This is a genomic window from Shewanella sp. N2AIL, assembly GCF_022690845.1.
Taxonomy (GTDB): Bacteria; Pseudomonadota; Gammaproteobacteria; order Enterobacterales; family Shewanellaceae; genus Shewanella; species Shewanella baltica.
Genome location: NZ_JALBYT010000001.1, coordinates 173,015 through 367,280, shown reverse-complemented (window position 1 = coordinate 367,280; position 194,266 = coordinate 173,015). Strand labels below are relative to the sequence as shown.

Genomic DNA, 194,266 nt, shown 5'->3' with positions numbered 1-194,266 from the left:
GACTAAACACTTCTCGAATAACCTCACTGCCCAATCGTTTACGCGCCTGAGTCACGGCGCTGCGTGCAACATAATCAATCTCTTGCGGCAAAACAATGTCGAGTTTGTTGATGAGTGACCGAACAGACTCCCCTCGGAACAAAGCCATTCCGATAACGGCCCAAATCATCGCGTCCATCGGCAATTTACGCCGTCTTAACGTCGCAACGCCTTGTGAGTCCAAACAAGATTGAATTAACTCAGGTTCTAACACATCTGCTAAGCAGGTGAATTCGGTTAGGCGGGTAATATGAGTGCGGGCGAGTGCTTCTGAGAGTTGCATAAAAAAATCCGATGACATGAGGTCATCGGATTTTGATCTTTTCAGCGAGATCGTCAAGCGATCTGTCTTAACTGATCGGCATTAGGGACAGCCATGTCTTTTTGTGCTTTGTCCCCTCTTCTACTAGTCTTTAGATTATCTTCACCTTGTCTGTTTGGAGCGAGTCATGACCTCGGCCAGAAGAATGCTTATCGATGCCAATACAACGCCCTTCTATCATGTGATAAATCGCTGTGTCAGAAGGGCTTTTCTGTGCGGTGAAGATAAACTCACAGGCCGCAGTTATGAACATAGACGTGGCTGGATTGTCGATAAAATCAAAGTATTATCTGCTATCTTTTGTATCGACATTTGCGCCTATGCAGTGATGAACAACCATTACCATTTAGTACTTAAAATTGATGTTGAGGAAGCAAAAACCTTAAGCCCAAAAGAGGTTATCAGCCGGTGGTGTCAAATAACTAAAGGCCATACTGTCGCAACTAGGTATATGAATGGTGAAGCCTTAATTGACGGTGAACGCATGCTGCTTGATGGGTTAATTACCGAATGGCATGAACGTTTATCCAGCATATCTTGCCTTTGATTTGAAGAAGAGGTGCGCTGCCTGAACGAAGAAATTGCCCGTAAAGCGAATCGTGAAGATGAGTGTAAAGGCGCGTTCTGGGAAGGCCGTTTCAAATCCCAAGCTTTACTAGATGAGCAAGCCTTACTAGCCTGCATGATGTACGTGGATTTAAACCCTATTCGAGCAGGGATTGCCGACTCTTTACAATCTTCTGATTTCACCTCGATTCAAGAAAGAATTAGTGCACTCAAGCAGGTAAATAACATCATCATCTCACCGCAAGCACCAGTCCAATCCGCAAAAAATAAGCCTCAAACGATAAACAAATCTCTCGCCAAGTTCGATGCGGCGACACACTCTAGTCAACAAACGGGCATCCCTTTTCATTTTGCGGATTATCTGGAACTTATCGATTGGACTGGCCGCGCCATTCGCCATGATAAAAAAGGCTTTATCGATAATCAGCGACCAAAACTGCTCAATGAGTTAGGGATTGCATCAGATGCTTGGCTCAGCTCTGCTAAAGATTTTCGCCGCCAGTACAGTGGCATCAGTGGTCGTTGGGATGCGATGTGCGCTTTTAAACTTCAGCAAGGTGGTAAATGGTGTAGAGGAAAATCGAGTAGCGAAGCTCTGCATCCAAATCAACCTTTAGGGTGAACGAACCGTTTCCACCTCTTTATCTGCGGTTAAATTTCGACACTAAAATGCTTTGCTCTTGCCGCTTAATAGCCAAAAATCCACTCATGAGTGCCACTCTTTCAACTTTTTCATACCCCAAAATCTCGCACGTTTCAGCTAAACCTGAGAATTCACCGTGAGAAGAATAAATTTAAAACCTTTATAAACAATAGATTAAATCGGAAGGTAAGCAGAAGGTATCTTTTCTTTGCAGAGAATAAAGTCATCATCAGAAAAGCGCTTAGCGCAGATGACATTAGGTTCACGGAGAATGATAACAATGACAAGCTCACCTAAACAGACTCGCTCACAACATCCATTATCACTTGTGGGTGAAGACAATGGCTTACAGTGTACTGCGCAGCAAGGCTTGGTCGAGCCCGCATTGCCGTTAACCTTCTTCGAGCATGCCTCGATTGAAACGATTCAACAGTTTATTCAGCATCTAACTGAGCCTGTGATTATCGTCAATGCCCAAGGTTACATTTACTTTAGCAATAGCAAAGGTGCTGACTTACTGACGTGCCCACAGGCCAGTTTGAAGGGACAAGATTGGCGCAACTTTTTGACCGAGCACCATCAAGCTCGCTACGACAATCTGCTGAGCAATGATATTAAACTAGGCAAAAACTGCGGCATTCCAGTGCAGCACTGCGCCGAAGAAATCACCCTCATTACCGCCTCAGGCAAAGCAAAAGATGTCGAGCTCTCCATTTCCTACATCCCCAGCCATGAACCTCTGTTCGTGATGATGATGCACGATTTAACGCAGCACAAAGCGGAGAATCAAAAGCTACGTAAATTGGCCGCCACGGATTCACTGACTGGGCTGGCGAACCGCCGATACTTCGACGAAATGCTGCATCACTATTGGGAAAAATGCACGGGTAAGCTGCGCCCTATCAGCGTGGTGATTATCGATGTGGATTATTTCAAAGTGTTCAACGACCAATTCGGCCATATCCAAGGCGACGAATGTCTACGTAAGATTGCCAAAGTGATTGCTGACATAGTGCCAATAGACATTGGCCTGGCAGCGCGTTACGGCGGTGAAGAATTCGCGCTAATACTACCAAGCCACAATGCCAAAATGGCACTGACGATTGCCCAAAAAGTGCAGCAAGGGATTAATGACCTGCGCTTTACTGAGCAAGGCCTGCGCGACTATGTCTCTGTGAGCGCGAGCCAAGGGATTGCGAGTGAAATCAATGGCCAGTTCCGTACCTCACTCGCCATGCTGTGCGCCGCCGATACCGCATTGTATCGAGCCAAAGCCGATGGCCGTGACAGGATCAATACGTCGCTTTAATCCCCATTAATTAACGACTGATTTACCCAAAACTGATTTACCCGCGACTTAGTTACCCGCGATGGATTAACCACGGGATGAATTACCCCAGTTGCGCTTTAGCGCACTGAGGTAAAACACGCAAAGCACACGAAAGGACGCACGAATATGAATAAGCTTGAGGCATCAAGAAATATACGGGCAGTGATTGAAAAAAGCTTACCCGTGAGCACGTCACCCCTTGCCATATTTACTTACCAGTGTTGGGTAAAAACCAGCGCAGGTGGGCGTGTGTTCCATTATAAAACCGATCGAGAAGATACCTATTTCGCGGTGGATATTAATTCACTGGGGCATATTGAATGCGTGATTAATACCACCTTGCTGCGGGTTGAGGCAATATCAACCTTAGGTGGACTCAACGATGGCCAGTGGCACTTATTGTCTATCTGCCATGAATACCATGAAATCAATTGTTATGTGGATGGTGAAATTACCCATACACAACTCAATAACCTGTCACTGGTTGCTGACAATGAGTTTTTAATTGAAAACGTGTCATTACCCAATCACCGTGACACTCATTTCAATGGTGAAATATTTGGCATCACTTTACTTAATCGATTATTAACCCGAACCGAAATCGTCGACTCTTATCGTAATCCGGCGCAACAAAAATCGATTACCGAAAATAACCTTTACATTTACCAGCATCAAGATGTATATAATTTTCGTGATGAAAACGTTATCCCACTTCAAAGACAAAAAGTGCTGCTGGTCATATTTAATGATACTGAATATCAATTCATAAAAACCACCGCGGATAGCAACGCCTATAATCAACAACTGCCTAAGATTATTCAGCCCCACGAACGCCGAGCCTATATTATTGAGTGTGACTATAACACTTGGCCTAATTTTAATTATGTCGTTAATTACGCGGCGAGCAATCAAGCGGATATCACTCTCAATATTGAAGTATTTAAATCGCTGACGGCCTATCGTTCGAATATTAAAGTGACCGTCGCGAATGAACTCGAACGGGATTGTTTGATTATGCAATCGACCGAAGAAGAATTAAGTGCAGAAGTGCGGATCAGTGAAAACTTAGTGATCACTCAAGCCAAAAACTTTGTTAATTTCATCAATGAAGTTCGCGCACACATTCCGGCCGACAATATTATTACCGCTGGCCATTATTATAGTGAACAGCAATTCTCAGTCAGCACGGGTAAGCAAATGATTGCCTACCAACAAGCTTGCCAGTTGTTCAACCGCAGGTTACAAAAAAAACCACTGGCGATCATCAAATGCACTTCCACTGAAGAAGTCAAAATCGCCTATAAAGCAGCCATCGATTATAACTTGCCGATCAGTGTGCGCTCGGGTGGAAATGATCACGAAGGTGAAAGCACTGAAACCAATACCATAGTGTTGGATCTGCTGAAAATGGATAGCCTCACTTTAGATCCCATCACAGGTATTGCGGCCATTGGCCCAGGCAATCGATTTATCAATCTCACCACTGCCCTTGCGAAAAAAGGCGTGATGATCCCCCATGGCACCAGTGGCAACGTTGCCTTAGCGGGATTTATTATGGGCGGCGGCTCAGGACCTTGGACCCGCAAATACGGCATGTGCTGCGAATCCCTATTACAGGCAGAAATTGTCCTCGGCATTGGTGAAACCCAAGTCGTCTCGGTTGCCAATAAACCAGAGTTACTCTGGGCGCTCAAGGGTGGCGGCGGATTAAGTTACGGCATAGTGACCCGCTTTTTTGTGCAAACCTTTCCACTACCGCCTTGCCTGCTCAAGTTTGAATTAGAGTGGAATTGCTATGATAAACAAACCCAAGAACTCATTGAGCACACCCCAACCAAAGACATTTTACAGCGCTGGGAAGCCATCATTAATGCCGACAGCACTGGCTGTTTGATTGGCACCAATCTCAAGATAAATGCCAGACATTTCCCCGCAGAACAACACAAAACGCCTGACATAGACACAGAGTCGATTAAGCATAACTGCTTGATGTATGGCTTTTGGGAAGGCAATTCCGCCAGTCTGAATCACTTTATCCAGACACAATTTAATGAGTTTGACCTAGTGCCCAATGAAATTCGCATCAAGGGGATGGGCGGACTCACCAAAGCCTACGGTGAAAACTTAATGGCCAATTGGGAAAGGGAATCTTTTCATCATCTGCAAGCTGACTTACAAGGCATAAACCGCTCACCGACGCCACCCGATTTAGATGAGCCCGCGCCCCATAAAGTCACCTCGCGCTTAGTCAATCAAACGGGGCTCAGGGACGGTTATAAGCCACTGCTCGAAAGCTTAACCTCTCGCTATGTGCTTGAAGGTAATCGCCAATTGGGGCTATTTACCTATGTCACCCTTGGCGCCATTGTGGGTGATTATTATCGCACTATGGGCGAAGAGCAAAAGAGCCGCAGCGCCTTCCCCTACAAGGACAGACAATACACGATTCAATATCAAACTTGGTGGAATAACGCGCTGCAAGAGAAACAACAATTGCAGGATAGCCAAGTGTTTACTCGCATCAATCGTGCACTCGATTGGATTGATGCCAGCCGAAATTATGACATCCCCAACACCTCGGGCGCCTTTATCAGCTTCAAAGATAAGGCTATCCCCACTGATGTGTACTTCGACCATAATTACGCCGCGTTAAAACGGATTAAGGCGGCCTACAGCCAAGATAGCTTTAACCATTTCCGCTCACGTAAAAGCATTATTTAGTTAATATATCGGCATAGCCTAGGGTGAGTTTTTAAGGCAAAATCGACGCCGTCCACAGGACGGTGTCGCCCCTTAACTCTCTGTTCACTCTGTTGTAGGTTATCTATGCCAAGCTCAGCTTTAGCTATCATTTTTGCCCTATTGGCGGCCATTCTTATGGGCACTATCGGTGTATTAGCGCGCTTTGCCGCCCTACCCGCCGAACACATTACCTTCTACCGCTTACTACTCGGTGCCCTATTTCTATTGGCTTATATGCTGCTCACAGGTAAAGGCCATCAGATTCGCCATAGACCGAGTAAACGCAACTTATACCCAAACAACCTCAAGATGCAGGATTCAGCGGAAATTTAACGCACTTTAGGCAAGGCGGTTATTTGCGGACCTAGTGGACTAAGTTAAAAATAACCAACACAGCATAAAGTGCGTTAAAACCCGCCGGGACGGAGCGCCTAGGGCACTCCACTTCCGTGTTGCATCAATTCAAAAGGTAGCCGACATTCTGTCATTGATGCGCCTTGAATTGAAGCACCCTAGGCGCTCTGAAACTCGTATCTTGAGGTAGCTTGGGTATATAATGGCATTATGCTCGCGGGTTTTATGGCGTTTTACATTGAAGCCATTCAGTACACCCAAATGGCCAATGTGATCATGATTATTTACTTAGCCCCTGTGGTGTCGGCTATTTTCGCCCATTATTTCTTTGCCGAAAAACTCACCTGCTTAAGAATGGCAAGCGTAGTGGTCGCGCTGATGGGCTTTATGTTAATGATCCCAACAGGGCCGCAGCAAGCGAGCAATCACACTGAATTATTAGGCTATTTTTATGCCCTACTCGCCCTATTAACCTACAGCGGGTTTATGTTAATTAACCGAAAACCGAGTCTGAGTTCCCCCTACCAGAGCACTTTAGTGCAGCTTAGTGTCGGCGCTTTATGCCTGTTGCCCTTAGTGATAAATTCACCGCTGACGCCAAGTTTGCCGCAAATTGCTTGGTTGGTCGCGATTGGATTCTTCCCCGGATTTTTAGCAATATTACTGGCAGTAAAAGCCCTGCGGCAATTGCCAGCAGTCACCTTTGGCACTCTCGCCTATGTGGAACCGGTTATCGTAGTGACGCTGGCATGGTGGATATTTGGTGAAACCTTGAGCCCAATGCAATTAAGCGGTGTCGGCTTGATTATTCTAGCCGGTATTAGCCAAGGCTTTATCAGTCAACGCAAAGTGCGGGTTGCGAGCGAGTAACCCACAGGACAGTCGCCGAGACGACTTTAGACAACAGAACTTTAACCAACAGGACTTTTACCAACAGAAGCCAAGTTGCTGAAATAATGTGAAGAAAATAGTGTAAGCTCGACAGAGGATTGATTGAACATTTAACTTAAGATGTGCAACTAAGACTTAAGATCAGGAGGTCAAATTGAGAAAGCTACTGTTAGTCATCAGTATATTTTTGCTCAGCGGCTGTTTAGGCATGCCTAAACTCGTTCAACCCGTTAATGATTTTGAGCTGAATAAATACTTAGGTAAATGGTACGAGATTGCGCGCTTAGATCATTCATTCGAAAGAGGGTTAAGCCAAGTTAGCGCAGAGTACAGCCTGAAAGACGATGGCGGTGTGATGGTCATTAACCGTGGATTCTCAGCGGCTAAAAACGAATGGAAAGAAGCCGAAGGTAAGGCCTATTTTGTCAATGGGGACTCAGAAGGCTATTTGAAAGTCTCCTTCTTTGGGCCATTTTATGGATCGTATGTGGTCTTCGAATTAGATCATGAAAACTATCAATACGCTTTTATATCAGGACCCGACACGGGTTATTTGTGGCTACTGGCTAAAACCCCGACTGTGCCACCCGAGGTATTGCAAAAGTTTGTTGAAATATCTAAAGCCCGCGGCTTTGATACCGACAGTTTGATTTATGTGCAGCAAGAGTCTGCGCAATAACGAGCGTCGCTAATGCGCTAGAATCAAGTACACGAAAAGCTAATCGCTAGATAATAGACAGATAACAGATACAAAAACGCCGCAATGCATTGCGGCGTTTTGATTTATGCAGCTAAATCACGAATAACCTTAGACTTCGATACCTTTGCTAGCAAGGAACTCATCGTAAGTGCCTCTGAAGTCATTCACACCTGTGTGAGTCACTTCAAGGATACGGTTTGCCAGCGATGATACAAATGCACGGTCATGACTCACGAAAATCAAGGTGCCTTCGTACATTTCCAGCGCGTTGTTTAATGATTCGATCGATTCCATATCCATGTGGTTGGTCGGTTCGTCGAGCACTAAAATGTTGGCTTTTTGCATGATGAGCTTGCCGAATAACATACGACCTTTCTCACCACCAGACAGCACTTTGACTGACTTTTTAATGTCGTCAGAACCAAACAACATACGGCCTAAGATGCCACGTACTGATTGGTCGTCATCTTCTGGTTTGCGCCATTGGCTCATCCACTCGAACAAGGTCATTTCGTTAGCGAAATCAGACTCATGGTCCTGCGCATAGTAACCAATGTTGGCGTTTTCAGACCATTGGATAGTACCGGCATCCTGCGGGATATCGTGGATCAGGGTACGTAACAGGGTCGTTTTACCGACGCCGTTTTCACCCAGTACCGCAATGCGCTCGCCCACTTCAACAATCAAGTTTAAGTCTTCAAATAGCGGCGTGTCGTAGCCTTTAGTTAGGTTTTCAATCACTAAGGCATTACGGAACAGTTTCTTCTCTTGCTCGAAACGAATGAAGGGGTTCACACGACTAGAGGCTTTTACTTCGTCTAACTTAATCTTGTCGATTTGACGGGCACGTGATGTGGCTTGTTTCGCCTTAGAAGCGTTAGCCGAGAAGCGTGCTACGAAGGTTTGCAGCTCAGAGATCTGGGCTTTTTTCTTCGCATTATCAGACAATAAACGCTCGCGAGCTTGGGTAGCCGCTTGCATATATTCGTCGTAGTTACCTGGGTAAACGCGCAATTCGCCGTAGTCTAAGTCAGCCATGTGAGTACAGACTGAGTTTAAGAAATATCTATCATGCGAAATGATAACCATAGTACTGCTACGTTGGTTCAACATGTCTTGTAACCAACGGATAGTGTCGATGTCCAAGTTGTTGGTGGGTTCGTCGAGCAGCAGCACGTCTGGATCAGAGAACAGGGCTTGCGCTAATAGTACACGCAGTTTTAAACCCGGTGCGATTTCAGACATCAAACCAAAATGGCTGTCGATACCGATACCTACACCTAACAGCAATTCACCGGCGCGAGATTCGGCGGTATAACCGTCCATCTCAGCAAAATCCATCTCTAGGTTGGCTACAGTAATGCCGTCTTCTTCACTCATTTCAGGTAAAGAATAAATACGGTCACGCTCTTGCTTTACCTTCCACAGTTCGCGGTGGCCCATGATCACGGTATCGATCAGGTTGAATTCTTCATAACCGAACTGGTTCTGGCTTAGTTTACCCAGACGCTCATTCACATCTAACGAGACGTTACCGCTGCTAGGGTCTAGATCACCACACAGGATCTTCATGAAGGTCGATTTACCACAGCCATTTGCGCCGATAAGACCGTAACGGTTACCACCGCCAAATTTAACTGAGATGTTTTCAAACAGTGGCTTAGCGCCGAACTGCATGGTGATATTTGCTGTTGTGATCAAAATGAACTTCCAAATCGAGTAATGTTGGCCGAGCCAGCTGGCGCCGCTTTAAATAAGCATAAACCAAATAACGCTATGCCGAAGGGGTAAAAATAAACGTGGCACTATAGCAGTTTGGGCTAAATTATCAACTACCAAGGCTGATCAAAAGCCAGAGGGAATGCCGAAATCGCCGCACAATGCCTGCGTGAGAAGCGTAATTAATTTTACCCTATTGGCTTAACTTTCAATGTATTCGAGCAGAATGACAATCTGATGACCCGTAGCGTCGAAAACCTTGCCGACGCTAAAGGCTTATGTAGACATAGCCCTAAACTAACTCAAGATACCCGTTTCAACATTTTGAGTTAGCTTAGGTATCGACAGCTTATAACTTCTGCCGTCTTAAGCGGTTGGCGTTCGTGACGACAGTGAGTGAAGACAAAGCCATGGCGGCGCCCGCGATCACAGGGCTTAATAACATGCCCGTGAGTGGATAAAGCACGCCCGCCGCAACCGGAATGCCTAAGCTGTTATACACAAAGGCGCCGAACAGATTCTGCTTAATATTGGTAATCGTCGCCCGCGACAATGCCAATAAGTTAGCAATCACTATCAACTGCTGCGACAGCAAGGTGATATCCGCACTTTCAATCGCCACCTCAGTGCCCGATCCCATAGCAATCCCCACATCGGCGCTCATCAGAGCAGGCGCATCGTTAATGCCATCCCCTACCATAGCCACCACATGTCCTTGCTTTTGCAAATCCAGCACATGCTGTTGTTTTTGCTCGGGGAGTACGCCTGCAATCACTTCGGTGATGCCCACTTGGTCGGCCACCGCCTGCGCCGTTTGTGGGTTATCCCCCGTTAACAGCACCACGCGAATCCCCCTTTGCTGCATGGCCGCGATGGCGTCTTTAGCATCGGGTTTAATCGGATCGGCAAGCGCGATAGTGGCCACTAACTTGCCCGCTTTGGCGACATAAATCGGGGTTTTACCTTGCTTTGCAAAGCTTAATGTCGCTTTTGGATCTAAGGCACTACCATCGGAATTGACAATATCCAATGCCGTCATCAAGGCGAGATTACCAATCGCCAGCGATACGCCATCGACCTTGCCCTCAATCCCCTTACCTTGATGGTTCGTAAATGCCTGTGTGTCGGGCAATTGCGACAGGGATTGCTTAGCATAACTAACAATCGCCCCCGCTAACGGATGCTCAGAGTGCTGCTCAAGACTCGCAATCTCGCCCAGCAAGGTTTCTTTATCGGCATCACTCAATGTTTGTACTAATACAAAGTCAGTAACTTGCGGCTTACCTAAGGTGACAGTGCCGGTTTTATCCAGCACCACACAGTCAACTTTACTGGCGGTTTGCAACGCTTCACCATTTTTAACTAACACGCCCATTTGGGCTGCGCGGCCCACAGCCACCATGATCGACATAGGCGTAGCCAGCCCCAACGCACAGGGGCACGCTATGATGAGCACGCTCGTCAGCACGACTAATGCATGGCTTAAGGCGGGTGCTGGCCCCACAAAATACCAAATTGCCGCTGCCAACAGCGCTATCGCCACCACAGTCGGGACAAATACCGCTGAGATTCTGTCAGCCAATCGACCTATGGGTAATTTCGAGGTTTGCGCTTGCTGCACCAGTGCGATGATTTTGGCGAGCTTGGTATCTTCTTGTCCCGCCGTCACTCGGTAAACCAAACTGCCGTTGCCATTAACTGTGCCCGCACTCACACTGTCGCCGCGATTTTTAAGCACGGGAATGGGTTCACCTGTGAGCATGGCTTCATCGAGTAGGGATTGCCCCGTTTCAACCTCACCATCGAGTGCAACTCGGTCACCGGGGCGCAAACGCAGCTTATCGCCCAGTTTCAGCTGACTTATCTCAACCTTTTCATCGCCTTTATCCGTGATCCGAATCGCAGTGGTGGATTGCAAGCCAAGTAATCGTTGCACCGCTTCACTGGTTTTGCCGCGCGCTTTAAGCTCGAGTCCGTGACCTAAGTTAATCAAACCTAGAATCATCACACTTGCCTCAAAGTAGACATGGCGGGTATCCATAGGGAATGCGCTCGGCATAATGACCACCAGCATGGAATAAGCCCATGTCGTACTGGTGCCCAGCACAATCAGCGTATCCATGTTAGTGGTTTTGGCTTTTAGCGCCCGCCACATGCCTTGGTAGAAATGTCCGCCCGTGGTGACAAGCAAGGCCAAGGTGACCAGTCCCATAATGCCCCAGCCAAGCTGCATCGCTGGACTGTTGATCATCATCTCGCCGCCTAATAATCCCCACAGCATCATAGGCACGCCCACAACCAGCGCCGCTATGGCTTGGCGCATCCGCAGCCGATACTCAGTGGCATCTTCAAGGCGTTTTTCTTCGGCGGCGACTTTTGCATCCACCACCACCTGCGCCGGATAACCAGCTTTGTCCATCACAGTTAAGGCAGTATCGGCGCTCATCTTGCCTTCTACCATCACTTGTTTATCGGCGAGATTAACACGCGCCTCGACGCCCGCTTGGGCGGCAAACGCCTTTTCAATTTTCGCGACGCAGCCAGCGCAATTCATATTGGCGACATAGAGTCTGGTCATAGACATGGGAGATCCCTCACTTGATGTTTTACACTATAGGTCTAAGATAAAGTCTCCCATTGCGGGAGAGTCAAGGATGAATTTGCTCAATGTGATCACATCGACAATTAATTGCTGGGCGAAATGGGTAAGACCATTCAGTTACTCAAAGAAGAGGTCAAGATGAAGATAGGCGAAGTGGCGAAACAAACAGGCTTGAGCGTTAAGAGTATTCGTTATTACCATGATATTGGCTTAGTGTGCGGCGAGCGCAATGAGGCAGGTTATCGGGTTTATCGCCATCAAGATATTGAAGCGCTTAAGTTTGTGCATCAATGTCGCGACTTAGGTTTTAGCCTAGAAGATTGCAAATCCTTGCTTGGCCTTAAGGGCAATGAAAGCCGTAATGCCGAAGACGTCAAACAACTTACCCGTACTCACCTTGCCTATGTCGAAGAGCAAATCAATAAGTTGCAACTGCTTAGGGCGCAATTACAACACATGGTAACCCAATGCCAAGGCGGCGATCAGCCTCACTGCGCGATTATCGATAGCCTAAGCCATGAGGACCACGAAACTGACATAGACAAATCCCAAAAAGACCAAAGCCTGCAAGATGCAGGCTCTGAGTGTTGCGGTAAAAACCTGAAGTAATAACGACAAGTTAGATCAATAACCGCGAGTAGCGCGGGGATGACCTTTCAAGACGGGCGGCTTTAACGCCGCAGCATTATCCAGCACCAATGTTGCTAGCTTACCCGCAGGGGTGAAGTTAAACACTTGCCCATAAAATGCGAGTTCGGTCTCTAATCCTGCGGCCCTGTGTTCGGGCTTCCAACCGCCGTGTGGCTCATCTTGATAGGCAATATAAGCCGTTGGCACACCTCTTACTTTTAATGCCTCATAAATTTGTCGCGACTGCTGTGGCGGCACAATTTGATCCCGCAAGCCTTGAAAAATTAACAAGGGCTCATTCAAGCCTTCAAGATGATACAGCGGCGACAACTCCCTATAGCGGGCTTGATTGTTCGCATAGGGACCAATGAGCTGATCTAAATACCCAGTCTCAAACTTATGGGTACTCTTGGCCAGCTGTTCAAAATCACTGATCCCCGCATAACTGACACCCGCTTGAAACACATCATAAAAAGCCAACGACGACATCACAGTCAACCCACCTGCGCTCACGCCTCGAATCGCCAGTTTTTGTCCATCAACCCAACCTTTATCGACTAAATAACGGGCCGCATTGACTGCATCTTCCACATCGGCTTGGCCCCATTTTCCGTAAATACTCTGACGATAGGCACGGCCAAAACCACTGCTACCGCGAAAATTAACATCAAGCACCGCAAAGCCACGGCTGGTCCAAAATTGAATGTCACTGCGATAAGCCAGACTCGCCCGCGCTGTTGGGCCGCCGTGCAACATTACTATCAGCGGCGGGCGGGTATCATGGGGCGCAGTATAGTTGGGGTTAACTGGCCCATAAAAATAACCGTATGCTTGCTGGTTAACGCCGGTTTTAAAGGTGATATTTCTTGCCCGAGAAATATAATTGGGATCAAGCTTTGGCAAGTTAGGCGTATACACCAACTCAGTGCCACGGCCGATGACTTTATAAATGCCCTTCTCTGGCGTTGCCTTAGCGCCAACAAAATAAACGGCATCTTCGCCCCTGATCACTTGGGTGATTTCGCCGAAATCGACGGCTAAGGACTCGGTCAAACCCGAATCCAAATGCAGCCGAATTAACGCCGCCTGACTGCCAAGCATATAACTGGCAATGATGGTTTTTTCGGATTCGAAAGCGTAGTTGTGATTGCCTAAATACCAATCGGCCACGGCAAACTCGGCTTTTTTGTTCAGCACTGGGGCTAAGGTATTTTGTGCCGTGACTCGATAGATATTCCACCAGTTACTGATATCCGACACGACATACAATTGTCCATCAGGGCTGAATAATGGCTGCGTCACGGAAGAATCCGTAGGCGTGTTGACCTTACGAATATTGTGCAGTTGCCCTTTGCGGTCGAGATCGCCAAGCCAGAGAATACTGTTATCCCATGGCATATAGGGATGTTCCCACGTGATCCACGCCAGTTGGCTGTTATCGGGCGAGATGGCAGGCGAAGAAATAAAGTCATGCCCCGAGACAAAGGTATCGCCTTCGCCGGCAAAGTTAAGATTGATTGTTACTAAACTCGCCTTGGGCTCACCGGGCTGGCGATGATCCTCGCGCACACAGATAATCCGCGACCCTTTAGGATAAGCGATACAGTCAGCATGACGGGTGCCATTAGGCGTTAACGGCAGGGGTGGTTGATTAGGGGCGAAACGATAAAACAGTTGATCTTGTGCCTTAGTGGCAAATAAACTCTGGCCTATCCCTAAAAAGGCGGCGCCGCCGTATTCATGAACGGCGGATTTAACATTAAAGCTTAGCGGCACGACGTCGGCGATATTGCCCTTTTTATCGAGACGCTTAATCCCTACTTGGCCTTGCTTATCACCATCAGATTCAGAGAAATAAATCGCCCCATCTACGCTTTGTAACTCGGCGACATTATCGGCCTGTTCAAATACATCGTTCGCCGATAAGGGAGACAGCCAACTGCCATAGGGCGCAACAATACGCTCACCATTATCACTAAGATGCGGTGTTTCTTTGTTCGAGCGCTCGCAAGCCCCCAAACAAAACAAACTCCCTAGCACCCATAAATATCCATGTAACTTCATTGTTTCTCCCCAATGTTTGCCAACTGCACAAACCGAAACAAAATAGGAACTTGCAGAAATTGGTTATTTTTTAAATTTTTTTAAGAACCAATTTACCACTTGCACTTGCTGTACTTGCGTTAAGCCAAAATAAATACACACCCAAGGTGAGATAAGGAAAAACCACGGTATCACGGCCACAGAGCGACCACTGAAGAGCAGAAAAAAGAACCCGCAATAGATCACAATCAACCCTAGGACACCCACGATTAACATCATGCGTTTAGTGATTTTCTCAAGCCAGAGGGCTTTATCCTGCCAAGACATCCGGATGTTAAGCTCCATTACATGCGACAAACATGTATGTAAAGTTATGTAAAAAAACTGGAGGGCGATTGTTGAAGGTTAACAACTAAATGTCAACTCCAACAGTGAAATCTAAATAAATCCAAAGACTGAGTTCAAAATGCCATTATGTTTCTTTACTCAATAAAAAACCGAGCCTGAGCTCGGTTTTTATGAATATCAATAAGATATCGTCATTACAGACGAATACCACCATCGATTTCGAACACGCGACCATTTACATAGTCGTTCTCAATAATAAAGCGTACGGTGGAAGCTATCTCGTCGGCATGACCAAGGCGTCCTACTGGCACTAGCTTCTCTAAACGCTCCAGCGCCTCAGGTTTCATTGCCGCCGTCATCTCAGTAGCGATAACGCCCGGTGCAACCGCTGCGCTACGGATATTGTAACGTGCTAATTCCTTCGCCCAGCCAACAGACATGGCCGCAACGCCCGCTTTGGAGGCGGCATAGTTCGACTGACCCATGTTACCCGCTTTCGCTAGGCTAGAGATGTTGACAATCACGCCCGCTTGACCGGATTCAATCATGGCCGCTGCCGCTTCACGACCGCAGAGGAAGCTGCCCGTCAAGTTCACATTGATCACAGATTGGAATTGCTCATAAGACATACGGTCGGTGACTTTGCCGTCTTTGGCTTTGACTAACAGGCCATCACGCAGAATACCGGCGTTGTTCACTAACACGTTCACTTGGCCAAAATCTTCGAGAATATAGGCAAAACCTGCCACGACGTCTTCTTCGTCGGTAATGTCTAAGGCATAACCTTGGACTTCAGTGTCCGATCCAAGCTCAGCACAGGCTCGCTCGAGTTTTTCTTGGTCCACGTCGATAAGCGCTATCTTAGCACCCGCCTGCGCAAAATTTTGCGCCATTGCCAGACCTAAGCCACCCGCGCCGCCAGTAATGACGACAACCTTATCTTTTAAATCCATCTGGTTATCCCTTGTTAACTATGTCTATTTTTTAAGTTGTGCAAATTGTTCAAAAATACTGGAAAAATCTCGGCGGCCGTTGCCTTGTCTTGCATGATTCACATACAAGCTGCGGGCTAAAGCGCCCATTGGCGTGCTGGAGTTGCTCAATAATGCGGCTTCTTGGGACAGACCGAGATCTTTAACCATCAAATCTACCATAAAGCCGCCCTGATAGCCCTTAGAAGAAGGTACAGTCTCCATCACACCTGGGCATGGATTATACTTTTCGAGGGTCCAGTTACCACCACTGCTAACCTTCATAATGTCGGACAAGACTTTAGGATCGAGACCATGGTCAATGCCCATTTGCAACGCCTCAGAAGTGCCGACCATCAACACAGATAACAGCATGTTATTGCAGATTTTAGCGACTTGTCCCGCACCTGGGCCACCGGCGTGGAATATGTTCACCCCCATTGCTTTCAGCACTGGCTGACCCCGCTCAAAAGCGCTATCGGAACCACCACAAATAAAGGTTAAAGTACCCGCCGCCGCGCCTGCTGTGCCGCCAGAAACCGGTGCATCCATAAACTCTATGCCGCTTTTAGCCGCTTCGGCCGCTACCAATTGCGCGCTTTGCGCATCGATAGTCGAGCAATCGATCAGTAAGGTATCACCCGCAACCACTTCGAGCAGTCCTTTGTCTGTGCCATTGCCTAAATATAAACTTTTCACATGCTTGCCCGCAGGCAGCATAGTGATCACCACATTGGCACCCGCCGCCGCGCCGCAGGCCGTGCTAGAAACAAAAGCCCCTTGCTCGGCAAGGCTGTGCATGGCTTCAGGGACTAAATCAAATACACGAACCGTCATGCCCGCTTTTAATAAATTGGCCGCCATTGGGCCGCCCATATTGCCTAAACCGATAAATGCTACTGTACTCATGCTGTCACTCCTGTGTGCTGTTCTTTTTTTAGTGTAGTGATACTGCTAGTCCATTGATTATGCTGTCGTTATCACAGAATAAAGCGAGCTTGGCTAAGCCTATACACTCTGCACTATTCAAGTCTGCGTTAATCAACTCAACGCTAGCCAAGTCTATGCATAATCAACTCAACGCTTAGCTCAGTTGGCTAAAGGGATGCGCCTCGCCCCAAGGGGAAGTCAATATTTGCTCAAGTACAGCGGTAGGCACTGAGTTAACATCCTTAAAGCGCCACTGGGGTTGTCTGTCTTTATCAATCAAGAGTGCGCGAACCCCTTCACAGAAATCACCATGGGCACACACGTTAACGCTGGCGGTTAATTCCCATTTAAAACACTCTGCTAGGCTTAACTTAGTACCTAGCTGTGATTGGATATTAACCAGATGCCAGCTGATAGGACTGCCCGCAAGGAAGGTGTCGCGCGCCTTCATTAACCAAGCATCCTCCGACGCTAACGTCGACATACGCGTAACGATATCCTCCAAGCTACCCGCCATCAGTCGGTCGATATTATCTTGGCTGTCCGCCAATACACTTTCGCCCTTAGGGATATCCACTTGATTAGATAACTCGTTGATCATGCTATCTAAGCGCTGATGGTTAAGCGCTGGTGTATCGCTCCAATCTAAGGTGGCCATGGCATCGAACATCAGTTCTTTGTCGTCACGGTTCAGGTAATGATCGGCAAGGCCCACATAACAGGCATCGGCGGCATTGAGTTGATAGGCCGTGAGCCCTAAAAACAGTCCCATTTTGCCCTGCATGCGATTAAGGAAATAGCTTCCGCCCACATCGGGATACAGGCCAATCGTCACTTCAGGCATAGCAATGCGCGAAGTTTCGGTAACGACTCTGTGGCTTGCGCCCGCCATCAAACCGAGCCCGCCGCCCATCACAATGCCGTCGCCCCAAACCAACACAGGTTTGCCAAAGGTATGCAGTAGATAATCGAGACGATATTCCTCTTCGAAGAAAACCTTCGCCTCCTCAGTCACTTGTCCCTTCGCGGCAATGGATGCATGGTATAAAGCACGCACATCACCACCCGCACAAAATGCCTTCTCACCACTGCCATCTAACACGATACAAGCGATAAGCGAGTCTTTCTTCCATAGATTGAGCTGCGCCGTCATAGCGCGCACCATGTCTAAATCTAAGGCGTTGAGGGCTTTTTCCACATTGAGTGTCACCACCCCAATCAACTTACCGGACGCGGTGGCTAAGGTTTGAAAAACCACGTTTTGCGTGGTCGTGGCCTGATTTACGTTATCTACTACATTAGTCATTAGCGGTTCTTCCAATCAGCTTTACGTTTGCCCAAAAACGCATTCACGCCTTCGGCCTGATCTTCGGTATCAAATAACCCGACAAATAATTCACGCTCAATCGGCAGCGCTTGGCTACGCGCCATAGTGCGGCCCGCTTGAATGAGTGTCTTGCACGCTGTGACGCTGCTTGGGCTTTGGTTGGCGACTTTTACGGCCAACGCAATTGCCGCATTGAGCGCTTCGCCCGTTTCGACCACTTCTTCCACTAAACGCAGATTCAAAGCTTGAGTCGCATCGACGCGCTCACCGCATAAAATCATCCGCTTAGCCCAACCTTCACCAACTAATGCGGTCAGATTCTGGGTGCCACCTGCGCAAGGTAATAAACCTACGGTCGCTTCAGGCAATGCCATCACAGCTTGAATTTCGGCGATTCGAATATCACAGGCCAGTGCGACTTCTAAGCCGCCGCCCATGGCATAACCGTTAATCGCGGCAATCGATACACCGCGGAATTGACTTAGGGTTTCAAAGGCTTCACCGAAGTGCTTTGCCATCGTCGCCGCATTGCCTTTGTCGCCATCACTAAACAGCTTCAAATCGGCACCGGCAGAGAAGAACTTTTGCCCTTGGCCCGTTAACACTAAGGCATAAATTTCTTTATTCGCGTTCAGCTCAAGCACTTTGGCTTTGAGCGCCTGCAAACTCTCGGCGGTCCAAGTATTTGCCGGTGGATTATTCATCGTCAGAATGGCCGTATGGCCTTCGATACGTTCTACTAAATATTCCATCTGTATAGACTCCTTTTATGTTATCGCCAACCGATAAGTCACACTTCTTGCGAGTAGACTTAGAGGATTTGTCCTGCATTTTCATCGAGTAAACGACGGGCGATAATTAAGCGCATAATTTCGTTGGTGCCTTCTAAAATCTGGTGCACACGCACATCACGGAAATGACGTTCCAGCGGGTACTCCCTTATATAACCATATCCGCCATGAATTTGCAGCGCCGCATCACAGACTTGAAAGCCCACATCGGTGGCAAAACGTTTCGCCATGGCGCAATAGGCAGTGGCTTCAGGATCGCTGCTGTCGAGTTTAAAGGCCGCAAGGCGCACCATTTGGCGGGCTGCGACTAACTCAGTCGCCATATCGGCGAGCTTAAATTGTAGTGCTTGGAAAGCCGCTAAAGGTTTACCAAATTGCTGACGCTCATTCATATACTGAGTTGCACGCTCCAGCGCCGCTTGCGCAGTGCCTACTGAACAGGTCGCGATATTGATACGACCACCGTCTAAGCCTTTCATCGCGAAGGCAAAACCTTGGCCTTCTTCACCGAGCAAGTTGGCCACTGGCACACGCACGTTTTCAAAGGTGATTTGACGGGTCGGCTGGGCATTCCAGCCCATTTTATCTTCAGCTTTACCGTAGATAACGCCAGCGGCATCCGCCGGAATGGCAATGGCAGAAATCCCCTTAGGCCCAGCTTGACCCGTACGGCACATCACAACTAAAAGCTCAGTGGCGCCCGCACCTGAGATAAACATTTTCGAACCTGAAATCACATACTCATCACCGTCGCGCACCGCTTTGGTTTGCAAAGATGCGGCGTCTGAACCCGCACCCGGCTCAGTTAAACAATAGGACGCTAACATTTGCCCTGTGGTTAACGGCTCAGACCAAGTCTGACGCAACGTTTCTGTTCCCCAAGTCGTCACCATCCAAGTGGCCATATTGTGAATGGTCAGCATGGCCGTGGTCGCAGTGCAGCCCTTGGCGAGCTCTTCAAAAATAATCGACGCATCGAGGCGCGATAAGCCCATGCCACCTTCAGATTCGGGCGAATACAGAGAGCAAAAACCCAGCTCACCGGCTTTTTGGATCACGTCTTTGGGGAAATGATGTTCTTCATCCCACTTGGCGGCAAAAGGGGTTAATTCTTCCGCGGCAAACTGGCGCGCAAGATCGGCAAACTGGCGTTGGTCATCGTTGAAATTAAAATCCATTTGGCTCTCCTATGACTCTGTGGTCACTTTTTATTTAATAAATTGGGCGCCGTAAAGACGCCGTGGTTTATCGATTAATCAATGAGTTTAATCACTAAGCTTAGCGAACGAGCTTAGCGCAAGTTAATGCTCATGTTTGGCGTAGACGCCACGGCGATATCGGACTCAAACCAGCGTGAAGTGATAGTTTTAGTCTCGGTATAGAAACGTACCGCTTGCTTACCGTAGGCATGTTGATCGCCGTAGAAACTGCCCTTCCAACCAGTAAATGAGAAGAAAGGTAATGGCACAGGAATAGGCACGTTAATTCCCACTTGGCCGACTTCGATTTCGTGTTGATATTTACGAGCTGCCGCACCGCTGGCAGTAAAGATAGAAGTACCGTTGCCATAAGGGCTGGCATTGACTAATTCGATGGCCGCTTCTAATGAGTCCGACTCCATGCAACACAGTACTGGGCCGAAGATTTCTTCCTTATAGATGCTCATCTCTGTGGAGACTTTATTGAACATGGTTGGGCCAATCCAGTTGCCTGACTCATAACCTTCCACGGTAAAGTCGCTGCCATCGAGTAAACACTCGGCGCCTTCATCAATCCCCTGCTTGATAAGCTTGAGCACGCGTGCCTTAGCCGCAGGGCTTATGACAGGGCCATAACCGGCTTCTTTATCGTCCCATAAACCTGGGCGAACCTTGGCTAAGGCTTCTTTGAGTTCTGGGATCCACTCTTTCGCGGCGCCAACAAACACGGCAACCGAAATCGCCATACAGCGCTGACCCGCAGCGCCTACAGAGGCGCCAACTAAGTTATTGATCACTTGCTGTTTGTTCGCATCAGGCATGATAACGCAGTGGTTTTTCGCGCCCGCAAAGGCTTGTACGCGTTTTAAGTTATCGGTACCGGTTTTATAAATATACTGGCCCACAGCCACAGAACCGACGAAGGAAATGGCTTTAATCGCAGGGTCTGCCAGCAGAATATCCACGGCTGTTTTGTCGCCATGCACTAATTGCAATACGCCCTTAGGTGCGCCCGCTTCAACAAACAGTTCAACAAGGCGCTGCGGCGTCATTGGATCTTGTTCTGAAGGTTTCAAAATGAAGGTGTTACCGCAGGCAATTGCCAGTGGGAACATCCATAACGGGATCATCGCAGGGAAGTTAAATGGCGTAATACCCGCACACACACCCAGTGGTTGGGTGTAGCTGTAAGTGTCGATTGAACGCGCGACGTTCTCAACGGTTTCGCCCATCAATAATGACGCCACGTTACAAGCGTGTTCAGCGACTTCGATACCGCGCCATACATCGCCCTTGGCATCTTCGAAGGTTTTACCCGTTTCATGGGCAAGAATGGTCGCAAGTTCGTCGTGATGTTCTTTTAACAGATGTTGATAACGCAACATGACGCGCGCACGTTCAGAGACAGGCACTTCTTTCCACGTTTTGAAAGCGGCTTTGGCGCTAGCAATAGCAGCGTGAACTTCTTCGCTAGTGGCAGCATTAATCACGGCAATCGGCGAGTTATTCGCGGGATTGGTGACAATAATCTGCGATGTGCCCGTACCTTGGGTAAACTCACCGTCAATGTAATGCTTTACTTGTGTGGTCATGTTGCAATCCTTTCCTTGTAGAGTGATGGGCTGGCGGTGCGATATTATGATTATCCTCAAGGGAAGTGATTGCCCTTGCCAGCCCCGTCTTGTTGATTTAACTAAAACTGTTGCGATTAAACCTCGATGGCCATCGCCGTCGCTTCACCACCGCCGATACACAGCGAGGCAACACCGCGCTTAAGGCCGCGGGCTTTTAAAGCATGAATTAAGGTCACCAGCAAACGTGAACCCGAGCAACCAATCGGATGACCTAAGGCGCAAGCGCCGCCATTAACGTTTACCTTAGCGATATCTAAACCGAGTTCAGACACGGCAAGCATAGTCACCATGGCGAAGGCTTCGTTGATTTCGAATAAATCCACCTCATCCGTTGACCAACCCACATTAGCTAGCAATTTCGCCATAGCGCCAACCGGTGCAGTGGTAAAAAGTGAAGGCTCTTGAGCATGGGTAGTGTGGCCTTTAATAGTGGCTAGTACAGTTAAGCCTAAACGCTCAGCTTCGCCGCGTGAGGTCAGCATCAATGCCGCGGCGCCATCGGAAATCGAGCTAGAGTTTGCCGCTGTGATAGTGCCATCTTTGGTAAAGGCTGGGCGCAGCGTAGGAATTTTTTCAGGGCGGGCATTACCGGGTTGCTCGTCGGTATCGATAGTCACATCACCGCGACGATCACTGACAGTAACGGGCGTGATTTCGGCTTTAAAGGCACCCGAGTTAATCGCGGCATTGGCTTTTTCGAGCGAGCTTAGGGCAAAAGCGTCCATCTGCTCGCGAGTAATACCAAATTCATCGGCCGTTTTCTGGGCAAACGTTCCCATAGCACCGCCCGTGTAGGCATCTTCAAGACCGTCTAAAAACATGTGATCTAACACTTTGCCATGGCCCATGCGCATGCCGCCGCGGGCTTTATCGAGTAAATACGGCGCTTGGCTCATGCTTTCCATACCGCCTGCAATCACCACTTTTGCACTGCCCGCTTTAATCAAATCGTGGGCTAACATTACCGTCTTCATGCCTGAGCCACAGACCTTGTTCACTGTGGTCGCACCAACGGATAAGGGTAATCCCGCACCCAAAGTTGCCTGACGCGCAGGCGCTTGACCTAAACCTGCGGGTAATACGCAGCCCATCAAGACTTCATCAACATGCTCACCCGCCAATTGTGTTTCCGCTAACAAGCCTTTAATGGCCGTCGCGGCTAACATGGGTGATGCTACGGATGATAAGTTGCCTTGAAACCCGCCCATTGGGGTGCGTTTAGCAGCAACGATAACGATATCTTGATTTAACTGTTCAGTACTCATGAAGGCTCCAACCTAAATTGACCACGAAGCCTAGTACCAGCCTCGGGACGTTTAATAAAATCGATAATAAAACCACTCTGACGTTTACGCGAACGTAAAGCAAGTATTCCTTGGTCTAATGTGCAGATTTTCTCAGGGGAAAATGTCAGTAAGGATTTACAGCAAGGCAGGGATTAAGCGCCGTTAAACGTGGAAGGTTGGCTCTAAGGGAGAGATATATTAAGTGCTTTTGGGTATCAGCTAAAGTCACATCCATGTGACCACATCACCATAAAAGGCTAAACAAAACCTTAACGCGACTCCCACGGTGTCATCGCCGTCATATCGCTTAAGTCGTAAGGGGTTAACTGATAGACGTAATAATTAAGCCAATTACTTACCAGCAGGCTACCGTGGCTGTGCCAGCGGGCAATGGCGTCGTCTTTAGGATCATCATTGCGATAATAATTCTGCGGCACATTCGGGTCTAAACCTTGGCTTAAGTCTCGCTGATATTCCTCGTTTAAGGTCGACTTTTGATATTCAGGATGACCCATCACAAACAAGTTACGATTATTCCGACTTAACACCAAATAAGCCCCAGCCTCATCGGACTCGGCCAATAGCTGCAGCTGTGGATGTTGTCTAATTTCTTCGACATCCATTTCGGCAAAACGGGAATGGGGTGCAAAGAACTCATCATCAAAACCACGCAGCAGTGGGAAATGCTGAGAAGTACGGCGATGCACGAATACGCCAGAACGCTTCCGTTGCAATATTTTTCGATTTAAACCATAGAGGTGATACAAACCCGCATGGGCCGCCCAGCATAAAAACAACACTGAGGTGACATGCTCTTGCGACCAATCGATGATTTCACGGATATGATCCCAATAAACCACATCTTCAAAATCGATTTGCCCAAGCGGCGCACCTGTGATGATAAGACCATCGTAATTTTTATGGCGCACGGCTTCGAAATCACGGTAGAAAGTATTCATGTGATCGATGGAAGTATGCTTGGATTCTTTGTCGTGAATGCGCAATAAATCCACATCGACTTGTAAAGGCGTGTTGCCCAGTAAGCGCAATAACTGGGTTTCTGTCTCGATTTTGTTCGGCATCAAGTTCAAAATCAGCACCTTCATCGGCCTGATATCTTGATTAGCCGCCCGCGTCTCGGACATAACGAAAATATTTTCTGACTCTAACACTTCTGCTGCGGGCAGATGATCTGGAATTCTAACCGGCATACCGCGCCTCTTCTGTTCGTAAATACCAACGGATTCGGCGCGTATGTCAGCTCACTTCTGAGCAGGCTAACTAGCCACCGACTTTCTCTAGCAGTATCGTCATTGGCTCAGTCGAATTGAGGTCAATGTGATAGGCTTGAGTATTAATAAACAATAACTTATCACCGAGCATTATCCGTGCACCTATGGCATAAGTGTGCCCGGGTTGGAACTGATCGCTGCCAATCGCAAAACTGAATGGCATTGGTGTTGCTGCACCTTGTTGTACGCGCTCCGCCATCACTATGGCTGGCACATCCATTTTTGATACATCGAGCAGTTGCACTACGACCTTAGCCTCTGCGGGCAGAGCAATCCGTTCGCGATACAAGGTCTCGCCTTTTATCTCCACGATAGCATTGGGAGTCGCACAACCCGATAACACACCCATTAGTGCCATTAATGCTAAAGCGGATAATCTCAACGCGCTTAAACGCAACCATTTGTTCATTTTGTTTCTCCTAATCATACATAAAGACTTCTGGATGTCCATACGCCCAAGCTATAAATCTTGTCTTGGCGAACATATCTTCCTATCATAAGCCACCATTTCGCTGCCGAAAAACCTATGACCCAAGCAACTGCAATAATTGTGGGAGCTAGCTCACAATTAAGTCGTGAAATTGCAAAGCAATTGGCAGATCAACAGGTTGAATTAGTCTTATTCGCCCAAGATCCAGAATCACTCCGCGATTTTGCCTTATCCTTGCCAACAAAAGTACAAGTATTTTCACTTCAAATTGAACAGCCTCAAGCCATTATCACTCAACTTGAATCCGTCTGGCAGAGTCTGGGCGGTGCGCACTTAGTCTTAGTCAATACAGGCCTCAATAGTTATGATCCTGAGCTGCCTTGGCTGCCAGAGCAAGACATTATCGATGTCAATGTGCGAGGTTTCGCCGCAATCTGCAATACGGCATTTAGACTATTTCGCGAGCAAGGTTATGGACAACTGGCGGCAATAAACTCTATCGCAGGTTTGCGCGGTGGCCCAAGTGTGGCCTATCACGCCTCAAAGGCCTTTGGGCAGAATTACCTTGAGGGCTTATGTATGCACGCCCAGCGCCTCAAGTTACCCATTACGATTACCGATATCCAACTCGGTTTACTCGACAAAGCCGCCATGCAACAAAATGCAATGTGGCTTGCCCCATTACCGCACGTTGCAGCACAGATCATCAAAGCAATGAAGCAAGGCAAACGCCGCGTCTATGTGACCAAACGCTGGCGCCTCGTCGCTTGGCTCACCGTATTATTACCCGAATTTATCTATAACACTCGCCACTGGAAGGCTAAAAAGCCAAAGCGCTAAGTCGGCTTAACCTGAGTGGAACATGCGCGATAAAAAGTGCAGAAACGAAAAAGGAGCCTAAGGCTCCTTTTTTACGCTTATCTAATCAGTGGATTAGAAAGTGTAACCCACGCTGACCATATAAACCCATGGGTCAATATCGGTTTCGAATTGTTGTTGCGCACCTCCGGCAGTGAACTTAACATCTGTACTAATTTTTGCGTACCACACAGATGCGTTCACCAACCAATTCTTGTTCACTTGATAATCCAAACCTACTTGTGCAGCTAAGCCCCAAGAAGTACTCATACTTAAATCACTTAATCCTAGAGACTTACCATGGGCATTAAAATCATTGTCATAAAAGTTAGTGTAGTTAACACCTACACCAATATAAGGACGAATAACAGATTGAGAATTACCGAAATAGTACTGCGCCACTAGCGTTGGCGGCAGTTGCTTAGTTTCAGCAATCTCACCGACACCATCTGCAGGCAAAGAAACGGTATGGCTAAAAGGGGTTGCCGCTAATAACTCAATCCCAAAGTTATCTGTCAACATGTAACCAAAGTTTAAGCCTAATTGGGTATTATTATCGACTGAAAACTCACCCAAAGTTAAAACGTTGGCACTTGATTCGTTTGGCGCGACAACAACAGCACCCGCACGAACGATAATGTCACCTGCTTGGTGAGCCGATACAGAAGCAGAAAAACCAGCAGCTAAAAGGGTGGCAGCGATCAGTGTAGAAACAGTATTTTTGTTCATCATCATACTCCATATGTACAACATAGGTTTTTGTTTTAAATTACATCCTTAACAATTGACGCCTACACTGCCAGAGAAGCGCGACTGCTTTATTGATCCAAATCAAAGTGAATAGCCAATACTCATTTCTAGGTACGACCCATGGGATCTAAATCACGAAATTCAAACATTTATCGACAGTACACCTTTATTTTCTGTGAGCTCAGTTCTTTATTAGCCATCACTAATGACTACAGCAAGAGGTAGCGACCATTAGCGAAACCAACATTTGAATAACAATAAAAAGCACTTAGCTGAGAGGGATTTGGCCATTAAGTTCAAATTAATCGGACTAGATGAGGAAGAATAGAAGCAGAAAATGGCCGAACCCAAACGGCTTAAGGATGATACCCATACTGTTAGCGGTCTAAATTAACGAGTAACTAAATTGAGTTGCTAAATTGAGTCGCTAAATTACATGGGACGAATTGAGAGAACTGCTGGGGTCGAATTAGGGATGAGTGAATGAGCAGATCAGCTTGTGCGGTAACACTCAAGCAAAGGATACCGAGTAAGCCAACCCTTATTCGCGACTCTGTGTTCAAACACGGATAATGATCGCTTTGGATTGGCGCTCAGTTTGAGTGCAAACAGGGAGTTCAGCCCAAAAGGAGCCACCAGCTCAATATCGTAAGACGCGGGATGATTTTTCATCCCAACACAAGTCTGAGTATCAGATTCTGTATCAACAACTTGATAGCTTACCCCGATTGCGGTTTCAAGCTCTGGCCAATAGGACATAGCATCAACACAAGATGTGTAAGCCGTGTCTTGATTTCGAACATGCATGCGCGCCTGATTCTTCACCGACCAAGGTAACTCAGGGGCAAGCTGATTAAGATAGGTTTCAATTGCCAGATCCCGCTCGGGACTGATATCTAACGGGCAAAAATAGATCAGATCGATATCGTTCAGTGGACTCAACTCAAATCCGTGCAAGCGATCCCAGACTAGATTACGGACAAATCCCGCCGCAAGGCACCACTGCGGCATTGAGTGTACTTTGGCGCATTGGAGCGCAAGTTCAAGCGCCCTCACCCGCTCGCAATCTTGGGTTATCCATTTGAGTAATCGATGCTTTAGCTCTGCTTCACACATAGCCTCATCCATAACATTATTCATAGCACCATTCAGAACATGACTCATACATTACTCATAACAGTATCGTTGGCTTCAATGTCAGATAACACCACGGGAATGACATTCCGCTTACTCCACTTCGCCATCGGTTTCTGAGCACTTTACGACCTCATGACAGAGTAGATAAACGAGACTATAAATAGGTACCATTACCGCAAAACAAATCCAAAACCCATAGACATCTTTGTCTAGCAGATTAACGCTAACAGTAAAGATGGGCATGAACAGTAGCATCCAATTTATTATATTGAGTTTATACCGTATCGGCTGTTCACAGTGGCAGCAGTGTCCTTCCTTAATCGGCACATCCTTAGCGCCGAGTTTACCTTTGCAATACGGACATTTTTTACTGAAAAGCATTTAAACTCCATCGCAGAGATTAGACTCGCAACACAAGCCTCATCATCCATTCTTTCAATTGGTAAACACTATATCCGCACTATTCGTTACAAACCATCACACAGCATCCGCTTGGCGCTCCGGGGCCGCATCGGCAAAGGCTTCTAGCTGATTACACTCAGCCCACACGCGCATGACATTGGGATAAGGCATTAAATCCACATTAAAACGCTGGGCGTTATACACCTGCGGCACTAAACACAAGTCGGCTAATGTCACTGTATCCCCAAAGCAGTAACGACCACTGTGCCTTTTCAACAAGATTTCTAAGGCTGCAAAGCCACTCGCGACCCAGTGGTGATACCAAGTATTTTTTGCCGCTTCATCGACCCCTAAGGTTTGGGTTAAATACTGCAATACCCGCAAATTGTTTAATGGGTGAATTTCACAGGCTACCGTGAGTGCCATGGCGCGCACATGGGCACGCTCAAGAGCCGATGCAGGCAATAATGGTGACTGTGGGTGTATCTCATCAAGATATTCAATAATGGCTAAGGATTGCGACAATGCATCCGCATCCAGCTCATCATCCATCACTAAGGTTGGCACTAACTCCAGCGGGTTAAGCGCACTGTAGGCCGCTTTATGTTGCTCGCCGCCATCACGTACAAGATGCACTGACAACTGCTCGGCAGAAATTCCCTTAAGATTGAGGGCGATGCGAACTCGATACGCCGCGCTTGAGCGCCAATAACCATAAAGTTTCATATTTTCACATCCTTATAAAAGTCAGTATAAAAACGGGGCAATTAAGCCCCGTTAGTTTGAGTCGATGTCGCCCCTTAAGGGAAAGCCTTAGGCTTTGTATTCAACCACTTTTTGATCGATAGAACCGAAAATCGTTACGTCGTTGTCATCAAGCATTTCGATGCGAACAGTGTCGCCAAAACGCATAAATGGCGTAGTGGCTTTGCCTTCAGCAATCACTTCTAACATACGTTTTTCCGCTAAACAGCTAGAGCCTGCGCTACGGTCATAGTTAGAAATAGTACCAGAGCCAATAATAGCACCAGCGCCCAATGGACGGGTTTTCGCAACATGTGAAACTAACTGGCTGAAATTAAATGTCATATCGATGCCCGCATTTGGACGACCGAATAATTCACCGTTTAAATGGGTGATCAGCGGTAAATGCACTTTAGAATCTTCCCAACGTGCGCCCAGTTCATCCGGCGTCACTGCTACAGGTGAAAAACTGCTCGATGGCTTAGATTGGAAGAAACCAAACCCTTTTGCCAACTCACCTGGGATTAAGTTACGCAGTGACACATCGTTCACTAACATCAACAATTTAATATGCTTAGCCGCATTGTCGCTGCTCACCCCCATAGGCACATCATCGGTAATGATCGCGATTTCAGATTCGAAATCGATACCCCAGTCTTCACTCGCCAGTGGAATATCGGCTTTAGGGGCAATAAAACTGTCTGAACCACCTTGATAGAACAGCGGATCTGTCCAGAAGGTTTCAGGCATTTCTGCGCCGCGAGCCTTACGGACTAGCTCAACGTGATTCACATAAGCGCTGCCATCGGCCCATTGGTAGGCACGCGGTAGTGGCGACAAACACTTAGCTTCGTCAAACGCTTGCGCGTTATCTAACATGCCTTCATTTAACGCGTCGTACAATTCTTGCAATTGCGGTTTCAGTAAATCCCAACCGTCGAGTAATTGCTGCATAGTGTGGGCAATAGCAGGAACGGCAACCGTTTTAGTGAGATCGCGGCTAACTAACATCAACTGACCATCGCGGCGACCATTGTTATAACTTGCAAGTTTCATATTGGCTCCAGTGCTTCTAAGGCTAGGCGTACAATTTTATTGTGCTGGAAAACGCGCGGCGTCATTCAGCTTATATTCGGCGATTTTAATCGAGCTCTTTGACTCATTAAGGGCGCACACGTTACGCACTCCGCGCCAACAGAGGCACGCCCTTTTGCTTGCTTTAACGTATTTGTTGCGCGTAGAAATACCCGAAGCTGGCGCAGATTCCTATAGCGTGACCCAAATCACATTTAGGTCAATTATTTCACATTTCGTAAACTAATCATTACGTTTATAACCTAGTTGCCGCTTATCAATATCTCGGTAAGCAATATGCCTGAAAAGTCGGCAACTAAGTGGAACGAAACTGTTACATCTATCGCGTCAAGCCAGCAAGGCTCGGCTTAACGACGCTTGGCTATCTTGTACTCACGCAGCTTATTAGCAATGGCAGTGTGCGACACCCCGAGCTTTTTCGCTAACTGTCGAGTGCTCGGATAGGCAGGATATAATCTGCGCAACAGACTCGCCTCAAACTGCTTCATTGCATCGTCGAGATTGCCTTCAAACTCATTGTCAAAGTAACCAAAACCTTCGGCGTAGGACGGCAATTTTAATTGTTCGACCGTCAACTCAGCCGAACCATCCCACATAGACACAGCTCTAAATACTGCGTTCTTTAATTGGCGTACGTTACCTGGCCAAGCGTAGGTGAGCAAATGATCGCGGCACTGGGCCGAAATCCGCCGCACTGGGCTAGACAACTGTTGACTGTAATGTTCGAGGAACATTTCCGTCAGTGGAATGATATCGACTTTACGCTCGCGCAGTGACGGTATGTGATAACTCAGCACATGGATGCGATAGTACAAATCTTCCCTAAACTCACCGGTTTGACACAGTTCGGCTAAATTCTTCTGGGTTGAGCAAATGATCCGCACATCGGCGCGGACTTCTTCATCGCCGCCTATGCGTCTAAAGGTACCATCTTGCAATAGACGAAGCAGCTTAACTTGGGCGGCCTTGGACATCTCAGCCACTTCATCGAGAAATACTGTGCCGCCCTTGGCTTCTTCAAAGAAACCCCGTTTAACGACTTTGCCCTGGCTGACATAACCGAATAGTTCTTCTTCGGCGGCGCTGTCGGGCAGAGCGGCGCAATTGATGGCGATAAATGGTTTCTCGCGGCGCATGCTGGCATCGTGGCTGGCTCTGGCCATTAATTCTTTGCCAGTACCCGTTTCACCTGTGAGCAATAAAGGCGCATCGAGCTGGGCCATCCGCCGCGCTTGCTTAAGCACTTCCTTCATTTTGTCACTGCTGGCTAATACATTTTCAAAGCCAGTGGTTTGATTCTGCAGCGCGTTAAATTGTTTTCCAACCCGCGCGGGGGATTTTAGCGACACCACAGCGCCAACTAAAATGGTTTTTTCATCCTCATCGGGCAGGTAAATCGGCAGCATTTCGGCGAGATATTCGTTTGGACCGATTTGTACCCTTGCCGCTTGCGGTAAGACTTGGCTTTCGCTCAACCATCGGCTGAAGTTAAAACCTTGCACCCAATGATTAAGCGACTCTTCGAGCACTTCGTGCTCACCCATACCGATATTGAGCAAGGCGGACTCGTTAACGATACGGATACGCGCTTTAGCATCGATGGAGAAAACGGAGTCGGGTAAGGTTTTGAGCAAGGTTTTAAGGGCGTAATGTTCTTGCTCTGAGGGCATAAACGACACAGTACGCACATCATGGACACTTTCCACTTTGCGGATCTGCGGCATCAAGGCACTTAAGGTTTCAAAACTGATTTCGGCAAATTGTAAGTACAGGAATCCTTGGTTACTGGCATCAATGGCAATTAAATTAATACCATAACGCTCTAACACGACTAAGATATCTTTGGCTAAACCAACACGATCCTGACAGCTGACTTCCAAGCGCATAATGACTGATATTCCCTTTTTTGATTTGAATTTTGGGGATAAACCGTGCAGAGCTATTTTTCGCCTTAAGCTTTACAACAAAAATGACGCTTGCTAGGCAAGTTGTTACCTTAACGAAAACGTCAGCGATGAGGGTAAATAGCAGAGCCCGTATACGTTAGAAGGTTAAACAGAAAGTGGCAAGCCTAGTTTACAGTTGAATTGTAACAGGAAGAAAAAATCAGCATCGAAAAATAGATTAAGATGCTGATTAAATTGGCGAATTAATTAGACTAATAACTGGTCAGTCTTGGCGGCCATGATGAAGTCATTCTTATGGAGACCCTTGATAGAGTGTGACCACCAAGTGACGGTCACTTTGCCCCATTCAGTGAAAATGCCTGGGTGATGGAATTCTTCTTCCGCTAAATCCGCCAGCTTATTTGTGAATGCCATCGCCAGTTTAAAGTTTTTAAACTTGTAAACGCGCTCAAGCTGCATTACGCCATCACGCACTTGCACGCCCCAGTCGGGGATCATACGAATAAGTTCAGCCAATTCTTCATCGGTCACTTTAGGTGCGTCGGCTTGGCACGCTTCACATTTCATATTCGATAACGCTGTCATACATACTCCTCTTGGCAACATTGATAGGGATATTCAGTTGCTCTTTACTCATTTTCTATTAATAACTTAAATCACATGACTCAATCAGGTGCAGGTGGCTAAATCAGATGCCAGCCAAATAACGAGTCAACTCATCAACGAGGCTAACTCGCCTTGGCTTTTGGCGGAAATTTAGGGGCAAATAAACCTAACTGACGGGCCTTAGTGACGTAAGCCATGATGTCCATCTTGGCAATTTCATCCAGCATATCAATGTGCTCAATCACATAATAAATCGGCTGCATAATGTCGATCCGATATGGGGTTCGCAGCACATCCAACAAATCAAAGGGTTGACGCTCTGGCACATCACTTTCCATCGCATACAAGGTTTCACCGGGTGAGCTTAAAATGCCGCCGCCATAGATACATAAGGGACCATTTTTAGGTTGCAGTATGCCAAACTCAACAGTAAACCAGTACAAACGCGCTAAAAATACCCTTTCCTCTTTGCTGGCATGTAAACCTAACTGGCCATACATATGAGAGAAATTGGCAAATGAAGGATTGGTGAGCAAAGGGCAGTGACCAAAAATCTCGTGGAAGATATCTGGCTCTTGCAAGTAATCAAACTCTTCCTTGCGGCGAATAAAGGTGGCCACAGGAAACTCTTTATTGGCCAGTAATTCAAAAAAACGGCCGAAGGAAATCAGCGCAGGTACCGCCGCCGTTTTCCAGCCAGTGGTCGCTTGTAATACCGCATCAATTTCGGCAAGTTGCGGAATGCGATCCTTTGGCATACCCAAGGCATCGAGCCCTTGCAGATATTCCTTGCAGGCACGACCGGGGAGATTAACGGCTTGACGGGCGTAAAGCTGACGCCAAATATCGTGCTCTTCTTGTGGGTAATGGATAAACCCAGTGTCATCGGCTCTGTGAGCGATGTACTCTGTTCCTTTCGTCATAATCTTCACTTGGTGGCTAACACTCATGACTCCATAGTGGTCTAAGGCTTTAAATTTGTTAACTCCCTCACACTTTATTCTTGTGCCGCTACTGTGACGTAAACGTAAAGCAAATATTACAAGGTCATTAAAATCACCCTGTTGGAACACGCCATGAATGCTGGATTAGATCCACTGTGCTACCTTTGCTAAAACTTATGCCTGAATTTGCCGTTAAAATACTTAGATTTCCTCAATTTTTTAGTGTTTGTAAATAGCTTTTCTGTGCAGGTCATTTACAATATTGGCCATTAATCGCATCTCCTTGACCTAAAAGGTTCGCAATGAAACAACATCAAATTCGTAAAGCCGTTATTCCCGTCGCAGGCCTAGGCACTCGTATGCTTCCTGCGACCAAAGCGATTCCAAAGGAAATGCTACCAGTTGTCGATAAGCCATTGATCCAATACGTGGTCAGTGAAGCTATCGCTGCTGGGATCAAAGAAATTGTTCTAGTGACCCACGCCAGTAAAAACTCTATCGAAAACCACTTCGATACCAGTTTCGAATTAGAAGCCCAACTCGAGCGCCGCGTTAAACGTCAGTTACTCGAAGCCGTGCAATCAATTTGCCCTAAAGACGTGACTATCATCAGCGTACGTCAATCTCAGGCGAAAGGATTAGGCCACGCCATTTTGTGCGCAAAATCAGTCGTCGGCGATGCACCATTTGCAGTATTGCTGCCGGATGTGATCATCGATGAAGCCAGCTGTGATCTGCGTCGCGATAACTTAGCCGCTATGGTTACCCTGTTTGATGAAACCCAAGTGGGTCAAATCATGGTTGAAGGCGTGCCACACAATGTTGTTAACCAATATGGTATTGCTGATGTGAATGGCCATGATTTACAACCTGGAGAGTCTGAACCATTAGTCGAACTGGTTGAGAAGCCAGCCGTGGATGAAGCACCATCTAACTTAGCCGTTGTAGGCCGTTATGTGTTACCTGCCAGCATTTGGCCGTTACTGGCTAAAACCCCTGCGGGCGCGGGCGATGAAATTCAATTAACCGATGCAATCGCTATGTTAATGAAGCAAGAAACCGTAAATGCTTACTACATGGAAGGTAAGAGCCACGACTGTGGTAACAAACAAGGGTATATGCGCGCGAACGTTGAATACGCCCTGCGCCACAGCGAAATCGGTGAAGATTTTGCGCAATATTTAAAAACCGTTGTAAAAGGGATGAAGTAATGACGATTTTAGTGACCGGTGGTGCTGGCTATATTGGCACTCACACTGTGGTAGAACTGCTCAATGCAGGCAGTGATGTGATTGTGTTAGACAACTTGTCTAATTCGAGCATAGAAGCCTTAAACCGAGTCGAGCGGATAACAGGTAAATCGGTCACTTTCTATCAGGGCGATATTCTTAATAAAGCCTTATTACAAAAAGTGTTTAACGATCATGCTATTGATTCCGTTATTCACTTTGCGGGATTAAAAGCAGTAGGTGAATCCGTCGCTAAACCCCTTAAGTATTATGAGAATAACGTCACAGGAACTCTTATCCTCTGCCAAGTTATGGCGGAGTTTAAAGTGAAAAATCTCGTTTTCAGCTCATCGGCTACTGTGTATGGCGATCCTGCAAGTTTACCTATCACCGAAGACTTCCCCACTGGGGCGACCAATCCCTATGGCCAATCTAAATTGATGGTTGAACATATACTGGCAGATGTACACAATGCCGATCCGAGCTGGAATATCGCTCGTCTGCGTTATTTTAATCCGGTTGGCGCCCATGCCAGTGGCTTAATCGGCGAAGATCCTAATGATATCCCTAACAACTTAATGCCCTTTATTGCGCAGGTTGCCGTGGGGAAACGTGCCGCCTTAAGCGTGTTTGGTGATGATTATCCGACTCATGATGGGACTGGCGTGCGTGACTATATCCATGTGGTGGATTTAGCCAATGGCCATTTAAAAGCACTGGCAAAATTGGCCACTAAACCGGGTCTGGTCACCTATAACTTAGGCACAGGCCAAGGATATAGTGTTTTGGACATGGTTCATGCCTTTGAAAAAGCCTGTGGTAACACCATTGCCTACCAAATTGCGCCACGTCGTCCGGGTGATATTGCCGCCTGCTACGCCGATCCAACCCACGCAAGGGAAGATCTTGGCTGGCAAGCAACACATACGCTAGAAGATATGGCCAACAGTAGCTGGCATTGGCAATCGACCAATCCCAATGGTTACAACGGCTAACAAATTGAATGGCTTGTGGAAATATCCCAAGCCATTTTTCTTTATCACTGTGAATACACCCATCACTTTAAATAACCAACCGTTCGAGGAGCAACATGACTCAAAGTATTAATCACAGTCGTCGTAACCTCTTTCGCCGCCGTAAAGATAATGCCTTGAGGCCACCTTGGGTGCGTGATGATATCGAGTTCACCGATGTGTGCACGCGCTGTTCAGCCTGTATTGAGGTGTGTGAAACGCAGATCATCATCAAAGGCGATGGTGGATTTCCTGAAGTGTCATTTAAGGACAATGAGTGTACTTTTTGTACACTGTGCGCTAAGGCATGCCCTGAGAATATCTTCGATTTAGCCCAAATACCTTGGTCGTATCAAGCCCATATTCAAGAAAGCTGTTTAACCTTTCAAGGGATCTGGTGTCAAAGTTGTAAGGATGCCTGTGAGCCTAGAGCCATCAGTTTTGAGTTCAATATTGGCCAAGCTCCACGTCCGCAAATAGACCTTGAACTTTGTACCGGATGCGGCGCCTGTGTGGCTCCCTGCCCTAGCAAGGCCATTGAAATAACCCGACCGACTTAATGCAGCAAAGCCATCACATTAACCCATACAGAGCTGTGCATATCATCGCTTTTACGCTAGTATCGCGCCTCTATTGAACTCTGTTAATCCCTTCTCGAATTAAGTTAATTTATGATGATGTTTGTAAAAAAACTGTTCTTCCCCCCTAAAAAAAGTCCCTCTTTTAGTTTTATTTCTCGAGGCACTAAACTCACGGGGAATATTGAATTAACGGGCGATGTGCTTGTTGGCGGTGATATCCAAGGTCAACTGCTTTCTGAGGCTAATATCACTATAGAACAGGGCGGTACGATTCAAGGTGAAGTCAAGTGCCATGAGTTTGTAGTGGACGGACACTTCAAAGGCAGACTCATTTGTGAACGCTTAGTGATCCAGCATAATGGTGTTGTCGATGGCGAAGTGGCGAGCACTTCAATGCAAATTTTTGAGGGCGGCCAGTTTATTGGCATGCGGATTAAAGAAGATGCGCCAACCATTTATTCACATGCAATAGGCCACACTCCTGCAACAGACAATCGTAACTTATCGCACGTACAAAACGATGTTATAGAATCTCGCTAAAACAGCGAATAAATGATGCTCGCAAGCTCACCCACTTAGGCGAGCTTGTATTTTTAACGCATTATTTACTCGATTTTTTTAATACCCCGACTCAAAACCCTTACCAGCCAAATAACTGCCTGCGAAATAGCACCCTTTACAATAGTTAAATAATTGTTATTTTGCCGAGAGTGATCACAGTTAATCCGCACGACTGCTGTTAATCTTAGCGGCTAATCGCGGCGGTTTGGGTAATAGCAAGGAGCAGAGTCAGAGCCACAGAATGCCCTTAATAACCCCGCAAAAAATAGTTAAGACTCATACAGGGCAACATACAAAATGAGCAACGTATTACTCAAACAAATCTGTGAACTCGATGTTTTTACCTTGCTGGTATTTAAAAGTATTTTCGACACTGGGCACGCGAACAGTGCCGCCAAAGCGCTGGATGTTTCTGCACCGAAAATTAGCCGCTGCCTCAACGCATTACGCCTGACCTTTAACGATGAACTGTTTTATCGCCGTCAACAGGGGCTAAAACCCACTCCCCTAGCAGAAAGCCTGTATGTAGCTATTTGCCAGTTTACTGAATCGGTTTATCACCTCGAACAATCTGCAACTCAGATACAAAATGCGGCCATCAATGCCGATTTACCGCTGCATATCGCTGCCTGTAATGGGCTATTGAGCTTTTTAGCGCCACAATTAAGCACGCCGGACGTCGCCCAAGCGCTAGGGCAAATACGTTTACATAAATGGCAAGAGAATAGCGCTGAGTTAATCCACGCAGGTGCGCTGGATTTTGGTATTACCTTAGAAAGTGCTGAAAATAAAGAATTAAGCTATACCAAACTGGGCTCAGTCAATGGCGTTTACATCGTTGCCGCCAAACAACATCCTCTGTGGCAGATTGAGACCGACATTACCTTAGAGCAAATCTGTCGACATCCATTCCTCTACCAAGAAGTGAAGGGCTTTAACAGCAAAATTGACCCCTTAGAATTATTTTGCCAGCGCCAAGGCCTCTTGCTACCAGCGGTGGATAAAGTCATCGACAGGGAGGAATGGTACGCCCATTTACTCACCATGAAGAGTGTGGCTTTTTGTTCCAGCATTGATATGCACACAGTAAAACACATGCCCGGATTACACTTAGAACGCCTAAGCGATACAGAGCTCAATCGACTCCACGATACTATGATGGCGCCACAATATTATCTTATTGAAAAACCAGCAATTCATCGGCGATACAGCCAGAGTCAAAGCGCGCTTGTCGTGCGTTCCTTACTTGCCGCGCTCGACCCCGCACGCTAACGCGAGACAATAAGCTCAGCCAAGCTCGTGGATATAATGTTCACTAAACCTTGTTTACATCACTGCGATGAGTCGGTGTTAAACGGGGTTTAGGCAGTAAGATATCCAAGTTTAAAACAGCAAAATTTCATCGATATTTTATCTCTTAATAAGACTTATCCTCAGATGAGATTACCGCTTATTTCCCCTGTCGCTTTGATGCTTAAAACATCAATTCCATCACTGAGATTTAGGCTATCTTAGCCTCGTATATTTTGCTTAACCGAAAATGAATTCTTCACTGAAGCCCAAGTTGAAAAATAAAAATTGTGATGACCATCATGGCTTTCCAGATGAATTTCATTATTTAAAATATCAAAATGCAAATTTTAGAATTTCCATCCACGTTTGTTAAATCATCGTTCACATATCAGATACAAACTTGCAAATACCACTTTATAAGTAGGTGAATCCTCCTATATTAGAGGCACTGCACACGCAGTCTTATAGAAAGAAAAAGGGACGCGATGATGAAAAACTACAATAAATCTCTACTGGCACTGGCTCTCGTCAGTACCTTAAGCCTTACCGCCTGCGGGGACGGAAGCGATGGTCAAGATGGGGCACCTGGCACACCAGGTACACCCGGAACACCAGGCACTCCCGGAACACCAGGTACACCCGGAACCCCTGCGGGCTCCTTCGCAACGACTGCTCAATCTATTACTGATCTGGCTTTCACTTTAAGTCCAGCTGACATTAAAGTGACCAGCAGTGAAGGCTTCAGCGTTAAATTTACTGTTACCGGAAAAAATGCTAACAAAGATGTTCCTTTTACAGGACTCGATAAAGTTGCGCTTTATTCTTTAACGGCAAATGAAAATACCTCAGGTACTGGCGCCCCTATTCAATGGCAAAACAATGCCATGGCGAACGCCGCAGGTACTTCGCTAACTTGTACCTTAGATGGTCTTAACGGTACTAAAAATGCTTGTACTTTAACCGAAGATACAGCAACACCAGGCACTTACACTGCAACTTGGGCACATGATGGCGCAGCGCCAATCATTAATCCCAATGATAATCCAAATGCAGTACACAGAATATTTCTACGTGCTTACAACGTCACTGACAGTGCAGGCGTAGCTTTATCTGACAAGATTTTATCTGTACCCGTTGACTTTATCCCTGCCACTGATGAACTTGCATCATCAGGTAAAGATACCGTCAGTAGCGCAGCCTGTGAAAAATGTCACGGTGAAGCAGATGGCCATATCGCCAATATTTCAGCCCACCATAACTACCAAGGCGTTAAAAATTGTGTGACCTGTCATAACCCAGATCAAATCCCAAGTGATGCAGATCTAGCCGCAGGTTTGATATTTGACTTTGCACCTATGATCCACAGGATCCACTCTGGCGCAGAAAACGCAGCAAACTTCGATACTAGCAATAATACCGCTAAAGAATGGAGTGAAATTGGCTTCCCATCTGATCTGAAAGAATGTACTTCTTGTCATACTACAGACCAACCTAGCTATAACACTATTTACGCCCAAGCTTGTGTAGGCTGCCATATGACAGTCAACTTTGCGACTGGTGAAAACCACTCTGAATTTGCCCTAGCTCAAGCAGATGATACTCAATGTAGTTCTTGCCACGGCACAGGTAACTTGTCACCTGCGGTGGTACATAGTGTTGGTAAACGTGCAGAGTATGCATCTCTGTTCAAAGTTGACTTCACCAGTGCTACAACAGTTCCATCAGCGACTCTAGGCATGAAAACCTTAACCTTAACAGCCAATGTCACCTTAAATGGTGCGCCAATTGCTGATGGTACATCGTTAAAAGCCTACAACGCGACCACTAACCCAACAGCGATGTTTGTCGCTAATGGTCTATTGATCGGTAATGTGGCCACTGACGGTACTGTGTACTCTTGGAGAGATGTTAAACCTGCTGCAATCAGTATTAAGCTAGACAGTGGAACACTTGCTGGTGGCGTGTTAACTATCGTTAAAGATATCCCAGATGCGCAAGCTGTGGGCACTCTCTACGTAGGTTCAGAAGCCAACTTCTGTGCTAAAGCGGGTAAAGTGGTTAGCTGTAATACTACAAACTTAGAGTTTGGTCCAACTAGCCCTATCGGTAACGAAGCTGCAGTGAAATTCTATAGCCCTGATGGTAGTGCAGTCACTAAAGCCCGTATGACTGATCCTGCTCGCATCACAGTCGCAGAAACTAAGTGTAATGCTTGTCATGGCACCTTAGATTATGCAAAAGGTTCAAGACACGGCACTTACACCTTCGACCAATGTATGCACTGCCATAACGACACCACTGGCGCTTCTGGCCACGGTGCAACTGGCTATAAAGGCGATGATGGTAAGTTAGTTGTTAATCCTGAAGTGACCTTCAATAACAAAGACCTATTCACAGTTGCTCACCGTTTCCACAGCGGTAACTTCGGTGTAGTAGAAGGTATCTTCCGCGATGTGAAAGGTGATTTGTTCGGTTATCCAGCGGTTGAAACAGATTGTGCGGCTTGTCATAAAGACAATGCCAAACTATTTGCTGCAGATAATGGTTTAACTTCAGGCAAACGCTCAATCAAAGTCGGTGATTACTACATTAGCCCAGTCGCTGAATCATGCCGTACCTGTCACGCTCATTCTAATGCGGCAGCTGTCGCTCACTTTAGAAGTAACGGTGCGGTAGTTGAAGCGGATGCAATGACAGATCCTAATCTACCAATAGAATCTTGCGCGACCTGTCACAAAGAAGGAAAAACCTACGGCGTAGATAAGGTACACGCAGAGTAGCACAGCAGTACTAGTACCTTTGGGTTGCCCCTGCACAACCCAAACTTCATCTCTGCAACTCATTGGGGACCCTTAGGGTCCCCTTTTTTATTACCGATTATCTTCACGTAAAAATGAAATATCAATCGTATTAATAACTGCGGTAAAGCTTAATCCGCTAAGCGACTGGCTTGTGCAATACGTTGTCTAAGCAGCTTGATAAAGTCCTTAGCTTCTCTGTCCAAACTGTCGTGGGGAATATACAAGTGATAACCTAAACGCGTATCTAACATCACGCAGCGATGCCCAAACATTGCCAATACACCGCGATAACGATCCCCTTCTATCACCAAAGGACCAAACTCTGCGCCGAGATAAGTTTCTAAAGTCGCTAAGTCTGCATCTTGAGAGGCAGCCGTCACCAGCAAAGGTCGCTGTTCAGTTAATAATCCTGTTGCTAGACGCAGGGAAATATTATCGAGAATGGGATTTAAATGTTTCAGTTTAATGCCTAAATAAGATAACTCTATAGTATCTAAACCATTAGTCACCCGCGGAATATCGACCCGCTGAATATTATCCCAATCGATAGCCACTTTGCCGCGGCGATGAAAATAGGTCAGTCCCTTGTCATCTAGTGCTAGAGTCGTTTCCGGCTCATACACCTTGGCTAAACCTAGAATTAATGAAATCGCGCCCAAACTAAAAAACATCAAACCAACAGCAAACAAGGCCGGCCATGTCAGAAACAGCCCCAAACCCAGCAGCAGACTTAAGCCGCCTAGCCAAGTTAAGGTTAACCCATTTCGTTTTGATAAAGGACGCACAGACACACTTTCTGACTCAATTGTCATTGTTCATCTTCCTGTTAACACTCACTCTCTTTAGACCGAACTTAGCAAACCACACCTTTAAGTTGCCATCTTTAACTTACGGCCTTTATCCATAACCACAAACGGCCAATGTATTCATGAATCGCCCGCTGAGAAGCCACTAGATTATCCGCCGTCAAACGCCACCAAAAATCATCTCTCCCAATAAAATCCGTTGGTGCGGCCTCTGGGTGTAAGCCTTTAGCAGCGAAAATAGCCATCGACCTTGGCATATGAGTGGCCGATGTGACTAAGCGAAAGGGCTCCTCCCCTAACTCCCACTTTAAGTATTGCGCTTCTTCTATCGTATCGCGCGCCAAGGGGAATTGGATGATCCGACGTTTATCGACGCCCAGTTCAACTGCGGCATTCGCCATCATTTCAGCATGGGAAACCTGCGTGAGTTCGCCGCCCCAACCGCTGACAATCAACTTGCATTCTTGGCCTAAGTGAAGTTGTCTGACACCTTCACTAAGCCTTGCAAGCGCTACTGCAGATAAGGATTGCACCGCAGTCGCGCCTTGAATATCCGAGTGTGCCGAACCTAATACCATCACAAAACAAGCGCCAGCGATGGGCGTAGAATTAATAGGGTAAGCCGCTTCTAATGGCCGCACTAAGGTATTTACACTCAGTTGACTGCTTAAAAAGAGTAAGAGAAAAAAAGCGCAAGATACTAAGTATTTCGCCATGCTCCGACGGCGCCATACCAGAAAAGAAATCAGTAATAACAATAGGATAAAGGGAATCGGCATTATCCCCTGTGAAACAACTTTCTTAACCCAAAACATGATGTCCATGCCAAGCAACCCAAAGGAGCGCAATCATAGCATCAAAATACGGCGAAACGCACAGCAGATAACATTAGCCCAGCGTTTTGCTGGGCTAATGTTTATAAAACGTATAAGCCATTAAGCATTGATCTCAAAGCCGAATAAGCTCACTAGATGAGTACAGATATCCAAGCGAAGATTACTTTTCCCACAACCAAGCTGCGCCGCGCACACCCGATGAACAACCATAAAGATTCTGCACCACAGGCGTATGGCACTCACGCCCCACCACATAATGGGCCAGCAATGCCGGTAATCTTGGGTAAATCGCTGCGACATTCGACATTCCGCCGCCCAGCACTATGGCATCGGGATCGAGCATATTGATCACATGGGCGAGTGAACGAGCGAGTCTATCCATATAACGATCAAATGCAGCAACCGCAATAGCGTCACCCTCATCGACTAACAACATAATATCAGCACCTGATTTGGCGGCAGTACGCACTGTACCTGCAGCCGTCAAAGCCGCATTATAATCACGCACAAAGCCAGTGCCAGAGATAAAGGTCTCGATACAATCGGGATTGCCACAGAAACATCGGGTGGTATTGAACTCTTCCTTGGTCATCCAAGGCAAAGGATTATGACCCCATTCACCGCCGATACCATTACCACCGCCGTGAACTTTGCCGTTAATTGCCACGCCAGCACCGCAACCAGTACCAATAATCACGCCAAACACCACAGATGCACCAGCGGCAGCACCATCGACCGCCTCAGATACCGCAAAGCAGTTGGCATCATTGGCAACCCGCACTTCACGCTGCAACAATTCCCCTAAATCCACATCGAGGGGATGACCATTGATCCACGTCGAGTTAGCATTTTTGACTAAACCTGAATAGGGCGATACCACACCTGGAATACCCACGCCGACAGTGCCGTGCTCGCCAAGAGTCGCTTCTGCTTCCTTAACTAAATTGACAACCGCAGCAAGCGTGCCCTGATAGTCACGTGGCGTCGTCACACGTTTGCGAAATAGCTCATTACCTTCATCACTCAGTGCGACTAATTCTATTTTTGTTCCGCCTAAATCGACGCCCATGCGCATCATGAATACTACTCCAGTGTTTAGCCCGCCCTTTCATCAACAAGTATCGATGCTAGGCGGTCGTTATTTCACCCAGCCTGGGGCTGTGGCAATAAAGTAAGGGTTTAAAATGTCAGGTTTTTGATTATAAGTTAATGGTTCACCTGAGTCGTAACAGACAACTGTGCCGCCAGCACTTTCGAGCACAGCTTGCGCCGCCGCAGTATCCCATTCGCTGGTAGGGCCTAGCCTGGGGTACAGATCGGCACTGCCTTCTGCCAACATACAAAACTTAAGCGAGCTACCCACACTTAAGATGTCATGCTCGCCAAACTGTTGTAAATATTGCGCTAAACCTGGGCTCAAGTGCGAGCGGCTGCCAACAATCATCGGCATCGCGCGTGGCACTTTAGCGCCCAATAAGGGACTTTCTTGACCCGCTTGTTGACGCCATGCACCTAAATGCTTAGCACCGTAATAATAGGTATCGAGCACAGGCGCATATACCACACCTGCGATAGCAACCCCTTGATGGATAAGCGCAATATTGACGGTAAACTCACCATTGCGCTTAATAAATTCCTTAGTGCCATCTAAAGGGTCAATTAACCAATAGGTTTGCCATTGACGACGCTCATCCCACGCAATATCCGCCGCTTCCTCAGACATAATAGGAATACCGACAAACTGCTTTGCCAATGCCGCCACTATCACGTGGTGCGCGGCTAAATCGGCCGCTGTCACGGGACTATCATCGCCCTTATGGCTCACTGAAAAGTCATCTTGACCATAAACCGTCATAATGGCATCGCCCGCCGCTTTGGCAATCGCGACCACTTGCAATAAATCTTGTTTGGTCAATGTCTGTGCTATTGTCGTTTTGTCTGTCACTGAAACGTCCTTAATGCATTAAATATTCTGGCATTATGCCATTGTCATCCAAGGGGAATTTAGAACAAATTCATCATACATCAAGCAAAATAGACTAAGACTCACGGCTTGAACCGCTGCGTACAAAACCACAGATAAACAAAGTGATTACGATACTAAGGCAAGCCATCGGCGCTGAGAAGAGCCTTGAGTCCAGCTGCATTCGTATTCACAGCCCATGTTTTCATACGGATAGTCTAAAGCCGTCGCTTAAATCTGATTATTGGCGGGCTTATTGTTTTCGACAGCGTTAATCACTTAGATGACGTAAACGCTTAAAGCCTGATTAAAGCAGCCTAAAGCAAAATGTGAGTCACGCTCATTATTGTCAAGATAACCGCCGCAACATGCGATTCAGTTGCTGACGCCAATCTTGCCACTCGATCTGTTCAGGCATCGACAGTACATTATTCGTAGCCAAAGTGGAGCGTAATTTACCACTGTTCAACACACTATAACTCGGCCTTTTTGCCAAACTTATGCCGCGGTTTAGTGCCTGCTTAGCATAATCAGCACTGGTAATCGGTTGGATAACCATAGGTTGACTTAACAGATGAAGCGCTATAGCTTGTCGCTGAATTTCACAGGCAAACTCATACCAACTACATTGGCCTTGAGCGCTGTAATGGAAAACTCCAGAGTACTGCTGCACGACTAATTGCCATATTACCTTAGCGAGTGCATCACTCCATGTCGGGCAGCCGATTTGATCGACTATCACCTGCAAGCTTGGCTGAGTACGCATCAAGTTGAGCATGGTGTTGACAAAATTATGCCCATCTTGACCGTAAAGCCATGAGGTGCGCACAATCGTTGCCCGCTCACCCAAGACCGCCAATACCTTCTGCTCACCGAGCAACTTACTCTTGCCGTAAGCAGACAACGGCTCGGGAGCATCGAGTTCAGCAAATGGCCTTGGTATATGGTTTGGATTTGAATTTGGAGCTAAGTCAGGGTTTTGATGCTGTTCAAAGTCAGCTTCTCTAGCATCACTTACAGCACGTTCAGCTGCATGAGCAATCTCGCAAACTGCTTGACCACCAAACACATAATCGCTCGACACGTGCAGTAAGCGCGCACCCGACAACAAACATTGCTGCGCCAATAACTCAGGGCCGAGTGCATTCACCCGATTCGCTTCAATAGCATCATGCTCAGCAGCATCCACCGCATTATAGGCCGCGCAATTGATCACCCAACTGGGTCGATATTGAGCAAATACGGCTGCAATATTGGCGGCATCGGTAATGTTTAACTGACTGCGATTTAGCGCATAAAGCTTCAGTGGTGCGACTATGTTTGCACTCGTGTTTGCACTTGTGCTGCTATTTAGGGCTAGCTCGCCAATATCGGCAGCGACTCTCAGCAAGGCCTCTGCGAGCTGACTCTTCGCGCCCGTGATTAACACGACTTGCGGGATGTTAGCTTCTGTAGTGCTCGCCTCAGCGCATTGAGTTGGTGTCACTTTAATTGCCACTATTTTCATCACGGATCAACAGCATGGCTCATCGTCGCTAAATAAGGGGATCAAATCGGCGACGGTTTCATGACCACGGGCGGCTAAAAAAGCCAAGAGTGCAGAAGGACTGCGATTGAGTAATCGTGATGGCGGATACGCCACTTCATCGATGATCGCTTGCGCCCGCGCAAAACCGCCTAAGCTAAAAGCCACATGGGAATCAGAGCCCATAACTAAAATAGTGCCAAACTCCTTGGCCGCTTTGGCAATCGCAGTGCAATTGGCTTCACTGCCCTTACGGGACACTTCAAAGGAGGAATTATTAATTTCGAGCGCAACACCGTATTCGGCAGCGGCGCGGGCAACGGCTTCAATATCAATCGGATAGGCTGGGTTTCCCGGATGAGTAATGATATCGACCTTGCCACTCTTAATGGCATTAATCATGGCCTCTGTGTGGGTTGCCTTATCCGATGGCGGATAAACCGGCTCATGAAATCCCGCGAGCACAATATCGAGCTGCTTTAAATAATCGCCAAAGAAATCAATCTCGCCGTCGATATTTTTAATATTGGCTTCGATACCCCGCAAAATCCCGACGCCATCGACCATACGCGGCAACACTCTTAAATTCACAAAGTGCCAAAAATGCGGCGCATCGGCCATCGCAGGCCCATGATCTGTGGTGGCAAATAGGCGAATCCCCTTTTGCTTTGCTACGGCAATATAGTCATGAATCGTGCTATAAGCATGGCTCGAAGCCACAGTATGGGTATGAGTGTCGACTTGGTACTGCATGGTTCACCTCAGTCAAATGATTCAATCAATTTAGAAAAACTGGCCACGATTTAGCTAAAGAGCGATAACAATTCATCGGCGCTTCCTTGCCATGTGCCCTTGCCTTTACCTTCGAGAATACTGTCCGCCAGACTTTGCTTATGCTGCTGCATTTCTTGGATTTTTTCTTCTACAGTGCCTTCGGCAATCAGCTTATACACAAACACGGGCTTATCTTGGCCGATACGATGGGCTCTATCCGTAGCCTGTTTTTCCGCCGCTGGATTCCACCAAGGATCATAATGGATCACAGTATCCGCCGCGGTGAGATTGAGCCCAGTCCCGCCCGCTTTTAAGCTGATTAAGAACACAGGCGTATCGCCCTCTTGGAACTTATCTATCTGGGCTTGGCGCAGGCGAGTTTGCCCTGTGAGCTTACTGTAATCGAGCCCCAAGTCCACCAGCTCAGCTTCAATCAGGCTAAGCATGCTAGTGAACTGGCTGAAAATTAATATCTTGCGCCCCTCTTGCACCATCTCGGGCAAGTTCTGTTTTAGCCAGTCCAACTTAGCATTACTCTTCACTTTTTGCGCTTGCTCTAACTTCACCAAGCGCGGATCGCAGCAGGCTTGGCGTAGCTTAAGTAAAGCATCGAGAAACTCGATATGGCTGCTAGCAACACCTTGAGAGGCAAACAAATCCCGCAGTTTTTTCTCCATCACCAGTCGAATACTCTCGTAGAGATTTCGCTGATCTTTTTCTAACTCTAAGCTCTGGGAGATTTCGGTTTTAGGGGGTAATTCACCGACCACTTCATCTTTGGTTCGGCGCAGCACAAAAGGCGCAATCCGTTGACTCAAGATTTGCGCTTGTTCCCTATCGCCATAACGTTCAATTTTGTGCCTAAAGGATTTGTTAAAGAAGGCATTCGTGCCGAGTAATCCGGGCAAACAAAAATCCATCAAGGACTTAAGTTCGCCTAAGTGATTTTCAAGCGGCGTACCCGACAGACACAATCTAAACGGCGCTGTAAGAGCTTTAATCACTTGAGTCACTTTCGCCTGCGCATTTTTAATCTGCTGCGCTTCATCGAGCACGATATGTTCAAACACCTGCTGTTGGTAATAGTCACTATCGCGCACAATCAGCGGATAGGTCGTCACCACAATATCAAACTCACCTAAGCGCTCGAGCAAAGGCTTACGCAAGGCGCCATGAATCACGACAAGCTTTAACGAAGGTGCAAATTTCGCGGCTTCTTTCGCCCAATTACCCACTAAGCTCGTTGGGCAAATAATGAGGCTTGGAGCATGGTTAGCCCCTACGGGTTTTAGCGCTTGCTGCTTGAGTAAAAAGGCCAAGGTTTGAATGGTTTTCCCTAGCCCCATATCATCGGCCAAAATACCGCCAAGCTGATATTCCTTTAAAAAACAGAGCCAATTCAACCCTTGCTGTTGATACTGACGTAACTCAGCATGTAAGTTGTCTGGGACTGCGACCTCTAACACACCGTTAAAATTTTCAAGTTTAGTTGCTAAACTGCGTACCCGTTCACCATTAAGCAGACGAATATCGCTGTCGGCAAAATCATTTAATAGGTGGGCACGGTATTTAGGCAAAGACACGCTACTGCCTTTATGGCTGTCGAACAGTTCTAAAATTATGCTGATCAGCGGCTTAATCACGCTAGCTTTAACTTTTAACCAATCGCCATTCGGGCTGGGTAGCAATAATTCTGCATCGTCTGCCGGTTCACCATACTGCTTAAGCCAAGTGGCAATTAAGGGCAGCATAGGCACCATTTGGCCATCGATATCGGCATTCAGTGACAGGGAGAACCAACCCTCTTGGGTATCATCCAGTTCAATCGCCAATGGAGTATCAATCACATTCAAACTGAAATGGTCGGCAAAATGCACTTGGTAGCCCAAGGCCTCTAGCGCTGGGATTTCCTGTTGGATAAAGTGCAACCAAGCATCAATGGTTTCTGGCAGTGGCCCTAACCCCCAAATACTGACATAGCTGCCACTGTTAGGGATAAAAGATGGCGCCAGCTCCACCAGTTCCAATGCCATTAAACGATTAATCGCATCCATTTCTGCATCGAGTTGACGCGCGACTTGATAGGTTTTGCCTTGATGAGTGACTAAGGACAAGGGCTCGTCGGGATATTGGCCGCCAAGTACCACGTCTTGATAGACAAACTCCAACAGCACCAGTGGCTGCGCCATAGCAAACTCGGGTAACTCCTGTGAAGTTAAGGTCAAACGGACTTGCAGCGGCACTTGCAGCTCGACAAAATCAATCGATGCGGGCGTAGGTACGGTTTTTGCCGAAAAGTGTTTAATCAGTTTGTGGCTCACCATTTCAATCTGTGAGCTAGGCACTGGCGGCATCTGGCTGAGTAACAAGAGTTTTTCAACGCTGATCTCTGTCTCTAATGCGCCTATCTTAAAATAATCTAAATCGATATAAGTCGGCGGCTCACAGGGGATCAGCTCCCAATTGTCCTTATTGGGCAGCATCAGCTGCATCTGTTTATGCTCGGCATCCTTATCCAGCCAAATGAATTCTGGCTTTAACGGTTCACCTCGGGTGAGCGCTAAACGGCTCTCTTCCCAAAAACACCGCCCAGTGACGAGCATTTTTTCCAGCGCCATAGCGCCTAACTGAGCTTTAAGATACAAACGCGAGACACCGTGGCGGCGAGTCGACATGATGAGATTGATGATGAGTACGTCTTCGGCGCCAATCCAAGCGGGCATATAGTATTGCACATCGGATAACGCGATTTTCGAGCCTTTGTTATAGCCGCCCTTCTTCGCCAACTTGCCTTTTCTTAGCTCAAGGTAGACGCCGTTATCATCTTTGGATAACACGTACAGCACGCGATCGTCATAGAGTAAATCGACATTTGAAACCGTGAGATCATCACTTTCGTCTAGCAGATGTAACCACTGGGCAATACGTTGATCTTCAACGGTTCTATCACTCAGTAAACTATACAGAACAGCAGCGATATGTTTGCAATGCCCAGTGGCGGGACATGAACAGAAGCCATTCATGATCAACTTATGGTTAACACTCACGAGACGAATATCTTGCCGATAGGGCTGGGATTCCGTCCCCATGACGCGACCTTCAATATGACGAAAATCGGCATTCGCTTTGGCGCTCAAGACCCGTCCCTTCATCACATAATCACGGGCGCGCATTAAGGTTGGCGGCGTGAATAATGACTCAATCGTGGTGCGAGTCAATTGGATAGGATCTTGGGGGGACAAGCGATTCATGTAAAAACCTTGAAACTAAAAATATCGATACCTAACAATAGCAAGCCATTGCCGAGCGACATTTATCAATGAGTTGTGTGGGATTGTATTGAAAGCCTTGGCCGAAAGCCAGAATGATAGCCTCTATCGATAAACCCACCCTGCCTGCAAGATTAAGAGAACACACTTATTCGCAGACAGGGGATGGATTTAAACTCGCATAAAGCCATTGATAAATCAGGTGTTAACCTTGCATTAATCACTAAGCGTAAACGGTTGCAACCAAGGGCTAAACTTTAGCTTTAGCCTTTTGCTTTAGCCTTTTGCTTTAGCCTCAGCACTTTTTGTATCAGCAATGTAGCGATCGACCAATGTTTCTAAGATATCCAAGGGCACAGCGCCATTTTTCAGCACCACATCATGGAAGTCTCTGAGATCAAACTTATCCCCTAGAGCCGACTTGGCTTTTTCGCGCAGTTCGAGAATTTTCATCATGCCGACTTTATAAGCCGTCGCTTGGCCTGGCATAACGATATAACGCTCAATCTCAGCCGTGACATCACGATCGGACATGCCAGTATTTTTCTTCATATAGTCGATCGCTTGCTCGCGAGTCCAACGGCTATGGTGAATGCCCGTATCTACCACTAGACGCACAGCGCGGAACAACTCTGCCTGCAAACGACCGATATTATCAAAGGGATCCTTTTGAAAACCGAGCTCCCACGCCAAACGTTCGCTATATAAAGCCCAACCTTCAATGTACGCCGTAAAAGGCGCCATCTTACGAATAAGTGGCATACCTTCTAACTCCATCGCCACTGCGATTTGAAAATGATGCCCAGGGATCCCCTCGTGGTAGGCTAAAGTGCGCATACCGTATTTAGGCGTGGCCTTGATGTCATATAAATTGGCATAGAAACGCCCCGGACGACTGCCGTCAATCGCGGGCTGCTGATAATAGGCACCCGGTGCTGTTTTCTCTTTAAATTCAGGAATGCGCACCACTTCCATGCCCGCTTCGGGTCGAATACGGAAGGCATCACCGAGTCCCGCATTCACTTCATCAAGAATATGCTGATAATCAACCAGAATTTGCGCTCTGCCCGCATCGCTATCTTCGTAGTAAAACTTAGGATCGGCGGCTAATGCTTCAATCGCGACCGAGAAACCTTGGCTCACATCGTAGCCTTCAGCGGCTAAGATAGTCATGATCTCGCTCTGAATGCGATCCACCTCTGCCAGCCCTTTGGTATGGATTTCGTCAGCAGTGTAATTAGTGGTCGTAAAAAACTTCAACAATTGCTCATAGGCAAGGTCGCCATTTGGCAGCGCCCAATAACCATCATCCGTCCCCGCTTTGGCTTGTAACTGGGTAAAGTAGTCGATAAATAATTGATACGCTGGATGCACGTAACCTTTAATGTCCGCTTCTGCGGCGGCCAATAACCGTGCTTGTTCATCGGCACTGATATCCGTGTCAGCTAATTTGGTTTTGAATGAACTGTATAGGATATTGTCTTGAATCGGCGTCGCGACAAAATCATTCATCTCGGTCAGTACCCGCTCAATCACAAACTTAGGTGGAATAATCCCTTTAGCTTCACGGATTTTTAAGCCTTCGAGAGTTTGCGCAAACTTAAGTTTCACCTTTTGTAAACGCGACAGATAGTTTTCAGCATCGCCAACAGAATGGACTTGGTGCTGCGCCTGCATAAAGCTGGGATACCCGTTTTGCACACCAAACAACTGATTCAGCGGATAGTTATGGTAACGATACGGCTCAGAGACCAATGCGAAATCGGCAAGATATAAGGCAATATCCTTGGAGATACGTTGATTTTCATCTAAATCCGCATCGGAATAGCTCAATAAGGTTTCACGCAGATCTCGCACTTGCGCGAAAGTCTTATCCATCGCCTCTGGACTATCATCATCCAACTCGGCGTTATGGCCTGTAATCCCTACCGATTCTAAGAAACCCAATGAGGTTAAGGTCTCAGGGCTTTCGAAAGCCATCTTGACCACACTTCGATCTAAAAACGCGCGAAAGAAAAACGGCTTTTTCGCAAACCATTCATGGGCGGCTAGCGCCACTAATAACAGCACTAAGACTAAGCTGCCGAGTCCAATCCGTTTTAGTAGTGTTTTCAACATCATTCTCCCTTCTTATTATATTGGGTCTACAGTTTTCGCACTGAATCTAAAGCTGAAGCACGTTGTTATTTTGCTGACGAGAATATCACCAACACAAATAAGCAACAATTTAATAACGTAACTAAGCGTGACTGAATCCTGTCTCTGGCATTCAGGTCGCCTTTCAACATCCACAGACACCTAATAGGTAAACTGTCACTAAGTCGCGACAAACAGACAAAATATTTTTTATGCTCGATAACTTTCAAACTAGCTTCGTATCCATTTGAATATAAATAGTTATAAAGAATAACTTTCCAAAAATCCTTCCATAATTCTCTCTATAGATGAAAGGTATTTCAAAATAAAGCTATACAAACCCCTAGAGTGTGTTAATCTGCACTCCGGCCTGTGATTCAGACCTATTTATAAGCAATATTATGTATTTGAAAACCTTCGCTACGCCTGTAATATTTTTTTTGCTGTCATGAAGCTTTCCACTCATAACTTATCATCAATGTAAATAATTCTATTTCTGGCTAACATCCCGCATAATTGCGAATTATTTGTTTGAAAATTTTGGAGACATTCATGTCTAAAACTACTGGTGTAGTTAAATGGTTTAACGAAGATAAAGGTTTTGGTTTTATTTCTCCTGACAATGGTGGCGCTGACGCATTCGTTCATTTCCGCGCAATCGTTTCAGAAGGCTTTAAAACTCTTGCTGAAGGTCAAAAGGTTTCTTTTGATATCGAACAAGGCCAAAAAGGTCCTCAAGCTGCGAACGTAGTTATTCTGTAATTAGACTTTGTCTAATTTAAGTTAACAAGTTCCAGACAAAAATGCCGACATTATGTCGGCATTTTTATATCTGCGTTTTCATCCATCACTCACGCTGACCATTAACCTTTAGCCGTGCAGCAGTTTAGCTTCCGCTTTCTCAAGTCTTCGTGGTTTACCCACTATCAGTAAGATATCCCCTGCACGAAAAACCCAGTCCTGCTCAGGATGTTCCACTTCGGCGCCACTGCGACGAATCGCCCTTAACTCCACCCTCAATGTTTCCCACATAATATCGGCAACAGTTTTACCAATCGCATCTGCACCACGCGGTAACGCCACCGCATGCAATGACTCTAAGGTGAAATCGGTTTCTGTGCCGGAAAAGAAACCATGTAAAAATTGATAATGATTGCGCCGCTCTGACTCCAAGCGTTTTAAAATGCGCGCCAAAGGCACACCACATTGATGTAACACCTGTGACACTAACATCAGGCTGCCTTCCAAAGATTCTGGGATCACTTGATTGGCACCGGCTTTTTTCAGTAAGTCTAAATCACTGTCGTCTTTAGTTCTGACTAAAATTTTAGCGTCTGGCGCCAATAACTTACATAAGGGTAAGACTTCTTCCAAACTGCGCGACTCACAAAAAGTGATGACGATCATCTTGGCCTGCTTAACGCCTATTTGTTTTAACATCGCCCGTTTACACACATCACCAAAATAAATAGGTTCGCCAGCACGGCGCGCCTCAGAGACACGAGTCGGATCGAGATCCATGACCAGATAAGGTACGGCTTCGGTTTTCAAAAAACGGGCAATGGTCTGCCCGACTCGGCCGTAACCAAAAATCATCACCAGATCATGCTCATCCATCAAGAGTGGCACAGCTTCATCCACATGTTTTGCCTGCCTTATTCCTAACACCCACTTAGCAATATCCACGCTATGGCGAACTAACCACGGGGCTATCGTCATGGAAAGCACGGCGACCATGACTAACATGGTACTGATTTCATTATCTAGAAGTTGATAGTTAACCGCTAAAGCCAACACCACAAAACTGAACTCGCCCACTTGGGCTAGGCTCATGGCGGTGCTCATCGCAATCCGAAATGGTTCACCAACCAATCTTAAGATCCCATGAATGATCAGCGCCTTACCGAGTACAACGGCCACTAAGATCAACAATATCTGCCACCAGAAACGCATCACTAAGGTAAAGTCGAGCATCATGCCGATGGAAATGAAAAACAGCCCCATCAATAGATCGCGAAACGGCCGGATATCCGCCTCAAGTTGGCGACGGTACTGGCTTTCCCCTAGTAGCATACCCGCCATAAATGCCCCCAGCGCCATAGATAACCCCAACCATTGGGTAAATGCGCCTGTCACTAAGGCCACCACCAGTGTTGATAACACGAAGAGTTCGTTAGAGCGGGAGCGGGCAACTTCGTCAAAAATCCGCGGCAGTGCCCATTTACCAAAAGCCATCAAGAGGAAAAAAGCCAAAATACCTTTGAGCAAGGCAAAGGCAATATCCGCAAGCATCAAAGGTTCACCGCCATTGGCCAGTAATGGCAATAGGATCAACAGCGGCACAACCGCTAAATCTTGGAATAATAAGACACTGACGGATAGCTCACCATGACGACGACGCAGCCATCCTTGCTCATTGAGTAATTTAAGGACGATGGCAGTGGATGATAAGGCAATGGCAGCCCCGATAACTAAGGCTTCGACCCAATTAAGACCACACAACAGGGCCACGCCCATAGTCAACAGGGTGGTTATTACCATCTGTGCACTGCCTAAGCCAAATACGGTACGGCGCATGGCCCACAGCCGCGGCACAGAGAACTCTAAGCCTAAGGTAAACATCAGTAGCACTACCCCAAGTTCAGCGACGGATTGCATTTGATGCTGGGTAAACCAATGAAAACCGCTCGGTCCACTCACTACACCAGTGAGTAAATAAGCCAGAATTGCGGGTAAGCCCAAACGGCGCAGCACAGCAATAGCCACAATGGCAATCACTAGCATAAGTAGTACTTGGATCAAGAAGCTATGTTCCATTGGGGCTATGACTCCTGTCAAAATGCTGACGTGTCAAAAAAACTAACGCTGAGTTTTAAGCTTAACTGAATGACTAACAAAGACAAATTTTATTAACAAATATAACGGCACGGTATTTGCTTAGACTAAGTAAGAGATGTATCGCACTAACATTTGCTGGAGTGATGATTATGGACTTTGGCCTAGCGACCGAGCTATATCCCGACGAATATCGCTATCAAACAGAACATTATAGTCCCAATGATAATCCATTGGACTTGGTACAAGTGATCCAACAACTGCACGCCAGTTTAGATCCAAGGACAGTCTTTGCCTGCTATGGCAAAGTGCTGGGACAACACTTGCCGATCCAAGGTGTGCGCTTAAGTTATGGCGAACATAAATTAAGCTGGGGCAAACGTTATGGTATCAGCGTCAAACGACAGCTGATATGTGCAGGTATGCCGCTGACGATTCAATACCAGTTATTGACGCCACTGACGCCATCGCAAACCTCGAACCTGAAAGAGATTGAGCCGCTGTTATTGCAACCGTTATTAAATGCAATGCAATACCAAGAAATGTCGATGCAAGCTATGTTTGACTCGCTCACAGGTTTAGGTAATCGCCATTACTACAGTCAAAGTCTTAGCAATGCGACCGCCAGAGCCCATAGAAAACAAGGTTCTGTCGCACTCATAGTGCTCGATTTAGATAACTTTAAACAGCTAAATGATAAATTCGGCCATAAATGTGGTGATTATATTCTGAAGGAATTTGGCGACATCATTCGTGCGACCATACGTAATACGGATCAAGCATTCCGTATCGGCGGTGACGAATTCGTTATTATTGTCCAAGGCAATATTCATGCGGCAGGCTTGCTATGCGAACGGATTGTCTCGGCCATCAATCAGCACAGTAGTTTCACCCAGTTTGGAGTGAGCTGTAGTCTAGGTGCGGCAGAATCACACGATACCATTGAAGCCGAACAACTTTATGAACTTGCCGATAAGGCGCTATATCAAGCCAAAGCAGCGGGACGTAACTGCTATAAACTCATCCAAAATCAATTAGTTTAGACGCGCAGGGATGCCAAATGAAATGCGATAACAAACTCGCAGCGCGTAATCTGTGAAGGTTCAAAACTAAAGGAAAGTTACTATCTCAATGTAGATATCAAGGAGGATTCGAATCAAACTGACGTGCTGCGACCTACGCTTTCTTACTTTGCTGCTTTCCTACTTCAAAAGAATAATGCTGCAACCACTCACAAATACACCTGCGACAACTCCCAACCTGAACCCCTTGCTTCGCCAACAGGCACTTAAACAAGCTCTTGAAAAAAAGTTTAAACAAGCACTCAAACAGAAGTTTGAGAGACCTGCAAACCTAGTCCATTCAACTCAACAATAAAGCTTTTTTCAACCCACAGCCCAATCGCCATAACCAGTTGCTCGTTATAAAACACGAAACCGACCTTTTCACGTACCCAAGGCGGAACGCCAAACTCTTGCCACAGTTTCTTTAATTCTCGGCCCTTGCCACGGGAATGGGGATGACAGCGACATTGCCCCGCGAGTTGATAACGCACACTCACCACTTCATCTGGCCGAGGAAAGCGGGCTCTAGGCCCTTGTTTAGAGGCACTGAGACGTATCAGCTCACCACAAGTAACACCCGCAGACATCACATCTAATTGAGTAACGTCTGATTGAGTCACGTCCAATTGAGTGATATGGCCCTGCACTAAAGGATTTAGGAGCTGCGAAGGAAATGCCCAGCTAGCAGGCTTAACATGACGCATGCGGGTTTGATACTTAAATAAATACACTTGATTAGCAAAGCGGCGGATTTCACATTCACCGACACGAATATGCACTTTGGCATCATCTTTCGCGGTTAAAACCTGAGTGATGATCTGATTAAGCTGCACCTTTGAGGGCAAGGCAAAACCTTGTGATTCGATAAAACCCCGCAAGAGTAATGCTTGCCAATCGGCTGACTGCTCGGCAAAACCATCGAGCTTGAATACACTTTGAGTATGGTAAGGCGCTTGGGTTAACCATAAAGGTAAACGTTCACTGACCTGCACATCCAACGTTGCCTGTTGCTCAGCGCACAATGCCGCGCTGCGACTCGCGGTTGTCGCAATACTCGGCCAACGCGCTTTCAAGCGTGGAATGATTTCTAAACGTAAAAAATTACGATCGTACTTATCGTCTTGATTACTTTCATCTTCGATATGCACTAAGCCTTGCTGTTTTGCGTAGGCTTCAATTTGCTCACGGCTAATATCCAATAACGGCCGCAGTTGTCTGCCTTGTGCTAATGCTTGTACTTGCCCCATGGCCGCCAGCCCCTTCGGGCCCTGACCACGTTTCAGCGCCAGCAGAATAGTTTCCAGCTGATCATCTTCATGATGGGCCGTCAGCAACACATCATTTGCACTTAAATGCCGTTCAATCGCTTGATAACGGACTTTTCGTGCTTCGGCTTCAAGGCTTAATCTGGGTCCGCGATTAACTGTCACTCGCTCAACCGTCACAGGCAAACCATAATGCTGACCGCGCTCAAGACAATGCTGCGCCCAAACCTCAGCGTTATCACTTAGACCATGGTGCACATACACCAATTGATAGTTAAACTCGGGATGTTGCCGCGCAAACTGACTTAAGCCAAAGGCTAATACTTCGGAATCAACCCCGCCACTGTAAGCCAGCACTAACTTGCAGTCAGGCGCTAAGGGTTGCGCAGCCAAAAAAGCACTAATATGCGCGCTGAGATCGCCAGCAGTCAATGCTTCGTCAAACTTAGCCGACATAAGTTAACTTCATCTGTTTACACCTAAGACATTCACCAACATTAGAATAAAATTCTCACCTTGTTTGGCCCGAGGAGCGATTCGAGCGAGAGCATTAAATCATCGGTCGGATTCACTCGCCAAGCATCGGCTAACCTAAACTGACCTTTGGCTTGGGCTTGAGTGTAGTTGATCACCACAGGCACAGCGCCGTTACGCCACGGGCTTAGGGCTTGCTCGAAAGTGTCTAACGCCGATGGCGTTAACTCGCTGCCATCCATATCAATTTCCAGCGCCTTGGCAAAGTGGCTGCGCGCCTCACTGATATCGATGATGTTACGCGCCGTCATGCGGTTACCGCCGGCAAAATCATCGTAACTCACCTCACCTTCACAAATGAGGATGCGGTCTTTCTCCAGCAGATGATTAAATTTTTCAAAGGCTTCGGTAAACAACATGATTTCGAGACGTGCGCTCTTATCGTCGAGCGTCAACAGGCCCATTTTCGAGCCGCGCTTGGTCAGCATCACTCGCGTTGCCACCACTAACCCAGCAGCCTTAGCGGTTTTACCGCGCTCGGTCGGATGCACATCTTTCAAACGACCGGACGTGTAATGCTTCAGCTCTTTTAAATATTGATTGATCGGATGACCAGTCAAATACAAGCCTAAGGTTTCGCGCTCGCCTTCGAGCCAAATTTTATCTGGCCATGGGGTACATTCGACAAACTGCTGCTTACTGTCTTCGGGTTCACTGTTGAGCAAACCAAACATATCGTGTTGGCCAATCGCCTCGGCTTTGGCATGTTGATCGGCGGCGCGAATCGCTTCGGGCAAGGTTGCCATCATAGACGCACGATGCGGCCCTAGAGTATCGAGTGCACCCGCGCAGATCAGCTTTTCAATCACGCGCTTGTTGAGTTTTTTCAAATCGATACGGGCACAGAAATCGAATAAATCCACGAAAGGGCCATCTTTTCGCGCCTCTAAAATCGATTCAACTGGACCTTCACCCACGCCTTTAATGGCGCCAATGCCATAAACAATGCGCAAATCATCATCGACGGTAAATTTGAACAAGCCTTTGTTCACATCCGGAGGAATGAGCGGTAGTCCCATACGCTCGCATTCATCGACCAAAGTCACAATTTTATCTGTGTTGTCCATATCGGCCGACATTACCGCCGCCATAAACTGCGAAGGATAATGGGTTTTCAGCCATAAGGTCTGATAAGACACAAGCGCATAGGCGGCTGAGTGAGATTTGTTAAAACCGTAGCCGGCGAACTTTTCCACTAAGTCGAAGATCTTCATCGACAAGTCGCCGTCGACGCCGTTATTGATTGCGCCCTCTTTAAAGATACTGCGCTGCTTGGCCATCTCTTCGGGCTTTTTCTTACCCATAGCACGGCGGAGCATATCGGCGCCGCCAAGGGTGTAACCCGACAACACCTGTGCAATCTGCATCACTTGCTCTTGATACAGAATAATGCCGTAGGTCGGTGATAGCAGTTCTTTTAGTGATTCATGCTGGTACTGAGAATCGGGATAAGACACTTCTTCGCGCCCATGCTTACGCTCGATGAAGTTATCTACCATGCCCGATTGCAAAGGCCCAGGGCGGAACAATGCCACCAGTGCAATCATGTCTTCGAAACAGTCGGGCTGCAGACGCTTAATCAAATCCTTCATACCACGGGATTCGAGCTGGAATACCGCTGTGGTTTCATACTTTTGCAACAGGCGGAACGACGCAGGATCCGTTAACGGAATCGCTTCAATACGCACAGGCGGACGACCGTTTTTGACTTCGACCTTATTCACCATCTCCAGTGCCCAGTCGATGATAGTCAAAGTACGTAAACCCAAAAAGTCGAATTTAACCAGACCTGCAGTTTCGACGTCGTTTTTATCGAATTGGGTTACTGGGTTTTTACCTTCAGCGTCGCAATAGAGCGGCGCAAAATCGGTAATTTTTGTCGGTGCAATCACCACACCACCCGCGTGCTTACCGGCGTTACGGGTCACACCTTCGAGCTTGCGGCACATGTCGATCAGATCTTTGACGTCTTCATCGGCATCATAGGATTCTTGCAGTGCAGGCTCAACCTCAAACGCTTTCGCCAGCGTCATGCCTGGTTCTGGTGGAATGAGTTTAGAAATTCGATCAACAAAACCATAGGGATGACCCAGCACACGGCCAACGTCGCGAATAACCGCTTTCGCCGCCATAGTACCGAAGGTGATGATTTGCGATACCGCTTCACGGCCGTACAATTCGGCCACGTGATCAATAACCTCATCACGTCTATCCATACAAAAGTCGACGTCAAAGTCGGGCATGGAAACCCGCTCTGGATTGAGGAATCGCTCGAACAATAAGTCAAATTCCAATGGGTCTAAATCGGTAATCTTAAGCGCATAGGCCACGAGTGAACCCGCGCCCGAGCCACGACCAGGCCCTACTGGAATACCGTTATCTTTACCCCATTGGATGAACTCCATTACGATCAAGAAGTAACCAGGGAACCCCATCTGGTTGATCACTTTAAGTTCAATGTCGAGGCGCTCATCGTATTCGCCGCGTTTCTCGGCGCGCACCTCAGGATCGGGGAACAAAAACTCGAGCCGCTCTTCAAGACCCTTCTTCGAACAATCGACCAGAAAGTCTTCGATGGACATATCGCCCGTCGGGAAGTTGGGCAGGAAATATTCGTATAAACGGATCGTTACATTACAGCGTTTAGCGATTTCGACACTGTTCGCCAACGCCGCAGGAATGTCGGCGAATAGTTCACACATTTCCTCTTCGCTACGCAAATACTGCTGTTCACTGTATTTTTTAGGTCGGCGAGGATCGGCAAGGGTAAAGCCATCGTGGATAGCGACGCGAATTTCATGGGCATCGAAATCTTCAGGTTTAAGGAACACCACCTGATTGGTGGCGACCACGGGAATCCCTTTCTCCTGCGCTAAGGCCACAGCCATGTGCAGATAGCGCTCTTCGTCTGGGCGTCCAGTGCGGATAAGTTCAAGAAAATAGCGATCGGCGAAATGGGTTTGATAAAACTCACATAAAGATTCGACTTGTGTGCCATTGCCCTTGAGGAGCGCCTTACCCAGATCGCCCTCTTTGGCACCTGATAACAACAAAATGCCTTCGTTATAGGTGAGTAACCACTCTTGGTCTATCACTACACGGCCAGCCACTTGGCCACGCAAATAGGCCTGACTGATAATTTGGGTCAGATTCTGATAACCGACATTGTTCATCGCAATAATGGTCAAGGCGCATAATTCGCCTTCAAATCCGGGCACTTGCATCCAAAAATCGGCGCCGATAATCGGCTTAATCCCCGCACCATGGCAACCACTGTAAAACTTCACCAAACCACAAAAGTTGTTTTGATCAGTCAGGGCGACAGCCGCCATTCCCTGCGCTTCCACCTGCGCCAAAATTGGCTTAACCTTGGCCACGCCATCGGTCATAGAGAAGTCACTGTGGACACGAAGATGCACAAAACGAGGATCGGACATAATTAGGATTATCTTTGAATAGCAGGTTAACAATAACTAGAAAGCAGCCTAACAAAGTCACGCAGCCAGAGCCAGTGACTTTGCAGGATAACGGCAACTATATACCCAAACAACCTCAAGATACCTATTTCGGCTTGTTTGGGTCAAATGCTAAAAATCAGCGCTCACAGTCCCAGTAATGCTTTGACGGGTTTGAAACTTTTACGGTACTGGTCAAACACACCATGTTCGGCGATGGCCGCAAAATGCGCCTTAGTCGGATAGCCCTTATGCTGAGCAAAACCGTATTGCGGATAAGCAGCATCGAGCACATCCATCTCTCGATCCCGCGTCACTTTGGCGATAATCGATGCGGCACTAATACTGGCAATTAAACCATCACCTTTAATGATGCTGTGACTGGTAAGCGAGACGCCATTATGGGCAACAAATGCCGGACTGCGATTGCCATCGACTAACACCAACGCAGGCGCAATCTTAAGCCCTGCAACCGCGCGCTGCATTGCCAACATAGTGGCATGCAAGATATTAAGCGTATCGATTTCAGCAGGACTTGCGCGGCCCACGTGATAACACAGGGCCTTTTCACAAATCTCATCAAACAAAGCTTCGCGACGCTTCTCACTGAGTTTCTTGGAATCATTCAGACCACTGATGGGCTTGTTTGGATCCAAAATCACTGCGGCAGTGACGACGTCGCCGACTAAGGGGCCACGGCCGACTTCATCCACTCCGGCAATCAACCCCGTCGAAAAGGCCAGCAAATCGGCTTCAGTTAAACTTTTATAGGTTGCCACTAATTAGCCTCCGGCGATTTAGCCTGAGTGTGTTTAGGCTCAACCAGCGCTATTACCGCTTCTGCAGCTTTTAAGCTCGCATCACAACGTAATACTTGGTGTAGTGCTTCAAACTCGGCTTTGAGCGGCGCAAAATCGCGATTGAGCTCAAGGGTCACGGCCGCCGCAATTTTCTCTGGGGTGCAATCTTCTTGGATAAGTTCTGGGACGAGATCTTTTCCAGCAAGCAAATTCGGTAACGAGAAACGCTCGACCTGCATCATGCGCTTAGCAATGCGATAGGTTATCGGGCTCACGCGATAAGCCACCACCATAGGACGCTTGACTAACATGGCTTCTAACGTCGCAGTGCCAGAGGCCAATAAAATACCATCGGCCGCTGCCATCACTTCACGGGACTGGCCTTCAATCATGTGGATTTCAAGATCTGGCGCAAAATCTTTCAGCGCTTGCTCAAATTGGTCACGACGTTTTTGATTCACCAGCGGCGTCACAAAACGTATGTCTGGGAAATTTTGTCTAATCAATAAAGCCGCTTTCACAAACGGCTCGGCCAGTTGCTTTAGCTCACCGCCGCGGGAACCGGGCAGGATCGCTAAGTATTCAGCATCGGTATCTAATCCAAGCAAGGCACGGGCTGCTGCCTTATCGCTTTGCATGGGAATATCGTCGGCCAAAGTATGACCCACAAAGGTACAAGGCACCTGATGCTGATCGTAAAAGGCTTTCTCAAAAGGCAACAGTGACAACACCATATGGGTGGCTTTGGCGATTTTGAATATCCGTTTTGGACGCCACGCCCACACAGACGGGCTCACATAATGGACCGTCTTAATGCCACGCGCTTTGAGTTTAAGCTCAAGGCCAATATTAAAATCCGGTGCATCAATACCAATAAAACAATCGGGCTTAAGCGCGGTAATCTCTTTAATCAGGGAGGCACGTACTGTTAATAAACGAGGCAAACGGGATAGCACTTCTACAATCCCCATCACGGCGAGTTCTTCCATCGCAAACAGGGATTTAAAGCCGAGGGCTTCCATGCGGGGACCACCAATACCGACAAAGCGCGCATCGGGGTGATTCTTTTGCAGCGCCGCCATTAAACCTGCGCCTAAAATATCGCCCGAGAGTTCTCCGGCAACCATGGCAAACACTAATGGAGTCTTATTGCTCATAAACCAATCATGTCTCATGAATGAATGACATTGGATGACGGGGCGAACAACAGCTAAAACACATCATTCCAAGCCATACTGATGTAAATTAATGATTAAGCTAATTGATGGTTGAATGCACAAGGACATTACTAACGACGAAATCTAACCACCCAATAGGCTTAAGCCAATAATACAAAAGGGCATAAAAATGCCCTTTTGTTGTCGTGTGGTCATCAAGTTAGCGAATAATGCCGCGACTCGATGACTTTACAAATTCAAGGAACAATTTCACTTGCTCATCGTTCTGCGCATCTTCAGCCAACGCTTCAATCGCTTCTTCAACAGTCAAGCTGCTGCGATATAAGGTTTTATAAGCGCGGCGCACCGCCAATTGGCTTTCTTTAGAAAAACCACGACGCTTCATGCCTTCGCTGTTTAAACCGCGTGGAATCGTCGGTTGACCCGCCGCCATCACAAAGGGAGGTACATCCTGCAGCACTAAAGAACAACCTGCAGTAAACGCATGGGCACCGATATGCACAAACTGGTGAACACCTGTCATGCCGCCTAAAATCGCCCAATCACCCACATGTACGTGACCCGCGATAGAAGCGTTATTGGCCATGATCACATTGTCGCCGACCACACAGTCATGGGCGATATGTACATAGTTCATAAACAGGTTGTTCGACCCAATACGCGTCTCACTGTTATCTTGGACTGTACCGCGGTGGATAGTCACGTTTTCACGGATGACGTTATTGTCACCAATGATCAATCGTGTGGGTTCGCCAGCGTACTTTTTGTCTTGGCACTCTTCGCCTACTGAGGCGAATTGAAAAATACGATTACCTTTGCCGATAATCGTTGGGCCTTTAACAACCACATGGGAACTCAACCAACAATCATCGCCAATTTCAACGCCTGCACCGATATAGGTCCAAGGGCCAATAGTGACGTTATTGCCAATTTTTGCATCGGGATGCACAAACGCTAATGTATCTATCACTGACTAATCTCTCTGCGGGCACACATGATTTCAGCGGAACAAACCACTTCACCATCCACTTTGGCCTCACCGTAGAAGACGCCAATCCCGCGGCGCTCTTTAATCATTTTGACATCAAAATGGATTTGATCTCCTGGCTCAACAACACGTCTAAAACGCGCATTGTCGATACCAGCAAAGTAATACAACACCCCTGGAGGCGGCACATCACTGCTCATGGTTTTAAATGCTAACAGGCCAGTTGCCTGCGCCATGGCTTCTAAAATAAGCACGCCTGGCATCACAGGCTGAATCGGGAAATGTCCCTGAAAAAATGGCTCATTTATTGAAACGTTTTTAATCGCCTGCAGACTGACACCTGGGGTGTAGTCCAGCACACGATCGATCAATAAGAATGGATATCTATGGGGCAGATATTTAAGTATTTCTTTAATATCCATAGTGTTCATTTGATTAGACACGAACCGAGTTCCTCAAATTGCCTTGGAGCAATTAATCTGGTGTTTTTAAATTTTTTTCCAACGTTTTAACACGATGGAACAGTTCATCTAACTGACGGAAACGAACTGTGTTTTTACGCCAAAGTTTATTGTCCATTGCCACAGTGGCAGAAGAGTATAAACCAGGCTCACGCATAGTACTGGTAATGTTAGTCCCACCAGACACATGCACACCATCGGCAATGCTCAAATGACCTGCGATGGCACAACTACCACCAATAATACAATATTTACCTATGGTGACACTGCCTGCGACAGTCGTACTGCCTGCGATAGCGGTATTCTCACCGATAATATCGTTATGGGCAATTTGTACTTGGTTATCAATAATCACCCCATCGTGGATCTCGGTATGGCCTAATGCACCCCGATCTACCGTTGAATTAGCACCTATCTCAACCCGATCGCCGATACGAACGCCGCCCGTTTGTGGGATTTTAATCCACTGACCGCGATCATTGGCATAACCAAAACCATCGGAGCCTAATACGGCGCCCGAATGGATAATACAATCTTGTCCTAAATGCACATCGTGATAGACAGTGACATTAGCCCACAAACGCGTTTTTGAGCCAATAACCACATCTTGTCCGAGCACGACACCGGCACCTATCTGGACATTTTCACCTAAAATGACGTTCGCACCAATAACCGCATTCGCCCCAATCGCAACACCTTCACCTATATGGGCAGAAGCGTCAATTTGAGCCGAAGGATGGATACCCACCGCCGCTTTCGGCGTAGTGTCCAAGTACTGGGCAACACGGGCAAAACCGACGTAAGGATCTTTTACAATTAACGCAGTACCTTGATAATCCTGCGCATCTTTAGCTGACAATAACACCGCACTCGCTTGAGTTTCCTCAAGCTGAGAGCGATATTTACTGTTGGCTAAAAAAGAGATTTGACCTGCTTTGGCATGTTCTAAGGTCGCCACACTATTAATAATTAGCGTTTCGTCGCCTTGGATATCACCGTCTAATAACAGGCCTAGCTCTTTTAAAGTCACACTATTCATCTATTACTTGCCTTTGCTTAAGGCTTCAACCACTTTGCCACTGATGTCAGCGTTAGGCTTAACATAAATGACTGCACCACGTTGTAATACCAAATCATATTGGTCTTTTTCAGCGATAGTGTTGATGGCTTTCTGCACTTTAACTAACAGTTTATTTTGCTCTTCACCTTGGCGACGACGTAAGTCTTCATCCAATGCTTTGCCTTTTAACTGATATTCAGATTTTAGCGATTCCATTTTACGAACCAGTTCCGTTTTTTGTGCATCGTTCATTAACGCACCATCACGTTGCTGCTTCTCCATCAGAGAGCGCATTTCTTCTTGCATTTTTTGGACATCAGCCATGCGATCGCCAAATTCTTTCTTCAGAGATTGAGAGATCTGTTCACGTTGTGGCAGCTGTTCGAACACAGCACCCATATCCACTACGGCAATTTTCTCAGCATGTGCCATTAACGGCGCGCCTAACAAAACTAACGTCATCAGCGCGCGATTTACCATCTTGTTCAAAATAAACTCCTTGTTACCTTGTTATAGTCAGCAAAACTTGCCGAGTGTATGCCTTTTAAAAAGTTTTGCCAATATTGAAAGAGAAGATCTCTGTTTGGTCGCCTTCGTATTCTTTAATCGGCCACGCTAAGCTAAACACCATAGGACCCATAGGTGATAACCACTGCACACTTAAGCCCCAAGAGGCGCGTAAACGTGCTGGATCACTGTAATCCTGTAACTTAGCAAACTCGTCTGCTGGCAAGCTATTTTTATAATAATCGTAATCAAACTCAGTATCCCAGACGTTACCCGCATCAACGAAGAAACTTGTACGCACTGAGTTTGTGTAAGCCTCATCCAAGAATGGTGTTGGGACAATCAACTCCATGCTCGCTGTCGCAAGGGCGTTACCACCGATTGAGCGACCAGAACTCACTTGAATACTATCAGGATCCGGCTGAGGGAAATTGCAGCCGTCACCGGATGGATCGAAGCAAGGTTCGCTGCCACTATACATATAGAAGGAGCGAGGACCGACTGAGTTTGACTTAAAGCCACGTAGCGAGCTACTACCACCTGAGTAATAGTTTTCCCAGAAAGGCAGAATTTGGTCGTTATCATTAAACTGACCATAACCGTTACCATAACCTAATCGACCACGGGCCAAAAACACAAAGCTCTGACTACGGTTTATAGGGAAATAGAAGTTAGTGTCAAAGTCTGTCTTAAAGTACTGTAAATCAGACCCTGGCGAGGTCATTTTACCGTTTAAACGTTGAGACGAACCGTCTGTTGGGAAAGTCCCACGGTTCAAGGTGCTACGAGACCAACCCAAACTCAGTTCAAAGTTATCGAAACTTAGGTCCGCATTTGGATCGTTATCACGGTAGATGTTATAGAAACGACGCGCTTGCTCATAGGCAGAGATTTCAGAAATCGTGTTATGACGATAACCTATGCCACCGTTGATACGGTTGTATTCATTGATCGGGAAACCCGAGTTCAACGCCACACCGTAAGAACTGTTTTTATAACGTTCTAAGTTAGCTTCATTGGCGTCAAACTCGCTCCAATAAATACTACCGCCTAAACTGACATGGTCTTTGGTCCAATAAGGATCGGTATAAGACAAGTTAACGTTTTTAGAGTACTTATTGGTACTCAAGCTGATACCCGCTTGATTACCTGTGCCTAAGAAGTTATTTTGCTGCACACCAAACTGCAAGCTCAGGCCTGATTCAGTACCATAACCGACACCGGCGTTGAATGAGCCCGACGGCTGCTCTTTCACTTTCACCGCGACATCGACTAAATCATCAGTGCCAGGCACTTGAATGGTTTCAGTGTCAACGGTTTCAAAAAATCCAAGACGGTTAAGGTTAGCTTTTGAAAGCTCAACTTGCGCTGAGTTTAACCAAGCCCCTTCCATCTGACGCAGTTCACGGCGCATCACTTCATCTTTGGTCACTGTGTTACCAGTGAAGTTAATCGCACGCACGTAAACACGTTTACCCGGTTTAACATTGATGTTTAAGGTCACTTCTTTAGTCTTATCATCAATTTCAGGATACGTTTTGACTTCTGGGTAGGCATAACCGAAGCGGCCTAAATACTTACTGTACATTTCTTCGGTGAAAGTCACATCACCGCCGTTGTACATATCACCCGCTTTGATCGGCAGAATTGATTTCATCAACTCTTCACGGCCCATCAAATCACCCGTCAGGTTTACTTCTTTAACTTTATATTTCTCACCTTCATCTACGTTGATGGTGATATATAAACCTTTACGGTCAGGTGTCATCGCCACTTGAGTCGAGGTGACTTCAAAGCGGATATAACCTTTATTGTGATAATAGGTTTTGATGGTCTCGAGATCGGCCTGCAGCTTTTGCTTCTGATAACGGCGTTCGCCGAACAGATCCCACCAAGCCACATAATCTTTAAGTTCCAGCATGCCAATCAACTCAGCATCGGTGAACTCATGATTACCGACCACGTTAATTTGGCGGATTTCGGCCGCTAAACCTTCGGTGAACTTAAATTTCAGCTCAACCCGGTTACGGGGTAAGTTGATCACTTGAGCTTCCACTTTAGCGCCGTATTTACCCACGCCGTAGTAGAAATCCTGCAGACCCTTTTCAATACCGGTCAACATAGTGCGATCGAGCGACTCACCGACTTTAACGCCAGAACCGTCCAGACTTTCCTGTAACTGTTCGTCTTTAATGTCTTTGTTGCCATCGAATGTCACGGCACTGATGGTAGGACGTTCAGTGACTTTCACCACTAATACGCCGCCATCTCGGCTCACGGAGACATTTTCAAAGTTAGTCGATGCATACAAGCTTTTAATGGCTTGTTGAATTCTTAACTGGTCAACAGTGTCACCTACTTTTACTGGTAAGCTTAACAGGGCAGCACCGAGTGCAACTCGCTGCAAACCTTCAACTTGGATGTCGGTCACTTCAAACGGTTGGAAAGTATCAGCCAACACAGTCCCTGAAAACGACGCACCGACGAATAACATCGAGGCAAAAAGTTTATTCAATCTCATAGAGCACTTCTAATTATTAGTCTGTCCTTGCTCAGAGTCGGGCAAAATCATTGAAAAGCGCAATGCTCATCAACATCAGCAGTATTGCTGCCCCAAATCTGAATCCTATTTCCTGCACCTTTTCAGGTACAGGTTTACCAGTTATTACTTCAATAAAGTAATACAGCAGGTGTCCCCCATCGAGCACAGGTAAAGGCAACAAGTTAATGATGCCTAAATTGACGCTGATGAGCGCGAGGAACCCGAGAAAATAGACCAAGCCATAGTTTGCACTACTGCCCGCACCCTGTGCGATCGAGATGGGTCCACTCAGGTTTTTCACCGACACATCGCCGGTAAATAATTTGCCAATCATCTTAAAGCTCACAGCAACAAGTTGCCATGTTTTATCCGCTGCGATGCCGAAAGAATCGATTGGTCCATATTCAAGTTGTAAACGCATATTGTCTGGCCATGGCGCTTGGGTTGGGCTCACCCCAAGCATACCTATCTCTTGGCCATCGGCGCTTTTGCTGCTTAACGGTGTCACTGCCACGTTAAACTGTTCGCCATTACGACGCACAGTTAAGCTCACAGGCACATTGGCAGAATGTTGAATAATGTCAACAAAAGCCTGCCAATCGGTATAATTTTTACCATTTATCGCCACTAAGGTATCGCCGACTTTCAGCTCACTCTTGGCTGCGGCGCTGTCAGGGCTAATAGCAGCAATTGTAGGGTCGATTTCTGGGCGATATATCCCTAAACCTAAGGTGGTAATCGGCGATTCTTTTTCAGGATCAAAATGCCAATTGCGGGTATCTAAGGTATAAGAGCGCGCGCTGGAATCTAGGCCCTGCAAACCGCTCAATGGCGTCAGCGATATACTCAGGCTTTCATCGCCTATGTGGCCCACTAAGGCTAAATTCACTTCTTCCCAGTTACGCACAGCCTGGCCGGAAATAGCCGTAATTTGCATGGGCTCAGTGACCTGGATTTGCGCGGCAGCAGTTCCAGGTGTTGTCGATGTGATCACAGGTTTCAGTGACGGCACACCAATCAGATACATAAAATACAGGGCAACGATGGCAAAAATAAAATTCGCAATCGGGCCAGCAGCCACAATCGCAATGCGCTGCCATACGGTTTTACGATTGAATGCTTGATCTTTTAATGCTTCTGGGACGTCTTCAACGCGCTCATCGAGCATTTTGACATAGCCACCGAGTGGGATCATGGCTAACACGTATTCAGTGCCGTCTTTACCGACACGACGCCAAATCGCCTTACCGAAACCAATGGAGAAACGTTCGACTTTGACACCACAACGGCGTGCGACATAGAAATGGCCGTATTCGTGGGCTGTGATTAACAGGCCCAGTGCAACGATGAAAGAACCTAAGTTCCATAAAAAATCTAACATCCCACTCCTTACGTCATTGATTTAATCACTCAGCGATTGCTAAGCGATGCTTGCTAAGGTCTCACGCGCATAGACGCGGGTTTGCGCATCTAAGGCTAAAATATCTTCTATGCTGCCCATAGGGCGCTTAGGCACAGTCACTAAACAAGCTTCGTTCACTTTTGCAATTTGAGTAAAGCCAATTTGTCCCTGTAAAAAAGCTTCAACGGCCATCTCATTGGCAGCATTTAACACAGTTGTCGCCTCTTGGCCTTGGGCACACGCGTCAATTGCCAGAGCTAAACAGGGGAAACGTTCAAAATCAGGTTCATAAAAGCTTAACTGTCCGACTTTGAAAAAATCTAAAGGTTCAACGCCAGAATGAATTCTTTGCGGATAAGCCATGCAATGGGCAATAGGCGTACGCATATCTGGGTTACCCATTTGGGCAATAACTGAGCCATCACGGTACTGCACCATAGAGTGGATCACGCTTTGCGGATGGATAACCACCTTCAGTTGCTCAGCCTGAGTGTTAAACAACCAACGCGCCTCAATAAACTCTAAGCCCTTATTCATCATAGTGGCGGAGTCGACGGAGATTTTAGGTCCCATGGACCAATTAGGATGTTTACAGGCTTGGGCTGGTGTCATGGCGGCCAGTGTCGCCAGTTCGGACCGCAGGAAAGGTCCGCCAGAACCGGTTAACAGAATATGGGAAATACCCGACGCCGCTAAGTCACAACGGCCAAGGTTGGCTTGCACTTCTTGGGGGAGACATTGGAAGATGGCATTATGCTCACTGTCCACAGGCAAGAGCACAGCGCCAGAGCGCTTAGTTGCCTCAATAAACAGCTCACCTGACATGACTAAGGCTTCTTTGTTGGCCAGTAATACCCGCTTTCCCGCCTTTATGGCTTCAAGCGTCGGTACTAGCCCTGCAGCCCCAACAATCGCAGCCATCACGGTATCCACTTCAGCAGCGGTTACTAAACCGAGTAAATCATTCATGCCTGTGGTGACTTGGATATTGAGCGTCGCAGGTAAAACGGCACGCAACTGTTTTGCTGCCGCTTCATCCACCATATGCGCCACTTTCGGTTTATGGGCCACACAGAGTGCAAGCATCTTATCAACGCTCGCGTTGGCCACTAATCCATACACGCTATAAGCGAGTGGATTAGCCGAGATCACACTTAAGGTACTGGCACCTATAGAGCCGGTAGCACCCAAAATCACCATATTTTGCATAGCGTTACATCCAGAATGCAATGTAGATCAGGGTAAACACCGGCAAGGCTGCAGTCAGGCTGTCGATGCGGTCGAGCACGCCGCCGTGACCGGGCAAAATAGTGCCAGAATCTTTGATACAGGCCGCACGCTTAAACATACTTTCAGATAAATCACCCAGTGCTGACACTAAGGCAACAAATAAGGTCACGGCCACAACTAAGCCCAGTTCTTGCTCAGGCGAATAATACATCACCGCACCAACCACTATCATAGTGGTCACTAAACCACCGAGTAAGCCTTCAAGCGTTTTAGCTGGACTTACCGCTGGCATCAGTTTGGTTTTACCTATCGCCTTGCCAACGAAGTAAGCGCCTGAATCCGCAGCCCACACAATCAACATCACCAATAACACCAACACAGGGCCGTAATAAGGCGAAGCTTGAGAGCTAATGGATTTGAGCGCGATCAGGGCGACAAAACAAGGTATTAAGGTTAGCTGCCCAAACATGGACTTAAACATAGGATTCTTTTGCCAGAACTTAGCGCTTTTAGGATAAGTCACCACTAATAATAGTGAGGCAAACCACCAAAGTGCGCCAATGTAGAGAATGGCTAAATAGATAGGGTGTAACTGATGGCTTAACCAAACCGCATCGATTGGCACAATCAGATTAATTGCCACCAACAAGATACCGACCGTACAAGTGAAGCTCCACTGGGTGACGTCACACTGATTATCGATAATTCTTCCCCATTCCTTTGCAGCAATGAGAAAGACGCCGACCAAGGCCCAAGCGAAGTAGTTGGCAGGGAGTAAAAAGATCGCCCCCAAAACTAATGGAACTAACCAAATTGCTGTTATTATTCGTTGTTTTAGCAAAAAAAATCCCTCATGAGGTTTTACAATGCACGCATCTCATCAATCTGACTTCCAGTCAAACCAAAGCGGCGCTGGCGACTTGCAAAAATGGCAATCGCTTCATGAAAAGCCTGTTCATCGAAATCAGGCCAAAGGGTGTCGGTAAACACCAATTCTGCATAGGCAGCCTGCCACAGCACAAAATTGCTGATGCGACAGTCACCGCCCGTGCGGATCATTAAATCAACTTCACTCTGATTTTGCATGCACAAATGTGCACTCAAGGCTTCTTCGGTGAACTGACTGCTGGTCATTTCGCCAGTTTCGACCTTTTCAGCTAATTTTTGGGCTGCTTGAAGTATGTCCCAACGGCCACCATAGTTAGCGGCAACATTCAGAACCAAGCCAGTATTGCCTGATGTCTTCTCTTGCGCAGCTGCAATTTGCTTCTGTAAGCGCGCCGAAAAACGGCTAATATCACCAATAATCTTCAGCTTAACCTGATTCTTATGCAGCAATTTAATTTCGCGCTGTAATACGGTAAAAAACAATTCCATCAGCAAGCGGACTTCTTTATCGGGTCTACGCCAATTCTCGCTAGAAAATGCAAACAACGTTAGCGATTCAATGCCCAATTGGCTTGCCGTGCTTACGGCTCTTCTAACGGCCTTAACACCAGCCTTATGTCCCAACACTCGAGGTTTACCTTGGGTTTGTGCCCAGCGCCCATTGCCATCCATGATAATGGCAACATGCTTAGGTAACGACTGTTTCACGAGTTCGGGTAATTGTCCCGGCAAGGTCGTTTGAGTGTGTAAATCACTCTCACTCGTCCTAGGGTGCGGATCAAGTTCCACTGTGGATGACATCTAATACAGCCCTTTAAAATAGACAAACGCCGTGTAGTATACCCCTACACGGCGCATCAACTCTAGCTTATCGAACTTGAGATTAGACTTCCATCAACTCAATTTCTTTGGCCGCTAAAATCTCATCAATCTTTTTAATGTGAGCATCGGTGAACTTTTGTACTTCTTCTTCGCTGCGACGAACATCATCTTCAGTACAAGCTTTGGCTTTCTCAAGTTTTTTCACTTCAGAAATGGCATCACGACGTACGTTACGGATGGCGATACGACCGTTTTCAGCTTCGTTACGCACAACTTTAATGAAGTCTTTACGACGTTCCTCAGTCAGCGCGGGTAATGGAATACGTAATGTCGCGCCTGCTGACATAGGGTTCAGACCTAAATCTGAGCTCATAATGGCCTTTTCAACGGCTTGGATAGCACTACGATCGAATACAGTCACAGACAGAGTGCGAGAGTCTTCAACACCCACGTTAGCCACTTGGTTCAGTGGTGTCATAGTTCCGTAGTAAGACACTTGAATTGAATCAAGCAGGCTTGGGTGGGCACGACCTGTACGCACTTTTGCCATTTGGTTTTTAGTTGCGTCTACACATTTACCCATGCGTTCTTGCGCATCTTTCTTAATGTTCTCAATCACGTTAAATGTCCTTCTTGGTCATTAAATAACTTTTTTCGCTCTGATCAGCGTGCCTTCTTCTTCACCCATGATAACGCGGCGTAGAGCGCCAGGCTTGTTCATGTTGAAGACTAAAATAGGCATGTCGTGATCACGCGCCATAGTAAAGGCTGCTAAGTCCATTACTTTTAATTCTTTTTCCAGAATTTCCGCATAAGTCACTTCATCATACTTAACGGCGTCTGGGTTCTTCATTGGATCTTCGGAGTATACACCGTCGACTTTAGTGCCTTTCAACACAACTTCAGCTTCGATTTCAATGCCGCGTAAACAGGCCGCAGAATCGGTCGTGCAGAAAGGATTACCTGTACCGGCAGCAAAAATAACCACTCGGCCAGATTTTAGCAAGCTGATCGCTTCAGCCCAATTGTAATCGTCACACACACCCTTTAACGGGATAGCTGACATCAGACGGGCATTAACATAGGCACGGTGCAAGGCGTCGCGCATTGCCAAGCCGTTCATAACCGTTGCCAGCATACCCATGTGATCGCCCACCACACGGTTCATGCCTGCTTTTGCTAGGCCTTCACCGCGAAACAGATTACCACCACCAATAACCACACCCACCTGAATACCCAGCTCAACCAGCTCTTTCACTTCCTGAGCCATGCGATCTAATACTTTGGGGTCGATGCCGAAGCCTTCGTCACCCATCAGTGCTTCGCCACTTAATTTAAGAAGAATGCGTCTAAATGCGGGTTTTGGATTGGTGCTCATAATTTTTATCCTGGTCATAACAAGACCGCAGCTATTGCCGCGGTCTTGGGGGTATTTAGCGTTGGCGATTAAGCCTTTTTAGAAGCAGCGATTTGAGCAGCAACTTCAGCTGCGAAATCTTCTTCTTTCTTCTCAATACCTTCACCCACTTCTAAACGAATGAAGTTAGTGACTTTAGCGCCTTTCTCTTTCAGAATTTCGCCAACAGTTTTCTTTGGTTCCATGATGTAAGCTTGACCAGTCAGAGAAATCTCACCGGTGAACTTCTTCATACGACCAAGAACCATCTTCTCAGCGATCTCTGCCGATTTGCCTTCGTTCATTGACATTTCGATTTGCAGAGCTTGTTCTCTTGCAACGATTTCTGCAGGAACATCTTCTGGGTTCACGTATTCAGGCTTAGAAGCAGCAACGTGCATTGCGATGTGCTTTAAGGTTTCTTCGTCAGCTTCACCGGCTACAACAACACCAATGCGCTCACCGTGACGGTATGAAGATAGGTTTGCACCATCGATGTACTCAACACGACGAATGTTGATGTTCTCACCGATTTTAGTTACCAGAGCAACACGTGCATCTTCGAACTGTGCTTTTAAATCTTCAAGTGTCACTTTAGATGCTGCAGCAACATCTAACACTGCGTTTGCGAAGCCTAAGAAGTTTGAATCTTTAGCAACGAAGTCAGTTTGACAGTTAACTTCTAACAGCGCAGCGAAACCTTCGCCATTCTTGATTAAAATAGTACCGTCAGCAGCGATGTTACCCGCTTTTTTAGCCGCTTTAGCAGCGCCAGACTTACGCATGTTGTCAATCGCTAACTCCATGTCACCGTTAGCTTCTGTCAGAGCGTTTTTACAATCCATCATGCCTGCGCCAGTACGGTCGCGCAGTTCTTTAACTTGGGCAGCAGTAATTGCCATTGTTAAATCCTCTATAAAAAATCGACTAATTTGCAGATATAAAACAGGGGCCGAATGGCCCCTGTTAACCAATCAAAAATCTTGGTTAATAAGGGTGATGAAACTCATCCCGCCTTATTATTATTCGGCTTCTACGAAACCGTCTTGCTCAGCTTGAACAGCCAAATCTTGACCACGGCCAGCTTTAGCAGCAGCAGCAACAGAAGTAGTGTACAGGCGGATAGCACGCATAGCGTCGTCGTTACCAGGAACGATGTAGTTAACACCATCTGGCGCAGAGTTAGTATCAACAACTGCAACAACAGGGATACCCAGGTTGTTAGCTTCTTTAATAGCGATATGCTCATGGTCAGCACCGATGACGAATAATACGTCTGGCAGGCCGCCCATGTTTTTAATACCACCTAAAGATTTTTCCAGCTTTTCAAGCTCACGAGTACGCATCAGCGCTTCTTTCTTGGTCAGCTTGTCGAAAGTACCATCTACTGATTGGCTTTCCAGTTCTTTCAGACGTTTGATTGACTGACGAACGGTTTTCCAGTTAGTCAGCATACCGCCTAACCAGCGGTGATCAACATAGTACTGGTCACAAGACAGAGCAGCTTCTTTGATCGCTTCGCCAGCAGCACGTTTAGTACCAACGAATAATACTTTACCTTTCTTTGAAGCTACGTTGCTGATGAAAGCCAGCGCTTCATTGAACATTGGCACAGTATGCTCAAGGTTGATGATGTGAACACCGTTGCGAGCACCGAAAATGAATGGCTTCATTTTTGGGTTCCAGTAACGGGTTTGGTGACCGAAGTGGACACCGGCCTGAAGCATATCGCGCATTGAAACTGTAGTCATTTCTATTACCTTAAAATTTAGGGGGTTAGACCTCCACGTATCCCATGTCTTCGACCCCGCAATTGATAACTGAGGGCACCCCGAAGAATGTGTCGACACGTGTGTGATTTAGTATTTAGACAAATAGCCATGTATAATGGCCGCCATCTTTAGTCTTGCAAGTATCTAAGCAGAGTAAAAGCTGGCTTGGACAATTCATCAAGACTTAAACATAACGGCGCGCTTTATACCATAAATAGCCCTAAAGCACAAATTTTTGCATTAGGTTGCGTGACCAACAGACATTAAAGACACAAGAGAAAACGCAATGAGTATAGTCATCAAGACAGCTGAAGAAATTGAAAAAATGCGTGCTGCGGGCAAACTTGCCGCACAAGTATTAGAAATGATCGCTCCGCACGTTAAGCCGGGCGTGACCACCAATGAACTCAATGACCTCTGCGCCAAATATACCGAAGAGCAAGGTGCGATTTCGGCGCCGCTTAACTATCATGGTTTTCCTAAGTCCATTTGTACTTCTGTAAACCATGTCATTTGCCACGGTATTCCGAACGACAACCCACCATTGAAAGAAGGCGATATCCTCAATATCGACATCACAGTGATTAAAGACGGCTATCACGGCGATACCTCAATGATGTTTTTAATCGGTGAAGTGAGCGCGAAGGACAAACGTCTGTGCCGCATCGCGCAAGAAAGCCTGTATTTGGCTATTCGTAAGGTGCGTCCGGGCCTAAAACTGGGTGAAATTGGCAATACTATCGAAAAATTCATCAAAGCAAGCAAAACAGGCCTTGAGAAATATTCCATCGTGCAAGATTATTGTGGCCACGGTATTGGCTCGGGTTTCCATGAGGAACCGCAAGTTATGCATTACCGCAACGGCGATAACACAGTATTACGCCCAGGCATGTGTTTCACTATTGAACCTATGATCAATGCTGGTCGCCACACGACCATACTCGATCGCGATGATAAGTGGACGGTGACCACCTCCGATGGTAAAAATTCTGCCCAGTGGGAACATACCCTACTTGTGACTGAAAAAGGGGTTGAAGTACTGACCCTGCGTGAGGATGAAGATTTCCCACGCATCATCAATCACGAGCGATAGGCCAAACCAACAAAAATAAAAACAAGGGACTCGATGAATATAGCTCTGCTCGCTAAACAATCATTAATCGAACAGAATCAGACTCTTTTAGCCAGTTTCAAGGCTAAAACCCCGATTGAAGAGCTAGTCACGCAGCGCTGTCAATTTGTCGATGCCCTTGTAAAGCAAGCTTGGGAACAGCACGGTCTAAGGGAATTTGATATTTCCCTGATTGCCGTAGGCGGCTATGGCCGTGGGGAGCTGCATCCTCACTCAGATGTCGACTTGCTGTTCCTGTTTAATGATATCTTGTCACCCGCCGCCGAAGCGGCACTCAGTCAGTTTATTGCCTTTCTGTGGGATGCTAATCTCGAAATCGGCCACAGTGTCCGTACGTTAAACGACACTATTACTCTCGGCCGTGAAGACATCACTATAGCGACTAACCTGTTAGAGGCACGACTGCTCGAAGGGCCCGAGTTTTTATTCGATCAACTTTACGATGCCATTCGTCAAAGTGACTTTTGGACCTCAAGCGATTTTTTTATCGCAAAACGGGATGAGCAAAATGCCCGCCATGCCAGAGCCAGTGCCTTCGATTTAGAACCCAATATCAAGAGTTGCCCCGGTGGCCTTAGGGATATTCAAACCATTGCTTGGGTAGCGATGCGGCACTTCGGCGCCGCTCGCCTCGAAGAATTAGTCCAATACGACTTTTTAGAGCAAGGTGAATTAGAAGAATTGCTCGAATGTCAGCACTTTTTATGGAAGCTGCGCTTTGCCCTGCACATGGTGGTGGGGCGCGATGAAAATCGCTTACTGTTTGATGTGCAGCGCCAAGTTGCTGAACTTATGGGGTATGAAGACGCCACCCAGCTTGCTGTTGAGCAGATGATGAAACGCTACTATCGCACGGTACGCCGAGTGATGGAGCTGAACGAAATGTTGCTGCAGCTATTTAAACGGGCAACGCTGGGGCACACAAAAGCCTTAGAAATTCAATCGATAGACAAACACTACCAGCGCCGCGGCACCTTTATCGAAGCGCTCAGTGATGATCTGTTCGATAGCGGCGAAGAAATTGTGCGGCTATTTTTGTTGGTCGCTAAAAACTCCAACATCAAAGGCATTTACGCGCCAACACTGCGTTCACTGCGCCGTGCAAGACGCGCCCAGCCGCAAGCCTTGCAAGAAAACCCGCTTTGCCGCCAAGCCTTTATGGAAATTTTGCGCCATCCTCGCGGCATTGTTGCCTTGTCTTTAATGCACAAACACGGCGTGTTATCGGCCTATTTACCGGCATGGCGAAATATTGAAGGTCAGATGCAGTTTGACCTGTTCCATGCCTACACAGTCGATGAACATACCCACAGATTGCTGCTCAATATTGAGCGTTTTTCTCAAGCCGAACAAAAAGAAGAATTTCCCTTAGGCTCGATTCTCATCAACCAACTGCCGAAAAAGGGCTTACTGGTATTAGGCGCGATCTTCCACGATATCGCCAAAGGCCGCGGTGGCGATCACAGTAAACTTGGCGGCGCCGACGCCCTCGCCTTTTGTAAGCTACACGGGTTAAACGATCACGATGGTCGTCTAGTCGCTTGGCTGGTTGAGAATCATCTGGTGATGTCTGTCACCGCCCAGCGCCGAGATATTTCCGATCCCGATGTGGTGGCCGATTTTGCCAATAAAGTCCGCGATGCCGTGCATTTAAGCTATCTGTACTGCTTAACCGTTGCTGATATCTGCGCCACCAACGAAAAAACCTGGAACAACTGGAAAGGCTCACTGCTTCGCGACTTGTACTTTTCGACCCAAAGGGTGCTCGCCCGCGGTAAAGAAAAACCCGTCGACATTCGTGCCAGGGTTCGTGAATACCAAGCCAAGGCGAAAAAAGAACTGCTGCGCCGTGGACTGAAAGAGAAAGATCTCGATACCCTGTGGCAACGTTTTAAGGCAGATTACTTTTTACGCCACCAGCCCAATCAAGTCGCGTGGCACGCCGAAGCGATTTTAAAGCATAAACAACAGGATGAGCCATTAGTCTTAGTGTCCAAACACACGACTCGTGGTGGCACTGAGCTTTTTGTCTATTGCCAAGACAGACCTAAATTGTTCGCAACTGTGATGGCGGTACTCGACAATAAAAATATCAACGTCCATGATGCCAACATCATGACCTCAAAAGATAATTATGCCCTCGATACCTTTGTGATCTTAGAGCAAGATGGCGCGCCCGTTAGCCAGCTGTCACGTATTCAAAGTATCCGTAAGGCGCTCGAAAAAGCCCTGTCGAGCGACAGCCCAAAACTGCCACGCTTTAGAAAACTGTCGCGCAAGATGAAACCTTTTAATGTTCCGACACAAGTGAGTTTCCTCGAAAGTAGTCGTCATGGTACAAGTATGATGGAGCTTATCGCCTTAGATTCGCCAGGATTACTGGCAAAAGTCGGCGATATCTTTTACCGTTGTAACACGACGTTACTCGCGGCCAAGATCACCACCATTGGTGAGCGAGCCGAAGACTTTTTTATGCTGCAAACCAACGATGGCCTGCAGCTTAACGAAACCCAAGAGAATACCCTCAGGGACGCTTTAATCAGTGCCTTGAGTGCAAAGAATATCGAATCAGTTAATTAACGAGACCAGTGGGAGAAGTAAATGGAGGCTTTACGCCAACGTATTGAGGCGGCTTTTGAAGCTCGCGCCGACATCACGCCAAGCACAGTTGACGCCAGCGTGCGTGACGATGTGCAAAATGTCATCAATATGCTCGACAAAGGTGAAGTCCGTGTCGCCGAGAAAATCGACGGACAATGGCATGTACACCAATGGCTGAAAAAGGCGGTATTACTGTCCTTCCGTATTTTCGATAACGTGGTTATCGATGGCGCCGAAACCAAATACTTCGACAAAGTGCCGTTAAAATTTGCCGAATATGATGAAGCTCGCTTTAAAGCGGAAGCCATTCGCGTGGTGCCTTCGGCTACAGTGCGTAAAGGCTCATTCATCGGTAAAAATACCGTCTTGATGCCATCCTATGTGAACTTAGGCGCCTATGTTGATGAAGGCACTATGGTTGACACTTGGGCGACCGTTGGCTCATGTGCACAAATCGGTAAAAACGTGCATTTATCTGGCGGCGTGGGTATTGGTGGCGTACTTGAGCCATTACAAGCGGGCCCAACCATCATCGAAGATAACTGCTTTATCGGTGCACGTTCTGAGATTGTTGAAGGCGTTGTGGTTGAAGAAGGCTCAGTGATTTCTATGGGCGTGTATATCGGCCAAAGCACTCGAATTTATGATCGCGAAACTGGTGAAGTGCATTATGGTCGTGTACCAGCAGGTTCCGTTGTCGTTTCTGGCAACCTGCCCTCTGCCTGTGGCAAGTACAGCCTCTATGCCGCCATTATCGTTAAGAAAGTGGATGCAAAAACCCGCGGTAAAGTGGGTATCAACGAATTACTGCGTATTGTTGATTAACAGTATTCGTTCGATAACATGAGTTCCATAAAAGATGCCCGAGGGCATCTTTTTCATTGTCGGTAAAATTTAGCCTATAGTTGCGCTGTCATTATCAGGCTTACAAATAAAATGTTTAATAAGGCACTTAAATCAAATGCTCAACTTCACGAAATGCATTTCTCGTCATGGCAATGGCCCGCCAGCCGATAATCCCCAATGGCTGCTGTGCTTTGTTTATCACCACAAGATATTCTGAATCCAAAAGATTCAACTGCAATAAGGCATCTTCCGATGTCGCCACCTCACTGATGGTAGGCACCGAATGCTGCATGATCTGATGGGCTTTTTTATGTAAAGATGCCCTATCCTGCTCACGCTCAGCCGCTGTGCCAAGTAATGGGCTAAACCAATGCTCCAGCAATTGATGAGTGATCACGCCAATTATCTTATGTTGCTCATCTAATACCACAGCCACCTTAGCGCGAGCAGCAGTAAGCAAACGCTTAACGTCGGCTAATTCATGGTCGAGGGAAATCGTGACGAGAGGTTCAAGGGGCGCGGCACCAATATGATCGCTAATACTCAACTCACGATTAATCAAAATCGCTAAACAGGTTTCGACTATCTCAGGATCAAACAGAGTCCCTTTACCCGCACGCAGCACTTCGGTCATTTTCTCCAGCCCTAAGGATGGACGATAGGGCCTGTGGGATAATATTGAATCGGCAACATCGGCGACGGCAATAATTTTCGCCTCATATAAAATAGCCTTATCCTTTAAACCCGCAGGATAGCCCGAGCCATCTAGCCGCTCATGATGCTGTAAAATCATCTCTTTGATGGGCCATGGAAACTCCACATCCTCAATAATTTCAGCGCCATGGAGTGGATGGGTCTGTATTAATGCGTATTCTTCTTTCGAAAGCTTCGAAGGCTTGGTCAAGATCTGCGATGGAATGGCCAACTTGCCGATATCATGGACTAAGGCACCAATTTTAAGCCCTTCTAGGCGCTGGGGATCTAAGCCTAATTTCTCACCAATCAAATAACTTAATTGCGCCACCGACTTTTGATGCCCTGCGGTATAGGCATCTTTTAGTTCCAATGCCTCAGAAATGGCACTAATAAGCTGGGTTAACGACTGAGATAACTGCTCTTTTTGCGATTTAATGATTTTGGACTGGCGAGAGACTGCCCGTAATGTGCGTGGCAGTTCGATAGTGTGCCATAGGATGCTGGCGAAGGTGAGTAATGATCTTGCATCATTGCGACTATAGGGCTCGTTACGATCGACCACGCACACTATCCCGACCAAGCGGCTGCGAAACAAAATCGGCACCGCCAAATAACGCCCTGCAAGTAACAGTTTATCTAAGGGCAAATCCCCTAAGCGTCTTTGGGAGTCGGTTTGATTTTGGATGATCGGCTTATAATCTCGTACGCATTCGAGCCATACGCGGCTTTCAAGTTCAGACACTTGGGTATTATCTTCGATGAAATCGGCTTGATTCACCTCGGCGGGAGGATAGTCTGAACGTGCCGCGAGCGTGAGTGTTTTTGACTTTTCGTTATGCAGCAGAATAAACCCATATCGACTGCCCGTAAGCGACATCGCCTTGGAGACGGCGACTTTAAATACTTCTTCTTGGGAGGATTTAATCACATCTTCAATGTGTTGCAGCCAAGCATCGCTGGCTTGAATCGCTCGACGATAATCCGAGTGCAACTCCTTCATCTGCGGATCTTCAAAATTGATGTCGGATAGAATCAAATACCATCCCATTTCAGGCAAAGAATGCAGCGCGAGATGCACACGTATACCTCGATGGTCTTGTAATTGAAAACCTATCTCTTGCCCACGTCGCCTCACGATATCGGCGCACAACTCGGTATTAAAGGCACTAAACAGTTGGCTAATGGGTTGATTAATGATTTGCGCCGCCGAGCGTTTACAACGGCTGTAAAAGGCTTGGCTCATCCGTAGCACGCGAAATTGCTCATCAAGCTGTGCCCAAGACAAATTCAAACTATCGGGCAAGTCTTTCATTCCAACGATAAGGCTTTGACTAGTTGACATCCAGCACTCCAGTCTTTGATTAGAGCATGGGCGACACGCTTTAGCGTGATATTCGCCCGAATGTGAGCACTATAAAATCTCCAATAAACATAATGATAGCTGATCCCATGACATACGCTGATTAAAATAGGCTGAGCTGAATGTCATGTTATCGCTACGCTTGTCATTACCTTAGCGCGACTGCCTACGCTTTAGAAGACGATCGTTTTATTGCCGTACACGACCACTTGCTCGTTAAGCACTAACTGCAGCGCTTTGCTCAGCACACTCTTTTCAACATCGCGCCCTGCACGCGCCATTTCTAAGGCGCTATAACTGTGATCGACGGGAATCACGTCTTGCTTGATAATCGGCCCCTCATCGAGGCAATTATTCACAAAATGCGCCGTCGCACCGATAATTTTCACCCCGCGCTCCCAAGCCTGACGATAAGGTGCTGCGCCAATAAAAGCAGGTAAGAAAGAATGGTGAATGTTGATGATGCGATTAGGATATTGCGCCACAAAATCAGGCGTTAATACCCGCATGTACTTAGCCAAGACTAAATAATCGGGTTCGTATTGAGATACCGCAGCCAACAGTGCTTGCTCGTGTTGAATTCGGTCTAAGCCTTCGTGACTCACCAGATGAAAGGGAATGTTAAACTTTTCGGCCAGTTCGCGCAGCGCGTCATGGTTGCCTACCACAGCGGCAATCTCGACACTTAAACCACCGTAATAGGCTTTCATCAACAGATCGCCTAAACAGTGCGCTTCTTTCGTCACTAACACCACAATGCGTTTCTTGCCAGCGCTGACCAAGGTCATGTGATTCTTAGCAGGCAGCACGTCGCGCAGATCCTGCAATAACTGTTCGCTGTTAAAAATGCCCTCTAACTCAGTTCGCATAAAGAAACGCCCTTGGGCATTATCCACAAACTCACTGTTTTTAATGATGTTCAGTTTATGGGTAAAACAAACACTGGTGATTTTGGCGATAAGGCCTTGGGCATCGGCGCAATCCGTCAGTAAGATTTTACGTTCTATGGATGGCGAAGTATTACCGCGAGTTTCGGTCATTTGTTGCAAAGTTGGATCTCCTATATTGTCCCTACATCGAGTTTGCCATAGCAAATCGTGCTGAACAGCATGAAAATCCTATAATGCGAAAATAAAAATGACATTTCAGAGGCTTGAATCAATAAAATGTAAAAATTAAGCAGTTAATTTTGTAAAAATACAATCCTAGCGGCGAGTATCTAAGTAACGCTGCAATACTTTACGCAGGGTTTCGGCCTTAGTGCCATAAACCACCTGCACACCTTTGCCCATAACGATCACGCCCTTAGCACCCAACTGACTCAAACGCACCTTATTGACTAACTCAGGCTTATGTACGCTCAAGCGTAACCGAGTTAAACAGGCATTGAGTTCAACGATATTGTCACGCCCACCAAGCGCCGCAATAATCGCCCGTAAACTTTCTTTAGGTCCTTTACTGTCACTGTCGTTAAGCTCAAGCCTGCCGGGCGTTTTCAAATTAAAAGCTAAAATACTCAACCTAAACAAAAGGTAATATATTATGGCGGTCAAAGGCCCGAGGAAAATAAACCAGCTGGCATTTCGGGACAATGGAAATAATAACGTAAAGTCCACCAGCCCTTGGGAGAACACTATGCTGTGGTGAATATCGAGCATGATACAGACAAAATAAGCGAGCCCAGTGAGTAAGGCGTGAATGATAAATAGGATTGGCGCCACAAACATAAAGGCAAATTCAATAGGTTCAGTCACCCCTGTTAACCAACTAGCCGCCCCCGCCGAGAGCATAATGCCCGCCACGCGATTGCGCTCAGAAGGATCGGCGCAGCGCCACATTGCCAGCGCCGCCGCAGGTAATCCCCACATTTTAATCAGATAACCACCGGCAAGGTTTCCCGCCTGCGGATCGCCCGCTAAATAACGCGCCACCTCACCACGGACGACTTCATGCCCTAATAACTGATATTGACCCACTTCTAAGTAAAAAGGCGCATTCCAAATATGGTGCAACCCAAGGGGAATAAGTAACCGCTCTAATGCGCCATACACGCCAAAGGCAATGGCTGGTTTTTGATAAACCGCCCAGTCAGATACTCGCTCAATCAATAGCGCTAAGGGTGGCCACACATGGGCGAGTACATAACCTAAGCCCATCGCTAAGGGAATGATCAGCAAAGATGCACTGCGGCGTCCCTCAAAGAAGGAGAAAATCGCAGGCAAACGTATATATTGACTCCAGCGCACCGCAAGACAAGTAATACCGCCGAGCATCATGCCACCCGCAATCCCCGTATCTAAGGTATCCATCCCCAATAAAGGCTGGGTTGGGAGTCGATATAAATCGGCCAGTGCGGCTAATGTCGCCGTCATCACCCCATAACCAAACACCGCCGTAAAGGCGGCAATGCCTTGATCGCGGCAAAAGCCAATAGCGACCGCCACGGCAAATAACATCGGCATGATGGCGAAAATGAGCTTGCCCACCGCCAACATCAACACTGTCAGCTCTTCGGGCATAAAAGGAATAGGACTAACGGTGAGGCCGAGCATGACCCCAGCGGCAGGTAAAATGGCAATAGGAATAAGCAGCGCTTGGCTTAAGCGCTGGGCAAATTTAAACCACTGCTGAGTAACGAAACTGCCTAAGCGACGAGCTCGGTTTTGACGACTTGATTCCAGCGTTCTAGCCATTTTATCGCTTCAACCTCAGGTTCCATGGTTTCACAGGCATCGATTTCTAATAATTCTACAAGTGGTTTAGCGCCAAGTTCACTCAAGAGCACATCTACAGCCCTACCGGCGCCGCAGAAAGTTTCATAACTTGAATCACCCAGTGCGATCACACTGTAGTTAAGCGCGGGCAAATAGGGCGCAAGATTTTTAAGATTATGATACCAAGGCTGAATATCTTCGGGTAAGTCCCCTTGGCCCGTCGTAGAAGTCACCACCACTAACAATTCATCCTGCGGAGGAATAAAGCTGGCGACGTCATTTGGTTGCCACAATGTGACATCATAACCTAAAACTTGCATTTCTTTCTCTAGGGTTTCGGCGGCAAATTGTGCACTACCATAGACAGTGCCAAACACCAGATTCACCTTTTTCATGATACACTCCACATTGCGTTGCAAACCTTATTAGGCTGACCTTACTTTATTGTTCAGCGGATGGGCAAGCTAAGGCGCAAAATTTTTATAAATCAAGTCATTGAGCATGAGGAAATATCTGATGCGACAGTCCACCCGCCAAAAACACCTCAAGCAACACCACAAAACAACCCATATTCGACGTAAAAATTACTTCCACTCCGCCCAGCAAAATCTCACATCGCCACTCGCACCTACCTCTGGATTCTCAACCTTAGCCGTCATGATGCAAGAATTGCGTCCACAAACCGCACAAACACCGCAACGCCTCGACTAATTACCGCCAGACTCATTTTGATTGGACAGTTTTAATTGAACCGTTTTAATTGAACCGTTTTAATTGAACAGTGTTGATTCGACTGTTATGGGTTCGATAGTTTTGATTCGACTGCTTTCGTGTCAATAACCAAGCCAAGCGAATGACTTTTGATGCCACTCACTTGGCTGACGGCCAATTATGTCCAGATTGTCTCAGTTGAGATTGTCTGAGTTAAGGTCATGAGTTACGCATTTCCAGCTGGTATTTCATCCGTGGCGATTAACAACTCAGCCTGTTGACTCAAGGTCGCCTCGTCCCAACCTAGCTCGGCAAACACGGTTTCCCACTCAGGCTCGAGCTCGGTTTCTATGCTGAGCCGAACTTGAGTGACAGGATGGGTGAAGCTGAGCTTTTTCGCGATAAGCCACAGGCGATTAATGCCAAAATGCTCGCGGAAAAACGCATTTTGCTTACCGTCACCATGGGTGGTATCACCGACAATAGGGTGACGTAAATGCGCCATGTGTCTTCTGAGCTGATGTTTACGCCCCGTTTTAGGGCTTAAGCGTACCAGTGCAAATCGGCTAGCGGGATATCGGCCTGACGGATACGGAATTTCAGTATTGAGTAACGGCTCATACGCCGTCACAGCCTCTTGCGCCGCTTTGTTGGGATCGGCATTCTTATCGCCCAATTCATCCAACTCAACCTTAAGCGCATAGTCTAAAATACCGCTCTCGTGCATATTACCGCGCACTAAAGCCAAATATTGCTTTTCAATCGTATGGGAAGCAAATTGCTCACACAGTGCATTGGCGACTTCACTGCTCTTGGCAAACAAAAGCACGCCAGATGTCGGCCTGTCGAGACGATGTACAGGAAATACATGACAGCCCACTAAGTCGCGGGTTAGCTGCATGGCAAAAAAACGCTCCCGACGCGCTAAATAACTGCGGTGGACCAATAAGCCAGCAGGTTTATGAATTGCCACTAAGTGCGCATCTTCATAAAGAATTTCAATCTCAGGCGCCTGCTCTTCTGAATCATCCTCTTGGGTTGCATTCAGTGTATTTTCAGGCGTTTCAAGCCAGATATCATCTTGATTCATTTAACAACATATCCAATTCATTCAATACGCCAATCAGAGCTTGGCGCGGGGGCATATCCTGCCAAACATGTTCAGCCATAGGGGCTATCGCAATTTGCGTCGGCAATGGCGCACCCGTTTCGATTAAAGTCTGCATTCTAGGCAGCAAAATAAACTGCAGCCACTGCTCAAGGGGCATAAGATCACAGGCAAAAGGTGCTGTGCTTGCCATTGCTGCGGCAGAAGGCGCTTGCTCAGACCACAACTCGGCCGCTTGCAGCGCGTGAGTAATCTGAGCCAATTTAGCTTGGGTTTGACTGTATAACATAGCTTTCAGATCCATTCTCATATTAGCCCTGTGTGATTCGAAAACTTCCCACAATTCACTGGCCGAATAGGTCGATTAAAGTGCCGCAATCATACCATCCAGACGCACTTCCCCCTATAATGGCGCCAATTTATTGAGCCTCTTTGATTGATATGGCAGCCAAATGACTGAAATTACAACTTTAAGCCAGTTTTTAACCACAGCCAAAACCCAGTTCCAAGTGTATGATCTTGGCCGTAGGGTGCAACATATTGATATGCTCGCGTTTCACCAAATCGAATCTCTGTCAGCCCCTTATCCTTATCCCATTCAAGGGCATGCACAATTTGCTATTGTCTTTTGGGATGCTAGCCAGCAGCACTTTATTTGGTTTCTAAAACTGGCGTTAGATGAGCAAGGATTACTGTCGCCCGCGCCTCGCTCACAATTTATCGAAATGATATTAGCGGCACTAGGGCAAGATCCCACTCAGCCGCTCAGTGATGAGCAGCAAGAACGACTCGCAAATAACCCCTTTAATTTCAAGCCAAGCCAGGAAAAACTGGCCGTATTTAACGCACTCGTTCGTAAACAACTTGGCCAACGCGCTTCATCACAATACGAGTTTGCCGTGCAATATCTGTCAGGCCAAGTTGCCCCATCACAATGGCAACATATTGGGATGCAAGGCATAGCCGATGTGTGTGTACGCGCAAAAGAATTTGATCATGAGCAGCACTTGGTATCGAGTTTTAATACAGCCGCCATTGAAGTGCAAATCGCCCTATGCCAATGTCTTGAACACTTACTGATTAGCGACACTCTCGCCGATAAGATTCTCGCGAAACTTCAAGACGCAGCGCCAGAACACCAAGCCTATTTCCTTCGCGCTTTGGCTTCTAGCGCCAAACACAGCCAAAAAGCGTTTGCGCATCTACACGGCCAATCCTCTTTAGATACCAATGCCCTCATCAGCATTGCCGGACGTAACTGGTCGGTATTAAAACAAGATTCAAGTCGCAGTCTTTACTTAGAAGCCCTCGCACTGCAGCCCCAAGCCTTTTTTAATCAGGTCTTTGCTGATATTGTGGCAATTCCTAGTTTGCGCAATCAACTACTAGGCGAATTAAGAAATCCCAATCGAAGTGTTCAACTATCACAAGCCATAGGTGGTTTGTTTAAGGCAGCTAGCAAATGATGTCAGATTTACTGTTAATTATTGGCCTCGTCGTGATTGCCGCATTCTTTTGGCAACTACGCCAAATGGCAGAGTTGAGCCGTATTTTTGCCGAAAAAGAATGTTGGCGACAAAAAGTGCAACTGTTAGCCATTGCTATGGAAACTGCCCGCCCTAGCATTGGCGGCACGACGGGGATCTGCTGGAAGGCGAAATATTTATTTGAATTCAGCACCGACGGCATTAACCAATACCGTGGCCATATTTGGATGCAAGGCAAGAAAATTCAAAAGATTGAATGGCCTATCTTCCCAGAGCCCGAATGGCATGAAGCGCCGACGTCACAGGGTAAGTTTGGCGGGTGTGGTACGCAAAGTGGTTGTAACTCAGGCAAATGCCATTAAGCTTTTATCGACAATGTTGGCTCAAATAAAATGTGAGCCAGAATTGAGAATAATCAGTCATTCTCTGGTGCTACAAAATAACTCACTGTAAAAGTTAAAAAAGAAAGGGCGCGGCCCTAAAGCCACGCCCTCCTATTCTCTGTTAAGCTATCCCGCTATTTTTGTGCTCCCTGCACCATCCATGCGTCAATCTGCGTCCTGCTTCATCCCTGCTCAATCCTTGAGGTCCTTGTACTCATGTACTTCCCTATCTCTTGGTCATCCAGTCCCAAGCTTGCTCTTTCCTGAGCGGTTCCATCATCATCCATGAAACGGGTATTGCATCCATTCAATTGCACTCCCTGTGCCATTGCAATCCTATGCAATGAGTCTATCAATCCTTGATAGTCTCCCTTCCTTGGTATTGGCTCTCTTTCATCCTGAAAGGCCTATATCCCTATCTTTCCTTAAGTCACATTCCTTAGTCACTGTTCGATCATCCTGATCGCCAACATCCTGTTGCCCGCAATTCCTTCTACAAGATGAATTCTACGCCAACCAACGAAAGTACTCATTGTGGATTATTTAAAATGTTAACAAAAATGGTGAGCTCAACTGATAACAAACAGGTTAACCTACTGATATGAATATAAATAATAACAACCCCCAAGACATAACCATCCTTTGAACCTACAAATTACTTACATACTTGTAGGAGATCTCTTACACGGAAGATGGCAATTCGAATCAAAAGTAAGCAAAACGCTAGATGTCTCCCCTGAGGACTTATGCATAAACCGCTATCGCTCAAAATTCGACAAGCATTCGGCGCATGACCAGAACACAGACAACACAGAGAGTAAATCATTGGGCAATAAGAGAAGTAGGACTGGTGAACATGCTTTACGGTGAGAAGTCTTTAAGCAGAGTTAAGATAAAGTCTGTGTGAATAGCGTTATAGCTTGGCAAAGCCAGATTAATGCTGAAAATGAACCAAAGAAAAGGGCGCAACTAAAGTGCGCCCCATTTATCCTTTGTAAGCCGTCCTGCTCGATTTGTGCTCCCTGCACCATCCATGCGTCTGCTTGCGTCCTGCGTCGTCCCTGTAATCCCTTTTCGTCCCTGTGTATCAAACTTACGTGAGATAACACTCAGTCCCTTGACCTGTAAATCCTTTTTACAGAGCCTGTCACTTCCTATGACGTATTCCTATTGCATCCTGCAAAATTTATTTTCCATAGATTAGTACAAGCTGTTCACCCTTATACTTTATCCTTATCTCGACACATCCTGTTTCGAGTTCATGCTTAATCCTTAAGCGTGTCCTGTATTCTTCCTGAAATTCATCATCCTGACGATACAACTCACTGTCCCTAATCATCCTTGAAAAGCAATCCTGCTTTTCCTTAGCCTATCCGAGGCGAATGACAGTTTTCCTACCGTCAGCGATTTCAACCTTGAAATCTTAATTCGTTGCTTCTTGCGTCCCTTTGGCCTGTTTCGCTTTCCTTGCTATCCATTTGCTTTGGCCATGAGTGAATTCTACGTTAACCGCAACTTTTTTGTTCGGCTCAAAGAACGGACTACAAAATAAATTACAGTTGAACAGAAGGTAAATAATTATAAGTTAATGATTATAATTAAAATTAAACGCAACAGAACAAAAAACAATCAAAAATAAAACATTATGTCCTACAGCGTTTGTAAGCGATCTCTCACACGGGCATGGGCATCTCACTCGGACGGCTTTTTTAACGCTTAAAAAAGCCGCTGATCATCTGAGCAAACATCACCCAATCAGCCATTAAACTGTAAAAGGGATACTGAAATGTCGCGGGTCGATTCTTCTCAAATACTAAGTGTCCCACCCACGCAAAACCGTAGCCAACGACCGGAATAAACCAACATAGCCACCAAGCTTGTGAAACCAAGGCAATGCCAATCAGCAGCAGGACTAAGCAACTGCCAACAAAGTGTAATTGCCGGCAAGTCGGGTGCTGGTGTTGGGATAAATAGAAAGGATAGAAATCGGCGAACCGTTTATAAGAGTGAGTCATCTTGTTGAACCGAATAGAATAATAACTGACCATGGACACTGCCGATATTGAGCTCGCCTAAAGAGACAAAGTCATGCTGGGTAAATAACTGCAGATGGCTCTCTTGAGCGACAAACACACCAATGCCATCCAAATCCGGCTGCTCATCACACCAACTCACTACCGCTTGCACTAACTTATGTCCGAGTCCTTTGTGCTGCTCGTTCGGTGCAAGGGCGATAAACTGCAAAATACCGCAGTGCTTACTGGGTAAGAGTTCGACAATACTGGACTCTTTTTTCATCAACGCTTGGGTCGATTGCCAGCCAGTACCTAACAACATCTTTAAGCGCCAATGCCAGTAACGCCCTTCTCCCAAAGGCACTTCTTGCGTTACCACACAGGCTAAACCAACCAGTCTTTCATGGTCGAACAAACCTATGAGTGCTTGTTTTTGTTGCCATAACGTATTGAGTTCTTCGCGGATCGCGGCGCGCAGTTTTTGCTCGTAAGCGGCTTTATCTGAGGTAAAAAGTGAATCGACAAAAAAAGGGTCATCATGGTAAGCGTTATAGAGGATAGAGGCGGCAATGCGTAAGTCTTCCGCGGTCAAATAGACTGCACGGCAGTCTTCCAAGGTTTCATTGTCCATTATTAGTATTCCTTGACTTAGCTCACACTTTTTATGAGTAACAATTAATTTACCAAGGAAACGGAAAAGTGCAAATTTTAATCATAGATTGCATTTTTCAATCAGGCGCTTACTCTAAACGAAGGCACTATACTGAAAAGGAAACAATGATGGATACAACTCCAGTAGACCTAAGCCACTTATTCGAGCAACTCGGTTTAGACAGTAGCGATGAGGCCATAGCGCAATTTATTGCAACCCATGATATCGACCATCACATCCATCTAAGCCAAGCGCCCTTTTGGACCCCAGCTCAAAAGAGCTTTATCATCGAAGGCCTAGAAGCTGATGCCCTCTGGACTGAGCCCATTGAGCAACTCGATACTCAGCTACGTAAGCTATAAAACTCGCAGGGTTAAATTTTACTGTAAGCCGTTTCACCCCAACCCACTAAGGCATTGTTGCTCAGCACGATAGGTGTGCATTCGTCCTTAGTGGTTTTTCCATCGCCATTATTGCGCTGGGTACGATAAAACAACACTAAGACTTCTTTATTAGATTCACCTTGTTGAGCACTTTGTTGAATGTAGGCTTCACTAAAATCAGCGGTGCCCATTAAGATCATCAATTGGTCTTTGGGCATCCCTAAACTCAGTTTTGTTAAGTTCGTGCGGTTTTTATCCTGCACTTTCTCCCATGATGCGCTGCTATCCCAACCCGATTCGCCATCACCGACATTGACCACACAGCCGCTAAGACCTAAGCTTGCAAGCCCTAAAAAAGTGATGGCGATAAGTTTGTTATTCAATTTATGGTTAATCATGTGACATCCTGTGTGATTATTATTGTTGCTTGAAAAAGCGATTTAGGCAGGACAATAGGCAAAATAGATGCCAAATGACAACACACTGTTTTTAAATGAAAAAACTTACACGTTCTTTTGAGATGGGTTTAACTCATTCAACAAATTAAGGAATTTTGCTAATTATGAGTCCACTTGACCAAGTATTAGCGGCTGCACGTTCGCTCGAAGCCTGCGGTAAAGTACCGAGCCTTGCCTTAATAAAAACCCGTTTAGGTAGCAGCCTACCTTTACCGATATTGATCCAAGGCTTACAGCAATTTAAATCTATGCCTAAGGCGGATCGTGAGCGTTTAGCAGAGTTACAAGCCATCAGCCCGACAATCGAAGCCGCTGCAACTAACGATACCTTGACGCTTGCGCTGCTTGCCGAGCGTCTGCAGATACAACAGACGCATTTTGAGCGTCATGCTGAGCAGCAAAAAGCAGAAATCATGCAATTAAAAAATGAACTGCTTGAACTAAAACAACGCATCAACTTATTAGAATCCCAAGGAAAAACCGCTTAATGTTTGTCACTGAACTGCGCTTCGAATGCTTCGCCGACACCACTATCTCTGCCGCCGAAAAAGCCATTAATCAACTCCTCGAAGCCTATCGAGCTAATGGCCAAATCTTAGGGCGAGAATTTGCGGTCGCCTTTAATGACGGTGAGTTTAGAGTGCGTTTACTGATGCCAGAGAAAAGCAGTTTAGCGCATAAATATCACAGCCCTTGGGTTAAAAAAGCCTTAGCAGAGTTAACCGACGCTAAGCTACTCGCGCCGCGGGAAAAGTTTATCGGTCAGGACATTAATTCTGAGGTCAGCAATACCGACACACCGAGCTGGCAACTGCTGTATACCAGCTTTGTACACATGTGCTCGCCCCTGCGCAGCGGCGATAATCTATTGCCCATTCCTTTATATCGACTCCCAGCAACCTTTAATGGCGATCACAAACGCATTATCCGTTGGCAGACCGAATGGCAAGCGTGTGACGAGTTACAAATGGCGGCGGCCACCAAAGCAGAATTTGCCGCACTTGAGGAATTATCAAGTCCAGACAGTGATTTATTTCGCAGAGGTTGGGATTTGCGCGGCCGTATCGAATATCTCACTAAAATCCCGACTTATTACTACTTATACCGCGTCGGTGGCCAAGATTTAGCCTCAGAAAAAGCGCGGCCTTGTCCACGCTGTGGTAGTCATGATTGGAAACTCGATGAACCTTTATTGGATATGTTCCACTTTCGCTGCGAGCCTTGCCGCATAGTATCGAATCTGTCTTGGGATCATCAGTAACATCATTTTATCCCGCCAAAGACCTCAACCTAAGAATCAGCCATGCTTAGGTTGAGCGTTCACGCTCAAACTCAGTGTGGTAGAGCGTTCACACTCTGGCTAAACGTGGTTGAAGGCTAAGAGCTCGCCGCAAGATAGCGTCAAGCTCCCGCCAACTAGCGTTTACCGAAGAGGTTTTGCCACATACGTTTAAAGCTGGCAAAAATCCCCGGATGTTCTAATGCGGGCATAGGCAGTTCTTCATGTTTAACGGGCGGTGCTATCCGTGGTGATAACGCCCCAATAAATTCCGCTAAACTTGGCGACAGTTGCTGGGTGGGGATCTCACCGGGAAGCTCTATCCACACGCTGCCATCACTGTTGTTGATGGTGAGCATTTTATCGCCCTCATCTAACAAACCGATAAACCACGTCGGTGGCTGCTTGAGTTTTTTCTTCATCATCAGATGACCGATCAGGTTTTGTTGCAGGCAGGTAAAATCATCCTCATTCCACACTTGCAGTAACTCACCCGTGCCCCATTCTGAGTCGAACAATAAAGGCGCAGAAAAATACTGACCGTAAAAATGATTGATTTCTGGCCATAAAGTCAACTCAAGCGCATGCTCAACATTGGCAAAACTGCCTTCGACTTCGCGTTTAACCGGCTGCCAAGAAACGGCTTGATCAAGATCAGCATGAAATTCGCCTTGAATACACACAGAAGCCTCACCCTGTGGGTAATAACGCGGTAGTTCACCTAAACTCGTTAGGTAAGCTTGATGGTAGTTTTGCAAAAATTTATCGAGTGCAGGCAGACAAGACACTTAAGCACAATCCAATTTCAGGTATAATGTGCGCCTATTTTGACATGGAAACAGTATTGATGACACAGAATCACGATCCCTATAGTGATGCGCAAGCGCTTGTTGGCCTGACTTTAGGTAAAGCCACAGACTATCAAGCCGAGTATGATGCGTCGCTGCTGCAAGGGGTTCCACGCTCACTAAACCGTAATGCTATTGCACTCACTGGGACGTTACCGTTTCATGGTGCCGATATCTGGACGGGTTATGAGCTGTCTTGGTTAAATGCTAAAGGTAAGCCTATGGTGGCCATAGCTGAATTTCATTTAAGCTATGAAAGCCTGAACCTGATTGAGTCGAAATCGTTCAAACTGTATCTCAATAGCTTTAATCAAACCAAGTTCGATAGCATAGATTCACTGCAAAAGACCTTAGTAGCAGACTTAAGTCAATGTGCTCAAGGTGATATTAGCGTTAAAATCATCGAACCAAAAAGCTTTGGCATTCAGCGTATTATCGAGTTACCAGGCACGTGTATTGACGATCTCGATATTGAAGTCAGCGATTATAGTTTTAATCCTGATTACTTGGAAAACAGCACGGACGATAAGCAAACGGTTGCGGAAACGCTTAATTCAAACCTGCTGAAATCCAACTGTTTGATCACTTCGCAACCCGACTGGGGCAGCGTGATGATCCGTTATCAAGGGCCTAAAATCGATCGCGAGAAACTACTGCGCTATTTGATTTCTTTCCGCCAACATAACGAGTTCCACGAGCAATGTGTCGAGCGGATTTTTGTCGATTTGAAGCGTTTCTGTCATTGCACTAAATTGACCGTTTACGCCCGCTACACGCGCCGCGGCGGTTTAGATATCAACCCGTATCGCAGTGACTTCGAGCAACCTGGCGAAAGCCACAGACTCGCAAGACAGTAATTAACGTTCGTTCGAGTATCAGATTACGAACTAAGGTTTATAACTGAGAAAAAACCAAGGTTAAAAACCGAAACTAAGCTCTGAATCGCTCGCCTAGCTGCTAGCAAGATTCAGAGCTTTTTCATTTACAGTGCTCGCACTGGCATCGAGCAATAAGCTTCGCAGCCATTGATGGCTCGGGTATTCAAGATATTGGCGATGCGATTCAAACCACTATCCCTAAGGCGGTGCGCGATACTTGGTATACCAATGGTTACCATGGTACCTACAGCCATAATGCGAAAGCCGTGTACAACATGTATTTAGGCTATTTCGATATGAATCCAGCCAACTTAAACCCGCTACCGACTAAGGATGAAGCGAAGAAATTTGTCGAGTATATGGGCGGTGCTAAAGCTGTGGTTAAACATGCCAAGGCCGACTATGCCCAAGGGGAATACCGTTTCGTGGCGACGGCACTGAATAAAGTAGTCATGGCAGAACCCGATAACGAAAAGGCCAGACAATTACTTGCCGATACCTATGAGCAACTGGGCTACCAAGCGGAAGGTGCAGGCTGGCGCAACATTTATCTTACCGGCGCCCAAGAGTTACGCGTAGGGATCCAACCCGGCGCACCCAAATCGGCATCGGCAGATATTTTAGGTGAAATGGATATCTCGACTCTGTTTGACTTCCTCGCCGTAAAAGTCGATAGCATCAAGGCCGCTGACCTTGGACTCATCAGGCTTAATGTGATTAACCCCGATACCAAAGACACACTCTACGTGGAGCTAAGCAACGGTAACTTAAGCAATATTAAGGTTGAGAAACCAATGGAGGCCGACACCAATCTTTATATTGATAAGCGCTATATTACCGGGATTTTACTCGGCAAAGTAACCCTCAAAGACTTACTTGCCAACGGCACGGCCAAACTCGAGGGCGATAAAGCGGCCTTCAGTAAGATAGCGTCGACCTTAGTAAAATTTGATGAAAACTTTGAAATCGTCCCGCTAGCTAGCGCGAAATAATGACATCAACGCCTTGAAGCTTCAGGGCTTTTTTATGGGAAAACGGACTAGCGCATATTCACCTTGAACGCCTCTAGCACAGGGGGATTGGCATCATCCCAAGCACATTCAGGATGATGTTGTCAGTTCAGAAAGCAGAATTAGTTAGCAGGGGCTGGCGTTGGAGTTGGCGCTAAAGTTTTACACTCAAGTAATAATTGCTGGAAATGCGCACCTAAGTCTTGTTGGGCAAATTGCTCGCTCGCGGTCGCCATTTGCTTCAGGCTTTGTAACGCTTGATCTAAACCTTGTTGCTCGATAAGGCTTTTAGCATAGGCCGCCGCATCCGCGCCCTTTTGTAACAGACTCGCTACCTGATCGAAACTGATGTCCTGCTGCATCACTTTCTGTAAGTCACCCAGTAATTCTGCCACCTTGGCCGACTCCACCAGCGAGCCTTCAACATTCACTAATTTGCCCAGCGGATCTTGGCTAAGTTTTTCAGCCACGCAGGCTGAAACTGTGCCCGCTGCCGCGCTTTGGGCGACAACATCTAAGCCATTGGCACGAATTTGCTCAACCACTTGCTGCAACTGTGGATCTTGGGCCAACCAAGCCTGCTCTAATTGCTGCTTTTCATCGCCACCAAAATAACCACAACCAGATAACAACACCAGCATAGTGGCCGGCAATACGCACTTAATCCGTTTCATTGCTAAACCTCATTTATTTCATTCAAATTCAAAATATTATGGGCGTGACTATATCCAGCAATGTTTAACCGAAGATGAATTATACCAATCACATTAAATATCTAATCAGTTCAGAGCCTTACAGGCATCCCAATCCAAGGCGTATTGACGCAAAAATGGTTATTCCCTTTTAAGTCAATGCAACACCGGAGTGGGATGCCTGTAAGACTCCCGAAGGGCGGGTTTCAACGCGCTTTATACTGCGTTTAAGGCTTTCGACAGAGCACCACTATGCCTTCAAGCCTTCGCCTTGTCTAAAGCGCGTTGAACTCCCGCTGAATGAACAGATATTTAATACGATTGGTATTAAACTGTCTGATAACAAGATAACGCGCAGAAAGAATTATGGCTAAACGCAATCGCAGATCTTAGCGGTTTAGGTGAGTTTACTGGCGCGAAGAACGCACCCTCTTTCGCCGTTAATAATCGGCAAGTAAGACTTCTATGCTGCTCAGCTGCGCGGTTAGCGTTATGGGAAGCGCAGCATTACCGGCATGCGCTAAGCTAACCGCAAAGCGATACTCCTCGGTCAAACGACCAAAGTGCGTCTGCCAATGCAAGGAGTCAGCTAAATCCAGTGTGTGTATTGGGATTTGTAGCGGGATTTTTAGCGAGATATGTGGATAAACATTAAGCATTGAAGCTACGCCGCAGGCTTGCCTCAATCCGGCATCTTGGCATGATAACTCAAGCGATTCTGCCGCCAATTGCTCAAACGGCTTAAGCTCAAAGGCAAAGGATTTGAGCGACTGCGCTAAACCTAAACCAGTCGCCTTAATATAGGACTCCTTTAGCGCCCATAAATCGAAAAAGCGCTGCCGCTGACTTGCTTCATCGGCGAGAGCGAGCAAGGCCGCGGTTTCTTGGGGAGAAAAATAGTGATTTAGGATTGGATAGATATCCGTCTTCGGCCGTGACCTTTCAATATCGACCCCAAATAAACCAGACACAACACCATGAAACTGAGCCACACCAATCAATAACCAATCGCCGCTATGGCTTAGGTTAAACTCGAGACCAGTTTGCAGCCGTAATGTCGCCGTTAAACTCGGTTTGCCCTTAGCTCCATATTCAAAACACCACTCATGTGGCGATAAATCCGCATATCGAGATAACACGGTCCGTAGCGCCGCCCTCACCTGTACCCCCTTTATTTGCGCCTTGGGATCGCGATAACGCCTGACCTTTGCGAGTTCATCATCACTTAACCAAGACTCGGCAAGTGATGTTTGCGCCGCTGAAATATCGTTCAGTGGAATAAAAAATAGATCCACATTCACGCCGTTTTTGCTAGATGTTAGAGAGTCGGTCATTCGAGAGCCTAGCTGTACAAAGCCCTGCGGCTGATGAGTTATCATTGTCTGACTTTTTGGGGAGCAGTTAGCAACATTCTTATCTGGGTTCATTATTGTCTAGGTTCATCATTATCTGAGTTCATTATGCATCTTAAATAGTTTCAACTAAGCCCTATTTCAATTCTTAGCCGCACTCTAATAAGAGCAATTCTTAGAACGACTATTAGCTCAATCCCAAGCGCAAATTTTTACTGCAATTGCGCCAAGATCCCCCCCAAAAAAATTAGCAGGTTTAGCCACACAGCCTCATTCATGGCTAAAGGGACGTAAGCCAATATTGGGCTATATTACCCCGATAACTCAAAAAAGCTGCCTTCATCGCCGCTACAAATATAATTCTTCCACTATCAAAGTATTAAACAGTCCAAGCGGTAAGCGAAAACCCAACATAACGCACAGAAAATACCATTACTCAGCGAAAGCCAATAAATTCCAGTCCCAGATGATTGTATCGACCCCGAACCTCAGGTAATCTGCATCCCCATTAAGTGACACAGATGATAAGCACAGGTTTTACTATGGGTGTCACGACATTAGTCATAAATGTCAGTCGTGACTCAGCCAACATCGCTTATCAGTCCCAATAGATTATGTCGGATGATAATTATTTTTAATGGCAACTCGCGACTCTCAATCTAAAGCGCCGTCATACGCCCCCAAGAGCACGACTCCAGTGGCGCAAAAAGACAGCACACCTCGGCATCGCAACGCCACCACTACGCCTGAAATGCGACTCTTTATCCAACAATCGGATCTGAGCGTGAGCCAGCTGGCAAAGATTTTAAATATTACCGAGGCAACGGTGCGTAAGTGGCGTAAGCGTGAGTCCATCAGCAACAGTTCGAACACGCCCCACCATCTCAACACGACGCTCACGCCGATGGAAGAATACGTGGTGGTGGGATTACGCTACCAACTCAGACTCACCTTAGATAGATTGCTCCACGTCACCCAAACCTACATTAATCCCAATGTGTCGCGCTCCGGCCTTGCCCGTTGTTTAAAGCGCTACGGCATATCGCGGCTCGATGAGTTTGAAGCACCACAAGTACCCGAACGCTATTTTAATCAATTACCTGTGACTCAAGGCAGCGATATCCAAACCTATACGCTCAATCCAGAAACCTTGGCCAAGGCGCTGGCTCTGCCAAGTACCGACGGTGATACTGTGGTGCAAGTGGTCTCACTCACCATACCGCCGCAGCTTACTGAGCAAGCTCCAAGTTCAGTGCTATTAGGCATAGATACGGCAAGTGATTGGATTTACCTCGATATTTATCAAGACAGCAATACTCAAGCGACCAATAGATATATCGCCTATGTCCTCCGACATGGGCCGTTTCATTTACGAAAGTTGCTCGTTCGCAACTATCACACCTTCTTAGCCCGTTTTCCCGGTGCCCATGGCACGCCAAAGACAAGCGCGGCTGAATCCCAAAACAAGGTCACCGTATCCAGGTCGACCCGTGGAGACTCTTTATGAGCCATACCCCTTCTGTACCTAATTCTGCGACTGAGTCAAAAAAAGATAAACGACTCAACAAACGTTTGAAAGATATGCCCGTTGCCATCGTCGGCATGGCCAGTATCTTCGCTAACTCGCGTTATTTAAATAAATTTTGGGATTTGATCAGCGAAAAAATCGATGCCATTACTGACATCCCAGACACCCATTGGCGCGCCGAAGATTATTACGATGCAGACAAAAGCAAAGCCGATAAAAGCTACTGTAAACGCGGTGGTTTTTTGCCTGAAGTCGACTTTAATCCCATGGAATTCGGTCTGCCGCCCAATATTCTTGAGCTGACAGATACCTCGCAACTGCTGTCGCTGATTGTCGCCAAAGAAGTGCTCGCCGATGCCAATCTGCCCACCGATTACGATCGTGATCGTATCGGTATCACGCTAGGCGTGGGCGGTGGTCAAAAAATCAGTCAGAGCTTGAACTCGCGCCTGCAATATCCAGTATTGAAAAAAGTATTCAAAAGCAGCGGCCTGAGCGATGAAGACAGCGAAATGCTGATCAAAAAGTTCCAAGACCAATATATCCACTGGGAAGAAAACTCTTTCCCTGGGTCCTTAGGCAACGTGATTGCAGGCCGTATCGCCAACCGTTTTGATTTTGGCGGCATGAACTGTGTGGTCGATGCTGCCTGCGCGGGCTCGCTTGCCGCTATGCGTATGGCGTTGACTGAACTGACCGAAGGTCGCAGCGACATGATGATCACCGGCGGCGTCTGTACCGACAACTCGCCATCAATGTACATGAGCTTCTCAAAAACGCCGGCCTTCACCACTAACGAAACCATTCAACCCTTTGATATCGATTCAAAAGGCATGATGATCGGCGAAGGTATCGGCATGGTCGCGCTTAAACGCCTTGAAGATGCCGAGCGCGATGGCGACCGAATTTATGCCGTCATCAAAGGCGTTGGCGCCTCATCGGACGGTAAGTTTAAGAGTATTTATGCGCCGCGCCCTGAAGGCCAAGCTAAAGCATTGGAGCGCGCTTACGACGATGCAGGTTTTGCACCGCACAGCATTGGTTTGGTTGAAGCCCACGGCACCGGCACAGCTGCAGGTGATGTGGCCGAATTCAATGGCTTAAAATCGGTATTCGCCCAAGGCAACGACACCAATCAACATATCGCGTTAGGTTCAGTGAAATCCCAAGTGGGCCACACTAAATCAACTGCGGGCACTGCCGGGGTGATAAAAGCCGCGCTAGCACTGCATCACAAGGTATTGCCTGCGACCATTAACGTCAGCCAGCCTAATCCAAAACTGAATATTGAAAGCTCGCCATTCTATTTAAATACCGAAACGCGCCCTTGGCTGCAACGCACTGACGGTACGCCGCGCCGCGCTGGCGTCAGCTCCTTTGGTTTTGGCGGCACGAACTTCCATCTTGTATTAGAAGAATACAAACCTGAGCACAGCCGTGACGAGCAATATCGTCAGCGCAGTGTGCCGCAGACGCTATTGTTTGCCGCAGCCAATAAAGCCGCGCTGCTTAGCGAGTTAAAAGCTGCGCTGAGCCAAAGTGTGAACACGAACGCGAATAAGAGCAGCGCTGCGAGTCTGAACGCTATCGCTCAGCAATATCCGCTACGCACACTGGCAAGCACAGATGCCCGTTTAGGTTTTGTGGCTAAGGATATCGCACAGCTGCAAGCTCAGTTAAATCAATCGATTGCGCATTTAGAAACCAATGCAATTGAAGCGTGGCAATTACCTTCTGGTATCAGCTACCGCTCTCATGCCTTAGTGGCTAAGAATGAATCAAAGAAAGTGGCCGCCCTGTTTGCCGGTCAAGGTTCACAGTACCTGAACATGGGCCGCGAACTCGCCTGCCATTTCCCAGAAATGCGCCAACAAGTGATGGCCAGCGATAAAGTATTTGCTCACCACGGCCAAACACCGTTATCCAATATCCTCTACCCTATTCCAGCATTCGATGCCGATGCGGTTAAAGCCCAAGAAGCGGCGCTGACCAATACAATGTTCGCCCAAAGCGCCATAGGCGCGGTTTCAATGGCGCAATATTCGCTATTAACTCAAGCGGGTTTTGCCCCCGATATGGTGGCAGGTCACAGCTTTGGTGAACTGTCAGCCCTGTGCGCGGCAGGCGTGATTTCGAGTGTTGATTACGTCGAACTGGCCTTCGCCCGTGGGCACGCCATGGCGCAAACGCCAAATGATACTGGCGCTCAAGTCGATTTAGGCAAGATGTTTGCCATCATCCTCAAACAAAAGAGTGATATCGATGCGCTTAATCGCTGTTTAGCTCAGTTTGATGGCGTTAAAATTGCCAACTACAACGCGCCGACACAATTAGTCATCGCAGGTGGCACAGAGCAAACTCAGCTGGCTGCTAAAGCCATTAGCGAACTGGGCTTTAAGGCGATTGCCCTGCCCGTCTCAGGCGCGTTCCATACCCCATTGGTTGGACACGCACAAAAGCCATTTGCCAAAGCCATTGATAAAGCTAAATTCAGCGCGCCTTCAGTCGCACTTTATGCCAACGGTACGGGTCAATTGCACCCAAGCGATGGCAAAGCCATTAAAGCAGAATTTAAACAACACATGCTGCAATCGGTTCATTTTAGCGAACAACTGCAGGCCATGTATGACGCTGGCGCCCGTGTGTTTGTTGAGTTTGGTCCTAAGAACATACTGCAAAAGTTAGTTGAAAATACCTTAGGTGAACACTTAAATGAGCTTTGCCTTGTCAGCATGAACCCGAATCCTAAGGGCGACAGTGACAGTCAATTACGCTTAGCCGCAGTGCAATTAGCCGTAGCCGGCGTGGCGTTAACTGAGGTTGACCCCTATCAAGCCGTCACGTCACAAGAAATTGCCGAACGTGAAGCGCCATCAGCGATGAACATCAAACTCACTGCCACTAACCATATTAGTGCTGCAACCAAAGCTAAGATGGCTAAATCCCTCGCCACAGGCAGCGTGACTAGCCAAGTGCAATATGTGGATCGCATCGTTGAAACGGTTGTCGAAAAAGAAGTCGAAAAAATTGTTGAGAAACAAGTCATCGTCGAAAAAGTGGTTGAAAAAATAATAGAAGTGGAAGCGAATCAAGTGGCAACTGTTGAAATGAAACAAACATCCCCAAGCGTGACGCAAGGCTTAAGCAATCACCAGCAACAAGCGACGGCGCAGTTGAGCCCAAGCGTCAGCGGCGATGCATTAACGGCATTTTTCAGCGCACAATCTCAAGCGGCGCAGTTGCATCAACAGTTTTTAGCTATCCCGCAGCAATACGGCGATACCTTCACGACACTGATGACTGAACAAGCCAAGATGGCAAGCCTTGGCATTGCAATCCCTGAAAGCCTGCAACGCTCGATGGAAATGTTCCACCAGCATCAAGCGCAAACCCTGCAAAGCCACGCCGAATTTATGCAACTGCAAAGCAGTAGCTGCCAAGCGGCCTTGGCCATGCTAAACAATGCGCCGATTAACTTTACTCCAGCAGTTGCAAGTCAGCCACGAGCAACTGCGCCGGCTCCTGCACCTGTTGCGGCAACGACAATGCCACATAATGCTGCACCAGTAGCGGCTCAGGCTGTTGCGACGAGACCAGCAGTTAGCACGCCTGTTGTGCCTGTTATGCAAACGGCTCCTGTTGCTTATGCGCCTGCTGCAACAGTACAAGTTGCGCCAGCAGCTCCTGTTGTAGTTATGCCAGAGATGACATCTGCGACACCAGCAACAAGCGGTTTAAGCGCTGCGTTAGTGCAACAAACCATGATGGCTGTGGTTGCCGATAAAACAGGCTATCCCACTGAAATGCTGGAACTTGGCATGGATATGGAAGCCGATCTAGGTATCGATTCGATTAAGCGCGTTGAAATTTTAGGCACAGTGCAAGACGAACTGCCGGGCTTACCTGAACTCAGCCCAGAAGATCTGGCCGAGTGTCGTACCTTAGGCGAAATCGTTGACTACATGAACAGCAAACTGCCAGCAGCGGGTTCAATTATCGTAGCGCCTATTACTGCTGCAAATGTGGCAACTCAAGTGGCAACAGCCGCACCTGCCGCTAACGGTTTAAGCGCTGCGTTAGTGCATGCTTCTGAAATCGAGAGCACCATGATGGCTGTGGTCGCCGATAAAACGGGCTACCCCACTGAAATGCTTGAACTCAGCATGGATATGGAAGCCGATTTAGGTATTGATTCTATTAAGCGCGTTGAAATCTTAGGCACAGTACAAGACGAACTGCCGGGTTTACCAGAACTCAGCCCAGAAGATCTGGCCGAGTGTCGCACCTTGGGTGAAATCGTTGACTACATGAACAGCAAATTGCCTGCGGCTGGCCAAGTTGTAGTTTCTACAACAGCACAAGCCGCGCCTGCCGCCAGTGGTTTAAGCGCTGCGTTAGTGCAACAAACTATGATGGCTGTGGTGGCTGACAAGACAGGCTATCCGGCTGAAATGTTGGAGCTCAGCATGGATATGGAAGCCGATCTAGGTATCGATTCAATTAAGCGCGTTGAAATCTTAGGCACAGTGCAAGACGAGCTGCCGGGTTTACCAGAGCTCAGCCCAGAAGATCTGGCCGAGTGTCGCACCTTAGGTGAAATCGTTAACTATATGAACAGCAAACTGCCAGCTGTGGGATCAGTTATCGTAGCAACTCATATGACAACTGCCGCGCCTGCCGCCAGCGGTTTAAGCGCTGCGTTAGTGCAACAAACCATGATGGCTGTGGTCGCCGACAAGACGGGCTATCCCACTGAAATGCTGGAACTCAGCATGGATATGGAAGCCGATCTAGGTATCGATTCTATCAAGCGCGTTGAAATCTTAGGCACAGTGCAAGATGAGCTACCGGGCTTACCTGAGCTGAATCCTGAAGATCTGGCAGAGTGTCGCACCTTAGGCGAAATCGTTGAACTCTTTTCGAAAGAAATAGGGAACAGCAAACTATCTGCGGTTGGCTCGGTTTCAGCTACAACAGCAGCGCAAGTCACTGTTACCGCTACAACAAATAATGGCTTAAGTGCTGAAAAAGTCCAACAAACCATGATGTCAGTGGTGGCCGACAAGACGGGCTACCCCACTGAAATGCTGGAACTCAGCATGGATATGGAAGCCGATTTAGGTATCGATTCCATCAAGCGCGTTGAAATCTTAGGCACAGTACAAGACGAGCTACCAGGCTTACCTGAGCTGAATCCTGAAGATCTGGCCGAGTGTCGCACCTTAGGTGAAATCGTTAGTTATATGCAAGGTAAGCTAGGCCAGAATGTAGCGCCAATTAGCGCTGTCGTTCAGCCTGAACCTACTATCGATTTGCCACCCCATGATTTACCACCACACAGTGAGGTGGTGCTAAAAAAGTTGCCAGCGGCGGCTGAGCTAGCGCAACAATCAGCACAAAAAGCTCTGCCACGCGTTTTTGCTAAAGATGCCTGCATTATCATTAGCGATGATGGTCACAATGCTGGCGTACTTGCCGAGAAATTGCATGCTCAAGGTCTAACGGTTGCGGTTGTGCGCTCGCCAGAAAGCCTTGTAGCCAGTGCATCACCGCTCAATAGCCACATTGCCAGCTTCACATTGGCGGCGATTGACGATGCCAGTATCAGCGCAGTAATTAATGAGATCAAAAGCTTAGGTCAGGTTGCAGGCTTTATTCATCTGCAACCACAACATAAAACCTCAGCCGATGCGAAAGGTTTAGTGTTGTCCAGTGCCGCCAAAGCGTCGGTCGAGCAAGCGTTCTTGTTCGCCAAGCACTTACAACCGCTTTTAACAACAGCAGCAACGGCCAATACTGACAGCAGCTTTATCAGCGTCAGTCGTATCGACGGTGGTTTTGGTTATCTTAACCACAGCCAAATTGCCCGCAGCGAGTTAAACCAAGCGGCATTGGCAGGTCTGACTAAAACCTTGAGCCACGAGTGGTCGAGCGTGCATTGCCGCGCCTTAGATATCGCGCCAGCACTTGATGCCAAACAACTGGCCAATGCGGTGATCGCTGAGTTATTTGCAACCGATAAGCTATTAGAAGTCGGTGTGAGTGAAAGTGGTGTGAGTGAAGCCGGCGCAACTGAAACGCTGGCACGCGTGACCTTAGTTGCAGGCAAGGCTGATACCCGCCACGGCGCAGCTAACTTAACGAGTGCTGATAAAATTCTAGTGACCGGTGGCGCAAAAGGCGTGACCTTTGAATGTGCCTTGAGTCTGGCAAAACGCAGCAAGGCGCACTTTATCCTTGCCGGCAGAAGCAGCCAACAAACCATTCCCACTTGGGCACAAGGTAAAAATAACAGCGAACTTAAAGCCGCTGCCATTGCCCACATTCAAAGCTTGGGCGAGAAACCCACGCCAAAACAAGTGGATGCCTTAGTATGGCCAGTTCAAAGCAGCCTAGAAATTGCAGCCGCACTAGAAGCCTTTTCCGCTGTAGGTGCCAGCGCTGAGTACTTAAGCCTCGATGTTAACAATCCAGACGCGATTGCCAGCACGATAGTGCCGATTACCGAGTTATCACCTATTACCGGCATCATCCATGGTGCGGGCGTACTCGCCGATAAACACATCCAAGACAAAACCTTAGATGAGTTAGCACGGGTGTATGGCACTAAGGTCACAGGCATTAGCAATCTGCTTGTCGCACTGGATTTAGATAAAGTAAAACTGATCGCCCTGTTCTCTTCGGCGGCGGGTTTTTACGGCAATACCGGCCAAAGCGATTACGCTATGTCCAACGACATACTCAACAAAGCCGCACTGCAACTGGCGCAGCAACTGCCAAATGCCAAAGTGATGAGCTTCGATTGGGGTCCGTGGGACGGCGGTATGGTGAACCCTGCGCTGAAAAAGATGTTTATGGATCGCGGTGTTTATGTGATCCCGTTAAAGGCGGGTGCTGAGTTATTTGCGAGCCAATTACTGAGCAACACAGGCGCACAATTGCTGGTCGGTACTGACATGCAAGGCAGCGCACCTCATGACGACACTTCTAATAAAGTGCAAGAGACTGAAGGTGGCAATCTAAAAAAGCCTGAAGCGGATCTGACCACTGACTCGTCGGGTCCGCATGTTTTGCCTAACGCTGTAAATCCAAGCGCAGTAAATATAAGCGCTGTAAAACTGCAGCGCACACTGGACCCTAAGGCAATGATCTTTATTGAAGATCATTGCATCAACGGTAATCCCGTATTACCGACTGTGTGCGCGATTCAGTGGATGCGTGAAGCCGCCTTTGATGTGCTCAAGCAGCCTGTCAAAGTGCAAAGCTACAAGCTGTTGAAGGGCATTATTTTCGACACTGTTACGTTAGCAAACGGTGCGTTAGAAAACGGCGCGCCCATCACGCTAGAACTTGAGCTTGCACCGATTGCGTTAACGGATAAAGCCGCGAAAGACACAGACGAGTGCTTGAGTGGACAATTCAGTGCCTTAATCAGCTTTGAAGGTCGTCCGCAATATCAAGCCATCTTAGTGATTGATGATGCGCCTAGTGATAACTTAGCCACTAATAGCAAAGCAACTGTCTTTGACGCGCATAGCTTGGCAGGACTTTCTGTCATCACAACCGCGAGCAGCATTTACAGCGACGGCACGCTTTTCCACGGACCAAGACTGCAAGGTATTGATTCTGTGGTGAAGTTTGACGATGCGAGCTTAGTCGCCAAGGTAAGCCTTCCACATGTTGCGTTAGCGGACTGCGGGAGTTTTGTGCCCAATCTGGCCCCTAAAGGCTCACAAGCTTTTGCAGAAGATTTGTTGCTGCAGGCGATGCTGGTATGGGCGAGACTCAAATATGGCGCGGCGAGTTTGCCATCAAGCATTGGTGAGTTTATCTCCCATGCGCCGTTTGCCTTTGGCGATAAAGGGTATCTAGTGCTCGAGGTGGTAAAACACTCTGGCCGTGCCCTTGAAGCCAATATTGCACTGTATCATCAAGATGGTCGTTTAAGCTGCGAGATGAACAACGCCAAAGTCACGATTAGCAAAAATCTTAACGGTGCGTTTTTAGCGAATAAAGTTGCTAATAAAAGCATTGAAAGCGTGGAGGCGAAAGTCGAGTGAACTTAGCCCCCCCTTTAGCTACGACCCATAGCGGCCAAGTTGAAACATCGATAGCTGACACAGCTAATGTCGACAAGGCTATTGCAGACACGGTTATTACTGAAAAGCTTGCCAAGCCACTGCGTATTGCAGTGTTGCTTGGCGATGCGGTCAACCTTGACTCTCACTCAGCCCAAGTATTAGGGACGTTTACTGAACGTGAAAGAGTTCAAATTTGCGCTGCCGATGCCAACCAATCGACAGTACATAGGCCGACAGCTCATGAACCAAAAGAGCATGAACCGTCAGTGTATGAGCAAAGGTCGCTCACTGCCTTGTTAGGCCAAGCAACAACAGCCATTGAGCAAGGCAAGCTCGTTGAACTTAAATTTGAGGATGGTAATCTACCCCAGTCTCTGTATTTGCTCGATGGTTTACGCGCCGCCAAACTGCGTCTTCACGCCCACGCGTTTATTGCTGGCTTTGCCGCTGGCAATGAGGTTACAGATGTTGCAAATGCGGCGACTGTTGCAAGTAAGGCGTTAGCGGCAGCAAAGCGCAGCCCAGCTCAAACCGTTCAACATCAGACTGTCGCCAACACTCTCAACGAGGCATTTGTTGCGCTGCGCCAAGGCGTAACCGCCCTCGCGGCGCGAACACAAGCGCCGCTTCATGGCGCTACTGATATAAAACAGACAAACAACACCAATCATCAAGCTGGCTATTGGTTTAGCGACCAACATCAAGCGCGGGTGTTGTGTCTAAATCTTGTAGCAAAGACGTCACATCAAGCGGATGAGTCTCGAAATCTAAGCCAAAGCCTAGTGCTGACCCAAGGCACACAACTCGCCGCGCCCAAAGCCCTTGTCGATGAAAACAGGCTGTTTGTGCCGATAAGTGGTGACAGTATTAATGAGCTAAAAGCAAAGTTGTTTCAGTTACTTAATTCACTAGACATTGGCGCACCAGACACGTCATTTGCATCACATCAACTCGCATTCTGGTTTGAACGCTATGATGCCAACGCGCCTCTGGCGTTAGTCTTAATGGCAGCATCGATTGATGACCTCAAACTTGAAGCCAAAGCCATGCTTACGGCGCTTGAAAATGATGCTATTCGTCATCATGGTCAACACTTTAAGACACCAGCGGGCAGCTGCTTTACCGCTAAGCCGCTAGGGGATGCGGGACTCACCTTTGTATATCCCGGCGTTGGCACGGTTTACGCCAATATGTTCAATAACTTGCATGAGTATTTCCCCGCGCTGTATCACCAGTTAGAACGTGAAGGCGATTTAAGCGCCATGCTGCAATCACCGCAGATTTATGCGGCAGATGTTAAAACCGCGGCTGGCATGAACCTAAGTCAGCAAGCAATTAGTGGCGTGGGTGCCAGTTATCTATTCACTAAACTATTGACCCAAGTCTTTAATATTAAGCCAAAAATGGCGCTGGGTTACTCAATGGGCGAAGCCGCCATGTGGGCCAGCCTAGATGTGTGGCAAACACCTCACGGGATGATCAACGCCACTGAAAATAGCGATATTTTCAACCATGCCATTTCTGGTGAGCTAACCGCAGTCCGCCGAGCATGGCAGCTTGCGGATGATGAAGCCATAGTGTGGAACAGCTTTGTGGTGCGCGCTGATAGCCATGAAATCAAGGCATTATTGCCAGAGTTTCCTCGTGCTTATTTAGCCATCACTCAAGGTGATACTTGCGTCATTGCAGGCTGCGAAGCGAGCTGTAAAGCCCTACTTGCCAAGTTAGGTAAGCGCGGGATTGCTGCCAATCGCGTCACGGCAATGCATACCGCACCTGCCATGCTAGTCCACGGGCAAGTACAAGATTTCTATACTCAAGCGCTAAAACCCGAGGCACTGAAACCTAAGGCGCTGAAAGCGGCGGCGCAAGATCTGCCTATTCGCTTTATCAGCGCAGCGCAAACTGCGCCAGTAATCGTGGATAGCAACAGCATTGGCCGCGCGATTGCCGATACCTTTTGTTCGCCACTCGACTTTAGTGCGCTCATTCAAAATGCCACTGAGCAAGGCGCAAGGCTGTTTGTCGAAGTGGGCGCCGATAGGCAAACCAGCACACTCATAGATAAAATTAGCCACGCCCACGCAAGCCAAAGCACTGCGAACGCGGCGACAGCCGCCATTGCTTGCAATGCCAAAGGTGCTGACGCGATCATCAGCTTACTCAAGTGTTTAGCTCAGCTAATAAGCCACAGAGTACCGCTTTCGCTCACGCCGCTCATTCAGTCATTAAGTGCTAACAAAACCCCTTTATCATCAGAAGTATCACCAGAAGGAGAACCCCAGTGAGTTCTCAGCATTCCCCTGCGATTGATAAAACTACCGTGCCTACCATTGCGTCAAACAGCGCATCAAAAAGTGCGTCAAAAATTGCGATTGTCGGTCTCGCGACTCAATATCCTGACGCCGATAATCCCCAAACCTTTTGGCAAAATCTGTTGGATAAAAAAGACTCACGCACCCAAATCAGCCGCGAAAAGCTCAATGCCAATCCCGCCGATTACCAAGGTGTGCAGGGTCAGTCTGACCGTTTTTACTGTGATAAAGGCGGCTACATCCAACACTTCCAGTTTGATGCCAAAGGTTATCAACTGCCAGAGTCCGCCTTTGACGGTTTAGATGAAAGCTTTTTATGGGCACTCGATTGCAGTCGCAAAGCCCTTCAAGACGCAGGGATTACCCCAAGCGATGCCGTACTGGCGCGCACAGGTATCGTGATGGGAACCTTGTCGTTCCCGACCGCCCGCTCCAACGAACTGTTTTTGCCTCTGTATCATCAAACCGTTGAAAAGGCGCTGCAAAACAAACTTAACCAAAGTGCTTTTCAACTGGCTGATTTTAACCAAGCTCACGCTGGAGAAGCGTTAAACGTCGAGCAAGTATTAAACGTCGCCAATGGCGCCGTTGCACACACAGCCTCAAAGCTGGTCAGCGATGCACTCGGTTTAGGTGGTACTCAGTTAAGTCTGGACGCCGCCTGCGCCAGCTCGGTTTATGCACTTAAACTCGCCTGCGATTACCTGACCACAGGCAAGGCCGATATGATGCTTGCGGGCGCAGTATCGGGCGCTGATCCCTTCTTTATCAACATGGGATTCTCGATTTTTCACGCCTATCCAGATCACGGTATTTCAGCGCCCTTTGATAGCAACAGCAAAGGCTTATTCGCCGGAGAAGGCGCTGGGGTGTTAGTCTTAAAACGCTTAGAAGATGCCGAACGCGATGGTGACAACATCTATGCCGTCGTCTGCGGCATTGGATTGTCGAACGACGGTAAAGGCCAGTTTGTATTAAGCCCCAACAGCAAGGGCCAAGTGCAAGCCTTCGAGCGCGCCTATAGCGCGGCAAACACTCAGCCTGCCAATATCGAAGTGATTGAATGCCATGCCACCGGCACACCGCTCGGTGATAAGGTCGAGCTCGCCTCGATGGAGCGCTTCTTCGAGGACAAACTCGCGGGCTCTTCAGTGCCGCTGATCGGTTCAGCAAAATCCAACTTAGGCCATTTACTCACCGCCGCAGGAATGCCGGGGATCATGAAGATGATTTTTGCCATGCGCTCGGGCCGACTGCCGCCAAGTATTAATTTATCAGCGCCGATATCTTCGCCTAAGGGCTTATTTAGCGCTAAAAATCTGCCAACAGAATTACATGCTTGGCCAGATAAAGCCGGCAATGACCGCCGCCACGCGGGTGTTTCTGTGTTTGGTTTTGGCGGCTGTAACGCGCATTTGTTGCTGGAATCCTATGCTGCCAATACAAACAAAAAGAGTGAACAAGCCGCAGTAAGTTACCAGCATACGCCATTAAATATCATTGGTTTAGCATCGCACTTTGGGCCTTTATCCTCTATTAATGCACTGGATAACACGATTCAAGCTCGGCAACATGCCTTTATCCCGCTGCCCGCTAAACGCTGGAAAGGCTTAGACAAACATCCTGATATTCTGGCCAACTTTGGTTTAACCGGAACTGGCCTCGCAGCCGCACCACAGGGCGCGTATATTGACCAGTTCGATTTTGACTTCCTGCGCTTTAAAGTGCCGCCTAATGAGGATGATCGCCTGATCTCCCAGCAACTGCTGTTGATCAAAGTGGCCGATGAAGCGATTCGTGATGCCAACTTAAAGCCCGGCGGCAAGGTGGCTGTATTAGTGGCGATGGAAACCGAACTGGAATTACATCAGTTCCGTGGCCGCGTAAATCTACACACACAACTGGCCGACAGCCTTAAAACACAAGGAATAACACTCACACAAGCTGAGTATCTCGCCCTTGAAAAAATCGCCATGGACAGTGTGCTCGATGCCGCCAAACTGAACCAATACACCAGTTTTATTGGCAATATCATGGCGTCACGCATCGCATCCCTTTGGGACTTTAACGGCCCTGCCTTTACCATTTCGGCGGCGGAGCAATCGGTCGCCCGCTGTATCGATGTAGCCGAAAATCTGTTGTCCCAAGAGTCCTTAGATGCCGTAGTGATCGCCGCCGTCGATTTAAGTGGCAGTCTAGAGCAAGTGATCCTCAAAAACGCCGTATCGCCAGTGGCATTTAATGCCACTGACACTGGTTGGAAAGTCGGTGAAGGTGCAGGCGCATTAGTGCTAACTGCTGAAAATTCAAATACTAATGCTCTACTTAATGATGCCAATAGCAACAGCTATGGTCACATCAGCGGCCAAGTGTTTGGTGCTATGTGTGACATGCAAGGTCACAGCAACACAGCGCGCATCTGCGATGACTTGTTAACCCAAGCCAAGGTGAATAGCAGCCAAATTAGTTTGATTGAAACCAGTATTGCAGTTGAGCAACTTGCCGATCCAAAGCTGGTACTCAATACGCTGCTGCCGAGTGTGAACCAGCGCAGCCAAGCCGCTGATACCATTGGCCACAACTTTGCCGCTGCGGGCATGGCGAGTATTTTGAGCGCCCTGCTTCAGCTTAAAAATCATGGGCAATTAAAAAACCAAGCACAGCCACAAGCTAATCAAGTGCAGCACGCGCTCGTTGCCACGTTTAGCCAAGGTAAATGCTCGCAGTTATTGCTCAGTCAAAGTGCCACGCAAGCACACAGTTTGCAGCAAAGGCTTGAACAAGACTTAACGCTTTCGGAGCAAAAACACTTAATAAAACAAGTGACACTTGGTGGCCGCGATATCTATCAGCATATCCTAGATACGCCGCTCGCGGACATCGATGCAATACAGCAAAAAGCCCAAGCCATCACTGCATTGCCAAAGCGCAGCCAGCGCAAGCATTTGGCCCAAATAGCGAGCAAAGACACTCGTGGCTTTGCAACAAGCAGCCCAACCACGGCTCTACAAAAAGAGACATTAAGCAGCATGCCAATTAATGCCCTAAGCACGCCCAATAACAACGCCGCTCAAGCAGAGCTAAAAGACGCTGCATTTATACGTAATCAGCAACTCGCCCGTGAAGCTCATTTAGCCTTTTTACAAAGCCGTGAGCAAGGCCTGAAACTGGCCGATGCCTTGATGAAAGCCCAGCTTGCCAGCGAGTTAGCCGTCAATGACCAAGCTGCGCCAGTACAACAGCAAGCCATTGTTCAGGCATCTGCAACAACGGTTCTTCCACATCCTGTGCTTTATCCAAACCATGCAAAAGTGCCTCAGTACACGCCGCCAACACCGATAAGCAAGCCTTGTATTTGGGATTATGCGGATTTAGTCGAGTACGCCGAAGGTGATATCGCTAACGTCTTTGGCCAAGATTACGCCATTATCGACAGCTACTCGCGTCGTGTACGCCTGCCAACCACAGACTATTTGCTGGTATCTCGGGTGACGAAATTAAACGCCCAGATGAACCAATATCAGCCTTGCACTATGACCACAGAATACGACATTCCTGTGGACGCGCCGTATTTGGTCGATGGTCAAATTCCGTGGGCCGTGGCCGTTGAATCGGGTCAATGCGACTTAATGCTGATCAGCTACTTAGGTATCGACTTTGAAAACAAGGGCGAGCGCGTTTATCGTCTGCTCGATTGCACCCTGACCTTCCTTGGCGACTTACCGCGCGGTGGCGACACTCTGCGCTACGATATTTCCATCAATCACTTTGCCCGCAATGGCGATACCTTGTTGTTCTTCTTCTCCTACGAATGTTTCGTGGGCGACAAGCTGATCCTGAAAATGGATGGCGGCTGTGCCGGTTTCTTCACCGACAAGGAACTTGCCGACGGCAAAGGCGTTATTAACACCGAAGCCGAAATCAAGGCGCGCAACCTCGCCTTGAACAATCCGAATAAGCCGCGCTTTAATCCGTTACTGAACTGCGCGCAAAACCAATTTGATTACAGCCAAATCCATAAACTGCTCGGCGCCGATATCGGTGGCTGTTTTGGCGGCGCACACGCGGCGCATCAAGCCCAATATGGTTTGCAGCCCTCTTTATGTTTTGCATCCGAAAAATTCCTGATGATTGAACAGGTCAGCAATCTTGAGGTGCATGGCGGTGCGTGGGGCTTAGGTTCAGTCCAAGGCCATAAGCAGCTCGAAGCCGATCATTGGTATTTCCCGTGTCATTTCAAGGGCGACCAAGTGATGGCGGGGTCGTTAATGGCCGAAGGCTGTGGTCAATTACTGCAATTCTTTATGCTGCATATTGGAATGCACGCCAGTACAGAAGAAGGGGGTGTCAAAAATGGTCGTTTCCAACCGCTCGAAAACGCATCACAAAAAGTGCGCTGTCGCGGTCAAGTGTTGCCGCAATCTGGCCTGCTCACCTACCGTATGGAAATCACCGAAATCGGCATGAATCCGCGCCCGTATGCTAAGGCGAATATCGATATTCTGCTTAATGGCAAAGTGGTGGTGGATTTCCAAAACCTTGGAGTGATGATCAAAGAAGAAGCCGAATGCACTCGCTACATTGCGGATAGCGATACTAATACTTCACTGATTACAACCACAGCCGCCGCGCCTTTGATGGCCCAGCTGCCAGATTTAACTGCGCTAACCAATAAAGGCGTAGTGCCGCTTAAGCATGTACCTGCGCCGATTGCGCCAGCGGATTCAAAGTACGCAAACCGCGTGCCCGACACCCTGCCGTTCACGCCGTATCACATGTTCGAATTTGCCACGGGCGATATCGAAAACTGCTTCGGCCCCGATTTCAGCATCTATCGCGGCCTTATTCCACCGCGCACGCCTTGCGGTGATTTACAGCTCACGACTCGCGTCATTGCGATTGACGGCAAACGCGGCGAGCTGAAAAAGCCTTCTTCGTGTATCGCCGAATACGAAGTGCCAGCAAACGCTTGGTATTACGATAAAAACAGCCATCACGCTGTGATGCCCTATTCTGTGCTAATGGAAATATCACTGCAGCCAAACGGCTTTATCTCAGGCTATATGGGCACCACCTTGGGCTTCCCCGGCCAAGAGCTGTTTTTCCGTAACTTAGACGGTAGCGGTAAGTTGCTGCGCCACGTGGATTTACGCGGCAAAACAATCGTAAACGACTCACGTTTGTTATCGACTGTGATTGCCGGCAGCAACATCATCCAGAATTTCAGCTTCGAGTTAAGCTGCGATGGCGAGCCTTTCTACCAAGGTAAAGCGGTATTTGGTTACTTCAAGGGCGATGCGCTCAAAAACCAACTCGGCATAGACAACGGCAAGATCACTCAGCCTTGGCATGTGCAAAATGGTATAGCCGCCGATAGCCAAATCAATCTGTTAGATAAACAGCATCGCAGCTTTAACGCACCAGAAGGTCAGCCGCATTACCGTTTAGCGGGCGGTCAGCTTAACTTTATCGACAAGGCTGAAATCGTAACAGCCGGCGGTAAAGCGGGCCTTGGCTATTTATACGCCGAGCGCACCATTGACCCGAGTGATTGGTTCTTCCAATTCCACTTCCATCAAGATCCGGTAATGCCAGGCTCATTAGGGGTTGAAGCCATTATCGAGCTGATGCAAACCTATGCGATTGACCAAGACCTTGGTGCGGGCTTTAAGAGTCCAAAATTCGGCCAGATATTATCGGATATCAAATGGAAGTATCGCGGCCAAATTAACCCATTAAACAAGCAGATGTCGCTGGATGTGCACATTACCAGCGTGACAGACGACAATGGCAAACGCATCATTATGGGCGATGCCAACTTGAGTAAAGATGGTCTGCGGATTTATGAAGTCAAAGATATCGCCATCTGTATTGAAGAAGCTTAATGCGGTAAATTCTATTTATTGAATCACTTAAAAATAATCCTGCCGCTGCGTTGGCTTTTTACACCCGAACTTTTTACTCAAGTAATAGCAACGCAGCAGCATTAAAAACGAGACCCAAGATGACTAGCCATACTCTAGATCAATTCAATAGTAATAACGAAAAACTCAGCCCTTGGCCGTGGCAAGTCAACGATGCAGAGCTGAGCTTTGATATCGACTCATTAGGCAAAAAACTCAAAGATTTAAGCCAAGCCTGCTACTTAGTGAATCACAGCGAAAAAGGCTTAGGCATAGCGCAAACGGCCGAAGTGACCACCAGTGACAGCCAAGCGCCATTGGGCTCACACCCTGTCAGCGCCTTTGCCCCTGCCCTTGGCACCCAAAGTTTAGGCGACAGTAATTTTCGCCGCGTCCACGGCGTCAAATACGCTTACTACGCCGGCGCTATGGCTAACGGTATTGCCTCGGAAGAACTGGTTATCGCCCTTGGCCAAGCGGGTATTTTATGCTCATTTGGCGCGGCGGGGTTAATTCCATCGCGCGTTGAAGCGGCCATTACTCGCATTCAAGCGGCGCTGCCCAATGGCCCTTACGCTTTTAACTTAATTCACAGCCCAAGCGAGCCCGCATTAGAGCGCGGCAGCGTTGAGCTGTTTTTAAAACATAAAGTGCGCACAGTCGAAGCCTCGGCATTTTTAGGTTTAACGCCGCAGATCGTCTATTACCGCGCCGCAGGTTTGAGCCGCGACGAACATGGCGAGATAGTCATTGGCAACAAAGTCATCGCTAAAATCAGCCGCACCGAAGTCGCGACTAAGTTTATGGAGCCGGCGCCTGCCAAAATCCTCCAGCAATTAGTGAGTGATGGTCTTATTAGCCAAGACCAAATGGCGATGGCGCAACTTGTGCCAATGGCGGATGACATCACGGCCGAAGCCGATTCTGGCGGCCATACCGACAATCGTCCATTGGTCACGCTATTGCCGACGATTTTGGCGCTCAAAGATGAAATCCAAGCTAAGTATCAATATAAAACGCCAATCCGTGTTGGCGCAGGCGGCGGCGTCGGCACACCCGATGCAGCATTAGCCACCTTCAACATGGGCGCGGCATTCATCGTCACAGGTTCAATCAACCAAGCCTGCGTCGAAGCGGGCGCCAGCGAACACACCCGTAAGTTACTCGCCACCACCGAAATGGCCGATGTGACTATGGCGCCTGCCGCCGATATGTTCGAAATGGGCGTGAAATTACAAGTGGTAAAGCGTGGCACCCTGTTCCCGATGCGCGCCAATAAGCTTTATGAAATCTACACCCGTTACGATTCGATTGATACCATCCCTGAGGACGAGCGTAAAAAGCTCGAAGAGCAAGTGTTCCGCTCATCACTCGATGACATTTGGGCTGGCACTGTAGCCCACTTTAACGAGCGCGATCCTAAGCAAATCGAGCGTGCACTGGATAACCCGAAACGTAAGATGGCACTTATTTTCCGCTGGTATTTGGGTCTGTCTAGCCGCTGGTCAAACACAGGTGAAGTTGGCCGCGAAATGGATTACCAAATCTGGGCAGGCCCAGCGCTCGGTGCATTTAATGCGTGGGCGAAAGGCAGTTATTTAGATGACTATAAGGCCCGTAATGCGGTGGATTTAGCCAAACATTTAATGGTGGGCGCAGCGTATCAATCCCGCATTAACTTGCTGTTATCCCAAGGCGCGAGCATTCCGGTCACACTACTACGCTGGAAACCGCTGAATCGTTTTTAAGCACTACGGGACAACAGATACATCAAGTAGGGATTCAACTCCCTACTTGATGCAATCTTTTTCACTACCTCGTTAAATCGAAGCCGCCTACCTTATTGCCAATCTAATCCCTTGAGTTATTGACTCTGTTTGTGCCAATGCCGCTAAGCACTGGCGCTCCAGTGGCACGCCGTAAACCCATCCTTGGGGGCTCAACGGAAAAGTCCCTTTTTCCGATGGCCACTGCCGCGATAGTGCTCGCCTGCAACCAATCGAATACATGCTGCGTAATTTATGAATGGGTTGCGAGGCAAACTTTGATAGGACATATCCCCTCCCCAAAACTCTACATACACCACATGATTTGTGAATAAGGCTTTTTATCATTCAAAAGTATCGTTTTGTGCATTATTTCAAATAATACTTTTAATCAAGTCTTAATATTCAATATCTTATGAAAAATGCGCCAAACAAAATACGTAGAAATAATACAGATGCATACTTTCTACCCAGAATGATATTTGCTATCGTCTAAACCTCATTATAAATCATTAAGTTGCGAGTCACCTCGCCAAGTGATTGAAGGTAAGATTATGCGTATTATATAAGTGTAAAATATCTATGAGCATAGAAGATCAAGGTTCAGTTGACGCCATTGGAATAGATCAAGAAGGTGTCGTGGTGCTAACCATCTCAGATCATTTGGAATGGGATGACGGGCATCTATTTCTACTTCAGGAGAAAATTAATACCTACTTGGCTTTCTTGGAGTCTGGTGAAGTATTTGAAACCTATCCAGATTCAAAAGGTAGAGAGTTTAAAATTAATATTCTATGCAAGTATGAGCCTACTGCTTCTGCAATGTGGTTCATATCACAATGCACAGATATCATTAATCAAGCGGGGGTTCGGTTTGGTTATGAGGTGAACACTTAACAAGGCCTAGCAGCATTGCGTCTTTCAAACTTAACATTTGCTCGCTGTTGGCGGCGTTAAACAACTTGGCGGGCCACTGTCGTAACTTTGACGTAAGGTTGTCATAACTAAAATCAAGAGTTTCGGATGATGATTAGCCTCTAGCAATCATTATTAGGAACTAGAAAATGGAACAGATGATAAACAAAGACTTAGTTAAGAAGCTTCGAAACGAACGTTCTTGGTCACAAGATCAACTTGCCACAATCTCAGGACTGAGCATTCGTACTATCCAGAGAATAGAAAGCGAAGGCACAAGTTCTTTAGAATCAAAAAGAGCGTTAGCGGCAGCTTTTGATATTAACGTAAGCAATCTAGATATTAATACCACCGCAGCTGGCACTTTGGCATCCATTCATCGTGGTCGTAAATTTGGGTTAGCGGGTGCCACCCTGGGTCTTTTAAGCGCCTATATTGGAATATCTATATCTTTTGCCTCAGGGCATATTACGTCGGGTGAAGCAGGAATATATTATGGAGGTCTTGGTGCGTTCTATGGTATTTGCTGTGCCGTCATTGCCGTACTTTCTAACAGATATCATACAAATGCTGCTTAATAGGACGCTGTGAAGCTGCAGCCTCTGCTGCTGGCGGTGATAGTTAATGCGCAAGTGCTGACCTTACCGCAAAGTATTGCCTCTTTCTCAGCCTAGCTATCGACGTCTTCATCTAAGCCGATACTCAAATGGTATCGGCTTTTTTATGCTGTGCTCCTCTATTTTCTGACTGAAACTCTTACCGAAGCTTAGGTAAAAATTGCCTGTACTACGTTTAGTACATTCGCGTCCACTTAAAACCAATCAATTAAATTTCATTTAAAATCAATAAACTAATTAAAATATGCAAAGTTGGCATTATGTTCGCAATCTAGAAATAACCATTAGCCGTTACCTTACAAATGACACAAACGGTCATGCGAAGGATTAAGACAAGGGCAGGAGGTTCATATGTTAGGTTGGACATTAGTATTTCTGGTTGTTGCTGTTATTGCAGGCCTATTAGGATTTACTGGGATAGCTGGCGCAGCGGCGGGCATAGCGAAAATCATTTTCTTAATCTTTATTGTGTTATTAGTGATTTCCCTGCTGGTTAATGCCTTTAGAGGCAAGTCACCGCGACTTTAATTTTTTTAGAAAAGGAGATGTATATGAAACCATTTACTCTGATGACAAGCGCTTCACTGGCATTATTACTCGCCCTCGGTTTAACCGCTTGTAGCGATAACAAAGCCGAAGACGCGGGCGAAAAAATTGATGAAGTGATGACAGATACAGGTAATGCCATCGAAGATGCCTGTGAAGAAGTCAAAGAAGGTGTTAAAGCTAAAGATACTAAGTGCTAAGCAAACCTCACTTTAGGGTGGCAATAGACTCGTCTACTGCCACCCTTTTGAGTTAGCACCTGATTTAAACTTAAGTTAGAACCTAGTTTCAACGACGCGATTCACCGATGCAGTCAGCCGTTTAACATGCAGCGGTAAAATCAAATGAACAGCATTGGAGGGCGCGTATGCTAAGCAAAATCCACATCAAATATTTCTACTTAGCAGGTGCCGTACTGCTAGCCTATTTTGCGGTAACGGGCACGTCTCCCCTGCTCACCTTTATTTGGGCTTGGACAAGCCTGTCGCTATTTTTAGTCGGTTCAGCCTACTGGTTTAATCTCGCCAGCATTTTTAGAAAGCGCCAAGATGGCACTATCCCTTGGTATATTCGCTGGGGCTTTATTCCGTTTTTATTGGGCTGTCGGCTGTATAATCATTGGGCCAGAAAACGCGACTCTGTGCCGTCGATGCAAAAGATAGATGAGCAGTTGTATCTCGGCTGCCGATTATTTTCTGCGGATCTGCAGAAAATCAAAGCCAATAAGATTACCGCCATTCTTGATGTGACCGCCGAGTTTGATGGCTTAGATTGGTCGCAGTTTGAAGATCATATCGAGTATTTGAACATTCCCATCCTCGACCATAGCGTGCCGACCAGTGCCCAGCTCAATCAAGCCGTTAACTGGTTGCATCGCCAAGTGCGCGCCAATAAACAGGTGCTGATCCACTGTGCTATGGGGCGCGGCCGCTCAGTGCTGGTACTCGCCGCCTATTTAGTCTGTAAAGATAAACAGCGCAACTTCGCAGAAGTACTGCAACAAATAAAGCAAGTTCGCAAAACCGCGGGCTTAAACAAATGGCAATTACGCGCCCTTGAACACATGCTCAAGCAAGGCAAAATCAACATCCATAAAGTGGCGTGGATTATCGCTAACCCTGTCTCTGGCGGCGGCAAATGGCAACAATATGGCGAGCAAATCCAAGACGAACTAAAAGCCTATTTTGACCTAACGTTAAAACTCACTACCGAAAATATCACCGCAAATACCTTCGCCAAAAAAGCCCGCAATAGCGGCGCAGATATCATTATTGCCTGTGGTGGCGATGGCACAGTGACAGAGGTAGCATCGGAAATAGTGAACACTGATATCGCCTTAGGGATCATTCCGTTAGGCACGACTAACGCCCTCAGCCACGCGCTATTTGGTTTAGGCAGTAAGCTCATTCCTGTCTCTCAGGCGCTGGACAATATTATCCAAGGGCATTACCAAGCCATTGATACAGCTCGTTGTAATGAACAATTAGTCTTGTTACTTGTGGGGATTGGCTTTGAACAGCAGATGATTGAATCGGCCAACCGTGAACGTAAAAATGCCCTCGGCCAGTTTGCCTACCTCGATGGTTTATGGCGCGCCGTCAATGCCGATGTCACTTTAACCATACAGCTCAGCTTAGATGATGCCGAGCCCACAACATTAACCACCCATAGCCTCATCGTTGCCAATGCAGCACCGTTTACCAGCGTATTAGCGCAAGGCGATGGCGAGCCAAACATGACAGATGGCCTGCTCGATATTACCTGGCTAGATTCGGGGGATGAACCTAAGGAGCAGCTCCTTAGCCTGGCCGAATTAGCCATTGCTGGATGGGTAAAAGAAGGTAATAAAGACACACATTCAAAGCGACCTAGCGCGCCTTCTACCGCGACCAAAGTCCACCACGCCCATGCGAAAAAAGTGAGCATTAGCAGTCAGCCCAAATGTAAATATGTGATTGATGGTGAAATCTTTGAACCCGCTGATCTCACCATTGAAGTTCACCCCGCATCCCTTAAGGTATTTGTGCCTTATCAGGAAATAACTGAAGAGGATGGGTGATACATCTTGCTGGCACGCTTGAGTCATTACTAGGAACGACTTCCCATAAGCATTCTTCCTGCACTAAACAACCCGACATATTTTCAATAAAGCTTTCAGGTAACACTTGCTTTTTAAGGGCTGGCAGAACGGTTTTTACGTAATTGTCATAATCTAGGTTCGACGCCCAGCGCGTCATAACGATGAAGTAGTCACTCTGTTTTAGACTGCGGGCGACACAACCGCCAAGCATGCCCTCTGCTTGTCCAAGATGGGCGTTCCAAATCGTTCGTTGATCACTTAAAAAACGTTCGACATCTTGCACTACTCGGCAATAAGCCAACCGAATGACATTGTCACTTTGATCTGCAGGATGATGAGTTAGCGAAGGGATACTCAGTATATTTTCAAAATAATGGACATCACACTGTTTATAAGTTGTTTGCTGACCACTTTTGGAGAACAGCTCGTCGTGAACTGACCCCATGAAAGCCGTAACATCCTCGAGTGACTGCCATACGCCCACAATAATCGCCTGCCTTTCGAGTTGACTCCAACCACCGAACTGGCCTCTAAAAACTATGCGGTTGCTCAACGCTTTCCATATCTGTTGGCTTTGAGAAAAATCTTGCTCTTGTTCATTTTCAACCTGACAAGTAATCAACTTTACTATCGTCAAATCTCGCTCCTAACGCTGCAAATAGTGACCTAGCGTAGTGAAATCCAATTCCAAAGAGCCGATGCCACTTGGCTTAAACCTCCTTGCTAGCAACCACATCAACGGTACGCTTAAGATGGCTAAAGCCGCAGGATAAAGCTCAATGAGATATTAAATTCACTCACATCTACGGCTTTTGAGCGCAAAAAACTATTCCACCGTCGATTCACCCGCTTCGACTTGCTGCTCGTACTTGCTGAGCTTGTTGTAGAGGGTTTTTACGCTGATCCCCAGTTGCTCGGCGGTATCGGTTTTATTGCCTTGAGTGGTTTCTAATGCTTGATAAATGGCGATTTTTTCTAAGTCATCTAAACGCATGCCCTGCGGGATAACGACTTGGTCATCGCAAGATGTCCCCATTTCACTTGCCTGTGGCAACTGTAAATGACTGGGTAAAATCTCTTGATCTGCCAAAATATAGGCTCGCTCAATGGCATGTTTTAATTCACGCACATTCCCTGGCCAAGGATATGCCGCAATCATCTGCGCACTGTCTTCAGCGAGGCTTTTATTCTGCTTTTCGGCCACATTACGATAGGCAAGAAAATGCTGCGCTAGCCCGAGAATATCATCGCCACGTTCCCTTAATGGCGGAACGCGGATAGGGAACTGGGCCAAACGGAAATACAAATCTTCGCGAAATTGCCCAGCCTCAATCGCCACTATGGGATCACGATTAGTTGCCGCCACAATCCGCACATTGGCATGCTGCACTTTGGCACCGCCAACGGGACGATATTCGCTATTTTCAAGCACTCTGAGTAACTTCACTTGATGCTCAATCGGCATTTCGGTGACTTCATCAAGAAATAAGGTTCCACCTTCTGCCTGATCAAATACGCCTTTGTGATCGCGATTCGCACCAGTGAAAGCGCCTTTGACATGACCAAACAGCTCACTATCGACCAACTCAGGGCTTAATGCACCGCAGTTAATTGCAATAAAAGGCTCGTTCAATCTCGGGCTGGCAAGATGTATGGTATTGGCAACGAGCTCTTTCCCTGCGCCACTCTCACCAATAATCAGCACATTACTGTCGGTCGCAGAAACGCGACGTATCGTACGATACAGCTTGTGCATAGCTGCAGAGGAACCGACAAGCAAACCATATTGGTCTAGCTCGCTGGAAAAAGGCCGAGGCCGGATTGGTGATGACACTAGATACTGGGCAAAATCGGCGAAGATGTCACTGATCAACGTCATATCGTAGGGTTTACGAAAATGATAACAGGCAAAATTCGACATTAACTGATCAAGATTGGGGTTCGGCTGACCATCGGAGAGAAAAATAAACTCGATATTAGACAAGGCCGTATTGTCCAGCAGCCCAAGATAATCCTCACGGCTAAGGCTGGACAGCTCAATGATGGCAACATCAATGTGGTTCGCCTCAAGCTGCTCTATCCAAGGTAAATCATCGACACTGCGTAGCTTATTAAAGTCGGCTGCGCCGGCGAGTTCAATGATAGCTTGCTCGGCGTTTACATCCTGCAGGTGATAAAAAAGTGTCAATCGAGCCATGCTATCCCACTCCCTGTGTATGAAGGGCTACTGTATGTCAGTCGTGAAATTTTAACAACAGCAACGGTAATAGTTGCCGATATTCTAAGAGGATGGCGCAAGTAACCGAGAATATCAGCCTAAAAATCAGCCTGTTAACATACCATTAAAAATGAGAACAAAATATGCATGGTAGCTGAACGAAACGCAATTAGTTAAGCCAAACCGTTAAACAGGACTGTGCCGAACACTGGCATTTGGAGGCATTCATGAAGTCTAATGTTGTGCAACATCAGACTGATATCCGCGCCGATATCAGTTTGATTGATGAAATAATAAAGCTCAATCAAGAAGGGCTAACATTCTACAATCAGGCAATGACGTACGTCGAAGACTATAACCTTAAGCGTATTTTTTCGACCAAAGCGAATATCCACCAACGAATGTTGACGCGTTTTGAACAGCTGCGCCCTCTAACTGGTGAGCCTATTCATGGTCTAAGTCATGCAATACCAGTGACTTATACTCAAGTGACCAAATTGCTGCAACAATGCCATATGGCACAAGCGATGGCCGCACTTGTCGCCATTGAACAACAAGTGTTAATCCAGATGAAACAAGCAGTAAGGCAAGCACATCAGCCACAGCTTGCCAATCAGCTTGCAGAAGGCGCAGCTTGGCTGCAAATCAGTTGCGATGGTATGAGTTCGCTCAATTCTGGTTAATCCTTTGCACTTGTTACATCAGTTTGTATCAGTGCGCATCAGTATGAGCCTCTTTACCTGGCAATATCCAGCTTTAACGCACCGCGCAACTCCACACACTATTTCGCACACACTTTACCGCACACAGTCGTGCGGTTTTTTATGCTTTAAAGATGACTCGGCTTGCCAGAAAAAATTACATTTTGTCGGTAAAAAAGACCGACTTAAACAAAAGACTCCTTCTGTCAAAATATCAAAAACAGCACATAAAAGCTTTAAAATCAACACTTTAACCATATTGGCACGATTCACGCATTATCTAACATCGAGAAAATAACGGAGGATATGATTATGAAAACCACAACAGCATCAGTACTAGCGACCTTACTTGTCGGTTCAATCAGTTTAAATGTCGCAGCGGCTCAAGATTGGAAGGACGGGGCTAAGGATGCGTGGATCGATGGTAAAGCTGAAACCACTTTACTGCTCAACACTAACCTCAATTCCTTTGACATTATAACGGATGTTAAAGACGGAAACGTGACGTTAACGGGTAAAGTGGAAAGCAGTGTCGATAAAGCTCTTGCCACTGAACTGATCAAAAGTTTAGACGGCGTAAAAGATGTCGATAACCAACTCACTGTAATGAATGAGAAAGAAGGCACCAGTGAAGTTGTCGCGACTTTGACCGATTCTAAGGTTGCCACAGTCGTCAAAACCCGTTTACTGTTTTCAACCGATGTTTCCGGCACCCAGATTAATGTGGATGTCGCTAATGGTATCGTCACCTTAAAAGGTGAAGTTGCTAGCGATGCCGAACGTCAGTTAGCGCTGAAAATTGCCGAGAATACCGACGATGTGAAAAAAGTTGTCGATAAAATCAAAGTCGTTAAAAAAGCCTCTTAACGCTAGCTAAAGCTGCACTTTCTGAAATTAGCTTTCAAAAGTAGCGCTTTAACAGTCAGAGTTAAGTACCAGGCGTTAATCTTGCCTCAACTTTTGAACTCGATTGATAAGAAAAAGTAATAACAAAAAACCAGCCTAGGCTGGTTTTTTTATGTCCATTATTTCACTCAATCAAGCAAGGTCTTCTAGGCCACGTAGATAAGACTAGGTTTGAGAAAACGAAATCAAGGTAGGAAAATTGAACGACATCAGGCTAATGCTGGAAGCGATAACACCTTAAGCAATAGTGCCTGAAACTATATTTTCAGAAACAATCATGCCTAAAACAATCATGCCTGAAGTCGCGTTAAAATGCTGGCTCAGCGCTGGCTTCAAAGCCAAACTGGAACTCATAAAAATGCTGACCATTTTCAATACTGATGGCCATAGTGCCCGTTAATCCCTGCAACTCGCCCGCGCCGGAATGGGGAACCACTTCTAAGATCAAACGGTTTTGTCCATCGGTCATAATGCCAAAATGTTGCAGCACGAAACTCCCCTGCTTACCACACACCTTGCCAACCACTTGCTCAATCGCCACATAGCCAGCCGAGCCTTTGACTGACGTCATTGCACTGAGCATTTCCCCTTGGCTACGGCCCTCAAGCTCGCCATAAAAGGTTTTATCTAAACCCATACGCCCAAGCGTCACACCGCCCACACCCGTAGCATAGGTGCTATCTGGAGTGAGCTTAACATCAAATTTCCCAGTGATTTTGCTAACTTGCATGACACTCTCCTTGTCAAAACATTATGCCAAGTCTATCTACCCGAGAATGCTTGCCGCTGCGGCAAGCATCACACACGGAACGAAAAATAACTTAGCACAAGCCTGCACAGATCCATAATGCATTTACTCCCGACCCGTTGCGCACGACTACTCACTACTGAGTTATGTTAGTGATGCCAGTTTCGCTGACTGTCACCTCTAAGGTTTTGACGATTTCAGGGCTTTCAGACATAGGTTGATCAGGCGCTCTATCGCGATAAGTCACGGCAATTTTGAATGGGGCTTCGAAGGGATAAACAGGTTCAATATTGTCCACCTCAATGCGATCGCCCAGCATGACGCTGCCTAAATGCTTCAAGTTATTGTGTTCAAAATCGAGGCTAAACAAGCCAAGATACCAAAATGCCCCCGAACCTTGAGTCGTCACAATAAACGGTGCCACAAAGGGCATAGTCTGCATTTTAGGATCATCTTGAATTGGCGCGTTACTCTGGGTATCGGGCTCTAAAGCGGGATCGAAATTTAACGGCGTAATGCGCAAATAATCCAGTAATACTCGGCCTTTTACCTCGCCATCTTGATAATCGCCCATCGCAAATTCCGTTTGCTTGATCTTAATAAAATGGGTCAAGGCAACCGATTTATCGCCCTCTGGTAAGGTAATTTCAAACTGGTTAGCGGTATTTAAGCTAAAGAGTTTAAGCATCACTTCCGACGCATTCGCCACCGGCTTAACCTCAAGCGGTGTCACCACTTCAACCTCATTGGCCTGTGCCTGCGTTTTTTCCTGCGCCATGGCCTCGTCGTATTGCATGACCTTACCATCTTCCATCACCATATAAATATCATCATTGGTCATGTTGAAACGGTAAATACCGGCGGCGAGTATGGCTAATATCACTAAGGTGCCCGCTAAGGTTAACTTTACAAACGTACTCATTTTCTCTCCCCAATCGCGCGCTTTGTGCGCTGCTTTTCTAACACTGATCAACTTCAAATCAATGTTGGAGCAGTATTACAGATACTGAGTTAAAGCGGAGTGGGTAAAGTGTAAAAAAGTGACGCTATTTTGAGTTTTGTCAGGCTAAGTTCAGCAACATACCCTTTACTCGGCAAACATAATGGGCCGAGTAAATACTCAGCCCAAGACTTAGCTACTTCTCGTTTTTCCACAAGGCTGGGGTTTGGTTCGGTTGCCAATTACTTTGGGAGAAATGGGCTTGCACTAAGGAATAGATTTTATCTTGATACGAGACAAAATCAGGCTGCTGATAATCATGCTGATCCTGCCAAGCGGGGGCATAGTTATCTAGCGTGTCGAAACGGTATCCTTGGCGCTGCGCCTCTTCCACAAAGCGTTTAATTTTAGGCAAGTTGATGGTCGCACCTTGACCACGGTGGGCATTTTCAAACAGGAAGTCGTGGGTCAAGATCACCACTTTACCGTCGTGCAAACCATCGCTACAGTCTAAGTTCTGCGTGCGACTGTTAAGAGGGTTCATTGTGGTGCCAGCACAGGTGTTGATCACTTGATTGATTTTATCCACCAGCTCAACCCCATCGGCCATAGATTCAGCGGGAAAAGCCACGCCCCAATCCTCTGGCCCCCAATCAAAGTCCCAACCAAATATCTTATAGTCACTCTCGGCGAGCATGTTTTGAATTTGCACCGCAACTTGCGAACTGTTGGTAGAGGTTTCAGCAGTACAAGCAAAAGCAGGGTCCCAAGGCGGCACAGTATCAGAGGTGGCACACAAGCCGTCGCCTTTGAGTTTACTGCTCACTCGCCAGCCATTGGTATAGGGCAAACGCGCCAACTTAGTCATCTTGTTGTTGGGATAACTGGCGGCATTAGGAATAAGTTCAACCACTTTGGCGGTATTCGTCACAAAGTAGGTAAAGTCGGTAGCCGCATCTTGATAGGATTTAACTGGCCAGAGACCCACTTGATTGCAATAAACTGCCCCCGATTGCACACCATCGGTGCAGTTATGCAGCATATGATCGTAACTGTGGTTTGCCAGAATATGACCATCGTCTAGCAAACGTTGTAAGGCGACAGCCGCTAACGCTTCGTTTTCATCCCCTTCGCCATACATATGAAAAGCATTGATAAAGAACGTCGCCTTGATATTGGCGTCTTTTAAGGCGTCTAACAGTCCTAATGTCGCATCAATTGGACCATCATCAAAGGTGAGGTAAATGGTTTTATCGCTGGCGTGGGCAACACTTAAGCTCGCTAAACAAAGTCCAACTGCGGCGGCTATCGATTTCAGTTTCATGATCTCATCCTGTAGATAATGCTTAAAGCTAATGTTTAAAATTAATGAGTTAATGCCCATTGTGTCTAAACTCGTACACAGTGGCGGCACTCATTCGCTCGGCATCTCTATAGTGAGTAATCCAGCTGGCGTTAGTTATACCATCCTAGCAACAAGCCATACTTTTCTACGCTAAGTCGATAAATCTCCCATCAGCATTCAAGTTGAAATCACCGCCGCCCTCGCGTTAAACACAATAGAAAAATACCAATCCTAGTGTGAAAAGTACCGCATCAACAATTCGATAACAGGTAAGTTAACTGGAGAAAAAAACAACACTAAAGCACTACAGGGACGCTATAACATGTCAGAAGGTCAACTATTTAAGAGCTCTTTGCTCGCATTGTGTATCGCTAACGCCTTATTCGGGATGAGCTCAACCGCAGTCGCGGCGGAGCAACAAGAGGCAACGGCAGAAAATATGGAGGTGATCCAAGTACGCGGCATACGTCGCTCGATTGAAGCCTCGATGAATACCAAACGTTTCGCCGACTCCACGGTCGATGCCATCACCTCGGAAGACATAGGTAAGTTTCCCGATAAAAACATCGGTGATGCGCTGCAGCGAATTTCAGGAGTCACAGTCGATAGGCAATACGGCGAAGTAAGCGGTGTCACTATTCGCGGTACAGCGCCAGAGCAGAGCCGTATTTTGCTGAACGGTCAAACCGTTGCCAGCACTTCTTGGTATGACTTGGGTCCCGCCACGCGGACCTTCAATATGGAATTGTTGTCGGCAGAGCAAGTGAGTGCGGTTGAAGTGCACAAAACCCCGACCGCGAGACTTGAAGAAGGTGCGCTGGGCGGTACTGTTGATCTCAAAACCCGCAAGCCCTTAGATCTCGATGCCCACACCTATCAAGTGGCTGGCGAGCTGAGCCAAAGCAGTCTTTACGATGAAACGGACCCCAGTGGTTCTTTCCTCGGAAGCTGGAAAAATGACGACGAAAAGTTTGGCATTTTAGGCGCCTATTCAGTAGAAAAAATTACCAGTGGCCGCCAAGTGCTGGAATCACTCAGCGGTTATTATGAATACTTCGCTGCCGATCCCGCGCAAAATCAAGAATCTACCGTAGGTGCATGGGGCATTGGCTCGCAGGCATTTAGGGCTGAACGTGAACGGACCAGTGCCCAAGTCACACTGCAATTTGCACCGACAGAAAAAACAGAATTTACCTTAGATTACTTTAATTTTGAACTCGATATCCCCCACGTAAACCACAACTTCTTAACCGTTGGCGCGCGCGGTTCAGGCTCCACCAACGTAGTGAACAATGCCCAAGGCGGCACGGCATCGGCAACGATTCTGCCAGCGTATGCGTCGATTATTTATAACCCTGTGGTGCGCCACGCGGTCAATATGAAATCTGACGTACTCAACTTGACCGGAAAATACGTCGGGGACAGTTTTACGGTGAGCGGCGTCATTGGCCAATCGACCTCAGATGGCGGCACCCAAGGCGGTTCATCTTCTTGGTGGATCCCAGCGACGGATCAAGGCGGTAAAATTGGCGACCCCGCCTTCCCTAATGGTCAAGGCAGTGTCGATGGTGGCTTTAGTTACGACGCCACCGGTCCCTACCAAGTGGTGCTGACGAGTTTAGATGCTAACGATGCCAGCCAATTCAAGCACGCCCAAGAGGCGAACTACGAAACCACAGTGCAAGATCATAAAGTGACCTACGCACAGTCCGATTTCGAATATCAACTCGACCATGATTTTATTAACAAAATTGCGGTCGGGATTAAGTACAACACCAGTGATTTCGAGCGTAATGCCTTCAACCGTAACCCCGCAGAAATCCTAGGTTTCGTGCCTAATGGCAACCTAGCCAACTGGAGCGATGGCGTGCTGTCTGGGCTACATTCCCAGAGCGGCGGCAATGTGCTCGACTCCTATGCCAAGTTAGATGAAGACAAATGGTGGGCCTTTATCAGCGAGAAATACGCCAATGGCGAGTTAGTGGAAGTCGCCGATCTCGGTAACACCTTCACTGTCGAAGAGGATATGTTGGCCCTGTACGCCCAAGCGGATTTCAGCGGCGAATTCTACCGTGGTAACTTTGGCGTGCGTTACGTTAACACTGACCAAACCTCAACCGGTTTTGCCGATGGCAAGCCCTACAATGAATCCGTCAATTACGATAATTGGCTACCGAGCATCAACGTCGCCTTCGATCTGCAAGAAGATTTAATCCTACGTGCTTCGGCCTCTTCCGTGATGGCGCGTAACAACTACAGCGACCTCAAACCTGGCTTCGCCATAGCAAAAAACTTTGGTACTGCGACCGGCGGTAATCCAAATTTGAAACCCTATAAGGCGAATCAAGCCGACCTTGGCATCGAATGGTACTTCACTGAATCTTCTATGTTGTCGGCGGCCTTGTTCTACAAAGATATTGATAACGTAGTGTTTGTCACTGAGTCGACGCAATATATCGAAGGTTGCGGCGCGTCAGAATCCGAGTGGGACAAATGCCGAGTTACAGCCCCAGCCAACGGCGGTAGCGGCTCAGTGACTGGGCTTGAAATCCAGCTGCAGCATAACTTTGAAAGCGGTTTTGGCTTCTTGACCAACTACACCTATGTTGACAGTAAAAGCACTCGCCCCGATGGCACTGAACAAATGATTGAAGGCGTATCTGAAAACTCCTTCAACGGCTCACTCTTCTACGAAGATGATCTGTTCAGCGCCCGTATCGCCTATAACTGGCGTTCAGAATACTTAGGCGTGGGTAACATTCAAAACGTGTTAAACGACAGCTATCAACAAGTCGATGCCTCGATTATTTGGCATGCGATGGAGAACTTAGACATTTCACTCGAAGGGGTAAACCTAACCAATGAAGTGGTGCAATCCTATGATGTTAAATACGGATTGACCCAAAATACCATCGAATTTGGTTCACGTTATTTCGTCGGTGCCAGCTACAAATTTTAAACTTGAGTCACACCATAGCCGGCCTTAGGGTCGGCTTTTTGCGTTGATAATGCAGTGGGGATAAGCCATGAAAGTGAAGCAAGCAATCAGAAAAATCATTATCTTAGGTGGCGGCACCGCAGGCTGGATGGCAGCGGCCGCCCTCGCGAATAACCCCGTATTTGCCGCCATTGAACTCTGTTTAGTGGAATCGGACAACATAGGCACTATCGGCGTTGGCGAAGGCTCGACGCCACACTTAAAACGCTTTATGGACAACTTAGGCATTAGCGAAAAAGATTGGATGGAACGATGCCACGCCAGCTATAAAACCGGCATCGACTTTATCAATTGGAATGGTGACGGGCAGCAATATTTCCACCCTTTCTATTTTCAAATGGATGTAAAACCCGCCGAAGTCTTTTTTATCAACGCCAATGCGAGGCGCCGAGGGCATGGCAATGCCGTTAAACCCGATGCGTTTTTCTCGAGTGGTGTATTGGCCAAGCACAATCTCAGCCCAAGGCCGAATAAAGCAATGCCCTACATCAACGAATACGGCTATCACTTCGATGCCACTGAGCTGGCCAATTACTTAAAAGATTATGCCTGCCAACGCGGCGTACGGCAGATCATTGCTGATGTGGTCGAGGTTTCAACCACCCAACACCAGCAGATTGAGACGCTGATCCTAGCAAATGGCGAACGACTGAGCGCCGACTTTTTCATCGATGCCAGCGGCTTTAGCGCTAAGTTAATTCATAAAGCCCTAGGCGTGCCCTTTCAATCCTTCGCCGAGGAGTTGCTCAACGACAGCGCCGTTACTGTACCTTTACCTGTACCTGCATTATTGGACTCCACTCAAACGCAGCAAGCCAAAGCACAGCAGGCCAAGTACCATACCCGCGCCACAGCGCTCAGTGCGGGCTGGCTATGGCAAATCCCCCTCACCCACAGGCTTGGCAATGGCTATGTTTATAGCAGTCGCCACCTCAGTGCCAATGCCGCGGCTAAGGAATTGTTGCACTGTGTAAATTTACCCGAGTCGACCCAAGTTCGGTTTCTCAAGCTGCGGGTCGGCGTCAGTGACAAGGCTTGGCACAACAATGTGCTAGCGATAGGGCTTGCACAAAGTTTTATCGAGCCACTCGAAGCCACGTCCATCATGATGACCCAATTCACCCTTGAAAGATTTATGTCGTTATTCGAGCGTTATCAATTAAATAAGCAGGCAGAAACCTTAAGTCGACAAACACTGAATCAAGCAGTAATGCAGTTAGTGCTCGGCATAAAGGATTACATTCAGGCCCATTATGTCACCAGTCAGCGCAGCGAACCTTATTGGGTGGCAGCGAGAAAAGTCGCCATTTCCCAAAGGCTGACGCAACTATTGCAAGCTTGGTATCAAGGGGAAGACTTTGATTTACTGCTTTACCAATACGATCAGCAGCTCGCCTACTTTCGCCCTTCTTGGTATGCGCTGTTAGCGGGAATGGATTACCGCGACCCCAAACTGAAGCGTCCATTTGAGCCGATTTCAGCGGACATTACGGCGCAGGCAATAGGCTATTGCCAAACCTTAGTGGAGCAGTATTTTCAGCCTAAGCATTTGTGATAGTAAGGGTTAAATCGCCCTTTGTTTACTGCTAAAGCGCTGACGAAAGCGACTCGGCGTGACGCCTTTAAATTGAATAAAGCGTCGATTGAAATTAGATAAATTATTGAAACCACACTGATCGCTGATGGTTGAAATCGGGCTCTGGTTCGAGAGTAATAACTTGCACGCCTTAGCGATCCTGAGTTGGTTGATAAACTCAGTTAAGGTTTTCTCGGTGCGTTTTTTAAAGAAGCGATGGAAATGATTGGTGCTCATGTGCGCCAACTTTGCCAAGTCCTGTGCCGACAAGGCCTGAGTGTAATTGTCATAAATATGCTCAATCACTTTATCGAGCTTTTTCACGGTAAAGTCGAGCTTACTGCCGTGGGTGAACAAGGTACTGGACAAGAGTTCTTGCTGACTATCCTGTTGTAATAACGCTAATAATTCCAATAACAAAATATAGCGTTTAAAGGGATTGGCCGTCTCCATCGCGATAAACACGCTATGCGCCTTGCGCGCCGTTTCCTCACTAAACAACACGCCCCGTTTGGCATGGGTCAACAGCGAATGCAAGGATGCTAACTCGCGCTGCTCATTCACAATTTGGTGTAGCCAGGCTGCGGGAATTTGTGCCACATACACGACTTCCTTCACTCGATTTTTCGAAGCGGATCCCTTCAAACTGGGCTCTTTCAAACCGACCGCAGTTGAAGCGCCGCCTTTCAAACAATCGTTCTTTGAAGCCTCGTCAGGTGAAATATCAAGGTTAGCCTCGGATTGCCAGCCGTGGGGCATGTCTGGGCCGATGATCACTAAATCATAATCGCCATAGCGGGCAATATGATCGCCCACATAACGCATGCCATAACTGTTGAGGGTTAAGCAGATTTCGTACTCGGGGTGATAATGCCAGTTGAGATCCATGTGGTCCCATTCATAGCGAAAGTAACGCCAAGAGCTGTTTTCATCGGGGATCACTTTTTCACACAGAGGTTTCATCCATTAAACTCCAGTTACTCATTCCTTTACCTTAGCTTCAATCAGCCCTTACAGATCAACGCCATTTACTCAAGCTAGCCGTTATTCCATCCTGTTAAATTATTCAATTACTTAGACCTTATTTTTAATACCAGCCTTGACCTATCAGCTCGGCGAAATCGCTGTGCCTCGCGCACTATTGTCTATAGCAAGTCAGCCCTACAGTGATACTCAACTCCGTTACTCTAATACTATTCTATCCAATGTTAATTAAAGGTAACTATTTTACAAGCAAACACTTTATCAGCAGATACTAAAACACGGTTTTACCTATGCCTATCCGCAGCAGCTATCTGCAACTCGTATCTATCGCCAGTATCTACAGCCCGTATTAACTGCACCTGATGTAAATCAGCCAAATCTGCGCGAACAGGATTTGCATATGTGAGAAAAGTATCGACAGAGGCACCATTCGTATCACCGCCATAGCGAGCGTCAGTCCACAATGAATTTCACTTAATTCAATTGGCTAAGCACATGAAACACAAACTCATCATTCTGTTTGTCCTCTGCACTTTCTTTGTGATTTCCTTGATGACCAACAGTATGGGGCCGATTTTCCCTGCGTTAATTGACAGTTATGCTATCGGCCTGACGTTGGCGGGGTTATTTCCCTTTGCGTTTTTTATCGCCTACGGCGTGACATCGATTCCTGCGGGGATTTTGGTGGACAAGTACGGTGAAAAGCGAGTGATCATCTTAGCCTTTAGCCTGGCGTTTATCGGCGCCGTTACTTTTGTGTGTCTCCCTTCCTTTAGCATCGCCATGTTTAGCCTGTTTTGTATCGGCACTGGCATGAGCTTATTGCAGGTAGCAGTGAATCCCTTACTGCGCCAAGCCGCGGGGCCTGAACACTTTGCCTTTTTCTCCGTACTGGCCCAACTCGCCTTTGGCGGCGCCGCAACCTTAGCGCCGCTGGTGTACCAGCATTTTGTCGCCTTAGATCAAGCCAGTGCAGCATCCGCAAACTATGTGCAACAGCTATTGCCCGAGAACATGAGTTGGCTTGCCATGTACTGGTTATTTGCCGTGGTCGCACTCGCCATGGTGCTCTTTGCCAGCCTAGTGAAGATGCCCAAAGTGGATAAATTGGCGGATGAGTCAGCGGGTGCACTGGAGACCCATTTACGCCTTTTCAAAGATAAAACCGTTTTGAAATTCTTCTTCGCTATCGCCGCCTACGTCGCACTTGAACAAGGGCTTGCTAATAGTATCTCAGTCTTTTTGTCGCAATATCATGGCCTTGATACCTTAAGTGTCGGCGCCAATGTGGTTAGCGATTTTTGGTTTTACATGACGCTCGGCTGTCTACTCGGTTTGCTGCTACTTAAGCTTATCGACAGTCAGATCTTGCTGCTCAGTTTTTCCCTTAGTTCACTGGTTTGTTTTCTGGTGGCGATTTGGGGACCGAGCCAACTAGCATTAATTTGTTTCCCATTGGTTGGCTTTTTCATTTCTATCATGTGGTCGGTGATCTTCTCGCTGGCGCTCAATTCTCGCGCCCAAGATCATGGATCATTCGCTGGCATTCTCTGCACTGGCATTATCGGCGGCGCGTTTATCTCGCCGATCATTGGTGTTATCAGTGAGCAGTCCGGCGAGTTACGGTTCGGGATGTTAGTGCTGTTAATCCCTATGGCTTATATAGGTTATGTCGCGCTAACGGCTCGCCCCTTGATTAAAAACACCACCCTATTTTCAACAAAAGCGGCATCAAAGAATGACGAGCCGATGGCAACAACCAACAGGAGAGGCAACAAGCTATTATGAGCGTCCTATGTTTAGATCTTGGGGGAACTAAACTGATGTTGGCACAGGTGGAAGGTAAAACCTTACTCGACACTTGGCGGTATCCCGTTCCCGCCGATGGCAATTTCGAACAATTATTCGATTTCCTCGTGACCTGTATCCACAGCCACCTCACGCCTGAAACCTATGGTATTTCCATCGGGATACCCGGCATGGTGGATATGCACAGCGGCACCTTACTCGAAGTGCTCAATATCCCTGCATTAACGGCAACGCAGTTAGCTCAGCAGCTTAAAAATACCTTTGAAATGGATGTGGTTGTAAATAACGATGCGAACCTCTTTGCCCTTGGCGAAGCTGTGCTCAATCACAATCAAGACATGCTCGGGATTACCTTAGGCACTGGCGTGGGCGCTGGGGTGATTTTTAATGGTCAGCTGTATTCGGGTAAACATTGCGCCGCAGGCGAAATCGGCAGCTTGAGTTATCGCGATGGCATTATTGAGCACTACTGCTCGGGGCAATACTTTACCGTTTATCATCAGATGAGTGGCGAGCATTTGTACCAAAAAGCCTGTGAAGGTGACAGCCAAGCGCTGCAAGCCTTCGTCCATTTTGGTGAACACTTGGCGCACATGATCGCCCAAACCTTACTGGTATACGATCCTAAAGATATCATCCTTGGCGGCTCAGTCAGCCAAAGCTTTCCCTTCTTTATTGAAGCGCTTAATCAGAAATTGCAAAGCTTAGTCTATGGCCCCCAACTGGCGGACTTGACGATTTCAGCCAGCCAACATCACAATGCGGCACTCATTGGCGCGGCACAATGGTTTTTACAACAACAGAAATCAAGCGATTTCAATTAACATCACAATGCACCAGCAATTGATCGACGCGGCACAATGGTTTTTACAACAAAAGGACTCAGTTAAGTGAAAGTACAAATAACACAGAAAGGGAAAATAAAGTGGCAGGGGATTAAGACGGCCTTAGTCAGCGGCATAATGGCCGTGCTTCCCGCGATGCCTGTGCTTTCAATACTTGCGATGCCATCGGTACAGGCCGCCAACGCCGTGCAGGAGGCAAATCATGTCGCCTTGAATCAATTGGCCGATAAACTCCAATTAAATTATCAGTTAACCGCCAGTTACCTTGAAACCTGTCCCGGTAAAGAAACCCAGTGCTATCGCTCCGCCATTGAGCTAACCCTGCCCACTCAGTTATCTAATGAAGAGTTAAATCACGGCGACTGGCAAATTTATTTCAGCCAATTATCACCCGTTTATTTCGTCGATGCGGGTGACTTTAGCATTGAGCATATCAATGGCGATTTACATAAAATCACGCCTAAAGCCAGCTTTAAGGGCTTCGTCGCCAATCAAGTTTATCGTATTGAGTTTTATAGCAAAGGCAGCCAAATCACCCGTTCCGAGTTTATGCCAAACTTCTTTGTCGCTATGGGTGATAAGGCGCAGCTCATAAAGAGCACTCAAACCCAGCGCAATAAAGAGACGGGATTGCCCGAGCAAGCCTACCTGGCGCCTTTTAATGCCGATCAACAATTCTTACTGGCAAAAAACGATGCAACCCCCTTCGCCGATGGTCAGTATTTAGCCGAGCAATATCAAGCCTTAGCCGCAGACAAAGCACCAGACATTAGCGGCAAACTCATCCCCACGCCACTTCACAGCCAAAGCCTAGACTCAGCGCCCTTATCCCTTGCCAAAGGTTATCAACTCACGGCTGCGACTGTCGATTTTAAAGGACGGCAGGCGGCATTTGATTACCTCGATTCTTTAGGCTTTTCGGCCAAGGACAAAGGCACGCCGCTGTTATTACAGCTCGATACTCAAGCTCCTAAAGTCACCAGCACTGAAACCCGCGATAGTGAAATTAAAAGTAGCGAAGCCTATCAGTTAACCATAACGGCTGAGCAAATCAGTATTCGAGCGGGAACTGAAGCGGGACTCTTCTACGGTCTACAAAGCCTCGCAGGGTTGATCAGTTTAAGTGACGATCAACTGGTCGCCATCGAGATCCAAGACCAGCCTCGCTACGCCTTTCGCGGCCTGCACATCGATTTAGCCCGTAACTTTCACTCGCTCGATTTTATAAAACGCATCATTCCACAGCTCGCCGCCTATAAAATCAATAAGCTGCACTTGCACTTAGCCGACGATGAAGGCTGGCGTTTAGCCATACCCGGCTTACCCGAACTGACCGATGTGGGTGCAAAACGCTGTTTCGATTTAACCGAGCAAAGCTGTTTATTGCCACAACTGGGCAGTGGCATAGCGGACGTTAATCCCGTCGATGGCTACTTAACCGTGGCGCAATACCAAGCAATATTACAACTGGCTGATGCTCACCATATCGAAGTGATCCCGTCACTGGACATGCCGGGGCATTCACGCGCCGCGATAAAATCCATGGAGGCGCGTTATCGCCATTACCTAACAAAAGGAGATAAAGCTAAGGCGGAGGAGTTTTTACTGACTGAATTTGCGGATAAAACCCAATATTCGTCGCTTCAGTATTATCACGACAACACACTCAATGTGTGTCTGCCGAGCACCTATCACTTTATCGATACTGTGATTGATGAAGTTAAAAAAATGCACCAAGCCGTAGGCATTCCCTTAGTGCATTACCACATAGGCGCCGATGAAACAGCGGGCGCTTGGGTCGACTCTCCTGCGTGTATCGCAATGAAGCAACAAAAAGCCGATGAGTTAACCGGACTGCACTCACTCAATGGTTACTTTATCGAACGCGTTGCTAACATGCTGGCAGATAAAGGGATTATTGCCGCTGGCTGGAATGATGGCATGGGTGAAGTGCGCCCCGAAAACATGCCCGCCCAAGTACAATCTAACGCTTGGTCACTGATTTCAGACAACGGCCATCAAATCGCCCATAAGCAAGTCAATCTTGGCTGGAAGGTCGTGCTCTCAACGCCGGAAGTCACCTATTTTGATTTTCCCTATGCTAGCCATCCAGATGAGCGCGGTAATCATTGGGCTGCAAGGGCAATTGACAGTTTTAAGGTGTTTAGCTTTATGCCCGACAACCTGCCCGCCCATGCTGAGCGCTGGCGCAATAGCTTAAATCAGCCATTTATTGCGGACGACAGCCACAGCCAGCTCAAGCCGGGACACAGATTTTACGGCTTGCAGGGGCATCTTTGGAGCGAAATGGTGCAATCGGATGAGCAAGCAGAATACATGCTATTCCCGCGCATGATAGCCCTTGCAGAACGGGCATGGCACAAGGCATCGTGGGAATTAGCCTATGATTATCAAGGTAAAATCTATAGCCAACAGACTCAACATTTTGCCCGCCAACTCAATGGCCAAGCCGAGCAAGTGCTCAAACAGGATTGGCAAACCTTCGCCGCGGTTTACGCCAATAAAGTGCAACCTAAGTTAGCAAAAGCGGGAGCTTTCTATCGCATAGCACCGCCTGGAATACGTGTTGAACATCAGCAGTTAGTGCTCAATAGCTTATATCCCAATGCCGAGTTGGAATACCAACTCGACTCAGGACCTTGGCAAACCTACCGCCAAGCGTTCAAGCTTAATGATGTCAAACATATCCGCGCCAGAGTCAAAGATGGCACACGTTACTCTCGCCCATCGACTTGGCAAAGCTCCCTCTAATCGTTCATCGCACAATGTCGGCCATCACATGTGATGGCCGACGCGTTAACGCCCAACTGATGCCGCTGATATTTGTTTTTTTTTGGAAACGCTCACGTTATCAATCTGAGATTGCGACTTTATGCTTGAAGCTCTCTAAAAAGTTAATTAATTATTTAAAATCAAATTGATACACAGCTACCTAACAGGGTTAATTTATTACACCTCTCTTAGGTTGAATAAATTTTGCCTTAGCAGTCACACACGCGATATCAGCCACATAAAGTGAGGCTTCCAATTGGTACATTCCCATACGCTGGCTCACGATTCGGCCGACAATTTTAATGGCATCTCCCACCTTTATTGGCGCAACAAAACGCACAGTCATTTCAGCAGTTAATGCTTTTATGCCCTGCATAAACAAACAATGGGTCATAGCGGCATCCACTAAGGAACTGGCAACGCCTCCATGTAGTAGGTTGTTATAGCCCTGAAGCTGGCGATTGACCTTATGATAACCCACAACCTGATCCTTACCGTCAGCAAAAAACTTACACTGCAACGACAAAGGGTTTTGAGTCGCGTCGCCACAGACAAGGCATTGGCTGTGGCTTTGTTTACAATCTTGATAATTGTTCACGCTGCACCTATTTATTGATGGATGTAAATGGTTTTAAAATCCATCTTTAATGCTGTTATTCACTAAAAACGTGCATTAACCATTTGATAAGTTTTATAGCCACCACTGAGGTTGCGTACCTTAAAACCATGTTGCACTAACATCCGATAAGCGACATGCCCGCGCAGACCCACTTGGCAAAATACGAGCAGTTCTTTGTCTTTAGGAAGTTCATTGAGCCTGTCTCTCAGTACTGGCAACGGAATATTAATCGCACCAACAATGGCACCCACTGCCGTTAGCTCGCTCGGGTTGCGCACATCGATAATGACTTGTTCAGCCGTCAGATGATCTAGTTCCTGAGAATGGCAAATGGATTCATCACCTAATAAGACGTTTGCAGCCACCATGCCGGCTTGATTCACTACATCACGCGCCGAGCCAAAGGGTGGTGCATAAGTGAGTTCAAGATCGGCTAAATCATAAACTGTCATTCCTGCCCGTTGTGCTACTGCTAACACATCAATGCGTTTGTCGACGCCATCAATCCCAGCGGCTTGAGCCCCTAAAATACGGCCGTTATCAGGGCAAAACAACAGCTTTAGGGTAATGGGATGTGCTCTAGGGTAATAGCTGGCATGGCTAGCGGTGTGCACATAAATCTTTTCAAACGGAATAACTTGCCTTAGCAAACTCTTCTCGTTTAACCCCGTTGAGGCGATTGCCATATCAAACAATTTACAGATTGCAGTACCTTGGGTGGCGCGATACAGCTTATTGCCGCCAAGCATATTATCTGCGGCTAATCGACCTTGACGATTGGCGGGACCTGCGAGTGGAATAAGTATTGGATTACCTGTAACAAAATCATCAGTTTCAATCGCATCGCCTACGGCATAGATGTCCGGGTCAGAAGTGCGCATACTGGCGTCAACGTAAATTCCACCGAGCTTGCCTAAGGTTAAACCACATTCAGATGCTAAGCGGGTTTCAGGCTTAACACCTATGGCAAGGATCACTAAATCTGTAGCTAAGCTGCTGTTATCACTCAAATCTAAATGTAGATGGTAATGAGGAAACACTGGCGTATCGTAGTCATCGGTAATGTCGGATTCAGCCGGTTGAATAGGACGCTCATGAACTGCGGTCAATCCTGTTTTTAAACGTAAATCCACGCCATTATCGACTAATTTTTGATGTAGTATATTGGCCATTTCAACATCGACCGGCCCCATCACTTGGTCGGCAAGCTCTAGTAAACTCACCTCTAATCCTCGATGTCGTAGTGCTTCTGCCATCTCTAAACCAATAAAGCCACCACCGACGACAGTGGCATGCTTAGGTTTATGCAGCAGAAGGTTCGCTAACACCTTATCCATATCGGGAATATTTCGCAGGCTATGCACAAAATGACTATTAATGCCGCTAATTGGAGGTTTGATTGGCGAGGCACCTGGACTTAGCAACAACTTATCATATGACTCTTGATAGACTTCATCTGTGAGCAGATTACGTATGCTTAACTGCTTGGTTTGTCGATTAATTGCAATCACATCATTAAACACGCGCACTTCAATATTAAAACGTGATTTAAAGCTTTCAGGCGTTTGCAGCAACAAGGCCTCTCTAGACTCTATCTCACCGCCAATATGATAAGGCAAGCCACAGTTCGCAAATGAAATAAACTCGCCTCGCTCTAACATGATAATTTCAGCAGTTTCTGATACACGTCTTGCTCTTGCTGCTGCAGATGCGCCACCAGCAACACCGCCTACAATCACTATTTTAGTCATGTTCTTCTCCAATAAAATTAACGAATAATATTTCGTCTATCTACCCGATTTGCTCTCAAGCTTTTGCTTACAATCAAAACAGTGACCATAAATATTAAGGCTGTGATGATCGATACTCATACCGTGACGTTCAGCTGCTAACCATAAACGTAAGTCAATCAAAGGATCGGCAAACTCAACTAACTTGCCGCAAGTTAAGCAGATTAAATGCTCATGACGCGGTTTCCCATTGAGCTCATACATCGCATTTTCAGACTCAAAAAGCCGCCTTACCACTAAGCCGGCTTGTTCGAAATGCGCCATGATTCGGTACACAGTATTCAGGCCCATAGTCTCGCCCTGCGCATTTAACCCCTGATAGATATTTTCGATGGTTAAATGTTGCTTATCGACTTGAGTTAAAAACTTAAGCAACTTGCATCTTTGAGTGGTGACTTTGAGGCCCGAGTCTTTCAATACTGCTTGCATTACACTTACCTAGACACGTCGATACGCGTTACCAGTGTTCAATACTCAGTTGATATTGTTTGTCATCAGCGCTTTACCGTTGATTAAGCTATCAACCACCTTATACCTTGCCCCTTTAACTAAATTCGCCAAGGTTTGACGTGATACACCCATTGATTTAGCCGCTTCCTGTTGCTGCATACCGAGTAAATCAACTAAGCGCATAGCCTCGATTTCGTCCTCGGCCAGCGGCACCTGCTCTAACTGTGTCATAGGAATGCCATTAGGCTTAAAACAGATATTGGCTCTTTGGCCACAAATAGTTCTGGGGATTTTTGGTCTGACCATGTTACACCTCGTTTATAGCATATGCCATTTATATTCGGTTTAGTTCTCATATGCAACCTATATCAGTAGACGAGGAAAATGCTAAAAGCGGCCTAAGCCATGAAAGCACCGTTCGCTATTTGCATTTGAGCTTTTCAATATCACCTAAACTCAGGCTATAATCGCCACAACTAAGGCAAATGCCGATTGACAGCGTCGTGAGTTGCTCATTTTTAAGCCATATCATTCACTCAATTTTTAAGGATTTCACTGCCGATGACAACTGCTTCTACTAGCCCCTTTGCCGTGTTAAATCAAACCACTGCGACCTCGTTCAATGAGCAGAAAAATCTGATTAAACGGGTATTTAAAGGTAAGCCAGTGCAATGTCCTAGCTGTAAACAGACATTAAAAGTGATATTGCCTGAGCAGGCAAAGGCAGAACAAGCGGCAGGAATTTACTGTGCCAAAGGCTGTACTGATATCGAACTCGATATGGAAGCCGTCGCGGGACTCTAGCTATCTTAGATTAATCACGCACAAAGATGCTCTTCACATCAACGCCAAAACGACTATGCAAGCGCTAAAAATTTAACCTCTCAGTTAAGGCTAGAGATGACCTTAGCTGATCACGGCAGTAGCTTAAGCCGCCCGCGAAAATAATGCCGATAATAGCCCAGCAAATTACTGCCAATAAATAATATCTCCATCAATACCGCCACGGGCGATCCCACTAAGGCATTGTGAACAAGCCAAAAACTGGTTCCGACTATCATCAGTAATCTAAGATCTTTATCCCTTTGACAGAATGCGGCGCGGGTTTGAAACAAGGTACCTATACAACTGATCACTGTCGTTATGCCATTAAAGGTCACAATGCTCATCACAAGTGCAGCAATAGAGAAACACCACATGGCCACCTTTGACGTTGTAAACATGCTGGTGAGATAACGCACTGTGGCTATGCCCATTAAGCCTGCTGCAGTCCATTGCTGCAACAGACAAAAATGAATAGAAATCAGAATACCCGATACAAAAAGGCAGGCGACAATCCGCTCCCGCGCCTTAAATTGAAACGAAATCAGATCGAAGATAATGGCTATCGCCACTAAAATTTGAGACAAAGTAAACGCAGTCAACTTATTAAGCCCCTTAGCTTTAAGCAATAATGCGCACTCAGATTGCAAGCCTTACAGACTTGAGAGCGCAACTTAAGGCGCAGCATCATGGAAATCGCGCTTTAGCGCATTAACTTAAGTTAACTGGGGGCAAAAAACGTTAAAAAGAGTCTTGAAGTCGTCGACGCATACGCGACAAACTGATTGCCGTAATGCCAATATAATTAGCTAGCTGACCTTGGCTTAACCGCTCAAGCCAAAGTGGTGAATGTTCGCGTAAATACAGATAACGTTGCTCAGGTGTGTGCAGCAGTAAAAAGGCTTCCTTTTGTTCTTTATACAATAATTGCTGTTTAAGTAACCCAAGTTGCACGGCCTGCAGCAAAGTATCATCCAACACGGATAAGGGCATTTGGATAAGTTTACAGGCGCTTAAAGCTTCTAATTGGTAACGAGCGGGAATTTGCTTAAGCCAACTGACATACAAAAAACACAATTCACCCTCGAAATAAAACTCCTTACAGCGCTCTGTGCCCTCCTGAGTATAATGGCAAGCGCGCACGATACCATCCACAACAAAATATGCCTGTGACTGCTCATTTCCTTGGCCAAGAAGCACCTCTCCCGCCGGCACGTTCAACGCTTTAAACTGTGGTAAGTAACGTTCAACAACAGCTGGACTCGCCCCTAATGCAAGCAAAAATTGTTGCAGAGGCTGGCAAGTTGACACTTGCAATACAGCAGTCTTTTTTACGTCATCAGGTTCAATCATGCGAGCAACTCAGCGATTTATTACTAAACACTTAACCATTGCCATTCGAGTAAGGGTTCAGCACTCGCTTGCTGACCCCGGCTCAGCGTGACGTTAAAAACACTTTTAGCGGGAATCACTCCCACGCCTTTTGGGGTGCCTGTCATCACAATATCGCCTTCATCGAGACTGATAAACGCTTGCAACTCGGACAATATGGTCTGAGGTTTGTAGATCATTAAATCGATATGCCCCTCTTGAACCAAGTTATCGTTGATACTCAAAGTAAAATGCAGCGGTGCCTCGGCATCATCAATCGCCACAAAGGGGCTGAATAATGCGGCCCCATCGAAGGCCTTTGCCCGCTCCCAAGGCAATCCCTTGGCTTTTAACTTGCTTTGTAAATCACGTTTAGTGAGATCTAAGCCAATGGCAACGCTGCTAAAACGGCCATCTTGAAACATAAAACACAGCTCGGTTTCATAGTGCAAGGCTTCGCCTTGATGCTCAGAAAGTAGCACAGTCGACATCGCCGAATTGGGCTTTAAAAACACCACCATGTCGTCGGGTATGTCATTGCCCAACTCATGGATATGGTCGACATAATTACGTCCAATGCAGACAATTTTTGTCGGTACGATACGCTTTTCACCCAACACGACTGATTTCATTTTTAATCCTTTTTACGATAGGGTTGAGATTATTTTTAAATAATCAAACCAAGAAGTTAACCTTAACTAGCGCTAAACTCTCAATAGAATAATTCACTTTACTTGTGACGAACTCTGCTACACTTGAATTAATATTTCAATAAAAACAGCGATCTAATCATTAATAAACCCATTTTACAGGGACAGTCATAGAAGAGGTTTTCGCACTATGTTGACGCTTACCATAAAACAAAAAATCATTTTTAGCTTTAGTGCCATCGGCGCCCTGCTCATCGCTGGCAGCAGCTTCTTCTATTATTCACTCTCACAAGTACAAACCGCCTATCAAAATATCGAAACCTTAGCCGTACCGGTGCAAAAGCAGAGTAATAGCTTGCAACTGGTACTGTTGAAAATGTCACGCCTTGCCACCTTGGCCCATAGCCAGCAAGACACAGCCGCCTTAACCAAAAGTCAGCAAGCATTTACAGCGCTGCAGAAGAAATATCAAAGTATCGAAAATGAGTTAACGGAGCGAGTGGCAGATCAACCTAAGATGCAGACTTCCCTGCACGAGGCGCAGGCAAGATACCAAGCCTATTTGCAACAAAGCCAAGCCATGTTTAGTGCGAAACTCGCCAATGAACAAGCAAAGCAGCAATACCAACAACTTTTCCAACGCTTTAACGATGCCAAGACCAACGCCAGTAATGCGATGATCGATCTCGAAACCCTGTCCATCCCCGATAATCCTACTCTGCTCGAAGAGATTGTCGGTACTGGCACGCGTATCGACGACATGTTGTATACGCTAACCAACACTATGGGAGAGCTGATCCACACTCAAAGTTTGGAGGTGATCCAATCGCACCAGCAAGATGTCAGCATCTTACAGGGTAACCTCACCACTAACTTTACCTTTTTAAAACAACAAACTGATGGGCTTGATACCTTAGGCTTGCTGCAAACCTTCGAACAGCAATATGCGATTATCAATACCTTACTCGCAGCCCCTGCCGAGCTTTATAAAACACAACAAGCCGTGGTTGAGGCGCAGCTACAAGCCGAGCAACATTACCTCGATGCCGATAAAGAATTTAACGCCAATAATCTCGCCTTAGACAAGTTAATCACCTTAGCCGATCGCCGATTTAGCAGCCTGCAAACCATTGCCAGCAATGCGATTGAGCAAGGGCAAACCTTAGCGATAGTGCTCGCATTGGTGTTCATCGTTATGGTGAGTTTTATTTCCTTCTTCACCTCCAAGGCCATGCTCAATCCATTAGCATTAGTGAATGGCGCACTCGCAAGCATCGCCCGTGGGGATTTATCTAAACGCATTCACAAACGCCATGATGATGAATTTGGCGCCCTAATTGATAACATGAATACCTTGAGTGACGATCTTGCCAAGCTATTAACCAATATCAGCCAAAATGCCCATTCGCTGGACAGCTCAGCCACCCAAACCAATGAGCAAGGTCAGCGCATCGCCAATGCCGCAACCGCGCAAATCAGCCGCGTAGATGAAACTAAAGCCTTAGCAGAACAGATGTTTACCAGTTCTAATTTGGTGACAGAACAGGCCAGTGAGTCGGCGAAACAAATTAGCCAAGCCTCGAAATACGGCAATCAAGTGAAGCAAATTGCCGATGATAATCGCAATAAAATTGCCGAACTGAGCGCCCGTTTAAGTAGTTCGGTTGAGGTCATGTCTCGCTTGAGCATTCAAAGCGATAATATTGGCAGCATTTTAACCACCATTAGCAGCATTGCCGAACAAACCAATTTGCTGGCACTGAACGCCGCCATTGAAGCCGCCAGAGCGGGGGAACATGGACGGGGTTTTGCTGTTGTGGCCGATGAGGTGCGATCCCTTGCCTCACGCACCCAAGCTGCCACCGCCGAAATTCAAACCATGATTACGGCCCTGCAAAAAGAGACCTCCACGGCAGCGAGTGCTATTACCACAGGGCAAAATCAGGCAAACGAATGTGTCGGACAAAGCCAAACCCTGCAGGATGCTATCGCCCACATAGAAAGTACCTTACACACGCTCAATGACATGAGTCTAGAGATCACCCACGCCGCCCATGAGCAGTTAGATTACAGTCAACGTATTGAGTCGAGCATGAGCGAGGCAGCGCAAGCAGCAGATCAAAATGCCAATGAAGCCATGGACATGGCCAAACGCAGCAACGAAGTCACCACGCTTGCGCATTCACTCACCAGCTCAGTGGAACGCTTTAAACTCTAGTGAGTTTAGGTTTTTAGTAATGTCGAAAATGGTATGCGTGGGATGACTAGAGACAAGAGTTAGCGAGGTAAAAATAAGCACTTAAAAATGATCACAGAAGTCGCAAAACTATCTTAGCGACTTCTGTGGCTGTCTATCCAATTTCAACACATCTGCAGTTAAGCATATTCCATCAAAAATTCATCGAGCTGTTCGTTAGCCATTTCAATTTCGTCACCTTCAAACTGGGCGATATGGAACATACCCTCGCCTTCGTTGGTAACAGGAATATTGCTGATCCCTATGATGATGCCGTCGGTTGGTGCACGAATGGCCACACTGTCACCGCCGTGGGGGCTGACGATATGGGCGATGATATAACCCTTAGTCACCCGCTGGCCGAGCTTGAGTTTCATATTCACTAAGCCGTCGGATTCGCTGCGCACCCAATAACTTCGAATGGCGCTAACACTTGAGCCCTTATTGCTTACCCGTCCCTTCAACATGCCTAAACTGCGCATCACATTGAGCACGCCCTTGAGGCCGGATTTTATCGACAATTCACTGAAACGAAGTGCTTCGCCTGCCTCGTACAAAATACACGGAATGCCCTGCTGATTAGCATAACCCCGCATGGAAACACTGCGCGCTTTAGAATGCATAATAAGCGGTGCACCAAAGGCATTTGCCATAGCCAGCATAGTCTCGTCGCTGGTATCACAGCGAATTTGCGGCAAATTGTCCCTGTGAATCGCGCCCGTGTGCAAATCAATAACATGGGTTGCATGGACTAATAACTGAGTGGCAAAGAGATTGGCTAACCGGCTTGCCAACGCCCCTTTACTGGAACCAGGGAAGCAACGGTTGAGATCGCGCCTATCGGGTAAATAACGGGATTGCTGAATAAAACCAAACACATTCACAATAGGCACCACAATCAAGGTGCCCGTCAGATTCTTAGGATTGACTCTGGCTAATAACCGCCGACAAATCTCAATGCCATTGAGTTCATCCCCATGAATGGCGGCGCAAACCAGCAAAGTAGGGCCGGGTTTAGCCCCGTGAAACACTTCCACATGAATATCGAGTTGCGTATCAGTATACAACTTAGCGGCGGCCAGTTTGATCCCCAGTTGAGTCCCTGCTGTGACTCGTTTACCTGCTAATTCAAATGCTTCACGTCTTTTTACCATGGCAACTCCCTTGTGCTATCGAATGTTGTCCCGCGCGGCTGATCCATACTAGCCAATAGCGCTCGGCTATCGCTTATCGCCAGATGTCTAACACTAGAAACTAAAAAATAGAAGCTTAAAACTAAAAACTAAAAACTAAATAATCACGTGAAGTTTAAACAATTTATTGCGGCTCAAATTGGTTCAGCCAAGATTTTAAAATCTGCAGCAACATAGGTCTATCTTCAGCACTCACGCCCGCTAACAGCGCACTCTGACATTGAATATGCTGCGGCAAGGCCTTATCAATGAGCGCCTTACCCTCAGCAGTTAACGAGACATGTACGGCGCGGCGATCTTCCTTACTGTGTGCCCGCTCAATCAGCCCCTTATTTTCGAGTCTGTCTAAACGGCTCGTCATAGCGCCAGAGCTTAGCATCATGCTCTGATAAAGCTGTGAAGGTGAGAGTGTAAACGGCTCTCCCGAGCGCCTTAACGTCGCGAGCACATCGAACTCCCCCTGACCTAAGCCAAATTCGGCGTGGCACTGCAGCAGTACCACTTCGATATATTTCGTTAAACGAGCGATTCGCCCGAGCACAGCCATAGGGATCAAATCCTCAGTAACCCCTTGCTGTTGCCACTGTTCAACAATTCTATCGAGGCCATCTTCTTTAGTATTCGAATCCGCTTTCTTTTTATCCGTAGAACTCGCGTTAGTATCCGCAGGACTGGCATTAGTTAGCGTCATTTTAGCTGTCATAGGTTTATCTCAATATAAAGATTCTTTACATCATTCTTTACATCTTAGTCATTTTCTCGCAGAATTAAAATATCTTTATATCAAGATACATCTGAAAGAGATTCTTTTTGAATTGTAGTGATGTGGTTTCAACCTACTGTTGTTGAAAGGAAATCATCATGAGTATGCTAAATGCTGCTACAAATCACTTTTTCAGCAAATCAAACTCAGCTTATTTTTGGAGACAATCCATGCGATCCCCCCTGACAGAGAAAGTGAATTTATTGCTGCTCGGACTCGCGTTCATCCTTATTGGTCTAAATCTACGGCTCATTCTCGCCTCCGTTGGGCCTTTGCTGCCCAGTATACAAGAGGATATCAGCTTAAGTTTTACCCTAGCGTCTATGCTGACATTGCTGCCCGTGCTCGCCATGGGACTGGGCTGCTTTGCGGGTTTTAGTATCGCTAAACGGTTAGGTTTTAATACCGTGATGACGGGATCGTTGCTCCTCTTGATCGTCGCCACGGCAATGCGTTTTTGGGCGATGGATGCAAGCTGGCTTATCTGCTCGGCATTACTGGCGGGAATCGGTATCGCCCTTATTCAGACCATCATGCCCGCTATGATCAAACTCAATTTCGGTGAACGGGTGCCCTTAATGATGGGGCTTTACGTCACCGCCATTATGGGCGGCGCCGCTTTGGCCGCCAGCAGTGCGCCTTTTATCGGGATGAACTTAGGTTGGCGCGCGGGGTTAGGCCATTGGACTTGGTTAGGCATAGTGGCACTGGCGCTATGGCTGATGGTTAAACATAACGCCGCATTGCCGAGTCAAACTACGGAGCAAACTGTACAGCTTAGCTTTTGGCGTTTTCGTCGCAGTTGGCTATTAGCGATATTTTTTGCTTTAGGCACAAGCTGTTATGTCTGCGTGCTTGCATGGTTAGCGCCCTACGCGGTCGAGCTAGGTTATAGCCAAACGCAATCGGGATTAGTGTTAGGTTTCTTAACCAGTATGGAAGTGATCGCGGGCTTAGTGTTTCCTTGGCTTGCAAGCAAGTCAACGGACAGACGCGCTATTATTGCCCTACTGTGCTTACTGCAACTCATCGGCTTTATGGGACTTGCACTCGCTCCTCAAGTGTCGCTATTTTTATGGGCGGGATTGGCGGGATTAGGCATAGGCGGGATTTTTCCACTCGGATTAATTGTGACTATGGATCATCAACAAAATCCGATGTTAGCGGGTAAATTAACCGCCTTTGTACAAGGTGTGGGTTATACCATTGCCGCCATTTCGCCTTGGATTGCTGGATTAATTCGCGATAATTTCAATAGCTTTAACAGTGCATGGTTGTTGCTCGGGGGCTTAAGTCTGATGGCGTGGATACTATCTTGGCAATTTAATCCGCAGGGTTATGCACGCCAATATCAAGTCACCCGCTGCGTATCTTAACTCTCTAATTCAAAATAAAAAAACCGCCATGTCGATTAACGAGTATGGCGGTTTTTTATGGTGTGGGCTCGATAAATCGAGCCCACACTAGGTTCAACTTAAGACTTTTTAACGAAGCACGTCAGGATCACAATGCGAGTCCCGTTAACACGGCCTTCAATGTGCTCTGGGTTGTTAGTCAAAGCAATATTACGCACAGCTGTACCGCGCTTAGCCACAAAGCTAGTGCCTTTCACGTTTAAATCTTTGATGATCACGACCGTATCGCCAGCGTTAAGCACGGCACCATTACTGTCTAACGTTGGGGTAGTGTCGTCACCTGCGGCGGCAACTTCAGCATCGCCCCACGCTTTTACATCGTCTTCAAGGTAAAGCATATCCAGTAAATCTTGCGCCCAGCTTTCGCCATTTAAGCGCTTAAGCATACGATATGACATCACTTGAACTGCCGGAGCTGGGCTCCACATGCTGTCGTTTAGACAACGCCAGTGGTTCATGTCCATGGTATCCGGTGCCGCAATTTGGCCACTGCAGGTTTCACAAATCATGATCTCATTGTCACGGCCATCGGAGGCTGGCAGATCATAAATAGAGAGTTCGATCTCGCTGCCACACAGTTCACACTTGCCGCCACAGCGACTTAGCAATTCATTTTCAGTCATTTTTCTGTTCTATATGCCTAGTAAAACGCGGATTATGCCATAAACGGGCTTTTTTCGGCAGGGGGCTTAAGCAATATAACCCTATTTTTTATAAGTTTTATAAACCGCGCCCACACTGCCTTGGTGATTAATCTTTAAAATTCATAAGCTAAACTCAAGCGAACATCGCGCCCAGCAGCTGGGATCCCATCGGAGAGAAACGGCACCACTTGCAGATTGGTGAGGTTTTTCACCATCAAACGCACGCTTAATCCCTTTAAACCAGATTGGGGCTCATAGGCGAGGTACAGGTTCTGCAAGAAGTAATTTTCGCTCGGCGACTCGGCATTAAAGATATCGCCGTGGGGAACATTAGTTTGCGCATCATACCAAGCACCCTGCCAAGCCACTGAAATATCATCGGTAATATACATGCCTAAACGCAGACGAATATCGAGCGGTGCCATGTTGGCTAAATACTCGTCGTCATCTTGGCTATCTCTAAGTGACCCATTGTGCTGACCTTGAAGCCATGAAACCGCCAGATCACTGAACACGTCTTGATAGCGATATTGGGCCTCAAAATCGGCACCGTAAATATGGTAACCATCAAGATTGGTGTAACCGCTTTGAATTAACTGGGTTTTATCAGACTTAGCCCCACGGCGCTGGGCGATATCATCGCGGCCTAGGTTGGCAAACAGAGTGAGCTGCGTCGACAGCGCATCATCATTGGCAAGCAGATGCTGGTGCTGCGTCATCAAGCCTAACTTGAAAGCGTGTAAGCGTTCGACATCGATGTCGCGACTCGTGCCGGTAATGCTGGCTTTGGCGTATTGCACGGCATAAATCTCATCCACCACAGGGGCCTGCAGGCTATAAGCGTAATCAAAGTTTAACCGAGCGTAGTTTGTCAGTTGGTAATCTATGCCTAATCTTGGAGAGAACCCCGAGTGGTGAGTCGAGCTATAATCGTGCCCCGCGCTGATGTCGTTATAATCTGGCGCAATATTTGGCCGACCTATGCTGTAGATAAAGTCATATCGCAGCGAGGGAGTGACGGTTAAGTCGTTGGTGAGATGAATCGCATCACGAACATACACGGCATAGGTGTCTTGGCGACCTTCAGGTTGATAATAAGGTGTGTACCAGCCAAAGTTTTTCTCAGGATTCTTCTCATAACTCTTGTTAAACACAAGCGAAGTACGGTCGAGACTGCGGTACTGCAATCCTGTGGTGATCTCGTGATCGCCAATCAAACTCAAGTTGTTGATATCAATATAATCACGTTTGTAATCTAGCCAAGATTCGTGGCCGAAGTTGCCTACGGATACTGTCATTTTCTCCCACGCGATATCGGGTCTTATCCAGTGGCGCGCATTCGCCGAATGGGAGATCACCACTTGAGTATCGATCAACGGATTGCTCGGCGAATAACGATAATTGGCTGACCAAGTGTTGTCTTCATAGGTGTTGTAGGCAGTGGTGGCATACAGCGCCTGCTCGTAAGAACCGTACTTTTTGATGTTGTAGTCTGAGATGGCAGGCATAGGGCCACGGCGATTGGCCCAAGGTTTGCGGCCCTCATCGAGATAATGGGTCACGCTCAAGGCAAGTTGGTGATCGCCCTGCTCATAATCCATCTTGCCTAGATAGTTATCTTGCTCATAGCCCGAATATTCAAACTCATCGCCATTGGCTAAAGTGACATCCCCCGCATCACGGCGTGTAAGATGCAGCAAGCCAGATAAGTGTGAATTCACTCGGCCATAAACTGTCCCCGTATAACCCATAGCGTCATTATTACTGGCGTAGCTGGTTTTGACTCGCGCTCCAAAGGATTGATCATATTTAAGAAAATCATCGGCCGATTTAGTGACCACATACATGGCCCCACCAAAACCGCCATTACCCGAGCGCACATCATGGGCGCCTTTAATCACTTCCACTCGTTTGATGAGATCAGGATCGAGGAAAAATGAGCCATAGCGATACTGCTCAAATCCCACCGGAGCATTATCCACATAAACGTTAAAATCTTCGGTCTCGCCAAAGCCCCAAATATTAATCCGCTCACCGCCGCTGCGAGTACCGCCATCGATATGCGCCCCTGCCATATCATCAATCACTTCGGCGAAGGTCGTTGCCTGCATCTCCTCGATTTGTTCCATGGAAATAATCGCTTCACCCGGTTTAGCGACTGTGATGGCCCTACGATATTGCTGCCCATGAACCTGTAGGATTTCAATTGGCTCAACCTTAGGCTCGCCCAATACCTCAGCGGCGTACAACGGCATTGAGGGCAATATACATAATCCCATAAGCGACAGATTTCTATTCGCTTTCCACTTCTCAAACTTAGGCAAGCAACCCATTCAACGTCTTCCTATTAACAAACCAATCTAAAAATAGGGCGGCATTATAGGCACTAACGAAGAAGATAAGAATAGTTCTCACTTGGCTTTACGTGTAAATAACGGTCTGGTTGAAAACAAGATAGAAACGGTACGCTTCAAAAATTTTAAGTGAAGATCTTGCCTAAGGATGGCAGTATGACTGCCATATTTGATAGCCTTTCATCCTCTATAGAGTGTACGACCTTGAAATAGTTGAATATACGGCAGTTCGCCCTGCTTGCATCTCTAGACTGTTGGCACTCGTTTCACATGCATTAATAAGGTTCACCGATAATGGCCACGCTCACGACTAAAATTCCTATTGCGACTGGTGCAACGTTCAGCGCTGCAAGTTTGCAATTTTTAAATCAACTGGCGCAAAACAACTCCCGCGACTGGTTTAAAGCCCATCAGGCGGAATACGAAGAAACAGTGAGAACCCCAGCGCTACAGTTTATCGAGCAAATGCAGCCCAGTATCCTCGCCCTCTCGCCTAGGCTCACTGCCGTACCGAAAAAAGTCGGTGGCAGTCTTATGCGCCCCCAGCGAGACAGCCGTTTTAGCAAAGATAAAACGCCCTATAAAACCAATGTTGGTATTCAATTCCGCCATTTTCAGGGCAAAGACGTGCATGCGCCGGGACTGTACTTACACATTGCCGAGGATGGCTGTTTTATTGCCGCAGGGATTTGGCACCCAGAATCGAAAGCCTTAAATGCCATTCGCACTTGCATCGATGAGAATCCCAACGGCTATAAAAAAGCGCTACAAACCTTACAAAGTCATGGATTTAACATGGACGGTGATAGCTTAACTCGACCACCAAAGGGATTTGATAAAAACCACCCTATGCTGGCCGAGCTAAAACGCAAAGATTTTATCGCCATAAAAAATATTGCTTTTGAAGAACTCTGTCGCCCAGATACCGCTAACTTCTGCGCCGAGCAATTTGCCCACTGCTCTCAGTTGATGGCATACCTGTGTTTCGCGCTGGATTTGGACTTCTAGACAATTGATTTTTAACCAATTGATTCGTACAAATAGACCGTTAAAAAATAGATTACTAAAAGCAACATGGCCTAGGCGTAAAACCTAGGCCATTCAAGCTGCAACTTGCACCTTAAATGGCTTAATTTGCACTTAAACTTTTGTAATTAAAGTGCCCAAGTAACTCTGTAAAACTGCGAAGGCATTGTCTAGCAGCTCATATTCACCCGCTTTACCTAACACCCTAATTCCTTGTAATTGCAATACTAAAAATGCAGCGACCTGATGTGGTTGTACATGGGGGAGTAGCTCGCCTCGCGCTTGGCAATCCCGTAACACTTGGGTAAATGAAGCCTGTAATCGGCAAAATAATCGCTGACATTCCTGCAGCACACTCTCATCGTCGAGGCTCTTTTCAAGCACGGCATTTTGCATAAAACAGCCGTATTTTTGTTCCCTCTGCAGGGCAACAAAGCGCGCTAGATAAGCTTCTATTTCGGCCAAGCCCGCTTTTTCATGCAACAGGGTATCTGAGGCGCCAAAGGAGTAGTTATCGAGGTAAAAACGGAGGCACTCGCGGTAAAGATTCTGCTTATCCCCGAAACTGTTATAAAGACTAAATCGATTAATACCTAAATGGCCGACAAGATCGGAAATCGAGGTTTCGGCAAAGCCCTTTTGCCAAAAAAGCTCCATCGCCAATATGAGTTTTTCCTGCCGATCAAAATTACAACTTCGTGCCATAAGCCTGTGACCTAATCTCTTGAATACGCGCTAACGATCAGCTTTAGCACTCCTCAATCACCGCATTTCTGTTTACTAAAGAAAGTTGAGGAGTAAATCATTCTTGACTGATCGTTTAGATATGGCGTAAATTCTATCCTAACCGATCGTTCCGTTAAAGTCTTATATGCTTAAATCGAGCATAAAGCATTGATAAAAACTACAGGACATTAAATGAAACTCTATGAACTAGCCCCTACGCCTAGCGCGCGCCGTGTCAGTATTTTCCTAGCGGAAAAAGGTATTGATATCCCGAGGGTGAACGTCGATATCCGCGGCGGTGAAAATTTAAGTGCCGAGTTTAAAAGCAAAAGTTTAAATGGCCGCATTCCACTGCTCGAACTCGATGATGGCAGCTACCTATGTGAATCCATCGCCATTTGCCGTTATTTAGAAGAAATCCACCCAAGTGTTAATTCGCTATTTGGTAATACGCCACTTGAGCGCGCCAAAGTAGAAATGTGGCAACGTATCATAGAGTTACAAGGCTTAATGGTCGGCTTTCAAGCCTTTCGTAATTTAAGTGGTGTCTATAAAGACAGGGAAAATTGTGTCGAATCTTGGGGTGCAGAATCACGCCAAAGGGTCATTGACTTCCTACCGACATTAGACCAACAATTGAGCACATCACCCTTTGTGGCAGGCGATGAATTCAGCATCGCCGATATTTCGGCTTACGTTTTTATCAGCTTTATTAAAAATTTAGATATTGAAGTCACTGACAGCTTGCCGCATCTTAAGGCTTGGTTCATCACTACGGCGCAGCGTCCTGCCATAGTATCGTTAACCCCTACAAAATAGCGGCACTAAAACCTTAAAGGGCCAAAAAGTGAGTAGCTATAAGCGTTATAACCTAAAGGAATCATCATGATAGATTTATACACAGCCGCGACCCCTAACGGTTTTAAAATCTCCATCGCACTGGAAGAAATGGGGCTAGAGTATCGCGTCCACAAGCTAGATTTCAGCACCAACGAGCAAAAACAGCCTGAGTTTATTGCCATTAATCCAAATGGCCGCATTCCCGCCATTATCGACCGCGACAACGAAGATTTTGTGGTATTCGAATCGGGTGCAATTCTGCTGTATCTCGCCGAAAAAACAGGTAAATTCCTGCCTGCTGATCCTAAAAAGCGCTCACAGGTGATCCAATGGTTAATGTTCCAAATGAGCGGCGTCGGCCCTATGATGGGACAGGCAAACGTATTCTTCCGATACTTCCCTGAGAAAATCCCCGCAGCCATTGACCGTTATCAAAAAGAAGGTCGACGTTTATTCGAAGTCATGAATACTCAACTCGAGACAAATCAATATCTTGCTGGTGACGAATACACGATTGCCGACATTGCCACTTGGCCTTGGGTACGTATCCACGAGTGGAGCGGCATCAATATGGAAGGTTTGACCCATTTGCAACGTTGGTTAGATGAGTTAGCGCTCAGACCTGCGTGCCAAAAAGGCATAATCACGCCGCCACCGGTGGAAATGAGTGATGAAGAACGGGCTAAGCAAATCCAAAAGATGGTGACGAAATAGTCATCTGCTAAACGGTCATTGCGCGAATAGCCTGCAAATAACCGTTAGGTACTGAATGCACCATGAGTCTCAGTGACTCAACCACAAAAAGCCCCGTTAGCTGATGCTAATTCGGGGCTTTTTTACTGCCTGTTATCGGGCAAAACTGCTACACTCTGCGCCACTTATTTTTCCCCTCTGTTCAGCTATGCCTCTTACATAAGGCGCAGTCACAGAAGTATGATCTAGGCTAAATTTATGGGTAATCCAAGCAGCTTCTCTTCCGGTATGGCATCCAACTCAGTCACATCATCGGCGTTAAATGTTCAGGCGAACACTCCAGCGCAAAAACGCGCGCTCAGTTACGCCAGTACAATTAAACAATTATTCGATGAAATTCAAAGCAGTAAAATGCCCGCAGACCGTATTTTGGCAAATTACTTTAGAGAACATAAAAAACACGGCTCAAAGGATCGTAAAGTCATTCGTGAATCCTTATTTAGTCTGTTCCGCTGGTGGGGGTGGTTTCAGCGATTAGGCGATCAGCAAGAATCTGCCGTTTATTTTGCCAGTCTAAGCGCCAGTGCCCTATTGGAAGCCCATGCTTGGCAAGATATCGCCAACGCTTGGCATGAGTTATCACAATCGCCCATCGATTATCAGCAAGCTCAAGCACTTGCCGTTGAAAGTCTCGACGACAAACTGGCACTGATAGAGCATTTATTTCCCGCGATTGAGTTTAAGGCACAGGATTTATTACCCGACTGGTTCTGGCAAGTGTGCCCTGTTGATGCGGCGCAGCAAACGCAATTAATTGCAGCTATGTCCAGTCGCCCGCCGATTTGGGGACGCGCGCAAGGGATCACGAGTCAAGATGCGGCAACACAACTGCAAGCGCTCGGCATAGAAGCGAGTTATGGCCATTACTTTAGCGATGCCATCAATCTTGGCAGTAAGAGTATGAATCTTAATGAAATAGCCCTGTATAAAGACGGTAAAATCGAGATCCAAGATTTGGCTTCACAGGTGATAGGACAAATTTGCGCACCTGAACCCGATGCCCATTGGTGGGATGCTTGTAGCGGTGCTGGTGGAAAAACCCTGCAACTGCGCTCTTTGATGTTAGCTAAAGCTGCTGATAACCAAATGCCATCGGGCAGTATTATATCGTCCGATATTCGCTCCAATGCCCTAGAAGAACTGATGAAACGCGCCCAAAGAGCCCACTTTAACGGCATTAGTGTGGCCCGTTGGAAGAGTGATGCCCTCCCCGTGCCTGCGGATCATTTCGACGGTGTGTTAGTCGATGCCCCGTGCAGTTGTACTGGCACTTGGCGACGTAATCCCGATATGCGTTGGTTGGATGTTGTTGAAGCGGTGGCCGATAAAGCCGCGTTACAGCTCGATATTTTAAGCCGCAGTAGCCGCGCAGTTAAGGCCGGCGGCATCCTCGTTTACGCCACTTGCTCCTTGTCGCCCATCGAGAACCAAGACGTGGTAACGGCGTTTTTACAGCAACATCCAGAGTTCACGCTCACGCCGATACGCCATCCTTTTAGCGGTGAACAAACAGAAATGTTGACCGTGTGGCCCTTTGAGGTCAACAGTGATGGCATGTTCGTCGCACGTATGCTGCGCAGCAAGTAACACTAACTCATTATTTTGTATCAAAACTTGGCGCCCTCCTTTCTAGGCGCCAAGTTCAATCACATAATGTGATTCATGATTAGAATCACATTTACTCTATTATTATCATCAAGATAAACCACATCCTCCCAGTTAAAATCACAGATACGTTTATTTCAGTGGCAAGATATGGCTCTTGGGCAAAACTTTTCACCATCAATGATGAAATATTTCGCTTTAGCTTCATCTCACCTTTGGGTAAAAAGATCGGGTGCTGCGAATGGCACAGGTATTTTTGGAATTTTGACCATGTCACACTCCTATGAATTTGACGACGATGATGCGCCATGGGGCGATAACGTCAAAGGTAAGCAAAAGAATAAACGCGTGAAACAGCGCCGCAGGGATACTAAGCGACGTTACTCGGACGATAATACAGAGGTGGATTTCTACCAAAATAAATCGAAGTAACTGAATCTAAGTACCCTAGCCCACGGGTTTGTTTAACGAATTCGTTCTGCGCTAAGCCTGCCAAATCTGAGCAAGTTGGATAATATCCAACTTGCTACTCAATCCTGTTACCCCCTCTCAAATTCTTAATAAATCTATTGTAAAATCAATGGGCTTAATAGCTTATTTGGCCTATGCTTTTTGGGTTATAGCTTTCAAATCATTGGACTTACACTGAAATTTAAGGATGAACGCCATGGAAAAACAGCGCCCCGACTTTATTTATCCCCAAGGCAGTATGTTGATGCACTCCCCCTTAGTGTTAAATAAAGCCGATATGTACGGTTTTTTTCTGAAGGGGAAACAGGCAAATCTCCAACGCTCTATCGATAAGACCTTGAATCAAGTTGCCGGTAGTGCCATGTATTTTAAAGTGTTATCGCCCTACGTACTGACAACCTTCACTCAAATTGAAAAAGCCTACTCCGCGTATCCAGAAGACAGAGCAAAAGGGTGGATCCAAGAAACGGACATCATCACTTGGGTCATGGTCGGGCGCCAAGATAGCAGCGACAGCACACAAATCAGCCAAGTCTATTTTCAGCCGCTACACATTTGGGTGAACGATGCCATGGCCTTAATTAATGGCCGTGAACTCTTTGGTTATCCTAAATATTTATGTGAATACACTATGCCAGCTGTGGGTGAGCCTCTGACGCGATTATCGCTTGCTGCCAAAAGTTTTTTACATTTTTCGCCAGAAACTGAACTCGCCCTGCATCCATTGATTGAAGTGAATTGCGATGCCAAACCCGAGGCGCAGCTTTCAACCCTTGAAGCGATAACCCAAACCTGGCAACTCTTTAAAGAACAAACTGATTTCATCCCAGAGCTCGACCAGCTCGGCGAAGAACAGCTGTTTCATCTGCTATTTAAACCCGCCATCGATCAAGTATTTCTAAAGCAGTTCCCTGACTCATCAGGGCAAAAAGCCGTTTATCAAGCCATCGTCGCCGCACCTGCCCAAGTGAATAAAGTGCACAGTGTTGCCCTGCTCAAAAATGATTTTGTCGCGACCATTTTTGATAATGCCAGCTTCCCGTTACAGGACACGCTCGGGGTCGAGATTGGTGAGCAGCATGTCTTACTGCCTTACCATGTGAACTTTGATTTTGAAGTACCACCCGGTGAAGTATTAGTTGATAACTCCGAAATCAAAAAACAGAAAATTGCCATTCTCGGTGGCGGTGTCGCGGCAATGACCGCAGCCTGTTATCTGACCGACAAACCCGGCTGGCAGAATCAATACGAGATTGATGTCTACCAACTCGGCTGGCGTATTGGCGGAAAAGGGGCAAGTGGCCGCAATGCTGCTATGGGACAACGCATTGAAGAACATGGCTTACATATTTGGTTTGGTTTCTATCAAAACGCGTTTGCCCTGATGCGTAAAGCGTATGAAGAATTGGATAGGCCAGCACATGCGCCGCTCGCGACCTTTCTTGATGCCTTTAAACCCCATAACTTCATCGTATTACAGGAAGAGGTCGATGGCCGTTCTGTGAGTTGGCCGATCACTTTCCCGACGCTACCCGGCATTCCTGGTGATGGCACCGAAACCCTCACCTTCTGGAAAGTTGTTAAAGTCGCCTTTGCGTGGATCAAAGAATGGCTCAAGGACATGGATGACTTGCTTGATGCCGATGAAAAAGCCACGGGAACACCTAAAAACTGGCTCGATAGCAGCTGGTTTGAACGCTTAAAAGATAAGTTAGAGGATTCAGTCGAAGATGCCAAAGAATCACTCGACGCGCTCGGCGATAAGCTCGAATGCCATTTCAATCAAATGATTGGCCGCGAGTGCGATGAGCATGTTCACAGTGAAAGTGACGATGGCTTGGTCGAATCGGCCGTCGATGCCCTGCATCAACGACTCGTGAAACGTTTTAGCGGCCATTTAGATAACAATGACGAACTGCGTCACTTGTATATTGCTGCCGATCTCGGACTCACGATACTCAAGGGCATGTTTGCCGACGATGTATTTGAAAAAGGCTTTGACGCCATCAATGGTTATGATTATCGCGAATGGTTAACCAAACACGGCGCCAGCCTTAAGTACACAGTCGACAGCGCACCCGTGCGCGGTTTTTACGACTTAGTCTTCGCCTATGAGAAAGGTAACTTCGATAAACCCAATGTCGAAGCGGGCACAATTATCCGCGCAATGCTGCGTATCGCCCTCTGCTATCAAGGTGGCGTAATGTGGAAAATGCAGGCGGGAATGGGTGATGTTGTGTTTACCCCTTTCTACGAAGTGCTCAAACGCCGTGGCGTCAACTTCCACTACTTCAATCGCGTCGATAACCTCGAATGCCGTAATCAAAGTATTCAAGCGATTGAGATCACTGAGCAAGTTGCCTTGGCGCCGACAGTCACAAGCTACGATCCCTTGGTCGATGTGAAAGGTCTAGCCTGCTGGCCGAGTACGCCAAATTATGAGCAGCTTGAGCCTGAACAAGCGGCGTTGCTTAAAGCCCATAATATCAATCTGGAACACTTCTGGAGCGATTGGGACAGCGTGTATGAAGCGCACTTTGGCAAAGCCCTGCCGAAAAAGCGCTTAGTCAAAGGGGTGGATTTTGACAAAGTCATCTTCGGCCTTTCCATCGGTTCTGTACCCCATGTGGCGAGTGAAGTGATGGCACAAAGCCCCGCCCTCACACTTTGCGTTGATAAGGTGCAAACCGTTGCGACTCAAGCCTATCAACTGTGGATGAATCAAGATCTGAATGGAATAGGCTGGCCTAATTACTCTGAAGATGGCGAGGAACCCGTATTATCGGGTTTCACCGAACCATTTGATACTTGGGCATCGATGAACCAACTGCTAGACAAAGAAGATTGGCGCGGTTTAGAACCTAAAAACGCCAGCTACTTTTGCTCGGCATTGCCTGTCGAAGCCTATCCACCAAGCTCGGATGTGGATTTCCAACAACGGAAAACCTTAGAAGCTAAAACAGGTGCTATCCACCAACTCAATACCGAAATCCATAAGCTTTGGCAAAATGTCGGTGATAGCTTCCCTTGGGAATGGCTTCACGATGAACAAGACCGTCAAGGCGTTGCACGCTTCGATAGCCAATATTGGCGCGCGAATGTAGACCCATCCGAACGTTATGTGTTGTCAGTTAAGGACAGCTCGCAGTATCGCATCACAACAGATGGCACAGGGATAGATAACTTGTATATGACGGGCGATTGGATAAAGACAGGCCTTAATGCGGGCTGCGTCGAAGCGGCGACGATGGCGGGTATGCACACCTCAAAAGCCATATCGGGTCATCCAGCCTTAATAAAAGGCGAGAAAGACTTCTAAGTTCCTGTTGAGCAGCTAAATGCTAAACAAAAGAGCACGACCGATACAGACAGTTGTCTAAAATATTCGAGATATTAAGTTAGGTATGTTGCTGATTTAATCTGCTAGCCATATTTAATCTAATTATTGGAATCTACTCTCTAGAGGACATTGATATTGATGTAAACCCTGATTAAACAGTCTTAAAACACAAAAGGAACCCTAAGGTTCCTTTTGTTTCAAATGTGTCTGGTAAAAAACACTATTTGGTTTTTCTGTCTTTGATATGGCTTTGTGCGCGCTTGCGACGACGCTCTTGGCTCATAGTCAACTTCTCAGTCTTGTTTTCAAATGGGTTATCACCCTCTTGGAAACGCAGCTGGATCGGCGTACCCACCACTTTCAATGAACGACGGAAGTAGTTCATCATGTAGCGCTTATACGAGTCAGGCAGCTTACTCACTTGGTTACCGTGGATCACCACGATTGGTGGATTGTAACCACCGGCGTGCGCGTATTTAAGCTTCACACGGCGACCATTCACTAATGGCGGCTGGTGATCATCCTGCGACATTTGCATGATACGTGTCAGCATAGAAGTACTGACGCGGCGTGTGGCACTGTCGTAGGCTTCTTCAATCGATTCAAATAAATGGCCAACACCAGTACCGTGCAGCGCCGAAATAAAGTGAATACGAGCAAAGTCGATAAAGCCAAGACGACGGTCAAGCTCACTCTTCACACGATCTTTAATCCCTTGGTCGATACCATCCCACTTGTTGACGGCAATCACCAAAGCGCGACCCGCATTGAGCGCAAAGCCTAACAGACCTAAATCTTGCTCGGCGATACCTTCACGGGCATCGATGATAAGCAACACCACGTTGGCATCTTCAACCGCTTTCAAGGTTTTGATCACTGAGAATTTCTCAATGACTTGATGTACTTTACTGCGACGGCGAACCCCCGCGGTATCGATAATCACGTACTCGCGACCTTCACGTTCCATTGGAATGTAAATACTGTCACGGGTTGTGCCGGGCTCATCAAATACCACAACGCGCTCTTCACCTAGAATACGGTTAGTCAGGGTTGACTTACCGACGTTCGGTTTACCGATGATCGCTAGCTTAATAGGTAAATCTTGCAGACGCTTTTGTTCAGCTTCGGCTTCTTCTTCGGTATATTCACGCTCTTCGGTCACTTCGCCTTCGTCTTGACGCACTATGCCCATCGCTTCGGCATAAGGAGTCAGCGCGTATTCGATCATGTTGGTCACGCCGCGTCCTTGAGACGCTGCCATTTGGTAAACTTCACCTAGACCTAAAGACCAAAACTCGGCGCAGGCAGAATCGGCATCAATACCGTCCACTTTGTTCGCAACCACGAAAGTGGTTTTTTCACGGCTACGCAAATGTTGCGCAATCGACAGATCCGCAGAGGTTAAACCCGCGCGCGCATCAGTCATAAATAAAACAACATCGGCTTCTTCAATGGCGGCAAGGGATTGCTCGGCCATTTTCGTCTCGATCCCTTCTTCAGTGCCATCGATACCGCCGGTATCAACGACAATGAACTCATAGCCGGATAAGAATGCTCGACCATATTTACGGTCACGTGTTAGGCCAGGAAAGTCAGCAACCAGCGCATCACGCGTGCGCGTAAGACGATTAAATAGGGTGGATTTACCGACGTTCGGCCGACCAACAAGGGCCACTACAGGGATCATGATTTTGCCTCTAAAAAACTTTTCAATAAAAAGCCCCCGGAACACACTTCCAGGGGCTCTACAAGGATAACACTTTTAACTATGGAAGTGTTACAACAGCTAACTTTCCACTGCGACCTTGAACATAGATTTTATCGTCAACCACTAATGGCTGGCTGTATAATCCAGAGCTGTCCACTTGGACACGACCGACAATCGTCCCTGTACTGCGATCTATGAAGTGTAAATAACCTTCGAAATCACCCACAACTAAATAGTCTTTATACACAGCTGGTGACGTCAGAGTGCGGTTAGCTAACTCAGAATTGCTCCACAGCTCTAGACCGTTACGCTTATCAACTGAGTAGATACGACTGTGGTCGTCAACAAGGAACAAGCTTAAGCCCGCTGATGCTAACTCGTTAAAGCTAGAATACTTACGTGTCCACACAACTCGACCCGTGCGTAATTCCATCGACACTAAGTTACCGTTGTAACTCACCGCATATAAATTGTCGCCAAGGATCAGCGGCGTCATATCCACGTCGGCCATACGGGTAAACTCGTTACCGCCCGTTGGATTATAAATCGCCTGTTCCCATGCTGCTTGACCATTGTTTTTAATCACAACAGCCACTTTGCCATCGGCAGTACCGATAAAGAAACCGCCCGCTTCATAAGCTGCAGAACCTGTACCGCGCAGGGTCAGATTTGGCAATTGCATTTCGTACACCCACAGCTTAGCGCCAGTATCGACGTTAAAGGCTTCGAGTGAACCTGAGCTGGTGCTGACAACCACAACGTCATCGGCAACCGTTGGCGCAGACAGTAACTCACCACCGGCAACCACATGCCATAACACTTGGCCATCTTCGGCGTTCAGCGCGGCTAACAGCCCGCTTTCTCCCCCTAAAAAGACTTTATTACGCGCAGCAGTTACGCCAGCGGCGATTCGCGCACCTTTGTTTTTTGCTAAGGCGTTATCACGAAATTCTTCGCTGAAATCTTTAGTCCAAACGCGCTCGCCCGTCGCTTCGTCAAACGCGGTGACTTCACCATAACGATCGGCGGCAAATATTTTGCCATAACGAACGGCAGGAGCGAGGCGAGAGTAATAATCACCTACACCATCACCGACAGAGGCGCTCCAACTTACTTCAGGGAACACTGTCGCCTGAATGGCAGTTAACTCACTGACAGGCTCGTCTTCAACATCGCTCGACGAACAGGCGGATAACATGGCCAGACTTAATCCGGCGGCTAGCAGGTTTTTGCACCAAGACTTCATCAAGGGATCCCTTATGCCTGATTTAGGCTATCAAGTTTGATTTTAAGCGCTGGGCTTGTCACCACACCACCATTGTCCATGGCAGCTTGATAAGCTGTTTTCGCTTTCTCAACTTCACCTTGACGTACTAAGAAATCACCTTTTAGTTCATCGCGCTGGGCGAAGAAGGCTTTATCTGTAACTTGCTCTAAGGTTGCCAGAGCAGCGTCTATTTGACCTTGCTCGGCTTGTACCCGAGCGACACGTAAAGTGGCAATCATATCTAAACCAGCACCTGGTTTAGCCGCAATAACCTTGTTCAAGGCTTCGATTGCTTTAGGGTAATCCTTAGCTTCTACCGCAGTTTTTGCCACGATCAGTTCTAGTAGCGCTTGATAACCTTTTTGATCATGATTTTTAGAAAACTCAGCCACACCCGCCAGCATAGCGGCTTCGTCGCTTGATTTAGTGGTCAACTCGTGGAAAGCTTTTGAGGCTTCTTCCGCTTGGGCCACTTTAACGTCAGAATAATAATTCCACGCATACAGGCCGCCTAAACCGACGACGGCACCGATTAAAATTGAATTTCCGTAATCTTTCCAGAACTGCTTGATAGCATCAACTTGTTGTTCTTCTGTGCTATATATTTCCACGCGCACGTCCCCTTATATGATCTATTACTTAATGGCCAGTTCAGCTAAAAATGCGCCTAAGGCACTTCGAGCTACCCGTTGTTGTTCGATGTCATTGCGTAAATGTTTAACCGTCACTATACCTTCGGCAAGTTCATCTTCGCCTATCAGTAACGCCACACTCGCACCGCTTTTGTCGGCACGTTTCATTTGTTTCTTCACGTTGCCGCCACCGCAGTGACTCATCACTTTAAGGTTTGGCAGCGCGCTGCGTAATTCCTGCGCTATTTTGATCGCTTCAACCAGACAGCTATCGCCCATTGCAGTGACATACACATCCACTTCTGACGGAATATCTTTGTTTAGCTCTAAGGTTTCAAGCAGCAAGACAATGCGCTCTAAGCCCATAGCGAAACCCACCGCTGGGGTATCTTTCCCGCCTAATTGGGCAACTAAGCCATCGTAGCGACCACCCGCAAGTACGGTACCTTGCGAGCCTAAACTCGATGTAACCCATTCAAATACAGTGCGATTATAGTAATCTAAACCACGAACAAGGCGCGGATTAATGGTGTATTTGATACCCACTGCGTCAAGTAGTTCACGCAATTGTGAAAAATGTGTCTTCGATTCTTCACCGAGGAAATCCATCAACTCAGGTGCACCAGCCAAAATAGCTTGGACATTTTGGTCTTTTGAATCTAATACCCGCAGCGGATTGCTGTACATGCGACGCTTGCTGTCTTCATCGAGCGCATCTTTATGCTGCTCTAAAAACGCAATCAAGGCATCACGGTAAACCGCGCGCTCAGCAGGATCGCCTAAGGTGTTCAGCTCTAACGAAACGTGATCGCTAATACCGAGTTTTTCCCACAGGCGGGCTGATAGCATCAAGACTTCAGCATCAATATCCGCCGTGCCTATGCCATACACTTCCACGCCAAATTGGTTAAATTGGCGATAACGGCCTTTTTGTGGACGCTCGTGGCGGAACATAGGACCCATATACCAAAGACGTTGTTCTTGGTTATATAGCAGACCGTTTTCGTTACCCGCACGCACTGTCGATGCCGTACCTTCTGGGCGTAACGTTAAGCTGTCACCGTTATTATCTGCGAAGGTATACATTTCTTTTTCAACAATATCAGTCACTTCACCGATAGAGCGTTTAAAGAGATCGGTATTTTCCACTATTGGAGTGCGGATTTCGCTGTAACCGTAAGCACTAACGCTCGAACGTAGTACCGCTTCCACTTTTTGCCATAGAGGACTTTGAGTTGGCAGAATGTCATTCATTCCGCGAATCGCTTGGATCTGTTTTGCCACTGTATCGACTCGTCCGATTTAGCTAAATTAATAAAAAATGTCACGCATTATAGGCTTTTGAACGTAAAACGTAAAACGACCCCGTCGGTTTCGGGGCCTAGCTCAAAATCATTAGGCGTAATCTATGCCCAAATGCAGATGCATATGCATATTACTCAGTTGTGTCTTTTATTTGAATCCGGTTCGCCATTTGACTGGCCTTAGCGCGAATTTTCGCTTCGAGGGAATCGACAATGTTGTCGTTATCAAAACGTTCTTTTTGACGTTCGCCCTCGTCGTAATATCCGCTCTTATTGTGTCCGCCGGTTAAACCGATGTGCGACACTAAGGCTTCGCCCGGACCGTTCACTACGCAGCCGATAATAGACACATCCATGGCGGTAGTCACGTCTTCGAGGCGACGTTCTAACTCATTGACTGTGCTTATCACATCAAACTCTTGACGAGAGCAAGATGGGCAAGCGATGAAGTTAATGCCGCGGCTACGGATACGCAGCGATTTTAAAATGTCAAAACCGACTTTGATTTCTTCGACGGGATCAGCGGCAAGGGAAATACGCAGGGTATCACCTATGCCTTCGGCCAATAACATGCCTAAACCCACTGCCGATTTAACTGAACCCGCGCGTGCGCCGCCCGCTTCGGTAATACCCAAATGCAACGGCTGACGAATTTGCTTTGCCAATAAACGATAGGATTCAACCGCTAAAAACACGTCGGAGGCTTTCACGCTGACCTTGAATTGGTCGAAGTTCAATCTGTCCAGAATGTCCACATGGCGCATGGCTGATTCGAGCAATGCTTGTGGCGTGGGCTCTTTGTACTTGTCCATCAGATCTTTCTCTAATGAACCGCCATTCACCCCAATACGGATGGGAATATTGTGGTCACGGGCGCATTCAACCACGCTGCGAATACGCTCTTCATTGCCAATATTGCCCGGATTAATACGCAAGCAATCGACGCCATACTCAGCAACTTTTAAGGCAATGCGATAATCGAAATGGATGTCGGCCACTAAAGGCACGTTGACTGCTTGCTTAATGAGTTTAAAGGCTTCAGCCGCATCCATAGTCGGCACTGAGACACGAACTATATCGGCACCAACTTTTTCTAAGGCACGAATTTGAGCGATAGTCGCTTCAACGTCAGTGGTCTTAGTATTGGTCATTGACTGAACGGCAATCGGCGCCCCATCACCAATCGGTACATTACCCACATAGATGCGGGTGGAAGGACGTCTTTTTATGGGAGTTTCATTATACATGCTTAATACGCTCTATTTCGGTACGTGCTGCAGATCATTACGCGGTCGTTAGGCTCTCGGCAAGGTTAAACGTGCGACACGTCCCTTGGGGAAATCCGCTAAGCTAACCATTTGACCATCTAAGCTTAAGGTCGCCACATGGGGCGCCCCTAAAATAATTTTAAACGGTGGCACACCGCTCACTTGCACTGCAGCGCCAGCGCCTTTCACACCATCGACTAAGGCTTTGCCTTTAGCATCGACAATGTTTATCCAGCAATCACCGGTTAACTGAACATCAATAATCGATTGTCCAGCAACAGCGACCAGAGTGTTGACTGAGGTGGCTGGCGATGTTGAGGCAGGTGAAGGCGTTGCGGTGGCAACTGGCTGTTGAGCTACAGGTTGTTGAACTACAGTTTGTTGAGCTACGGGAGTCGCGGTTTGCGGCCCAGTGGCGGCTGCAATAGCGGAGCCACCATCTTCATTACTCGTATCAGCCGTTTGAGGATAATTGTTGTCAGTAGGCCCAGTGCTCACGTCGATAGTGCTGGCATCGGTATCTTTAATCGGACCATCGATTGACATAGAGCCGTTAGCCGCTATTTCAGTCAATTGCTGGCTGGCATCGGTTTCGGTCAATAGCACATCACCGGGCAGCGTTTGATTCACCGCAGCGACCTCTTCGGCCGTAGGCTGTGACACATCGATAGTGCTTAACAAGGTCGTTTTTTGCATCCACCAGACGACTAACGAGCCGAGTAACACAATAACGATAAAAATACTCAGCCAAGTTAAGCGTGTATCGCTAGCTTGGTAAGTCGTCTTACGTGAAAAGCTTTGCATCGCAGGCTCAGTCACCACCGGCACTTGCCGCACTAAACACGCTTCAATCAAGGCCGCATCGGCACTGACCATACGGGCATAGTTTTTCACATAGCCACGAACATAAGTGGATGAAGCGATATTGGTAAAATTGTCAGCTTCAATGTCTTCAATAATGCGAGGACGTAGATGCAGTTTAACCGCTGCATCTTGAATGCTAAGGCCCATTTTTTCGCGGGCGTCTTTTAATAAGGTTCCAAGCGTTACATCTAGCGCGACTGATTGCGGAGCTACCGACTCAACTGGCGCATTGGTTTCATGATCTTTCATTGATGCAAATTAACTCTGTATTGCTTGGCCTGAGGTGATGCTGGGAATTTGGCAAGCAATAAAATACCAAATCTCTTCACAGCGGCATCATCATTCACTGCCTGCTCTATTTTGATTCCGAGCGCTAAACTTTCTGGAGTTTGCTCAGCCACTTGGTGATATCGCGCTAGTTGGTTTCGCGCCTGAATAAAATCACCTTGGTCGACTTCTAACTCTGCCATCTCCAGCAACGACACCGATCTTCTCGGGTCATACTTTAACGCCATCTGAAAATACTGTCGTGCCTTTTCTGCTTGTCCTGCTTCACGGCTACATAGACCTAAGTTCTCGTAGCTTGAGGCCGTTCGCGTATATTTAGGCATCTCGATTGCGGCCAAAAACATTTTTTCAGCTTTGTCGTATTGCTTTTGTTGACACAAAAACACCCCGAAATTATTCATGGAATCGCCAGAGGCGTCCTTGGTACTAATGGCATTCATGTACGACTCTTCGGTACGTACTAGATCGCCCACGGTTTGGTAGTAATAAGCCAAAGCAGTATGCACATCTTCGAGCTCTGGAGCATATTCTAATGCTTTATCAAGATTGTATTTGGCTTGTTCCGAGTTACCTCGATTTAAATAGGTTAAGCCGAGCTGCAAACGCTCGCGCGCGGCGGCGACTTTGTCTAACTTTCGTTCCGAAACAGGAATATCTGTCCCAGTATAAGTACGCTCAGTGACGCACCCTGTCATCAATAATGACAGGGTTAAAATCAACGAAAACCTTGGCAATCCATGCTTCATGGGCAAGCCTATAAATCTGTGCAAACAAAGAGTTAATTCATTGTGACTGAAATCTGATTTTCTTGCATGCGTTTTTTTGCTAAACGTTTCGTTCTATCGCGAATATCACCAGCTAACTGACCACAAGCTGCATCAATATCATCGCCACGGGTTTTACGCACGATCACTGTAAAACCGTACTCCATTAGCACCTTAGAAAAACGGTCGATACGTGAGTTAGATGAACGGCCGTAAGGCGAGCCAGGATACGGGTTGAATGGGATCAAATTCACCTTACAAGGTGTATCTTTCATCAACTTAGCCAACTCATGGGCTTGATCTGTGCTGTCGTTGATGTGATCTAGCATCACGTATTCAACCGTCACGCGGCCACGGTTAGCATTAGATTTGGCGATATAACGACGAATACCCGCTAAAAACTCATCCAGCGGATATTTTTTATTGATTGGGACCAGAATGTCACGCAGCTCATCATTTGGCGCATGGATACTGACGGCAAGTGCCACATCGATGGCATCACCCAGCTTATCTAACGCTGGCACTACGCCAGAGGTTGATAAGGTCACGCGGCGTTTTGATAAGCTAAAACCAAAATCATCGAGCATGATATCCATCGCAGGGATCACATTGGCTAAGTTGAGCAATGGCTCACCCATACCCATCATCACGACGTTAGTGATAGGACGCTCGCCCGTGTCTTTAGCAAAACCTAAAAAGTGCGATACACGCCAAATTTGGCCGACGATTTCAGAAACCGTTAAGTTACGGTTAAACCCTTGCTGACCCGTTGAGCAGAAAGTACATTCGAGGGCACAACCCACTTGGGATGAGACACACAAGGTCGCGCGGTCATCCTCAGGAATATAAACCGTTTCAACTTCTTGGCCTTGACCAACGTTGATCGCGAATTTAATCGTCCCATCGGTCGATTTTTGGAAACTCGAGATTTCTGGCGCAACGATCTCGCAGCGTGCCGCCAACTTTTGACGTAACACTTTGTTGATGTTGGTCATCTCTTCGAAGTCACTGACGCCGAAATGATATAGCCATTTCATGAGCTGATCGGCACGAAAGGGTTTCTCTCCCATGTCCGCAAATAATGCGCGCATCGCCTTACGATCAAGGTCTAATAAATTGATCTTCTTTTCACTCATATAGCTAACCTCAACACCAAAACCGGATCCTGTAACAGGGCGGCGAATTATACAGACGCAAATAAATTTTAGCCAGTAACTCAATTAACCTATGCTAGAATCTCCACGGGCTAATGTTGGCCTAAAATACGGAGTTGTAATTCCACCTATATGTTAACCCTCATCATTATAGTCCTTGTCGCTGTCGGAGTTTCTTTTCTGTGCAGTGTGTTCGAAGCTGTTCTGCTATCGGTTACCCCAAGTTATATCGCATCACTCGAACAAACTGACAGTGCCGCAGCCACGCGCTTGCGTAAACTGAAAGAAAATGTCGAAGCCCCTTTAGTGTCAATCCTTACGTTGAATACTATCGCCCATACCGTCGGCGCCGCCGTTGCGGGTGCGCAAGCAGCGAAAGTATTTGGTGACGATATGTTGGGTGTTTTCTCGGGCGTATTGACCTTTATTATTCTGTTCTTCTCAGAAATTATTCCTAAATCATTGGGTGCCAACCATTGGCGTCGCCTCGCACCGAGCGTGTCTGTTGCCGTGATGTGGATGAAGCGTGTCACTAGACCGCTGATCTGGATGTCGCAGCAAGTCACTCGTTTGATGGGCAAAGGTGATGAAGGCCATTATATCCGCCAAGAAATGAGCGCGATGGCCAAAATCGGCCATGAATCCGGTGAGCTTGATGAGCAAGAGTCAAAAATTCTGACGCAAATGCTCAAGGTACGTGATATGCCCGTTACGGCAATCATGACGCCACGCACTGTGATGTTCTCGCTGCCAGTGGATCTGACTCAAAATGAGTTTGTGCGCCAATATCGCGACAAACCTTTTACCCGTATTCCCGTGTACGACCAAGATCATGATGATGTGATTGGTTACATTACCCGCACCGATGTGTTACTGGCTGAGCGTTATACGCCAGAAGCGCCAATTGGTGAGCTTAAACGGAGTTTATTTGTGGTGCCTGAAACCGCAAAAATTCTGCCACTTTTTGAGCGTATGATTAAACGTAACACCCAAATTGCTATGGTGGTCGACGAGTACGGCAGTAGCCAAGGTATTGTGACTCAAGAAGATATTATCGAATCTATGTTAGGATTAGAGATTGTCGATTTAAACGATCCCGCGACCGATATGCAGCAATTAGCACGTAAACTTTGGACTAAGCGCATGAAGCAAAAAGGCATTCGCCTATCCGATGACGGTGATTTTGAAGCCGCATCCGATGATGACGAAGCCAAATCCGGCTGAAGGCTAAGCCAGTTTAGTGCTTGTTAATATAAAGGGAGCCTAGCTCCCTTTATTCTTTTAGAATGCGGATAACTCAGAACCCTCTGAGCCTCGCATTTTGAGGTCGCTTGGGTATATACTCACCCGCCGTAATAGAGGTAAGTTATGACACAGAGCTACACACTCTCACTCGCGCACATTAATGACACCCATTCGAATTTTGAGCCCTGCCGCGTCCAATTTAGCCTTAACCTCGGCCAGCATAAGCTTGATGTAACCAGCCATAGCGGTGGTTATGCCCGCATCGGGCATCACATCACTAAGGCACGTCAAGCTGCTGCACAAACCAATACGCCGTTTGTTTTCTTGCACGGTGGCGACAGCTTCCAAGGCACGCTTTATTTCAGCCATTTTAAAGGCAAGGCTAACGCCCACTTACTCAATCTGTTAGCGCCCGATGCTATGGTCATTGGCAACCACGATATCGATGAAGGTAACGCCAGACTTGCCGAGTTTGCTAAGCAGATTGATTTCCCATTGCTTGCGGGCAACATGGATTTAAGCCAAGAAGATCTCAACAAACCCGGTTGTCTGCGTGGTTTACCTAATATCTTGGATTATGATCATGAGCAAAAACGCGCGAAATATCTGCTTAAGCCCTTCCACGATAAGACGTTAGCCATTGTCGGTATTACCTTAGATCAAATGAAAGAGATCGCTCGTCCCGATCCCGACACTCGTTTTGTCGATGCTATCGCGACAACCGCACGCACGATTGAGCACCTTAAAAATCAAGGCATCAAACATATTATCGTGCTCAGCCACTTAGGCTTAGATCAAGATAAACGCCTCGCGGCCGAAGTCGAGGGTATTAGCCTTATCGTTGGTGGTCACACACATACGCTACAGGGCGATTTTCGCGCCTTAGGTTTGAGCAACCTGCCCTACGGTGAAGTCATCAATAACACACCGATAGTGCACGCGGGGAAATATGCCGAAGTCGTCGGCTTAGCCGAGATAACATTTGATGCTGAAGGTAAAGTGCTGAGCTTAACTGGCGGCAATTACTTCATGCTGGATCAACACTTTATCTTAAGTGCTAACACGGCCGTCGATAACCAAGATTACCAAGCGGTGCGCCAACAGCTCAGTCAGCATCCAAATGTCCTTTGGGATGATGCCGATGCCGATATTGATGGCGTTATTCGAGACATCTACAAACCCGCCATCGCAGAGATGGAAAACAAAGTCTTAGCACTGGTGCCAAAAAACTTAGTCCATACCCGCTTACCGTCTAAGGCCCTGCCCCACGGCAGTGAAATTGCGCCTTGGGTCAGTCGCAGCATGTTCCAAGAAGCTAAGCTTGTCGACCCTAGGGTGAACTTTGCCCTGCATAATGCCGGCGGTGTACGCCAGTCGGTGGCCCAAGGTCAGTTGACGCTAGCGGATGTAATGGGGCAATTGCTGCCCTTCGAATTGCCATTAGTTAAGTATGAAATTCAAGGTCAATTCCTCTATCAAGCGCTCGAATCGGCGATTAACGCGGCAACCAACAACAGTGTCCGAGGCACAGGAGCAGGTAGTTTCCCATACACTTACGGCCTACGGTATTACTACGATGGCCGGCGTCCACTGGGCGAGCGTTTATTCAGACTAGAAATGATGCAGCAGGACAGCCAATCCCTTTGGTATCCCGTTGAGCCTGAATCACTGTATGTCGGGGTATCGACGTCTTACACAGCTGCGGGTAAGGAAGGCTATCATCCATTGCTGCAAGCTCGCTGGCAGGAGTCGATGGAGTCTCTGACGTTGCCACAGGCCTTTATTCGATTCTTAAATCGCTCACCGAATCTGTCTGATTTACTGTCACAGCACGTGCATTACACCAGCCACAGCCAACGTATGGGTTAAGTGCCAATGCTCCTCATGGCGTCAACATTGATGCAGTGAGGAGCAAAGTGAGTGGCTGCTTACAAAGCGCTAAACAAACCTGAGCTTAAAATTGCCAATCACATTGCGGTAAACGCACAGTAAACCAATCCTGCGCCTTGCCCTGCGCGTCTTTGCGCCACGCCATAAACACAGCTTGGGGTGGGCGCGGCATTTCCACATGACAAGCCACTAAGCTTCCCGCCGTCAACGCATCTAAGATCAAGTGTTTTGGAATGTAGCCTACGCCGAGTCCCAATTGCTGCGCTTTAATCTTGGTCTGCATATTCGGCACCCGGATCACTTGGCGACTATCAAATAAACCGCTCGATCGCTGCGCCAAGGCCGTCGAACTGTCAGCCACCACAATGGAGGGGAATTGCAACAATGCCTCGGTCGGAATAGGACCCGCATGTTGCGCCAATGGGTGGGCAGGATTTAAGGCAAACACAAACTCCAACTCACCGATTTCGACCACATGATATTGACCCTTTGGCAGTTCACCCGTCACGCCAATGGCAATATCGGCACGGCCCGAATAGAGTGCATCCCAGCCGCCACCTAGGGATTCTTCACTGATGTTCACCGTCACTTGCTTACCCAGCTCAGTAAATTCCCCAATCAACTGCAATAGGGGTAAATCCGGCACGACAGTATCGATTGCTAAGGTTAACGAAGACTCCCAGCCGGTCTCGAGTTGACGTACCGCTTCTTCCAGCCTAGACGTTGCCGAAAGGATTTCTCGACCTTGGCGCAGCACAAGTTGACCGACTAAGGTCAGCTCGGCGCGCTGGCCCTTACGTTCAAATAATTTTGTGCCTAAATCGCTTTCCAGTTTCTGCACTGTGTAGGTCAGCGCCGACGGCACTCGGAACAAGGACTCGGCCGCTGCGGAAAAACTGCCTTTTCTATCAATGGCATCGAGTACGATTAATCCATCGAGACTAATAGATGGCAACATAAAAACCTCATATTCAAATTATTTGAAGTAGACATTGAAAATGTTCCGATTTTCTTTGCCAAAGGTCAAGTCTACACTGCTTAGCAATGGAGAGGTTCTACGGAACTCACTGCCGAAATCGGATGTAGATACTGAGTAAAGTTAAGTTAGAACAGATTTAAAAACTGAGTTAAAACTGATTGAACAACACACTTAAATACTTGTTAAATAATTTGAAATTAGGAATACCCCATGAAAGCACTCATCGCAAAAACACTCAAATCAGCCCCTAGTCTTGCCCCACTGGCACTGCGTATTCCTATCGGGATTATCTTAATCGCCCATGGTTCACAAAAACTGTTTGGTTGGTTTGGTGGGTACGGCTTAGAAGGCACTGGACAATGGATGGCATCCATTGGTCTGACGCCAGGTTACTTAATGGCACTGATGGCAGGTTCAAGTGAATTCTTCGGCGGCCTATTCCTGTTACTCGGCCTGCTGACTCGCCCAACCGCCCTCGTATTGTCATTCACTATGATAATAGCGATTTTCTCAGTACACATAGGCAACGGTCTGTTCCTTGCCAATAACGGTTACGAATTTGGTCTCGCCCTATTAGCAGCCACAGTCTCATTGACGGTATCAGGTGCTGGCAAATTCGCTGTCGATAACGTATTCGCTAACCGCATCAAATAAAGGGGAAAGCAAGATGATCACATTAAGAAAAGCACAAGATCGCGGTCAAGCAGACTTAGGCTGGCTAAAGAGTCAACATACCTTCTCTTTCTCTAGCTACTATGACCCAGAGCACATGGGGATATCATCCCTAAGAGTCATCAACGATGACAGAGTGGCACCCGGCGCAGGTTTTGATACCCATGGTCATAAAGACATGGAGATCATCAGTTACGTGATATCCGGCACTATCGCCCACAAGGATAGCTTCGGCAATATCAAAACCTTACCCGCAGGTGAGTTTCAATTGATGTCCGCAGGTAAAGGCATTTACCACAGCGAGTTTAATGCCTCTAAAACCGAGCCACTGCACTTTTTACAGATTTGGATCCGCCCAGATACTTTAGGCATAGATGCGGGCTATCAGCAAAAAGCATTTGAGCAAAGCTCACCACTGACGGCTGTAGTGACACCAAACGGTGAAAATGGCACGCTCAAAGTGCAACAAGATGCGACCCTATATCGTTTAGTATTAAGCGAAGGCGAAAAAGTGACGATGGTCAGAACCGCCGAACAAGCGAGTCGTCATCTGTATGTGCAATTGATTGAAGGTACGCTGGATATCAATGGCACAACACTCACGACTGGGGACGGCGCACATCTGACCCAGCTTGCGAGTGTCGACTTTACTGCGACAAGCGGCCAAGTCACCGCACTAGTATTCGACTTGTCAGCTAACGCGTAATACGAGCGGCTTAACTGAACCACTCAGTAAAACCGCTTAACGATTGAGTAAACAATTAAGTAAGTCCTTGAGCAAACGGTTGAGCAAGTGATTACATGCCAGCTTGATAAGCACTCAACTAGAAGCACTGCCACAAGTCATCTTTGGCAGTGTTTTTTATTGGCGTTTTTATGGTCATGTTATAAGGCGATGTTATAAAAGCAGTGCTAACGGCCTCGTTGAGCGAACCAGACCCGCACTTTGATAAGCTGAGTTAAAGCGCGAGTGTCATGCTGAAATTAACCAACACTTGGGCTTGGCCCTGTGCTTTATCCGCCGCATTCAAAAAACGCTTATGTTCATTACGGCGAATACTGCGAAATCCTTGTTTTTCAAAAAAAGGTCGCGCGAGATAGGATGCTTCAACCGTTAATCGTTTCAGCGCTAAAATTTTAACTTCTTCAAACAACGCAAAATACAAAGAGGTGGCCACCCCAGAACGGGCATATTCTGGATGAACGAACAAACATTCCACTTCGGCAGCGGCTTCAACTTCACTGTCGGCGCCTATCTTAAGATTGATAAACCCCACCAGCATGTTATCCGCTTCAGCCACCCAAATCGTGGTGTCCTTTAAGCGTTCGAGCCAATAGTGCGCACTGCGGGTCTCTCCTTCGATATAAGCCCAAGCAGAGCGCTCGGCAAACGAGTAAAACTCGCCAGAGCCTTGCATCACACTCGCCTCAAAGATCGCCGCCAACTGCGAGACATCCGATGGCGTAAATAGTCGAATCTTCATTCTCTGCCCTCCATCTTGAATTGTTAATCGCTTAAGATTAACCGTATTCTAATCTAAGTTAAATAGCGCTGATTTAACTTAAATCGAGTCACGCAACGGCGTTAAGCTAATGTTTTACTATGGAATACCTTACATTACTTTTTGGGTTAACCCCTAGTGAGCCAATGTTAAACATTCTGTTCCATATTCTTTTCCATATAAAAGCCCGGGATCACTTGCCCAAGTTTTTGCTGATAACTGCGCTGTATTTGGATAAATCCCATCCGAGTAAACAATCCTTTAGACAGATAAGATGCATCCACACTCAAGCGCGCATAGCCTTGTGCCTTAGCCCACGCTTCTAAAACAAGATAGGCACGCTCACCCAATCCCTTAGCTTGATAATCTGGATGGATATATAAGCTGTCGACATAACCTTGGTGGGCAAAATGGGTTTCGACATTGATAAAACCGCAGCAAATTGAAGAAGCTGTCGCTGCGTCTTTAGCTAATACCACCCACGCCTTCGAGCGGTTTAAGCGCAAATCCCAATGTTTAGCCGATCTTGGCGCCGCAGACCAAGCGGCAAGTTGCGCCTGTGAATAACGAGCATGGGTGATGTTATGCACGCAAAGATGAACTAACTCACTCACCTCACGGGCATAACATGACTGGTAAGGCTGGATCTCAAACTGTTCAAACGCCGTCACTTAATTGTTCTCTGTTGAGTAATAACCGCTAGCAATAGTGCTATTTTGCCGCGTTTCGCTTAATCGAGATAGGCTCAAATTTTGCGGTTTTAATGGTTAGAAACAAAAACGGCCTCGATAATATCGAAGCCGTTTGCTTAAAGAGGCGCACAGGTTAGCGCACTCGTTACTGTTACTTCTTATCGATTTGACCGACAAATAACAGCTTATCAAAGGTGCGGTTTAAGGTTTTGCTAGTGAATTCGTTCATCCACATTTGTTCAACCACAGCCACTTTATCGCCTTTACTCACTTCAGTTTGAGGACCCGCAGCCCAAAAAGTGGTGTCAGCTTCTTTAATCTGTACGTAGGTGTAACCACCACCGTTCATCGTATCAACAACAGTCCCCTCGTGGGTGACACCTTGAGCCCAAGCACTTGATATGCCTAACGCTAAAGTCGCTACTGCCGCTAATTTTACCCATTTTGCCATCATGCCTGCGTTCCTTTTGTTTTGCTAATATGCTGCATTAAAGCATGCTAAAAACAATAAATCGCTAATCTCTATCACGAAATACAACACTTATCGCAAAAGCAGTATTTTTCTTAAAAGAAGGGAACTCATTTCAACAGCGGTTTTAGCATGCCTTCTAAACCATTAAGCTTGATTTCGTACATTAGGGCTAATTGCTCACCGAGTTTTCCCTGAGGGAAACCTTGCTTATGGAACCACACCAAATAAGGTTCGGGTAATTCGAGTAACTTACGTCCAGCGTACTTACCAAAGGGCATTTTTTGATTTACAGCGTCGATGAGTAGTTGCTGATCCATAGATTGTTATCTCGTGCAGGTTCGTCCCGATAATCCCACGGATGCTACAACATAAGCCAATCAAAGTCGCCAGTCGCCGTTAGCTTATACAAAAATGCACACAAAAGTGACCCTACACTCAAAGGCCAAGTTAGCATCATCGACGCACAAAATGCTCCACGCAGAACCCTAAGCGACAATCTTTAATAAATTTGGCCCTAAGTTAGCGCATGGCGCATATTGAAAACCATATTCACTGCATAAACGCTCAGACTCGCCATGGGCGGTAATACTGATGCAAGTCCCAGAACTTGCGTGTCCATCGACAAAGTCCATCACTCGCTCAAGCATGATCTTCGCCAGCCCATAGGATTGGTATTCGGGCAACACGATAAAATCTTCAATGGCCAAATGCCCAGGCTTATTACCGTAAACACACGCCGTAGCTAACAGATTAGACTTAGCGACTCCCGCGCCAGCATGCTCCATTTCAGCATTGTCACTCAATCGGATAGAGACCCAAAACAGTGCCTGCACATCCGCAAGCTCAACACCGATCGAAGGGCGGCCAGCGGCACTACGCAGATTGAGTAATTCATGGAATAGCGGTGCTGTTTCAACGAGTTCAAACTTAATAGGCATAATAGTTTTGATATCCATTTGGCATCCCTTCTCTCATGGTTGAAATTGCAAGCGATTTAGACGGCAGTCTAAGAGATGATAAAGCCAGCATTTGGCAGTTTGATGACAAGCACCTCACCAAACAAGACCACTTTCGACTGAGAAGTCGATTCTTTACACGGATTCATTAATAACATTTAGCAATATAAAATTAATATTTATACCGATAGAGAAATAAAAAGTCAGGATTCACATTTTGTGAACAGGCATAGATTGCAACAAACAAGCCTGCAACTTGATACCACTCAAATTAAACCTTTTAAAAATAAAAACTTAAAAATATCACTCACAAATTATTCCTCAACTATTACTTGTCAAATTAACGGCACGTGACCAGATACTGACAAAAAACCATTGCTGACAATTTAATCAAAAACCGTCAAAAATCAGCCAATTGACTGAGGTTAACATAAGGTTTACATTCGATTTCGAGCACAAAAACGGTGTGGCTCCCAACTCATCAACTCGCTGCCCAAGGGTCATCAAAAGAATTAAGGAATGCGTCATGATAGTGTTAATCGGCGGAGAAAAAGGCGGCAGCGGTAAAAGTTGTTTAGCCCAAAACATAGCTGTCTTTCTAACCACAGAATGCAATGCCTCAGTCATTATGGTGGACTGCGATCCCCAACGCACCACATCAGATTGGATCCAGGCAAGGAACAATAATCCCAAATTGGCCAGCATCAATTGTGTGCAGCTTTACGGCAAGATCCGTAATGACTTGCTTAGTCTTGAACAACATTATGATGTGGTCATAGTCGACTGTGGTGGTCAAGACAACCTAGCGCTGCGAGCAACCATGTCAGTCGCCGCTTACATTTTAATGCCCTTAAGACCTAAGCGCCGCGATTTGAAAACCGTTAGCCACATGGACGATATCGTCGCGACTTGTAAGATGATAAACCCAAAGCTACAGGCTTCATTTGTCATTACCCAATGCCCAAGTTTACCTAATCAAGCTAACCGAATTCTAGAAGCCAAAGAAGTCTGTAAAACCTATAATATCAACGTCCTTGATGCAATAACCTACTGCCGTAATGTGTATGATGACAGCGAAGAGTCAGGACTATCAGTGATTGAAATCGACCCTAGCGGAAAGGCCGCAGAAGAAATCCGTACTATTGCCTGTGAATTGTTCCAAGTCGATTGCGCCGCCAATTTAGAAGACCGCCTACATCCTGCGATGCTCGCTCAGAGTGCTGGTAAAGGTCAGATGCACAGTGGTTTGACAAATAATGGTTTGCTCAATAATGGTTTGCTCCATCAAACTCAACCCACTCACCTTACCACTCAACAAAGGGGGCAAAATGGGACTCAGCGACCTCAAGAAAAACGCTATGCCATCTAGCAGCATACAACCGTCGCTTTCGTTAGACGAATTTATTGAGGCAGCAAACTTATATGCCATGGGACAAAGCCTAAATAAGACAAAAACCAGTCATTTCGCTTTTGAAGCGGATGCAACAAACGCTAACACCGCTGACTCAAAGGTCGCTAACATAACGACCGACATAGAGCTAAGTCATTCCAATGTGCTGCTCTTGCACAAGCAGAGCTTAGGGACTGAAGTCTTATCGCCAGCACAAGTAGAGGCCACAACTCACTATCGCAAGGCAACCTTTTCACTCAGCGAAGCGGCTATTAGCCAGCTCGCCACCTTGTCGGAAGAAAGCACGCTCTCCAAATCGAAACTGCTCCGATTCTTGATTGAACAACATTACGAACTGCCCATTGCCCTGAGGCAATTACGAGAACAACAGCGCCAAAACTGTTAACGCTTCGCAATACTCCCACCCTTTTCCGGTAACTCAGCTAAGCTCGGGTTATCGGCTTTTTTACTCAAGAACAAGCACCAAGATAAAAACCACAATAAAATCGCGGCATAAGTGCTGATCCCACCTATCCTTAAATGTACAGAATGATGAATAAGTGTTATTTATTCACAGTGAATCAGTAACGTTAAGGTGTATTTTTTTGCGAAAGCCAAACCAACTTATCTGTCTTTGTTTAAGCGCTGCGTTTCTGATGCCCTGCTACGCAGAGTTTTCATTGGCACAAATCCCGCCGCTCACGAACAAAGCGCCCATCACCTTAGTCGCAGAAAAGGGATTTTGGACCGACTATTTAACACAAGAAATGTTGCCTAAATTCACTGAAAAAACCGGTGTAAAAGTGCAAGTGATCAGCACCGAACTTGATAGTATGTTTAATTTGCAGACCCAAGATTTACTCCAAGGTTCAGGCAAATACGACTTGCTGACGATGGAAGCTGGCTGGGCAAAAGACTGGGCAGCCAATGGCTACACAGTCCCTTTAGTCGAACTCGCAAAACTCTACGATCCCGACGGTGAAAAGGCCATGGAGAAGTACCTAGAACCCTATTACCCATCGCTACTGAACATCTTATCCTACCATGGAGAAATCCATGCTATTCCCTACAATAACTATGTGATGGGTAATCATTACCGATCCGACCTCTTCGATAATAACACTGAAAAAACACATTTTCAGAGCCAGTTCGGTTACCCGCTCGCACCAGCAAAAACCTTAACCGAGTTACGGGATCAAGCCCAGTTTTTCACCCGTAAAGCGGGCACTATGTTGGCGGATAAAATGTTAACCCACGACTTTTATGGCTTGGCGCTAATGTCGGGTGATAAGCCACATATTAACGATGAATTTTCCAGCATGATCTGGAGCTTAGGCGGCAATTGGATGCAGCCAATTTATAATGAACAAAAAAAGATCAGTCATTTTGAAGTGCCGACTATCAACCATGAGGCCATCAAAGCCGCCAAGCTTTATCGCGAATTAATGCCCTATGCCGTGCCTGCCAACGAGCAATTTGCCTTCAATGAGGCTGCCAATGCAATCGCCACAGGGCAAGCGGCAATGTGGCCTTTCGCTTACAATAATTTGTGGCATAAATCCTTCAAAGTTGAGCAAAATATTCCCGGCGCACGCCTTGCTGTGAGTCAAGTACCCGGCGGTTATTCCTATAACGGCGCCTATGCTTTTGCCGTGAGTTATGACAGCAAAAATCCCCAAGCGGCCTATTGGCTCATCAAATATATGGGCACCTATGAGGCGCAACACGCTTATGCTTTGGGCGGCGGTAATCCCTGTCGTATGGATGTTGTGACCGCCAACGAATTTAAAAGTGAATCATTAAGGACCATAGCGGGGGCATTCGAAGCAAGCCATATCGCGAATATGTTTTGGTCAACTAAGGTGTTAGAAGTTGGGCATTTTACCAGTACAGCCATGGGACAGATTTACCCTGAACTCAGCCATGCTTGTTATCGCGCTAGCCGCAGGCCCGCTGACAGCGAAGATATTTTTATTAAACTAAGTGCAGAGATAAAACACCTCCAAAATACCTATGGAGAGGTACCTGCGATTGACAAGAAAACCAATGACAAGCATTAAACCGCTGAAAAGCCTAAAACAAAAAATAACCTTAGCCTTCTATATTATAGTGGGCATGGCGCTGTTTAATGGTGTCGTCGCCATACTGCTGTCACAGCAACTGAAATCAGAAATTGAGCATTTAGTGGGAGTGGATGTTGTTAAAGTCACCACTGCGCTGCAACTGGCAAAAAACAGTGAAAAACTGCAAATCATCACAGCGCGCTTAAATCATTATGATAATGAACAGCAAAGACTTCGCCTATTGAGTGAGCTCTCCGCGCAGTGGGAACGATTAATTAATGACTCCCGATTACTGGCCTTAATTGAAACCTCTACTGTCAGTAAGCAAGAATTGAATCACGCGTTAGATATCCAACTTTACTATTTACAACAGCTGCCATTACTTGCCGAGTTAACCGATTCCGCCCTACAAGCCAATTTACAAGCAACAAATATTCAAGCCAATTTAACCTCAATGGCATCGGGATTTACCGATGAAATGCAGACCCAATTTCACAGCATCAATGCCGATTCAGAGCGTCAGCTTAAGCTGAAAAATTTTGACAAGATTGCGATGAATATCAATACCAACCAGCAATTGTCTCAATTTAGTCATTTGGGAGAACACTTATTTACCCGCCTATCTCAGGTAAAAATTATCGACAATCTGGTTGAGCTTAACCGCACCCAAAGAGAAGCGATGCGACTGCTGTTAAATATGGAGGCGATTCTCGAGGGCGTTAGCGGGGATACCAGTTTATATTTCAATTTGTTATCGCAAATAAAACAGACCATGGTCGGTGAAGATAACCTGTTTGAACTGTCCCGCAAGGCCATTAAAAGCACGCATATCGCCAATGCGCATTTAGAGTACCAAGCCGATGCCGCGCAAATCGTCGCGACCTATACCCAAAATCTGGTCAACCAAGTCGAGAATGAAATCCAACAAACGGGCGGCGAACTTAAAAGCGACAGCACCGCATTTATCATATTGATTTTCTGCAGTGGTATTCTGTATTGCTTCTTCATCTGGCTCACCAGCTGGCACTTCATCACTAAGGGCATTATCAAACCTGTGATGGCGACGCGAGATGCCATGAACGCTATCGCCAATGAAAAGCTCGACACCCACATGCCGGTCACTGACAACCTAGAACTGCAGCAAATGGTGAACTCTTTAGAAACCCTAAAAAGCTATGCGGCCCAGGTTAAAGGAATGGCGGAAACTGACGGACTAACAGGCTGCTACAACCGCCGTTATTTAGATATACAACTCCAAAAAGAACTCGAGTATGCAAGGGATCACAATATGCCCCTTGGCATCATTCTGTTTGATATTGATAATTTTAAACAATTTAACGACAGGTACGGCCATGTCGCCGGTGATCAATGTCTGAAAAACATTGTTAACGCCGCTAAATCCATCTTAAAACGCCCAACTGACATGCTCGCCCGCTATGGCGGTGAGGAGTTTATGATAGTGCTGCCATCGAGTCCTCTCGAGGAGGTCTATCAATTTGCCGAACGATTGCGGGAGAAAATCATCAGCCTAGAAATTCCCCATGAAGACTCTCCCCATGCGGGCATACTTACCATCAGCGCGGGGATTACTTGCTGGCAACTACCGCAACAGCTAGATACCAATAGTTTAATTAATCGCGCCGATGAAGCCCTCTATCATGCCAAACTGACGGGGCGTAACCGCACCGAAGCCCTCCTCGGCCAACCCATTCGCTATTCCTAAGGCGCCAATCGCGACGGCAGAAACGTTTCTTTTTTCAGCAAAGGATTGAGTTAAGTCCTTTTCACCCCCATTAGCTAATACTAAGTTAATCAGGATTAGGTCAGGGAAAGTATGCTCGCCATTGTTATCACGCTTATCCTCGGAGTCGGGGCAATCGCTTGGCTACTTTCAAGTCGTTGGCGCAAAACCTTGCACCGCCGCCGAGTCACGGCCAAACCCTTTCCAAAAGAATGGCGCAGCATTCTCAAAAAAAGACTGCCTTACTTCCATGCGTTACCGACAGATTTACAGCTACAGCTCAAACGGCTTATCCAAATCTTCATCGATGAAAAGGAGTTTGTTGGCTGCGATGATTTCGAGATCACCGATGAAGTGAGAGTCACTATCGCAGCACAGGCGTGCCTCCTGCTGCTCAATCGAAAAACAGACTTTTACCCCAAACTGAAACAAATTTTGGTCTATCCCGATGCCTTTATCGTTAATAATCAACATAGAGACACGAACGGTATTGTGTGGGAACAGCGCAATGTGCTGGCGGGCGAATCTTGGGAATACGGCAAAGTGGTGCTCTCGTGGAAAAATACCTTAGACGGCGCCGCCGATCCCCACGATGGCAATAATGTCGTGATCCACGAGTTTGCCCATCAGCTCGATCAAGAAGACGGCCAAGCCAATGGCGCGCCGATACTGCAACATTTTGCCGATTACAGCACTTGGTCAGAAGTACTAAGCAAGGCTTTCACCCAATTACAGCACAGCGCGAACTTTGGCACGCCCTCATTATTTAATTACTATGGTGCGACGAATCCCGCTGAATTTTTTGCCGTTATTACTGAAGTTTTTTTTGAAAAGCCAGAGGATTTCTACCAACAACACCCAGACTTGTATCAGGAACTGAGCCGCTTTTATCAACTCGATCCGATAAACTGGCATTAACCCATAAAAGTAGAGGCACACTAAATGCTCAAAGACACTCATGCATTCGCAGTTAAAGGCACCACTGTTAATCGCCCCGCTAATATGTGTCGCGCGACTAAAGCCAGTCGTGCTACTAATGCCAGTCGTGCCACTATTGTTAATCGCGCTAGCTTGGGGTTACTGCTCAGTGCTTTAATGCTTGGCGGCCTTAATGTAAGCGCACAGGCACAGGACTCGCCAACACAAAGCGCTCAAACACAAGACACTCAAGTCCAAGGCGCTCAAACGTCATCGAGTTCAGACCAACAAGCGGCAGCCCAGGTGTTGGATTTACTCAACCAATATTCAAGCGATGCCGATTGGGATAAGTATTTTGCCCTGTACCGAAAAGACGGCATTTTTATTGGGACGGATGCGAGTGAGCGTTGGGGAATGGCGGAGTTTGAACATTACTCCCGCCCTACAAAAGGTTGGCGCTATGATTTAACAGAGCGGCATTTAATCCAACATGGCGACGTCATAGTGTTCGACGAATTATTAAACAGCCCCGCCTATGGCGTCAGCCGAGGAACCGGTACTTTGATCAAAACCGATGGCAACTGGAAAATTGCGCAATACCACTTAAGTTTCCCAATCCCCAATGAGAAAGCGAAACAGATCACCGCCGAGATCAAAGCCGCAAATAAACAATAATGCCGCACTCCGCCGAATAGGGTTTCGAAAGCGTACAATTTAGAAAAAGTGAGATTTCGATATCATCACTGGTTCAAATTGTACGGTTTCAAATTGTACGGTTTCAAAAAACCAGCAATAAGAGAAGCAGCTAACAGCGAACGCTATCTCAAGGACACGGTAAAACACACATTCGCCAATTGGGAGAAGTGGATAAAACTTTGAAAATCCACTTCTTCAAATGCCCTTTCCGAAGGGCCCCTATCAGCATAATAAAACCCGATCACTTTGCTATCAACCAACAAAGGCGCCAGTAAAAAGCCCTTCCTTGACACGTGCCGTGCCTGTAATTCTTTGCACTGCTCCTGCCATTTTTTAGAACAGGGATCGTCCACCCAAAGTGGTGCCTTATGCTCCATCGCTTGATGAAATAGCCCACGTTTGTCACTCAAATCGATAATAAACTCTTGTTTTATCGCATCGGCATCACGGCCCAATATCACCCTAGGCTGGAGCTGTTTACGGCTTGGCGATAACAACAAAACACCGCAGCGGTCAACACCCACGCCCTCAAGAACACCTTCAAGAACCGTCTGCATTATCTGATTGAAATCTGCTTTATTAATGGCAAAACCTGTCAATTCACGCAACTTAGCTAACTGAATATTCAAGTTAACTTGATAGACTGGCATATCTAACGGAATGGGAGGTAGATCGGGTTCAGCGGCGACAATACGTTTAGGATCGGGCAAGTAATCGAGTAACACTTTAGCACCGTACACTTCTGCCAACTTATGGGTCGCATTCGCGCAGCGTTGCATTCGTACCAAAAACTCTTTTTCTTCTAGCCCAGTAAAACTCGCAGCTTGAGTCATACGTTTCGCTAACTCGAGCTTATCGAGAACGGGTTGCGATAAAATGTCGCAGAGCTTATCGGCAAGAAAAATAGCCCGAATATCTGGCCGCTGATCCTCTGGATAATTCAACGCTTGGATCAGCAACTCTCCCAATCCCCAATTACGGGCAATACTCTGGGTGAGCTGCAAAAAAGAAGCACCAAGGGCTTCACGGGTAGCACTTCTCTCTTCGGCGGGCGTTTCACATTGGCAGAGCGTTAAATCTAATTCTTCGGTAAATTCGCCCCCAATACTCCAAAAAGCGCTCTCGCCGATGTGATATAACAAAGAGGCAATAAAGGCTTCCTCCTGCATCTCCTCGTCATGATGACTCAACATCATCCGCGCAATCATGGCCGCTTGAAATGCTTTGGCCATCAACTTAATTAACCTTTGATAGACATTGGGCGCGAGATTTTTACTCTCCAACAAACTTGAGAGTAACTTAGCTGTGATACAGATATTTCGAACCGCATCGAAACCCAGCACTATGGCGGCGCGGCTAACGGTGGAGATTTGGCTACTTCCTTTATGATAAATAGCACTATTGGCGACTCGAAGAATACGAGAGGTTAAGGCGTTATCGTGCATCACGCTACGCCCAAGTAATGCGAGAGAGGAAACGTCATCCTTGGCGAGCTTTTCTAGCGATTTAACAGTCGAACACAGTGCTGGCATTTCTAATTCACTGATCCGATTTGTCCAATAATCGACCCCTTTATTAGTATTGTTATTAGGCTTCAACCCAAATTTACCTTAGCAATAAAACCTTATTGTTTTGAGTATAGATAAGCACAAATATTTCGCCCGTGGTCTAAGGCTTGTTTTCACCAATCAACAGTTAATTGCTCAATAATTCAACATCAAGTTATACCCGCAAATAAAAATGCCCGAGACAAAGCTCGGGCATTTAGAGGTTTTAAAACAAGCAGCGCTTAGGCGGTGAAGTGCTGCTTCATAACCCGCAACACTTTATCTATGTCCTGACGGCTCACATCTTTGTGAGTCACAAGCCGAATCGTGCGCCCAGGGCTTATTAGAATGCCTTCAGCTCGACAGTGTTTCGCCAATAAATCCGCATCTACCTGAGGCGCTAATTTGGCAAATAACATATTGGTTTGTACTGCGGCTAAATCGACGTCGAACTCACTCAACTCGGCCAACTGGTGAGCCAAATACGCCGCGTTGTCATGATCTTCACTCAGTCGTTGCACTTGCTCAGTTAAGGCGAGCTTACCCGCAGCAGCAAGTATCCCTGCTTGACGCATACCGCCACCGAGCATCTTACGCCAGCGAATCGCTTTCTTAATCAAACGCTCGTCACCTAAGAGTAATGAGCCAACTGGCGCGCATAACCCTTTGGACAGACAAATCGACACAGAATCAAAATGCGCCGTAATCTCACTTATCGCGATATTCTGCGCCACAGCCGCATTAGCAACTCGCGCGCCGTCGAGATGGATTTTTAATCCGCGATGAAAGGCCAGAGCCTGCGCGTCCGCTAAATAGCTTTGCGGAATCACTTTACCACCAATTGTATTCTCTAAACTGAGCAAACGCGTGCGGGCAAAGTGGATATCGTCAGGCTTAATGGCGGCTTCAATATCGGCCAAGGCAATGGTGCCATCGACTTGATTCAACAAAGGTTGGGGTTGAATGCTGCCTAAGACGGCGGCTCCGCCACCCTCAAATTTATAATTGTGGGCCTGCTGGCCACACAGATACTCATCACCACGCTCACAGTGGGCCATCAAAGCCAATAAATTCGCCTGCGTACCTGAACAGGTAAATAATGCGCTTTCAAAGCCAAACATCTCTGCGGCCATATCCTGCAGACTATTTACCGTGGGATCATCACCGTAAACATCGTCACCTACTTCGGCTCTGGACATGGCTAATCGCATCGCTGCTGTTGGCTGGGTAACAGTATCACTGCGTAAATCTATCATCTCGTCCTCAACTTAAGGTTTGGTTGGCGCTTAATGGGCTCAAGACTCTAGCGCCAAAGGCTTATTTTGTATAGTTTATCATCATGCTTATTCATCATGTTACTGACTCCAAACGTGAATACATGGGCGAAGTGATGATCTGAATATTGGCTTCAACTAATAAAAACATAAATATACTCAAGATATTGCCGATATATGCCTGTCGATGAGTTGACGCGTGAACGCGTTTCACTTGGCGAAATGCGCCTAAGTCGATAGAATGCCGCACTAAGATGGTCATGCTACAACCATGCGATCACTTTAGTAATTTTGACTAGTACTTATCGTTCAATAGGTGATTTGTAGTGAAAAACTCCCAATCTCGATGGATTCAGCTGGTACTTTTACTATTAAGTTTAAGCCTGACATCGCAGGTATTCGCTTGGTCTGATACTGACCAAGATGGCGTGCCTGACATCAAAGATGCCTGCCCTAACACAGCGCCAGACACGCAAGTAATGGCCAATGGCTGTGTTGAAGAGGTAGAGGTGGAAGCGACTGCATCAGCAGATTGTAGTGCGAGTAATCCCAATGCTGAGTTCAGCGCAGATTGTCATAATATTTCTACCGTTGTGGTGTATTTTGAATTTGCCATTGCCGAAGTTGACTTTTCGCAATGGAAAACTTTAGCCTTAGTGAAAGCATATTTAGCAGCGAATGATGTCGCACTAACCTTAGTGGGCCACACAGATATCGTTGGCACGCCTGAGTTTAATTATCAGCTGTCACTTCAGCGCGCTCAAAATGTGAAACGTATTTTGGTTGAAGATTATGGCTTTAATCCAAATCGCTTTACCGTAATGGGTAAAGGTATATCTGAACCTGTAGCGGACAACCGTTCTAGCGAAGGGCGCAGTTTAAATCGACGAGTACAATTTATCGTCAATAATAAATAGTTTTAGTTAGCGTATATTTAGGGAGTTATTCAATGGAAAACCTTGAAGGTTTATTAAAGCAAGCACCGGATCTGATTGTGACTTATGGCTTAAAAGTTTTATTTGCCATTATCATTTTCTTTGTTGGTAAATACTTTGCCGGCGTAGCGCAAAAGCTGGTTCGTAAATTACTTAACAGCCGTAAAGTTGATCCGACAGTTGTTTCATTTGTCGCAAACCTCGCTTGGGCAATTGTGTTTGTTTTCGCAGTGATTGCCACCTTAGGCCAAATTGGCGTACAAACCGCATCATTGGTCGCCGTTATCGGTGCCGCTGGTTTAGCGGTGGGTTTAGCGCTACAGGGTTCTCTGTCTAACTTCGCATCGGGCGTGTTAATGGTGTTATTCCGCCCTTGCCGCGTTGGTGACTATATTGAAGCCGCTGGCATTGCCGGTACTGTTGATGAAATTACTATATTCTCAACCAAGCTTCGTACACCAGACAACAAGGTTATTGTGGCGCCAAATTCATCCATCATGAATGGCACTATCACTAACTATTCGGCAATGGATACTCGCCGTATCGATTTAGTGATTGGCGTATCTTATTCTGCCGATATCGCACTCACGAAGAAAATCTTAACTGAGATTTTAGACAACAACCAATATGTGTTAAAAGATCCATCATATACAGTTGGACTGGCTGAATTAGCGAACTCTTCAATTAATTTCGTGGTTCGCCCTTGGGTAAAAACGGCTGATTATTGGACGGCTCGTTTCCAACTGCTTGAGCAAATCAAAAATGCATTAGATGCAGCCGATATCGGTATTCCATTCCCACAAATGGATATTCATGTAAAAGAATTGCCACTCAGTAAATAACCCTAAATGAATAATAAAGGTCGGCTAATTGCCGGCCTTTTTTTATGGTTCCGCGTAGCATTTTAGCGTACCTTAAAGGACAGATATTAGCGAAGGCACAGATATTCATGTGCGAGGAAATCCAATGCAAAAATACGTTTCATTTTTAGCCGCCAGCTGCATTTATGGCTTAGTGCTGATAAGCCCCAATGTGCTTGCCAGTGAGAAAACCCAGGTTCTTATGGGTGAAAAAACCGTCACCTTGGAAGGCAAGTTACCTAAGCTGTCGCAAATGGCGCCAGGATTCAAAGTGGTTGATGATCATTTTGCGCCTGTCATGCTAAGCGACTTTAAGGGTAAAACCGTGCTGATAAGTGCCGTACCAAGCTTAGATACGGGCGTGTGTGCACTACAAACTAAACGTTTCAACAGCGAAGTGGGCCATTTTTCCGATGACGTGGTCATGCTAACCATCAGTGCCGATTTACCCTTTGCACAGAAACGTTTCTGCAAAGTAGAAAACGTAGATAAAATCAAAGTACTATCCGATTCTGTCTGGCGTGATTTTGGTGAAAAATATGGCTTGTTGATTCAAGATTACGGTTTGCTGGCGAGGGCTATTTTCATCATAGATGCCGAAGGTAAACTCCAATACCAAGAGTTAGTTCCGAATATCACCGAGCATCCTAACTATGATGCCGCACTTGAAGCGCTGAAAACCATTCAAGCACAGCAGTAATTTACCGCTAAAAAACAGGGCAGCCTTAGCTGCCCTTTTGTTATACGATTGTATATCTACGATTTTTTACGATCTAATGTGTGTGCTGATCGCCATTGGCCTGATAATCAAAGGTCGGCATAGACCAATGATAGCGCAGCGCTAACATCCGCAGGCTAAAACCAACGCTCAGACAAATAACCAGATTAATCCACTCGGTTAATTGATAGGCTTTTAAGACGATATACAAGCCTGCCGTCAGTAGTGAAATCACCGCGTAGAGTTCTTTCTTAAAAATCAAAGGCACTTGATTACACAGGATATCGCGGATAACGCCACCAAAAACACCCGTCACCAATCCCATCACCACAGCAATCGTTGGGCTAAATCCCAGCATTAAGGTCTTCTGCGCGCCCACGATAGAGAACACAGCTAAGCCTAAGGCATCGATAGCCAAAAATAACTTAGACAGATAACGCATCACAGGGGCGATAGCGACAGTGAGTAAAGAAGCGAATGCAATCGCAATAAGGTAATTCACGTGCTCAACCCAAATTAAGGGGTAATTGCCGAGCATCATGTCCCTTAGTGTGCCGCCACCAATCGCCGTTGCGCAGCCAATGATCACTACACCAAACAAATCCATCTGCTTGCGACCCGCCGCCAGAGCGCCCGTCATAGCCTCGGCAATGATACCAATCAGCCAAAGTAATCCAATAATCTGCGTCTCATGCATCTTTGCTACTACCAACAAGGTAAAGAAACAGATTCTGCCTCAGAAACCCTCAGTTCTATAATGATTTTATTTTGAATTCATCATTAGAAAAATTAATTCATCATTGCATCAATAATGAATTGCCAATACCTACAACCACAAAAGAGCACTGTATAAATTGCAAACAAAATAGCCAGTTATGCGTAAAACTACTTCTCACGTCTATTTAGATAACTAAAATTTTTAATAAGTATTAATAACGTAAATTCAATCAGATGATAAATA

Annotated in this window: 157 protein-coding genes and 4 pseudogenes; 67 read left to right on the top strand and 94 right to left on the bottom strand. The window is 47.0% G+C overall.

Translation table 11 applies throughout. From position 1 onward, the window contains the following. On the bottom strand, positions 1-340 hold a 340-nt coding region (locus tag MO387_RS01660; protein ID WP_242325950.1), incomplete at its 3' end, for a transposase domain-containing protein. Positions 341-488: 148 nt separating this feature from the next. Here MO387_RS01660 and MO387_RS01655 point away from each other — a divergent pair. The 6 genes and pseudogenes from MO387_RS01655 (at position 489) to MO387_RS01630 (ending at position 7,567) form a co-directional block, all read left to right on the top strand. Next, positions 489-1,550, top strand: a pseudogene (locus MO387_RS01655) (alpha-amylase family glycosyl hydrolase). Positions 1,551-1,851: 301 nt separating this feature from the next. After that, entirely contained in the window at positions 1,852-2,880 is a 1,029-nt protein-coding gene (locus MO387_RS01650) for a diguanylate cyclase (protein WP_107946990.1), read from the top strand. Between the two features lie 147 nt (positions 2,881-3,027). Then, positions 3,028-5,622, top strand: coding sequence for an FAD-binding protein (locus MO387_RS01645; protein WP_107946989.1), 2,595 nt, complete (start codon positions 3,028-3,030; stop codon positions 5,620-5,622). A gap of 105 nt (positions 5,623-5,727) precedes the next feature. After that, a pseudogene (locus MO387_RS01640) lies at positions 5,728-5,928 on the top strand (EamA family transporter); the annotation flags it as partial. Between the two features lie 270 nt (positions 5,929-6,198). Continuing rightward, positions 6,199-6,867, top strand: a pseudogene (locus tag MO387_RS01635) (EamA family transporter); the annotation flags it as partial. A gap of 175 nt (positions 6,868-7,042) precedes the next feature. Further along, positions 7,043-7,567, top strand: a complete 525-nt coding sequence (locus tag MO387_RS01630; protein WP_107946988.1) for a lipocalin family protein — start codon at positions 7,043-7,045, stop codon at positions 7,565-7,567. A 129-nt stretch (positions 7,568-7,696) separates the two neighbouring features. On the opposite strand, the gene MO387_RS01625 is transcribed toward MO387_RS01630, so the two are convergent. Both MO387_RS01625 and MO387_RS01620 read right to left on the bottom strand, forming a co-directional pair. After that, the gene (locus MO387_RS01625; RefSeq protein ID WP_080514475.1) at positions 7,697-9,289 is read right to left on the bottom strand and encodes an ABC-F family ATPase; all 1,593 of its coding nucleotides are present in this window, start codon (positions 9,287-9,289) and stop codon (positions 7,697-7,699) included. Positions 9,290-9,656: 367 nt separating this feature from the next. Continuing rightward, positions 9,657-11,891 carry a heavy metal translocating P-type ATPase gene (locus MO387_RS01620; protein WP_242325949.1) on the bottom strand — a complete coding sequence of 745 codons (2,235 nt, stop codon included), beginning with the start codon at positions 11,889-11,891 and terminating at the stop codon, positions 9,657-9,659. A 156-nt stretch (positions 11,892-12,047) separates the two neighbouring features. On the opposite strand from MO387_RS01620, the gene MO387_RS01615 reads away from it, so the two are divergent. Continuing rightward, a complete protein-coding gene (locus MO387_RS01615; protein ID WP_107950174.1) occupies positions 12,048-12,518 on the top strand; it encodes a MerR family DNA-binding protein in 471 nt (156 codons plus the stop codon). A 15-nt stretch (positions 12,519-12,533) separates the two neighbouring features. Here the strand turns inward: MO387_RS01615 and MO387_RS01610 are convergent, their stop codons facing one another. From MO387_RS01610 to MO387_RS01560, 11 genes are all read right to left on the bottom strand, one after another. Continuing rightward, positions 12,534-14,603 carry a prolyl oligopeptidase family serine peptidase gene (locus MO387_RS01610; protein ID WP_107946986.1) on the bottom strand — a complete coding sequence of 690 codons (2,070 nt, stop codon included), beginning with the start codon at positions 14,601-14,603 and terminating at the stop codon, positions 12,534-12,536. Positions 14,604-14,666: 63 nt separating this feature from the next. Then, positions 14,667-14,909, bottom strand: a complete 243-nt coding sequence (locus tag MO387_RS01605; RefSeq protein WP_006081033.1) for a hypothetical protein — start codon at positions 14,907-14,909, stop codon at positions 14,667-14,669. A 215-nt stretch (positions 14,910-15,124) separates the two neighbouring features. Beyond that, complete coding sequence (locus MO387_RS01600) at positions 15,125-15,883, bottom strand: SDR family oxidoreductase (RefSeq protein ID WP_006081032.1); 759 nt, start codon at positions 15,881-15,883, stop codon at positions 15,125-15,127. Between the two features lie 24 nt (positions 15,884-15,907). Next, entirely contained in the window at positions 15,908-16,810 is a 903-nt protein-coding gene (gene mmsB / locus MO387_RS01595; protein WP_006085281.1) for a 3-hydroxyisobutyrate dehydrogenase, read from the bottom strand. Between the two features lie 175 nt (positions 16,811-16,985). Continuing rightward, positions 16,986-18,137: an enoyl-CoA hydratase/isomerase family protein gene (locus MO387_RS01590; RefSeq protein ID WP_006085280.1), complete on the bottom strand. Its 1,152-nt coding sequence runs from the start codon at positions 18,135-18,137 to the stop codon at positions 16,986-16,988. Beyond that, the gene (locus MO387_RS01585; protein WP_006081029.1) at positions 18,137-18,910 is read right to left on the bottom strand and encodes an enoyl-CoA hydratase; all 774 of its coding nucleotides are present in this window, start codon (positions 18,908-18,910) and stop codon (positions 18,137-18,139) included. The genes MO387_RS01590 and MO387_RS01585 overlap by 1 nt, the downstream gene beginning before the upstream one ends. Positions 18,911-18,969: 59 nt before the next feature. Then, positions 18,970-20,127: an acyl-CoA dehydrogenase family protein gene (locus tag MO387_RS01580; protein ID WP_006081028.1), complete on the bottom strand. Its 1,158-nt coding sequence runs from the start codon at positions 20,125-20,127 to the stop codon at positions 18,970-18,972. 113 nt (positions 20,128-20,240) lie between these two features. Beyond that, positions 20,241-21,740, bottom strand: a complete 1,500-nt coding sequence (locus tag MO387_RS01575) for a CoA-acylating methylmalonate-semialdehyde dehydrogenase (protein ID WP_012088747.1) — start codon at positions 21,738-21,740, stop codon at positions 20,241-20,243. Positions 21,741-21,856: 116 nt separating this feature from the next. Further along, on the bottom strand, positions 21,857-23,047 hold the full coding sequence (locus tag MO387_RS01570) for an acetyl-CoA C-acyltransferase (protein WP_107946985.1): 1,191 nt from the start codon (positions 23,045-23,047) through the stop codon (positions 21,857-21,859). Between the two features lie 290 nt (positions 23,048-23,337). After that, on the bottom strand, positions 23,338-24,279 hold the full coding sequence (metA, locus tag MO387_RS01565; RefSeq protein WP_107946984.1) for a homoserine O-succinyltransferase: 942 nt from the start codon (positions 24,277-24,279) through the stop codon (positions 23,338-23,340). Positions 24,280-24,349: 70 nt separating this feature from the next. After that, positions 24,350-24,769 (bottom strand): YbaY family lipoprotein, encoded by a 420-nt coding sequence (locus tag MO387_RS01560; protein WP_107946983.1) that lies wholly within the window; start codon positions 24,767-24,769, stop codon positions 24,350-24,352. Positions 24,770-24,886: 117 nt separating this feature from the next. On the opposite strand from MO387_RS01560, the gene MO387_RS01555 reads away from it, so the two are divergent. Further along, a complete protein-coding gene (locus MO387_RS01555) occupies positions 24,887-25,630 on the top strand; it encodes an SDR family NAD(P)-dependent oxidoreductase (RefSeq protein ID WP_107946982.1) in 744 nt (247 codons plus the stop codon). 93 nt (positions 25,631-25,723) lie between these two features. Here MO387_RS01555 and ompW read toward each other — a convergent pair whose 3' ends face one another. After that, positions 25,724-26,377, bottom strand: coding sequence for an outer membrane protein OmpW (ompW, locus tag MO387_RS01550; protein WP_107946981.1), 654 nt, complete (start codon positions 26,375-26,377; stop codon positions 25,724-25,726). A gap of 513 nt (positions 26,378-26,890) precedes the next feature. Beyond that, positions 26,891-27,562 (bottom strand): nucleotidyltransferase family protein, encoded by a 672-nt coding sequence (locus MO387_RS01545; protein WP_107946980.1) that lies wholly within the window; start codon positions 27,560-27,562, stop codon positions 26,891-26,893. Positions 27,563-27,776: 214 nt separating this feature from the next. Here MO387_RS01545 and MO387_RS01540 point away from each other — a divergent pair, with 214 nt between their 5' ends. Continuing rightward, a complete protein-coding gene (locus MO387_RS01540; RefSeq protein WP_199908795.1) occupies positions 27,777-27,920 on the top strand; it encodes a hypothetical protein in 144 nt (47 codons plus the stop codon). Between the two features lie 92 nt (positions 27,921-28,012). On the opposite strand, the gene maiA is transcribed toward MO387_RS01540, so the two are convergent. From maiA to phhA, 5 genes are all read right to left on the bottom strand, one after another. Continuing rightward, the gene (maiA, locus tag MO387_RS01535) at positions 28,013-28,663 is read right to left on the bottom strand and encodes a maleylacetoacetate isomerase (RefSeq protein ID WP_107946978.1); all 651 of its coding nucleotides are present in this window, start codon (positions 28,661-28,663) and stop codon (positions 28,013-28,015) included. An 87-nt stretch (positions 28,664-28,750) separates the two neighbouring features. Further along, positions 28,751-29,737, bottom strand: a complete 987-nt coding sequence (locus tag MO387_RS01530) for a fumarylacetoacetate hydrolase family protein (protein ID WP_006081016.1) — start codon at positions 29,735-29,737, stop codon at positions 28,751-28,753. A 386-nt stretch (positions 29,738-30,123) separates the two neighbouring features. Further along, entirely contained in the window at positions 30,124-31,662 is a 1,539-nt protein-coding gene (gene tyrR / locus MO387_RS01525; RefSeq protein WP_242325948.1) for a transcriptional regulator TyrR, read from the bottom strand. A 267-nt stretch (positions 31,663-31,929) separates the two neighbouring features. After that, positions 31,930-32,268, bottom strand: a complete 339-nt coding sequence (locus tag MO387_RS01520) for a 4a-hydroxytetrahydrobiopterin dehydratase (RefSeq protein ID WP_006081014.1) — start codon at positions 32,266-32,268, stop codon at positions 31,930-31,932. A 143-nt stretch (positions 32,269-32,411) separates the two neighbouring features. After that, a complete protein-coding gene (gene phhA / locus MO387_RS01515) occupies positions 32,412-33,212 on the bottom strand; it encodes a phenylalanine 4-monooxygenase (protein ID WP_107950172.1) in 801 nt (266 codons plus the stop codon). Between the two features lie 323 nt (positions 33,213-33,535). Between phhA and galU the strand changes: the two genes are divergently transcribed. The 6 genes from galU to MO387_RS01485 all read left to right on the top strand — a co-directional run bounded on the left by galU (position 33,536) and on the right by MO387_RS01485 (position 40,690). Next, positions 33,536-34,444 carry a UTP--glucose-1-phosphate uridylyltransferase GalU gene (gene galU / locus MO387_RS01510; protein WP_107402248.1) on the top strand — a complete coding sequence of 303 codons (909 nt, stop codon included), beginning with the start codon at positions 33,536-33,538 and terminating at the stop codon, positions 34,442-34,444. Beyond that, positions 34,444-35,457 carry a UDP-glucose 4-epimerase GalE gene (gene galE, locus MO387_RS01505; RefSeq protein WP_107946977.1) on the top strand — a complete coding sequence of 338 codons (1,014 nt, stop codon included), beginning with the start codon at positions 34,444-34,446 and terminating at the stop codon, positions 35,455-35,457. The genes galU and galE overlap by 1 nt, the downstream gene beginning before the upstream one ends. Positions 35,458-35,552: 95 nt before the next feature. After that, positions 35,553-36,035, top strand: coding sequence for a ferredoxin-type protein NapF (gene napF, locus MO387_RS01500; protein ID WP_107946976.1), 483 nt, complete (start codon positions 35,553-35,555; stop codon positions 36,033-36,035). 111 nt (positions 36,036-36,146) lie between these two features. Then, the gene (locus tag MO387_RS01495) at positions 36,147-36,596 is read left to right on the top strand and encodes a polymer-forming cytoskeletal protein (protein WP_107946975.1); all 450 of its coding nucleotides are present in this window, start codon (positions 36,147-36,149) and stop codon (positions 36,594-36,596) included. 318 nt (positions 36,597-36,914) lie between these two features. Continuing rightward, positions 36,915-37,889 (top strand): LysR family transcriptional regulator, encoded by a 975-nt coding sequence (locus tag MO387_RS01490; RefSeq protein ID WP_012196838.1) that lies wholly within the window; start codon positions 36,915-36,917, stop codon positions 37,887-37,889. Positions 37,890-38,395: 506 nt separating this feature from the next. Next, positions 38,396-40,690 (top strand): OmcA/MtrC family decaheme c-type cytochrome, encoded by a 2,295-nt coding sequence (locus MO387_RS01485; protein ID WP_107946974.1) that lies wholly within the window; start codon positions 38,396-38,398, stop codon positions 40,688-40,690. 149 nt (positions 40,691-40,839) lie between these two features. Here MO387_RS01485 and MO387_RS01480 read toward each other — a convergent pair whose 3' ends face one another. The 8 genes from MO387_RS01480 to MO387_RS01445 all read right to left on the bottom strand — a co-directional run bounded on the left by MO387_RS01480 (position 40,840) and on the right by MO387_RS01445 (position 52,005). Next, complete coding sequence (locus tag MO387_RS01480; protein WP_107946973.1) at positions 40,840-41,523, bottom strand: DUF2982 domain-containing protein; 684 nt, start codon at positions 41,521-41,523, stop codon at positions 40,840-40,842. 71 nt (positions 41,524-41,594) lie between these two features. Next, positions 41,595-42,296, bottom strand: a complete 702-nt coding sequence (locus MO387_RS01475; RefSeq protein ID WP_107950170.1) for an ElyC/SanA/YdcF family protein — start codon at positions 42,294-42,296, stop codon at positions 41,595-41,597. A gap of 217 nt (positions 42,297-42,513) precedes the next feature. Further along, positions 42,514-43,431: a fructokinase gene (mak, locus tag MO387_RS01470; RefSeq protein ID WP_107946972.1), complete on the bottom strand. Its 918-nt coding sequence runs from the start codon at positions 43,429-43,431 to the stop codon at positions 42,514-42,516. Between the two features lie 60 nt (positions 43,432-43,491). After that, a complete protein-coding gene (gene cysQ, locus MO387_RS01465; protein ID WP_107946971.1) occupies positions 43,492-44,298 on the bottom strand; it encodes a 3'(2'),5'-bisphosphate nucleotidase CysQ in 807 nt (268 codons plus the stop codon). A gap of 367 nt (positions 44,299-44,665) precedes the next feature. After that, on the bottom strand, positions 44,666-45,823 hold the full coding sequence (locus tag MO387_RS01460; RefSeq protein WP_107946970.1) for a sugar nucleotide-binding protein: 1,158 nt from the start codon (positions 45,821-45,823) through the stop codon (positions 44,666-44,668). Positions 45,824-45,829: 6 nt separating this feature from the next. After that, a complete protein-coding gene (locus tag MO387_RS01455; RefSeq protein ID WP_107946969.1) occupies positions 45,830-46,594 on the bottom strand; it encodes a phosphatase in 765 nt (254 codons plus the stop codon). 50 nt (positions 46,595-46,644) lie between these two features. Then, positions 46,645-49,866, bottom strand: coding sequence for a DEAD/DEAH box helicase (locus MO387_RS01450; protein WP_107946968.1), 3,222 nt, complete (start codon positions 49,864-49,866; stop codon positions 46,645-46,647). 294 nt (positions 49,867-50,160) lie between these two features. Continuing rightward, positions 50,161-52,005 carry a DUF885 domain-containing protein gene (locus MO387_RS01445; RefSeq protein WP_107946967.1) on the bottom strand — a complete coding sequence of 615 codons (1,845 nt, stop codon included), beginning with the start codon at positions 52,003-52,005 and terminating at the stop codon, positions 50,161-50,163. A 567-nt stretch (positions 52,006-52,572) separates the two neighbouring features. On the opposite strand from MO387_RS01445, the gene MO387_RS01440 reads away from it, so the two are divergent. Continuing rightward, on the top strand, positions 52,573-52,782 hold the full coding sequence (locus MO387_RS01440) for a cold-shock protein (protein WP_006080998.1): 210 nt from the start codon (positions 52,573-52,575) through the stop codon (positions 52,780-52,782). Between the two features lie 108 nt (positions 52,783-52,890). Here MO387_RS01440 and MO387_RS01435 read toward each other — a convergent pair whose 3' ends face one another. Continuing rightward, positions 52,891-54,837 carry a monovalent cation:proton antiporter family protein gene (locus tag MO387_RS01435; protein WP_107946966.1) on the bottom strand — a complete coding sequence of 649 codons (1,947 nt, stop codon included), beginning with the start codon at positions 54,835-54,837 and terminating at the stop codon, positions 52,891-52,893. 170 nt (positions 54,838-55,007) lie between these two features. Between MO387_RS01435 and MO387_RS01430 the strand changes: the two genes are divergently transcribed. Next, a complete protein-coding gene (locus tag MO387_RS01430; protein ID WP_107946965.1) occupies positions 55,008-55,898 on the top strand; it encodes a GGDEF domain-containing protein in 891 nt (296 codons plus the stop codon). A 281-nt stretch (positions 55,899-56,179) separates the two neighbouring features. Here MO387_RS01430 and tilS read toward each other — a convergent pair whose 3' ends face one another. The 17 genes from tilS to rpsB all read right to left on the bottom strand — a co-directional run bounded on the left by tilS (position 56,180) and on the right by rpsB (position 76,198). Beyond that, positions 56,180-57,640 carry a tRNA lysidine(34) synthetase TilS gene (gene tilS, locus MO387_RS01425; RefSeq protein WP_242325947.1) on the bottom strand — a complete coding sequence of 487 codons (1,461 nt, stop codon included), beginning with the start codon at positions 57,638-57,640 and terminating at the stop codon, positions 56,180-56,182. A gap of 41 nt (positions 57,641-57,681) precedes the next feature. Further along, positions 57,682-61,155: a DNA polymerase III subunit alpha gene (dnaE, locus tag MO387_RS01420; protein ID WP_242325946.1), complete on the bottom strand. Its 3,474-nt coding sequence runs from the start codon at positions 61,153-61,155 to the stop codon at positions 57,682-57,684. A 164-nt stretch (positions 61,156-61,319) separates the two neighbouring features. Next, positions 61,320-61,952 carry a ribonuclease HII gene (gene rnhB, locus MO387_RS01415; protein ID WP_107946962.1) on the bottom strand — a complete coding sequence of 211 codons (633 nt, stop codon included), beginning with the start codon at positions 61,950-61,952 and terminating at the stop codon, positions 61,320-61,322. After that, positions 61,952-63,130 carry a lipid-A-disaccharide synthase gene (gene lpxB, locus MO387_RS01410; RefSeq protein WP_107946961.1) on the bottom strand — a complete coding sequence of 393 codons (1,179 nt, stop codon included), beginning with the start codon at positions 63,128-63,130 and terminating at the stop codon, positions 61,952-61,954. The genes rnhB and lpxB overlap by 1 nt, the downstream gene beginning before the upstream one ends. 220 nt (positions 63,131-63,350) lie before the next feature. After that, complete coding sequence (lpxA, locus tag MO387_RS01405; RefSeq protein WP_006080991.1) at positions 63,351-64,121, bottom strand: acyl-ACP--UDP-N-acetylglucosamine O-acyltransferase; 771 nt, start codon at positions 64,119-64,121, stop codon at positions 63,351-63,353. Beyond that, entirely contained in the window at positions 64,118-64,582 is a 465-nt protein-coding gene (gene fabZ / locus MO387_RS01400; RefSeq protein WP_006080990.1) for a 3-hydroxyacyl-ACP dehydratase FabZ, read from the bottom strand. The genes lpxA and fabZ overlap by 4 nt, the downstream gene beginning before the upstream one ends. Before the next feature lie 31 nt (positions 64,583-64,613). After that, on the bottom strand, positions 64,614-65,639 hold the full coding sequence (gene lpxD / locus MO387_RS01395) for a UDP-3-O-(3-hydroxymyristoyl)glucosamine N-acyltransferase (RefSeq protein WP_107946960.1): 1,026 nt from the start codon (positions 65,637-65,639) through the stop codon (positions 64,614-64,616). Positions 65,640-65,642: 3 nt separating this feature from the next. Then, positions 65,643-66,140 carry an OmpH family outer membrane protein gene (locus MO387_RS01390; RefSeq protein ID WP_011846353.1) on the bottom strand — a complete coding sequence of 166 codons (498 nt, stop codon included), beginning with the start codon at positions 66,138-66,140 and terminating at the stop codon, positions 65,643-65,645. 64 nt (positions 66,141-66,204) lie between these two features. Beyond that, positions 66,205-68,688, bottom strand: a complete 2,484-nt coding sequence (gene bamA, locus MO387_RS01385) for an outer membrane protein assembly factor BamA (RefSeq protein WP_006080987.1) — start codon at positions 68,686-68,688, stop codon at positions 66,205-66,207. A gap of 31 nt (positions 68,689-68,719) precedes the next feature. Further along, a complete protein-coding gene (gene rseP / locus MO387_RS01380) occupies positions 68,720-70,090 on the bottom strand; it encodes a sigma E protease regulator RseP (RefSeq protein WP_107946959.1) in 1,371 nt (456 codons plus the stop codon). A 39-nt stretch (positions 70,091-70,129) separates the two neighbouring features. Beyond that, positions 70,130-71,320: a 1-deoxy-D-xylulose-5-phosphate reductoisomerase gene (gene ispC / locus MO387_RS01375; protein ID WP_107946958.1), complete on the bottom strand. Its 1,191-nt coding sequence runs from the start codon at positions 71,318-71,320 to the stop codon at positions 70,130-70,132. Positions 71,321-71,324: 4 nt separating this feature from the next. Continuing rightward, complete coding sequence (locus MO387_RS01370) at positions 71,325-72,182, bottom strand: phosphatidate cytidylyltransferase (RefSeq protein ID WP_063883240.1); 858 nt, start codon at positions 72,180-72,182, stop codon at positions 71,325-71,327. A gap of 20 nt (positions 72,183-72,202) precedes the next feature. Continuing rightward, positions 72,203-73,030, bottom strand: a complete 828-nt coding sequence (locus MO387_RS01365; RefSeq protein WP_107946957.1) for an isoprenyl transferase — start codon at positions 73,028-73,030, stop codon at positions 72,203-72,205. 82 nt (positions 73,031-73,112) lie between these two features. Further along, complete coding sequence (gene frr / locus MO387_RS01360) at positions 73,113-73,670, bottom strand: ribosome recycling factor (protein WP_006080982.1); 558 nt, start codon at positions 73,668-73,670, stop codon at positions 73,113-73,115. A gap of 21 nt (positions 73,671-73,691) precedes the next feature. Next, on the bottom strand, positions 73,692-74,429 hold the full coding sequence (gene pyrH / locus MO387_RS01355) for a UMP kinase (protein WP_006080981.1): 738 nt from the start codon (positions 74,427-74,429) through the stop codon (positions 73,692-73,694). Between the two features lie 68 nt (positions 74,430-74,497). Further along, on the bottom strand, positions 74,498-75,349 hold the full coding sequence (gene tsf / locus MO387_RS01350; RefSeq protein ID WP_107946956.1) for a translation elongation factor Ts: 852 nt from the start codon (positions 75,347-75,349) through the stop codon (positions 74,498-74,500). A 120-nt stretch (positions 75,350-75,469) separates the two neighbouring features. After that, a complete protein-coding gene (rpsB, locus tag MO387_RS01345) occupies positions 75,470-76,198 on the bottom strand; it encodes a 30S ribosomal protein S2 (RefSeq protein WP_037458301.1) in 729 nt (242 codons plus the stop codon). A 283-nt stretch (positions 76,199-76,481) separates the two neighbouring features. On the opposite strand from rpsB, the gene map reads away from it, so the two are divergent. From map to dapD, 3 genes are read left to right on the top strand one after another with little or no spacing between them, the layout of a single operon-like run. Further along, positions 76,482-77,312, top strand: a complete 831-nt coding sequence (gene map / locus MO387_RS01340; RefSeq protein ID WP_226058787.1) for a type I methionyl aminopeptidase — start codon at positions 76,482-76,484, stop codon at positions 77,310-77,312. A gap of 33 nt (positions 77,313-77,345) precedes the next feature. Next, entirely contained in the window at positions 77,346-79,931 is a 2,586-nt protein-coding gene (gene glnD / locus MO387_RS01335) for a bifunctional uridylyltransferase/uridylyl-removing protein GlnD (RefSeq protein WP_107946955.1), read from the top strand. A gap of 21 nt (positions 79,932-79,952) precedes the next feature. Beyond that, positions 79,953-80,777: a 2,3,4,5-tetrahydropyridine-2,6-dicarboxylate N-succinyltransferase gene (gene dapD / locus MO387_RS01330; RefSeq protein WP_006080976.1), complete on the top strand. Its 825-nt coding sequence runs from the start codon at positions 79,953-79,955 to the stop codon at positions 80,775-80,777. A 127-nt stretch (positions 80,778-80,904) separates the two neighbouring features. Here the strand turns inward: dapD and MO387_RS01325 are convergent, their stop codons facing one another. The 4 genes from MO387_RS01325 to MO387_RS01310 form a co-directional block, all read right to left on the bottom strand. Further along, positions 80,905-82,836 (bottom strand): HD domain-containing phosphohydrolase, encoded by a 1,932-nt coding sequence (locus tag MO387_RS01325; protein ID WP_107946954.1) that lies wholly within the window; start codon positions 82,834-82,836, stop codon positions 80,905-80,907. A gap of 191 nt (positions 82,837-83,027) precedes the next feature. Further along, on the bottom strand, positions 83,028-83,894 hold the full coding sequence (gene purU / locus MO387_RS01320; protein WP_012088721.1) for a formyltetrahydrofolate deformylase: 867 nt from the start codon (positions 83,892-83,894) through the stop codon (positions 83,028-83,030). Positions 83,895-84,059: 165 nt separating this feature from the next. Next, positions 84,060-85,547, bottom strand: coding sequence for a PTS transporter subunit EIIC (locus MO387_RS01315; RefSeq protein ID WP_107946953.1), 1,488 nt, complete (start codon positions 85,545-85,547; stop codon positions 84,060-84,062). Next, positions 85,499-85,963: a flavodoxin gene (locus MO387_RS01310; protein WP_011846344.1), complete on the bottom strand. Its 465-nt coding sequence runs from the start codon at positions 85,961-85,963 to the stop codon at positions 85,499-85,501. Before MO387_RS01310 ends, MO387_RS01315 begins: the two co-directional genes overlap by 49 nt. Before the next feature lie 121 nt (positions 85,964-86,084). On the opposite strand from MO387_RS01310, the gene MO387_RS01305 reads away from it, so the two are divergent. Beyond that, the gene (locus tag MO387_RS01305) at positions 86,085-86,279 is read left to right on the top strand and encodes a hypothetical protein (protein ID WP_006080971.1); all 195 of its coding nucleotides are present in this window, start codon (positions 86,085-86,087) and stop codon (positions 86,277-86,279) included. A 226-nt stretch (positions 86,280-86,505) separates the two neighbouring features. Here MO387_RS01305 and truC read toward each other — a convergent pair whose 3' ends face one another. Further along, positions 86,506-87,369: a tRNA pseudouridine(65) synthase TruC gene (truC, locus tag MO387_RS01300; RefSeq protein WP_107946952.1), complete on the bottom strand. Its 864-nt coding sequence runs from the start codon at positions 87,367-87,369 to the stop codon at positions 86,506-86,508. Then, the gene (locus MO387_RS01295; protein WP_107950168.1) at positions 87,356-87,676 is read right to left on the bottom strand and encodes a YqcC family protein; all 321 of its coding nucleotides are present in this window, start codon (positions 87,674-87,676) and stop codon (positions 87,356-87,358) included. The genes truC and MO387_RS01295 overlap by 14 nt, the downstream gene beginning before the upstream one ends. A 163-nt stretch (positions 87,677-87,839) precedes the next feature. On the opposite strand from MO387_RS01295, the gene MO387_RS01290 reads away from it, so the two are divergent. Further along, a complete protein-coding gene (locus tag MO387_RS01290) occupies positions 87,840-88,853 on the top strand; it encodes a DUF3549 family protein (RefSeq protein WP_107946951.1) in 1,014 nt (337 codons plus the stop codon). Then, entirely contained in the window at positions 88,850-89,236 is a 387-nt protein-coding gene (locus MO387_RS01285) for a DUF3301 domain-containing protein (RefSeq protein ID WP_105249728.1), read from the top strand. The genes MO387_RS01290 and MO387_RS01285 overlap by 4 nt, the downstream gene beginning before the upstream one ends. A gap of 1,730 nt (positions 89,237-90,966) precedes the next feature. Here MO387_RS01285 and MO387_RS01280 read toward each other — a convergent pair. Beyond that, positions 90,967-91,272 carry a DUF962 domain-containing protein gene (locus tag MO387_RS01280; protein WP_063883247.1) on the bottom strand — a complete coding sequence of 102 codons (306 nt, stop codon included), beginning with the start codon at positions 91,270-91,272 and terminating at the stop codon, positions 90,967-90,969. Beyond that, positions 91,256-91,903, bottom strand: coding sequence for a GNAT family N-acetyltransferase (locus tag MO387_RS01275; RefSeq protein ID WP_006085234.1), 648 nt, complete (start codon positions 91,901-91,903; stop codon positions 91,256-91,258). Before MO387_RS01275 ends, MO387_RS01280 begins: the two co-directional genes overlap by 17 nt. A 149-nt stretch (positions 91,904-92,052) precedes the next feature. On the opposite strand from MO387_RS01275, the gene MO387_RS01270 reads away from it, so the two are divergent. Next, positions 92,053-92,286 (top strand): DUF2789 domain-containing protein, encoded by a 234-nt coding sequence (locus tag MO387_RS01270; RefSeq protein ID WP_012588139.1) that lies wholly within the window; start codon positions 92,053-92,055, stop codon positions 92,284-92,286. 11 nt (positions 92,287-92,297) lie between these two features. On the opposite strand, the gene MO387_RS01265 is transcribed toward MO387_RS01270, so the two are convergent. Next, a complete protein-coding gene (locus tag MO387_RS01265) occupies positions 92,298-92,705 on the bottom strand; it encodes a DUF3192 domain-containing protein (protein WP_107946950.1) in 408 nt (135 codons plus the stop codon). 164 nt (positions 92,706-92,869) lie between these two features. Here MO387_RS01265 and MO387_RS01260 point away from each other — a divergent pair, with 164 nt between their 5' ends. Together MO387_RS01260 and MO387_RS01255 are read left to right on the top strand one after the other, a co-directional pair. Continuing rightward, on the top strand, positions 92,870-93,253 hold the full coding sequence (locus MO387_RS01260) for a hypothetical protein (RefSeq protein WP_012588140.1): 384 nt from the start codon (positions 92,870-92,872) through the stop codon (positions 93,251-93,253). Then, positions 93,253-94,026: a Zn-ribbon-containing protein gene (locus MO387_RS01255; RefSeq protein ID WP_107946949.1), complete on the top strand. Its 774-nt coding sequence runs from the start codon at positions 93,253-93,255 to the stop codon at positions 94,024-94,026. The genes MO387_RS01260 and MO387_RS01255 overlap by 1 nt, the downstream gene beginning before the upstream one ends. A 155-nt stretch (positions 94,027-94,181) precedes the next feature. On the opposite strand, the gene syd is transcribed toward MO387_RS01255, so the two are convergent. Continuing rightward, positions 94,182-94,832 carry a SecY-interacting protein gene (syd, locus tag MO387_RS01250; protein WP_012588141.1) on the bottom strand — a complete coding sequence of 217 codons (651 nt, stop codon included), beginning with the start codon at positions 94,830-94,832 and terminating at the stop codon, positions 94,182-94,184. A 59-nt stretch (positions 94,833-94,891) separates the two neighbouring features. On the opposite strand from syd, the gene queF reads away from it, so the two are divergent. Beyond that, positions 94,892-95,749, top strand: a complete 858-nt coding sequence (gene queF / locus MO387_RS01245; protein ID WP_006080957.1) for an NADPH-dependent 7-cyano-7-deazaguanine reductase QueF — start codon at positions 94,892-94,894, stop codon at positions 95,747-95,749. Positions 95,750-95,919: 170 nt separating this feature from the next. Next, positions 95,920-96,762, top strand: a pseudogene (locus tag MO387_RS01240) (alkyl sulfatase dimerization domain-containing protein); the annotation flags it as partial. Positions 96,763-96,902: 140 nt separating this feature from the next. On the opposite strand, the gene MO387_RS01235 reads toward MO387_RS01240, so the two are convergent. Together MO387_RS01235 and MO387_RS01230 are read right to left on the bottom strand one after the other, a co-directional pair. Next, positions 96,903-97,454: a hypothetical protein gene (locus MO387_RS01235; RefSeq protein ID WP_107946948.1), complete on the bottom strand. Its 552-nt coding sequence runs from the start codon at positions 97,452-97,454 to the stop codon at positions 96,903-96,905. A gap of 458 nt (positions 97,455-97,912) precedes the next feature. Then, positions 97,913-98,806 carry a 4'-phosphopantetheinyl transferase superfamily protein gene (locus MO387_RS01230; RefSeq protein ID WP_107946947.1) on the bottom strand — a complete coding sequence of 298 codons (894 nt, stop codon included), beginning with the start codon at positions 98,804-98,806 and terminating at the stop codon, positions 97,913-97,915. A gap of 655 nt (positions 98,807-99,461) precedes the next feature. Between MO387_RS01230 and MO387_RS01225 the strand changes: the two genes are divergently transcribed. The 10 genes from MO387_RS01225 (at position 99,462) to MO387_RS01180 (ending at position 122,554) form a co-directional block, all read left to right on the top strand. Continuing rightward, positions 99,462-100,331, top strand: coding sequence for a helix-turn-helix domain-containing protein (locus MO387_RS01225; RefSeq protein WP_107946946.1), 870 nt, complete (start codon positions 99,462-99,464; stop codon positions 100,329-100,331). Beyond that, positions 100,328-108,412 carry a type I polyketide synthase gene (locus MO387_RS01220; RefSeq protein ID WP_107946945.1) on the top strand — a complete coding sequence of 2,695 codons (8,085 nt, stop codon included), beginning with the start codon at positions 100,328-100,330 and terminating at the stop codon, positions 108,410-108,412. The genes MO387_RS01225 and MO387_RS01220 overlap by 4 nt, the downstream gene beginning before the upstream one ends. Beyond that, a complete protein-coding gene (locus tag MO387_RS01215; RefSeq protein WP_107946944.1) occupies positions 108,409-110,721 on the top strand; it encodes a PfaB family protein in 2,313 nt (770 codons plus the stop codon). The genes MO387_RS01220 and MO387_RS01215 overlap by 4 nt, the downstream gene beginning before the upstream one ends. A 20-nt stretch (positions 110,722-110,741) precedes the next feature. Continuing rightward, positions 110,742-116,633, top strand: a complete 5,892-nt coding sequence (locus MO387_RS01210) for a beta-ketoacyl synthase N-terminal-like domain-containing protein (protein ID WP_199908813.1) — start codon at positions 110,742-110,744, stop codon at positions 116,631-116,633. 119 nt (positions 116,634-116,752) lie between these two features. Then, positions 116,753-118,399, top strand: coding sequence for an eicosapentaenoate synthase subunit PfaD (gene pfaD, locus MO387_RS01205; protein WP_107946942.1), 1,647 nt, complete (start codon positions 116,753-116,755; stop codon positions 118,397-118,399). A gap of 600 nt (positions 118,400-118,999) precedes the next feature. Continuing rightward, positions 119,000-119,314 carry a DUF6572 domain-containing protein gene (locus MO387_RS01200; protein WP_107946941.1) on the top strand — a complete coding sequence of 105 codons (315 nt, stop codon included), beginning with the start codon at positions 119,000-119,002 and terminating at the stop codon, positions 119,312-119,314. A 167-nt stretch (positions 119,315-119,481) separates the two neighbouring features. Continuing rightward, the gene (locus MO387_RS01195) at positions 119,482-119,910 is read left to right on the top strand and encodes a helix-turn-helix transcriptional regulator (protein WP_107946940.1); all 429 of its coding nucleotides are present in this window, start codon (positions 119,482-119,484) and stop codon (positions 119,908-119,910) included. A gap of 390 nt (positions 119,911-120,300) precedes the next feature. Next, positions 120,301-120,477: a DUF1328 domain-containing protein gene (locus MO387_RS01190; protein ID WP_011846326.1), complete on the top strand. Its 177-nt coding sequence runs from the start codon at positions 120,301-120,303 to the stop codon at positions 120,475-120,477. Positions 120,478-120,500: 23 nt separating this feature from the next. After that, entirely contained in the window at positions 120,501-120,695 is a 195-nt protein-coding gene (locus MO387_RS01185; protein ID WP_006085205.1) for a hypothetical protein, read from the top strand. Between the two features lie 167 nt (positions 120,696-120,862). Next, positions 120,863-122,554, top strand: a complete 1,692-nt coding sequence (locus MO387_RS01180) for a diacylglycerol kinase family protein (protein ID WP_107946939.1) — start codon at positions 120,863-120,865, stop codon at positions 122,552-122,554. Here the strand turns inward: MO387_RS01180 and MO387_RS01175 are convergent. Together MO387_RS01175 and MO387_RS01170 are read right to left on the bottom strand one after the other, a co-directional pair. Next, positions 122,508-123,212, bottom strand: coding sequence for a DUF4937 domain-containing protein (locus MO387_RS01175; RefSeq protein WP_107946938.1), 705 nt, complete (start codon positions 123,210-123,212; stop codon positions 122,508-122,510). The genes MO387_RS01180 and MO387_RS01175 overlap by 47 nt on opposite strands. Positions 123,213-123,401: 189 nt before the next feature. Further along, positions 123,402-124,772, bottom strand: a complete 1,371-nt coding sequence (locus MO387_RS01170; RefSeq protein WP_107946937.1) for a sigma-54 dependent transcriptional regulator — start codon at positions 124,770-124,772, stop codon at positions 123,402-123,404. Positions 124,773-125,020: 248 nt separating this feature from the next. Between MO387_RS01170 and MO387_RS01165 the strand changes: the two genes are divergently transcribed. Continuing rightward, the gene (locus MO387_RS01165) at positions 125,021-125,476 is read left to right on the top strand and encodes a glutamyl-tRNA reductase (protein WP_107946936.1); all 456 of its coding nucleotides are present in this window, start codon (positions 125,021-125,023) and stop codon (positions 125,474-125,476) included. 330 nt (positions 125,477-125,806) lie between these two features. Further along, entirely contained in the window at positions 125,807-126,361 is a 555-nt protein-coding gene (locus MO387_RS01160; protein WP_006085200.1) for a BON domain-containing protein, read from the top strand. Positions 126,362-126,707: 346 nt separating this feature from the next. On the opposite strand, the gene MO387_RS01155 is transcribed toward MO387_RS01160, so the two are convergent. From MO387_RS01155 to MO387_RS01145, 3 genes are all read right to left on the bottom strand, one after another. Continuing rightward, positions 126,708-127,130, bottom strand: coding sequence for a DUF3224 domain-containing protein (locus MO387_RS01155; RefSeq protein ID WP_006080939.1), 423 nt, complete (start codon positions 127,128-127,130; stop codon positions 126,708-126,710). A 154-nt stretch (positions 127,131-127,284) separates the two neighbouring features. Continuing rightward, entirely contained in the window at positions 127,285-128,070 is a 786-nt protein-coding gene (locus MO387_RS01150) for a hypothetical protein (protein ID WP_107946935.1), read from the bottom strand. Positions 128,071-128,284: 214 nt separating this feature from the next. Then, positions 128,285-129,412: a polysaccharide deacetylase family protein gene (locus MO387_RS01145; RefSeq protein WP_107402291.1), complete on the bottom strand. Its 1,128-nt coding sequence runs from the start codon at positions 129,410-129,412 to the stop codon at positions 128,285-128,287. 343 nt (positions 129,413-129,755) lie between these two features. Here MO387_RS01145 and MO387_RS01140 point away from each other — a divergent pair, with 343 nt between their 5' ends. After that, positions 129,756-132,392: a TonB-dependent receptor gene (locus MO387_RS01140; protein ID WP_107946934.1), complete on the top strand. Its 2,637-nt coding sequence runs from the start codon at positions 129,756-129,758 to the stop codon at positions 132,390-132,392. Between the two features lie 67 nt (positions 132,393-132,459). Further along, a complete protein-coding gene (locus tag MO387_RS01135; protein ID WP_107946933.1) occupies positions 132,460-133,986 on the top strand; it encodes a tryptophan halogenase family protein in 1,527 nt (508 codons plus the stop codon). 9 nt (positions 133,987-133,995) lie between these two features. On the opposite strand, the gene MO387_RS01130 is transcribed toward MO387_RS01135, so the two are convergent. Next, complete coding sequence (locus tag MO387_RS01130) at positions 133,996-134,970, bottom strand: AraC family transcriptional regulator (protein ID WP_107946932.1); 975 nt, start codon at positions 134,968-134,970, stop codon at positions 133,996-133,998. 516 nt (positions 134,971-135,486) lie between these two features. Between MO387_RS01130 and MO387_RS01125 the strand changes: the two genes are divergently transcribed. From MO387_RS01125 to MO387_RS01115, 3 genes are all read left to right on the top strand, one after another. Further along, the gene (locus tag MO387_RS01125; RefSeq protein ID WP_107946931.1) at positions 135,487-136,779 is read left to right on the top strand and encodes an MFS transporter; all 1,293 of its coding nucleotides are present in this window, start codon (positions 135,487-135,489) and stop codon (positions 136,777-136,779) included. Then, entirely contained in the window at positions 136,776-137,624 is an 849-nt protein-coding gene (locus tag MO387_RS01120) for an ROK family protein (protein WP_107946930.1), read from the top strand. Before MO387_RS01125 ends, MO387_RS01120 begins: the two co-directional genes overlap by 4 nt. 66 nt (positions 137,625-137,690) lie before the next feature. Next, positions 137,691-140,417 (top strand): family 20 glycosylhydrolase, encoded by a 2,727-nt coding sequence (locus MO387_RS01115; protein WP_107946929.1) that lies wholly within the window; start codon positions 137,691-137,693, stop codon positions 140,415-140,417. A 190-nt stretch (positions 140,418-140,607) separates the two neighbouring features. Here the strand turns inward: MO387_RS01115 and MO387_RS01110 are convergent, their stop codons facing one another. The 4 genes from MO387_RS01110 to MO387_RS01095 all read right to left on the bottom strand — a co-directional run bounded on the left by MO387_RS01110 (position 140,608) and on the right by MO387_RS01095 (position 143,603). Next, positions 140,608-141,036, bottom strand: a complete 429-nt coding sequence (locus MO387_RS01110; protein ID WP_006085190.1) for a PaaI family thioesterase — start codon at positions 141,034-141,036, stop codon at positions 140,608-140,610. A gap of 62 nt (positions 141,037-141,098) precedes the next feature. After that, positions 141,099-142,808: an FAD-dependent oxidoreductase gene (locus tag MO387_RS01105; RefSeq protein WP_006085189.1), complete on the bottom strand. Its 1,710-nt coding sequence runs from the start codon at positions 142,806-142,808 to the stop codon at positions 141,099-141,101. Positions 142,809-142,844: 36 nt separating this feature from the next. Further along, positions 142,845-143,276, bottom strand: coding sequence for a transcriptional repressor (locus MO387_RS01100; RefSeq protein WP_006085188.1), 432 nt, complete (start codon positions 143,274-143,276; stop codon positions 142,845-142,847). A gap of 45 nt (positions 143,277-143,321) precedes the next feature. After that, the gene (locus MO387_RS01095; protein WP_006085187.1) at positions 143,322-143,603 is read right to left on the bottom strand and encodes a DUF134 domain-containing protein; all 282 of its coding nucleotides are present in this window, start codon (positions 143,601-143,603) and stop codon (positions 143,322-143,324) included. Positions 143,604-143,858: 255 nt separating this feature from the next. On the opposite strand from MO387_RS01095, the gene MO387_RS01090 reads away from it, so the two are divergent. Beyond that, positions 143,859-144,101 carry a hypothetical protein gene (locus MO387_RS01090; protein ID WP_006080930.1) on the top strand — a complete coding sequence of 81 codons (243 nt, stop codon included), beginning with the start codon at positions 143,859-143,861 and terminating at the stop codon, positions 144,099-144,101. 110 nt (positions 144,102-144,211) lie between these two features. On the opposite strand, the gene MO387_RS01085 is transcribed toward MO387_RS01090, so the two are convergent. The 3 genes from MO387_RS01085 to MO387_RS01075 all read right to left on the bottom strand — a co-directional run bounded on the left by MO387_RS01085 (position 144,212) and on the right by MO387_RS01075 (position 146,122). Continuing rightward, a complete protein-coding gene (locus tag MO387_RS01085; protein ID WP_107950164.1) occupies positions 144,212-144,721 on the bottom strand; it encodes a YgjV family protein in 510 nt (169 codons plus the stop codon). A gap of 139 nt (positions 144,722-144,860) precedes the next feature. Next, positions 144,861-145,472, bottom strand: coding sequence for a Crp/Fnr family transcriptional regulator (locus tag MO387_RS01080; protein ID WP_107946928.1), 612 nt, complete (start codon positions 145,470-145,472; stop codon positions 144,861-144,863). 23 nt (positions 145,473-145,495) lie between these two features. Beyond that, positions 145,496-146,122: a fumarylacetoacetate hydrolase family protein gene (locus tag MO387_RS01075; protein WP_107946927.1), complete on the bottom strand. Its 627-nt coding sequence runs from the start codon at positions 146,120-146,122 to the stop codon at positions 145,496-145,498. A gap of 208 nt (positions 146,123-146,330) precedes the next feature. Here MO387_RS01075 and MO387_RS01070 point away from each other — a divergent pair, with 208 nt between their 5' ends. Further along, positions 146,331-148,358: a methyl-accepting chemotaxis protein gene (locus MO387_RS01070; protein ID WP_242325945.1), complete on the top strand. Its 2,028-nt coding sequence runs from the start codon at positions 146,331-146,333 to the stop codon at positions 148,356-148,358. A gap of 158 nt (positions 148,359-148,516) precedes the next feature. Here MO387_RS01070 and MO387_RS01065 read toward each other — a convergent pair whose 3' ends face one another. Then, complete coding sequence (locus tag MO387_RS01065; protein WP_006080925.1) at positions 148,517-149,530, bottom strand: succinylglutamate desuccinylase/aspartoacylase family protein; 1,014 nt, start codon at positions 149,528-149,530, stop codon at positions 148,517-148,519. Positions 149,531-149,693: 163 nt separating this feature from the next. Then, entirely contained in the window at positions 149,694-150,272 is a 579-nt protein-coding gene (locus tag MO387_RS01060; RefSeq protein ID WP_242325944.1) for a MarR family transcriptional regulator, read from the bottom strand. Between the two features lie 230 nt (positions 150,273-150,502). On the opposite strand from MO387_RS01060, the gene MO387_RS01055 reads away from it, so the two are divergent. Then, complete coding sequence (locus MO387_RS01055; protein WP_242325943.1) at positions 150,503-151,708, top strand: MFS transporter; 1,206 nt, start codon at positions 150,503-150,505, stop codon at positions 151,706-151,708. 98 nt (positions 151,709-151,806) lie between these two features. On the opposite strand, the gene MO387_RS01050 is transcribed toward MO387_RS01055, so the two are convergent. Both MO387_RS01050 and MO387_RS01045 read right to left on the bottom strand, forming a co-directional pair. Further along, on the bottom strand, positions 151,807-152,370 hold the full coding sequence (locus MO387_RS01050; protein ID WP_242325942.1) for an alkylphosphonate utilization protein: 564 nt from the start codon (positions 152,368-152,370) through the stop codon (positions 151,807-151,809). A 134-nt stretch (positions 152,371-152,504) separates the two neighbouring features. Beyond that, positions 152,505-154,724, bottom strand: coding sequence for a TonB-dependent receptor (locus tag MO387_RS01045; protein WP_242325940.1), 2,220 nt, complete (start codon positions 154,722-154,724; stop codon positions 152,505-152,507). A gap of 315 nt (positions 154,725-155,039) precedes the next feature. Between MO387_RS01045 and MO387_RS01040 the strand changes: the two genes are divergently transcribed. Beyond that, on the top strand, positions 155,040-155,753 hold the full coding sequence (locus MO387_RS01040) for a DUF2461 domain-containing protein (RefSeq protein WP_242325939.1): 714 nt from the start codon (positions 155,040-155,042) through the stop codon (positions 155,751-155,753). Positions 155,754-155,885: 132 nt separating this feature from the next. On the opposite strand, the gene MO387_RS01035 is transcribed toward MO387_RS01040, so the two are convergent. Beyond that, complete coding sequence (locus MO387_RS01035; RefSeq protein ID WP_107946920.1) at positions 155,886-156,476, bottom strand: TetR/AcrR family transcriptional regulator; 591 nt, start codon at positions 156,474-156,476, stop codon at positions 155,886-155,888. 213 nt (positions 156,477-156,689) lie between these two features. Between MO387_RS01035 and MO387_RS01030 the strand changes: the two genes are divergently transcribed. The 5 genes from MO387_RS01030 (at position 156,690) to MO387_RS01010 (ending at position 163,485) form a co-directional block, all read left to right on the top strand. Beyond that, positions 156,690-157,316 carry a glutathione S-transferase gene (locus tag MO387_RS01030; protein ID WP_107946919.1) on the top strand — a complete coding sequence of 209 codons (627 nt, stop codon included), beginning with the start codon at positions 156,690-156,692 and terminating at the stop codon, positions 157,314-157,316. Positions 157,317-157,382: 66 nt separating this feature from the next. Further along, positions 157,383-158,051, top strand: coding sequence for a glutathione binding-like protein (locus tag MO387_RS01025; RefSeq protein ID WP_107946918.1), 669 nt, complete (start codon positions 157,383-157,385; stop codon positions 158,049-158,051). Positions 158,052-158,288: 237 nt separating this feature from the next. Next, a complete protein-coding gene (locus MO387_RS01020) occupies positions 158,289-159,677 on the top strand; it encodes an RsmB/NOP family class I SAM-dependent RNA methyltransferase (protein WP_107946917.1) in 1,389 nt (462 codons plus the stop codon). Between the two features lie 288 nt (positions 159,678-159,965). Continuing rightward, a complete protein-coding gene (locus MO387_RS01015) occupies positions 159,966-160,127 on the top strand; it encodes a hypothetical protein (protein ID WP_006080915.1) in 162 nt (53 codons plus the stop codon). Positions 160,128-160,362: 235 nt separating this feature from the next. Further along, positions 160,363-163,485, top strand: a complete 3,123-nt coding sequence (locus MO387_RS01010; RefSeq protein ID WP_242325938.1) for an NAD(P)-binding protein — start codon at positions 160,363-160,365, stop codon at positions 163,483-163,485. Between the two features lie 241 nt (positions 163,486-163,726). On the opposite strand, the gene der is transcribed toward MO387_RS01010, so the two are convergent. The 8 genes from der to MO387_RS00970 all read right to left on the bottom strand — a co-directional run bounded on the left by der (position 163,727) and on the right by MO387_RS00970 (position 172,737). Beyond that, positions 163,727-165,193 (bottom strand): ribosome biogenesis GTPase Der, encoded by a 1,467-nt coding sequence (gene der, locus MO387_RS01005; protein WP_106649962.1) that lies wholly within the window; start codon positions 165,191-165,193, stop codon positions 163,727-163,729. A 79-nt stretch (positions 165,194-165,272) separates the two neighbouring features. Beyond that, complete coding sequence (gene bamB, locus MO387_RS01000; protein ID WP_063883273.1) at positions 165,273-166,460, bottom strand: outer membrane protein assembly factor BamB; 1,188 nt, start codon at positions 166,458-166,460, stop codon at positions 165,273-165,275. Between the two features lie 11 nt (positions 166,461-166,471). After that, entirely contained in the window at positions 166,472-167,092 is a 621-nt protein-coding gene (locus MO387_RS00995; protein ID WP_107946914.1) for a tetratricopeptide repeat protein, read from the bottom strand. A 24-nt stretch (positions 167,093-167,116) separates the two neighbouring features. Then, positions 167,117-168,397 carry a histidine--tRNA ligase gene (gene hisS / locus MO387_RS00990; protein WP_107946913.1) on the bottom strand — a complete coding sequence of 427 codons (1,281 nt, stop codon included), beginning with the start codon at positions 168,395-168,397 and terminating at the stop codon, positions 167,117-167,119. Between the two features lie 151 nt (positions 168,398-168,548). Beyond that, positions 168,549-169,664, bottom strand: coding sequence for a flavodoxin-dependent (E)-4-hydroxy-3-methylbut-2-enyl-diphosphate synthase (ispG, locus tag MO387_RS00985; protein WP_006082482.1), 1,116 nt, complete (start codon positions 169,662-169,664; stop codon positions 168,549-168,551). Positions 169,665-169,712: 48 nt separating this feature from the next. Continuing rightward, positions 169,713-170,798 (bottom strand): RodZ domain-containing protein, encoded by a 1,086-nt coding sequence (locus tag MO387_RS00980; RefSeq protein ID WP_107946912.1) that lies wholly within the window; start codon positions 170,796-170,798, stop codon positions 169,713-169,715. Next, complete coding sequence (gene pilW, locus MO387_RS00975) at positions 170,795-171,583, bottom strand: type IV pilus biogenesis/stability protein PilW (protein WP_006082484.1); 789 nt, start codon at positions 171,581-171,583, stop codon at positions 170,795-170,797. The genes MO387_RS00980 and pilW overlap by 4 nt, the downstream gene beginning before the upstream one ends. A 32-nt stretch (positions 171,584-171,615) precedes the next feature. Then, positions 171,616-172,737 carry a bifunctional tRNA (adenosine(37)-C2)-methyltransferase TrmG/ribosomal RNA large subunit methyltransferase RlmN gene (locus MO387_RS00970; RefSeq protein WP_006082485.1) on the bottom strand — a complete coding sequence of 374 codons (1,122 nt, stop codon included), beginning with the start codon at positions 172,735-172,737 and terminating at the stop codon, positions 171,616-171,618. Between the two features lie 150 nt (positions 172,738-172,887). Between MO387_RS00970 and MO387_RS00965 the strand changes: the two genes are divergently transcribed. Beyond that, entirely contained in the window at positions 172,888-173,979 is a 1,092-nt protein-coding gene (locus tag MO387_RS00965) for a hemolysin family protein (RefSeq protein ID WP_107946911.1), read from the top strand. A gap of 144 nt (positions 173,980-174,123) precedes the next feature. Then, a complete protein-coding gene (locus tag MO387_RS00960; protein WP_107946910.1) occupies positions 174,124-175,869 on the top strand; it encodes a bifunctional metallophosphatase/5'-nucleotidase in 1,746 nt (581 codons plus the stop codon). An 85-nt stretch (positions 175,870-175,954) separates the two neighbouring features. On the opposite strand, the gene MO387_RS00955 is transcribed toward MO387_RS00960, so the two are convergent. Then, entirely contained in the window at positions 175,955-176,848 is an 894-nt protein-coding gene (locus tag MO387_RS00955) for a LysR substrate-binding domain-containing protein (RefSeq protein WP_107946909.1), read from the bottom strand. A 231-nt stretch (positions 176,849-177,079) separates the two neighbouring features. On the opposite strand from MO387_RS00955, the gene MO387_RS00950 reads away from it, so the two are divergent. Both MO387_RS00950 and MO387_RS00945 read left to right on the top strand, forming a co-directional pair. Beyond that, complete coding sequence (locus MO387_RS00950) at positions 177,080-177,523, top strand: DoxX family protein (RefSeq protein WP_107946908.1); 444 nt, start codon at positions 177,080-177,082, stop codon at positions 177,521-177,523. A gap of 13 nt (positions 177,524-177,536) precedes the next feature. Then, a complete protein-coding gene (locus MO387_RS00945) occupies positions 177,537-178,247 on the top strand; it encodes a pirin family protein (RefSeq protein ID WP_107946907.1) in 711 nt (236 codons plus the stop codon). A 253-nt stretch (positions 178,248-178,500) separates the two neighbouring features. Here MO387_RS00945 and MO387_RS00940 read toward each other — a convergent pair whose 3' ends face one another. The 5 genes from MO387_RS00940 to MO387_RS00920 form a co-directional block, all read right to left on the bottom strand. Then, positions 178,501-179,025, bottom strand: coding sequence for a GNAT family N-acetyltransferase (locus MO387_RS00940; protein ID WP_107946906.1), 525 nt, complete (start codon positions 179,023-179,025; stop codon positions 178,501-178,503). Between the two features lie 167 nt (positions 179,026-179,192). Further along, a complete protein-coding gene (locus MO387_RS00935) occupies positions 179,193-179,714 on the bottom strand; it encodes a GNAT family N-acetyltransferase (protein WP_107946905.1) in 522 nt (173 codons plus the stop codon). A gap of 172 nt (positions 179,715-179,886) precedes the next feature. Then, positions 179,887-180,189, bottom strand: a complete 303-nt coding sequence (locus MO387_RS00930; RefSeq protein ID WP_106649949.1) for an NrfJ — start codon at positions 180,187-180,189, stop codon at positions 179,887-179,889. Positions 180,190-180,314: 125 nt separating this feature from the next. After that, positions 180,315-180,524: a DUF3820 family protein gene (locus tag MO387_RS00925; protein WP_006082494.1), complete on the bottom strand. Its 210-nt coding sequence runs from the start codon at positions 180,522-180,524 to the stop codon at positions 180,315-180,317. Between the two features lie 168 nt (positions 180,525-180,692). Continuing rightward, positions 180,693-181,163 (bottom strand): GNAT family N-acetyltransferase, encoded by a 471-nt coding sequence (locus MO387_RS00920; RefSeq protein ID WP_107946904.1) that lies wholly within the window; start codon positions 181,161-181,163, stop codon positions 180,693-180,695. A 526-nt stretch (positions 181,164-181,689) separates the two neighbouring features. Between MO387_RS00920 and MO387_RS00915 the strand changes: the two genes are divergently transcribed. From MO387_RS00915 to MO387_RS00890, 6 genes are all read left to right on the top strand, one after another. Continuing rightward, positions 181,690-182,532: an AAA family ATPase gene (locus MO387_RS00915; RefSeq protein ID WP_107946903.1), complete on the top strand. Its 843-nt coding sequence runs from the start codon at positions 181,690-181,692 to the stop codon at positions 182,530-182,532. Then, positions 182,492-182,959 carry a CopG family transcriptional regulator gene (locus MO387_RS00910; protein ID WP_107946902.1) on the top strand — a complete coding sequence of 156 codons (468 nt, stop codon included), beginning with the start codon at positions 182,492-182,494 and terminating at the stop codon, positions 182,957-182,959. Before MO387_RS00915 ends, MO387_RS00910 begins: the two co-directional genes overlap by 41 nt. Before the next feature lie 250 nt (positions 182,960-183,209). Further along, positions 183,210-184,613 (top strand): extracellular solute-binding protein, encoded by a 1,404-nt coding sequence (locus tag MO387_RS00905; protein ID WP_107946901.1) that lies wholly within the window; start codon positions 183,210-183,212, stop codon positions 184,611-184,613. Further along, positions 184,600-186,339, top strand: coding sequence for a GGDEF domain-containing protein (locus tag MO387_RS00900; protein ID WP_107946900.1), 1,740 nt, complete (start codon positions 184,600-184,602; stop codon positions 186,337-186,339). The genes MO387_RS00905 and MO387_RS00900 overlap by 14 nt, the downstream gene beginning before the upstream one ends. A 111-nt stretch (positions 186,340-186,450) precedes the next feature. Next, positions 186,451-187,275 carry a M90 family metallopeptidase gene (locus MO387_RS00895; protein ID WP_107946899.1) on the top strand — a complete coding sequence of 275 codons (825 nt, stop codon included), beginning with the start codon at positions 186,451-186,453 and terminating at the stop codon, positions 187,273-187,275. 24 nt (positions 187,276-187,299) lie between these two features. After that, complete coding sequence (locus tag MO387_RS00890; protein ID WP_107946898.1) at positions 187,300-187,950, top strand: nuclear transport factor 2 family protein; 651 nt, start codon at positions 187,300-187,302, stop codon at positions 187,948-187,950. 143 nt (positions 187,951-188,093) lie between these two features. On the opposite strand, the gene MO387_RS00885 is transcribed toward MO387_RS00890, so the two are convergent. Together MO387_RS00885 and ltaE are read right to left on the bottom strand one after the other, a co-directional pair. Continuing rightward, positions 188,094-189,569, bottom strand: a complete 1,476-nt coding sequence (locus tag MO387_RS00885) for an HDOD domain-containing protein (RefSeq protein ID WP_107946897.1) — start codon at positions 189,567-189,569, stop codon at positions 188,094-188,096. Between the two features lie 191 nt (positions 189,570-189,760). After that, positions 189,761-190,774, bottom strand: a complete 1,014-nt coding sequence (ltaE, locus tag MO387_RS00880) for a low-specificity L-threonine aldolase (RefSeq protein WP_107946896.1) — start codon at positions 190,772-190,774, stop codon at positions 189,761-189,763. Positions 190,775-191,118: 344 nt separating this feature from the next. Between ltaE and MO387_RS00875 the strand changes: the two genes are divergently transcribed. The 3 genes from MO387_RS00875 (at position 191,119) to tpx (ending at position 193,287) form a co-directional block, all read left to right on the top strand. Next, positions 191,119-191,709 carry an OmpA family protein gene (locus MO387_RS00875; RefSeq protein WP_107946895.1) on the top strand — a complete coding sequence of 197 codons (591 nt, stop codon included), beginning with the start codon at positions 191,119-191,121 and terminating at the stop codon, positions 191,707-191,709. Positions 191,710-191,741: 32 nt separating this feature from the next. Next, a complete protein-coding gene (locus MO387_RS00870) occupies positions 191,742-192,569 on the top strand; it encodes a mechanosensitive ion channel domain-containing protein (protein ID WP_006082505.1) in 828 nt (275 codons plus the stop codon). 124 nt (positions 192,570-192,693) lie between these two features. Further along, positions 192,694-193,287 carry a thiol peroxidase gene (gene tpx / locus MO387_RS00865; RefSeq protein WP_063883290.1) on the top strand — a complete coding sequence of 198 codons (594 nt, stop codon included), beginning with the start codon at positions 192,694-192,696 and terminating at the stop codon, positions 193,285-193,287. A gap of 73 nt (positions 193,288-193,360) precedes the next feature. Here tpx and MO387_RS00860 read toward each other — a convergent pair whose 3' ends face one another. Then, positions 193,361-194,002 (bottom strand): trimeric intracellular cation channel family protein, encoded by a 642-nt coding sequence (locus tag MO387_RS00860; RefSeq protein WP_006082508.1) that lies wholly within the window; start codon positions 194,000-194,002, stop codon positions 193,361-193,363. Positions 194,003-194,266 lie beyond the last annotated feature (264 nt).

What these genes read in the sequence shown, in the direction of transcription:
- MO387_RS01650 (WP_107946990.1), top strand. Translation starts at nt 1,852, where the DNA reads ATGACAAGCTCACCTAAACAGACTCGCTCACAACATCCATTATCACTT.
- MO387_RS01645 (WP_107946989.1), top strand. Translation starts at nt 3,028, where the DNA reads ATGAATAAGCTTGAGGCATCAAGAAATATACGGGCAGTGATTGAAAAA.
- MO387_RS01620 (WP_242325949.1), bottom strand. Translation starts at nt 11,891, where the DNA reads ATGTCTATGACCAGACTCTATGTCGCCAATATGAATTGCGCTGGCTGC.
- MO387_RS01615 (WP_107950174.1), top strand. Translation starts at nt 12,048, where the DNA reads ATGAAGATAGGCGAAGTGGCGAAACAAACAGGCTTGAGCGTTAAGAGT.
- MO387_RS01610 (WP_107946986.1), bottom strand. Translation starts at nt 14,603, where the DNA reads ATGAAGTTACATGGATATTTATGGGTGCTAGGGAGTTTGTTTTGTTTG.
- MO387_RS01605 (WP_006081033.1), bottom strand. Translation starts at nt 14,909, where the DNA reads ATGTCTTGGCAGGATAAAGCCCTCTGGCTTGAGAAAATCACTAAACGC.
- MO387_RS01600 (WP_006081032.1), bottom strand. Translation starts at nt 15,883, where the DNA reads ATGGATTTAAAAGATAAGGTTGTCGTCATTACTGGCGGCGCGGGTGGC.
- mmsB (WP_006085281.1), bottom strand. Translation starts at nt 16,810, where the DNA reads ATGAGTACAGTAGCATTTATCGGTTTAGGCAATATGGGCGGCCCAATG.
- MO387_RS01590 (WP_006085280.1), bottom strand. Translation starts at nt 18,137, where the DNA reads ATGACTAATGTAGTAGATAACGTAAATCAGGCCACGACCACGCAAAAC.
- MO387_RS01585 (WP_006081029.1), bottom strand. Translation starts at nt 18,910, where the DNA reads ATGGAATATTTAGTAGAACGTATCGAAGGCCATACGGCCATTCTGACG.
- MO387_RS01580 (WP_006081028.1), bottom strand. Translation starts at nt 20,127, where the DNA reads ATGGATTTTAATTTCAACGATGACCAACGCCAGTTTGCCGATCTTGCG.
- MO387_RS01575 (WP_012088747.1), bottom strand. Translation starts at nt 21,740, where the DNA reads ATGACCACACAAGTAAAGCATTACATTGACGGTGAGTTTACCCAAGGT.
- MO387_RS01570 (WP_107946985.1), bottom strand. Translation starts at nt 23,047, where the DNA reads ATGAGTACTGAACAGTTAAATCAAGATATCGTTATCGTTGCTGCTAAA.
- metA (WP_107946984.1), bottom strand. Translation starts at nt 24,279, where the DNA reads ATGCCGGTTAGAATTCCAGATCATCTGCCCGCAGCAGAAGTGTTAGAG.
- MO387_RS01560 (WP_107946983.1), bottom strand. Translation starts at nt 24,769, where the DNA reads ATGAACAAATGGTTGCGTTTAAGCGCGTTGAGATTATCCGCTTTAGCA.
- MO387_RS01555 (WP_107946982.1), top strand. Translation starts at nt 24,887, where the DNA reads ATGACCCAAGCAACTGCAATAATTGTGGGAGCTAGCTCACAATTAAGT.
- ompW (WP_107946981.1), bottom strand. Translation starts at nt 26,377, where the DNA reads ATGAACAAAAATACTGTTTCTACACTGATCGCTGCCACCCTTTTAGCT.
- MO387_RS01545 (WP_107946980.1), bottom strand. Translation starts at nt 27,562, where the DNA reads ATGAGTCATGTTCTGAATGGTGCTATGAATAATGTTATGGATGAGGCT.
- MO387_RS01540 (WP_199908795.1), top strand. Translation starts at nt 27,777, where the DNA reads ATGAACAGTAGCATCCAATTTATTATATTGAGTTTATACCGTATCGGC.
- maiA (WP_107946978.1), bottom strand. Translation starts at nt 28,663, where the DNA reads ATGAAACTTTATGGTTATTGGCGCTCAAGCGCGGCGTATCGAGTTCGC.
- MO387_RS01530 (WP_006081016.1), bottom strand. Translation starts at nt 29,737, where the DNA reads ATGAAACTTGCAAGTTATAACAATGGTCGCCGCGATGGTCAGTTGATG.
- tyrR (WP_242325948.1), bottom strand. Translation starts at nt 31,662, where the DNA reads ATGCGCTTGGAAGTCAGCTGTCAGGATCGTGTTGGTTTAGCCAAAGAT.
- MO387_RS01520 (WP_006081014.1), bottom strand. Translation starts at nt 32,268, where the DNA reads ATGACAGCGTTATCGAATATGAAATGTGAAGCGTGCCAAGCCGACGCA.
- phhA (WP_107950172.1), bottom strand. Translation starts at nt 33,212, where the DNA reads ATGACGAAAGGAACAGAGTACATCGCTCACAGAGCCGATGACACTGGG.
- galU (WP_107402248.1), top strand. Translation starts at nt 33,536, where the DNA reads ATGAAACAACATCAAATTCGTAAAGCCGTTATTCCCGTCGCAGGCCTA.
- galE (WP_107946977.1), top strand. Translation starts at nt 34,444, where the DNA reads ATGACGATTTTAGTGACCGGTGGTGCTGGCTATATTGGCACTCACACT.
- napF (WP_107946976.1), top strand. Translation starts at nt 35,553, where the DNA reads ATGACTCAAAGTATTAATCACAGTCGTCGTAACCTCTTTCGCCGCCGT.
- MO387_RS01495 (WP_107946975.1), top strand. Translation starts at nt 36,147, where the DNA reads ATGATGATGTTTGTAAAAAAACTGTTCTTCCCCCCTAAAAAAAGTCCC.
- MO387_RS01490 (WP_012196838.1), top strand. Translation starts at nt 36,915, where the DNA reads ATGAGCAACGTATTACTCAAACAAATCTGTGAACTCGATGTTTTTACC.
- MO387_RS01485 (WP_107946974.1), top strand. Translation starts at nt 38,396, where the DNA reads ATGATGAAAAACTACAATAAATCTCTACTGGCACTGGCTCTCGTCAGT.
- MO387_RS01480 (WP_107946973.1), bottom strand. Translation starts at nt 41,523, where the DNA reads ATGACAATTGAGTCAGAAAGTGTGTCTGTGCGTCCTTTATCAAAACGA.
- MO387_RS01475 (WP_107950170.1), bottom strand. Translation starts at nt 42,296, where the DNA reads ATGCCGATTCCCTTTATCCTATTGTTATTACTGATTTCTTTTCTGGTA.
- mak (WP_107946972.1), bottom strand. Translation starts at nt 43,431, where the DNA reads ATGATGCGCATGGGCGTCGATTTAGGCGGAACAAAAATAGAATTAGTC.
- MO387_RS01460 (WP_107946970.1), bottom strand. Translation starts at nt 45,823, where the DNA reads ATGAAAATAGTGGCAATTAAAGTGACACCAACTCAATGCGCTGAGGCG.
- MO387_RS01455 (WP_107946969.1), bottom strand. Translation starts at nt 46,594, where the DNA reads ATGCAGTACCAAGTCGACACTCATACCCATACTGTGGCTTCGAGCCAT.
- MO387_RS01450 (WP_107946968.1), bottom strand. Translation starts at nt 49,866, where the DNA reads ATGAATCGCTTGTCCCCCCAAGATCCTATCCAATTGACTCGCACCACG.
- MO387_RS01445 (WP_107946967.1), bottom strand. Translation starts at nt 52,005, where the DNA reads ATGATGTTGAAAACACTACTAAAACGGATTGGACTCGGCAGCTTAGTC.
- MO387_RS01440 (WP_006080998.1), top strand. Translation starts at nt 52,573, where the DNA reads ATGTCTAAAACTACTGGTGTAGTTAAATGGTTTAACGAAGATAAAGGT.
- MO387_RS01435 (WP_107946966.1), bottom strand. Translation starts at nt 54,837, where the DNA reads ATGGAACATAGCTTCTTGATCCAAGTACTACTTATGCTAGTGATTGCC.
- MO387_RS01430 (WP_107946965.1), top strand. Translation starts at nt 55,008, where the DNA reads ATGGACTTTGGCCTAGCGACCGAGCTATATCCCGACGAATATCGCTAT.
- tilS (WP_242325947.1), bottom strand. Translation starts at nt 57,640, where the DNA reads ATGTCGGCTAAGTTTGACGAAGCATTGACTGCTGGCGATCTCAGCGCG.
- dnaE (WP_242325946.1), bottom strand. Translation starts at nt 61,155, where the DNA reads ATGTCCGATCCTCGTTTTGTGCATCTTCGTGTCCACAGTGACTTCTCT.
- lpxB (WP_107946961.1), bottom strand. Translation starts at nt 63,130, where the DNA reads ATGAGCAATAAGACTCCATTAGTGTTTGCCATGGTTGCCGGAGAACTC.
- lpxD (WP_107946960.1), bottom strand. Translation starts at nt 65,639, where the DNA reads ATGAATAGTGTGACTTTAAAAGAGCTAGGCCTGTTATTAGACGGTGAT.
- MO387_RS01390 (WP_011846353.1), bottom strand. Translation starts at nt 66,140, where the DNA reads ATGGTAAATCGCGCGCTGATGACGTTAGTTTTGTTAGGCGCGCCGTTA.
- bamA (WP_006080987.1), bottom strand. Translation starts at nt 68,688, where the DNA reads ATGAGATTGAATAAACTTTTTGCCTCGATGTTATTCGTCGGTGCGTCG.
- rseP (WP_107946959.1), bottom strand. Translation starts at nt 70,090, where the DNA reads ATGTTAGATTTTTTATGGAACTTAGGTTCTTTCATCGTTGCACTGGGC.
- ispC (WP_107946958.1), bottom strand. Translation starts at nt 71,320, where the DNA reads ATGCAAAATATGGTGATTTTGGGTGCTACCGGCTCTATAGGTGCCAGT.
- MO387_RS01365 (WP_107946957.1), bottom strand. Translation starts at nt 73,030, where the DNA reads ATGTCATCCACAGTGGAACTTGATCCGCACCCTAGGACGAGTGAGAGT.
- pyrH (WP_006080981.1), bottom strand. Translation starts at nt 74,429, where the DNA reads ATGAGCACCAATCCAAAACCCGCATTTAGACGCATTCTTCTTAAATTA.
- tsf (WP_107946956.1), bottom strand. Translation starts at nt 75,349, where the DNA reads ATGGCAATTACTGCTGCCCAAGTTAAAGAACTGCGCGACCGTACTGGC.
- rpsB (WP_037458301.1), bottom strand. Translation starts at nt 76,198, where the DNA reads ATGACTACAGTTTCAATGCGCGATATGCTTCAGGCCGGTGTCCACTTC.
- glnD (WP_107946955.1), top strand. Translation starts at nt 77,346, where the DNA reads ATGAATATAGCTCTGCTCGCTAAACAATCATTAATCGAACAGAATCAG.
- dapD (WP_006080976.1), top strand. Translation starts at nt 79,953, where the DNA reads ATGGAGGCTTTACGCCAACGTATTGAGGCGGCTTTTGAAGCTCGCGCC.
- MO387_RS01325 (WP_107946954.1), bottom strand. Translation starts at nt 82,836, where the DNA reads ATGTCAACTAGTCAAAGCCTTATCGTTGGAATGAAAGACTTGCCCGAT.
- purU (WP_012088721.1), bottom strand. Translation starts at nt 83,894, where the DNA reads ATGACCGAAACTCGCGGTAATACTTCGCCATCCATAGAACGTAAAATC.
- MO387_RS01315 (WP_107946953.1), bottom strand. Translation starts at nt 85,547, where the DNA reads ATGGCTAGAACGCTGGAATCAAGTCGTCAAAACCGAGCTCGTCGCTTA.
- MO387_RS01310 (WP_011846344.1), bottom strand. Translation starts at nt 85,963, where the DNA reads ATGAAAAAGGTGAATCTGGTGTTTGGCACTGTCTATGGTAGTGCACAA.
- MO387_RS01305 (WP_006080971.1), top strand. Translation starts at nt 86,085, where the DNA reads ATGCGACAGTCCACCCGCCAAAAACACCTCAAGCAACACCACAAAACA.
- truC (WP_107946952.1), bottom strand. Translation starts at nt 87,369, where the DNA reads ATGAATCAAGATGATATCTGGCTTGAAACGCCTGAAAATACACTGAAT.
- MO387_RS01295 (WP_107950168.1), bottom strand. Translation starts at nt 87,676, where the DNA reads ATGTTATACAGTCAAACCCAAGCTAAATTGGCTCAGATTACTCACGCG.
- MO387_RS01290 (WP_107946951.1), top strand. Translation starts at nt 87,840, where the DNA reads ATGACTGAAATTACAACTTTAAGCCAGTTTTTAACCACAGCCAAAACC.
- MO387_RS01285 (WP_105249728.1), top strand. Translation starts at nt 88,850, where the DNA reads ATGATGTCAGATTTACTGTTAATTATTGGCCTCGTCGTGATTGCCGCA.
- MO387_RS01280 (WP_063883247.1), bottom strand. Translation starts at nt 91,272, where the DNA reads ATGACTCACTCTTATAAACGGTTCGCCGATTTCTATCCTTTCTATTTA.
- MO387_RS01275 (WP_006085234.1), bottom strand. Translation starts at nt 91,903, where the DNA reads ATGGACAATGAAACCTTGGAAGACTGCCGTGCAGTCTATTTGACCGCG.
- MO387_RS01270 (WP_012588139.1), top strand. Translation starts at nt 92,053, where the DNA reads ATGGATACAACTCCAGTAGACCTAAGCCACTTATTCGAGCAACTCGGT.
- MO387_RS01265 (WP_107946950.1), bottom strand. Translation starts at nt 92,705, where the DNA reads ATGATTAACCATAAATTGAATAACAAACTTATCGCCATCACTTTTTTA.
- MO387_RS01260 (WP_012588140.1), top strand. Translation starts at nt 92,870, where the DNA reads ATGAGTCCACTTGACCAAGTATTAGCGGCTGCACGTTCGCTCGAAGCC.
- MO387_RS01255 (WP_107946949.1), top strand. Translation starts at nt 93,253, where the DNA reads ATGTTTGTCACTGAACTGCGCTTCGAATGCTTCGCCGACACCACTATC.
- queF (WP_006080957.1), top strand. Translation starts at nt 94,892, where the DNA reads ATGACACAGAATCACGATCCCTATAGTGATGCGCAAGCGCTTGTTGGC.
- MO387_RS01235 (WP_107946948.1), bottom strand. Translation starts at nt 97,454, where the DNA reads ATGAAACGGATTAAGTGCGTATTGCCGGCCACTATGCTGGTGTTGTTA.
- MO387_RS01230 (WP_107946947.1), bottom strand. Translation starts at nt 98,806, where the DNA reads ATGACCGACTCTCTAACATCTAGCAAAAACGGCGTGAATGTGGATCTA.
- MO387_RS01225 (WP_107946946.1), top strand. Translation starts at nt 99,462, where the DNA reads ATGGCAACTCGCGACTCTCAATCTAAAGCGCCGTCATACGCCCCCAAG.
- MO387_RS01220 (WP_107946945.1), top strand. Translation starts at nt 100,328, where the DNA reads ATGAGCCATACCCCTTCTGTACCTAATTCTGCGACTGAGTCAAAAAAA.
- pfaD (WP_107946942.1), top strand. Translation starts at nt 116,753, where the DNA reads ATGACTAGCCATACTCTAGATCAATTCAATAGTAATAACGAAAAACTC.
- MO387_RS01200 (WP_107946941.1), top strand. Translation starts at nt 119,000, where the DNA reads ATGAGCATAGAAGATCAAGGTTCAGTTGACGCCATTGGAATAGATCAA.
- MO387_RS01195 (WP_107946940.1), top strand. Translation starts at nt 119,482, where the DNA reads ATGGAACAGATGATAAACAAAGACTTAGTTAAGAAGCTTCGAAACGAA.
- MO387_RS01190 (WP_011846326.1), top strand. Translation starts at nt 120,301, where the DNA reads ATGTTAGGTTGGACATTAGTATTTCTGGTTGTTGCTGTTATTGCAGGC.
- MO387_RS01185 (WP_006085205.1), top strand. Translation starts at nt 120,501, where the DNA reads ATGAAACCATTTACTCTGATGACAAGCGCTTCACTGGCATTATTACTC.
- MO387_RS01180 (WP_107946939.1), top strand. Translation starts at nt 120,863, where the DNA reads ATGCTAAGCAAAATCCACATCAAATATTTCTACTTAGCAGGTGCCGTA.
- MO387_RS01170 (WP_107946937.1), bottom strand. Translation starts at nt 124,772, where the DNA reads ATGGCTCGATTGACACTTTTTTATCACCTGCAGGATGTAAACGCCGAG.
- MO387_RS01165 (WP_107946936.1), top strand. Translation starts at nt 125,021, where the DNA reads ATGAAGTCTAATGTTGTGCAACATCAGACTGATATCCGCGCCGATATC.
- MO387_RS01160 (WP_006085200.1), top strand. Translation starts at nt 125,807, where the DNA reads ATGAAAACCACAACAGCATCAGTACTAGCGACCTTACTTGTCGGTTCA.
- MO387_RS01155 (WP_006080939.1), bottom strand. Translation starts at nt 127,130, where the DNA reads ATGCAAGTTAGCAAAATCACTGGGAAATTTGATGTTAAGCTCACTCCA.
- MO387_RS01150 (WP_107946935.1), bottom strand. Translation starts at nt 128,070, where the DNA reads ATGAGTACGTTTGTAAAGTTAACCTTAGCGGGCACCTTAGTGATATTA.
- MO387_RS01145 (WP_107402291.1), bottom strand. Translation starts at nt 129,412, where the DNA reads ATGAAACTGAAATCGATAGCCGCCGCAGTTGGACTTTGTTTAGCGAGC.
- MO387_RS01140 (WP_107946934.1), top strand. Translation starts at nt 129,756, where the DNA reads ATGTCAGAAGGTCAACTATTTAAGAGCTCTTTGCTCGCATTGTGTATC.
- MO387_RS01135 (WP_107946933.1), top strand. Translation starts at nt 132,460, where the DNA reads ATGAAAGTGAAGCAAGCAATCAGAAAAATCATTATCTTAGGTGGCGGC.
- MO387_RS01130 (WP_107946932.1), bottom strand. Translation starts at nt 134,970, where the DNA reads ATGAAACCTCTGTGTGAAAAAGTGATCCCCGATGAAAACAGCTCTTGG.
- MO387_RS01125 (WP_107946931.1), top strand. Translation starts at nt 135,487, where the DNA reads ATGAAACACAAACTCATCATTCTGTTTGTCCTCTGCACTTTCTTTGTG.
- MO387_RS01120 (WP_107946930.1), top strand. Translation starts at nt 136,776, where the DNA reads ATGAGCGTCCTATGTTTAGATCTTGGGGGAACTAAACTGATGTTGGCA.
- MO387_RS01105 (WP_006085189.1), bottom strand. Translation starts at nt 142,808, where the DNA reads ATGACTAAAATAGTGATTGTAGGCGGTGTTGCTGGTGGCGCATCTGCA.
- MO387_RS01100 (WP_006085188.1), bottom strand. Translation starts at nt 143,276, where the DNA reads ATGCAAGCAGTATTGAAAGACTCGGGCCTCAAAGTCACCACTCAAAGA.
- MO387_RS01095 (WP_006085187.1), bottom strand. Translation starts at nt 143,603, where the DNA reads ATGGTCAGACCAAAAATCCCCAGAACTATTTGTGGCCAAAGAGCCAAT.
- MO387_RS01090 (WP_006080930.1), top strand. Translation starts at nt 143,859, where the DNA reads ATGACAACTGCTTCTACTAGCCCCTTTGCCGTGTTAAATCAAACCACT.
- MO387_RS01080 (WP_107946928.1), bottom strand. Translation starts at nt 145,472, where the DNA reads ATGATTGAACCTGATGACGTAAAAAAGACTGCTGTATTGCAAGTGTCA.
- MO387_RS01075 (WP_107946927.1), bottom strand. Translation starts at nt 146,122, where the DNA reads ATGAAATCAGTCGTGTTGGGTGAAAAGCGTATCGTACCGACAAAAATT.
- MO387_RS01070 (WP_242325945.1), top strand. Translation starts at nt 146,331, where the DNA reads ATGTTGACGCTTACCATAAAACAAAAAATCATTTTTAGCTTTAGTGCC.
- MO387_RS01065 (WP_006080925.1), bottom strand. Translation starts at nt 149,530, where the DNA reads ATGGTAAAAAGACGTGAAGCATTTGAATTAGCAGGTAAACGAGTCACA.
- MO387_RS01060 (WP_242325944.1), bottom strand. Translation starts at nt 150,272, where the DNA reads ATGACAGCTAAAATGACGCTAACTAATGCCAGTCCTGCGGATACTAAC.
- MO387_RS01055 (WP_242325943.1), top strand. Translation starts at nt 150,503, where the DNA reads ATGCGATCCCCCCTGACAGAGAAAGTGAATTTATTGCTGCTCGGACTC.
- MO387_RS01050 (WP_242325942.1), bottom strand. Translation starts at nt 152,370, where the DNA reads ATGACTGAAAATGAATTGCTAAGTCGCTGTGGCGGCAAGTGTGAACTG.
- MO387_RS01045 (WP_242325940.1), bottom strand. Translation starts at nt 154,724, where the DNA reads ATGGGTTGCTTGCCTAAGTTTGAGAAGTGGAAAGCGAATAGAAATCTG.
- MO387_RS01040 (WP_242325939.1), top strand. Translation starts at nt 155,040, where the DNA reads ATGGCCACGCTCACGACTAAAATTCCTATTGCGACTGGTGCAACGTTC.
- MO387_RS01035 (WP_107946920.1), bottom strand. Translation starts at nt 156,476, where the DNA reads ATGGCACGAAGTTGTAATTTTGATCGGCAGGAAAAACTCATATTGGCG.
- MO387_RS01030 (WP_107946919.1), top strand. Translation starts at nt 156,690, where the DNA reads ATGAAACTCTATGAACTAGCCCCTACGCCTAGCGCGCGCCGTGTCAGT.
- MO387_RS01025 (WP_107946918.1), top strand. Translation starts at nt 157,383, where the DNA reads ATGATAGATTTATACACAGCCGCGACCCCTAACGGTTTTAAAATCTCC.
- MO387_RS01020 (WP_107946917.1), top strand. Translation starts at nt 158,289, where the DNA reads ATGGGTAATCCAAGCAGCTTCTCTTCCGGTATGGCATCCAACTCAGTC.
- MO387_RS01015 (WP_006080915.1), top strand. Translation starts at nt 159,966, where the DNA reads ATGTCACACTCCTATGAATTTGACGACGATGATGCGCCATGGGGCGAT.
- MO387_RS01010 (WP_242325938.1), top strand. Translation starts at nt 160,363, where the DNA reads ATGGAAAAACAGCGCCCCGACTTTATTTATCCCCAAGGCAGTATGTTG.
- der (WP_106649962.1), bottom strand. Translation starts at nt 165,193, where the DNA reads ATGATCCCTGTAGTGGCCCTTGTTGGTCGGCCGAACGTCGGTAAATCC.
- bamB (WP_063883273.1), bottom strand. Translation starts at nt 166,460, where the DNA reads ATGAAGTCTTGGTGCAAAAACCTGCTAGCCGCCGGATTAAGTCTGGCC.
- ispG (WP_006082482.1), bottom strand. Translation starts at nt 169,664, where the DNA reads ATGTATAATGAAACTCCCATAAAAAGACGTCCTTCCACCCGCATCTAT.
- MO387_RS00980 (WP_107946912.1), bottom strand. Translation starts at nt 170,798, where the DNA reads ATGAAAGATCATGAAACCAATGCGCCAGTTGAGTCGGTAGCTCCGCAA.
- pilW (WP_006082484.1), bottom strand. Translation starts at nt 171,583, where the DNA reads ATGAAGCATGGATTGCCAAGGTTTTCGTTGATTTTAACCCTGTCATTA.
- MO387_RS00970 (WP_006082485.1), bottom strand. Translation starts at nt 172,737, where the DNA reads ATGAGTGAAAAGAAGATCAATTTATTAGACCTTGATCGTAAGGCGATG.
- MO387_RS00965 (WP_107946911.1), top strand. Translation starts at nt 172,888, where the DNA reads ATGTTAACCCTCATCATTATAGTCCTTGTCGCTGTCGGAGTTTCTTTT.
- MO387_RS00960 (WP_107946910.1), top strand. Translation starts at nt 174,124, where the DNA reads ATGACACAGAGCTACACACTCTCACTCGCGCACATTAATGACACCCAT.
- MO387_RS00955 (WP_107946909.1), bottom strand. Translation starts at nt 176,848, where the DNA reads ATGTTGCCATCTATTAGTCTCGATGGATTAATCGTACTCGATGCCATT.
- MO387_RS00950 (WP_107946908.1), top strand. Translation starts at nt 177,080, where the DNA reads ATGAAAGCACTCATCGCAAAAACACTCAAATCAGCCCCTAGTCTTGCC.
- MO387_RS00945 (WP_107946907.1), top strand. Translation starts at nt 177,537, where the DNA reads ATGATCACATTAAGAAAAGCACAAGATCGCGGTCAAGCAGACTTAGGC.
- MO387_RS00940 (WP_107946906.1), bottom strand. Translation starts at nt 179,025, where the DNA reads ATGAAGATTCGACTATTTACGCCATCGGATGTCTCGCAGTTGGCGGCG.
- MO387_RS00930 (WP_106649949.1), bottom strand. Translation starts at nt 180,189, where the DNA reads ATGATGGCAAAATGGGTAAAATTAGCGGCAGTAGCGACTTTAGCGTTA.
- MO387_RS00925 (WP_006082494.1), bottom strand. Translation starts at nt 180,524, where the DNA reads ATGGATCAGCAACTACTCATCGACGCTGTAAATCAAAAAATGCCCTTT.
- MO387_RS00920 (WP_107946904.1), bottom strand. Translation starts at nt 181,163, where the DNA reads ATGGATATCAAAACTATTATGCCTATTAAGTTTGAACTCGTTGAAACA.
- MO387_RS00915 (WP_107946903.1), top strand. Translation starts at nt 181,690, where the DNA reads ATGATAGTGTTAATCGGCGGAGAAAAAGGCGGCAGCGGTAAAAGTTGT.
- MO387_RS00910 (WP_107946902.1), top strand. Translation starts at nt 182,492, where the DNA reads ATGGGACTCAGCGACCTCAAGAAAAACGCTATGCCATCTAGCAGCATA.
- MO387_RS00905 (WP_107946901.1), top strand. Translation starts at nt 183,210, where the DNA reads ATGCCCTGCTACGCAGAGTTTTCATTGGCACAAATCCCGCCGCTCACG.
- MO387_RS00900 (WP_107946900.1), top strand. Translation starts at nt 184,600, where the DNA reads ATGACAAGCATTAAACCGCTGAAAAGCCTAAAACAAAAAATAACCTTA.
- MO387_RS00895 (WP_107946899.1), top strand. Translation starts at nt 186,451, where the DNA reads ATGCTCGCCATTGTTATCACGCTTATCCTCGGAGTCGGGGCAATCGCT.
- MO387_RS00890 (WP_107946898.1), top strand. Translation starts at nt 187,300, where the DNA reads ATGCTCAAAGACACTCATGCATTCGCAGTTAAAGGCACCACTGTTAAT.
- ltaE (WP_107946896.1), bottom strand. Translation starts at nt 190,774, where the DNA reads ATGATAGATTTACGCAGTGATACTGTTACCCAGCCAACAGCAGCGATG.
- MO387_RS00870 (WP_006082505.1), top strand. Translation starts at nt 191,742, where the DNA reads ATGGAAAACCTTGAAGGTTTATTAAAGCAAGCACCGGATCTGATTGTG.
- tpx (WP_063883290.1), top strand. Translation starts at nt 192,694, where the DNA reads ATGCAAAAATACGTTTCATTTTTAGCCGCCAGCTGCATTTATGGCTTA.
- MO387_RS00860 (WP_006082508.1), bottom strand. Translation starts at nt 194,002, where the DNA reads ATGCATGAGACGCAGATTATTGGATTACTTTGGCTGATTGGTATCATT.